The 230,686-nt window shown below is 54.5% G+C and carries 213 protein-coding genes (2 of these 213 only partly in view); 106 read left to right on the forward strand and 107 right to left on the reverse strand.

The genetic code is table 11. From position 1 onward, the window contains the following. From TH19_RS06830 to kdgD, 4 genes are all read right to left on the reverse strand, one after another. Positions 1-167: the 5' end (the start) of a TRAP transporter large permease gene (locus tag TH19_RS06830; protein ID WP_114101605.1), read on the reverse strand. The gene continues 1,123 nt to the left of window position 1, outside the view; only the first 167 of its 1,290 coding nucleotides appear in the window; the start codon lies at positions 165-167; its stop codon lies off the left edge, out of view. Beyond that, positions 168-713, reverse strand: a complete 546-nt coding sequence (locus TH19_RS06835; protein WP_114101606.1) for a TRAP transporter small permease — start codon at positions 711-713, stop codon at positions 168-170. It lies immediately after the preceding gene. Positions 714-822: 109 nt separating this feature from the next. Beyond that, positions 823-1,815, reverse strand: coding sequence for a TRAP transporter substrate-binding protein (locus TH19_RS06840; RefSeq protein ID WP_114101607.1), 993 nt, complete (start codon positions 1,813-1,815; stop codon positions 823-825). 250 nt (positions 1,816-2,065) lie between these two features. Then, entirely contained in the window at positions 2,066-2,992 is a 927-nt protein-coding gene (gene kdgD / locus TH19_RS06845) for a 5-dehydro-4-deoxyglucarate dehydratase (protein WP_181846341.1), read from the reverse strand. A 281-nt stretch (positions 2,993-3,273) separates the two neighbouring features. Here kdgD and TH19_RS06850 point away from each other — a divergent pair, with 281 nt between their 5' ends. After that, complete coding sequence (locus TH19_RS06850) at positions 3,274-4,038, forward strand: 2-keto-4-pentenoate hydratase (protein ID WP_114101608.1); 765 nt, start codon at positions 3,274-3,276, stop codon at positions 4,036-4,038. 14 nt (positions 4,039-4,052) lie between these two features. Here the strand turns inward: TH19_RS06850 and TH19_RS22405 are convergent, their stop codons facing one another. The 6 genes from TH19_RS22405 to TH19_RS06875 form a co-directional block, all read right to left on the reverse strand. Further along, positions 4,053-4,268, reverse strand: coding sequence for a hypothetical protein (locus tag TH19_RS22405; RefSeq protein WP_147250723.1), 216 nt, complete (start codon positions 4,266-4,268; stop codon positions 4,053-4,055). A gap of 63 nt (positions 4,269-4,331) precedes the next feature. Beyond that, complete coding sequence (mgrA, locus tag TH19_RS06855; protein ID WP_114101609.1) at positions 4,332-5,363, reverse strand: L-glyceraldehyde 3-phosphate reductase; 1,032 nt, start codon at positions 5,361-5,363, stop codon at positions 4,332-4,334. A gap of 187 nt (positions 5,364-5,550) precedes the next feature. Further along, the gene (locus TH19_RS06860) at positions 5,551-6,525 is read right to left on the reverse strand and encodes a LysR family transcriptional regulator (RefSeq protein WP_258547851.1); all 975 of its coding nucleotides are present in this window, start codon (positions 6,523-6,525) and stop codon (positions 5,551-5,553) included. A 597-nt stretch (positions 6,526-7,122) separates the two neighbouring features. Then, complete coding sequence (locus tag TH19_RS06865) at positions 7,123-8,016, reverse strand: SMP-30/gluconolactonase/LRE family protein (protein WP_114101610.1); 894 nt, start codon at positions 8,014-8,016, stop codon at positions 7,123-7,125. 189 nt (positions 8,017-8,205) lie between these two features. Further along, entirely contained in the window at positions 8,206-8,922 is a 717-nt protein-coding gene (locus TH19_RS06870) for a FadR/GntR family transcriptional regulator (protein ID WP_114101611.1), read from the reverse strand. 224 nt (positions 8,923-9,146) lie between these two features. Next, positions 9,147-10,067 carry an aldose 1-epimerase gene (locus TH19_RS06875; RefSeq protein ID WP_258547852.1) on the reverse strand — a complete coding sequence of 307 codons (921 nt, stop codon included), beginning with the start codon at positions 10,065-10,067 and terminating at the stop codon, positions 9,147-9,149. Between the two features lie 175 nt (positions 10,068-10,242). Between TH19_RS06875 and TH19_RS06880 the strand changes: the two genes are divergently transcribed. After that, entirely contained in the window at positions 10,243-10,974 is a 732-nt protein-coding gene (locus TH19_RS06880; protein WP_114101612.1) for a FadR/GntR family transcriptional regulator, read from the forward strand. A 17-nt stretch (positions 10,975-10,991) separates the two neighbouring features. Here the strand turns inward: TH19_RS06880 and TH19_RS06885 are convergent, their stop codons facing one another. Next, complete coding sequence (locus tag TH19_RS06885; protein ID WP_114101613.1) at positions 10,992-11,777, reverse strand: HAD-IA family hydrolase; 786 nt, start codon at positions 11,775-11,777, stop codon at positions 10,992-10,994. Positions 11,778-11,966: 189 nt separating this feature from the next. Between TH19_RS06885 and TH19_RS06890 the strand changes: the two genes are divergently transcribed. Then, positions 11,967-13,571 carry an FGGY-family carbohydrate kinase gene (locus tag TH19_RS06890; RefSeq protein WP_114101614.1) on the forward strand — a complete coding sequence of 535 codons (1,605 nt, stop codon included), beginning with the start codon at positions 11,967-11,969 and terminating at the stop codon, positions 13,569-13,571. Positions 13,572-13,788: 217 nt separating this feature from the next. Here the strand turns inward: TH19_RS06890 and TH19_RS06895 are convergent, their stop codons facing one another. Beyond that, entirely contained in the window at positions 13,789-16,935 is a 3,147-nt protein-coding gene (locus TH19_RS06895; RefSeq protein WP_114101615.1) for an efflux RND transporter permease subunit, read from the reverse strand. An 11-nt stretch (positions 16,936-16,946) separates the two neighbouring features. Continuing rightward, complete coding sequence (locus TH19_RS06900; RefSeq protein WP_114101616.1) at positions 16,947-18,113, reverse strand: efflux RND transporter periplasmic adaptor subunit; 1,167 nt, start codon at positions 18,111-18,113, stop codon at positions 16,947-16,949. A gap of 138 nt (positions 18,114-18,251) precedes the next feature. Between TH19_RS06900 and TH19_RS06905 the strand changes: the two genes are divergently transcribed. The 3 genes from TH19_RS06905 (at position 18,252) to TH19_RS06915 (ending at position 20,659) form a co-directional block, all read left to right on the forward strand. Further along, positions 18,252-18,920 carry a TetR/AcrR family transcriptional regulator gene (locus tag TH19_RS06905; RefSeq protein WP_114101617.1) on the forward strand — a complete coding sequence of 223 codons (669 nt, stop codon included), beginning with the start codon at positions 18,252-18,254 and terminating at the stop codon, positions 18,918-18,920. 173 nt (positions 18,921-19,093) lie between these two features. Beyond that, the gene (locus TH19_RS06910; RefSeq protein ID WP_114101618.1) at positions 19,094-20,257 is read left to right on the forward strand and encodes a hypothetical protein; all 1,164 of its coding nucleotides are present in this window, start codon (positions 19,094-19,096) and stop codon (positions 20,255-20,257) included. A 3-nt stretch (positions 20,258-20,260) separates the two neighbouring features. After that, a complete protein-coding gene (locus TH19_RS06915) occupies positions 20,261-20,659 on the forward strand; it encodes a VOC family protein (RefSeq protein WP_114101619.1) in 399 nt (132 codons plus the stop codon). A gap of 84 nt (positions 20,660-20,743) precedes the next feature. On the opposite strand, the gene TH19_RS06920 is transcribed toward TH19_RS06915, so the two are convergent. The 3 genes from TH19_RS06920 to TH19_RS06930 are packed head-to-tail and all read right to left on the reverse strand — an operon-like array spanning position 20,744 to position 22,563. After that, positions 20,744-21,403, reverse strand: coding sequence for a transmembrane anchor protein (locus tag TH19_RS06920; RefSeq protein ID WP_114101620.1), 660 nt, complete (start codon positions 21,401-21,403; stop codon positions 20,744-20,746). Between the two features lie 16 nt (positions 21,404-21,419). Beyond that, the gene (locus TH19_RS06925) at positions 21,420-22,148 is read right to left on the reverse strand and encodes a HupE/UreJ family protein (protein ID WP_114101621.1); all 729 of its coding nucleotides are present in this window, start codon (positions 22,146-22,148) and stop codon (positions 21,420-21,422) included. 52 nt (positions 22,149-22,200) lie between these two features. After that, positions 22,201-22,563: a hypothetical protein gene (locus TH19_RS06930; RefSeq protein WP_114101622.1), complete on the reverse strand. Its 363-nt coding sequence runs from the start codon at positions 22,561-22,563 to the stop codon at positions 22,201-22,203. Between the two features lie 248 nt (positions 22,564-22,811). Between TH19_RS06930 and TH19_RS06935 the strand changes: the two genes are divergently transcribed. From TH19_RS06935 to TH19_RS06945, 3 genes are all read left to right on the forward strand, one after another. Further along, positions 22,812-23,798, forward strand: coding sequence for an ABC transporter substrate-binding protein (locus tag TH19_RS06935; protein WP_114101623.1), 987 nt, complete (start codon positions 22,812-22,814; stop codon positions 23,796-23,798). A 78-nt stretch (positions 23,799-23,876) separates the two neighbouring features. Beyond that, entirely contained in the window at positions 23,877-24,656 is a 780-nt protein-coding gene (locus tag TH19_RS06940; protein WP_114101624.1) for an ABC transporter ATP-binding protein, read from the forward strand. An 11-nt stretch (positions 24,657-24,667) separates the two neighbouring features. Continuing rightward, on the forward strand, positions 24,668-25,600 hold the full coding sequence (locus TH19_RS06945; protein WP_220151696.1) for an ABC transporter permease: 933 nt from the start codon (positions 24,668-24,670) through the stop codon (positions 25,598-25,600). Between the two features lie 98 nt (positions 25,601-25,698). On the opposite strand, the gene TH19_RS06950 is transcribed toward TH19_RS06945, so the two are convergent. The 4 genes from TH19_RS06950 to TH19_RS06965 form a co-directional block, all read right to left on the reverse strand. Next, entirely contained in the window at positions 25,699-26,286 is a 588-nt protein-coding gene (locus tag TH19_RS06950; protein WP_114101626.1) for a HupE/UreJ family protein, read from the reverse strand. 132 nt (positions 26,287-26,418) lie between these two features. Then, a complete protein-coding gene (locus TH19_RS06955) occupies positions 26,419-28,833 on the reverse strand; it encodes a TonB-dependent siderophore receptor (protein WP_114101627.1) in 2,415 nt (804 codons plus the stop codon). A gap of 206 nt (positions 28,834-29,039) precedes the next feature. Continuing rightward, complete coding sequence (locus TH19_RS06960) at positions 29,040-30,146, reverse strand: FecR family protein (protein WP_114101628.1); 1,107 nt, start codon at positions 30,144-30,146, stop codon at positions 29,040-29,042. 138 nt (positions 30,147-30,284) lie between these two features. Continuing rightward, a complete protein-coding gene (locus TH19_RS06965; protein ID WP_114101629.1) occupies positions 30,285-30,767 on the reverse strand; it encodes a sigma-70 family RNA polymerase sigma factor in 483 nt (160 codons plus the stop codon). 245 nt (positions 30,768-31,012) lie between these two features. Between TH19_RS06965 and TH19_RS06970 the strand changes: the two genes are divergently transcribed. The 4 genes from TH19_RS06970 to TH19_RS06985 all read left to right on the forward strand — a co-directional run bounded on the left by TH19_RS06970 (position 31,013) and on the right by TH19_RS06985 (position 36,203). Next, positions 31,013-31,399, forward strand: coding sequence for a c-type cytochrome (locus TH19_RS06970; protein WP_114101630.1), 387 nt, complete (start codon positions 31,013-31,015; stop codon positions 31,397-31,399). 117 nt (positions 31,400-31,516) lie between these two features. Then, on the forward strand, positions 31,517-32,302 hold the full coding sequence (locus TH19_RS06975; RefSeq protein WP_258547853.1) for a substrate-binding periplasmic protein: 786 nt from the start codon (positions 31,517-31,519) through the stop codon (positions 32,300-32,302). A gap of 129 nt (positions 32,303-32,431) precedes the next feature. After that, positions 32,432-33,421, forward strand: coding sequence for a GAF domain-containing DNA-binding protein (locus TH19_RS06980; RefSeq protein ID WP_114101631.1), 990 nt, complete (start codon positions 32,432-32,434; stop codon positions 33,419-33,421). Between the two features lie 214 nt (positions 33,422-33,635). Then, positions 33,636-36,203, forward strand: a complete 2,568-nt coding sequence (locus tag TH19_RS06985; protein WP_181846342.1) for an autotransporter outer membrane beta-barrel domain-containing protein — start codon at positions 33,636-33,638, stop codon at positions 36,201-36,203. 22 nt (positions 36,204-36,225) lie between these two features. Here the strand turns inward: TH19_RS06985 and TH19_RS06990 are convergent, their stop codons facing one another. Beyond that, positions 36,226-37,155, reverse strand: coding sequence for a LysR family transcriptional regulator (locus TH19_RS06990; protein WP_114101633.1), 930 nt, complete (start codon positions 37,153-37,155; stop codon positions 36,226-36,228). 112 nt (positions 37,156-37,267) lie between these two features. On the opposite strand from TH19_RS06990, the gene TH19_RS06995 reads away from it, so the two are divergent. Further along, positions 37,268-37,798: an SRPBCC domain-containing protein gene (locus tag TH19_RS06995; protein ID WP_114101858.1), complete on the forward strand. Its 531-nt coding sequence runs from the start codon at positions 37,268-37,270 to the stop codon at positions 37,796-37,798. A 79-nt stretch (positions 37,799-37,877) separates the two neighbouring features. On the opposite strand, the gene TH19_RS07000 is transcribed toward TH19_RS06995, so the two are convergent. Then, a complete protein-coding gene (locus tag TH19_RS07000) occupies positions 37,878-38,801 on the reverse strand; it encodes an arylamine N-acetyltransferase family protein (protein WP_114101859.1) in 924 nt (307 codons plus the stop codon). A gap of 404 nt (positions 38,802-39,205) precedes the next feature. Here TH19_RS07000 and TH19_RS07005 point away from each other — a divergent pair, with 404 nt between their 5' ends. Both TH19_RS07005 and TH19_RS07010 read left to right on the forward strand, forming a co-directional pair. Beyond that, entirely contained in the window at positions 39,206-40,060 is an 855-nt protein-coding gene (locus TH19_RS07005; RefSeq protein ID WP_114101634.1) for a D-amino-acid transaminase, read from the forward strand. A 155-nt stretch (positions 40,061-40,215) separates the two neighbouring features. Beyond that, positions 40,216-41,088 carry a DMT family transporter gene (locus TH19_RS07010; protein ID WP_114101860.1) on the forward strand — a complete coding sequence of 291 codons (873 nt, stop codon included), beginning with the start codon at positions 40,216-40,218 and terminating at the stop codon, positions 41,086-41,088. Positions 41,089-41,117: 29 nt separating this feature from the next. Here the strand turns inward: TH19_RS07010 and TH19_RS07015 are convergent, their stop codons facing one another. The 11 genes from TH19_RS07015 to TH19_RS07065 all read right to left on the reverse strand — a co-directional run bounded on the left by TH19_RS07015 (position 41,118) and on the right by TH19_RS07065 (position 51,366). Beyond that, positions 41,118-41,576, reverse strand: a complete 459-nt coding sequence (locus TH19_RS07015; protein WP_114101635.1) for a pyridoxamine 5'-phosphate oxidase family protein — start codon at positions 41,574-41,576, stop codon at positions 41,118-41,120. Positions 41,577-41,705: 129 nt separating this feature from the next. Continuing rightward, the gene (locus TH19_RS07020; RefSeq protein WP_114101636.1) at positions 41,706-41,900 is read right to left on the reverse strand and encodes a hypothetical protein; all 195 of its coding nucleotides are present in this window, start codon (positions 41,898-41,900) and stop codon (positions 41,706-41,708) included. Then, entirely contained in the window at positions 41,893-42,465 is a 573-nt protein-coding gene (locus tag TH19_RS07025; RefSeq protein WP_114101637.1) for a hypothetical protein, read from the reverse strand. Before TH19_RS07025 ends, TH19_RS07020 begins: the two co-directional genes overlap by 8 nt. Next, positions 42,459-43,343 carry a TIGR01459 family HAD-type hydrolase gene (locus TH19_RS07030; protein WP_114101638.1) on the reverse strand — a complete coding sequence of 295 codons (885 nt, stop codon included), beginning with the start codon at positions 43,341-43,343 and terminating at the stop codon, positions 42,459-42,461. The genes TH19_RS07025 and TH19_RS07030 overlap by 7 nt, the downstream gene beginning before the upstream one ends. Before the next feature lie 14 nt (positions 43,344-43,357). After that, entirely contained in the window at positions 43,358-44,512 is a 1,155-nt protein-coding gene (locus TH19_RS07035) for a quinone-dependent dihydroorotate dehydrogenase (RefSeq protein WP_114101639.1), read from the reverse strand. A gap of 102 nt (positions 44,513-44,614) precedes the next feature. Beyond that, entirely contained in the window at positions 44,615-45,064 is a 450-nt protein-coding gene (locus TH19_RS07040; protein WP_114101640.1) for a hypothetical protein, read from the reverse strand. Beyond that, positions 45,064-46,308 (reverse strand): MFS transporter, encoded by a 1,245-nt coding sequence (locus tag TH19_RS07045; RefSeq protein WP_114101641.1) that lies wholly within the window; start codon positions 46,306-46,308, stop codon positions 45,064-45,066. Before TH19_RS07045 ends, TH19_RS07040 begins: the two co-directional genes overlap by 1 nt. Before the next feature lie 7 nt (positions 46,309-46,315). Next, positions 46,316-48,832, reverse strand: coding sequence for a TonB-dependent siderophore receptor (locus tag TH19_RS07050; RefSeq protein ID WP_181846343.1), 2,517 nt, complete (start codon positions 48,830-48,832; stop codon positions 46,316-46,318). Between the two features lie 126 nt (positions 48,833-48,958). After that, a complete protein-coding gene (locus TH19_RS07055; RefSeq protein WP_114101643.1) occupies positions 48,959-50,116 on the reverse strand; it encodes a FecR family protein in 1,158 nt (385 codons plus the stop codon). Between the two features lie 142 nt (positions 50,117-50,258). Beyond that, positions 50,259-50,771 (reverse strand): sigma-70 family RNA polymerase sigma factor, encoded by a 513-nt coding sequence (locus tag TH19_RS07060; RefSeq protein ID WP_114101644.1) that lies wholly within the window; start codon positions 50,769-50,771, stop codon positions 50,259-50,261. A 211-nt stretch (positions 50,772-50,982) separates the two neighbouring features. Continuing rightward, the gene (locus TH19_RS07065; protein ID WP_114101645.1) at positions 50,983-51,366 is read right to left on the reverse strand and encodes a winged helix-turn-helix transcriptional regulator; all 384 of its coding nucleotides are present in this window, start codon (positions 51,364-51,366) and stop codon (positions 50,983-50,985) included. A 156-nt stretch (positions 51,367-51,522) separates the two neighbouring features. Here TH19_RS07065 and TH19_RS07070 point away from each other — a divergent pair, with 156 nt between their 5' ends. Continuing rightward, entirely contained in the window at positions 51,523-52,635 is a 1,113-nt protein-coding gene (locus TH19_RS07070) for an NADH:flavin oxidoreductase (protein ID WP_114101646.1), read from the forward strand. Positions 52,636-52,802: 167 nt separating this feature from the next. Here TH19_RS07070 and TH19_RS07075 read toward each other — a convergent pair whose 3' ends face one another. Both TH19_RS07075 and TH19_RS07080 read right to left on the reverse strand, forming a co-directional pair. Then, on the reverse strand, positions 52,803-53,162 hold the full coding sequence (locus TH19_RS07075; RefSeq protein ID WP_114101647.1) for a DUF952 domain-containing protein: 360 nt from the start codon (positions 53,160-53,162) through the stop codon (positions 52,803-52,805). 37 nt (positions 53,163-53,199) lie between these two features. Next, positions 53,200-54,117, reverse strand: a complete 918-nt coding sequence (locus tag TH19_RS07080) for a LysR substrate-binding domain-containing protein (protein ID WP_114101648.1) — start codon at positions 54,115-54,117, stop codon at positions 53,200-53,202. A 73-nt stretch (positions 54,118-54,190) separates the two neighbouring features. Here TH19_RS07080 and TH19_RS07085 point away from each other — a divergent pair, with 73 nt between their 5' ends. The 4 genes from TH19_RS07085 (at position 54,191) to TH19_RS07100 (ending at position 57,223) form a co-directional block, all read left to right on the forward strand. Next, a complete protein-coding gene (locus TH19_RS07085; RefSeq protein ID WP_114101649.1) occupies positions 54,191-55,102 on the forward strand; it encodes a PhzF family phenazine biosynthesis protein in 912 nt (303 codons plus the stop codon). 179 nt (positions 55,103-55,281) lie between these two features. Further along, the gene (locus tag TH19_RS07090; protein ID WP_114101650.1) at positions 55,282-55,539 is read left to right on the forward strand and encodes a helix-turn-helix domain-containing protein; all 258 of its coding nucleotides are present in this window, start codon (positions 55,282-55,284) and stop codon (positions 55,537-55,539) included. After that, positions 55,536-56,843, forward strand: coding sequence for a type II toxin-antitoxin system HipA family toxin (locus TH19_RS07095; RefSeq protein WP_114101651.1), 1,308 nt, complete (start codon positions 55,536-55,538; stop codon positions 56,841-56,843). The genes TH19_RS07090 and TH19_RS07095 overlap by 4 nt, the downstream gene beginning before the upstream one ends. Continuing rightward, entirely contained in the window at positions 56,840-57,223 is a 384-nt protein-coding gene (locus TH19_RS07100) for a hemin receptor (protein ID WP_147250724.1), read from the forward strand. The genes TH19_RS07095 and TH19_RS07100 overlap by 4 nt, the downstream gene beginning before the upstream one ends. 16 nt (positions 57,224-57,239) lie before the next feature. Here the strand turns inward: TH19_RS07100 and TH19_RS07105 are convergent, their stop codons facing one another. The 7 genes from TH19_RS07105 to terL form a co-directional block, all read right to left on the reverse strand. Next, positions 57,240-57,815: a PIN domain-containing protein gene (locus TH19_RS07105; RefSeq protein WP_114101653.1), complete on the reverse strand. Its 576-nt coding sequence runs from the start codon at positions 57,813-57,815 to the stop codon at positions 57,240-57,242. Between the two features lie 6 nt (positions 57,816-57,821). After that, positions 57,822-58,256 carry a helix-turn-helix domain-containing protein gene (locus tag TH19_RS23015; protein WP_258547854.1) on the reverse strand — a complete coding sequence of 145 codons (435 nt, stop codon included), beginning with the start codon at positions 58,254-58,256 and terminating at the stop codon, positions 57,822-57,824. Positions 58,257-58,424: 168 nt separating this feature from the next. Next, on the reverse strand, positions 58,425-58,910 hold the full coding sequence (locus tag TH19_RS07115) for a 3TM-type holin (RefSeq protein WP_114101655.1): 486 nt from the start codon (positions 58,908-58,910) through the stop codon (positions 58,425-58,427). 12 nt (positions 58,911-58,922) lie between these two features. Continuing rightward, the gene (locus tag TH19_RS07120) at positions 58,923-59,399 is read right to left on the reverse strand and encodes a cell wall hydrolase (protein ID WP_114101656.1); all 477 of its coding nucleotides are present in this window, start codon (positions 59,397-59,399) and stop codon (positions 58,923-58,925) included. After that, complete coding sequence (locus TH19_RS07125; RefSeq protein WP_114101657.1) at positions 59,392-59,706, reverse strand: hypothetical protein; 315 nt, start codon at positions 59,704-59,706, stop codon at positions 59,392-59,394. Before TH19_RS07125 ends, TH19_RS07120 begins: the two co-directional genes overlap by 8 nt. A gap of 209 nt (positions 59,707-59,915) precedes the next feature. Beyond that, positions 59,916-60,221: a hypothetical protein gene (locus TH19_RS07130; RefSeq protein ID WP_114101658.1), complete on the reverse strand. Its 306-nt coding sequence runs from the start codon at positions 60,219-60,221 to the stop codon at positions 59,916-59,918. A gap of 292 nt (positions 60,222-60,513) precedes the next feature. Continuing rightward, positions 60,514-62,016 carry a phage terminase large subunit gene (terL, locus tag TH19_RS07135; RefSeq protein ID WP_114101659.1) on the reverse strand — a complete coding sequence of 501 codons (1,503 nt, stop codon included), beginning with the start codon at positions 62,014-62,016 and terminating at the stop codon, positions 60,514-60,516. Between the two features lie 223 nt (positions 62,017-62,239). On the opposite strand from terL, the gene fic reads away from it, so the two are divergent. Further along, positions 62,240-63,346 carry a protein adenylyltransferase Fic gene (gene fic / locus TH19_RS07140; RefSeq protein WP_114101660.1) on the forward strand — a complete coding sequence of 369 codons (1,107 nt, stop codon included), beginning with the start codon at positions 62,240-62,242 and terminating at the stop codon, positions 63,344-63,346. A gap of 20 nt (positions 63,347-63,366) precedes the next feature. Here the strand turns inward: fic and TH19_RS07145 are convergent, their stop codons facing one another. The 3 genes from TH19_RS07145 to TH19_RS07155 form a co-directional block, all read right to left on the reverse strand. Next, positions 63,367-63,681 (reverse strand): hypothetical protein, encoded by a 315-nt coding sequence (locus TH19_RS07145; protein WP_114101661.1) that lies wholly within the window; start codon positions 63,679-63,681, stop codon positions 63,367-63,369. A 35-nt stretch (positions 63,682-63,716) separates the two neighbouring features. Next, positions 63,717-64,814 (reverse strand): phage head spike fiber domain-containing protein, encoded by a 1,098-nt coding sequence (locus tag TH19_RS07150; RefSeq protein WP_114101662.1) that lies wholly within the window; start codon positions 64,812-64,814, stop codon positions 63,717-63,719. Between the two features lie 171 nt (positions 64,815-64,985). Beyond that, a complete protein-coding gene (locus TH19_RS07155; RefSeq protein WP_114101663.1) occupies positions 64,986-65,399 on the reverse strand; it encodes an SDR family oxidoreductase in 414 nt (137 codons plus the stop codon). 139 nt (positions 65,400-65,538) lie between these two features. Between TH19_RS07155 and TH19_RS07160 the strand changes: the two genes are divergently transcribed. After that, complete coding sequence (locus TH19_RS07160; protein WP_114101664.1) at positions 65,539-66,099, forward strand: TetR/AcrR family transcriptional regulator; 561 nt, start codon at positions 65,539-65,541, stop codon at positions 66,097-66,099. Here TH19_RS07160 and TH19_RS07165 read toward each other — a convergent pair. Genes TH19_RS07165 through TH19_RS07180 form a run of 4 tightly spaced genes read right to left on the reverse strand, consistent with a single transcriptional unit; the run spans position 66,096 to position 70,508 of the window. Beyond that, complete coding sequence (locus TH19_RS07165) at positions 66,096-67,508, reverse strand: hypothetical protein (RefSeq protein ID WP_114101665.1); 1,413 nt, start codon at positions 67,506-67,508, stop codon at positions 66,096-66,098. The two genes, TH19_RS07160 and TH19_RS07165, sit on opposite strands and share 4 nt — an antisense overlap. Before the next feature lie 4 nt (positions 67,509-67,512). Beyond that, entirely contained in the window at positions 67,513-67,962 is a 450-nt protein-coding gene (locus TH19_RS07170) for a hypothetical protein (RefSeq protein WP_114101666.1), read from the reverse strand. Further along, positions 67,962-69,884 (reverse strand): phage tail protein, encoded by a 1,923-nt coding sequence (locus TH19_RS07175; protein WP_114101667.1) that lies wholly within the window; start codon positions 69,882-69,884, stop codon positions 67,962-67,964. The genes TH19_RS07170 and TH19_RS07175 overlap by 1 nt, the downstream gene beginning before the upstream one ends. 45 nt (positions 69,885-69,929) lie before the next feature. After that, positions 69,930-70,508, reverse strand: coding sequence for a phage connector family protein (locus tag TH19_RS07180; protein ID WP_114101668.1), 579 nt, complete (start codon positions 70,506-70,508; stop codon positions 69,930-69,932). A 134-nt stretch (positions 70,509-70,642) separates the two neighbouring features. Here TH19_RS07180 and TH19_RS07185 point away from each other — a divergent pair, with 134 nt between their 5' ends. Continuing rightward, positions 70,643-72,214: a tetratricopeptide repeat protein gene (locus tag TH19_RS07185; RefSeq protein ID WP_181846344.1), complete on the forward strand. Its 1,572-nt coding sequence runs from the start codon at positions 70,643-70,645 to the stop codon at positions 72,212-72,214. A 47-nt stretch (positions 72,215-72,261) separates the two neighbouring features. On the opposite strand, the gene TH19_RS07190 is transcribed toward TH19_RS07185, so the two are convergent. From TH19_RS07190 to TH19_RS07210, 5 genes are all read right to left on the reverse strand, one after another. After that, entirely contained in the window at positions 72,262-72,828 is a 567-nt protein-coding gene (locus tag TH19_RS07190) for a phage tail protein (RefSeq protein WP_220151697.1), read from the reverse strand. Between the two features lie 74 nt (positions 72,829-72,902). Beyond that, a complete protein-coding gene (locus TH19_RS07195; RefSeq protein ID WP_114101670.1) occupies positions 72,903-73,517 on the reverse strand; it encodes a tail fiber protein in 615 nt (204 codons plus the stop codon). A 95-nt stretch (positions 73,518-73,612) separates the two neighbouring features. Beyond that, positions 73,613-74,146, reverse strand: a complete 534-nt coding sequence (locus TH19_RS07200) for a phage tail protein (RefSeq protein ID WP_258547855.1) — start codon at positions 74,144-74,146, stop codon at positions 73,613-73,615. An 86-nt stretch (positions 74,147-74,232) separates the two neighbouring features. Next, a complete protein-coding gene (locus TH19_RS07205) occupies positions 74,233-74,508 on the reverse strand; it encodes a hypothetical protein (protein WP_114101672.1) in 276 nt (91 codons plus the stop codon). A gap of 61 nt (positions 74,509-74,569) precedes the next feature. Next, positions 74,570-75,385: a phage capsid protein gene (locus tag TH19_RS07210; RefSeq protein WP_114101673.1), complete on the reverse strand. Its 816-nt coding sequence runs from the start codon at positions 75,383-75,385 to the stop codon at positions 74,570-74,572. Positions 75,386-75,598: 213 nt separating this feature from the next. Between TH19_RS07210 and TH19_RS23020 the strand changes: the two genes are divergently transcribed. After that, positions 75,599-75,733 (forward strand): hypothetical protein, encoded by a 135-nt coding sequence (locus TH19_RS23020; RefSeq protein ID WP_258547856.1) that lies wholly within the window; start codon positions 75,599-75,601, stop codon positions 75,731-75,733. A gap of 131 nt (positions 75,734-75,864) precedes the next feature. Here TH19_RS23020 and TH19_RS07215 read toward each other — a convergent pair whose 3' ends face one another. From TH19_RS07215 to TH19_RS07245, 7 genes are all read right to left on the reverse strand, one after another. After that, complete coding sequence (locus TH19_RS07215) at positions 75,865-76,668, reverse strand: hypothetical protein (RefSeq protein WP_114101674.1); 804 nt, start codon at positions 76,666-76,668, stop codon at positions 75,865-75,867. Between the two features lie 112 nt (positions 76,669-76,780). After that, positions 76,781-77,473 carry a capsid assembly protein gene (locus TH19_RS07220; RefSeq protein ID WP_114101675.1) on the reverse strand — a complete coding sequence of 231 codons (693 nt, stop codon included), beginning with the start codon at positions 77,471-77,473 and terminating at the stop codon, positions 76,781-76,783. Next, the gene (locus TH19_RS07225) at positions 77,466-77,729 is read right to left on the reverse strand and encodes a Bbp19 family protein (protein WP_114101676.1); all 264 of its coding nucleotides are present in this window, start codon (positions 77,727-77,729) and stop codon (positions 77,466-77,468) included. Before TH19_RS07225 ends, TH19_RS07220 begins: the two co-directional genes overlap by 8 nt. Then, positions 77,726-79,270, reverse strand: a complete 1,545-nt coding sequence (locus tag TH19_RS07230; RefSeq protein ID WP_114101677.1) for a portal protein — start codon at positions 79,268-79,270, stop codon at positions 77,726-77,728. Before TH19_RS07230 ends, TH19_RS07225 begins: the two co-directional genes overlap by 4 nt. Before the next feature lie 2 nt (positions 79,271-79,272). Further along, a complete protein-coding gene (locus TH19_RS07235) occupies positions 79,273-79,518 on the reverse strand; it encodes a hypothetical protein (RefSeq protein WP_114101862.1) in 246 nt (81 codons plus the stop codon). Between the two features lie 145 nt (positions 79,519-79,663). After that, positions 79,664-80,224, reverse strand: a complete 561-nt coding sequence (locus tag TH19_RS07240) for a hypothetical protein (RefSeq protein ID WP_114101678.1) — start codon at positions 80,222-80,224, stop codon at positions 79,664-79,666. Beyond that, a complete protein-coding gene (locus TH19_RS07245; RefSeq protein WP_114101679.1) occupies positions 80,212-80,652 on the reverse strand; it encodes a hypothetical protein in 441 nt (146 codons plus the stop codon). Before TH19_RS07245 ends, TH19_RS07240 begins: the two co-directional genes overlap by 13 nt. A gap of 547 nt (positions 80,653-81,199) precedes the next feature. Between TH19_RS07245 and TH19_RS07250 the strand changes: the two genes are divergently transcribed. Then, the gene (locus tag TH19_RS07250; protein WP_114101680.1) at positions 81,200-81,841 is read left to right on the forward strand and encodes a PEBP family protein; all 642 of its coding nucleotides are present in this window, start codon (positions 81,200-81,202) and stop codon (positions 81,839-81,841) included. A 90-nt stretch (positions 81,842-81,931) separates the two neighbouring features. Here TH19_RS07250 and TH19_RS07255 read toward each other — a convergent pair whose 3' ends face one another. Then, a complete protein-coding gene (locus TH19_RS07255; RefSeq protein ID WP_181846345.1) occupies positions 81,932-82,966 on the reverse strand; it encodes a LacI family DNA-binding transcriptional regulator in 1,035 nt (344 codons plus the stop codon). A 191-nt stretch (positions 82,967-83,157) separates the two neighbouring features. Here TH19_RS07255 and TH19_RS07260 point away from each other — a divergent pair, with 191 nt between their 5' ends. The 8 genes from TH19_RS07260 (at position 83,158) to TH19_RS07295 (ending at position 93,304) form a co-directional block, all read left to right on the forward strand. Continuing rightward, positions 83,158-84,168, forward strand: a complete 1,011-nt coding sequence (locus tag TH19_RS07260; protein ID WP_114101682.1) for a TRAP transporter substrate-binding protein — start codon at positions 83,158-83,160, stop codon at positions 84,166-84,168. A 135-nt stretch (positions 84,169-84,303) separates the two neighbouring features. After that, the gene (locus TH19_RS07265; RefSeq protein WP_220151698.1) at positions 84,304-84,840 is read left to right on the forward strand and encodes a TRAP transporter small permease; all 537 of its coding nucleotides are present in this window, start codon (positions 84,304-84,306) and stop codon (positions 84,838-84,840) included. Beyond that, positions 84,837-86,114: a TRAP transporter large permease gene (locus TH19_RS07270; RefSeq protein WP_220151699.1), complete on the forward strand. Its 1,278-nt coding sequence runs from the start codon at positions 84,837-84,839 to the stop codon at positions 86,112-86,114. The genes TH19_RS07265 and TH19_RS07270 overlap by 4 nt, the downstream gene beginning before the upstream one ends. Positions 86,115-86,124: 10 nt before the next feature. Continuing rightward, positions 86,125-86,664, forward strand: coding sequence for a VOC family protein (locus tag TH19_RS07275; RefSeq protein ID WP_114101685.1), 540 nt, complete (start codon positions 86,125-86,127; stop codon positions 86,662-86,664). A gap of 3 nt (positions 86,665-86,667) precedes the next feature. Further along, positions 86,668-87,939 carry a ribulose-bisphosphate carboxylase large subunit family protein gene (locus TH19_RS07280; protein ID WP_114101686.1) on the forward strand — a complete coding sequence of 424 codons (1,272 nt, stop codon included), beginning with the start codon at positions 86,668-86,670 and terminating at the stop codon, positions 87,937-87,939. A gap of 2 nt (positions 87,940-87,941) precedes the next feature. After that, positions 87,942-89,240 carry a four-carbon acid sugar kinase family protein gene (locus TH19_RS07285; protein ID WP_181846346.1) on the forward strand — a complete coding sequence of 433 codons (1,299 nt, stop codon included), beginning with the start codon at positions 87,942-87,944 and terminating at the stop codon, positions 89,238-89,240. Between the two features lie 59 nt (positions 89,241-89,299). Next, positions 89,300-89,920, forward strand: a complete 621-nt coding sequence (locus tag TH19_RS07290) for a LexA family transcriptional regulator (protein WP_114101688.1) — start codon at positions 89,300-89,302, stop codon at positions 89,918-89,920. A gap of 171 nt (positions 89,921-90,091) precedes the next feature. Next, complete coding sequence (locus tag TH19_RS07295; RefSeq protein WP_114101689.1) at positions 90,092-93,304, forward strand: CHASE domain-containing protein; 3,213 nt, start codon at positions 90,092-90,094, stop codon at positions 93,302-93,304. 30 nt (positions 93,305-93,334) lie between these two features. Here TH19_RS07295 and TH19_RS07300 read toward each other — a convergent pair whose 3' ends face one another. From TH19_RS07300 to TH19_RS07320, 5 genes are all read right to left on the reverse strand, one after another. After that, positions 93,335-94,147, reverse strand: a complete 813-nt coding sequence (locus tag TH19_RS07300) for an inositol monophosphatase family protein (protein WP_258547858.1) — start codon at positions 94,145-94,147, stop codon at positions 93,335-93,337. Between the two features lie 30 nt (positions 94,148-94,177). Continuing rightward, the gene (locus tag TH19_RS07305; protein ID WP_114101690.1) at positions 94,178-95,266 is read right to left on the reverse strand and encodes an ABC transporter ATP-binding protein; all 1,089 of its coding nucleotides are present in this window, start codon (positions 95,264-95,266) and stop codon (positions 94,178-94,180) included. Next, complete coding sequence (locus TH19_RS07310) at positions 95,263-97,476, reverse strand: ABC transporter permease (RefSeq protein ID WP_114101691.1); 2,214 nt, start codon at positions 97,474-97,476, stop codon at positions 95,263-95,265. The genes TH19_RS07305 and TH19_RS07310 overlap by 4 nt, the downstream gene beginning before the upstream one ends. A gap of 111 nt (positions 97,477-97,587) precedes the next feature. Then, positions 97,588-98,622, reverse strand: coding sequence for an ABC transporter substrate-binding protein (locus TH19_RS07315; RefSeq protein ID WP_114101692.1), 1,035 nt, complete (start codon positions 98,620-98,622; stop codon positions 97,588-97,590). Positions 98,623-98,942: 320 nt separating this feature from the next. Beyond that, on the reverse strand, positions 98,943-100,040 hold the full coding sequence (locus tag TH19_RS07320) for a LacI family DNA-binding transcriptional regulator (protein WP_114101693.1): 1,098 nt from the start codon (positions 100,038-100,040) through the stop codon (positions 98,943-98,945). Positions 100,041-100,298: 258 nt separating this feature from the next. Here TH19_RS07320 and TH19_RS07325 point away from each other — a divergent pair, with 258 nt between their 5' ends. After that, complete coding sequence (locus tag TH19_RS07325; RefSeq protein ID WP_114101694.1) at positions 100,299-101,174, forward strand: branched-chain amino acid aminotransferase; 876 nt, start codon at positions 100,299-100,301, stop codon at positions 101,172-101,174. Between the two features lie 78 nt (positions 101,175-101,252). On the opposite strand, the gene TH19_RS07330 is transcribed toward TH19_RS07325, so the two are convergent. The 5 genes from TH19_RS07330 to TH19_RS07350 all read right to left on the reverse strand — a co-directional run bounded on the left by TH19_RS07330 (position 101,253) and on the right by TH19_RS07350 (position 104,433). After that, entirely contained in the window at positions 101,253-101,843 is a 591-nt protein-coding gene (locus TH19_RS07330) for a DUF4136 domain-containing protein (RefSeq protein ID WP_114101695.1), read from the reverse strand. A 139-nt stretch (positions 101,844-101,982) separates the two neighbouring features. Continuing rightward, a complete protein-coding gene (locus TH19_RS07335) occupies positions 101,983-102,717 on the reverse strand; it encodes an HD domain-containing protein (protein ID WP_114101696.1) in 735 nt (244 codons plus the stop codon). Between the two features lie 3 nt (positions 102,718-102,720). Then, entirely contained in the window at positions 102,721-103,311 is a 591-nt protein-coding gene (locus tag TH19_RS07340; RefSeq protein WP_114101697.1) for a TetR/AcrR family transcriptional regulator, read from the reverse strand. 157 nt (positions 103,312-103,468) lie between these two features. Next, complete coding sequence (locus tag TH19_RS07345; protein ID WP_181846347.1) at positions 103,469-104,014, reverse strand: proline dehydrogenase family protein; 546 nt, start codon at positions 104,012-104,014, stop codon at positions 103,469-103,471. Further along, the gene (locus TH19_RS07350) at positions 104,014-104,433 is read right to left on the reverse strand and encodes a hypothetical protein (protein WP_114101699.1); all 420 of its coding nucleotides are present in this window, start codon (positions 104,431-104,433) and stop codon (positions 104,014-104,016) included. The genes TH19_RS07345 and TH19_RS07350 overlap by 1 nt, the downstream gene beginning before the upstream one ends. A 223-nt stretch (positions 104,434-104,656) precedes the next feature. Here TH19_RS07350 and TH19_RS07355 point away from each other — a divergent pair, with 223 nt between their 5' ends. Then, entirely contained in the window at positions 104,657-105,712 is a 1,056-nt protein-coding gene (locus TH19_RS07355) for a hypothetical protein (protein ID WP_147250727.1), read from the forward strand. 83 nt (positions 105,713-105,795) lie between these two features. Here TH19_RS07355 and TH19_RS07360 read toward each other — a convergent pair whose 3' ends face one another. Beyond that, positions 105,796-107,388: a lysine--tRNA ligase gene (locus TH19_RS07360; protein ID WP_114101864.1), complete on the reverse strand. Its 1,593-nt coding sequence runs from the start codon at positions 107,386-107,388 to the stop codon at positions 105,796-105,798. Between the two features lie 430 nt (positions 107,389-107,818). On the opposite strand from TH19_RS07360, the gene TH19_RS07365 reads away from it, so the two are divergent. The 6 genes from TH19_RS07365 (at position 107,819) to TH19_RS07390 (ending at position 116,724) form a co-directional block, all read left to right on the forward strand. Then, positions 107,819-108,859 (forward strand): sensor histidine kinase, encoded by a 1,041-nt coding sequence (locus TH19_RS07365; RefSeq protein WP_114101701.1) that lies wholly within the window; start codon positions 107,819-107,821, stop codon positions 108,857-108,859. Positions 108,860-108,864: 5 nt separating this feature from the next. Further along, entirely contained in the window at positions 108,865-111,312 is a 2,448-nt protein-coding gene (locus TH19_RS07370; RefSeq protein ID WP_114101702.1) for a two-component system response regulator, read from the forward strand. 159 nt (positions 111,313-111,471) lie between these two features. Next, positions 111,472-113,547 carry a methyl-accepting chemotaxis protein gene (locus TH19_RS07375; RefSeq protein WP_114101703.1) on the forward strand — a complete coding sequence of 692 codons (2,076 nt, stop codon included), beginning with the start codon at positions 111,472-111,474 and terminating at the stop codon, positions 113,545-113,547. A gap of 142 nt (positions 113,548-113,689) precedes the next feature. Then, positions 113,690-114,103 carry an MAPEG family protein gene (locus TH19_RS07380; RefSeq protein WP_114101704.1) on the forward strand — a complete coding sequence of 138 codons (414 nt, stop codon included), beginning with the start codon at positions 113,690-113,692 and terminating at the stop codon, positions 114,101-114,103. Beyond that, positions 114,100-114,543 (forward strand): DUF1801 domain-containing protein, encoded by a 444-nt coding sequence (locus TH19_RS07385; protein ID WP_181846348.1) that lies wholly within the window; start codon positions 114,100-114,102, stop codon positions 114,541-114,543. Before TH19_RS07380 ends, TH19_RS07385 begins: the two co-directional genes overlap by 4 nt. A 120-nt stretch (positions 114,544-114,663) precedes the next feature. Then, positions 114,664-116,724, forward strand: a complete 2,061-nt coding sequence (locus TH19_RS07390) for a methyl-accepting chemotaxis protein (protein WP_181846349.1) — start codon at positions 114,664-114,666, stop codon at positions 116,722-116,724. A gap of 81 nt (positions 116,725-116,805) precedes the next feature. Here the strand turns inward: TH19_RS07390 and TH19_RS07395 are convergent, their stop codons facing one another. Then, a complete protein-coding gene (locus tag TH19_RS07395) occupies positions 116,806-117,258 on the reverse strand; it encodes a MarR family winged helix-turn-helix transcriptional regulator (protein WP_114101865.1) in 453 nt (150 codons plus the stop codon). A 365-nt stretch (positions 117,259-117,623) separates the two neighbouring features. Here TH19_RS07395 and TH19_RS07400 point away from each other — a divergent pair, with 365 nt between their 5' ends. From TH19_RS07400 to TH19_RS07420, 5 genes are all read left to right on the forward strand, one after another. Further along, the gene (locus tag TH19_RS07400; RefSeq protein WP_114101706.1) at positions 117,624-118,667 is read left to right on the forward strand and encodes an alpha/beta hydrolase; all 1,044 of its coding nucleotides are present in this window, start codon (positions 117,624-117,626) and stop codon (positions 118,665-118,667) included. A 135-nt stretch (positions 118,668-118,802) separates the two neighbouring features. Further along, positions 118,803-119,228 (forward strand): organic hydroperoxide resistance protein, encoded by a 426-nt coding sequence (locus TH19_RS07405; RefSeq protein ID WP_114101866.1) that lies wholly within the window; start codon positions 118,803-118,805, stop codon positions 119,226-119,228. 183 nt (positions 119,229-119,411) lie between these two features. Further along, positions 119,412-119,708, forward strand: coding sequence for a putative quinol monooxygenase (locus TH19_RS07410; protein ID WP_114101707.1), 297 nt, complete (start codon positions 119,412-119,414; stop codon positions 119,706-119,708). Positions 119,709-119,728: 20 nt separating this feature from the next. Continuing rightward, entirely contained in the window at positions 119,729-120,163 is a 435-nt protein-coding gene (locus TH19_RS07415; protein WP_114101708.1) for a YqaA family protein, read from the forward strand. A 119-nt stretch (positions 120,164-120,282) separates the two neighbouring features. Then, positions 120,283-120,882 carry a LysE family translocator gene (locus TH19_RS07420; RefSeq protein WP_114101709.1) on the forward strand — a complete coding sequence of 200 codons (600 nt, stop codon included), beginning with the start codon at positions 120,283-120,285 and terminating at the stop codon, positions 120,880-120,882. A 30-nt stretch (positions 120,883-120,912) separates the two neighbouring features. Here TH19_RS07420 and TH19_RS07425 read toward each other — a convergent pair whose 3' ends face one another. Together TH19_RS07425 and TH19_RS07430 are read right to left on the reverse strand one after the other, a co-directional pair. Continuing rightward, on the reverse strand, positions 120,913-121,632 hold the full coding sequence (locus TH19_RS07425; protein WP_114101710.1) for a hypothetical protein: 720 nt from the start codon (positions 121,630-121,632) through the stop codon (positions 120,913-120,915). 35 nt (positions 121,633-121,667) lie between these two features. After that, positions 121,668-122,492, reverse strand: coding sequence for an AraC family transcriptional regulator (locus TH19_RS07430; RefSeq protein WP_258547859.1), 825 nt, complete (start codon positions 122,490-122,492; stop codon positions 121,668-121,670). A gap of 162 nt (positions 122,493-122,654) precedes the next feature. Here TH19_RS07430 and TH19_RS07435 point away from each other — a divergent pair, with 162 nt between their 5' ends. The 4 genes from TH19_RS07435 to TH19_RS07450 all read left to right on the forward strand — a co-directional run bounded on the left by TH19_RS07435 (position 122,655) and on the right by TH19_RS07450 (position 128,315). Further along, positions 122,655-123,431, forward strand: coding sequence for a hypothetical protein (locus TH19_RS07435; RefSeq protein WP_147250728.1), 777 nt, complete (start codon positions 122,655-122,657; stop codon positions 123,429-123,431). A gap of 58 nt (positions 123,432-123,489) precedes the next feature. Then, complete coding sequence (locus TH19_RS07440) at positions 123,490-126,264, forward strand: ATP-dependent DNA helicase (protein WP_114101868.1); 2,775 nt, start codon at positions 123,490-123,492, stop codon at positions 126,262-126,264. Between the two features lie 82 nt (positions 126,265-126,346). Next, on the forward strand, positions 126,347-126,796 hold the full coding sequence (locus tag TH19_RS07445) for a DUF2946 domain-containing protein (protein WP_147250729.1): 450 nt from the start codon (positions 126,347-126,349) through the stop codon (positions 126,794-126,796). A 142-nt stretch (positions 126,797-126,938) separates the two neighbouring features. Next, entirely contained in the window at positions 126,939-128,315 is a 1,377-nt protein-coding gene (locus TH19_RS07450) for a PepSY-associated TM helix domain-containing protein (RefSeq protein WP_114101713.1), read from the forward strand. Between the two features lie 350 nt (positions 128,316-128,665). Here the strand turns inward: TH19_RS07450 and TH19_RS07455 are convergent, their stop codons facing one another. The 4 genes from TH19_RS07455 to TH19_RS07470 all read right to left on the reverse strand — a co-directional run bounded on the left by TH19_RS07455 (position 128,666) and on the right by TH19_RS07470 (position 133,702). After that, the gene (locus TH19_RS07455) at positions 128,666-130,015 is read right to left on the reverse strand and encodes a pentapeptide repeat-containing protein (protein ID WP_181846350.1); all 1,350 of its coding nucleotides are present in this window, start codon (positions 130,013-130,015) and stop codon (positions 128,666-128,668) included. A gap of 108 nt (positions 130,016-130,123) precedes the next feature. Beyond that, a complete protein-coding gene (locus TH19_RS07460) occupies positions 130,124-132,052 on the reverse strand; it encodes a heavy metal translocating P-type ATPase (protein ID WP_114101715.1) in 1,929 nt (642 codons plus the stop codon). Positions 132,053-132,136: 84 nt separating this feature from the next. Next, a complete protein-coding gene (locus TH19_RS07465) occupies positions 132,137-132,706 on the reverse strand; it encodes an HdeD family acid-resistance protein (protein ID WP_114101716.1) in 570 nt (189 codons plus the stop codon). A gap of 96 nt (positions 132,707-132,802) precedes the next feature. Beyond that, on the reverse strand, positions 132,803-133,702 hold the full coding sequence (locus TH19_RS07470; RefSeq protein ID WP_181846351.1) for a LysR substrate-binding domain-containing protein: 900 nt from the start codon (positions 133,700-133,702) through the stop codon (positions 132,803-132,805). 102 nt (positions 133,703-133,804) lie between these two features. Between TH19_RS07470 and TH19_RS07475 the strand changes: the two genes are divergently transcribed. The 3 genes from TH19_RS07475 to TH19_RS07485 all read left to right on the forward strand — a co-directional run bounded on the left by TH19_RS07475 (position 133,805) and on the right by TH19_RS07485 (position 136,115). Further along, positions 133,805-134,695 carry a DMT family transporter gene (locus TH19_RS07475; RefSeq protein WP_114101718.1) on the forward strand — a complete coding sequence of 297 codons (891 nt, stop codon included), beginning with the start codon at positions 133,805-133,807 and terminating at the stop codon, positions 134,693-134,695. A 139-nt stretch (positions 134,696-134,834) separates the two neighbouring features. Then, complete coding sequence (locus tag TH19_RS07480) at positions 134,835-135,281, forward strand: DUF2946 family protein (protein WP_258547860.1); 447 nt, start codon at positions 134,835-134,837, stop codon at positions 135,279-135,281. A gap of 189 nt (positions 135,282-135,470) precedes the next feature. Continuing rightward, positions 135,471-136,115 carry a Crp/Fnr family transcriptional regulator gene (locus TH19_RS07485; protein WP_114101719.1) on the forward strand — a complete coding sequence of 215 codons (645 nt, stop codon included), beginning with the start codon at positions 135,471-135,473 and terminating at the stop codon, positions 136,113-136,115. A gap of 94 nt (positions 136,116-136,209) precedes the next feature. Here TH19_RS07485 and TH19_RS07490 read toward each other — a convergent pair whose 3' ends face one another. Beyond that, positions 136,210-139,344, reverse strand: a complete 3,135-nt coding sequence (locus TH19_RS07490; protein WP_258547861.1) for a sensor domain-containing protein — start codon at positions 139,342-139,344, stop codon at positions 136,210-136,212. A gap of 367 nt (positions 139,345-139,711) precedes the next feature. Between TH19_RS07490 and TH19_RS07495 the strand changes: the two genes are divergently transcribed. From TH19_RS07495 to TH19_RS07505, 3 genes are all read left to right on the forward strand, one after another. Next, positions 139,712-140,125 (forward strand): tellurite resistance TerB family protein, encoded by a 414-nt coding sequence (locus TH19_RS07495; protein ID WP_114101871.1) that lies wholly within the window; start codon positions 139,712-139,714, stop codon positions 140,123-140,125. Between the two features lie 281 nt (positions 140,126-140,406). Further along, positions 140,407-141,291 (forward strand): NAD(P)-dependent oxidoreductase, encoded by an 885-nt coding sequence (locus tag TH19_RS07500; protein ID WP_114101872.1) that lies wholly within the window; start codon positions 140,407-140,409, stop codon positions 141,289-141,291. Beyond that, positions 141,278-141,517 (forward strand): GDCCVxC domain-containing (seleno)protein, encoded by a 240-nt coding sequence (locus TH19_RS07505; RefSeq protein ID WP_114101720.1) that lies wholly within the window; start codon positions 141,278-141,280, stop codon positions 141,515-141,517. Before TH19_RS07500 ends, TH19_RS07505 begins: the two co-directional genes overlap by 14 nt. Here TH19_RS07505 and TH19_RS07510 read toward each other — a convergent pair whose 3' ends face one another. Then, a complete protein-coding gene (locus tag TH19_RS07510) occupies positions 141,518-142,063 on the reverse strand; it encodes a class I SAM-dependent methyltransferase (protein ID WP_114101721.1) in 546 nt (181 codons plus the stop codon). Positions 142,064-142,138: 75 nt separating this feature from the next. Here TH19_RS07510 and TH19_RS07515 point away from each other — a divergent pair, with 75 nt between their 5' ends. The 14 genes from TH19_RS07515 to TH19_RS07580 all read left to right on the forward strand — a co-directional run bounded on the left by TH19_RS07515 (position 142,139) and on the right by TH19_RS07580 (position 155,790). Continuing rightward, positions 142,139-142,357: a SlyX family protein gene (locus TH19_RS07515; protein ID WP_114101722.1), complete on the forward strand. Its 219-nt coding sequence runs from the start codon at positions 142,139-142,141 to the stop codon at positions 142,355-142,357. Between the two features lie 27 nt (positions 142,358-142,384). After that, on the forward strand, positions 142,385-143,590 hold the full coding sequence (locus TH19_RS07520; RefSeq protein WP_114101723.1) for a DUF3095 domain-containing protein: 1,206 nt from the start codon (positions 142,385-142,387) through the stop codon (positions 143,588-143,590). A gap of 69 nt (positions 143,591-143,659) precedes the next feature. Continuing rightward, entirely contained in the window at positions 143,660-144,607 is a 948-nt protein-coding gene (locus tag TH19_RS07525) for a LysR family transcriptional regulator (protein ID WP_114101724.1), read from the forward strand. A gap of 79 nt (positions 144,608-144,686) precedes the next feature. Beyond that, the gene (locus TH19_RS07530; protein ID WP_258547862.1) at positions 144,687-145,979 is read left to right on the forward strand and encodes an MFS transporter; all 1,293 of its coding nucleotides are present in this window, start codon (positions 144,687-144,689) and stop codon (positions 145,977-145,979) included. Positions 145,980-146,186: 207 nt separating this feature from the next. Beyond that, the gene (locus TH19_RS07535) at positions 146,187-146,798 is read left to right on the forward strand and encodes a pyridoxamine 5'-phosphate oxidase family protein (RefSeq protein ID WP_114101874.1); all 612 of its coding nucleotides are present in this window, start codon (positions 146,187-146,189) and stop codon (positions 146,796-146,798) included. Between the two features lie 91 nt (positions 146,799-146,889). Further along, positions 146,890-147,369: a transcription elongation factor GreB gene (gene greB, locus TH19_RS07540; protein WP_114101725.1), complete on the forward strand. Its 480-nt coding sequence runs from the start codon at positions 146,890-146,892 to the stop codon at positions 147,367-147,369. Between the two features lie 303 nt (positions 147,370-147,672). Further along, positions 147,673-148,236 carry a cupin domain-containing protein gene (locus TH19_RS07545; RefSeq protein WP_220151701.1) on the forward strand — a complete coding sequence of 188 codons (564 nt, stop codon included), beginning with the start codon at positions 147,673-147,675 and terminating at the stop codon, positions 148,234-148,236. Between the two features lie 243 nt (positions 148,237-148,479). Then, positions 148,480-149,652 (forward strand): branched-chain amino acid ABC transporter substrate-binding protein, encoded by a 1,173-nt coding sequence (locus tag TH19_RS07550; RefSeq protein ID WP_220151702.1) that lies wholly within the window; start codon positions 148,480-148,482, stop codon positions 149,650-149,652. A gap of 107 nt (positions 149,653-149,759) precedes the next feature. After that, on the forward strand, positions 149,760-150,680 hold the full coding sequence (locus TH19_RS07555; protein ID WP_220151703.1) for a branched-chain amino acid ABC transporter permease: 921 nt from the start codon (positions 149,760-149,762) through the stop codon (positions 150,678-150,680). Positions 150,681-150,683: 3 nt separating this feature from the next. Then, positions 150,684-151,835, forward strand: coding sequence for a branched-chain amino acid ABC transporter permease (locus TH19_RS07560; RefSeq protein WP_114101727.1), 1,152 nt, complete (start codon positions 150,684-150,686; stop codon positions 151,833-151,835). Between the two features lies 1 nt (position 151,836). Continuing rightward, positions 151,837-152,622: an ABC transporter ATP-binding protein gene (locus TH19_RS07565; protein ID WP_114101728.1), complete on the forward strand. Its 786-nt coding sequence runs from the start codon at positions 151,837-151,839 to the stop codon at positions 152,620-152,622. Between the two features lie 2 nt (positions 152,623-152,624). Then, positions 152,625-153,341: an ABC transporter ATP-binding protein gene (locus TH19_RS07570; RefSeq protein WP_258547863.1), complete on the forward strand. Its 717-nt coding sequence runs from the start codon at positions 152,625-152,627 to the stop codon at positions 153,339-153,341. A gap of 47 nt (positions 153,342-153,388) precedes the next feature. Continuing rightward, a complete protein-coding gene (locus TH19_RS07575; RefSeq protein ID WP_220151704.1) occupies positions 153,389-154,522 on the forward strand; it encodes a M20 family metallopeptidase in 1,134 nt (377 codons plus the stop codon). Then, positions 154,519-155,790 carry an amidase gene (locus TH19_RS07580; RefSeq protein ID WP_114101729.1) on the forward strand — a complete coding sequence of 424 codons (1,272 nt, stop codon included), beginning with the start codon at positions 154,519-154,521 and terminating at the stop codon, positions 155,788-155,790. The genes TH19_RS07575 and TH19_RS07580 overlap by 4 nt, the downstream gene beginning before the upstream one ends. Positions 155,791-155,804: 14 nt before the next feature. Here TH19_RS07580 and hrpB read toward each other — a convergent pair whose 3' ends face one another. The 3 genes from hrpB to TH19_RS07595 all read right to left on the reverse strand — a co-directional run bounded on the left by hrpB (position 155,805) and on the right by TH19_RS07595 (position 160,831). Further along, on the reverse strand, positions 155,805-158,312 hold the full coding sequence (gene hrpB, locus TH19_RS07585) for an ATP-dependent helicase HrpB (RefSeq protein WP_114101730.1): 2,508 nt from the start codon (positions 158,310-158,312) through the stop codon (positions 155,805-155,807). Between the two features lie 73 nt (positions 158,313-158,385). Next, entirely contained in the window at positions 158,386-159,744 is a 1,359-nt protein-coding gene (locus tag TH19_RS07590; RefSeq protein ID WP_258547864.1) for a prenyltransferase/squalene oxidase repeat-containing protein, read from the reverse strand. Continuing rightward, a complete protein-coding gene (locus TH19_RS07595; protein ID WP_258547865.1) occupies positions 159,722-160,831 on the reverse strand; it encodes an O-antigen ligase domain-containing protein in 1,110 nt (369 codons plus the stop codon). The genes TH19_RS07590 and TH19_RS07595 overlap by 23 nt, the downstream gene beginning before the upstream one ends. Positions 160,832-160,905: 74 nt before the next feature. On the opposite strand from TH19_RS07595, the gene TH19_RS07600 reads away from it, so the two are divergent. After that, positions 160,906-162,234, forward strand: coding sequence for an O-antigen ligase family protein (locus tag TH19_RS07600; protein WP_114101732.1), 1,329 nt, complete (start codon positions 160,906-160,908; stop codon positions 162,232-162,234). A 291-nt stretch (positions 162,235-162,525) separates the two neighbouring features. Here TH19_RS07600 and TH19_RS07605 read toward each other — a convergent pair whose 3' ends face one another. The 3 genes from TH19_RS07605 to TH19_RS23025 all read right to left on the reverse strand — a co-directional run bounded on the left by TH19_RS07605 (position 162,526) and on the right by TH19_RS23025 (position 166,456). Next, on the reverse strand, positions 162,526-164,655 hold the full coding sequence (locus tag TH19_RS07605; protein WP_181846352.1) for a GumC family protein: 2,130 nt from the start codon (positions 164,653-164,655) through the stop codon (positions 162,526-162,528). Next, a complete protein-coding gene (locus tag TH19_RS07610) occupies positions 164,652-166,109 on the reverse strand; it encodes a WecB/TagA/CpsF family glycosyltransferase (protein WP_114101734.1) in 1,458 nt (485 codons plus the stop codon). The genes TH19_RS07605 and TH19_RS07610 overlap by 4 nt, the downstream gene beginning before the upstream one ends. Before the next feature lie 134 nt (positions 166,110-166,243). After that, positions 166,244-166,456 (reverse strand): hypothetical protein, encoded by a 213-nt coding sequence (locus tag TH19_RS23025; RefSeq protein WP_258547872.1) that lies wholly within the window; start codon positions 166,454-166,456, stop codon positions 166,244-166,246. Between TH19_RS23025 and TH19_RS07615 the strand changes: the two genes are divergently transcribed. From TH19_RS07615 to TH19_RS07650, 8 genes are read left to right on the forward strand one after another with little or no spacing between them, the layout of a single operon-like run. Continuing rightward, positions 166,385-167,425, forward strand: a complete 1,041-nt coding sequence (locus TH19_RS07615; RefSeq protein WP_258547870.1) for a glycosyltransferase family 4 protein — start codon at positions 166,385-166,387, stop codon at positions 167,423-167,425. The genes TH19_RS23025 and TH19_RS07615 overlap by 72 nt on opposite strands. Further along, positions 167,416-168,627 carry a glycosyltransferase family 4 protein gene (locus tag TH19_RS07620; RefSeq protein ID WP_114101736.1) on the forward strand — a complete coding sequence of 404 codons (1,212 nt, stop codon included), beginning with the start codon at positions 167,416-167,418 and terminating at the stop codon, positions 168,625-168,627. Before TH19_RS07615 ends, TH19_RS07620 begins: the two co-directional genes overlap by 10 nt. After that, positions 168,620-169,771 (forward strand): MATE family efflux transporter, encoded by a 1,152-nt coding sequence (locus TH19_RS07625; RefSeq protein WP_114101737.1) that lies wholly within the window; start codon positions 168,620-168,622, stop codon positions 169,769-169,771. Before TH19_RS07620 ends, TH19_RS07625 begins: the two co-directional genes overlap by 8 nt. Beyond that, positions 169,768-170,511 carry a hypothetical protein gene (locus TH19_RS07630; RefSeq protein WP_114101738.1) on the forward strand — a complete coding sequence of 248 codons (744 nt, stop codon included), beginning with the start codon at positions 169,768-169,770 and terminating at the stop codon, positions 170,509-170,511. The genes TH19_RS07625 and TH19_RS07630 overlap by 4 nt, the downstream gene beginning before the upstream one ends. Further along, complete coding sequence (locus TH19_RS07635) at positions 170,496-172,010, forward strand: hypothetical protein (RefSeq protein WP_114101739.1); 1,515 nt, start codon at positions 170,496-170,498, stop codon at positions 172,008-172,010. Before TH19_RS07630 ends, TH19_RS07635 begins: the two co-directional genes overlap by 16 nt. Beyond that, positions 172,003-172,755, forward strand: a complete 753-nt coding sequence (locus TH19_RS07640) for a glycosyltransferase (RefSeq protein ID WP_114101740.1) — start codon at positions 172,003-172,005, stop codon at positions 172,753-172,755. The genes TH19_RS07635 and TH19_RS07640 overlap by 8 nt, the downstream gene beginning before the upstream one ends. Then, positions 172,752-173,861: a glycosyltransferase family 4 protein gene (locus tag TH19_RS07645; RefSeq protein ID WP_114101741.1), complete on the forward strand. Its 1,110-nt coding sequence runs from the start codon at positions 172,752-172,754 to the stop codon at positions 173,859-173,861. The genes TH19_RS07640 and TH19_RS07645 overlap by 4 nt, the downstream gene beginning before the upstream one ends. A gap of 47 nt (positions 173,862-173,908) precedes the next feature. Then, the gene (locus TH19_RS07650; RefSeq protein WP_114101742.1) at positions 173,909-174,283 is read left to right on the forward strand and encodes an MmcQ/YjbR family DNA-binding protein; all 375 of its coding nucleotides are present in this window, start codon (positions 173,909-173,911) and stop codon (positions 174,281-174,283) included. A 22-nt stretch (positions 174,284-174,305) separates the two neighbouring features. Here TH19_RS07650 and TH19_RS07655 read toward each other — a convergent pair whose 3' ends face one another. Further along, positions 174,306-175,595 (reverse strand): nucleotide sugar dehydrogenase, encoded by a 1,290-nt coding sequence (locus TH19_RS07655; RefSeq protein WP_114101743.1) that lies wholly within the window; start codon positions 175,593-175,595, stop codon positions 174,306-174,308. A gap of 132 nt (positions 175,596-175,727) precedes the next feature. Then, positions 175,728-178,730 carry a leucine--tRNA ligase gene (locus tag TH19_RS07660; RefSeq protein ID WP_114101744.1) on the reverse strand — a complete coding sequence of 1,001 codons (3,003 nt, stop codon included), beginning with the start codon at positions 178,728-178,730 and terminating at the stop codon, positions 175,728-175,730. Positions 178,731-179,189: 459 nt separating this feature from the next. On the opposite strand from TH19_RS07660, the gene TH19_RS07665 reads away from it, so the two are divergent. The 4 genes from TH19_RS07665 (at position 179,190) to TH19_RS07680 (ending at position 184,424) form a co-directional block, all read left to right on the forward strand. Continuing rightward, complete coding sequence (locus TH19_RS07665; protein ID WP_114101745.1) at positions 179,190-179,876, forward strand: DUF5610 domain-containing protein; 687 nt, start codon at positions 179,190-179,192, stop codon at positions 179,874-179,876. Positions 179,877-180,177: 301 nt separating this feature from the next. Next, complete coding sequence (locus TH19_RS07670; RefSeq protein WP_220151705.1) at positions 180,178-181,263, forward strand: DNA cytosine methyltransferase; 1,086 nt, start codon at positions 180,178-180,180, stop codon at positions 181,261-181,263. Next, on the forward strand, positions 181,247-183,247 hold the full coding sequence (locus TH19_RS07675) for an ATP-binding protein (RefSeq protein ID WP_114101746.1): 2,001 nt from the start codon (positions 181,247-181,249) through the stop codon (positions 183,245-183,247). Before TH19_RS07670 ends, TH19_RS07675 begins: the two co-directional genes overlap by 17 nt. Positions 183,248-183,266: 19 nt before the next feature. Beyond that, positions 183,267-184,424: a PP_RS20740 family protein gene (locus TH19_RS07680; RefSeq protein ID WP_114101747.1), complete on the forward strand. Its 1,158-nt coding sequence runs from the start codon at positions 183,267-183,269 to the stop codon at positions 184,422-184,424. 209 nt (positions 184,425-184,633) lie between these two features. Here the strand turns inward: TH19_RS07680 and TH19_RS07685 are convergent, their stop codons facing one another. Beyond that, positions 184,634-186,067, reverse strand: a complete 1,434-nt coding sequence (locus TH19_RS07685) for a hypothetical protein (protein WP_114101748.1) — start codon at positions 186,065-186,067, stop codon at positions 184,634-184,636. Positions 186,068-186,211: 144 nt separating this feature from the next. On the opposite strand from TH19_RS07685, the gene TH19_RS07690 reads away from it, so the two are divergent. The 5 genes from TH19_RS07690 to TH19_RS07710 all read left to right on the forward strand — a co-directional run bounded on the left by TH19_RS07690 (position 186,212) and on the right by TH19_RS07710 (position 190,225). Further along, positions 186,212-187,096, forward strand: coding sequence for a class I SAM-dependent methyltransferase (locus tag TH19_RS07690; protein WP_114101881.1), 885 nt, complete (start codon positions 186,212-186,214; stop codon positions 187,094-187,096). A 446-nt stretch (positions 187,097-187,542) separates the two neighbouring features. Then, entirely contained in the window at positions 187,543-188,307 is a 765-nt protein-coding gene (gene queC / locus TH19_RS07695) for a 7-cyano-7-deazaguanine synthase QueC (protein ID WP_114101882.1), read from the forward strand. A gap of 73 nt (positions 188,308-188,380) precedes the next feature. Beyond that, a complete protein-coding gene (gene queD / locus TH19_RS07700; RefSeq protein ID WP_258547866.1) occupies positions 188,381-188,752 on the forward strand; it encodes a 6-carboxytetrahydropterin synthase QueD in 372 nt (123 codons plus the stop codon). Next, positions 188,749-189,531 (forward strand): 7-carboxy-7-deazaguanine synthase QueE, encoded by a 783-nt coding sequence (gene queE, locus TH19_RS07705; RefSeq protein ID WP_114101749.1) that lies wholly within the window; start codon positions 188,749-188,751, stop codon positions 189,529-189,531. Before queD ends, queE begins: the two co-directional genes overlap by 4 nt. A gap of 364 nt (positions 189,532-189,895) precedes the next feature. Next, positions 189,896-190,225 (forward strand): hypothetical protein, encoded by a 330-nt coding sequence (locus TH19_RS07710; RefSeq protein WP_114101884.1) that lies wholly within the window; start codon positions 189,896-189,898, stop codon positions 190,223-190,225. Positions 190,226-190,302: 77 nt separating this feature from the next. Here the strand turns inward: TH19_RS07710 and TH19_RS07715 are convergent, their stop codons facing one another. Beyond that, on the reverse strand, positions 190,303-190,974 hold the full coding sequence (locus TH19_RS07715) for a methyltransferase family protein (protein ID WP_114101885.1): 672 nt from the start codon (positions 190,972-190,974) through the stop codon (positions 190,303-190,305). 45 nt (positions 190,975-191,019) lie between these two features. Further along, complete coding sequence (locus TH19_RS07720; protein WP_114101750.1) at positions 191,020-192,348, reverse strand: helix-turn-helix domain-containing protein; 1,329 nt, start codon at positions 192,346-192,348, stop codon at positions 191,020-191,022. A 377-nt stretch (positions 192,349-192,725) separates the two neighbouring features. Here TH19_RS07720 and TH19_RS07725 point away from each other — a divergent pair, with 377 nt between their 5' ends. The 3 genes from TH19_RS07725 to TH19_RS07735 all read left to right on the forward strand — a co-directional run bounded on the left by TH19_RS07725 (position 192,726) and on the right by TH19_RS07735 (position 197,812). Next, complete coding sequence (locus tag TH19_RS07725; RefSeq protein WP_114101751.1) at positions 192,726-193,310, forward strand: PadR family transcriptional regulator; 585 nt, start codon at positions 192,726-192,728, stop codon at positions 193,308-193,310. Positions 193,311-193,427: 117 nt separating this feature from the next. Beyond that, a complete protein-coding gene (locus TH19_RS07730) occupies positions 193,428-194,585 on the forward strand; it encodes an efflux RND transporter periplasmic adaptor subunit (protein WP_114101752.1) in 1,158 nt (385 codons plus the stop codon). A 23-nt stretch (positions 194,586-194,608) separates the two neighbouring features. Then, positions 194,609-197,812 (forward strand): efflux RND transporter permease subunit, encoded by a 3,204-nt coding sequence (locus TH19_RS07735; protein ID WP_114101753.1) that lies wholly within the window; start codon positions 194,609-194,611, stop codon positions 197,810-197,812. A gap of 366 nt (positions 197,813-198,178) precedes the next feature. Here TH19_RS07735 and TH19_RS07740 read toward each other — a convergent pair whose 3' ends face one another. After that, on the reverse strand, positions 198,179-198,958 hold the full coding sequence (locus tag TH19_RS07740) for a substrate-binding periplasmic protein (RefSeq protein ID WP_114101754.1): 780 nt from the start codon (positions 198,956-198,958) through the stop codon (positions 198,179-198,181). A gap of 215 nt (positions 198,959-199,173) precedes the next feature. Here TH19_RS07740 and TH19_RS07745 point away from each other — a divergent pair, with 215 nt between their 5' ends. The 3 genes from TH19_RS07745 to TH19_RS07755 all read left to right on the forward strand — a co-directional run bounded on the left by TH19_RS07745 (position 199,174) and on the right by TH19_RS07755 (position 202,307). Beyond that, positions 199,174-200,109, forward strand: a complete 936-nt coding sequence (locus TH19_RS07745) for a transporter substrate-binding domain-containing protein (protein ID WP_114101755.1) — start codon at positions 199,174-199,176, stop codon at positions 200,107-200,109. An 85-nt stretch (positions 200,110-200,194) separates the two neighbouring features. Further along, positions 200,195-201,130 carry a transporter substrate-binding domain-containing protein gene (locus TH19_RS07750; RefSeq protein ID WP_114101756.1) on the forward strand — a complete coding sequence of 312 codons (936 nt, stop codon included), beginning with the start codon at positions 200,195-200,197 and terminating at the stop codon, positions 201,128-201,130. 223 nt (positions 201,131-201,353) lie between these two features. Continuing rightward, positions 201,354-202,307, forward strand: coding sequence for a hypothetical protein (locus TH19_RS07755; protein ID WP_147250731.1), 954 nt, complete (start codon positions 201,354-201,356; stop codon positions 202,305-202,307). 75 nt (positions 202,308-202,382) lie between these two features. On the opposite strand, the gene pssA is transcribed toward TH19_RS07755, so the two are convergent. From pssA to TH19_RS07775, 4 genes are all read right to left on the reverse strand, one after another. Then, a complete protein-coding gene (pssA, locus tag TH19_RS07760) occupies positions 202,383-203,243 on the reverse strand; it encodes a CDP-diacylglycerol--serine O-phosphatidyltransferase (protein WP_114101758.1) in 861 nt (286 codons plus the stop codon). Then, entirely contained in the window at positions 203,243-203,941 is a 699-nt protein-coding gene (locus TH19_RS07765) for a phosphatidylserine decarboxylase (protein ID WP_063088026.1), read from the reverse strand. Before TH19_RS07765 ends, pssA begins: the two co-directional genes overlap by 1 nt. Positions 203,942-204,117: 176 nt before the next feature. Then, positions 204,118-205,248: an Ig-like domain-containing protein gene (locus TH19_RS07770; RefSeq protein WP_114101759.1), complete on the reverse strand. Its 1,131-nt coding sequence runs from the start codon at positions 205,246-205,248 to the stop codon at positions 204,118-204,120. A gap of 256 nt (positions 205,249-205,504) precedes the next feature. Further along, positions 205,505-206,485 carry a hypothetical protein gene (locus TH19_RS07775; RefSeq protein WP_114101760.1) on the reverse strand — a complete coding sequence of 327 codons (981 nt, stop codon included), beginning with the start codon at positions 206,483-206,485 and terminating at the stop codon, positions 205,505-205,507. A 374-nt stretch (positions 206,486-206,859) separates the two neighbouring features. Here TH19_RS07775 and TH19_RS07780 point away from each other — a divergent pair, with 374 nt between their 5' ends. The 8 genes from TH19_RS07780 to TH19_RS07815 all read left to right on the forward strand — a co-directional run bounded on the left by TH19_RS07780 (position 206,860) and on the right by TH19_RS07815 (position 215,147). Beyond that, the gene (locus TH19_RS07780) at positions 206,860-207,444 is read left to right on the forward strand and encodes an LOG family protein (RefSeq protein WP_114101761.1); all 585 of its coding nucleotides are present in this window, start codon (positions 206,860-206,862) and stop codon (positions 207,442-207,444) included. Between the two features lie 241 nt (positions 207,445-207,685). Continuing rightward, the gene (locus tag TH19_RS07785) at positions 207,686-208,726 is read left to right on the forward strand and encodes a cytochrome-c peroxidase (RefSeq protein ID WP_220151706.1); all 1,041 of its coding nucleotides are present in this window, start codon (positions 207,686-207,688) and stop codon (positions 208,724-208,726) included. A 258-nt stretch (positions 208,727-208,984) separates the two neighbouring features. Then, on the forward strand, positions 208,985-209,770 hold the full coding sequence (locus TH19_RS07790; protein ID WP_114101763.1) for a DeoR/GlpR family DNA-binding transcription regulator: 786 nt from the start codon (positions 208,985-208,987) through the stop codon (positions 209,768-209,770). Beyond that, a complete protein-coding gene (locus tag TH19_RS07795) occupies positions 209,767-210,891 on the forward strand; it encodes an ABC transporter ATP-binding protein (protein WP_114101764.1) in 1,125 nt (374 codons plus the stop codon). Before TH19_RS07790 ends, TH19_RS07795 begins: the two co-directional genes overlap by 4 nt. A 16-nt stretch (positions 210,892-210,907) precedes the next feature. Then, complete coding sequence (locus tag TH19_RS07800) at positions 210,908-212,173, forward strand: ABC transporter substrate-binding protein (RefSeq protein WP_114101765.1); 1,266 nt, start codon at positions 210,908-210,910, stop codon at positions 212,171-212,173. Between the two features lie 94 nt (positions 212,174-212,267). Further along, positions 212,268-213,161 (forward strand): carbohydrate ABC transporter permease, encoded by an 894-nt coding sequence (locus TH19_RS07805; RefSeq protein WP_114101886.1) that lies wholly within the window; start codon positions 212,268-212,270, stop codon positions 213,159-213,161. After that, the gene (locus tag TH19_RS07810) at positions 213,158-214,006 is read left to right on the forward strand and encodes a carbohydrate ABC transporter permease (RefSeq protein ID WP_114101766.1); all 849 of its coding nucleotides are present in this window, start codon (positions 213,158-213,160) and stop codon (positions 214,004-214,006) included. Before TH19_RS07805 ends, TH19_RS07810 begins: the two co-directional genes overlap by 4 nt. 160 nt (positions 214,007-214,166) lie before the next feature. Beyond that, entirely contained in the window at positions 214,167-215,147 is a 981-nt protein-coding gene (locus TH19_RS07815; RefSeq protein ID WP_114101767.1) for a DMT family transporter, read from the forward strand. Positions 215,148-215,372: 225 nt separating this feature from the next. Here TH19_RS07815 and TH19_RS07820 read toward each other — a convergent pair whose 3' ends face one another. The 7 genes from TH19_RS07820 to TH19_RS07850 form a co-directional block, all read right to left on the reverse strand. Continuing rightward, positions 215,373-217,427 (reverse strand): autotransporter outer membrane beta-barrel domain-containing protein, encoded by a 2,055-nt coding sequence (locus TH19_RS07820; protein WP_147250732.1) that lies wholly within the window; start codon positions 217,425-217,427, stop codon positions 215,373-215,375. 227 nt (positions 217,428-217,654) lie between these two features. Further along, positions 217,655-219,643, reverse strand: a complete 1,989-nt coding sequence (locus TH19_RS07825) for an alkyl/aryl-sulfatase (RefSeq protein ID WP_114101769.1) — start codon at positions 219,641-219,643, stop codon at positions 217,655-217,657. 457 nt (positions 219,644-220,100) lie between these two features. Beyond that, complete coding sequence (locus TH19_RS07830; RefSeq protein WP_114101770.1) at positions 220,101-220,919, reverse strand: transporter family protein; 819 nt, start codon at positions 220,917-220,919, stop codon at positions 220,101-220,103. A gap of 52 nt (positions 220,920-220,971) precedes the next feature. After that, entirely contained in the window at positions 220,972-221,925 is a 954-nt protein-coding gene (locus tag TH19_RS07835; protein WP_220151708.1) for a formylglycine-generating enzyme family protein, read from the reverse strand. 58 nt (positions 221,926-221,983) lie between these two features. Beyond that, a complete protein-coding gene (locus tag TH19_RS07840) occupies positions 221,984-223,579 on the reverse strand; it encodes an arylsulfatase (protein WP_114101772.1) in 1,596 nt (531 codons plus the stop codon). A gap of 408 nt (positions 223,580-223,987) precedes the next feature. Continuing rightward, on the reverse strand, positions 223,988-225,595 hold the full coding sequence (locus TH19_RS07845; RefSeq protein ID WP_309471250.1) for a DHA2 family efflux MFS transporter permease subunit: 1,608 nt from the start codon (positions 225,593-225,595) through the stop codon (positions 223,988-223,990). Beyond that, positions 225,595-226,698 (reverse strand): HlyD family secretion protein, encoded by a 1,104-nt coding sequence (locus TH19_RS07850; protein WP_114101773.1) that lies wholly within the window; start codon positions 226,696-226,698, stop codon positions 225,595-225,597. The genes TH19_RS07845 and TH19_RS07850 overlap by 1 nt, the downstream gene beginning before the upstream one ends. 96 nt (positions 226,699-226,794) lie before the next feature. Here TH19_RS07850 and TH19_RS07855 point away from each other — a divergent pair, with 96 nt between their 5' ends. Next, positions 226,795-227,433 carry a TetR/AcrR family transcriptional regulator gene (locus tag TH19_RS07855; protein WP_114101774.1) on the forward strand — a complete coding sequence of 213 codons (639 nt, stop codon included), beginning with the start codon at positions 226,795-226,797 and terminating at the stop codon, positions 227,431-227,433. An 82-nt stretch (positions 227,434-227,515) separates the two neighbouring features. On the opposite strand, the gene TH19_RS22710 is transcribed toward TH19_RS07855, so the two are convergent. Beyond that, positions 227,516-227,686 (reverse strand): hypothetical protein, encoded by a 171-nt coding sequence (locus tag TH19_RS22710; protein ID WP_181846363.1) that lies wholly within the window; start codon positions 227,684-227,686, stop codon positions 227,516-227,518. 434 nt (positions 227,687-228,120) lie between these two features. On the opposite strand from TH19_RS22710, the gene TH19_RS07860 reads away from it, so the two are divergent. Next, the gene (locus TH19_RS07860) at positions 228,121-229,335 is read left to right on the forward strand and encodes an NADP-dependent isocitrate dehydrogenase (protein ID WP_068517514.1); all 1,215 of its coding nucleotides are present in this window, start codon (positions 228,121-228,123) and stop codon (positions 229,333-229,335) included. Between the two features lie 214 nt (positions 229,336-229,549). Here TH19_RS07860 and TH19_RS07865 read toward each other — a convergent pair whose 3' ends face one another. Next, positions 229,550-230,422 (reverse strand): hypothetical protein, encoded by an 873-nt coding sequence (locus TH19_RS07865; protein WP_147250733.1) that lies wholly within the window; start codon positions 230,420-230,422, stop codon positions 229,550-229,552. Between the two features lie 188 nt (positions 230,423-230,610). Here TH19_RS07865 and TH19_RS07870 point away from each other — a divergent pair, with 188 nt between their 5' ends. Continuing rightward, a protein-coding gene (locus TH19_RS07870; RefSeq protein ID WP_114101775.1) for an RNA polymerase sigma factor crosses the window boundary here: on the forward strand, positions 230,611-230,686 show its start. Its footprint extends 449 nt past the window's final position; 76 of the gene's 525 nt are visible here — the first part of the coding sequence; the start codon lies at positions 230,611-230,613; the stop codon falls past the right edge of the window.

The following is a 230,686-nucleotide window of genomic DNA, read 5'->3' on the forward strand; positions in this document are numbered from 1 at the left end:
AAAAGCGAAAAGGCCGAAATCCCCGACCCGATGCGCTGAAACGCGATCAGGGTCGGCAGGCCTTCGTAGAAGAATGCGCCAAGGGCAGCAATGCCAAGCGCAATGGCAACGGGCATACCGATCACAATACCGATGGCAAACACGCCCAGAAGAATGGTCATGCCCATTTATTCAACATCCTCGTTCAACAGATCGTCATGATAAATGCGGGCATTTGAAATGGTGTCCCAGCGCGCGATGATTTTAAGGATATGCACGACGCTGTAAAAAGCGATCCCGGCCCCGCAAACGGCCATCGGCACAGAACGCCAGCCATCGGAAATGTGAATGATCGGCATCTGTTTGGCCCAGTTAAACGAAACAAGGTCCATGCCGCCCATCAACATCCAGTATCCGAACCAGGCCATGCCCGCATAGCTGATCGCGGCAATCACGGCTGCGATTTTTGGCGGCAAGGCATCGCGGAAGAAGGATACGGCAAGGTGGCTGTTATCGCGCATACCGGCCGCGGCAACAGGAAAGGTAATCAGAACAATCAGGATCAGAGAGATCTGTTCAACCCAGGTCGGCGTTTCGTTCAGAACATACCGGCCAAAGACCAGCCAGGCGAAACTGGGAATAAGCGCCACAAGCGCCAAACCGCCAATCAGGTTCAACAGCCCGGCAATCCCGCCGCCCAGACGGTCGATCAAATTGATAAAACTGGAAAACATCTATGCGCCGCCAGAATAAGATTAATTCGCACCACGATCAGAAACAGAATATCCACAGACAGAAAGAAGGGCGACGATTTCATCGCCGCCCTTTCAAACTATTTATGTCTTATTTCTGAGCTTCCTGGATGGCTTTTACAAGATCAGCCAGATCCGGGTTGGATTTCAGGAAGTTGTCATAGACCGGCTGCATTGCATCCTGGAAAGCCTGCTTGTCGGCAACTTCGTTAACCTCGATGCCAGCAGCAACGACTTTTTCCTTGGATTTCTCTGCACGTGCGGCCCATGCAGCGCGCTGAACCTTAACCGACTCATCAGCAGCTTCGTGGACGATTTTCTTTTCGTCATCCGACAGGCTGTCATAAAGCGCCTTGTTGATGCACAGGCATTCCGGAAGGATCAGGTGCTGGGTAACAGAATAGTATTTGGCAGCTTCGAAGTGGCCCGAGCTGTCATAGGACGGATAGTTGTTTTCCGCACCATCGATAACGCCGGTTTTCAGCGACTGGTAAACTTCACCATAGGCCATCGGGGTTGCGTTGCCACCAAGGGCTGCGACCATCTGAACATAAAGATCGTTGCTCATCACGCGGAACTTAAGGCCTTTGAGGTCTTCGGGCGTGTTGATCGGGTGCTTGGTGTTATAGAAGGAACGCGCACCGGAATCGTACCAGCCAAGCGGCTGAAGACCAGCCTTGATCAGGCCATCGGCGATCTGCTGACCTGCCGGGCCGTCCATGACCTTGTGCATGGCATCGACGTTTTTGAAGATGAAGGGCAGCGAAACAACGTTTGCTTCGGGGGCAACTTCACCAAGCGGGCCGAGGTTGAAAACAGCCCAGTCCAGACCGCCAAGACGAACCTGCTGGATCGCATCAGGCTGGTTGCCCAGAACACCACCGTGATAAACCTTGGCTTCAAGATCGCCACCGGATTTTTCGTTGATGATCTTGGCGAATTCTTCCATGCCGGTTGAAACCGGATATTCCGGCGGGTGGATGTTCCAGCCGCGCCATTCTTTTGCCTGCGCGCCAGCTGCCAGCGCCATCGATACCGCCGCCGCTGCAATCGTCAGCGTGGTGGTTTTAAGAAGATTGTTCATAAGATTTCCTCCCGAGACATTTTGTCACTTGCGTTAAAGCCTTGTTTTCCCTGATGGGAACTTCTTATTGTCGTATGATCTTACAATTCCGAACTTGTAAGGACAACTGTAAGATTACTTAACAACTAGTCTAATAGACCTTTGTGGTCTTTTGCACACCGGATTGTTTTTATGGTGTCGCAAACGTCTATCCCGGCAGAACCACCTGCCGGGATAATAAGGCAGGCCGTATGATCAGGCGCGACCCGGCCTAGGCCATACGCAATGCACCATCGCCATAGGCATTGCGGATTACTTCTGCCAACATGTTGTGTTCTTCGTCGGTCAGATCGATCAGCGGGCTGCGTACCGGACCGGTATCACGGCCAATCACGCGCATCCCCGCCTTGACGATGGAAACCGCATAGCCGCGACCACGGTTGCGGATATCCAGATACGGATAGAAGAATTCCTTGAGCACGCGGCTCATGGTTTCATCATCGTCGCGGGTCAGCGCGTCATAGAAATCAAGCGCCTGCTGCGGCAGGAAGTTGAAAATTGCCGACGAATAGGTGGTCACACCCGCAGCCTTATAGGCCTTGGCAAAAACTTCTGCGGTCGGCATACCGCCGATATAGGACAGGCGATCACCAAGCAGCGTGCAAACCTTGGTCACCATTTCGATGTTGCCGTGGCCGTCCTTGAAGCCGACCAGGTTCGGGCAAACGTCGCAAAGCTTGGCAAGGGTTTCAGCCGAGATGATCGAATTGTCGCGGTTATAGACAATCACGCCGATTTCAACCGCATCACATACCGCCTTCACGCGGGCAAACAGGCCTTCCTGTTCGGCACCGATCAGATATTGCGGCAACAAAAGCAAACCGTCAGCACCGGCTGCTTCGCACTGTTTGGCAAGCTCGACCGCCATCGCGGTGCCATAACCGCAACCCGCGATGATCGGCGTGTTGCCGGCGACCTCTTTGGCGGCGCGCACGGTTTCGACCACTTCGGCCGGGGTCAGCGAGAAGAATTCGCCGGTTCCACCCGCCGCAAACAACGCGGTTGCCGGAAACTGCGACAGCCAGGCGACATGCGTGCGATAGGTATCAAGGTCAAGACCGCCATTGGCGTCAAAAGGCGTTACCGGGAATGAAAGCAACCCGGCCCCAATGGCCTTTTTCATTTCAAGATAATGCATAAAACTTCCTTCAAGTCTCAAACAGGTCAAAACAACTATGATGACTCTATAAATTCATCATATTAATTTGTCAAACACATTACCCAAGCGCTATCAAAGGCGCAGAAAACTGCTCAAAATACTGGCTTTTTCACCCTTTGACGGGCCTTCGACTTTGGTATGATGACTTGATTTTTTGCTGAATTTTTCGAGAATCGACCAGATAGATATGATGACTTGGGCATCAAACACGATTAGGGTCGGGCATTCACTGCTTTGCCCTTACAATCGAGTACCCGGGAATGACTGATATTACCGCCGCCAGCCGCATTCTTGCCGATGCCTTTGTCACCCGTAGCCGGATTGATCCGCTGCCATCCGATATTGCCCCGACCAATTTTGCCGAGGCCTATGACATTCAGGACGCAACCCTTGCCCTGACTGGTGCCAAGCAGGCCGGATGGAAGCTTGCAGTTGCCACCCGTGCGGCACAGGAAAAGATTGGCGCAGACGGCCCGCTGGTTGGGCCGCTTCTTGATGGTCGCATCCTGTCAGAAGGCGCGCAATTGACCACGGATGATCTGAATTTCCCGAATATCGAAGCCGAAATTGCCGTGGTCATGGAAAGCAGCCCGGCCCCGGATGCCACATCAAGCGACATCCTTGATCACATCAAATCAATCCACCTGGCGATCGAGATTGCCGACCGTCGCTATCACGAAAAACAGGACCCGGTGCAGACACTGGCCGATCTGAATTCGACCGGCTATTTCGTGCTGGGTCAGGAAATTGAAGGCTGGCGCGATCTTGGCTTTATCGGCGGTACTGTCACGACCAAAAGCAATGGCGAAGTCCTTGCTACCAATGATGATCCCGACGCATGGCCGGAAATCTTTGGCGGGCTGGAATATCTGGTCGGCTTCCTTGCCAAACGTGGCAAAAGCCTGATGCCAGGTGATGTCATCACCACCGGCGCCTGCGCCCTTCCGACCATCAGCCCGTTTGGCAAGATCGAAGCAATCTTTGACGGGCTGGGCACTGTGACGGCCGAGATCAAAAAGGTCTGATCGAACTCAAAGCATCAAAAAAGCCATGCGGATCGTGTGCCATGCTCACACATCAGCAAGCCACCTGCCGCATCAAGAGCGGTCCCATTAGCAAAGTGACTCCGGTCGCCGCGCAGTTCGCGAACCTCTCCCGAAAGCTCTGAATAGAGCATCTGAGCGTCGTTGGGGATGTCGCTGGCACCACCTGTAATGACGGCAACTTTACCTTCTTCGATGGCGGGATGGGTCAAGGCGATATCCTCTCAGTTCTGTATCAAAGCGGCATCGACCTGAAAGGGTCGATGCCGCGGCCATCAAAACGCGGTCGACTCTTTCCAGTAGTCGGTGCCGCCATCAGTGGCGTATTGGTCAATCTCGGCCAGTTCTTCAGATGAGAAGGACAGCCTATCGAGCGCGCCCAGCGAATTCTCGAGTTGAGCGACTGTTCGTGCCCCGATTAGCGAAGATGTCACCCGAGGATCGCGTAGCGTCCAGGCGATCGCCATCTGCGCCAATGTCTGTCCCCGACGCTCGGCAATCGCATTGAGCGCACGAATGCGGGCCAAAACATCTTCAGTCAAGGAACCCTTGTCGAGCAATCGCCCCTTCGCAGCACGCGCGTCGTCAGGAATGCCTTTCAAATATTTCGAAGTCAGCAGCCCCTGCGCCAAAGGAGAGAAGGCAATACAGCCAGTGCCAAGCTCGTCGAGCGTGCCGAGAAGACCATCTTCGATCCAACGGTTGAACATTGAGTAATTCGGCTGATGAATGAAGAGAGGTACCCTTTCTTCATTCAGAATAGCTGCGGCCTTGCGGGTCAACTCTGGCGAGTAGCTGGAAATGCCGACATAAAGCGCCTTGCCCTGCCGGTGCAGTTGCGCAAGAGCTCCCATCGTTTCTTCCAGTGGCGTGGTCGGATCAACGCGGTGCGAATAGAAAATATCGACATAGTCGAGCCCCATCCGTTTGAGCGACTGCTCGCAAGAAGCGATCAGATACTTCCGACTACCGCCGATCCCGCCATAGGGTCCCGGCCACATGTCCCAGCCCGCCTTGGTCGAAATGATCATTTCATCGCGATAAGGTGCAAAGTCGGACGCCATGATCCGTCCGAAATTCTCCTCGGCCGAACCATAGGGAGGACCATAATTGTTCGCCAGATCGAAATGGGTCACCCCCAGATCAAAGGCCCGTCGCAGGATCGCACGTCCTGTCTCGAACACATCGACACCACCAAAGTTTTGCCACAGACCAAGCGAAATCGCCGGCAGGTCGATCCCGCTGCGCCCGCATCGACGGTAACTCATTCTCGTATTGTAACGATCTGATTGAGCTGTATAAGGCATTTTAACCACCCTCCAATTCCTAATTGTCCTGCCTGTCTCCTTTCATTCAAAGGAGCCTGGGCAATGGAGGACTTATATTGCGCGCCGCCCTTCACCGGACAACAGCAAAGGGGCCTCACAACACTCAACGCGCTATTGAGAATTCCTCAACAAAGAAGAACGATGCTTTCACGCATGGGCATTTTTTTTACCGTGACAGACCCGTTACCAGACGCGGCAGCCCCTGATCTTCACGAATAATATCAATGAGTTCATGTAATCCGGGCGGGACTTGTCGTCTGCTGGGATAATAGATCGTGAACGGGGGCCCTTCAGATGCCCATTCCGGCAAAACGATTTCCAGAGTTCCCTGATCGACCTCGGAACGCGCAAGCAATTCAAGACAATACGCAAAGCCCACCCCCCGCTTGGCAATATCAACAGCACGTTCAGAATCGTTTGAACAAAGTGGTCCTTTGACATCAATACGGGAAAGAGAAGAGCCATTACCAAGTTCCCAAGGGTAGCGACTATTATCACCGACGCGCATTTCGATACAAGGACGGTCCAGCAATTCCTCTGGTGTTTCAGGTCTGCCACATTTTTCAATAAGTTCTGGCGATGCAACCACCACCCATTGGAGCGGCTTGGATAAGGCAACACCAATCATGTCCTGAGGAACGCGATCACCATAACGAATGCCTGCATCAAAACCTTCGGCAACGATATCTGTAAAGTGATCGTCCACAGAAAGGTCCAGTTTCATCTCCGGAAACCGTTGCACATATCTTGGCAAAGCTGGCCCCAGAATCCACTTTGCTGCGTCTCGCAAAGCATTTAATCGCAATCGACCAATCGGAAAATCCCGGTAACGGATCAAGGAACCAAGTGCTTCGTCAATGTTCTGAAAGCCAACCTCAAGCTGCTTTGCCAACGTCGCACCGGCCTCCGTCGCAGTAAGGGACCTGCTTGTTCTGTTTAAAAGCTTCACGCCCAATTCAGCTTCAAGCTTGCGCAAACGATGGCTCAAGGCTGACGTTGTAACACCAAGCTCAATTGCCGCCTGGCTCATGTTCTGTCGGCGAGCAATCGTAACAAAGACTTTCAAATCCGCGAGTAGAGATCGATCAAATGTACGCAGAATTCCACTCCCACCGGTCATAAGCAAGGATTCAGCCAGCATGTACATATCACCGAATTAACCTGTTCGAAACAATGCATGTCTATCCCGCTTTATTTCAGCGCACCATCAAAAGGCTCTCATAGTGACCACAGCCAAAAGCTGAACTATGGGGACCTGAAACCGGATCGTCTGGCGAAAATCCAAATAAATACAGTCAGTTCGACGCCATAATATCCGTAAAGGACTCACTGTCTTTCTGACGTTCCACTTCGATCAAACATTCCGACAAAGCCTTGCTGATCATCTGATAAGTATCACTCCCACCCAGAATTCTTCAGGCCCCGTAAAGCTCATGCCCCTGTAGCTCAAGTAAGGGGCCTCTCAAGCAATGTATAAGTTGAAAAAGCGACAAGAAAATCTAGAATTTCCGCAGGGCCTCAAACCAGAGACATCCGTCAAATGATTGAGATTAAATGACATTATCAGTGCCGAAAAAATAGCGATTCAATGTGTCATTTGCACGGAATTTTATGTGTCATAAAGTGACTGATTTCCAACGGCGTGGTTGATTTCCAATCTCGTTTTATGCGATCACTTCACAGATCGGCTCCACATGACTTTTTTGTTTTTTGTCACCCGGATAACAGGCGATCAACGCTATTCGCGGAACCGCGTTACCGGTACGCCCGGAACTTCGACCCGCAATGAAACCAGTTTGCCGGCATCGGGGAATTCGGCGCGCTTTTCTGCGCTATAACCTTCCTGATGGCTGGTGACAAAAAGCGTCTTCATGTCCGGGCCGCCAAAGCACGGCATGGTCGGATTGGGCATCGGCATCGGGATAGACAGCAAAAGTGTCCCGTCCGGGGCAAAGCGGTTCAGATTGCCTGCCGACACACCGGCCGACCAATAGCAACCTTCCATATCCACGGCCCCGCCATCCGGACGGCCCAGCGTATCGTCAAGATCAAGGAAACGGGTGCAGTTGGAAATATTGCCGCTGGCAACATCAAAGTCCCAGCGATTGACCCACGGCCCGCGAGAATCCGAATGATACATGTTCGAACCATCCGGCGACCATGCAATGCCGTTGGAAATCTTGAACCCCTGTGCCTTTTCCTCGATCTTACCGTCGGCGGTAATGCGATAGAGTGATGCAATCGGTTGCTTGTCGGCATTGTCATCCATCGTGCCAACCCAGAACGCGCCATCCGGGCCGATCTTGCCATCATTGGTGCGGCTTTTGATCCCGTCTTCAATACGGCACAGCGTTGTGCGTTCATCCGTTTCAGGATCAAGGAACAGGATGTCCTTGCGCAGAGCCACAATGATGCGCCCGGCATCGGTCAGGCCAAAACAGCCCAGTTCACTGTCAAAATTCCAGACATGCCGGTCACCCGATGCGATATCAAGCGCATGCAGCTTGCCACTGAGGATATCGGTCCAGTAAAGCCGGTTTTTCTGCCCATCCCAGTTCGGGCATTCCGCCAAAGTAAAGGTTTCATTCAGCAAAATTTCCGGCTGAAAAAGCACGTTATCCGACCCAGACATATCTACCCCGTAAATTCATATGATCAATTTCAATGGATACTGGTGTGCCCATCCGAGTCCCTGCTTGTCAACATTATTTGCCTTTTGGCTTTGCGGGCAAGGCTGCCAAAACCGTCAGCCCGGCAAACCGAAAACAGCATGTAACCGGTTTGCAGGCGCGGGTTTGACGCCGGATCGGAGGATTGAAAATCACATTTCGCGGGCGTGATCGGTAAGACGCTGACGGGCTTGATGCAGGTGATACCGCATCATCAATTCGGCACTTTCGCCGTCGCGGCCCAGAATCGCGTCATAAATCTGGCGATGTTCGGCCAGAACACGTTTGGCGCGCTCGGCCGAACCGGCACGCGTGATATTAAGGGCCACATTCATTGATTTCTGCATCACGCCATGCAGGGAATTCAGGATGGTCAAAAAGATTTCATTGCCGCTGGCACGTGCGATGGCCATGTGGAAATCAAAATCGGCCTTATCGGCAATATCGCCCGCCGCCACGCTATTTTCCAAGCGGCTCAGTGCATTTTCAATGTCGCGATGATGGCGCACACTGGCCCGTTCGGCCGCCATACGCGCAGTTGCACCTTCGATTGCAAGGCGGGCCTCGAAACAGCGCAGAAGTCCTGCCACATCATTGACGCCACCAAATTCGATCAGACCTTGGGGCGGGCGCTTTTTAACAAAGGACCCAACGCCCTGACGCGCATAGACAAGCCCGTCAGATTGCAGTTTGCGCAGCGCTTCGCGAACAACCGGACGCGATACGCCAAAGGATGCACAAATCTCGTTCTCGGATGGAAGTTTGGTTCCCTCGCCCAAATTACCTGAGACGATCTGTTCCAGAATTTGACCATAAAGCTGATCGGCCAGTTTTTCGCGTTTCTGAACCTTAAGAAGCAACTCCGCCATCCCGTTCCCCGACACCTGTCATTACTTGTTATGTTGTCATTCTTACTTGTAAGTTTTACCGGTTATTGACCAAGGGGTAAAGCCCAAGGGAGAATGTCCAAAAGGCAAGCCCCCGCGCCATATCCATGTATGGCACAGGGCATATCGGCCAAGCAGATCAATCGACCAGCGAATAATCCCGGCTTTGCGGGGCCGCGATATCATCATCATCGACAAGCCCGCTATCAGGACGCGCCCAGCAAGGATGGGATCAGCGTCATGGTGCCGCTAAGTGTCTGATTTTTATCAAGCACCAGAAGATCGCCGAATTCCTTGAATTCCGGCCGGTTATGCACGTTGGGCACATGGGTTACCGGCTCGACACAGAATGTCTTGCCGTCTTCGGGGATATAGAATTGCAGGTTCGAGAATTTGTCGCTTGCCAGCATCTTGATGCTGTACCCGGCATCTTCCCACACCATGTCGGCTTCGCGGTGCCACCCGGTATAATGCACATCAAGACCCAGGTTATGTCGGATCATTTTGCCATCGGAGAAATCCCGGCCAAGATCGATCACCGTACGCGTGGTGGGCAACATATCATCATCGGTGCCAAAACAATCGGTGGCGATGAACTGAACCGATGCATCATCGCCGCCCGGAAACCAGGGATGCAATCCGATCCCATAGGGCATCGGCGTCCGCCCCAGATGCCGCACACCGATTTCAAGTGTTACGTCGTCCGGCGTGACCTTGAATTCCTGCCAGGCGACATAGACAAAGCCGCTTTCGGGATCGTCATGCTTGTGATTGAACCGCAGACTGTCGACCGTCGGGCGTTCAATATTCCACAAAGCCCCGCGCCCAAATCCGTGAATGGCGTGCGGGCTTGGCGGACGGTTGGCCGGCACCTTGACGATGCGACCATCAAAATCAAATTCGGAAAAGGCCAGACGATTGGCAAACGGCACCATCGGGAAACAGCCAAGACTGGATGGATTGCCCGATGCAATGGCCTGCTCGGTAACCGGGCGTAACAGATTGACGGTTCCCTTGCCGTCCGGGCGGCTCCAGTCAATACGTGATATCGCCCCACCCTGGGGAACAATGCCGATCTGAAACGGGCCGCTGTTCCAGCGGTATTCAGCGTCGCCTTTTTTGGCCATATGCAATTGCCTCAAATTCCAACCAAAATCATATGATGACTTTACAGAACCATCCCCGTTCGATTATTTGAAGATGGTAAGCCCATTGCGCCAACCAAAACTTTAACATCGGCTTTGACGATGGGCGTCATTTTTATATCCGGTTGTTTTACACCGGATTTATCGGACACGCAAAATGAAGAAACCCAGTGTGAAAAACACGCCCCGCAAAGTTTCGCTGACGGAAAAAGTCATCGCCAGCCTGCGCGCCGAAATTGAAAGCGGCCAGCGCGAACCGGGCAGCAAATTGCCAACCGAACCGGTTCTGACCGAACGATTTGGCGTCAGCCGCACGGTGGTGCGCGAAGCCATCGCAGCGCTCAAGGCCGATGGCCTGCTTGAACCGCGCCAGGGGGCTGGTGTGTTTGTTCTCGCACCCGAAGCACGCAGCAGCGACAAATCACTCTTTGAAGTTGATTACGCGCAGGTATCTGACGTTCTGGAAATCCTTGAACTGCGTATGGCGGTCGAGATCGAGGCCGCCGGCCTTGCCTGCACGCGAAGCTCAGTCGCCCAGCAAGCCAAGATTTTCGAAGCGATGGAAAAAATGGAACAGGCCATCGAAAAAGGCGAACCCACCTCGCAGGGCGATTTCGAATTCCACAGCGCCATTGCAGCGGCCACCAACAACCGGCGTTTTGTCGAATTTCTGGAACATCTTGGCGACAAAACCATCCCACGTGCGCAACTGCGCCGCCGCCCGCCCGAGGTCGAAGACCAGAAATCCTATATGCAGATGCTTATGGGCGAACACCGGCGCATCTATGATGCGATTGCCACACGCGATGGTGAAGGCGCACGCCAAGCCATGCGCGATCACCTAAGCCTGAGCCAGACCCGCTATCAGAAACTTCTGACCCAGCGCTAAAAGCCGGTATCAGGGGTTCAGGCCGCAATCACCGCGGCCAAAATCCCCATATCATCAATCACGATATCGGCCCCGGCATCATAAAGCCGGTTCGCTGCCTCGGAATGTTGGCCGTCATAATGCCCGCCACCGACAAAGCCGATGCATTTCATGCCCGCGGCAACCGCGGCGGTGACACCGGCGACGGAATCTTCGATGACGATTGTTGATTTGGGCGCAAAGCCCATGTCGGCGCAGGCATGCAGGAACAGATCAGGGGCCGGTTTGCCATTCCGGACGAAATCGGCACTGTAAATCCGATCATCAAACCACTGTCCCAGCCCGGTCACGGTCATGGTTTTTTCAAGACGCTCGACCGAGCTGCTTGATGATATGCAAAAGGCGATTTTGCGCGATCGCAAGGCTTCAAGGACCGCATCGATATCACCGATCTTGCGCAACTCAATATCATAGCGGGCAAACAGTTTCTCATAGAAGAACGGTTTGAATTCGGTCTTGATGTCGCGCCCGGTCTCAACCCGAATGTGATCAATCGGTGCCGAGCTTGACCGTCCGGTGAATTTGTCGGCCACTTCCTTGAAGGTCAGCGGCGCACCAAAATGATCGAGCACATCAACAAGCGTCGCCAGCGAGATCGGTTCACTGTCCACCAGCACACCGTCGCAATCAAATAGCACGATCTGACAATCATCCAACAATCGGGTAATCGTATCCGCAGCTGTTGTGCGTTGATCCAGCCCCGGACGGCTGGCGTCTGCGACGTCGTTTCCCGTTACGTTTCCATCTTTGTTTTTATCGGCCATGTTAAACCTGGCTTGTTTCAAGTATGTGATAAAAGCAGCCTAGCGAATGCATCGTTTCAGCGTCAACATAAATGAACATTTGACCAACAATTGAACTTTTAATCAAATCGCCATCAAACAGCCCAACCAAAGACACCCGGCAATCGGCATAACGCCTGAAAACCGGGGAAATCCGGAGGAAGCCCCATTATGAGTCCCAAAGACACCTGCTTTATCGGTGTGGATGTCGGCACCGGCAGCGCCCGCGCAGGCGTGTTTGATGCCAACGGCAAACTGCTTGGCAGTGCCGCCCATGCAATCGCGATGAACCGCCCGAAACCCGATTTTGTCGAACAGGATTCGGAAAATATCTGGCAATCGGTGTGTCAGTCGGTACGCGACGCGTTGAAAAAATCCGCCGTCGCACCGGAAAAAATTGGTGCCATCGGATTTGATGCCACCTGTTCGCTTGTCATCCGCGATCAGGATAATCGTCCGATGGGCGTGACACCGGGCGGGGCTGATAACTGGGACGTGATTGTCTGGATGGATCACCGGGCCGTACGCGAAGCCGAGGAATGCACCGCGACCGGATCAGAAGTTCTGAAATTCATTGGCGGCACCATGTCCCCGGAAATGGAAATGCCGAAATTGATGTGGTTGAAACGCCATAACAAACCCGCTTGGGACAAAATGGGTGCGGCCTATGATCTGGCCGATTTCCTGTCATTCCGGGCAACGGGCAGCAATGCAAGGTCCTGTTGCACAGTGACCTGCAAATGGACCTATCTGGCCCATCAGGATACGCCATGGGATCGCGACTTCCTGTCGGTCATCGGCATGGAAGACCTTAATGACAAGATCAACATGCATGAAAGCGCGCTTGCGGTTGGTGATCTGATCGGCACCCTTGATGCACAGGGCGCGGCCGATCTTGGACTGACCACGGATTGCGTTGTCGGCGCGGGTCTGATTGATGCCCATGCCGGTGCGCTTGGTACGCTTGGCGAATATCTTGATGGCAATCTTGATCAGCATTTCGCAATGATTGCCGGGACCTCGACCTGCCATATGGCGCTTTCGAAAGAACCGCGCTTTATCAAGGGCATCTGGGGTCCGTATTTCGGCGCGATTGCGCCGGGGCTGTGGCTTAATGAAGGGGGTCAGTCGGCAACCGGGGCGTTGCTTGATCACGTGGTTGCCATGCATCCGTTTTCCCATGGCATGGGCCGCGAAGCCCACAAGCTTGCCGGTGAAAAGCTGTTGCCGCTGATGGCTGACAACACCGATCTTTCGCCGCGCCTGCATGTGTTACCGGACTTCCATGGCAACCGATCCCCGCTTGCCGACCCCGAGGCCCTTGGGGTGATTTCCGGTCTGACGCTTGATCAAAGCGAGGAAAGCTTCCTGATGCTCTATTGGGCGACGGCCTGTGCCATTGCCTATGGCACGCGTCATATCATCGATGCGCTAAATGACACCGGATACGACATCACCCACATTCATCTCAGTGGCGGGCATACCGCATCAAAGGTGCTGGTGAAACTTTATGCCGATGTTACCGGATGCCATGTTGTGATGTCTGATTGCGAAGAGCCGGTATTGCTGGGATCGGCCATGCTGGCCGCGGCTGCCCTTGATCGTGATGGCGGACTGGCACATGCCGCACGCCAGATGGCGGGCAAGGAAACCCTTCATGCGCCAGACGAAAATGCCAAGGCCGATCATGATCGCCGCTATGCAATCTTCCATCAGATGCACGCCCATCGTCAGGCCCTTGATGCCATGAGCAAATCGGGTGCCGGGCACGCCTGAAAACTCTTCCCCCTGCCCTTCTTGCCGGGCAGCCCAACCAAAAGGCGCTTGACGCCACTTTTGGATAGGGCCAAAACAAAAGGGCCGATGCTTTCGCATCGGCCCTTTCTTTCGCACGCGCAACGGCGGGGTCGGGGGATCATGCAGATTTAATATTCTGCACCGTCACGGCGCGATGCCTTTCAGGGCCAGTCTTTTTCAAGGCTGGCCCTGAATTTTATTCAGCCGGATGTTCGTGGGCTGCTTTGACGTCCCCGCGTTTGGTGCGGTTCTTGGCAAAGGTGCCAACAATCAAAACAAAGAACAGCGGCACGAAGAAGATCGCAAGCACGGTCGCGGCAATCATCCCGCCCAGCACACCGGTACCCACTGCCACACGGGCAGCTGCACCGGCACCGGTCGAAATCGCCAACGGCACGACACCAAGCGAGAAGGCCATCGACGTCATAATGATCGGACGCAGACGCTGACGGGCAGCTTCGACGGTTGCTTCAAGAAGCCCCATGCCCTGGTCGTAAAGTTCGCGGGCGAACTCGACAATCAGGATGGCGTTCTTGGCCGACAGACCAATCGTGGTCAGAATTGCCACCTGGAAGTAAACGTCATCTGGCAGGCCGCGCAGCAATGCCGCAACCACCGCACCAAGGACGCCAAGCGGAACAACCATCATGACCGAGATCGGAATGGCCCAGCTTTCATAAAGTGCTGCAAGGCACAGGAAGACCACGATCATGGACAGGGCATACAATGCCGGTCCCTGTTCACCAGCGGCACGTTCTTCATAGGACAGTCCCTGCCACTCAAGGCCGACACTTCCCGGAAGTTTGGCAACCAGTTCTTCCATTGCCGCCATCGCATCACCCGATGCAACACCCGGTGCCGCAGCACCCTGAATGTTCAGCGACGACAGACCGTTGAAGCGTTCCAGACGCGGTGAACCGTAGTTCCACTTGGTGGTCGTGAATGCCGAGATCGGCACCATTTCATCAAGGTTGTTGCGGACATACCAGTAATCGAGGTCTTCGGGCATCATGCGATATTTCGCATCCGACTGCATGTAAACGCGCTTAACACGGCCGTTTTCAATGAAGTCGTTGACATAACTCGACCCCCAGGCCGCAGCCAGGGTACGGTTCACATCCGATAGCTCGACGCCAAGCGCACTGGCTTTTTCCTGGTCGATATTGATGTTGAACTGCGGCATGTCATTCAGGCCGTTCGGACGAACACCGATCAGACGCGGGTCCTGTGCAGCCATCCCCAGAAGCTGGTTACGGGCAGCCATCAGGGCGTCGTGACCATTGCCACCACGATCGACAAGCTGAAGGTCAAAGCCGTTTGCAGTACCAAGTTCGATAATCGCAGGCGGGGCAAAGGCAAAGACCATTGCTTCGCGAATACCGGCAAAGGCACCATAGGCACGACCGATCACCGCACTTACCGCCTGATCCGGACGGGTACGTTCCGACCAGTCTTTCAGGTTGATAAAGGCGATACCGGCATTCTGGCCGCTACCGGCAAAGGAGAAGCCGGCAACTGTGAACAGACCCTGTACGTTCTCGGTCTCGTTGGTCAGGAAGTGGTCTTCCATCTTTTTGAGAACTTCGACCGTACGTTCCTGCGATGCACCAGCCGGAAGCTGAACCATCGAGAACATGATCCCCTGATCCTCGTCTGGCAGGAACGAACCCGGCAGGCGAACGAACAAGGCAGCAAGGCCACCAACAAGGATCACATAGACAAACAGGTAACGCCACTTGCGATGCACGACATGGTCAACACTGCCCTGATAGAACCGGTTGGTTTTATCAAAGCCACGGTTAAACCAGCCGAACGGACCTTTTTTCTCGTTCGGGTCGGTATGCGACGGTTTAAGCATGGTTGCGCACAATGCCGGAGTCAGGACAATCGCCACGACCACAGACAATGCCATTGCCGACACAATCGTGATCGAGAACTGACGATAAATCGCCCCGGTCGATCCGGCAAAGAAGGCCATCGGCACGAACACGGCCGACAGAACCAGCGCAATACCAATCAGCGCGCCCGTAATCTGACCCATGGATTTCCGCGTTGCTTCGCGCGGCGGAAGTCCGTCTTCATGCATCACACGTTCGACGTTTTCGACCACAACAATCGCGTCATCGACCAGAAGACCGATGGCAAGAACCATGGCAAACATGGTCAGCGTGTTAATCGAATAGCCAAAGGCAGCAAGAATACCGAATGTCCCAAGCAGAACCACCGGAACCGCAATCGTCGGGATCAGGGTGGCGCGCCAGTTCTGCAGGAACAGGAACATCACCAGGAAGACAAGGACGATTGCTTCGAACAGGGTATGAACAACCGATTCAATCGAAACCTTGACGAACGGCGTCGTATCATACGGATAGACGATTTCGACCCCGTCCGGGAAGAACGGCTGCAATTCTGCAAGGCGTGACTTCACGGCCTCGGCAGTATCAAGCGCGTTCGCACCGGTCGCAAGGTTGATACCGATACCGGTTGCAGCCTGTGCGTTATAGCGCGCAACGATTTCGTAGCTTTCACCACCGATTTCAATGCGGGCGACATCGCCAAGACGCACCTGCGATCCGTCGGTTTCGACCTTAAGCAGGATATTGGCGAACTCATCAACCGTTTGCAGTTTGCTTTGGGCGGTAATCGTCGCGTTGATCTGCTGCCCCGGAACAGACGGTGCACCACCGACCTGACCGGCCGTGACTTCGGTGTTCTGGGCCTCAACGGCCGAACTGATGTCCGAAACCGTCAGGTTATAGGACAGCATCTTGTTCGGATCGAGCCAGATACGCATCGCGTGCTGGGCACCGAACACCTGAACAGAACCTACACCGTTCACGCGTGCCAGCGGATCTTCGACCGACGACACAACAAAGTCGGCAAGATCTTCGGCATTCATCGAACCATCGCCGGACACAAAGCCGACAACCATCAGGAACGAACCCGATGATTTGGTCACGGTAACACCCTGCTGCTGCACTTCGGTCGGAAGTGACGACATGGCAGCTTGCAGTTTGTTCTGAACCTGGACCTGGGCGATATCCGGATCGGCTTCGGGTTCAAAGGTCAGGGTAATGGATGCCTGGCCGTTTGCCGAAGAGTTCGAGGACATATAACGCAGGTAATCCAGCCCGTTCATCTGCTGCTCGATAACCTGGGTTACCGTGTTTTCAACAGTCTGGGCCGAAGCACCGGGATAGCTGGCTTCGATCTGCACCGATGGCGGCGCAATAGACGGGTACTGTTCCACGGGCAATTGCCACAAGGAAAGTCCCCCCGCCAACATAATCACCAAGGCAATAACCCAGGCGAATACGGGGCGATCAATAAAGAATTTTGCCATTGAATAAACCCTTATTCGGCGGCTTTGGCGGTTTCGACAGGCTGGGCAGCAACAGGTGCGCCCGGTCCGATGCGCTGGATGCCATCAACAATCAGTTGTTCGCCATCCTCAACACCGGCGGAAACCAGCCAGTTCTGTCCCTGGGACTGCTCGATGGTGATGTCCTTGGGAGCAACCTTGCCGTCAACCACCGCATAAACATATGCCGACCCGTCCGGGCGGCGCATGACTGCTTTTTGCGGGATCAGGAACGCGTTTTCGAGATGCCCCTGACGCACTTCACCGCGGACAAACATGCCCGGCAAAAGCGTTCCGTCCGGGTTCGGGAAAACAGCGCGCAAACGAATGGTGCCGGTGGTTTCATTCACCGTCACATCCGAGAATTGCAGCGTTCCCTTGTGCGGATATTCTGCACCGGTTGAATCAATAATCAGGGCAACTTCGATCTGACCGTTTTCAACACCCTTGATGCGACCATTCTGGATCGCCTGCTTGATTTTAAGCAGACGGCCACCGGCCTGGGTAACGTCGACATAGATCGGATCAAGCTGGGTGATCGTGGTCAGCTTGGCGGCCTGATTGGCGGTAACCAGCGCACCTTCGGTATAATCCGACGATCCGATCTGACCGGAAATCGGGGCAGTTACCGTGGTATAGGCCAGATCAATGCGGGCCTGTTCCAGTTCGGCACGTGCCGCGGCAACTGATGCACGACCCTGTGCCTCGGCGGCAACAGCATCGTCATAGGTTTGCTGGCTAACCGCCTGGGACTTGATCAGCGGATCATAACGCTTGCGGGTTTTGACAGCCTGATCATAGGTCGCGCTCTGACGGGCCAGTTCGGCCTGTGCCGCATCGACCTTTGCCAGATAGACGTCCTGATCGATCATATAAAGCTGCTGACCGGCTTCGACAAAACCGCCTTCGGTGAAGCTGCGTTCTTTGATGATCCCGTCCACCTGCGGACGAATATCAGCCTGACGGAAAGCAATTGTGCGACCCGGCATTTCTTCGACAAGACCAACGGTCTGGGCTTTAAGGGTGACAGTACCAACCGGCGTTGCCTGCTGTTGTTGCGGCGCGGCTGCCTGACTTTCACCACCTTCATTCTGTTCGCTGCAAGCCGCTACCAATATGGCAAGCGCGGCAATACCGGCGAATTTCAAACAAGATCGCATGGGCAAGTTGCTTTTCCTTCTAAGTCCCAGGCAAAGCTAATTTAAGGGTGCTTTACCATTGCATTTTGAAATACTGTACGGTACAGTACACATTGTGCGCTGCACGATCAAGAGCCAAAAACAGCTGAATCAAAAATCATGAGTGAAACGCCAGAAAAGTCTGAAAAACAATCCTCTCGCGGGTCCGCACGTCGGCGCGCCATGATGGATGCTGCATGGCAACTCTTGCTGGAGCGAGGGTTCGCTGGTGTCACACTTAATGATGTTATTTCGCAATCGGGTGGCTCCCGTACAACCCTTTACGAAGCATTTGGCGGCAAGGACGGCCTTCTTGAGGCCGTCATGAAAGAACGTTGCAAGGAATTTTCAGCGGAGTTGCATATCTCGCTGGAAACCGATCTCCCTCCTCGTCATGCCTTGACAGACTTCGGAACCAAACTGGCCCGCAAGATAGTAACCGAGGAAGTCGCGCGCTTCACTCAAATTCTGTATTCCGAAGGTCAGCACTTTCTACCCCTGATCGAAAAATTCTTTGAAGTCGGCCCGGACAGCACCCGCAAACACCTTGCAGATTACTTGTCACGTCAACAAAAACTGGGTCGCATCAACATTGGTGATCCGGATCACGCCGCCGAACTGTTCGAAGCCATGGTGATCGGCGACTGGCAGTCGCGCATCATGAAACACAATCCCCGCCCCCAAATGACAGACCGCGAGATTGATGATCGCGTATCCCATGCCGTTCAAATCTTCCTGTGCGGCATCACCACTGACGAACACCGTGAAAAGTTCGGATGTGACAGCTGATTTCCCCCTGTTTGTCTTTTAACTCAGTTGCTTGTAACGCTCCCCTCCTGACAGCATCCTGTCAGCAATCAGGGTGACCGGAAGGTAAACGTCAGAATCAGCGCCCTAACTTCACCAAAATTGGTGTAAAGGATGGTTGAAACAGTAACCATTCCAGTAACAGGGAAATTCTGATGCCCGGACTTCGTGACATTGTCGGAATTGGCTTATGCGCATCCATGATGCTTGCACTTGCCCCGCATGCCCGGGCCATTACCCTTGACGACGCCCGCACTGCTGTTGATGCGATCCTGATGCAGTCCGGCATCACGGCAACCGAACGCGATGCCCGGGCCGTGGATGGCAATGCGGTCGTTCTGACCTTTGACGGTGTTTCCCTTGATCTTCAGGGCTATTCAACGGCGCGCGAATTGAAGATGGATGACGTAAAAGTCACTGTGCGCGATACCGATCATCGCGATCAGATCGACCTTGATGTCAAACTTCCCGAACGCGCAGAAATGGATGCCGAGGCCACAAGTGACAAGCGCGCATTGACGATGCGCAATACCGGCGGCTATCTGCGCTGGAACACAGCAAAAAACATCCCGGTAACATTCGATGGCTTTGCCGACTTCCTGATTGGGGAAGAACCGATCACGCGCCAATACTGGATGATGAACGGCCTGATCATTCAATGGTTGCCCGAACTTGCCCGCATTGCTTGGCAGGGTGCCGAATGGACCGGCCCGAACCGGGAAAAGCGCGGCTCGGTCAAATCGGCAAACTTCACACTTTATCCCGGCGAGAATGGTGAAACCCATCTTGATTACGCCCATGATGGATTGTGGCTGCCCAGCCTGTTTCAACCGCGCACTGTTCGCATCAAAAGCAGCAGCCAAGGCCTGCCCTGGCAGGATGCCAAGCCGATCATCGAAAAGGGATTTCACGATATCCTGACCGGCACTGCCCCGCGTTTCGCCCGTCGTCAGATCGGCGATGCCCTTTGGCAAAAGGCAGCCGAGAATGGTGCACCGGTCAAAGTCGATGAATTTTATGTTGAATCACGCGGGCTTGAAGCACTTGGTTCTGGCGAGTTCCTTGCCCAGACGGCTGCGCGTTATGGCTTTACCGGGGAATTCGACTTCCGGTTGCTAGGTCAGGACAAGCTGGTTGATCTTTTGGGCACCCCCGACAGTCCGACCCTTCTTGGCGCATTATTGCCCTTTGCAGTAAACGGATTGGCGGTCGGACGCCCCGGCCCACAGGGCACCACCGAATATGATGGCAAATTGCTGCCCGATGGTCGGGTCGTGGTCAATGGCATGACGGTGTTTCGTACCGCCGACGGAAGATAGGCCATGACATCTGCCAAACGCCCCGATCCATTGCCCGTAACCGGCCCCTGCAACCGGCTTGTGATCTATTGCAAAAAGATCGATGCGATGGTGGCGTTTTACTGTGATCATTTCGGTTATCAGCAATTTACCGATGAAAATGACCGCATCATCGAACTTCGCCCCAGGGCCGGCGGCGTAATCCTGATGCTGCATCCGGCAGGCAAAGGCCAGAAAGAAGGTCAATCGCTGATCAAGCTTGTCTTTGATGTTGCCGATGTCACGGCCGTTCGTGCATCCCTGATCAAGGCCGGGCTTGATGTTGGCCCAATCCATGATGCGGGCACATATCAGTTTGCGAATCTCAAGGACCCGGCAAAGAATTCTGTGTCGATTTCCAGCCGGGCTTTCTCGGTTCAGTAAGGCTACCCCAAACAGCTTTTCCCAAAAGCAAGAAGGGGCAAAATGATTTGCCCCTTCTTTTCTTACGCCACGCTCAGTTCATTCCTAGTAGGTGCGTTTCAGTTCCGAATAGTCACCTTTGAGATTTAGCGTAACAGTGACATTTTCCTTGCCCCGATTGCGCCAGAACCAACCGTGATACCCGGTGAACTTGGCAACAACCTCACCTTCATCACTTGGTTTTCCACGTCCCTTTTCGTAACTGACAGATTGCCCGCCTGCACCATCGCCATGCAGGTCAAAATTGACAACCCCGCCCTGCACGTCCCACCGGAACGGAGCGACAGCGCCTTCTTCCATCACAAGCTTGTATTCAATGCCCTGCCCCGGTTCGAGGGTAAAGGTGACGGTGTCTTTCCATGCTCCCGAGGTTTCCTGGGCTTGGGCAGAAGATATAAACAGCCCGACAAAGGTCTGTATCAGGCTTGATTGGCTATCGCTTTTGGGTTCGGAGCCAAACTGCTTTTGCATTTCAAGCTGCATTTGCCGATCAGCTTCTGCTTCCTCTGCCAACTGGGTCTTGATGTCCCCCATATCGGTCAATCCCAGAACACCCCCAATTCGGGTTGGATCAATGCCGTACTCGGCGGGCAGAATGACCGTGACAAGGAGGACGATTGCAACCCCGGCAGCCGCAAGGGTTGACCGGATCAATTGCGCACTGCTTGGCAGTTCGTCCGGGTTCGGCTTGTTCGCATTATACATTTTGAAATTCCTGTTCTCAGGCTACGAAGTAGCCGGTCAATTGATAGCCGATGAGCATGAAGCCTGCTGACATCATCGCGACATTTGCGTTGTAGGCATGACGCCAGAATCCCGGTGCCTTGCGCCAAAAACCCATGACAATAAGGATCATTGCAAGAGCAATAAGCTGGCCGATCTCTACACCGACATTGAAGGCAATCAGGTTCGGCAAAAGCCCGTCTGGCGCAATTTCGTATTCCAGAATCTTGGTGGCCAATCCCAGCCCGTGGAAAAAGCCGAATATAAGAGTTGCGGCCTTGGTATTGGGCTGAAACCCGAACCAGCGCTGGAATGCCCCAAGGTTATCCATTGCCTTGTAAACAACGGACAGACCGATAATCGCATCGATCAGGTAACTGCTGACATTCCATTCAAAAAAGACACCAAGCAGCATCGTGGTTGAATGGCCAACCGCAAACAGGCTGACATAAATCGCAATATGTTTCATGCGATAGAGGAAGAAGATCACCCCGAACAAAAACAGAAGGTGATCATAGCCGGTGACCATATGCTTGGCCCCGAGATACAGAAATGGAATCAGGTTTACGCCGCTGATTTCCATAATATAACCCTTGTCGCCTTCGGTAACGGCATGCGCAAGGGCGTCGGCTGCGAATGCAACCAGCATAAGTGATACGGCAAGCAAGCCCGTGGTGCGCGGTAAGAACGCACACACAGAACCGGCAGCCATTTTCAGGCGGTTCATCTGTGAACTTTCGTTGTGTTAATCCAGAAATCTCGAAAAAATCGAAACCGGATCACACAATCGGGGGACGCAGGACGCGTAGCGCTTGCTGGGTGCGTGCTTCTGGGAAGTCCGCCTGCCAAATATTTCCGCCCGGAACAACCAGTGCATAGGTTAATTCAAACATCATGACTGTTGGATGTTCATGATCAACAAGATCATGTGCGGACGGGGATTTTCCTGTTGCCGGTTCTCCGGCCTCATCCCAGTCATGGCTATGACCATGGGACATGATGTCTGCCAGGGCCGCCTCGGTTGCATAATCCCCGGCGGGCAAAAATGCCGACGGTTGCTGATGCCACTGTTGGGCCACAAAGGCCAAAAGCAGCGTCAGGCAAACAAGCAACCGGCTTCTTGCTTTGACCATACGGATCATGTCAGACGAAAAGTCCCCAGAATCTAAAAAGACATCAAAGACACATCTCTTGTAACGATCAGTAAACGGGAAGCAAAGTGGCAATTTAGTGACCTTGTTCATCGCTGATTGAAGCCTTTGCAGTTTTACAGCCTCAAACAGTCTTTTTATTGCTTACATTCAGTTGACGGCATCTTCGGAACTTCGCATGATCGCTCTTCAAGGCTGGCAAACAAGGCCGCCTCAAAAGAATCAGGGAGTTTCTTGGAATGAAATTGAACAAATCGGGCCTTCTTTCGGGACTGGTCCTGGCAGGCAGCCTTTTTGCATCCGTATCCAGTGCATCCGCCGATGAAATCAAAGTCGGCATCGCCAATTTCGGCGAACATCCGCAGCTGAATGCGTCGATTGCCGGCTTCAAGCAGGCCATGGCCGAGAACGGCTTTGTTGAGGGCAAAGACGTTTCCTATTCCGAAAGCCACACCAACTTTGACGCATCGCTGGTTCCCCAGATGATCACCAAGTTGCAGGCCGAAAATCCGAAACTGATCTTCACCGTGACCACCCCGGTTTCCCAGATTGCCAAACAGGCACTTGCCGGTTCGGGCATTCCGATTGTCTTTTCGGCCGTGACCGACCCGGTTGCTGCCAAACTGGTTCCGTCCTGGGACGCAGGCGATGAAAACATGACCGGCGCGTCCGACCTTCAGGATATGGCAGCGGTTCTGGAGTTCACCCGCAAGCTTCTTCCGAATGCCAAACGTCTGGCCCTGCCCTATAACCCGGGCGAAGCGAACGATGTTGCCCTTCTGGAAAAAGTCCAGGAACTGGCACCTGCTGCCGGGTTCTCGGTTGTTCCGGTTGGCATTGATAACGTCAATGACATCATGCAGCGCATCACCTCGGTCGCGGGCAAGGCTGATGTCATCTATACCCCGGCATCAAACCTGATCCAGCCGGCGATTGCCGCTGTTTCCGCAGCCGCCCGCCAGATCGGTGTGCCGATTGTCAACTCTGACAGCTCGGCCGTTGCCAGCGGCACCGTTCCGGCCAGCTTCTCGGTCGATTACAGCCAGGTTGGCATGAATGCCGGCAAGATTGCCGCCGAGATCCTTAAGGGTAAATCACCGGCCGAAATCGCCCCGTCCGCACCGGCTTATGCCGACCACGCGCCGCTGATTTCCAAATCGGCGGCGACGGCATTCGGGATTGAAATTCCGGCTGAATTCAACGATTGCGGCTGCATCGTCGAATAAGTTCGTCCAGACTTGAACAAACATTGGCGCTGGTAGGAACCATCCTTACCGGCGCCAATGATTTTACGGAGAAGACGGATGCTTGAAATCCGATCTGCACGAAAAACCTTCTATGCAGGACAGCCCGACGAAAAAGTCGCGCTTGATAATCTTGATCTGACTTTGCAAACCGGCGAGTTCGGCGTTGTCATCGGATCGAACGGGGCTGGTAAAAGCACCATGCTCAATGCCGTGTCGGGTGCGCTTTCCCTTGATAGTGGTGCGATCCTGATCAATGGCGATGACGTTACTGCCACCCCGGTTCACAAACGTGCAACCCGCATTGCCCGGGTATTTCAGGACCCGATGCTTGGCACCGCGGCCAGCATGACGGTTGCCGAAAACATGCTTCTTGCCGAATTGCGCAGCACGAAACGCACCCTTGCGCGTGGTTTGAATGCCCAACGCCTTGCCAATTACAAGGAACGGCTTTCGGTTCTTGGTCTTGGCCTTGAAAACCGCCTTGATACCAAGGTCGAGCTGTTGTCTGGCGGGCAGCGCCAGTCATTGTCGCTGATCATGGCGGTTGGCGGATCACCCGATTTGCTGTTGCTTGACGAACATACCGCGGCCCTTGATCCGCGCACGGCCGACCTTGTGATGCAAGCAACCGTTCGCGCAGTCGATAGCCTGAAACTGACGACACTGATGGTCACCCACAACATGCAGCACGCTGTCGATTTCGGGCATCGCGTCATCATGCTTGATGCGGGCAAAGTCAAACTGCAGATCGGCGGCGAAGAAAAGGCCAATGTCACAGTGGCCAAACTGGTTGATCATTTCGCGGTCAAGACCGACGCGATGATGTTGGGGGCCTAGGGCATAGAACCATGATGGAATTTATCTCTTCGACCTTTACCAGCTATGTCGCGCTTGTCCCGGTCACGCTGTCGCAAAGCCTTATTCTGGCTTTTGTGGTTTTGGGCATCATGATCCCGTTCCGCACCCTGCATTTCCCGGACCTGACCAGTGAAGGCGCCTATCCGCTGGGCGGCTGCATTTGCGGCATTCTGATTGCAGCGGGTGTGAACCCGGCACTGGCAATCGTTGCGGCCCTTGCATGCGGTTTTATTGCCGGATGTTGCACGGCCTTCATTCATCTGCGGTTCCGCATTCATACCCTGCTTGCCGGTATCCTGATGATGACGATGCTTTACAGCATCAATCTGCGCATCATGGGCAAGTCGAACCTGTCGATCTTTGGATCGGACACGGTTTACAACTGGGCACCGTTTGTCACACCGGGCTTCCCGGTCAGCAAGATCATCATTGCCGGCATCATCGGTGCGGCGGTGTTCCTGATCCTGAACTGGTTCTTTAAAACTGAAAAAGGCACGGCACTGCGTGCGGTTGGCTCCAACCCGGCCATGGCCGAGGCACAGGGCATTTCGGTTTGGGTATCGACGATTGTCGGTGTCGGCCTTGCCAGTGCCTTTTCGGCGACCAGTGGCGCGCTTATGGTCCAGTCACAGGGCTTTGCCGATGTGAATATGGGTCTGGGCATTCTGATCAACGGCCTTGCCGCATTGATGATCGGCGAAGCGGTCGTTGGCAAAAAGTCCGTATTCCGCCAGCTCCTTGCCCCGTTTGTCGGCGCAATCATCTATTATCAGCTCGTATCGCTGTGTCTGGCGGCCGGCATGCCGCCGCCCGATCTTAAACTGGCAACCGGCCTGTTTGTTCTTGCCATGCTGGCCCTGCCGACGCTTAAACGTCGGCGCGGTGCCGGTGGCGCACCGGCACATGAAAAGTTCCGCGAATGACCTTGCGCGAACCATAAGAACCAAATGCAAAACGGCCGCCATTCCGATCAGAAAGGCGGCCGTTTCTGTTTGAAACACCTAGATGTTTTTTGCGGCTATCAGGCCGCAAGCAGGAAAAGACCCGCAGCCGCAATTGCACCACCGCTGGCACGGACCGCCGTCGGGGCAATCTTTTCAGCCAGTGCCTTAACCGACAGACCAAGGCCAAGACCGATGGCATGAAGGGCCGCGGTTGCAACCGCAAAGCCGACGCCATATTCAATACCAACTGCGTTGACCGGCATTTCGGTGCCGTGGGCATGACCATGGAAGACCGCAAACACACCAACCAGCGCCATCGCCGCAGCAGTTGGCATATGCTTGCCAAGGGCAATAACAGCACCCAGAACAATGACCGAGCCGACAATACCAATCTCGACGAATGGCAGGGCAACGCCCGTTGCACCAAGGATGCCGCCAACAACCATCATGCCAACAAAGGACAGCGGCAACAGCCAGACCGATTTGCCACCCTGCTGGGATGCCAGAACGCCAACCGCAATCATGGCCAGCAAATGATCAAGACCACCAATCGGATGACCGAAACCGGCCATAAAACCCGATGCCGAACCAACGCCGGTATGGGCCAGTGCCGGGGTTGCTGCCAAAGTTGCCATGGCAAACGCCACAAATGATGAACGCCGCATTCTCAATTCTCCCCTAAGAAGCTGCTGTTAATGTATGAATAATCCCAAAATCATCATACTCGCATCATGCTGCATTGCCAGATAAAAAAAGGGCGGGGAAATTTCCCGCCCTTTGGTCTGCGTCTGGATGACTTACCAGCTATATTTCAACGTCGCCAGAACCGTGCGGCCATCGCCGTAATAGCGGCTGCCAAATGTGTTTGATGACACATATTCGCGGTCCATCAGGTTGGTCGCATTGACCGACAGGCTGACATCATCGGTCACCGCATAAATGATTGCCGCATCAAACAGCGCATAGCCACCAAGCGTTTCGGTGTTGCCGTCGTTACGCTGGCGTTCGCCGGTATAACGAACCCCGCCGCCCAGCGTCAGGTCCCCAAAGAAACCCTGCCCCGGAATGGTGTAATCAAGCCATGCCGATGCCTGGTGTTCGGGGATATTGGCCGGACGGTTGCCGATATTGGCAACAGTGACGTCGTCTTTGATTTCCGCATCAAGATAGGTATAGGCAACCGTCATATTGGTGCGTTCATCAAGCGACAGCTTGCCTTCCAGCTCAAGCCCGCGGGAATTGATTTCACCGATCTGCTTATAGGTGCTGGTGCTTGAATTCCACTGCGACACGTTTTCCTGTGTCAGGTCAAACAGCGCCGCAGTGAACAATGCGTCGATGGCTTCGGGCTGGTATTTGACGCCGATCTCGTACTGCGTCCCTTCTTGCGGTTTGACGCCTTCGGGGCGGGATGCAAGGCCGGAATAGACCGGCTGGAACGATTCAGAATAGTTGCCATAGACCGAAACTTCGTTGGTCGCCTTATAGGTCAGACCAAGGCGCGAGGTGAATTTGTGATCGTCGCGTTCGGCTGTGGTGCCGCTGCTGATCGTGTCGGTATCACTTTGAACATAATCAAAGCGCCCGCCGACCGTCGCAATCCAGTCATCGGCAATGGTCAGCTGTTCCTGAATATAGGCACCATAGGTCGCTTGGGTGATTTCGGTATCAGACCCGCTGGTGAAATTGATGCAGGAAAGCCCGCAATAGGACGGGTTATAGGGATCAATCGCGGTTGCCGTACCATCGCGGCGCAGTTCACGGTTCTGATCGCGGTTGAAATCGATCCCGAACAGGGTCTTGCTGTCGAACGTATCGTTGATCGCTGTGTCATATTGCAGCTGGTTGTCGATCCCGAAACGGTCCAGCTCGCCATAAATGGCAAAGGCATAACGATTGCCAAGCGGCGTGCTGTCATTGAGATAGACGGTCTCGTAGGTCAGATCGACATTGGTGTAACGCGCATTCTGACGGAATTCGAGTTTGTCCGTGATCTGATGGGACAGCGAATAGCCGATATTGGTTTCTTCGGTGTCGAAATTGTTGAAATCCGGCTCGCCAAAGAACGCATCGCGGCTGGTTTCAATGCCGGTGGGATATCCATATCCAAGGCCGCTATCGCGTTCACTATAGCTGGTCAGGATCGTCAGTTCGGTTCCCGCCTTCGGCTTATAGGTAAAGGCAGGGGCAACATAAATACGATCATCCTTGGAATAATCCTGGCTGCGTTCCGCATCCTGCCACAGACCGGTCAAACGATAGGACCAGTTGCTGTCTTCGGCGACCTTGCCGGTCACATCACCGCCACCGCGCAGGTGGTTTTCGCCAAAGGTGGTAAAGACTTCGCCACTGGCCTCGTCTTCGGGGCGCTTGGTCGTCATATTGACCAGACCACCCGGACCATTCAGACCAAACAGGCTTGATGTCGATCCCTTAAGAACATCGATCTGCTGCAAGCCATAGGGTTCGGGGCGGCTGTTGGTGAAGTTGTAAATCCTGATCGGAAGACCATCGCGATAGCTGCTAAGTGATGTCTGACCAAAGCCGCGAATACGCACATAGTCATAACGATAGTCCGACCCGTATTCCGCGGCCTGAACACCGGCGGTATAGGACACCGCCTGCTGGATATCCTGAACGTTGCGGGTTTCCATTTCTTTCTGGGTCACGACGGAAACAGCAGATGAATCATCCAGAATTGGCGTGTCGGTTTTCGAAGCCGTCCGGCTGCGCGAAGCAACAAAGCTGTCGGTGATTGCGGCGTTGGGGCCGGCCATATCGGCACTATTGGCTTCGACCCGAACCGGATCAAGGACCTCGCCCTGAACGGCATCGCCACTGACCACGGCTTCGATCACAACCGTGCCATCACCGGTTACGTCATAGCTAAGTCCGGTGCCACGCAGCAATGCCGCAAGGGCCATATCGGCCCGCATCGTCCCGGAAACCGCACTGGCATCAACATCACGTGCAAGCGCGCCATCCACGGTGACCTGCAAGCCCGTCTGCACACCAAATTGCGCAAGCGCACTGGTCAGCGACTGGGCCGGGATATCAAACGCATATTGGCCATCAATCCCCTGTGCCGCGGTCTGCGCAACCGCCCCGGATGCGAACATGACCGGCGCAAGTGCGGTCGACATCATCAAGGCACTGGCTATTACTGCAACGCGACCACGATTTCGCAGTGCGTTGGCACCCCCGTTATTCATTCGTCTTTATCTCCGTTTCACGTCATATGCCTCAACCAGAATGAGAATGCAAACGCTTCTCAATGGCGCATATGAAACAAAACGGATCCCGTTTCGGTTTTTTCAAAAAAAGTTTCGAAAAATCAGACGTTTTATGAAAATCGGCCGTTTTCTGCGTTTTCAGAACGCAAAAGGCCCAAGGGGAAAATCAGGGGTGAAATACCCGATCAGGACGCCGATACCACCAGAATCCAAGGCGTAATTTCGCGCACGACCGCATTCTGGGCACGGGCAATACCGCGCAATGCCATCACCGGATCATCAAGACGATAAACCCCGGTGACGGTTTCCTTTTCCAGTGCAGCGTCGGTAATCAGGATGGTTCCGCCATAATAGCGGCGCAGGCGATCAACGATCTCGCCCAGGGGCTGATCCTGTGCGATCAGCTGATTATTGCGCCATGGCGCAATCTGGCTGATCGGGGTGGTTGACCGGCGCACCACACCATCACGGGTTACACTCGCCAACTGGCCGGGTTCAAGCAATTCGGAAACACTTGGAATATTGGCGGCATTATCCACCCGCACCAATCCATGTTCGACCCCGACGCTGGTTTGCCCCATGCCTTCGGACACATCAAATCCGGTGCCCAGTACCGTTACGGTGACGGTATCGGCACCAACCGTAAACGGTTGATCCGGGTTCGGGGTCACGTCAAAAAACGCCTCGCCGTCGAGCAGTTCGACAAACCGGGTCTTGCCATCATAGTGAACCTTGATCGCACTTTCCGGGGCCAGCATCACCGTGCTGTTATCGGCAAGAGTGATGGTCCGAATTTCGGCAGTTCTGGTATAATGATCGGCCTGCATTTCGGTCGCGATACGCGGCCCGATGATGGCCGCAACCAGTGATGCGGCAATTGCCACGCCGCCCAGTCCGATACCGCGCCAGGATGTATTGCCCCGCTTTTTAAACCGGCTTTGTGCCGAAATGATCTTGGCGGTTTCTTCGGCCTTGGCGGCGATGGCGTCTTCGCCTTCGGCTGTACGGACGTTAAACAGGTCTTGCTCGGACGCACGACGGGCATCAAGGAAACGCTGCCAATCGGGTTTGCCATCCTGTGCAGTTTCATCGCCAAGCGGCGCAATCCCGGCCATCAGATCGGCGGTACGTTTGGTCGCATTCCAGGCCTCAAGATGCACGGGATCTTGCGCGCACCAGACATCAAACCGTGCGCGCAAATCCCGGTCATCGGGTGCGTCGTGCAACGCGATGAACCAGTCGGTTGCCTCTTGGGCGGCCTTGGCTTGCACCGGATTTGTCATACCTGTCATCACGTTACTTTACCCCTGCGCACCCGAAACGGGCACGCGCGGGCAACATTTTGAAAAATCGTTGCCAATCAATGCCCAACAAGGCACCGGCACTGCGGACTTCTACACCAAAATATCTGGCAAGGTCATGCATTACCTTCATGGCCAGCCGCCAAGGCGTTCACGGCAATGATCAATACCATCCGCCACCAGCTTGTGCGCAAGCGGTACGGAAATATCGAGGAATTCGGCAATCTCGCGCAATTTCGCCCCGCCAAACCGGTGCATCTCGCAGGCAATCCGGGTGCGTTCAGGAAGCTCGCCCAGTGCCTTCATTAGCGTGGCATAATCGTCTTTATACAGAATGACGGTTTCGGGGTTCGGGGTTTCGTCGGCCGATATTTTGGCAACCACATCATAATCGGCCGCACTGGTCACCCGGTTTTCCTGCGCATCGCGGCGTTTGCTATCAAGGGCAAGATTGCGGACAATCCGGTAAAGGTATCCTGTGGCATCTTCCAGAAACCGGCCCCTGGACGCCTCGTCAAAGCGCAGCCATGCTTCCTGCACCAGATCTTCGGCCTGCACACGATTGCCAATGATCGAGCTGGCATAGTTCACTAGGGCGCTGCGTTGGCGCATGAACAATGTCAAAGATGTTGAATTACCGGCCAAACAGGCATTCCTTTATGCGCGGCCCCTTCAAGGCCCCGTTCCCCCATGGCCAGAGCCATATCGCAAGTGATACTGATTATCAATAACTTTCACCGGAAATAGCAGCCCGTAAACCGGCCCGATATGCCCGCACCTTAGGAAATTCGTTACCAACCCCTGATATTGTTGCGTGATATCAACAAGAAACACGCCGTATCCGGGGGAGTTCCACCATGCAGAAAATCAGCCTTGTCATCCTTGTGACCGGTGTCGTTGCCGCCGGCATGTGGGGCATCAGCGATTATTTGTCGCGCAAGGGTGAAGCGCATGGAAATGTTGTGCGCGGTCAATCCCTTGCCGAACAAACCTGTTTGCGCTGCCACGCCAAATTTGATGGCGATCCCCTGCCCGATCCGGCGATTACCGATGCCCCGTCCCTTGCCAGTTTCGGGCAACGCTGGCCGCTTGAAAATCTTGAAGAAGCCCTGGCCGAAGGCATCACTGTTTCCCATGACAGCATGACCATGCCGGAATTTTCCTTTACCCCGGAAAGCATCGCCGATCTTCTGACCTATATGGAAAGCCTGACACAGGAAGCGAAAGCCAAATCCGGCAAATAAAGCATGTTGCCTTAAATCTGATCCACTTCTCCGGGGGAAAATTACATCCCCCTACTTATCATTATCGATCAAACCGCCATATGACTCAGATAGTTATTCTGTTTCGGGCATATATCGATGATCGCAAATGGCAGATTTTCGGGGCTTCTGATCGCGATAGCGATGCTGTTCGCGCCTGCTTTGGTGCGCGCTGATCATGTGCTTGTGATTACCACCAACATCTATCCGCCATATGTTCACGAAGATGTCGATCACAGTTTCCTGCCTGCCCTGTTTTTCGAAATCGGCAAAATCATGGGGATTAGCTTCGATATCAGAATCCAGCCATGGAAACGCGGCGAACAGTCGGTAAGCGATCTCGAAGCATGGGGAACTTTTCCCTATACCCGGAATAATGAACGGAAAATCACATACAGCTTCTCCGATCCCCTGTATTTCTCGGATTCCAGATTTTTTGCCTATCGCAATCCATCCAAAACCCCGCATGTCCAGCCCCCCGAAACCTATGAAGAATTGACAGACCTTCGCCGCTGGAGCATCGGCGGCATTCAGGGCTATTATTATGAACCCCTGTTTGCCGAAACCGGGATCGAAGCCGACTATGCGCTAAGCGAAAAGCAGAATTTCGAACGTCTGCAACTGGGTCGCATTGATCTTTTTCCGGCGGCCACCACGGTTGGCTGGTATCTGGTCCGTGAACTGTTCCCACCAGAAATTGCTGCCAATTTCTACACCCTTGACCCACCGCTGAGTGCACGGGGGGCGTTGCATTTGATGACGTCAAAGGACTATCCCGACAACGACATCCTGCTGGCAAAGTTCAATGCCGCCCTTGCCGAAATTCGTCAAAACGGCATCTATACCCAGCTGGTCGATAAGTTCGGTCTGGTCATGCATTACTGACCGCACGCTCTGTTGTTGCGAATCACTCGTAAACATGCAACCTTCGCACGAACAGGCCAGTTGACGCGTATTCAGCAGGCCCGAAGTGATAATAAATGAACAAAATTCAGGTTGCAGGAACACACGAGTATGCTTTTGGACGAGCCACTTACTGGCGCGCCGGATGTTGCGTGCCCGCCCTTTGAAATTCTGGATCCCCTGATCGGGCGCGATTTCCCCGATAGCATGACTGCCAAAAACAACTGGCTTTTTCATGCTGCACAGATGCTGCTTTCAAAGCCCTGCGACGAGGCGATTTCCGCTATTCTGGCCTTTACCGGCGCTGGCGCCTGTGCGGATCGCGCCTGGATGTTTGAATATGATGACACGGGGCTTCTGTTTCGCAACACCCATGAATGGAGCCACGAAAACGTCACATCCCATGTCGGGGACCTGCAAGATACCGCAGTGACAATGATTGCCTGGCTGCACCGTCATCTTGCGGGCGGATCGGCTGTCATGATCAATGATGTTGCAGCCCTTCCCCATGCGGCCCGTGATCTTCAGGCCGAAATGCTGCGTCAGAATGACAAAAGCGTTCTGTCAGTTCCGATCTTTTATCGCGGGACGCTTCGCGCCTGCATCGGGTTTGATGCCACATCCCGTCATATCCGTTGGGGATCAGACATCGTCGCATCGCTGGCACAATGCGGAGCATTGATTGCAACGGCCCGCTATGAACGGGTTTTGGCCCCCTTGCCGGGCGGGAAACAAAATCCCAAAGCACCGCTTCCGTCCGAACCGCTGATCCATTTGCGCAGTCACGGGCTGGTACGCGGCGTGACCAGCGCGGAAATTTCCGCACTGCATTCATCCCATGATTACACCACCGTCTATCTTGATGATGGCAGCCAGATCACCGATCTCCGTCCGCTATCGGTCTGGAGTGGTCTTTTGCCCGCCAAACATTTCCTGCGCATTCACCGGACAAGCGTGATCAATCTTTTGCATGTGCGCCATCTTGACCGGCACGCCGGTTCCAGCGGCCAGCGATGGGAAGTTCTTTTGCGCGGAACGGACAAACCCTGGACGGTTTCGCGCCCCTATCGTCAGGATTTGCGCTATCGACTTGGCGTATGAGTCGCCTGCGCAGCCTCCAGACTTCCGCCTAACACCCCGAAAACACGCCATTTTCCACATATGGCACTGTATTTCATGTCGCTTCGTCGAACATACATGTCAAGTATTCCGTTTCCGATTGCACCGCGCATCGCCACACCCTAAAGGCGAATAAAGGAAGGCGGGCAATACCTTAAAAACAAGATGTCCGCCCAGGTTGATGGGACAAATGACGATGCGGAAATTTCCATCGTGGCGGTATTTTTGTGCCAAGCTGCACGATACCACTGTGCTTTGCGGGCTTTCCCTTGCCGGGGGATTGACCACCCTTGTTGCGCCACAGATCGCACTCGCGCAAATCTACGTTGCCAATGGCGACAGCCAGACCGCCACAGGCATCGTTGCTGCCAATGGCGGGACAATTGAAAGCGGCGGCAGTTACACCATTAACGGCCAATTCGAAATTATCGGTGCGAGCACACTGACCAATAATGGCACACTGACCAATAACGTCACGTTTACCAATGGGAATGGCAGCACGCTGAACAATAGCAGTGGCAGTACGCTGAACAATAACGGCACCTTTACCAATAACGGCAGCATTGATGCTGATGGCACACTGAACAATAGCGGGACACTAACCAATAACAGTTACCTGTCGATCCGTTCCACGCTCACCAATACCGGCACCTTCAACAACGCAGGTACAGTCGCGGTAAACGGCGGGCAGTTAATCGGCAACATAAACAATACCGGCACCTTCACCTTCACATCGACCAGCTCCAATACATATTCCGGGGTCATGTCCGGCAATGGACAGTTCAACAAGAACGGCAACCATACGCAAATCCTGACCGGTGATTCATCGGGCTTTACCGGCAGCAACTATGTCGGCCAGGGAACACTTCAGATCGGCAATGGTGGTACTACCGGGGCACTTGGCGGGAACTTTAACGTCACGAGCCTTGGAACACTTGCCTTTAATCGCAGCGACAATGTGACCTATGCCAGTGTGATTTCCGGTGCCGGTAACGTAACCAAACTGGGCGCAGGAACCCTGACCCTGACAGGGACCAATACCTATTCCGGCGCAACCACCGTTTCCGCGGGCACCTTGTTGGTCAATGGTTCTGCCAGTTCCTCGGCCTTCACGATTCAGAACGACAGCACCCTTGGCGGGACCGGCACGGTTGGCGCGACCACATTGCAATCGGGCGGCATTCACGCACCGGGCAATTCGATTGGTACCCAGACCGTCAATGGCAACTATACCCTGACAAGCGGATCGATCCTTGCCATCGAGGTCAATTCGTCAGGAAATGCCGATCAGGTGATCGTCAATGGCGGTGTCGATCTTGGCGGTGCGACGCTGCGCATTCTGGGTTTGCCCGACAATGATATGTCGGGACAGAACAATTACACCCACATCATCATCGCCAATGACGGGGCGGATGCGGTTGTCGGTACCTTCAACACTGTCGACAACCAGTTGGCATTTTACAATGCCAGCGTTTCCTATGCCGGGGGGACGGGCAACGACGTCACCGTCACATTAACCCGCAATGACACCAACTTTACCGACCATGCCACATCCCCCAACCAGACGGCCGTTGCGTCGGTCATTTCAAACTTGCCCGGAACGGACGGTGCCACCATCCGCTCCGTCCTTCAGGGTCTGTCGACCGCCGCCGTCCAGCACGCCTATGAACAGCTTTCCGGCGACGTGCATGCCAGTAGCACCGCCATCAACGGGCAGATCGCCCAGCAGGCCGGCGGGCAGATCGGTGGGCGCATGGCGGTTTTGCGTTCCGGCGGGACCAATGCCGGAACCCTCGTTGCCGCGGGGACACTTAGCCCCGCACAATTGACCGGTTTTGCCCAAACCGGCCCGGCGTCAAGCGACGTGATCAGCCATGATGGCAGCACCAATGCGCCAATCCTGTCACTGGGAGATCAGGTCACACAACGCCAATCGTCAATCTGGCTGCAAACCATTGGCGGCAAGGGCCGTATTGATGGCGACAGCAATGTCGACACCACCAACTATAAATGGATCGGCATGATTGGCGGCTATGACACCAATCTGACGCCAGATACCCGCTTCGGGATCTATTTTGGCTATGCCGATGGCAATAGCCGCCAAAGCGCGCGCGATGCCACCCTTGATGCCGGTAACTATATGGCCGGGATTTATGCCGACCATGATCTTGGCAATGACTGGCGTCTTTCCGGTCAAAGCGGCTGGACCATGATCCGGACCGAAAGCAGCCGCAACCTGACATTCGGATCAATTGATCGAACCGCCACTGCCGAATACACCGACCATGCGGTGAATGCCGAAATCGAACTGGCAAAGGGCTTTGCCCTTAACAGGAACTGGCGGGTTGAGCCTTATGGCGGGTTGGGTGCCTTGTGGAATGCCTATGACAGCTTCGAGGAAACCGGTGCAAGTTCGGCCAATCTGTCGCGCGAAGCCGACAGCCTCCTGACCGGGACTGCAAGCCTTGGTGTGCGAATGGCCGGCATGATCGATACTGGTACGGGTAAAACCATCATTCCACAATTCCGACTGGGATGGGATCGTCATATCGGCCCAACCACAAGCACCACCACCCTGGCCTTTGCCGGAACCTCGTCCTTCAACGTCACCGGTGGGGAAACAGATCGCGATACACTGGTTGGCAATCTCGGCATGGCGCTGGCCGATGACGATGGCTGGGGCCTTTATGCCGATTATCAGCCGTCACTATCAAAAAAGCGCACCGAACATGCGCTTAGTGCCGGCTTCAGAATGAAGTTCTGACACCACCATTCACGCCAGAATATCAATCCTGAGTGCGTCGACCCAGGTGACCGCACACTTCAAACATCACCTGGCGCAGCCACTGATGGCGGGGATCGCGATGCGTGCGTTCATGCCAGACGGCAAGCTTGGTAAAGCCCGGAATGTCAATTGGCGGCGTCGAACTCGAAATGCCATCAAACCGCTTTACCAGCCGTTCCGGAACCACGGCAATCAGATCGCTTTCACGCAAAATTTCGGGAAGGACGAGAAAGCCTGTCACCGAAAGCACGACCGCACGTCGACGCCCCATCCGATCCAAGACCGCATCCGTAACACCATAAAATCCCCCGCCGTCTGGTGACACCAGCGCATGACCCAAATCGCAAAAACGATCCAATGCAAGCATAGCGCTTTGCCCCTGTGGACGATCAGGATGATCATCGCGCATCGCAACCACATAGCGTTCGTCAAACAACCGGCGCGACAACAGATCAGGCGGTGCCGTTTCAGGCGTCATTAATGCAAGATCAACCTCGCCGCGCTCGAACCGCCCGACCAGATCACCGCCATCAACCGGATGCAATGCCACCCTTATCCCCGGCGCACGCATTCTTAATGCTGCCATCAAATCCACCAAAATCACCCGCTGGGCGTAATCCGTGGCTGCGACAGAAACGGTGAAATGCGCTGTTGCCGGATCAAAGCTTGCAGGTTGCAAAAGGTTTTCGATGTCGCCCAGCACCTGCTTTACCGGCACCGCAAGTTCAAGTGCCCGTGTTGTCGGCACCATTCCGCGCTGACCACGCACAAAAAGCGGATCATCAAAACTGTCCCGCAATCGCGCCAGCATCCCGCTGACCGCAGGTTGCGTCAAAGCCAGCTTTTCGGCCGCCCGCGTCACGTTGCGTTCATCAAGCAAAGCATCAAGTGCACGCAAAAGATTAAGGTCAAGATTTCTGATATCAGACATTCTTATGATCCAAATCATGAATCGCGATTTCATTTATGTTGGAATCAGCCTCACACTGCAAGCAGTTCCATTATTCCGGCTTTTCAAGCCGACCTTGCACAAGGATTCCTTCATGCACAGCATCAACTGGCCGTCGGGCTTCGTTCCGGGTTTTACTGACAATTACGTTTCAAACGAAATCATTGTCGCAGACCTTACAGCCGCTGAAATCTGGGACAGTCTTGACGACACATCCCTTTGGCCGGACTACTACAGCAACGTTTCCGAAATCCGTTTCCATGACGGCACAGGCCCAAAACTTGGTCTTGGCGCACGGTTCCGCTTTACCACTTTCGGTTTCCCGGTCGAGGCCGAAGTTACCGAATATCATCACCCAAGCCATGGCTCCCCTGCCCGGATCGCTTGGCACGGTTGGGTCGTGGGGGATGCCGATCATGCACTTGATGTTCATCACGCTTGGCTGTTCGAAGATTTACCAAACAACCGTGTCCGGGTTTTGACCCAGGAAACACAAAACGGCAAACCTGCATCCGAATTACGCAACACATTGCCCAACCCGATGCTGAACGCGCATCAAGAATGGATTGAAGGTCTGGTCAAAAATGCCAGATCACGTGCGCAGGCCAAAGTCCAAGGCCGATGACACCCGAACATAAAAAGGGCGGGAAGCAAAACTTCCCGCCCTTGACCCTTCACAGGCGGCATAAACACCGCACAATCGTTTATCCGTTACTGTGAGGGATCAATCTTGCAAAGGCCCACCGCCAAGCCGGGTCCGGTTCGATGCCAAAGATATCTTTGAGCGTCTGGGGGATATCGCCGACACTTAGCGTATGTTGCTCTTCCTCGCCGGTGACAAGGCGGATGGTCAGGCGGTTATTAAGCAGCGTAAAGCGGGCAAAGGGTGCGCTTCTTGCCACCATCAGCGTCTTGCAAAAGCCGCTTTCTGGATGATCGGACGCGTACCAGTTCATGACCTCGTAATCGATGTCCCCCACCGGGGCGATGTCGATTTCATGAACGGCTTTCCAAACGCCATCGCGTTCAAGTTCGACGAAATAGCTGTGATCGCCCTTGGTCACGCGATAGGTATCATGGGGCGTGACTTGCGGGGATGCGACATCAAGCAACAGGGGCGCGGTCGGCACACATCCGCCAAGACCGACATCGGCAAGCCATGCCTCCCCCTCGATGATCACGCGGTTGGCCATGTGGCAGCGTGGGCGCGGTGCGCCATTCGGGTCATAGCCCCACAAAACGCGCCCGGCCAGACCTTCGACCACAAAGCCAAGGCTGCGCAAAACGCGACGAAACAGGCCGTTTTGTTCGAAACAATATCCGCCGCGCCCGTCATGGATCAGTTTCTGATCAACATTGTGGGGCGCGATGCTGATCGGTTTGTCATTGAACACGTCAATAGCTTCGAACGGGATGCTGGCGGGATGCAGGGCGTGAAGGGTTTGCAAGACTTCAAGGGTTGCTTCGCGCGGGCCGTCATATCCGATCCGGGCGAAATAGGCATCAAGGTCCACTTCCTGAACCGGCTGTTTCACCGGTGCAGCCCAACTGGCATTGATACGGCTTTGCAGGTCGCCACGGTCATTGGCAACGACAACATCGCGGTTTACGGCTTGGTGGCTGTTCATCACAAGGCTCCATCTTTCTGATGATGTTTTCATCTCATGGAGCAGGACGATAGAACCTTAACTTATGTTAAGGTCAAACCGAAAAAAGATGTCTTTTGATCTTTTTTTCTTCGACCCAATCATAAATCGAATAATCTGCGATCAATTACCGCATATTCCGACATATCGTTACATATACCCACCGATGAATGCCCCATGAAAGCAACATTCAATCATTTAAACGCATGATCCACAGCTTTTGCACGACAGTCCCCCTCGTACTGTGATAATCAATACCTAAATAGTTCTCAGACGGTCGCCGGGACGCACATGCCGCGAAAAAACACCCGGCCCGACCAACGGAAACGTCGCCATATCCAACAAAGACGGATAGCCATATCCGTTCCTGATCCAGGAAAGTTGCCATGCGTACTGTTTATGTAAACGGCGAGTTTTTGCCGGAAACCGAAGCCAAGATTTCGATCTTTGACCGATCCTTCCTGTTTGCCGATGGCGTGTATGAAGTGACCTCGGTTCTGGATGGCAAGCTGATTGACTTCATGGGTCATATGAAGCGCCTCGAACGGTCGCTTTCCGAACTTAAATTCGCGTTCAAACCTGATATTGACCAGCTTCTTGAAGCCCACCGCGAGCTGGTAAAACGCAACGACATCACCGAAGGCCTGATTTATCTTCAGGTATCGCGTGGGTCGGCTGGTGATCGTGATTTCGCAATCAACCCGGAAACCACGCCGACCATCGTTATGTTCACTCAGTCCAAGTCGCTGATCAAATCAGCCCTGGCCGAACGTGGACAGAAAATCGTCACCTTCCCTGATATCCGCTGGCGCCGGTCCGACATCAAGACCGTGCAGCTTCTTTATGCGTCGCTTCTGAAAACCGAAGCCGCATCCAAGGGTGCCGACGATGCATGGATGGTTCTGGATGGCTTTGTGACCGAAGGATCGTCAAACAACGCCTATATCGTGACCCAGGACGGCACGATTGTAACCCGCGAGCTGTCGACCGACATTCTGCACGGCATCACCCGCGCATCGGTCCTGAAATGCGCCGAGGAGCTTCAACTTAAAGTCGAAGAACGCCACTTCACCATCGAAGAAGCGCAGAATGCAAAAGAAGCATTCTCGACCTCGGCCTCGGCCTTTGTCTGCCCGGTTGCCGAGATCGATGGCAAGAAAATCGGCGATGGTGTCCCCGGCCCGATCGCCAAGCGCCTGCGCGAGATTTACATCGAAGCCAATCGCGCAACCGCACTCTGATCGCGCCAACGCCTTCGATCGCCTGATCAAACGCCGTTCCTTAACCGGGGCGGCGTTTTTCTTTGTGGCCTAACCTGTCCTTTTGCCCTAACACTCGAAGACAGATGGCAAAACGCCCCAACAAACAAGCCATCACAGGGAAAGCGCCACAAACCATGAATGCTCAACAGCCCCACCATAACATGACCGGCATCATTTTGATGTGCGCAGGTGTCGCCCTGCTTTGCGTCAATGATGCCCTGGCCAAGGGATTGATGGATCATTATTCGCCGATCCAGATCATCTTTATGCGCAATTCCATTGCCCTGCCCTTTGCCACCCTGCTTGCCATCAGGATGGTCGGTCTTGGCGGGCTTCGGTCCAACCGGGTTGGCGTGCATTTCATGCGCACCGTCATCTGGATCACCGCAACCATCATGTTCTTTACCAGTATCCATCTGATGGGACTGGCCGAGGCAACGGCCCTTGCCTTTGTCGCGCCGCTTTTCATCACCGCCATTTCATCGGTGCTGATCGCGCGGGTTGGCTGGCGGCGCTGGATTGCCGTCATGGTCGGGTTTATCGGGGTTCTGGTGATTGTCCGCCCGGGTGCGGCAACGTTCGAGCCGGTGTCGCTTTTGCCCGTCGCCACTGCCTTTACCTATGCGCTTTTGATGCTCAGTGCCCGTTTGCTTGATGCCCGTGAAAGCATGTGGACGCTTTTGTTTTATCTAAGCTTCACCAGCACGTTACTGAGTGCCTGTGTCGTCTGGTATTTCTGGACCCCGGTCCGGGCCGAGGATATCGGGCTTTTCATCGCCATTGCCTTTGTCGGCACCGGCGGCATGACCATGATCACCCAGGCCTTCCGCATTGCCGACGCGCCGACTGTTGCGCCCTTTGACTATACCGCCCTTGTCTGGGCAACCGGGCTTGGCTGGTTCTTCTGGGGGGAAACACCCGACCTTCTGACCTTTGTCGGGGCGGCAATCATTACCGCCAGCGGCATCTTCATCATCTTCCGCGAAAAGCGCGTGGCAGAAAGCTGATCTTGTAAGGCCCCGCCTTGGCGCAGCCGCTAATCGCGGGGCTTTACGCCATAACTGATCATCGCACCGGCCCGCATGGCGGCTTCGTCCATATCGGGATTAAAGCGATAACTTGGCGCCAGGATTTCCTTGGCCTTCGTGACCTTCACATCGATCAGCGATCCAACCCGAAAGGCATCACCTGCCATGCCTTGCAGGATTGCGTGACGATGGTCATAGCCCTCATCACGCGGGCGCATCAGTACGGCCTCGCCATAAAGCTGCCAGCCCTTTTGCGAAAACACATCGACAAAACTGACACAGACACGCCGATCACGTGCGACATTCTGAACCGATTGCGGGGATGCGATATTGGCAATGATAATCCGGTCTTCGCCATAACAGGCAAAGATTTCCTTCGGGCTGACCGACGGCCCGTCCTCGGAACCGGTCGCCAACCAGCACAGGACCGAGCGGTTGGCATAATCACGGATTTCATCACTGAGCATGGGGCATTACTCGTATGTCTTTATGGCCGGTTTGCCACCACACTTTGACAGCTCAATTGCTCACTGACCATAAAAACAAACCCGCCTTTCATCAGAAAAGCGGGTCAAACACATCCATATGCGCAGGGATTAGTAATTGGCTTTGAATTTTGGTGGCCGGCCTTTTTTTGCCGCCAGCTCAGTAAGACTACGCAGCAATGCGCGCTTGCTTTCCGTGCGATATTTTCCTGAATTACGCGCAACATAATCCGTACCAGAATAGCCAAGCTCGGCCTTTTTCCGGTTGATCCCTGCTGCTAGTTCTTCAATACTGATCTCACGCATGAGCCTGCATTTCCAAAAATTCCAAATTGAAATCGCCAAAAGTTTCCTCGACGATACGTCTGTCAAGATAATCCTTATCAAGCTCGAGCGCAAGCTTGTAGAGCTTAATCGCTTGGTCCAGCCGGTCCCGATCATAATTGGGTGGACAGTTATATTGCGCCATACGGTCTGCAATCAAATCTTCAACGCAAATCACATCGACTGCACGACCGTCATCAAGTCGCAATAAAAAGACCCTGTCATAGCTGCCGCGGCCATCCAGTAAAGTCCGCCCAACAACCTCTACACCAACTTCCAGCACGGGATGCAAAAAGCCGCGAGAAAACGATCCCGGACCGACACTGCGTTCAAAGCCAGCTTCTTCAAGGGCCGTTTCAAATATGTCCTGCCAAGGTGTTACCACATCCAGATCACCGGACATCAACTCACCCAGCGTGATCAATTCGGCGGCCGCCCCACCAACAAGTACAGGTCGCTGATGCCCTTGACTCTCGACATCATCGAAGGCATCAGACAGCAGCCTGAGCGCTTCGACAAACTCGGGTCGGTAAAATGTGTCTACCAACAAAAATCCCCGATCGCATAGGTGATGTGGCGGCCCGTCGCCGCCAGAAGCGCATCAAGCTTTTCACGTTCCGGCAAGGTGCCGCGCGGTGCGTCCAGTTCGGCGGCGTGGATGCCGCCGGTCACAAGGGCGACATCAAGCCCGGCATTGTTTGATCCGGCGATATCGGTCGAGATGCTGTCACCAACCACCAGCAATTTGGCATCCGGGCCCTTGTCAAACATCTGAAGGCAGAAGTCATAGGCACTGGCGAACGGCTTGCCTTCCCAGCGGACATCGCCGCCCAGTTCTTCGTACCGTCCGGCAATCGCACCGGCACAAATGATCCGTTCCCCGCCACGAATAACTTCGCGGTCCGGGTTCGGGCACAGGACCGGAAGATTGCGGGCCTTAAGTGCGTGCAAAAGGTCTTCATATTTCGAAACCGGATCATGATCCTCGTTCGGGCCGGTGATCAGAACCCAGTCGGCGTCCTCGACCGTTTTGACGATCTCGACATCCTGATGCTCGAACATCGACATATCGCGCACCGGACCGACCATCAAAACCTTGCGGCCCAGCTTCGCATACCAGGGATCGGCACGGTCCACGAGCTGGCGATAGGCGATCTCGCCCGATGCCACCGCCGGACCATAAAGATCCCGCGCAATGCCCATATCTTCCATCCGGCCGGTCACCACCGACGAACGACGTGGTGCGTTGGACAGAAGTGCAACCGGAATACCGGCTTCTTTCAGGGCCGTCATCGCCGGGATCGAGCTTGGATATGGTGTAACCCCGTCATGCACCACCCCCCAAAGATCAAGGATCACGGCATCATATTTGCCGATCACTTCCGAAAGGCCATTGATCATTTCATAGGGGGCGGATTTGCTCATTCCGGTCAGTCCTTTTAATCGTCTTTGTCGTCTGATTTGGTGTCGGTTTTGGCTTCAAGTGCTGCCTTGGCGTCGCGGGCCTCATCCACCGGGATGTTCTTGCCCGAAATTTCCGGGAAGGCGGCACCAACCGCGTCCGCAACATTGGCAAAGCCATCCTTGCGCAGCCTGCGGGCAAGGTCTTCCTTGATATCGGTTACAAGCTCAAGCCCGTGATAGACCAGCGAAGAATAAAGCTGCACCAGTGATGCGCCATTCAGGATCTTTTCATAGGCATCCTTGCCCGATGCAATCCCGCCAACCCCGATCAACGGCACCTTGCCCTCGGTCAGGCGGTAAAAATCGGCAAGAACCTTGGTCGATGGCTCCATCAAAGGCGGGCCGGAAAGACCGCCCTTTTCATCCTGGTCATAGGAATTAAGCCCGACCGGCCGGTCAATCGTCGTGTTCGAGACAATCATGCCATCGATTTTGACCTTAAGCACCACGCTCGCAATGTCGGATTTGTCTTCATCGGTCAGGTCCGGCGCGACCTTGAGCAAGACCGGAACACCCTTGGCAAAGCTGTCGCGTGCCTTAAGCACCGATTTCAAAAGCTTCTCCAGTGGCGCACGGCCCTGAAGGGCGCGAAGGCCCGGCGTATTGGGCGACGATACATTGACGACAAGATAATCGGCATAGGGGCCAAGTGCCTTGACCCCTTTGACGTAATCATCGGCCGCATCTTCGGAATATTTGTTTTTGCCAAGATTGGCGCCAAGGATACCCCGGCGCGCGCGTTTGCGCAGGCGTGCAGCCACTGCCTCGGCCCCGTCATTATTGAACCCCATACGGTTGATCACCGCACGGTCGGAATAAAGACGGAAAAGACGGGGTTTGGGATTGCCCGGTTGCGGCAGCGGCGTGACCGATCCGATTTCAACAAAACCGAACCCGTGCGAAAGTGCCTGATTGGGAACTTCGCCGTTTTTATCAAAGCCGGCCGCCAAACCAACCGGATTGGCAAATTTGCGCCCGAAAACTTCGGTTTCAAGGCTTGGCGTCGCATCCGTCGCGTCATCATCGCGCGGCACCAGATTGTTTTTCAATGCCCAGATGGCAAGACCATGTGCGGTCTCTGCATCAATCCAGCGGACAATCGGCAAAACCAGTGACTTGTACCACCCCACGCGACAGGCTCCTTCTGCGTTTGACAACCTGTCCTGTTCTTACGCGTGGAGGCCTTACAGGGCAAGGAACAATCGCGCCCTGCCCTGCATGATCAGTCTTTATCAGGATATCTGATCCAGCATCTTTTGCGCGGTAACAATGGTCGCCTCGCGGGTTTGCACAACTTCCATCGGGAACTTGAACAATCGGCCCATGATTGTGCCGATCCGCTTGGTCAAAAGCGCGCCAAGGGCTTCGTCACGCGTGACGTAAACATAGCCCCTGCAATAGGTATTCAAAGCATCGCGATGATTTTTGATCCAGATATTGGATGTCTTTTCATCTTCGTGCGGCTCGTCATCATGGTCATGGCTGGCCGGGGTCCAAACCGCAACAAAGGGCTGTTGCTGATCAAGAATGCTGCCCAACCCGTCCAGAACCCCTTGCACGCGGTCCAGTTCGTCAAGTTCGGGAAACCGGACAAAGACAATTGGCCAGTGTTGCAGGTCAAAAAAATCCGCACGCGGTGCAGTTCCGATAAAACCGTCGGGAACAGTATTATCCACACTCATCAGTCATTCTTTCCAAGAAGGGTAAACAGGAAAAGCACCGTCACAATCAACGCAATTGCACCCGCGCCATAAAACAGGCCCCAGGTCACAAGCGGTACGATCTGTGTGGCAGCAACAGTCATCAATGTGCTGGCAAAGCGGCTTATGCCGTAATAGGCGGCATAGTCGGTTGCGGGCTGATCCCCGGCCGCCCATCCCAGTATTTTTGTCGCCAGGGCGACATAAATGCCACTGACACCGGCCCCGATGGCAACCGCCCCGACAATGGCGATCAAATGGCTTTCAAGATGATAGCCGATCACCATCGCAACCAGCGCGCCAAAGGCAAGGCATGCAAAAACCAGCATCGCATGAACAAGCCCCAGATAGCGCATCAACGCGACAGAGGCCGCGGACGTCGCCAACATCGAAACAGGGCCAAGTGTCCCGACGATCCAGCCGATTTCGGCAACGGGGACCCCAATATCGACCAGCATCAAACGATTAAGACCAACAAGCGGGAACATGATGCAGCACGCAACCGTCAGCAACACCAGACGAATACAGGAACTGCGATCACGCAGAAGCCGCAAAAGGCTGGCCCCGGCTTGAACATTACCTGTGTCGCGGATGTCTTCTGCCAGTCCTTCCTGCTTGCCAAGGACCAGCACCGGACACACCAACAAGACAAGAACCGCGCCCAGGATCAAAAAGGTGGTCTGCCAGCCAAGATCACCGGCAAGGGCAATGAACACACCGCCGCCAATCATGCTGCCCCCGGCAAGAGCTGCAAGTTTGGTTGCCGATGCTGTTGATCGCCAGTCGGGCGCAACCAGCCTTACGGCAAGTGCGTCAAGGGCAATATCCATGGTGGCAATCGCCACCACGATTGCAAAGCCAAGGGCAAACAGCGCCAAAGGTGCCGCCCCCTCGTTAAAGGCAACAACCACAAGCCCCAGAACCGCAAGCAATTGCATGGACACGATCCAGCCAACCCGGCGCGACAGGAACGGCAAACGCACCCGATCAATCAGCGGCGCCCACAGGAATGTCAGACCGAATGGCAGATACAGCAGATAAAGCCAGCCAGCAGTCGATATATCGATCCCCTGCGCCCGCATCACGGTCGGAAGACCACCATTCACAACGCCCATAACCATGCCAAAACCGACATAAAGGGCATTGATCCCCGCAAGCACCAGACCATGTCGACGCCGAATGGCGGGGGTTTGATCCCCCGCCACACACGTATTCAAGTTCGACATAGCTGCCTCACCAAGCGTATTTCAGTGAAACATAGACAGTCCTGCCATTGCCATAGTTACAGAAGTTATTGGAAAGACAGGTGACATAGGTTTCATCGGCAAGGTTGGACACATTCATCTGGGCCGTGATGTTTTCCATGCGGCTATCAAGGGCACCAAGGTCATACCGCACCATCGCATCAAACAGGGTATAGTCCGGAACATCGATACGAACCGCACTTGCACTTGCTGCATTCGGGCTGTAACCGCCGACCGTTTCCCCGACATAGCGCACACCACCCCCGATCGTCAGGCCATCAATGAAGCCACGATCAAATTTGTGATCCAGCCAAAGGGATGCCGTGATATCGGGAATTGCAATCGGTGCATCCCCAAGATCATTGACCACACTTTTGGTAATTTCCGCATCAGTATAGGTGACGTTTGCAATTGCGTTTGTCTGGTTGGTCAAGGCAACCTTGGCCTCGAACTCCACGCCCTTTGACTGTACCTCACCGGTTTGATAGCGCTGGTTCGGGTTGATCTGGCTTACGACATCTTCCTGCGTGATATCGAAATAGGCCAGTGTGAACAGGGCATTGATACTGGTCGGTTCATATTTCAAACCAACTTCATATTGCTCGGCCGTGGTCGGATCCATCGCATCGCCGTTGTAGTCGGTCCCGCTGACCGGAAGATAAGACGTTGCATAGCTGACATAGGGTGCAATGCCGCTTTCAAAATTATAGACAGCACCGGCTTTCCAGCTGAAGGCATCGTCATTCTGGGTCTGGCGCACGCTTGTACGGTTGTTGTCGGTCACTGTCTGAACGGCGTCATATCGCCCGCCAAACAGGAAATTCCAGTTCCCGATATCAAGCTGATCCTGAATATAAAGGCCGGATTGGCTGATGGTCTGGTCCTGATCAACAAACGGCGACAAGGAGATGGACGTCGCAACACCATAAACCGGGTTCAGATAATCAATTGTCGGTGCCGACGCGCCATATAACCGGTACTGCGATGAGTCCGAATATTTGTAATCAAACCCGAACAGCGCCGTATGATCGATCATGCCCGTGGTGAAATCTGCCTGGGCCTGCAAATCCGATGTGACACCGCGGGTCTGTTCGTCTGTGGTCAAGGCATAACGGTTGATCGTGTGGCCATCTGCGGCAAGGCTGCTGGTGGCGATATCCTTGGTCGATACATCAATGTCGAGATAACGCAGATTGTGGCGAAACGCCCATGTGTCATTCAGGACATGCTCGAATTCATATCCGACGGAATACTGTTCACGATCAAAGTCGGAAAATGCCGGATCGCCATCATTGAAACTGCGCGGTATTGCCCCGGCAGAGCTGCTCCAGACCGTCCCGACTGTCGGCAAAATACCGTAATAGCCGCCTTCGGGATCACGCTGATAATGGCTCAGCATGGTAAGCGTGGTGTCATCTGTCGGCTTCCAGGTCAGTGCCGGTGCCACATAAACACGCTGTTCCTTGGTGTTGACCACCTGTGTTTCGCTGTCTCGACCCAACGCGACAAAACGATACAGCAACGAATTGTCGTCGGTCACCGGTCCCGAAACGTCGGTCGCCAGTTGATAACGATCATGACTGCCAACAAGAACTTCGACTTCGCCGCGTTTTTGTTCGGTCGGACGTTTGGTCACGACATTCACAAGCCCACCGGGCATGGCCGAGCCATAGGTGGTCGATGCCGGACCTTTCAGAACTTCAACCCGCTCGACACCATATGCTTCGGTTTGGGGAAAGGCATATCCCGGACCGCGCACCATGTTAAGCCCGTCCTGATACTGGATCGGATCACTTGGTGAACCAAAACCGCGAATATAGGGAATGTCATACCGCGATGCCGAACCGCGCACTTCGGCGGCAACACCGGATGTATAACGCAGTGACTGGGTAATGCTTTGGGCTTGCTGCACCTCGACCTGATCGCGCGTCACCACTGATATCGACTGTGGTGTTTCAAGCAAAGATGTGTTGGTTTTGGTCCCGGTAACACTGGTTGTCGCGACATAACCGTCGACAATATCGGTTTGGGCATCGCGGCGGCTCATGGCTTCGACCATAACCGGATCAAGCATTACCGCATCCTGATCCCCTGTGGCAGGACGCAAAATTTCAACGGTCGAGCGCGAAACAACAAAATACAGACCACTTCCGGCCAGCAACTGACGCAGGGCGGCTTCGCCCGACATTTCCCCGCTGACAGCCTGTGCCGAAACATCGCGGGCAACATCGCCATTCACCGTGACCTGAATACCCGATTGCTGACCATAGGCGACAAGCGCATCGGTCAATGGCTGTGCGGCAATATCAAAATTCTGAACTGCCTGGAATTTTTCTTCGAACCCCGCTGTCGCCGATGCCTCTTGCGCCTGAACCGGCGCCACCATCGAAATCGATGACAAGGCCGTCGTTACCGCAAGCATCCCCGCCAAGGCAACTTTCCGGTGAATCCCGGAAAAACAGGTTCCTACCCCCTTGATCACGTCGTGTTCCACCTTTTTTGACATGTTGATATCCTGCGCCATTGCGAATGCGATTGCATATCAATGACGCTTCTATAGATGGAACGCCGGCTGTTCAGTTTTTTCTCTAAAAAATCGGGATTTTTTATAAATCGTTGTTTTACAACGAATTTATCTTGAGACAATCACAAGCCACGGCGAGACCTGCCACAAATCGGCCTCTCGCGCCCGGGCAACGCCATACAAAGCCTCAAGCGGGTCAGACAGGTTGTAAACCCCCGTCACGGTTTCATCTGACAGGGCATCGCCAAGAACCACAATCTTGCCGGCGTAATAGCGACGCAATTGATCAACCACCGCGCCAAGCGGCTGATCACGGGCAATCAGCTGCTTTTGACGCCATGGCGCGACATGGGTAACGGGCTTGTCCCCGCGTGCCATCTGTCCTGCTCCATTGCCCCCGGCCCAATCGACATGAACCGATTGCCCCGCATCAAGCGTGGCGGCAAGCAGTGATTGCTCTTCACTGGTATAGTCGACCCGCACGCGGCCATGCTCAACCGCAACATCCACGCCGCTTTTACCGCGCAGGACCTCAAACCCGGTTCCAAGGACCGTGGAATTCACATCATCGGCTGTGACGACAAACGGGCGTTCCGGATTGGCGGCCACGTCAAAAAACGCATCCCCGTCCAAAAGCCGAATTTTGCGTCGCTCATTGCTATAAACCACAGTGATGGCACTTTCCGGTGCCAGCGTTACTTTGCTGCCATCCTCAAGCATCACCGTGCGGATTTCTGCTGTCCCGGTGGCATAGTCCGATTGCAAATTCCGCAACATGCCCGGCCCGGCAACAATCGCAAACAGACTTGCCGCCATCGCAACACCAAGCCCCCCGAAACGGGCCAAACGCCCAAACCGGCGGGTGCCAAATGATCGGGAAGACGAGGATGAATGACGATTTGCGGAAACATGAATTGGAGATTGCCCCGGCATGCTGACGCTGCCGTCATTGGCAGCCGGTTCATCACGATGCGTCTGCGCGCTTGCCCCACCGGCAACTGCTTCACTGCCAACTGCCGCGTCATTTTTGCGAACTTCGGCCAAAAGCGGCTGCCACTTTGCGGCATGAACAGGCATTGCCTTGTCCATCGCTTCTGATGCCTGTGTCATGGCATCCCAAGCCGCCCGGTTCACAGGATTTGCCGAAAGCCAATTTTCAAAATCGCGGCGCAAACCGGCATCGTCCGGTTCCTCACCAAGGAGCAGGAACCAGTCTGTTGCCTCGCGCGATGCGGCTTTCTCGATCTGTTGGACGTTCGCAGTCATACGCTTTCCTGGACCCCGCCCCGTTCACACAGGGAAACCGGCGATCCGTCTTTGCCATTCCACAAGCCCACAGGGTTAACTTCCCTGTATATACAACGCTTGGTCGACGGCTTTTTATACAAAATTCCGGTTCCGAACAAGATCACGGCCATCCGAGCTTCTCCTTGCAGTGCTGCAAGGCATCGCCAACCAGACGATGCGCCAATGGCAACGAGATATCGAGTGCAACCGCAATTTCACGCAATTTGGCCCCGCCGAAACGATGCATTTCAAACGCCATGCGGGTGCGTTCCGGCAGTTCGTCAAGGGCCGCCATCACCAATGCATATTCGTCTTTATACAGCGCGACGATTTCCGGTGACGGCGGACTGTTTTGCGACATATTTGCCGCAGCTTCGAAATCATCATCGGTGATGACCTGACTTTCGCGTTTCAGGCGACGCTTCCCGTCCAGGGCCAGATTGCGCACAATCCGGAAAAGGTAACTGGTGGAATCATCAAGGAACCTGCCGTTCGATGCCTCGTCAAACCGCAACCAGGCTTCCTGCACAACGTCTTCGGCCTGGGCACGACTGCCGACGATGCTGCTGGCATAGTTCAGCAACGCCCGACGGTGCGTGACAAAAATATCCAGACTGGTTGGCTGCTTGCCCAATGACGGTCGTCCTGCGCTTTGATCCTTTCTGTTCACCTGAAATAGCAAACAGATGCCCTCATCGAATAATTCAAATGCGGATCATTCGCAACAACATCTAGATGCTTGCGTAAAACTGCGCAAGAATTTTCTCTGAAATGCCCCGCCCCGATCAAACAGGGACGCAGTTCATATAAGGGGTGCCCAATCCAACACCCCTTGCGGTATCGCGTCAGGCAGTCTCGCCCATACGTTCATCAAACGCCGCACGGGCGGCCTCAACCTCAGGCATCTTTTCCTTGGTCCAGTAATAAAGCGCCTTGAACGGTTCGATCAGGGTACGACCCAGCGGGGTGATTTCATATTCGACCGCGACGGGTGATGTCGCAATGACATTGCGCGCAATGATGCCGTTGCGTTCAAGCTTGCGTAATGTCTGGGTCAGGGCCTTTTGCGTGATGCCTTCAAGGCCGCGCTTGATCGCATTAAAGCGAAGCGGTCCTTCGGCAAGAACGGCAAGGATCATCATCGACCATTTGTCGGCGATCTGGTCAAACAGCCCCCGACACGGGCAATCGGCCCGGAATTCCTTGATCGAACATTCCTTCATTTCCATGACGGACCCTTTCGGTTACGCGGCTTTCTTCGCCTCAACTGCGGGTAGGCGGTTTCCTTGAGTATACCTGGTTTCTTCAAGGTGCCTCATTGACACCAGGTATATAACATATATCTAGTCTCCATCATAGACTTTCATCAGACGGAGACTTCCGCAATGACCAACACAGACATTCTGTTTCAGCCCTTCCGGCTGAAAACCCTTGAACTGCCAAACCGCATCGTGATGGCCCCGATGACCCGCACCAAGGCCGCAAACGGCATTCCGGGCGCAATCAATGCCGAATATTACCGCAAGCGCGCCGAAGGCGGCGTTGGCCTGATCCTGTCCGAGGGCACAGTGATCAACCGCCCCGCTTCGCGCAACGATCCGGGCATTCCGTTCTTCCACGGTGATGCTGCCATGGCTGGCTGGAAGGCCGTCGCCGATGCCGTGCATGGCGCTGGCGGCAAAATGGGCCCGCAGATCTGGCATACCGGATCGACCCGTGCCTTTACCGAATGGGAACCAGATGCCCCGGTCGAAAGCCCGTCGGGCCTTCTTGGACCGGATCAGCCGCGCGGCAATACCATGTCTGATGCCGATATTGCCGACACCATTGCCGCCTTTGCCAAGGCCGCCCTTGATGCCAAGAATGCCGGTTTTGATACCTTTGAAATCCATGGTGCGCACGGCTATCTGATTGATCAGTTCTTCTGGTCGGGCACCAACCTTCGCACCGACCGTTTTGGCGGTAAAACCATTGCCGAACGTGCGACCTTTGCCCGCGAAGTGGTGGCTGCAATGCGTGCCGCCGTTGGTCCGGACTTCCCGATCATCCTGCGTGTCAGCCAGTGGAAGCAACAGGATTTCACCGCCCGCCTTGCCACCACGCCGGACGAAATGACGTCATGGCTGGCCCCGCTGGTCGAGGCCGGTGTGGATATCATCCATGCTTCCCAACGTCGTTTCTGGGAACCGGAATTCCCCGAAATTGACGGTGAAAAGGGCCTGAACTTTGCCGGTTGGGCGAAAAAGCTTACTGGCGCTGCCACCATTTCCGTCGGTTCTGTCGGGCTTTCATCGGACTTCATCGGCGCGTTTTCGGGCGAAGCATCCGAAAAATCCAACCTTGATGGTCTGGTAGAGCGTATGGAACGTGGCGAGTTCGATCTGATCGCGGTTGGCCGCGCCCTGATCACCGATGCCCAGTGGCCCAACAAGGTCGCCAAGGGTGCGTTTGACGAACTCGAAGACTTCAACGCCGCCGCCCTGGCCGAGCTGGTCTAACCGACCAGCTCACCCAACGATCTGCCAATACGTCAATACCCCCCAATACCCCCAAGTGCGTTCCCCCAAAACGCAAAAAGAAACCGGGCAGCACCAATCATGGTGCTGCCCGGTATTTTTATGCGGTAAAGTATTGACGGCCCAAAGCCTTAAAGCCCCGAAGGGGACTAGCGCAAATCTTCGGGCAGAATGTGAACACCGTTTTCATCAAGGCGAATATCATCAACCTTGGCAACATGTTCGACCGACAGGGTGTCATAAAGATGCGGGAAAAGCGTGCCGCCACGGGCCGGTTCCCATTTCAGTTTCGCCGCAATCGGCGCGACCGGAACCCGCAAAAGCTTAAGATGATCGCGCCCGGCATAATGCAGCGCAAGTGTTGCAGCCAGCGTATCCTGGGTCGAAAAATGGATAAAGCCATCGGCAATATCATGCGGCGCGCCGTCATATTGCCCGGCACTGAGCGCTTCCGCCCATTCGTCCGAACCCAATACGCGGTAAATCGTTTCATGTTCTATATTTGTCATGCCCGGAATTTAGGCAGGCGCGCACAAAACGGCAAGCCTATTTCATCTGATCGCGAAGCCAGCCCAAAAGCGTCGCATAACGCTCCGTCCCGGCGAAATCGGGACTGCATACCAGCCAATAGGCCGATTTCATCGCAACCGCTGGTCCGACCGGCGCAAGGAAGCCTTGGGCAATATCGCCCTCGATCAAAAGGGTTCGGCCAAGACCGATGCCCATGCCATTGATCGCGGCCTGCAGGACAAGATCAGCACGATCAAAGGCGATGTGGCGCGCATCCGTCTCAAAGCTCAGCCCCGCCTGATCCTTGTAATAGGCCCAGCTAAAATCGGTATCATCGCGCTCCCCCGCGACATCTTTTAAAAACGTTGTGGAATGTAACCCGGCAAGCATTTCAAGTGTTGCACCGGCATCACAATATCCCGGACGGGCCACCGGCAGAATTTCGGCCTTTTTAAGCAGGGTCGAATGCAGCCCCGGATAAGGCCCAACGCCAAAACGGATGGCCGCATCAATTACGCCCGCCCGGAAATCCACCGGGCGATCATTGACATCAAGCGCGATCTCAAGCCCCGCGTCCGCGGCATTTGCCAAATGCGGCAACACCCATTTCATCGCCAGCGACGATGACACCGACAGGCGCACCGCGCCCTGGGTTTCGAACTTTTCCAGCCGCTCGAACGCCATATCCCAAATCGCCATGGCGTCAATCGCCGCCGCACACAGGATACGGCCATGTTCGGTCGGGGTGATCTGGCGTGTGGTGCGCTCAAACAGCGAAAAGCCAAGTGCCTGTTCCAAAAGATTGACCCGGTGACTGATCGCCGACTGATGCACGCCAAGGATTTCGGCCGCCTTGCTGAAACTGTTTTCGCGCGCAATCGCCGCCAAAAGCGGGGCGTTCTGATTGGCCCTGGCGATCAGGCTCGCACGTGACTTTTCATGAGATATCTTCATTTATATATGAGTTCTTTATCTCTGATTTGGCAACTAAAACAGGATTATTAGAGATTTTAGCAGGAACAGAGTTATGAGTACATCTCAAGAAATACCCCAAACCGTCACGGTTCAGATCGTCAATGCCTTTGTCAAAGACGGTATGGGCGGCAACCCGGCCGGGGTGGTGCTGGATGCCGATCGATATAGTGACGATCAAAAGCTGTTGATCGCGCAAAAGGTCGGACTTTCGGAAACCGCCTTTGTTTCGAAATCCGAGACATGTGGCATCAAGCTTGATTTCTTTACGCCGACCAAACGCATTGCCCATTGCGGCCACGCCACCATCGCAACCTTTTCCTATCTGGCCGAACTGGAACGCTTTGGTGATGGTGCAACATCGAAGGAAACCGTCGATGGCCCGCGCAAGATCATCCTGGATGCCGGCATGGCCTATATGGAACAGCTTGCCCCGACCTACGCCCCCGCTGCCAACTGGTCCGATAAGGACGTCACACTTTGCGATGTTCTGAAATCACTCGGGATTACCAGCGATGATCTTGACGACCGCGCCCGCCCGGTTCTGGTCAATACCGGCAATAACTTCATCGTCCTTGCGGTCAGGGATCAGGCAACCCTTGCCGGCATCACACCCGATCAGGATGCCATCAACGACATCAGCGAAAAGCTTGATCTGATCGGTTATTACATTTTCACCACTGATACCGGTGATGCGGATATTGATGCCACCACCCGGATGTTTGCCCCGCGCTATGGCATCTCTGAGGAAGCCGCCACCGGCATGGCCGCAGGTCCACTTGCCTGTGTGCTTTATGACTTTCTGGACATGAACAAGGACACATTCCTGATCGCCCAGGGCGCATTCATGGCTCAACCATCACCAAGCCGGATCACCGTCACCCTCGACCTTAAAGACCGCCGCATCACCGGCCTTCTGGCCGGCGGTCAGGGCAAGGTGATGAAAAGCCTGAACATCCCCCTTTGACGCGCCCTGCCTTATCGGGTGCCTCTGCCACCATCGCCGAAGCACCCGAACTTTACCCGCAGGTAAACAATCTCCAGAAACCAAACCAAAAACAGCGGAAATTTACCCATAGGTAAACTTTTCTTTACTTCCGGCATTAAATCACTTAAATTTACCCACAGGTAAATTTGGAGGATACCATGCACATCACCCGCATGGATCAACTTGGCCCGGAAATCCGCAATGCGCGCAGGGCACTTGGCCTATCGCAAACCGATCTGTCGCTTGCGACGGGGCTCAGCATCAAATTCATCAGTCAGCTTGAAACCGGCAAGGCAGACAATCCAAGCTTTGCCAATGTGATTGATATTGTCCGCGCCCTTGGCGGGCAGGTTGAAATCAACTGGCTTGATATCATGGCAAGTACCGATCCGGGCGACGACGGGGGCCGGGAATGAGCAAGTCACTCCTTGTTCTTGCCAATGGCCATGATCTCGTCGGCACCCTGAAGGCCGATGACCGTGGCTATATGTCGTTTGAATATGCACCGGAATGGCTAACGCAACCGACATCCTATCCGGTTTCGCAAAGCATCCCGCTGCGCCCCGGCCAGTTTGACCATACCGCTATCGAGCCGTTCTTTGACGGGCTTTTGCCCGATAAAAAGGATGTCCGACGCCAGATCGGGGAACTTTTTAACGTCGCCCCGACGGACGAATTTGGCATTCTTGAACATATCGGGCGCGACTGCGCCGGGGCCTTGATGCTGCTCCATCCCGATCAGCAAACAACATCCAACGCCCCCCAACCGCACCTGATGCCAATTACCCAGGATGATCTGGCCAACCGCATTGCCGAGCTACCACAACGCCCGCTTTTCATTGACGAGGACGAAGTCGTCCTGTCCCTTGCCGGGGTCAATGACAAGGCCGCGGTTTACATCGATCCCGACAGTGGCGACATATCCCTGCCGATTGGCGGCTATCCCAGCACCCATATCATCAAGATTGATATCGAACGCCTGCCGGATTCCACCCGGACCGAACATTTTTGCATGAAGCTCGCCCGCACCATCGGGCTTGATGCCGCCCACACCAAAATCCGGATATATAACGACCGCCCGGTGCTGTTTGTCACCCGGTTTGACCGCTCCTATGCCAAGGCTTCGGCCGGTGTGCACGTCACCCGCCTGCATCAGGAAGATTTCTGTCAGGCGACGGGCATCAACCCGGACCTGAAATATGAAAAACAGGGCGGACCGGACTTGGCCGCCATGTTTGCCATGACCCAAAAGGCCGCCACGGTTCCCGCCCGCGATATCCCGAAATTGCTTGGCTTTGTGATTTTCAATTTCCTGACCGGCAATCCCGATGCGCATGCCAAAAACTATTCACTGATCTATCGCCAGAATCCGAAATCGGTCCAGACCGCGATCAGCCCGCTATATGACGTCAATAACGGGGCCGCATTCCGCGATTGCTTCAAAACCCAGCGCCCCCGCCTCGCCCAATCCATTGGCGGCGAGTTTGATCCGACCAAACTTGACTGGTCGCATTGGGACGCACAGGCCCGCGCCATCGGAAGCTCCCCGACCGCCCTTCGCAAACAGCTCAAATCCATCGCCCAAAAACTGCAAGACGCCGTCAAACCACTGCGCGAAGAGCTGCGTAACAGCGACGCCGACAGCCCAAGACTGGACACCATCGTTGACGACGTATCACGCCGCTGCGACGATTGGCTGACGCAACGTGGGTACGCATGATGGATGATGAACTGACATTGCCGCCGGGCATTGGCCCACACAATGACCGCGAACTCGAATTGATGCTCGCCGGCAGCAAGCCGATGGCAATGTTTTCAGACGCCCTTCATGTCAGCGAATATTTCCCCGATGCCGATTTCGCGCCGCATGTGGCCGCAGGCACCATCATCCGCGTCGAAGAAATCATTCCACGCCCGCCCTTTGAGATGCGTTACCTGTTCTTCGCCCTACCCGGCGAAGAATGGCGGATCGAGGAAGCCTTGGTGATGTGCCGCAATCTGTGTGCCGGAACGGTTATCGATCACGATGCCGATTCAGCGCGGATGGGAGAGCTTTTGGGATATGCATCTGAGGATATCGAGACCTTTCTAAAGCACTGATCAAACTCCGTGCCCGTCACCAGTACCGCTCATATTCCTTCATCAAAAGCGCCGTTTTCAGCAAGCCTTGGCGTTTGGCAGTTTGAATAATAACTTCGGTTGAGAGTTCCGGATTTTGAAATCCTTCTCGCATAACCTTCAAGGCTTTGAAAGCCGTTTGCTCATGTAGGGTAATTGTATCTGCAATAAAGTCATCGGGTGATTTGGGTTCAATCCCGAACTTCACCAATTCATTGACCGGAAAGTCCTTAAGATTATCCGTAACTAACACTTGCGCGCGAGTATGCACTGCTGCGGCCAAAACATGGTGATCACCATCATCTGGTAACTGAATGATTGGAATAAGCACCTCATATCCGGAAACAGAGGCATCCTTAAACGCCCTTTCCATCTCCCAGCGCTGCCTTGAAGTATCCGCGTCTCCATTCGTGATTTTGGCAATTGCACGTTCCATTTCATCCAGAATCAAAGAACTCCATCTCGGACGAAAAAGCTCAGCCTCAGCAAGACTCAGGAGAAGATTGCGCTTGAACACACCGGCCAGAACACATGCATCAAGAAGCGCTGTAAAATGATCTGACCTGTATGACATTCGAGATCAATATCCCTTCAAGATAAGGTCGGCATCCATCCGTGCCAATTCCGACAATGCTTCTCGGCGCTCCGCATCCCGCACTGCCTTGTAGGCAAACAAATCCTCTGCCTTGATCCGACGATGCCGCCCAACGGTAGCGTAAGGGATGTCGCCCGCTTCAAGCAGCTTGATCAAATAGGGTCGCGACACATTCAGCAAATCCGCTGCTTGCTGTGTCGTCAAATCTGCCGACAGCGGGATCATCTGAAATCCCTGACGGCCAGAAACCAGACGCAACAAGTTCATCAGGCTTTCCGTCAAAGCAGGGCTGAGCGTGATGGTTTCCGCCCTGCCCTCACCACGCACAACAGTCAGCTTAGTATCCTCGCCTTCCTTCGCCTGCGAGGCAATAATCTGGCGAAGCTGGTCGGCTGTTGCGCTTTCGATTTGCGTTGGCAAGCGGCCACCGAAATCATCTTTTCGTAAGGCTGACATTGCTCATACTCCGTTTCCCGTCACCTCCCCCTCCCTTCTCCGGTCTTAGGGGGCTGCTTAATATATAATACGCGCCCTTTTTAAACGCAATATTCGAAACAATCGCATTATTCGAAACTATCGGCAGATAACTCACATCTTCTTATCCGCACTCCGCTTAACTACACTCACCCCCAAAACCCCAAGTGCAATGCCCCAGATCGGGCTGGTATTGACCAGGGCGGCGATAATCGCGGGGGCCTGAAGTGGGGTCAGGATGATGGCGGCGGCAATTGCGCCCATGGTCATGATCCAGGTGAGCGCGACAGCATAGCCGAAGCTTGGCCGCCAGCGCCGCACGAACGCGTCTTCGCTGGCAACCTCGGCCCGGATGGTGCGATTGACCGATTTAAGCGTTTCGGTATCGCGGGCCAGTTCGATTTCCGCCATGCGTTCGGTGTGGCGGTTGGCTTCAAGGATTTGGGCGGGTGTGACGTCGCCTTTGGTGACGGCATCTTCGACCTGTTTAAGGCCCTCGGCCGCAGACTTGGCAATCGGATTGTCGATATGATCAAGTCCGGCACCAACCGCCTTGATCAAAAGCGGCAGACCGATCTGGGCAAGCAATGCTGGGATCACGTGATACCTCCCCTACCCGATATTCTTGTAAAAAACATGATGTCCGATCTCGGCAACCGGCACCTGCCCGCGTGCCCAATAGGGATCAACCGCATGGGTGTGGTAATGGGTGGCACCGTCGGTTTGATCGCGAAGCTCGCCCGTCACCGCCCGCTTGGCGATGCGCTTGCACAGGCGATATGCCGGGTCACGCGGATTGATCGCGAGCAACTTCTTGCGATTGGGATCATCGGCGTTCCAGCAGGAAAACTGCCCCGGTTTCAGGCATACCGATTTGATGTCATTGCCCCACCAGTACCGCCCGCGTTTTCGGGCAAAGGCCACACGGTTAAGGATCACCGATGCCACCGCCTCGATCCCGGCAAGGTCTTCGCCGCGCGCCTCGCCATAGAGGGTACGGGCAAGGATTTCGGCCTCTGGTAATGTCTCTGGCAAAGTCTCTGGCAAGGTTTCAGGTTCGGCAATCGGGCGGGTCATAAGATCAGTCATGGGCCAGTTCCTTTTTATGCGGGCTGTCAAGTTTGGCCTCGATCCGAAGCAAATGCCCGGTCAGGCGTTTTTCAATGTCCTTGAGATACGGGATCGAGACATAGTTGCGCGCGACATCAAGTTTGAAGTCGGCAAGGTCGGATCGCAGATCACCGGCTTCCTGATCATGGCGAATGCGCTGATCCTCGATCCGCGAAAGCAGTTCGGAGCGCATCCGCCAATGCAGCCAGAACAGGCTGGCGACCACCGGGATTTCGACCGCCGTGATCCACCAGATCACATCAACAGGCTGACTTGGATCGGTCATCGGGGCCTCGGCTTGGTTACAGGCAAAGAAAAACCCGCAAACCGGGATGGCTTGCGGGTCAGTTCAAGGAGGTCATCACAACCAGGGCACCTGCCCCGGCTTTGATGATCGGCATAAAACTCTGATGGCATCAGGTGGCGCGCAAATCAGTCTGCGCGCGGCACTCCGTGCCGGTGACCAAGGCTCAGGAGGCACGAATTTCGTGTCTGCTAGGCGGCTGGTCCCTTGATCTTTTCTTCAAGATCCTGCCAGGCTTCGCCAGATGCGACAAGGCAACTGGGGCCGGATGGGTAAGTGAAAAGGATCGTCCAGGTTTGCCCGTCGGGTGCCTTAAGCACCTCGATCACGCCACCGTTCGAGGTAACGCCAACGGCAACCGGTTCTTCGGAATATTTGGCGCTCAGGCTGTCGATAACCTTGCTGCGGTCACCGCAGACCGGAGAAGCCGAGGCTTCCGGGATTGTCACTGCAACGGCACCTGCCATTACAGCCATCAAGCTTAGTGTTCTCCACATGGTCAGGCCTCCTGACAGTCAGGTGCGCCCGAAGGGGCGTCTTGTTGTCCTGGACTGCGAAATTGATCAACAAATCGATCTGGCCGTTTCCCGGTAATGAACCCGTTTTTTCGTCGGCTTAAACCGCCCTTTAGTATAGGTTAAAAATCACACGACTATTCTTTCATATAATAAACGTAGGCACGAAACCTGAAAATTCCATGAATATTTCATAATTATGATACATCCACCCCCTAACTACTTGGCATTGTGAGAAAAGTTTTTTCTCGCGCCGGGGTTTTCGGCCTGTCTTTCACGGATTAAATCGGTTCTCGGCCCGAAAAACACCCGTATTTCCCCGCCAGCCGGCCCGGTAAAGCGGCATATCCACCCGTGGCAACCGGACCGGTTCGGCAAGGATACATCCCGCCACCGCATCAAGCCCGTCATCATGCCCCCCGCCATTTGGCTGCCATTCCCGCAATTGCCGCAAAAACGGGGTTTTGACGACCAGTGACCCGACATGAAGCAACCCTGCCCCCATCACCGCGCCAAAGGCATCTTCAATCCGGGTGGCCTTGTTGGTGGCTTCATAATGTTCTACGACGCTTGCCGCCCATCCGATTGCTTTTAATTCACGCCGCAAGATATTGGGCAGGAACCGGCCAATGCCATTGGTTTCAACCCGGACCGACGGCAGGTGATTGCGCGCCATGAATTCCGCGACCTGTGCGCAAAGCTGACTTGCCTCATCGCGCCAGGGTGTTTCACCACCCGCCCCGCCAGCGGTCGGAGTACCTGCGTGCAACCATGCGATATCATGGAGCCAATATTCCCCCTGATCGCAGATATAAACGCACGCCACCACCGCCCCGTCGCCGCGAAGCCCGCCAAAACTTGGATCAAAATGACAGGCACTTGCGACCATGGTGCGTTCCCCGATGCCAAGCCGCATCCGGCCATTGCCATAGGTGATATCGGTTGCCTCGTCGTAATAGTGCAACCGTGCCGGATCAAACGGCCCGGCATTGGGCGCGACCAGTTCAAGCATCATCTGGCTTTTGAATTTATGCGCAGGTGTCCTTGCCCTGATCGCGGCAATCGCCTTGTCATCAAACCGTTCCGGCCAGTTTGATGTTCCATGCCTATTGACGATGGGCAGAACAAACCGTGAGAAATCATTTAAAAACGGCGCGACCTCGCCGGTTTCCGGGCGGACCTCATCGGCATAGATCGAATAATAGCTGTGCGGTGTGCCGACATAAAGCTGCGCCCCGCCGGGCGACAGGACATAGGCAATTTCGGATAACTTCTCGCGAAGCTCACTGCGTTTGTGGGCGGTATCGCTGTTTTTGGGGACCTCGACATCGTCGCATATCACGATATCGGCCCTTGATCCGGTGATATTGCCACCAATCCCAACCGCCTGAACCGACGGATCACGCAAAACCGCGTTTCGTGCCACCGTAAAACGCTCGCTCCCCCAATCGATCAGACGTTCGGGCACCAGACCAGCCATCAACGGATGACGTTCAACAATGCGTTTGACGTTGCGCACCATCTTCTTGGCCAGATCAAGATCAGCCGCCAGAACCAGAATGCGCAAATTGGCATCGCGATACAGCAACCAGGCACAAAACAGCCCGACAATCGTTGATTTCCCGGAATTACGAAACGCCATCAACAGCATTTCACGCCGCCCGGACCGCCAGCATTCTTCGAGCCAGTCCGCCATCCTGCGATGATGCCGCGGAAGGTTCAGCCCCAACATCTGATCCCAGATCCACACGAATTCGGCGAAACTTGCCCGCGCCATACTGCCCCCACCAACCACATTTCACCCAAGAATCAATTCAAACATGTCGAAATTTTCCAATAATATCGACATATACCGAATCACATGTTGACGGCATCGACATGAAGGTACTCCGCCCCCTTAACGTGTCGACATTTCCCAACAATATCGACACGTACTCTTGTCATGGTGATCTCTTCGACATAAGCTGCCTGCATGCAGCTTTCGCAGCAGGGAACAAAAAATGACTTGGCAGGCCGACATCCCATATAACGCGCTTCCGCTTTTACCGCCCGACATCGACCTTGTTGAAACACGTGCTGTTTTAAAGGCCTGCGCACCGGCGCGTGCTGCCCTTGCCGAGCTGAAACAGGCTGGTGAACTGCTTCCCAATCAGAATCTGTTGATCAATCTGGTCCCGCTTCTCGAAGCCAAGGACAGTTCCGAAATCGAAAACATTGTCACAACCACCGACAATCTTTTCCGCTTTGCCCAAGAAGAAACGGGGGCAGATCATGCCACCAAGGAAGCACTAAGATACCGCACAGCGCTGCATCAAGGTTTCCTGCGTCGCAAGACAATGCCGCTCAGCACCCGCACCGCGATTGAACTATGTTCGGAACTTAAAAACACCGAGATGGAAATCCGCCGTCTTCCGGGAACCGTGATCGGGAACCAAGCAACAGCAGAAGTCATTTACACGCCCCCGGCCGGAGAACGCACCATTCGCGATTTGCTTGGCAATTGGGAACAGTTTATCCACCAGACTGACGATCTCGATCCCCTTATCAAAATGGCGATCAGCCATTATCAGTTCGAAGCAATCCATCCGTTTCACGATGGAAATGGCCGGACAGGACGTATTTTAAATGTCCTGTTCCTCATCGATAAAAATCTGATCACTTTGCCAATCCTGTATCTCAGCAGATATATCGTCGCGCATAAGCAGACCTATTATAATTTGCTGCTGGAGGTCACCCGCACCGGTCAGTGGGAAAACTGGCTGCTCTTTATGTTAAAGGCTGTCGAAGAAACATCTATCTGGACCTGCCAGAAAATCGCGGGCATTCGCGAACTCATGGATCAAACGGGCGATCTTATCAGGAAAAACACGCCCAAGATTTACAGCTACGAACTGTTACAGGTTATATTTGAACAGCCATATTGCCGCATCGCCAATCTTGTCGACCAAGGCATTGCAAAACGGCAAACGGCGTCGGTTTATTTGAAACAGTTGTGCGAAATTGGCGTCCTGAACGAAATCAGCGCCGGCAAAGAAAAGCTGTTCATCAATCAAAGGCTGCTTGATCTGATGAAAGACGACAAGAACGTCACACCTGCATCGCCCTGACACAGACGCTGAATGCTCTCTCAAGCGTCCGATTTAAGTTTATGGCGGGCATCGGCTATCAGGCTTTCGACCGAACTGCTGCCTTCAACATCCTGATCATCGCCGTCTGAGGCATGACCCGCCCCCTCGCACGCCCAGCGCAGCAATTTGATCAGGCTTTCAAGATGTCCAAGGGCTGCTTTGCAGGCCCCTTGATGGGCGGAAAACTCCTTGGCGTCCATGATCCCGGCGGCATCCGTTGCAAGGCGCTGATAGGCATCGCGTGCCAGTGCGATATCATCGGGAAGCTCGGACAAAAGTCGGGTGCGAAGCACCGCAATTGGATCGGTCTTCACAAGACACCTCATGGGGTTATTTTTGAAAAATCTGCTTACACCACCGAAAGTTCGGACAGTCGCCCATCCGAAAGCCGTACCGGCCAATAGGCAAGATTGCGCAAGTAACCGTTCATATGCTTGTCCGATCCGCCATATGATCCCAGTACGATATTAGAAAAATTGCGCGGCATGGCAAAGCCCGGCGGGGATGTCAAAACGCTGCCGCCAAGGGCCACGGCAATCCCGTCATCCTCCCATGCCAGCGCAATGCGATGACGGGTATCTGGTAAAAGCCCGCCATAAAGCGACTGGGTAATGATCGGAACGCCATCCCTGCGCAAGGATATGCGCAACTGACCGGCATCGCTGTCATAGCCAAGATCAAGATGATCGTCATTCAGGCTGCTGGCATAAAGCTGCACGATCCGCCAGATGCCCGCCCATGCCGGTGCGGTATGCAGATCAAACACCAATGTCCCCGCCCCTTGCGCAAACCAGTCACCGGGATCAAGCGTTACATCATCGGCGGCCCGCGATGCCGGGATGCCGTTGCTGATGATGTCCGATGTCGGTGCAGGTCCGGCTTCAAGCTGCGCATTCCAGATCAGGATCGAGGCCGGAAGTCCCGAAATCGCTGTACTGATTTTCGGATAGCGCGTCGTGCCCGACGCCGGTTCGGCAATCCAGACCCGTTTCCAGTTTTCATCAAGGGCAATTCCGTTGGTCGATGGCCCATTGATCCCGCCAAGGGTGATGTTTGCACTGCCCGATACTGTGCGCATCCAGATGGCAAAACTGTATGTTTCACCGCTGATCAGTGACCCGACATTCTGATACACCCCGTCCGCCCCGCCCGGCAGGTCAAGTTGCATGGCATTCAGACTGCCATCCGGGGCGGCAACCGCACTTGGCGCAACACTCACACCGCTGTTCTTTTCCCAAAGCACGTTGGAAAAATCACGGGAATAGCGCAGCAAGTTGGTTGCCGCCCCCTCGATCAAAAGGCCAAGACGACGCCCCGGCACATCATGATCATAACCCGGCTGATCATTGCCAAGGGTCTCGATCAATCCGCTTTCGCCACGGATCAGTTTGGCCGAAGCACACGACACCTGCATGCAGGCCGCAAGGGGCTGATAGCGCAATCCCATTGGATGCATCTCCTTGATTTCACTGTCAGATGGTCAGGCAATTGAAAAAGCCCCCATCAGATTGACGGGGGCCTTTGTCGATATCGTCGCCTTAATGTTCAGTTCGGAAATGTTCAGTCAAAAAACTGCACATCAATGTCAGGGGCAAGACCGGCAAGGAAAGAGTTCGGATCAAGGATCATACCGGGGGCAAAAACCCCGCCCGGCCCGGTTCGGTCCAGGATGTCCAGACAGGCATTCACCACCAAGGGCGCGGTAACCGCATAGATATCCTGACCGCTTGCCATCGCACGCAAGATACGGCACCCTGGCGCGCAATGCGGCCTTGATCGCCGGTTTTGCACTATCAAGAAACGGGCCGGCGCAATTGATGACGGCATGCGCACCGCGCATCAAGCCATCCAGTCCCGCCGCATCCGAGAAATCCAGCGTTTCACAAAAACGATCCCTTCCCAAGAGATCGGTAAAGCGTCCTGTGCGCGTTGCGGCCCGTGCGGTCAGCCCCTTGCGTTCCAGAAGATCAATAACAAAGCGGCCGGTATGTCCGCCCGCGCCCAAAACCGTGATGATTTTATTGGTCTGCATCTTGCCTTTCCCATTCGATACTGATCGGTAGCGTTTTAATGAATTGACACCGATCGGTAGCGTTGTCAATTATTGTTTTTGACAACGGATCGAACGGGCGGGCACAAATCCCGCCAACCCGGCACATGGAAAAGGTCAGATGCGCAAGAATTCTGGATATGGTCGCGCCCTGCAAACCGCCTCGGAGCTGTTTTATGCCCAAGGTGCCCGTGCCGTCGGCATGGAGCTGATTGTTGAAAAATCCGGCGTCGCCAAAACCACGATCTATCGTCATTTCCCGACCAAGGACGTCCTGATCGAAGCTTTTCTCGATAAGGAAGATGATGAATTCTGGTCTCAATGGAATGAAATCACTGGCGACTGCGAACCCGGCATAAGCCAGCTTGATGCACTATGTGACTGGATCGCCCAGCGCGTATCGCGTGACACCTATCGCGGCTGTCCGCAAATCAATATTGCCGCCGAATTTGCCGATCCCGAACATCCCGCCCGCCTTGTCGCACGCCGCCACAAGGCGGAAATGCATCGCCGTCTCACCGATATTTGCAGCACCATGCCCATCAAGGACCCCGACGGAACAGCGATGCAAATATCCCTTTTGTTTGACGGCGCATTCATGAGCGACGGGCGCCTTGCAACACGCGATGCCAAATCCCTGCTGCGCGATGCTGTTCACCGGATATGTGCGGTCGCGTCCTAACCACCAATCCGGTGCAGATGCCACCAGGTCAAAAGATCACTGGCCCCGATATTGCGGGTAACATCATCACTATGCAGCACCCGGACCCGCAATCCGGTTGCGGGCGTCGCTCCAATCCGGGCCACACCATTAAGCCGCAAGGTATGATTGGCACCGTTCCCGGTCGCGGTAATATCATTGGATTGCAAATGGGTGGCCCAGGCCGTGCCATTGAACCGTTCGACATAAAGCGTGGTCATCACCGCCTCATAGGTCACCGGAAAACTGACCCCGATATCAATGTGATAATATCCCGGTGCCAAACCCGTCACCCCGTATTCGGCCCCGTCATAAAGACCGTGGCTGTCCTCGACCACCTGATCCCATTCAATCAGGAAGGCCCCGCCAGCCGGGATACTTTGGGGTGCTGTGCGCAGCAATTTGATGATCGGGCCGCTTTCGCGCACCGGACAGGCAAACCACCGTCCGCCATGCGTGCCATCGCAAACAATATCGACCATATCGCCCCGGATCGGCAGGGGATAAACCCCGCTTTCCGCCCCGCCATTGACCGGATGAATGACATCGCCACTGGCCGTCGCAATATCGACCATCGTACCATCGCCATTAAACACCCGATAGCACACACCATTACGCGCAACCGACGCCGCGGGCAGCGTCAATCTTGCCCCGCTTGACAGGCGCACAAGCGATCCCGTTTCACGGATATCCATGATCCGGTTTACGGGCACATCCATCACCGGACGGCGGCGTTCATCCTCCCACAAAAGCGCATTGCCACTGCGAAAATCCAGATCAAGCATCGGCCCGGCATCGGCTTTGACAAAGGATTGCAGGGCATTTTGCGATCGCGTATCGGCGGCTTCGGCCCGGTTGGCTGCGGATTGGGCAAGGGTGGCGTTGGTTTCGGCCTTGGCAATTTCCGCCCCGCTTGGCCCGTTGGCAAGACCATCCCCCACATCATTCCAGATCAGCGTGCGACCGGCCGCAATCACCGGAAGCTTTGCCGATGCCTGATCGCGGTCACCTTCATCAAGGCGCAAGGTGCCCGCAAACGCCCGGTCGATATCGCCAATGGCTGCCGTCACAAAATCAAGATCACGATCAATTGCATCACCGCGCGGCACAGACATCGCGTCATAGGAACTCAGTCGCCGTAACCGCAAGGATCGCGTGATCATCACGCTAACACCCGGTGCTGGCGGAATTTCGAATGTGACGACACCGCCTGCGCCCTCGTCCGTCTGGCCCAGCGCGATGTGAAATCCGGTTTCAATCTCCTCCCCGTCGTGCAAGACCCGGATATCGCCCGGATCAAACACCGCAAAATCAAAGGCAAACTGATCACGTGCGCCATCACCGACAAAGGCGCGTGATGCACTGATCTGATTGGTAAAAACGGTTCCCATATTTCTATCCCCCCAAACCGTCACGTCGCGCAAACCAGGCACTTAGCCGTGCGGTCGTGTCATCCTGCACCCCCCGCAAAAGCGACTTTTCGCGCCAACTGGCATTGGCGTTGATCTGATTACGCTTGCGCAGCGCCTCGCGCGCGTCTGCCGCCTGTTCCTCGCGCGCGGATTTCTCATAGCCCGCCAGAACCGCACTGGCCGAACCGGCCCCGCCCGCCATCAGACCCGCTGCCCCTTGGCGTGCGCGCAAAGTTGCCTGTCTTCGACGAAGTGCCTCTTCGCGGTCGGCATCCTGTTGTTTTTGCCGTGCCTCGATATCGGCCAGATCGGCCTTGCGATTGGCATCAAGCAGATCAATCCGGCTTTGCGCACTGGCCTGATTTGCCTGAATTTTCTGTCCGGTCTGCATGACCGATAACGCCATCGGCACGATTGATGTAAATCCACCCATCAGTCATTCACCCCCATTTCCGATGCACATCCCAGCAATAAAAAAGGCCGGGGAAAATCCCCGGCAATCCGCCATAGCCCGTCCTTGATTGTCCCCCCGCTGCCCCGCCGCCAGCCAAGACTTCGAAGCGTCACATCACCGCTATAAAGTCCATCCGGGTCATCGCCCGAAACCGGAAGGGCAACATCACGCATCCCGCGCCCGGTATCGACGCGCAACTGCCCGCTTTGGGCCAGACGCAATGTTAACGATATTAATCGCACTGCGTTGCCCCCGTGCGGGCGACTGCCATCCGATGCAGCAGGCGGCAGGGCAAAGATTTCATGCCCAAAGGGCAAACCAACAGCCAGTTCCGATACCGGCCCGACGTCACCGGGCACGGTCACCGTCCCGCCTGCAACCGGCAAATCCGGGATCAGAATACCATCGCCCCATCCATTGACCGTCAGATCATCCAATGCATCAAGTCTGCCCCAATAACGGCGGGGTTCTTCGCCCGCGCCAATCGATTGGCTGACTTGCAGATCAAACCCGCATTCCTCGTCAAAAACGGCAAGGTAATAGGTTTCATCCCGCCGTAAACTGACATAGACATCCCCGCCCGATACCGCGACCGATGTGACCGCACATCCCGCAATATTCTGTGCCGACCAGGCGGTAATCGCCTCGGACCGATACAATGTCAGTGTGGCAAGCGATCCATCCCCCATCACCACATGCAACAATCGACGATTGGCATCAAAGGCCTGATCAATTGGCCGATCCACCAGATGGCGCGACAGCAATGCCAGATCGGCCGAACCATAGGCCTGCTCGACATCGGTAAACAGGAATTCGCGGATTTCGCGGCCACTGCGCCCGGCAAAGATCGTCGCCCCGTCAATATTGACCAGCGGCACGGTGCGATGACTTTGACTGCCGATCCTTGTCTGGCGCGTGACCTGGATATTGGCCGGTGTTAATGGATCACCCGTCACCATCCATTCCGATCCGCTGGTAAAAACCTGAAGATGGCGACCGGCGAAAATCCCGGTAATCGCATTGACCTGATCGGCCAGAAGCGCGAATTCAATCGCCTCGTCATCAAGCCCCTCGCCCAGTTCAAAATTAAACAGATCACCCGAATGCGACATCCAAAGCCGGTTGGGCAAATCACGCGATCCGCCGATCACCATGCGGTCCTGATGGAATGTCACGCTGCGCGGCCAGCCCCGCACGTCTGAAAAGGCCTGCTCAGCGAAATCAACCGTGGCATTGACGTTGGGCAGGCTGCCTTTAAGCGTCATGGTCGCAGTTTGCGGACCTGATACAGCAATGACTGCGCCCTCGACCCCGGCAATCCGCCACAGCGTTCCGACATGTCCGTCCACAAACAGATCATGACTTGCCGTGACCGTAATCGTGCCGCTGGTGCCCGATGGTGTCAGGGTGCCGGCCGGATCGATGAATTTATAGAATGGCTGCCCGGTATCAAGGTTGGTTGAACGCCACCCCCACGATGTCACCTGCCATTCACCATTTGCCGATCGGGTAATACGCACCGGCGGGATGTCGGGATGCACGACAAGAAGCGTATCGGCACTTTGCGTCCAGTTCAAAAGATCATGATGTTCGACCCCGAACGGGGTTTCAAATCCAAGCGTATTGACCCCGTCTTCAAACAGCTCGGCCTTTTTATCGCCAAAAGCGATCAGGTATGTCTGTTCGGTATTGAACTCGAACTGAACCAAACGTACCGGCCCGCCCAGTTCACCAATCAGGCGCGTGCCGGGACGGCGCCGCACCCCGCCGGACGGTTCGATAAACACATTGCGCAGCCGGGCCGCCCCGTTGGCATAGGCATTCAAATCCGACCGGCCCCACAATTCCGGTGCCAGCTCCCCGGTCGAAAAGGTATTTTTCTCAAGAACCCTGCGGGCCATGGGAACCTCCGATCAATATAGGGTCAATGTTGGGGCAATGCTGGCTTAATGTCTGGCCGATATCAGCGAAAAATCATCAATCGCATGCGGGGTGGATTGCTGGGCATCGGCAAGGCGGGCCTGGCGAAACTGGTCTTCGGATCGCTTGAACAGATATTCGGCGCGCGTGCTGCTTTCGGTCAGCGGCAAACAGAACTCGGCCGCCAGCCGCGCAATCAGGGCAAGATCAAACCAGGGCGGAAAGCTGCCCTCGGGCAGGCGGGCGACATATCCCAGATATGCCGTTTCCGCCGAACACATTACCGCCCGGTCGCGCAGTTCAAACCGGCTGATTTTGCCGCCATCATTTTCAAGTGACAGCAACCGGATGAAATCGCGTGGCAGGGCAAAAAGGGCTGCGCCATCCTTCGGATCGCGTTCGTCATCGGCCAAAGATAGCCGCGCAAGCCAGACCCCGCGCGCCGCAAACCGCCAAGGATAGCTTGCCAGCATCCCGTCGCGGATTGTCGGATACAGCAATTTGGCAATTTCGGCCTCGGCACTGTCTTCATCAAAGGATGAAACCGGACTGGCACCGATCATCACCATGGCGCGCGCACAAAGCGCTATGTCACTGAGTGCCATGTCATTTCCCCTTTTATATCCGCTTAATTTCAGTTGCCGTTCCGGTTGATTTATTGTCAAAATCCGATCAACCGGTCACCAAAGGTGATCAAAGCCAACGGCCCGCAAGAATGGCCGCCCTTGTTGGAGCACGCATGTCCAGATCCCCGATTGCAGCGATGATTTCGGCTGTATTGATTGCGGCCGCTTTGCCGGTGGCCGTTGCGCAGGCCGATGAAACGCTTGATGCCCTGCGGCGCGATGCCTATGCCGGCGATGCCATGTCACAGCGCCTTTATGCGATCATGTTGTCCTATTACTACGCCGAGGATGACGACGAGATCGACGAATACGAGGCCGAAAAAATCGTCCGCTGGTTTGAATGCGCGGCCCTTCAGGGCGACGAAATTGCCATCGAGCATATGCAAAATGTGCCGTTCAATTTCGATATCAGCGAAACCGGCGAATGCGAATATACCGGTGCCGGTTACACCGCCGACGATCCGAAACCCGATCCCCTGGCGCCGCCTGCAACACCTGACACCGATCGGATCGTCAAAGAACATGCAGACATTTGGGACGCCGCGTCGGATGGCTATCCCGATGCGCAATTCAAACTGGGCGAACATTTCGAGCCGTCCCTGTTTGATCCGGGCAACATGAACCTGGCTGAAATCTGGTATAATTGCGCCGCCCGGCAAGGCTATCAAAAGGCGATTGATCGCCTGAAAGACGACCCGATCCTGACCCTTTATCCCGCGTCAAAACCGTGCCCCTTCACCGACAAGATGCGCGATGAAAATGGCAATCTGTATTTCCAGTCGCCAATCGAGCAGGCTGACGCCAGCCATACAAACCCGGCTGACACCAGCGGGAACAGCACGGTAACCGCACCACAATCCGCACCAACCCCGGCCCTCGAAACAGCAACGGCAACGGCTACCAACACGACCTCGGAGGTCGAAGAAATCTATGGTGCGGCCCATGATGCCTTTTACGGAACCGACCGCGATCAAAGTTACGAAGATGCCCTGACCTTTGCGCGCAAGGCCGCCGATCTGGGCCATGCCGGGGCAATCAACTTGTTAGGTGTGATTTATCATAACGGCCTTGGCGTCCCCCAAGACCTTACCGAAGCCGCCTATCATTTCCGGCGCGCCGCCGAACTTGGCGAAGTTGTTGCAATGACCAATATCGCCGATTGCTATTTGCATGGCACGGGCGTTGAGGTCAGCCTGCCAAAGGCGGTTGAATGGTATGAAAAGGCCGCCGTCGGCGGAAATGCCGGGGCGCAATATAACCTTGCCGCGATCTATCAATCCGGGGGTGGTGACATCAAAGCCGATCCGGTACTTGCCCGTCACTGGATGGGGCTTGCCGCCCAAAACGGCGATCCCGATGCCCCCTATTATTACGGCAACTTCCTTGAATATGGCATTGGCGGCCCCGAAGATCCTGCCGCGGCGGTTCCCTGGTATCAAAGGGCCGTCGAACTGGGCAGTATTGATGGCTATGCCGCGATGGGCCGCATGCATTATTACGGCGAACATGCCCCCGAGGACCTCGAACGCGCATGGCTTTACCTTGCCATCGCCGAAGATGGCGGCCATCCCGACGCCCGCGAATGGCGCGAAACCATCGAACCCTATGTCTCGTTCGAAGAACGCAGCCGCGCGATTGTCGAACTGACCAAATATCGCGCGCAAAAAGCCGAAACCGCGAACTGAAACGAGACCCGGAAAACCGGGCCCCGTCCATCAGATCACACCAGCATTCAGGCCTTGATGATGTAATTCATCACCAGGAACGGCTGCATGTTGTTATGCGGCTGATCACCGCCTTCAACAATGCCGTTCTGGCTCGATGATGAACCGGCATTGTTACCAGATTGGCCAACCGCCGCATCGATGTGCCCGGCATGAGCAGGCATTTCTTCAACGGTCAACTGATGGGTTTCGGAACCATCGGCAATACCAATCACACGATCACTCAGACCAGCCCCCTGGCCTGCACCAATCGGGCTGCGACCACGCAGGTCCGGCAGTTTGAAGCTGCCCGGCGCTTCGCCCACGCCATAGATGGTCCCGATAGCGGTGAACAGATCGGCAAATTCGCTCGCCAAAAGCTCTGCCCCGTCACAGATCAGAAACCCTTCCGGTGCGACCGCCCCGGCAAACGGCAGAACCGTTGCGACCGGAACATCACTGCCCGACGCACCGCCACCACCAAACAACGCCTGAAGCGCTTGCAAAAGCTGCGTATCGTCCATGCGATCCGGCACAATATCCGCAGCCAGAACAACATTGAGAACTTCACTTTCAACCGGATTTACACACTGCATTCGCATTCTCCATCAGCAAACAAAAACCCCGGAAAGCACCGCCTGCCGGGGGAAGAAATCGTCAAAGATAACAGTTACGCAGCAGCACCGAGCGACGGATAAAATGCCTTGATGGCATAGGTCATCGCAACGTTGCGCGGACGGGTTTCGGTGCCGCCGTAGTTGTCTGTCACTGAATTGGCAATCGACTGATCAATCGGTTCGTCGCCAGCGACAATATAGCCATCATTTCCCTCGTCTTGGGCTGCTAGCTGGTTCACAAATCCGTGGAAATGGCTCTTTATCTCATCGGTCTGCACCGAACCAAACACACGACCAGAATCCACACCGCGACCATCGTCAAAGCCACGGATGAATTCACCGCGCAGATCAGGAAGGTTAAAGGTCGAAACTTCGTCGCCTGCACCCCAAACTGTGCCGATAGTGGCAAACAGATCGGCATATTCGGTACGCGAGATGGCCGAACCATCGCATACCAGCCAGCCTTCCGGCGCCGTCGGCATCGCGAAGACCGAAACCGACCCGATTTCGCTGCCGATGATAACGGTGTTACCACCGCCATTACCGCCACCGGAAATCAGAGTATTGATCGCCTGAAGCAACTGGGTTTTGTCATCGCAATCTGGCCAGATGCCTGCACCCTGAATGACGTTGAGGATTTCACATTCGACCGGGCTATTACCCTGCATGGGCAGTCTCCTTGGTTGGGAAAAGAAAAACCCCGACCAAAGATCTGGATCGGGGTAGATTCTGACAATGACAAACGTAGTTTCTTGTTTCTCGATCAGCCTGCCAGATGAGAAGCTTTGATGGCGAACACAACGGCAATGTTACGTGGTCGTGTCTCGGAACCACCCTCGCTGGACGTCAGACCTTGATATGCAATGGCGTGGCCTTCGGCGTCAGTTGTACTGGTTGCTGCACCCGGTAGATCTTCAGTGGAACCGCCGTAAACAAAAAGGTTCAAGGCATCTTCCGCAATTCCGTTTTTGTGGTCATGCGCTGAGAATTCATCACCTTGTGAGGTCCCAAGGACACGGCCAGCATCTACACCACGCTCAAGATCAAGACCACGAACGAACTCGCCACGAAGATCTGGCAAGTTGAAGGTAGACGTACCATCGCCGGTTCCCCAGACAGTGCCAATAGCAGCGAACAAGTCGCTGTATTCAATCCGTGAAACTTCCGAACCATCGCAAACCAAATAACCACTTGGGACTATTTGCGAAGCGAAGGCATGGATAGATGCAATCGGCACCAAAAAATTGGCTAACTGCTGAATATCAATTTCTGCGCAAACTGTTGTTTTCGAACTCATCTGAAATCCTGTAGCACGAGGAAAAGAAAACCCCGGCAGCATTGCCACCGGGGTCGAGGTTGAGGGAGCAGGAAGAAGAAACTCGATCAGTCGGTATTGGACGTGCCAATCGCTGTCATGTCCCGCACGTCAACGCCCGCCGCGCCGGAACTTGCGACCACGAACAGGCCACCGGACATGGTGGCGTCGCGGTTGGTATTGGCGATGATGAAATCACCGACGCGCAGCATGTCGCGTGCATCGGCAAAATAGCCCGATGTATCAACATCGGCTGCGACATCCGGGGTGATGTAATGCCAAAGCGTAAAACCGTTGGCATAGGCCAGAACACTGAGGTTTCTGGCTTTGAAACCTTCTGCCATTCAGGGGCTCCTGTGATTTTCAATGTTAGGAAAAGTTAAGGTTGCTAACGCACCTGACGACCTATTCCTGCGCCTGCAAGCAAGTCACACCATCGCCATCAATCAGGGTGGCACCCTGGCTCATCGAGTTATTGACGAAATGCGCCGCGTGATCACCATGCCAGGTAATGTCGGACTGCACTTCCGAGCCGATGGCATGACCAATGGCCGTGCGGTGATACCAGAAGCAGGATCGGATACCGCTTGCCACCGGAAGGCCGGAATGGGGCATCCAAAGGGTGCCAAGCCAACGCTTGGCCTGCGTTCCCTTCCAGGGAAGATCATCGTCACCGATGTAATCGGCATTGGAAAATTCCGGAATCTGAAGCAGTTCCGCCCACTGTTTCCAGCCGACAATGCCGTAACGCTGTCCGTCATCGGGGACATCACGTTCGCCAAGTCCTTCAAACGCCATCATCACCTTTTCAAGGGTCATGCCCTCGGCATTGACCGGAACAACATCATCGGTCTGCACCAGCGCATTGATGATCAGCTCGTCGGTTTTTCGGCCCAGTGCATAGGCCCCGGCATTGGCCAGAACCATCTTTTCATCATGGTTGATTTTAAGTTCATCAAGCGCATCAACCCAGTCCCCGGCATAGTAATCACGCAGATCACAGCGCACCGCTTCGTGATCAACATTCATGACCGGCACTTTGCCGTGGCGGGCCTTGGTGGTTGCCGTGCCCTTGCCTACTTTCTGGAATACGGTGGTCGCCCCCTTGACCGCGTTTTTGACCCGCACCGTATTGCGCAGTTTGGACCCCATACGCTGATAGGCCTGATGCACGTCGGCCTGAAAATGATCAATGAAACTTTGATCGATGGTATCGCTCATAGTCAGTCGCCCCCTTGGTTCAAATGGCATGACAAGACACCCTCCGCGACCAATCGCAGCATTGCCACAATTGCCCGCAAACTGGTCATCTTCCGGTCATGGTTGGGTGATTAAAGTCTGTGGTCCCACTTCGGGATACGAGCCGGTTTTGCCCCCGGCCTGTTGCACCCGACGGGCTTTGCCCGTGCTTTATTCCAGGTAGGAGTGACAGCCTTGCGAAAGACAGCCCTGCTTTTATTCACGATGATCGGGCTTGGTGTGGCGGCCTATTTCGTTCTGCCCCTGACACCGATCCCCGATTACGTGAAGTCTGTCATTGACCGCGCATCAATGATGTTTGGTCAATAAGGGTCCTTTGCCTGACTGCTGATCTAATTCCGATCCACTCCAATTCCCGCCAAAAACAAACGCGACCGACACCCTTCACGGCATCGGTCGCGTTTTATGTTTCACGGCACCCGGGGATAGCCCCCGATATTTTATGCGATCAGGCTGTCTTGCCCCAGATCAAGCGGCTTGCCATCGGCGGTCACCGCGACCTCCCCGCTTTTCGAGAATGTCAGGGCAATCTGCGACGCGGCCCGGTTCTGATCAAACAGATGCATATATTTGGCGACAATCGCGTCTGACTCTGCCTGTGTCTGAGCCTGTGCGACTTCGTCCAGATAGGGTTTCAGTTTCTGGATTTCGGCAAACTGGCTCGACATACCGTTGAGATCGCGCAAGGCGCGCTCCATCCCCGGATTATCCGCAAGGGCCTGTTTCAATTCATCGCCATAGGGATAACCGGACGGCAACACCATCTGGCCATGATCATCAAAACGGATTGTATCCGGCGCCTCGGGGATGCCATTTTGCGCCAGAAACTGCGTAAACTTGTCCGAAACAAAACTGCCAAGGGCACTGATATCCTCGGCATTGGGCATCCGAAGCGGTGCCATATTCTTCAAATCACCGCTCTGTGACGGGCTGTAATCGTTGGAATAATATTCTTCCAGACCTGGCGCATTGGCAAATGGAATGCCTGCCCGTCCATTTGCGCCCGATGCATCATCCCCGCTGGCCGCCTGTGATGCTTCTTGTGCGCGAAGCAATGCGGCCTTTGTTGGCGCATCGGTCATGCCAAACCCGCCGGCCGAGACCCGCACGGTCTGAAGGGCGGATTTATCCGCAACAGTTTGCACCTGCGCGGTCAGTTCCGGTGAAACCGCCGCCCCTTGTGCCGGTTGTGTGCGTGATGCAGAAAATATGCTGCCCACGGCCGAGTTGAGAGCCCCGATCATCGCATCCTCCAAGATTGTTTTTCGTTCCAAAAAACAATGCAAGTTTCGGACCATCCAATGATTGCCACCGGACCATGCATTACACGCAAAAAATGTAATGCAAGAACTGCGATTATTGCCGCGATAAACGGGCAAAATCTGCCTGTACCTCGGCAATGATGTCCGGGTCACGGTCCCGCCAATAGCGCGGATCATTCATCTTGCGCCGGATATCGGATCGCACATTTTCCGGTCCCGAACCACCATCGCCCCCGGCCAATCGGGCTTCGTCACCACCTGCCATCAAACGATGCAATGTCCTGACCCCGTCTGCGGTCTGGCACATTATGTCAAAGGCAGCTTCGGGAAGGTTGGCACGACCCCATTTTTCAATCCTCGGTGCCAGTTCTTTCCAGTTCCGCGCACCGCCAAACTCGTTCACAAGCGTCGCCCGGTCCGATGCACGTTGTGCCGCCTGATTAAGATCGGCCATCATCGGTTCCAGGATTTCACCGGCCAGATCATAGACAAGTTGCGCCTGTGCATTGCTGAACCCGGCATCATGCAAACGCCGGTTCAAATCCGGGTCCACCGCCCCCAACGCATCATTGACCGAGATATCGTAATCCTCGGCACGGGCCGGGATATCGGGCGTATCGGGCATATCGGGCATATCGGCGGGTGCATCCCCATCCGTCGTCAAGAACCCGGCCTTGACCGAAACCTGTTCTGCCCCCGGAGCATCTTCCTGACCCTGCGCGGCTTCGGGAACTTCCGACACAGCATCCGGCTCCAGCCCTTCAATATCCTTGATTGCTTCAGTCATTTTCCGGCTCCGCTTCAGGTTTTAACGTCGCAAGTCGTTTGATATGCAGGACCAAGGCCCGCTGTCCTTCACGCATCCAGATCGCATTCGATCCCGCATCCGGGCCAAGGGCGGTTTGCAGGAAATGGCGTTCAAGATCACCCAGCACCATCTGCCCGGCATGGCTTGCAAAGCAGGCCTGCCAATGATCTTTACGGGTATCTGGCGCCTGCCCGTCTTGCGGATCGAACCAGTCCCAGCCATGGGTGATGCTCATACCAGTTCCTCCGCGACAATTGCTGGCAGGGCCGGCTTCAAAAGATGGTCGGGCACGCCAAACTGATCGGCCAGCCAGCGCACCATGAGGGGCAAGTCCACCTCGCCCAGCGCATCCGGGCCAAGGGTTGCGATCCGTGATAACCAGTCAAGGGCCTGGCCCGCCTGCACGCGCCTTGGCAATTGCGCTAAGGGGGCTGAATGGCGCAGAACCACCACATCGCCATCAATCGGAATGTCGGGAAGTTCGCCGGTTTGGGTCAGGATATACAGCGCCCGGCGGATCAACGGATAAAGCAGTTCCGCCTGTAACCGGCCATAGGTCGCCCCCAAAAGCCGCGCATTTTCCGAGGCTCGTTCAAGCACCTCGGTCGCGGTCATGCCCGGTTGATCCACCTGCCCCAACCGATCCGCCAAAAGACAACGGCGAATACGATCGCGCAGGTCTGACAACACAAGATCGGACACATCAAACCGGCCCGGCGCATCAAGCGGCTTAAGCCCCGCAGACCCCACCGCCTTGGGGATGATGCTGCCCGGGATCAACCGAATGGTGGCCGGGTTCAGTACCCCGTCATCATCGGCCTGCCAGATGCCGGTCACCGCGATGGAGGCATTTTTAAGCACCAACTCCACCACCTTGTTGGCGGTCTTGATATCAGGAAGCGCCTTCATCACCGGCGATCTGCCATAAATCTCGCCCGGTGCCTTCATCCAGCGAAAGGCGATATAGGGGGACACATCAAACTTCCCGCGATAGATCAGATCGCCTTGTGATGTGCTGCCATCCTCGTGAAAAACGCAAATGTCATAGCCGCGTTGCCCGTTTGCGACCGGAATAACCGCCTCGACCACCGCAAAACGTTTTTGGCTATTTTCGCCATCCTGCGCGACCTCACGTTCGGGAACATTCCCGACATCGGGCCAGTTTGCCCTGATTTCATCGCGGGTCAGCGACAGTTTGCGAAACACCGCATCCATCTTGCCATCGGACCGTTCTTCAAAGGCCAGATCACGCAAGGGAACAGCGGCAAACCGAAAGGCCGACGGGCTTTGCAGATCGGCCTTTTCAAGGCGCAGACACGCCGTTCCGGCCGTCACCAGATCAAGAAAAGCCTGATGCATTTCGACGGCAAAGTTTGATCGGTCAAAATGCCCCTGAAGAATACGCACCGCCCGCCCCAATTGCCCGGTCAGAACCTGGCGATCATCGCCCGGAACATTGCCGCCCGGTTCAAGATCAAACCACCCGCCGGCCGGCGGGGTGATTTCGGCCATCAAACTTGCGGCAAGTTGTTCGACCGCATCGGGCGCGGTTGCATCAAACACCCGGTCAAGGCGCTTGCCACCATTTGTCTGCTCGGCCGCGCCATTGCGTTGCGGCAGGGCAAATTCATAACATTCCTGCCAATGGGATAACCAGTTGCGCCGTCTGCTGACCGCCTTTTGAAACCGCGCGCGCAAGGTACCGATTGCCATATCGCCCGCCTTGCCATCACGCTGATCTGCCGTGGCGGGCGTTTGTTTCACTGCCTTTGCCATCCCTATTCCCCCAACAGGTTTTTACCGCCGCCAAGGCCACTGATCCGGTCATTTAAAAGCCCGCGATAGCTTGTCGCGATCAGGCTGGCCCGACCATAACGCCTGCGTTCGAGTGCCTCGGCGCGGGCATCGCTTGCGGCCAAGGCGGCACCGATCTCCGTATCCTCATCACCCGTGCTTGCGGTCGCGGCCTGCGCCCCCGGATTGCTGGCAAGGATCGGCTTTGGCGTTGAAAACAAACTTCCCATCGACTTCCCCCGAAAATCCGGCTTCAAACGTCCGGCCCCGATATCGGGTGCCAAACGCCCAAACGAAAAAACCCGCAGGACCAGAAGTCCTGCGGGCGCAATTATCGCGTTGATTTGTCTTTAATAGCAGAACAAAAAGAACAAATCAAGAACATTTTTCAGAAAAATAAACGTGACGTCCTTCGGCGGCACCAAACTGGTCCGTCGAATCCGCACAGCAAAGATGCCGATAAAGCTGCCAGGGTGTGATGATCCAGAACCCGGAAATGCCCAGCAGCCGCTTGACCAGCTCGACACAGCTCATCGGCCCGAACCGAGCCCTGCGCGTCACCATTTGCGGGTAGTGGGCCCAAACGCAATGATGCCCGATCCCGCGATAATAGGCCGCCGGATCAAAGATCGGCGAATAGACCCAGCTTTCGCATTTCACCCGATGGCTTTGCGGATCAAGGCAAATCCATTCCCCGGCACGAAGCCCCGACACCAGGACAAAGCAATGGCGAAACCCGGGTTTAAGCCACCGCAAGGACCGCTTTTCCGGGGCATCGGCAAACACCACCAGAACCGATACTTCACGCTTTGATGTTGACTGACTTACCCATTGATCAAGGGCGTTTTGCGCGCATGGCGCTGTTTCCGGCACGGTATCTGCTACCGGACCAAAACCCGCATGACTGGCAACATTTTCAAAAATCAGATCCCGCATGGCGACAAATCCCCGCAAAGCTCCACCATCACCTCGTCATGATGGAAATCCTCATCGCGGCGGCGCGTCACGATGCCGCGTGTAATCAGCACATTTTCAAGTGCATCCATCGCCTGCTGCCACAGGCCATCCTTGCCCTTTTCACGCGGATCACGCGGATCGGGTTCGCGTTCCACCAGCCCGAAATATTCAAGAACGCGCAAATGCCGGTCATTCAGTGTTCCGGCCTGTTTCAAACGCATCACCGCGTTATAGACATCATCGGGATCGCACGGGCGGACAACCTCGCCGGCATCAGCCACCACACGCGCCCCTTCAATCCGCGCGGTCTGACAGCGCACGAACCAGAACCACGCCTGCCGGGCACTGGCAAAGGGCGTAATTTCACGCTCTGACAGGGGTTTGGGAAAAAGTCGTTGTTCGGTCACGTCGCCCTCCTGCTTGTTGGATTCTCATCGCAACGCCGACCATGCAATCCCGCGGGAACACAGCACCAACCATCATTTCACCCTGCCAAAAGGCCAAGACAGCCCCTTCGCACGCACATCAGTGCGCAACGTTGCGATCATGCTGGTTTGTGATTTCCCCAAAGACGGCCATGCCGCCCAATTCCGGCAACGGTTGAGACCCGTTGCACTTTCAAAGACCCGCCCGTCATCCGCTATCGGATGGGACAGCCCCTATTTCTGGATGCAGTTCCGGTGTTGATTTGCAAGCTATAATCCCTTTTTGTTCTCATTGTAAAGGATTAATTTCCTATACCACAAAATGAGCAATCCCGGTTCTCGTGCAAATCCTGCATTTAAATTAGCAACAAACCATTGAAAACAAACCGATACCCCAATGACCAACACGACCCGCCGCTTGCGCGAACGCGGCTTCACGCAATCCGCCTTACCCCCGCCAGCATTTTCACGAACGACGGATTTGTATGCTAGATTATGTAATGCATTCCAAAGGATCGGGATTTCCGCGATGAAACGCCTTGTCACTACCGTTGCTTTTCTGTGCTTTTCGGCGAGTCCGCTTGCGGCCGAAACATTCCGGGCCGATGTCTGGGCGGATAACTGGTTTGAAATGCGCATTAATGGCGTTCAGGTCGCAAAGGACAGTGTTCCCATCACGACCGAGCGATCCTTTAATGCCGAAAGCTTCGCGTTCGAGACTGAACGCCCCTTTGTGATCGGTCTGGTCGCCAAGGATTTCAAACAGGACGATACCGGGTTGGAATATATCGGTACCCGGCGTCAGCAAATGGGTGATGGCGGCGTGATTGTCCAGATCAGGGATGGTGCAGGCAAGACCGTCGCGGCAAGCAATGCGGATTGGCAATGCCGGGTCATTCACACCGCCCCGCTTGATAAATCCTGTGCCCGCGAACGCAATCCGGTTGCGGGTGTTGGTCCCTGCGGTTTCACAAGCACGCCCGAACCGGCGGGCTGGGATCAGGCCGGTTTTGATGCGTCTTCCTGGCCGCAAGCAGTTGAATATTCCGAGCGCGCCGTGCGTCCCAAGGACGGTTACGACAGGATAAGATGGGATGGAAATGCACGGCTGATCTGGGGACCGGATCTTGAACAAAGCAACACCATCCTGTGCCGCCTGACCGTTCAATGATCCGGGCATGAAAGCTGTGATGTCCTGACAGGCTGGTCCGGCACAGAGCCCCGTTATGAAGGGACTGGCTTACCCACGCCCCATACCGAGTTATGGCAGGTTTTCCTTTACCACCACTTCCATGGTCAGTTTGGCAAGGTCCTTGTCGACCTGGCCACCGGCGCGCAGGTTTTCAAAGATGCGCAGCACATTATGCGCGATCACGCCCGGGCTTTGGGTGATGACGACATCCATGATGTCTTCAAGCAGGAAACGACGTGTATCGGGGGTAAGGCCATGACCGATAAAGATAATATCACGCGCCCGGCCGCTTTCACGCAGCGCGCGCGCAACCCCGTCGGATGCCCCGCCAACGTTATAAATGCCGACCAGATCGGGATATTCTTCAAGCAGCGATTTGGTATGCAGATAGTTTTCGCTGCGATCATCATGTCCTTCGCGGGCGGCAACCACGCGCAGTTCGGGAAATTCTTCTTCCATCAGGCTTAAAAAGCCCATTTCGCGCTCTTCATGGGCGCGATAGGTGCGGCTTGCGGCAATCATTGCCACCCGACCGCGACTCTGGCCTTTGAACCGGCCCAGAAGATATCCCGCCGTGCGCCCGACCGCCCGGTTGTCAAGCCCGACATAGGCGGCATGGGGCACACCGGAAATGTCGGACACCACCGTGATCATGTGTTTTCCCGCCGCCTGAAGCTCGGACACGGTTTCGCGGACCAGCGGATGATCGATCGCCATAAAGGCAATGCCATCGGCCTTTTCGCCGTGCTGACGGAGCGCCTCGGACAGAAGTTGCGGATTGAAACTATCGATGAAAAAACAGCGCGCCCGGATGTTATAGCCCGTCGTTGCCTCGGCCGCGGTTTTGATACGGTCGCCCAGCAATTGCAAATACGGATTGGTGCCCGACGGCAACAGGAACACAACCCGCATCGGTTTGGGCCGGAACACGTCCTGCATATCGGTTTCAGGCAGATATCCAAGTTCACTGGCAGCTTGCAAGACGCGCTTTGCAGTACGTTCGCGGACCCCCGGACGTTTGTTCAAAACACGGTCAACCGTTGCCGGTGAAACACCGGAAAGGTCGGCAATATCCTTGATGATTGGTCCGGTCGTCTTTGGCATGTAACCCCTCAAAAACATCAAAACGCATCATTTTATGATGTTTGATGAGGCGAAATGTTTCACGTATTCTGGGACTATTCAAGGGAAAAGATATAACAATCCCGACCGGAAAACAGGTAAGATCAGGATATATCACGCAAAGGTACGTCCTGTACGTCAAAGCAATCATAGACCATCATGGGAGGATACCTATGGTCATTCAAAAAAAGATTCGCCACCTCGCGACCACCCTTGCTGCTGCCGCATCGTTTGCTGTCATGGCAAATGCTGTTCAGGCGCAGGAATATGAACTGAGCTACGGCCATATGAACTCCCCGACCAGTGTTGTTGGCATGCAGGCTGACTGGCTGGCCGAAGAAGTCGCCAAAAACACCAATGGCGCGGTCAAGATTGACGTTTATCCGTCATCCCAGCTTGGCAAAATCCAGGAACTGGCCGAAGGCGTTTCGATGGGTTCCATCGCGCTTTCGCACAATACCGCTGGCGCGCTAAGCTCGCTTTACGAAGATTTCGGTGTTCTTGATACCCCGTATCTGTATCGCGATTACGATCACCTGATGAAAGTGGTCGACATCAATTCCCCGGTCATGTCCCAGCTTAATGAAGGCCTGATCGAAAATACCGGCATGCGCGTTCTGTACGCATTCTATTTCGGCACCCGTCAGTTGACCGCCAACATGGCCGTTAAAACGCCGGCTGATCTTGCCGGTGTTAAAATCCGCGCCATTCCGTCCCCGGTTTACCTGACCGCGGTCGAAGGTCTGGGTGCGGCCCCGGTTCCGGTTGACTGGTCGGAAGTTCCGACCGCCCTTGCAACCGGCATCGTTCAGGGCCAGGAAAACCCGGTTAACGTTGCTGTTGACCACAAACTTTATGACGTTCAGTCGCACATGATGCTGACTGGTCATATCTCGGCGGCTGAAATCGTCGTGATCAACGAAGACCTGTGGCAGAGCTTCTCGCCGGAAATTCAGGACGCCATCAACAAGGCGGCTGAAACCGTTCGTCAGAAAGCATCCCAGATGATCCTCGATAAAGAGGCAGGCGATCTTCAGAAGCTCAAAGATGCCGGCATGACCATCATTGGTCCGGATGACGGTCTTGATGTTGCGGCCTTCCGCGCAGGCGTCGAGAAACTCGTCCACGAGCGCTTTGACGAAAAATACGGCAAGTATTTCGAAGAAATCGCTGCTGTAAAATAAGACGATCAGGGCGGCATCGGGGAACCTTGCGTTCGGGGATGCCGCCCGCCCCTTTTATCCCGTATTTATTCAGGTATCGTTATGCCGTACAGGAATTCCCCGATCTACCGGGGACTGGACCGCATCTGCCGCGTTATGACCGCATTGTCCATGCTGATGCTGGCTTTGATGGCGGTGCTGGTGGTTGGTCAGGTGATCTTGCGCAACATGTTTGATCTGGGCTTGCCCTGGGCCGATGAATTGTCGCGCATCTCCAATATCGCGCTGGTCTTCTTTGCCGCTCCGGCCTTGATGCTCCATAACCGTCATATCGCGATTGATCTGCTCTATAGCGCGCTGCGTCCGGCTGGCAAGGCGATCCTGCGATTTTCCAATTACCTTCTGATCAGCCTGTTTGGCTGCATCTTCCTGTTTTCGCTTTATAAATTTCTGGTGCGTGCGGGCAAGTTCACCACCCCGTCGCTGAGCATGCCGAACTATGCGGTTTATGCGCCGGTTGTGGTTGCCATCGCCCTTTTGCTGATTGCAGCCCTGTACCGTTTGATCACGCGCACCGAACCGTCCCCTGATTACGAATTCGAAGAAGGCGGCAACCCGATTGCCGATGCCATCGCCGAAGAAATGGCCGACCAGGTATCGGACGCAAAACCATCTGGGGATTCCCGCAAATGATGAGTGCAACCCTTCTTATCCTGTTCCTTGCACTCATGATCATCCGGGTGCCGATTGCCGTCTGTCTTGGCCTGTCTTCGGCCGTGGTTATGATCCTGTTCAATCTGCCGATGACGGTTCTGGCCCAGCGTACGGTCAATGCCCTTGATTCAACACCGCTTCTGGCTGTGCCGCTGTTTATCTTTGCGGCCAACCTGCTGAGCCTGTCGGGTGTGACCAATCACCTGTTTGAACTGGTGCGTATGCTGGTCGGCTGGATCCGTGGCGGCACCGCACAGGTCAGTGTTCTGGTCAGTCTGATTTTCTCGGGCGTGTCGGGTGCGGCCCTTGCCGATATCGGTGCACTGGGTGCGGTTCAGATCAAAATGATGCGCAAACAGGGCTATTCGTCCGAATTTGCCTCGGGCATCACCATGGCGGCTGCGACCATCGGCCCGATCTTCCCGCCCAGCATTCCGTTGATCATTTTCGCATCGGTATCGAACGTTTCGGCGGTCAAGCTTCTGATTGCAGGGATCATTCCCGCCATCCTGATCACCATCCTGTTGATGGCACAGGTCGCGGTCATGGCACGCATCTACAAATTGCCGCGCGATGAAGTCAAATTCAACATGGCTGCCTTTGCGCGCAAGTTCGTCATTTCGCTGCCGGCCCTTGCCGCCCCGGTTCTTTTGATCGGCGGTCTGATTTCGGGCTTTTTCGGTCCGACCGAAGTTGCCGGTGTGACAGTTGCCTATGCGCTTTTGATCGGCAAGTTCATCTATCGCCAGCTTGACCTGAAACGGGTTCTGGTTGCCGCACGTGACAGTGTCGATGCAACGGGCAATGTCCTGTTCATCGTGGCAACGGCTGCGCTGTTTGCATGGGTTCTGACCATGGACCGCCTGCCGGCAACGGCAAGTGAGTTCCTGCTTGGCCTGTCAAGCGATCCGCTGGTTCTGCTGTTGATTGTCAATGTCTTGTTGCTGGTCGTTGGCATGTTCCTGGAATCAATTGCTGCCATCCTGATCATCGCACCGATCATTACCCCTGCCATGACGGCGGCCGGTGTTGATCCGCTTCAGCTTGGCATTGTGTTCGTTCTCAACCTGATGATCGGTCTTCTGACCCCGCCGGTTGGTATGAGCCTTTATATGGTCAGCATCATCGCCAAGATGCCGCTGCACCGGGTTATTCGGGGCGCTTTGCCCTTCCTTTTACCGCTGTTTTTGTCGCTGCTCGCAGTGACCTGCATACCGGCAATCTCTGTCTGGTTGCCCAACCTTCTGGATTAAGTGAGGAAACATGAGCAGATTTCTTGGTGAAATTCGCCAGCTCGGTTATGTCGTGCCCGATATCGAAGAGGCCATGGAATACTGGTCCACGACCATGGGTGTCGGCCCCTGGTATTATAACCCGCGCGTGCCGATCGAAGATTACCGTTATGACGGTCAATCCTATGACGTTCACAACTCGGTCGCACTTGCCAATTCCGGTTACGTTCAGGTCGAACTGATCCAGACCCGCAATGACGCACCGTCGATGTATCGCGACTTTACCCAGGCCGGAAATGTCGGCTTGCAGCATGTCGCATACTGGACCGAGAATTTTGATGCTGACCTTGCTCTGATGGAAAGCAAGGGCTTCAAAGTCAAAATGAGCGGCAAGGTCGGTGACAACGGTCGCTTTGTCTATTTCGACAAGGAAATGCATCCGGGTACCGTGATCGAACTGTCCGAAGTTGTCGGCCCGAAAGGCCGTCTGTTCAAATCGATCTACGAAGCCTCCATTGACTGGGATGGTTCTGATCCGATCCGTCCTTTCCCGTCGCTTTCGGAAATCTGAGCCATGGACCTGATCGAAGCCCGCTATCTCATTGAAACGCCGATGGACCCCGAAAAGATCGCCACCATTATGGCAGGCGAACAAAGCAGCGGTACATTCGTGCGTGTAGCAGGTGAAACCGACGAGTTGCGCGAACGTTGTTCGGCCCGCGTGCTTGAAGTGCGTGAATTGGCCTCGGTCAATCACCCCAGCCTGCATAGCGCCTATTTGGCAGAACGCGGGATCACTGGCCCGTATCGTCGTGCCGAAATCCGTATCGGGTTCCCGACCGGCAATATTGGCCAGAACCTTGCGACACTCGCGGCAACGGTTTCGGGCAATCTCTATGATCTTGGTGAAATCACCGGCCTTAAGCTGATTGATGTCACGGTGCCCAAGGCCTATCGCGATCTTTATGATTATCCGGTTGCCGGAACCAAGGGCACGCGTGATCGCATGAATGTGCATGGTCGCCCGTTCTTTGGCACCATCATAAAGCCGAATGTCGGCCTGCGCAGCGAAGACATCGCCAATCTGGTCGGTCAGCTGTGCGAAGCCGGTGTGGATTTCATCAAGGATGATGAAGTTTGCGCCAACCCGGCATCTGCCCCGCTTGCAGAACGCATTCCTGCGGTGATGGATCAGGTGCGTCGTTACCGTGACCGTACCGGTCGCGATGTGATGATTGCCTTTAACATCACCGATGAAACCGATGCGATGCGCCGTCACGCCGACCTGATTGAAAAGGAAGGCGGATCGTGTGCCATGGTCAGCATGAACTGGACCGGTCTTTCGGCCCTTCAGTCCCTGCGCAAGTCCACCGGCCTTGTCCTTCACGGTCATCGCAACGGATTTGGGGCACTGTCGCGTCACCCGATGATCGGCATGGCCTATCCGGCCTATCAGACGCTGTATCGTCTGGCCGGTATGGATCACATGCATGTGCATGGCATGGGCGGCAAATTCTGTGACGAGGACAGCGAAGTCGCATCCTCGGCCCAGCTTTGTGCACAGCCGCTTGCCGCTGGCAACGGGGACGAAGACCGCGTTCTTCCGGTCTTCTCGTCGGGTCAGTGGGCTGGCACCGTTCCGGCCACATACGGGGCGGTTGGATCGGCGGACTTCATGTTCCTGGCAGGTGGCGGCATTCTTGCCCATCCGTCCGGTCCGGCAGCTGGCATCACCAGCCTGCGTCAGGCATGGGAAGCCTGCGAAGCCGGTGTAAGCCTGGAACAACATGCCAAAACCAACCCAGCCCTGTCAGAAGCTCTGGCATTCTATGGGGCACGAGGCTGACGATGACCAAACTCGTTTTTTGTGCGGATGACTTCACCGGAGCATCCGATACGCTGGCCACTCTGGCCCGTGCAGGACTTTCTGCACGCCTGTATTTGAATGCTCCGGTTATGTCGGAACACAAAGACGAAGTTGGTCACGGGTCCAGCAGCCTCGATGCCTTTGGTGTTGCAACGTCGCTTCGTGCTATGGGGGTCGAAGACGGCGTTGCCACCATCGGCGAACTTGCCGATCAGTTGGCAAAAGCCAAGTGTGGCATCTATCATTTCAAAATCTGCTCGACATTCGATAGCGGCCCGCAAACCGGCAATATCGCCGCCGTCGCGGATCGTTACGCGCAATCGGTCGGTGCGACCTGGAAGGCCATCATTGGGGGTCAACCGTCTCTCCGCCGGTTCTGTTTCATGGGCAATCTTTTTGCCGGTGTCGGTGCAGGCCAAATCCATCGCATTGACCGCCATCCGGTCATGGCCCATCATCCCGTCACCCCGATGAACGAGGCCGACCTGCCCCGTCACCTTGCGGGTCAGGGCTGGCCGAATGTAGGCCTGATTGATTTCACCATCATTCGTCAGGGGCGCGTGGCCCTGATTGCCGAAATCAAACGCCGGATCGCCAATGGCGAAACCGAAACCCTGTTTGATGCCACCGATGAAAATGATCTTTTGACGATTGGCGAAGCCCTTCAGGACATCGCCAAATCGACAACGATCCTGTGCGTTGGCGCAAGCAGTGTCGCACAGGCACTTTTCCCGTCCTTTACCCCGGCATCGGATGGTGTGGCCAAGGCCAGCCGTCGGGCAGGCCCGGTATTTGCCTTTGCCGGAAGCCGTTCGCCCCTGACCGCCGAACAGGTCGTGAGCGCCCAAAACTACGTCAAATACCGGGTGTCACCATCGGACCTGCTTGATCCGGTCGCGCTTAAACAGTTGCAGACCGAATGTCTTGATGTTCTGCACAGTGGCAAAAACCTTCTGGTGTCGCTGTCTGATGACCGCAATCACACGATTGTCAGCCACGATCTGGCACAGGCCAGCGCCTGTTTCATCGCTGAAATCAGCCGGTCGGTTGCCCTTGGTTTTCTTTTGATTGCAGGGGGCGATACATCAAGCCTTGCGGTTCAGGCCCTTGGCATTGACAGCCTTTCCTATGTTGCCGATTTCGATGCAGGTGCACCGGTGATCCGCGCCCATGCCAGCAATGGCAGTCTTGATGGCTTGCCGATGTTGCTTAAGGGCGGCCAGATGGGCAAACCGGCCCTGTTTGACAACATCACGAACCTGCCCGCCACCGCGAAATAAGCCCATAAATAAGGAATAAATTCCTTCGACGGCGTCCCGTATGGCTGTTAGGATGATCCATGATCCGACATCAGCAAATATGGGCCGCCCTTGACCAGATCGCCAAAGACCACGGTTTGACACCGTCCGGTCTTGCCCGTCTGGCACAGCTTGACCCGACGACATTCAACCGGTCCAAACGCACCACGTCGCAGGGCAAGGCGCGCTGGCCATCGACCGAAAGCATTTCCAAGGTGCTGTCGGTGACCGATGTCAGTTTCCGCGAATTTTCCGAACTGGTCGATGGCAATGGGGCCGGACGCATTCCGGTGATCGGCTTTGCCCAGGCGGGTAATCAGGGCTTTTTTGACGATGCCGGTTATCCGGTTGGCGGATCGTGGGAAGATATCACCTTCCCGGCCCTGCATGATCCGACCGCCTATGGCCTTCGTATTTCAGGGGAATCCATGGCCCCGGTTTTTCGCGACGGTGATCTGATCATTGTCAGCCCGGCATCAAATATCCGCCCGCATGACCGGGTGGTTGTCAAAACCGTCGAAGGCGAAGTTTTGGCCAAGGAACTGATCCGGCGCGGTGCCCTTGGCGTTGAACTGAAATCGTTCAACCCGGCCTATGAAGACCGCTTTATCCCTGCCGATCAGATCGACTGGGTTGCCCGTGTTTTGTGGTGCAGTCAATAAGCCAATTCTCGGCCGGTCAATGCATAAAGATGCGTCTGCACAACCGGGGTATTTCATGGTGTTAAATTCTCGGGCGATTACGCAAATGTTGTATTCAAATTCCTGGCACCTATCCCTACATTAAAGCAAAAGACACACCGATGTGTCTGATCAGGGGAAAGGGAAAATCGGTTGGAGCGGCAACGCCAATACATTCTGCGCGCCTTGGTGATTGCACTTGGCTATTTTCTGACCGGATATGCAGGCCTGCAACTGCCATTCTATGGCAGCAGTGTAACCCTTGTCTGGGCCCCGTCGGGTATCGCCATTGCCACCCTTATTGTCTGGGGATGGCATTATTTTCCCGCTGTTTTTATTGGTGCGCTGGCGGTTAACCTTGCCACTTCACCGTCCATTCTTGCCGCCTTTATGATTGCGGCGGGCAATACGGCCGCGGCAGTTGGCCCCGCCCTGTTGATACGGCATTTCTGCGGAAATTACCCCTTTGGTCGCACCCGTGATCTACTGATATTTCTTGGCGTGGGGGCGGTGTGCAGCCCCGCACTTTCGGCCTTGGCAGGAACAACCACGCTTAGTCTTGTGGTGATTGGCAATTTTGCCAAATTTGTCGAAATCTGGCAGGGCTGGTTCCTGGGCGATCTGGTCGGGGCGCTGGTTGTCGGGCCGTTGGTCATGCGGCTGCTTAAATGGCGCATATCACGTCGCCCGCTCAATCAATATGGCGAGCTAGTCATCATTTGCCTTGCCACCATTGTCATATCCTCGACGGTGCAGACCACACCGCTGATTTCACGCCCCGAATTCCTGTTTATCTTTGTATCCCTGCCCTGTGTGATTTGGGGGGCCATCCGGTTTGGCCTTTTGGGCGCGGTTTTAATCAATGCGTTGATTGTTGCCAACATCATCGTGTTTGCCGCCCTTGGAAACAAAACATTCGGGGCAGCGGGCATCAATACCGGTTTGCGTGACCTTTATGGGTATGTGATCGCCATTTCCGTTGGCACGCTGTTTCTGGCCGGCGGCATGGAACGGATTGCCATTGTCACCACACGCGCACGTGACGGGCGGCTTTCAGACGAAGTCCACCGTATGCGCCGCACACTTTCCATCGTTATTGGGATCATCGGGTTTGGCGTGTCGGGACTTGCCGCCTGGTACACCTATAGTCAGCTAGACGCCGCAAACCGGGTTTCAACCGAACAATACCGGCTGGCATTCGAGGCATCACTGCGCGAAGAACTGGGCCGGGCGACGGATGCGCTGGTTGCCGTCAAAACCCTGTTTGATGTGCATGGCAGTGTGTCGGCCAATACATTTGATGCCATGATCGCCCCCTGGGTCAGCCGCCGCCCCGGTGTTGCCGCCCTTGAATGGGCCCCGTTTATTGAACGCCGGGCACGCGCCCTGATCGAAGAAAACGCGCCCCTGCGCGGTGTTGAAAACTTCGTCATTCGCGAACTGGTCGATGGCAAATTTCGAACTGCGGCCCAGCGCGACAGTTACTTCCCGGTATTTTACGTTTTTCCGCGATCAGGTAACGAAGCCGCTGTCGGCTTTGACCTGTCAAGCGAACCAACCCGCAGACGTGCACTTGAAACCGCCCTTCACACCGGCAATGTCACACTGACCGAACCGATCAAGCTGGTGCAGTCCAACTCCGCTGTTGTGACATCCCTTGCCTATCTGGGGGTTGAAAACCGCCGCAATCCCGGCGGACCACCGCTTGGTGTTGCCGTCGGAGTTCTGCGCCTGACGGACATGATCAGTCGCGCTGCCCGTGTTGCCCGCGTTCCACTTGATTTTGAAATTCATCTGGCAGACCTGAAATCGGAAAATGCCGACAAACTGATCTATTCGAACCGCATAGCCAGCTATGCCATCGAACATATCAAGTCGGAAATGGCGTCGCCCTTCAATCCGAATGTATCGAATTTCACCTTCGGTTATCGTGACTGGACCATTGTCCTGCATCCATCCCATGCCGGGTTTGCGTCGCTCAATTACTGGCAACCTTGGGCGATCTTTGTCTTTGGCAGCATGGTCAGTACGTTGTTGCTGATTTACTTGCGCTCGCTTAACCGTACCGAAAAATATGTTGTCGAACTTGTCGCAAAGCGCACCAAGGAACTCGAAAACGCCAGCGAAGCCGCCGAACGGGCCATGAACCAGGCCCAACAGGCCGACCGGGCAAAGTCCGAATTCATCGCCCATATGAGCCACGAATTCCGATCCCCGATGACCTCGATCCTTGGCTATACCCAGCTTGCCAGTGACAGTCTGGATAAAGACTTCTCGGTCGAGACATTGCGCAGTTATCTATCGACGATCCGCAGTGCCGGGCGTCATGTCCTGTCGCTGATCGGTGATGTTCTTGATATTTCCAAGATCGAAGCCGGGCGCCTGATCCTTGAAGAAGTGCCTTTCGACCTCCACCAGATTTGCGAAGAGGTCACGTCAATGATGCTGGTACCCGCACGTGCGCAGGACAACCAGCTTCATTTTGAAATCCCGCAAGACATGCCGCGCTGGGTGGTGGGTGATCCTGTCCGTTTCAAACAGGTCCTGACCAATCTTGTTTCCAACGCCATCAAATTCACCAAGTTTGGCAATGTCAACGTCAGTGCAACACCAATCTCTGTCACCGACGACAATATGGCGTTTCGCATTTCTGTTCGCGATGAAGGCATCGGCATTCCCAAGGATAAGCTTGAAACCATCTTCGAAGCCTTTGCACAGGTCGATACTTCGATCTCGCGGCGCTATGGCGGCACCGGACTTGGCCTTGCGATCTGTCAGCGCATGGTTCAAACCATGGGCGGCCTCATTCAGGTTGAAAGTATTCCCGGCAAAGGCAGCACATTCTGGTTCGAACTGACCTTGCCGCGCAGCTCTGAACAAGCCGCAACCGAACTTAATCAAGCCGATGCAAGTGACATGGCGGAAGACAGGCAGGATAAGGAACGCGTGGTTGGCTGGAACCTGTTGCTGGTCGAAGATATTGAAATCAACCGCATCCTTGCGCAGAAACTTCTTGAACAGCAGGGCCATACAATCACCCCTGCCGCCAATGGTCAGGATGCGCTTGATATCCTGTCGGCACAGGATTTCGACGCGGTTCTGATGGATGTTCATATGCCGGTTCTCGACGGGATCGAAGCCACCCGGCAAATCCGTGCCCTTGATGATCCGATCAAGGCGACCATGCCGGTTCTTGCCCTGACGGCCGATATTTCCAACGACAATCTGGCGGCATTCAAGGATGCCGGTTTTGATGCCCATTGCACCAAACCCCTTGATATCCGAGCGATCAATAATGAACTGTCAAAACTGAATGCCAGAATGCTTTCCGCCCGCCTTGAAGCACTGTCCAAGACGGGCGGATAACCAAAGCATATTCAGCGTGATTGAAGGAATTTAGCGTTTCAGTCCGATAATCTCGCAAAGTTCGTTGGCGACATGCGCCCCGGCCGACAGGATCGGTCCGCCTTCTTCAAGCACATTGGGGATCGCAAGGTAATCATTGGTCCAGCCGCCTGCTTCACGGGTCAAAAGAATCCCCGCCATGCAGTCCCACGGATTGATGTGCGGCTCGTAATAGCCGATCAACCGCCCGGCCGATGCATATGCCATCATCAGGGCGCATGATCCGTTGCGGATAAACATCCCCTCGCGATCCAGAAGACCGCCGATGACCGGCGTGATCGTGTCGCTTTTCACCCGATGCGACATGCCAATTCCCATCACACCTTCGCCGACCGATGCAACATCCGTGGTTTTGATCGGTTCGCCATTGACCGACGCACCTTTGCCCGCCTGTGCGGCAAACAGTTCCTTGCCGCACGGGTGATAGATCAGGCCAATGACGACTTCATTGCCGACCATCAGGGCAACCGAAATGCACCATGTCGGCATCTGGTTGACGAAACACGCCGTGCCATCAATCGGATCAATCACCCAAAGGCATTCGTTTGCACCCTTTTCGATGCCCATTTCTTCACCAAGGAAACCGTCCTCGGGAAAAGCATCGCGGATACGATCGCGAATGATTGCCTCGACATTTTTGTCGGCGATGCTGACCATATCAAGGGGGTTGTCCTTGATCTCGATCTTAAGATCGCCTGCCGTCCCATCGTAATAGGCCATCGCCCGTTCACCGGCATCGCGGATGACATCACGGGCATAGTCAAAGCGGGCATCAATATCGATATTGGTGTTTGCTGTAGTCACGGTATCCCTACCTTTTTTCTGTCTTTTTGATCATTGATCGATGGCAACAACGGCAAGTCCGCGATCCGCAAAACCAAGCCGGACTTCGTCACCAATTGCCCTTGGTGCATCTATATGCCCGTCGATCACAAACAGTTCGCCAAGCTCTGATGCGATGGAGTACTGCATGTGATTACCAAGATATGCAGCATGAAGAATGTGACCTTTTAACGAAGACTGATCGCTGGCAGTTTCGCCCTGTACCAAGCGGATCGCATCGGGGCGTACTGCCACCTGCACCGGACCGGGCGATTGCCCGCGATGTTGCAAGTTCACATTCAGGCCGCCGATATCAATGCGCGCCATGTCCCCGTCTATCCCGATAACTGTGCCATCAACCAGATTTGCATCCCCAATAAAGTCGGCAATAAAGGCCGATGCCGGTTTTTCATAAAGCTCGCGCGGGGTGCCCTGCTGGGCAATCACGGCGCGGTTCATCACAATGATCCGGTCAGAAACCGCAAGGGCCTCTTCCTGATCATGGGTGACATAGACCGCGGTCAAGCCAAGCTTTTGCTGCAATTCGCGGATTTCGGTTCTGACCTGACGGCGCAATTTGGCATCAAGGTTTGAAAGCGGCTCGTCCAGCAACAGGACTTCGGGTTCCAGAACAAGCGCGCGCGCCACGGCAACACGTTGCTGCTGCCCGCCCGAAAGTTCGGATGGCAAACGCGGGCCATATCCCTCCAGCCCGACCAGACGCAAACCTTCTTCGGCCTTTTCGCGGGCTTCGTGTTTGGCAACGCCGGTAACCGTCAGGCCATAGGCAACGTTTTCAAGCACGGTCATATGCGGGAACAGTGCATAGGACTGAAACACCATGCTGACATCGCGATCGGTCGCCGGCAGTTGGGTAACGTCCTTGCCCCCGATCAGGATTTTGCCCCTGGTCGCGTGCTCAAGGCCCGCAATCATGCGCAAGGTCGTGGTCTTGCCACAGCCGCTTGGCCCCAAAAGCGTGACCAGCTCGCCGGGCTGAATGGTAAAGGAGACATTGTCAATCGCGGTCACTGCCCCCTTGCCATAGGTCTTGGTGACATTGTCAAACACGACCGAACCTGCACGTGTTTTAAGTTTCATGAGTGCTTCTCTTTCAGATTTTCTGTGCCGGTAGGACGGGTGTTTTCAACGCGGTCTTCACGGCGCAACCGCCGTTTGCCAATCGCGCCCTGCACCACCATGATCGCCGTCAACATCACCAGAATAAGGACACAGCAATAGGCAATCGCCACGCCATAGCGTCCGTTTTCGACAAGTCCGATGATATAGGATGTCGCCATATTGTGATCCGCACTGACCAGGAAGATCACCGCGCTGACCGACGTAATGGCGCGCACAAAGCTGTAAACAAGGGCCGCAACAATCGCCGGACGAAGCAGTGGCAAGATCACCCGGCGGAATGTCGTAAAGCTGTTGGCCCCAAGCGTCAGGGATGCTTCATCAAGACTGCGGTCAAGCTGGCTCATCGCGGCGATCCCGCCGCGCACGCCCACGGGCATATTGCGGAAGATAAAGCAGATCACCAGAATGACACCCGTGCCGGTCAATTCGAACGGTGGCACGTTAAAGGCCAGAATGTAGCTGACACCGATCACCGTGCCGGGAATGGCAAAGCTTAACATCGTGCCAAATTCAAAGGCACTTTTGCCCCGGAAATTCTGACGCACCAGCAGATAGGCCGTGGTCAAACCCACCGCCGCGGTCAGCGGGGCGGAAATCGCCGAGATATTAAGCGTCGTCCAGAAACTGTCCCAGGCGGCCCCGGCCCAGACGATGCCATGATCGCTCCAGCCAATGCCGAACGCATCGACATAATTGTCGAGTGTCAGGGTGTTATCAAAGCCCCAGCGTTTGACAAAACTGCCATAGAAAATCATGCCATAGACAACCACCGTGAAAATGCCCCACGGAATGGCCGTGCCATAAACAACCCGGCGCAATCCGGGATTAAGCCCGACATGCGCGCCACTATCGGCTTTGCCCGACACCGTCGCATAGGATTTCCGACCCAGCCAGAAACGCTGTGCGGCAAAGGCCGACAGGGTAAAGAACAACAGAACAAGTGCCAGAACCGCCGCCCGCCCGGCATCATTTTGCGCACCGACAATCGCAAAGAAGATCTCGGTCGACAGGACCTCGTAATTGCCGCCCAGAACCATCGGGTTGCCGAAATCCGCCATGCTTTCGATAAAGGACAGCAAGAACGCATTGGCCAACCCCGGCCGCATCAGCGGAAGCGACACCAGCATAAAGGTTTTCCACCGCCCGGCGCGCAAGGTTTGCGACGCTTCTTCCATCGACGGGCTGACGCCTTCGACAACACCGATCAACACCAGAAAAGAAATCGGGGTGAAGGACAGGGTTTGTGCCAGCCAAATTCCAGGGAGGCCATAAAGCCAACGCCCTGCCTCCACCCCGAGGAGATCAGAGACAAACTGCGTAACAGCGCCCGATCTGCCAAAAAGAAGGATAAGTGCCAATCCGATAACGAATGGCGGTGTGATGATCGGAAGAATGGTCAGAACCCGCAGGGATTTCTTGTATCGGAACCCGGTGCGGGTCACGACCAGCGCAAAGGCAAGGCCCAGCAAGGTCGTCGAAATCGCCGTCATGATGGCAAGAAACGCCGTATTCCAGGCAACCCCGCAAACGCCCCCGGCAAAACAGCCCAGCCCCCAGACACTGCCATCAAGGAAATTGCGGGCAAATGCCGCCCCCGAAAGTGTTCCGTCATAATCAACAAAGGCGCCGGTCAGAATGCGGGCAACCGGGAAGAATACAAACAGCGCCACAAGCGCGATCACAGTACCAATCGCCGATGTCACAAAGACATCACCGCGCATCGCCCCCGCTGCGGCAAGGCCGGTGCATAAAATCACCAGATAGCTTGCCGCCACCAGAAGCGCACCATAACCAAGCCCGTATTGGTGGACATCAAGCGGCCCGAACAGAGCTTCGAGCCAACCGGCACTCCATCCCGATATACCGATGGCAAAGCCCTGCCCGACCAGCCAGATCAGACCACCAAGGCCACTGATGATCAGGATTTGGGCGTATTTCGGATGTCCGCGCCCCTGTCTGGCCAACAATAATGGCCCGGCAAGGAAAAGCCCCACAGGCAAAAGCCAGAATTTTTCAAGTAATGTGCCCTGAAGGATCGCAGGGGCGTAATCGACATAAGTGGGATAGCCGTCAAACAACCATTCCAGTGTCCAAAAGCCGTATTCCTGCTGATACCAGGGTAATATGACAAATCCGATCCAGCCGACAGCCAGCCAGAACCAAAGCATTCGGTTCACCAAATTTCTCCCGCGTGCGGAAATTCAAGTATGGCAGTCCCGCCCGCACCAAACAGACGGGACTGTCCTGATATTCAGGAGATGAAAAAGTGACAGGGCCGCTTATTGCGGCGCATTTTTCACTTCGTTATCCCAGCGCGACAGAAGCGCACGACGGGTTTCCGCATCCCCATATTTGGCGAAGTCGTAATCGATCAGTTTCAGGTCCTGAAGACGCGGCGCCCCATCAGGAACCCGCGACTTGGTATTGGACGGCACCTGATAGCTGTGGGCGTCTTCGGCAATCGACTGGAAACGCGGGTTAAGGGCGAATTCGGCCCAGATTTTAGCGTTATCAAGGTTACGGGCACCTTTGATGATGCTCATGGAGCCGACCTCGTAACCCGTACCTTCGCACGGTGACACCACCGTGACATTCGCACCCTGTTTGATCTGGGCGATCATGTCATGCATGAAGGTGATACCGATGGTGGTCTCACCAACCGCCGCTGCCTTGATCGGGGCGGAACCGGATTTGGTGTACTGGTTGACGTTCTTGTGCATGGCTTTGAGAAGGTCAAACGCCTCTTCTTCGCCAAACAGCTGAACAAAGGTTGCCAGCGTCGTATAGGACGTGCCCGATGAATTCGGGTTGGCGATCTGAATTTCGCCCTTGTAAACAGGGTCGGCCAGATCCTTCCAGCATTTCGGCGCCGGAAGACCTTTTTCCTTCAGAAGATCATTGTTATAGCCAATGCCAAGCGCGCCGGCATAAATGCCAACCGTGCGACCGCCCGCATTTTTGTGCTGACGCACGGCCCAATCCTGCAAGTCCCCCATCTGCGGCGAGGTATAGGGTTCGGTCAACCCTTCGGCAGCGGCCTGAAGATGCGGATCACCGGTGCCGCCCCACCAGATATCAAGTTTCGGATTGGCGCCCTCGGCGCGGACCTGGGCATAGGCCTCGCCCGAGCTTTTGCGAACCATCGACACATCAATGTCGTGTTCAAGCTCGAACGCGTTTTCCATCATCTCGCACCATTCATTATCGGCCGAGCAAAGTACATTCAAACGGCCCGCTGCATTGGCAGGCATCGCCATGGTAACAGCCAGTCCGGCAACGGCCACACCAGCAAAAAGTGCATTTTTAAACGTCATTTGGGTTTCCTCCCGTTTGCATTTCGTTGAATGCACACGTGTGCACAACGAATTCGTGCATCACATGTTGGAATGATTGAACCACAGATTGGAAAAAATGACAAAAAAATTCTATTTCCTAGAATGAATGTTCTGCGGAATACGATCAACTATTTAAAATAAAAAGAAATATTTTAGAACTCGCACACCAAAACCTCCTGCTGCCCACATCACCAGTCACGCGGAAATTCCGACGAACATGATGCACACGTGCGCACAAACCCGCCGGTTTTACAGCGAGTCACATCAGATCATCTTGGATTTTCTGAAAAAAGGATGCCTCAGGCGGTTTTACGGACCACCAGATCGACCGGCAAAATCAGTCGTTCATCGCCCAGACTTTCACCGCCAATCCGGCGATGCAACCGATCCACAGTCATTCTGGCAAGGGATTGCGGACTTTGGCGCACCGTCGTTAACTGATAGGCCCCCTGCCGGGCCGCAACGATATCGTCAAACCCGATCACCGATACATCATCGGGGACTTTTAACCCCAGCTCAAACCGGGCGGCATCAAGCAAACCAAGGGCGATATGATCCTTGGCACAGAAAACCGCATCCGGGGCATTTTCGCGTTCAACCAGATATTTAAGGCCGGCGGCAAACCCGCCGTCATAATCGGCACTGTCACAGACCAGCGTCCTGAAACTGATTTGCCCGCTTGCCAAATGCGGGGCAAGGCGCGAGACAAAGCTTTCGCCACGGACATTGCCGCTATAGGTGCCGCCGCGCACATTAAGAAACGCAAGGCGCTTCTTGCCCGCTGCCAGGAAGTAATCTGCTGCCAGTTGCCCGCCAAGAACATTATCGCAATTGATAACATCCGCCCCTTCAAGGCGTCCGGCACGGTTCACCAGAACCACCGGCACATTGCGACGCAAGTAATGGGTTCCGATTTCCGGCGAAGGACTGCCCGATGTCACTACAACGCCCGCCACCTGATATTGCAACAGATTAAGCATCGAGCGCCCCATCTGCGCCGGGTCCGATACATCAATTACCAGCGGCCTGTAACCTGATTGCTGAATCTCGCCAATCAGGCAATCAAGGAACTCGATCCGGAACGGATCGGAAAGCCCCGATGTCACCAGACCGATCAGATCGCTTTTGCGCCGGTTCATCGAACTGGCAATTTTATTGACGTGATAGCCAAGCTCGGCGGCGATGGATTGCACTCGTTCGCGGGTTGCTTCGGAAATTCGGGGATCGCCCGCCATACAGCGCGATACGGTCGACCGCGACACCCCGGCGGCATGTGCAACATCGGCCGATGTCACCACATGCGATGACATGGCATCGGCCCCTGACATCGTTGCATCGGGCTTTGTCCGCGCATCTGATGCGGTGTTTTTGCCATCCTTTGCACGCTGATCGCCCATGGCGTTGCGGCCCTATCCCTTTGAAATGAACTTTCCACACATAGCACAACCTTTTGCCACCACCAACGCACACGTGTGCACAGATTGCATCTTTCATATATCGGTTACATTTAAGGAAAGCATCCCGCCACAGACGACGTTTTCTTTGACCCGCCCGGCCCAAAGCCCCTATTCTGCCGGTCACAAATTTTCTGTGCCTTGCCCCAAAGGCAGCACCCACCGATGAAGACTTTCTAGACGACATTCAGGAGCACAAGAATGGGCCACGCCGCCACCGATAGCACCCCCACCACCTGGACCTGGTATAATGGCGAATGGTACGAGGGCAACCCGAACATCATGGGGCCGCAAACCCACGGCGTGTGGATGGCATCGACCGTGTTTGACGGCGCGCGCCGTATGAATGGCAAGATGCCCGATCTGTATCCGCACTGCGCCCGCGTGCTGCGTTCGGCACAGTTGATGGGTCTTCGCCCGACCATCACCACCGAAGAAATCATCGCCCTTGTCAAAGAAGGCGTTCAGAAATTCGATCCGGCATTGGCCCTTTATATCAAGCCGATTGTTTATGGTGGCGAAGGCTTCCTGGCCCCGAACCCCGACAGTGCGCAATTCGTTCTGTGCATTTCCGTTTCCGACATTCCCGATGCCATTGAAACCGGCTTTACCGCCCGCAAATCAAGCTTCCGCCGCCCGTCGCCTGAAAGCGCACCGACCGAGGCAAAGGCCGCCTGCCTGTATCCGAACGTTGGCCGTGCGGTGACCGAGGCAACCGATGCCGGTTTTGACACCGGCGTGATGCTTGATCCGATTGGCAATGTTGCCGAGTTTTCCTATGCCAACCTGTTCTTTGCCAAGGACAGCACGGTTTACACCCCGGCCATCAACGGCACCTTCCTGAACGGCCTGACCCGTCAGCGCGTGATCGCCCTTTTGCGTGAAAACGGCGTCGAGGTTGTCGAGAAAACCTGCAAATACGAAGAACTCGAAGCCGCCGACGAAATCTTTGGTACCGGCAACTATTACAAGGTCGCGCCTTGCGTCAAACTGGACGACCGCAACCTGCAACCCGGCCCGATCACCCGCCGCGCCCAGGAGCTTTACATGGCCTTTACGGCTGCCAGCGAAGATTGATCGAGACCATCGACAAACATCAAAAGGGCCGGATTTTCCGGCCCTTTTTTATGTCGTAAAATTTCCTGATCGACCGACCTACTGCACCGGCGGAACAGCAACGCCGCTTCCCGCGACATAGGGATATTGTGCAAAGATTGACGCCACGGCGGAACGGATGGTTTCGTTCGGGGCTTCGCGGAGCGCGCTGGTAACACGTGCGACTGCGGTGCCTTCCCAGACCATTTGACTGGTTGCACGGTTGACCATATCGACCGTCAGCGTACCTTCGGTGTAGCTGTCAACATAGCCCGGTTCGACATAGCCCGGCCAGCCGACATACATGCCGTTACGATATCCGTAATATCCGCCCATATAGACCGGCGGCGAGGTCCGCGTTTTTTCCTCGGTCTTCAGGTGGAAATTGATCAGAATGTCAGGATTGTGGATATCAACGCGATAGCCGCGTGCTTCAAGCGCGGTGCTGATTGCATCTTCAATCCGTTGCCCCGAAAGGGTTTTATATTGGGCCTCGGTATCCTTCCCGGCGTCTTCGATAAAGGCGAAGGTATAGAACTGACTGAAATCAGCGCCCGGATCGACATCGGTATAGATGCGCGGGCCACTTGCCGCACATGCCGAAAGCATCAAGACCATCACGCCTGCGATGACAAGTTTCATCTGTGTCATTACCCGTATCCTTTGTCCTGTTGCGGCCTTATGCAAACGGCCCTTTCCATTAACTATGACGTTTCAGGACAGGAATTACACCATCATAAATTGCCAAAATGATGGTAGGCGCATCCGGAATTTGACGAATTCTGGCGACCTAGCAGGAACGATCAAGCCCGTTCGCTGCAAGTGCCTTGCCAAACCCGACACCCACAAGACCGGCAATATGGCATTGCGGTTTGCGATCCGCCTGATCGGCAACCAGTTTGCCAAAATCACGTACAAAGCCTGTCCGCGGGTAATCGCGCAGGATTTTGGCACGCACAGCGGGATGGACATTCATGATCTGCATGCCGACCACATCAACCCCGGCCCCAAGATGCAAAAGCAACCCTTCCGGATCACGCGGACCGGTGTGACAAACCGCGGAATGAAGCGCCATCGCCTCGTGGATGATATCGGCCTTGTCGCGGTCATAGCTTTGATCACAAAGCCAACCATGGGCGCAACTTGCGGCCTCGACCTCGAATGATCGCGGACCATCGCATTGCGCCGATCCAAGCGAGATATCATGCAAGATGCTTGCGATATAAAGCATCTCGCGATCAAAGCGGACATTGTGATATTTGCCCAGCGCCACGCCAAAGGCAAAGCTGCGAAGCCCGTGATACTGCACGAATTCGGGTTGCAGGGTGGCCGCCCACTCGGTTGCTTCGCGGGCGATTGGGCTATCGGGGACACCCAGATGATCAAGAACCGCATGATCGGGCAATCCAGCCCCGACCATCTGGCGCAGGCTATAAAACTTGTCGCGCAGGCCCAAAATGGCAAAGCGCATGATCAGGGCGGCCTTTGAATCCCGGCCAAGATCGGTCGTCAGAACGCGCATCATCGCCTATGCCCCGTCAATCAGGCGATTGGCGGTCTGGCGCAGATCATTGATTTCGTCATCAAGAATGGCGCGATCATTCATCGAATGAGCCAGAACAATCGCCCCTTGCCAGCGCATGACGATCCGGCGTCCTTCGGATTTGGCGCGATCTGCTGGCAACCCAACAATTTCCAACTGCCCGGCAATCCAGGTGATCAGACCATTAAACACCGCCTGCCCGGTCTGACGAGCCGGATCAAAGGCCGCATCATCGGGCAGATCAAGCATCAAGCGCGCCAGCGGACAGCCGTGACTGACCCGGCGCGGGGTCATGGCATCAAGATAATCAAAGAAAATCCGCAACCGTTCACGCACGGTGCCATTCGGCGCAATGCTTGCCAAAAGCGGCGTGAATTCGCCTTCCATGGTTTCAAGGGCGGCCTGTGCAAGATCATGTTTCTTGGGAAAACGATAAAACACCCCGCCCGCAGGCAACCCGGCCTCGTCCGCGACCGCCTGAATGGTGGCGGCGTGATATCCGTCGCGCCAGATCACATTCATCGCCGCACGCGCAAGCTTTTGACGTTTTTCTTCGGAACTGAGTTTGGTGGCCATAGCCGTGACTTCCCTAAATAAGTAAGTTAACTAACTTAATATGTGAGTCGCAAACTCATGTCAACGAATGGGTGATGGTTTTGCGGCTCCGGAATGCGCAAGCCGTCACGAAAAATGCCGCCAGACGTTTCTGACGGCATTTAAAAACATTCGAGAATTAGCGCTTTAGACCAGATTGCAGCAACAAACCAAGATTGCGTGGATTTTCCCCAACCCGACGCCAGGCATAGGCCCACCAGTCATGCCCGAACGGCGCATAAAGCCGTAATCGATATCCGGCATCACGCAATTCACGCTGCAAGGGCTGATTGACGCCATAAAGCATTTCAAATTCAAACCCGTCGCGGGACCAGCCATTCTGATCGGCTAGCGCCCCGATACGCATCGCAAGATCCCGGTGATGGGTTCCGAAAACCGGGAAGAAGCCGTTTTGGTGTGCATCAACTGACAACATCTTGCCCGCCAGCTTCAGGTAGTTGGCATCAATGTCCGGGCGTTTGGTAAAGGCCACCGTATCGGGCGGGGCCATCGCACCTTTGACCAGTCGCACCATCGCCCCGCGGGCGATCATGCCATCAAGATCGGTTTCGGTTCGAAACAGGCGCGCCTGCAATGTCTGGGCAACCGGCACCCCGGCATCACAAAGCCGGTGATGAAGTGCCAGCGTATCGTCGATCATGTCGAAATCTTCCATATCGATCATCAATCGAATGGTCCGCGGGCCCCTGCTTCGCCCGCTGCACATGCTGCGGCCCGGATCAAATCCGCAAGCATATCAACATTCTGATCAAGAATGTCCTGGCCCTGCATGTAACCAAGCTGGGACGGATCAATCGAGATGTGAACATCCCCGCCCGCCGCATCAAGGGCCGGCACCAGCGTGCCCAGTTGCGCGGCAGTTTCGCGAACCTGCGCGATATCCGTGACATATTCGCCAAGATAAAAACTTGAAAGACCGATGCCCTGTGCGCGCAATTCACCGGCGCGTGCGACATGACCGTTGATATCGGCCGCGCTGACGAACTGGTCGGCAAGACCGGTCTTGCGTCCGAGTGCCTCACCGGCGCGCCGCAACGGCTTGTTACAGGCAACGGCGATCATGCATTTCTGCCAGAGACCCATTTTTTACTCCTTCGTGGTGGCGAAGACGGAGCTATCATAAAAGCGCATAATGCTTATTGAACGATATGCGCCATAGCCCGGACAAATTTGATCGATTTACTGGTAAAATTGAACCCGGGGTCATTGCCGTGTATCACAGTCCTGTCTGACACGATCAAATACCCAACCCAAAAGAACCGGAGCCCCAGTGAACAACCATGTGAACAACCGTGTGACAAACCATGTGAAAAATCGTCAATTCACATTGGCCGACATCCGAAATGCCATATCGGCCGGTGTCATCAGCGAAGAATCTTTTACACGCCTTGAAGCATTCCTGATTGCGCAATCGCATGAAGCCCCCGAAACCGAGAAATTCACCCTGTTTCGCGGCATGAATGACATCTTCATCGCCCTTGGCGTGGTCGCACTGAGCATCGGCTGGTTCATCCTGTGGGGCATGCTGACCGAAAGCCCGGCCTTCTGGGTTGCGCCGATTTTGGCGATTGCAGGTTATGTCGCGCTGGCCGAATATATCGCCGGAAAGCTTAAGGCCACCCTGCCCTCGATTGCGATCATGGCGTCCCTTGGCGCGACCATCATGCTGTATGCGCTGGCCCTGTTCATGCCGTTTTACAGTTCGGGCACCGGCCTTTCGACCCTTGAAAGCATCATCGAGTTCGGTCAGGAATCTGCCAATATCGCGGTCCTGGTGATGGTGATCGGCTTTGCGTTTCAGGTCGGCTTTTTCCTGCGTTACCGGTTGCCGGTATCCTTTGCCCTGATTGCGGCGGGCATCCTTGGTGTGGCCTGGGCGGCACTTACCGCCATCATCGGCCCCGCGATTGCCGACTATCTGAATTATCTGATTACCGCGACCGGTTTGCTGTTGCTTGCACTTGGTGTCTTTGTCGACAGCCGCGATCCGCAGCGCATCAATGGCTGGGCCGAATGTGCGTTCTGGCTTTATGTCATGGGCGCACCGATGACCATCCATTCAGTTGCCGTGGCGTTTGAGGCATCGGCATGGGTGATGGTTCCGGTCATTGTGATTGCCATGCTGTTTTCGCTGGTGGTGGATCGCCGATCGCCAATCATCAGTTCGCTGATCTATGTGGGGTATCTGCTGCAATCGGGGTTCGAAGGCGTTTCCATCGACCCGTCTGTGACGATTGTGCTGGTCTGCTTTATCATCGGTGGCCTTGTCATGGCCTTTGGGGTTGGCTGGCAAAAGGCCCGCCATGTCCTTTTGGCACCGTTTGAAGATCAGCCCTGGCGGCGTTATTTGCCGCCAAGCTAAGCGGTCAAAACCACCCAAAAACAAAAAGGCCCGCATCACAGCGATGCGGGCCTTTTTCATGTTCGGTAACGATGGACCTGATATCAGGCGCTCAGATCTTCACCGGCCAATGCACGGTCGATCAGCGCAACGCTTTCTTCAATGCCATAGAGCGCAATGAAGGAGCCCATGCGCGGGCCCTGTTCCTGACCCAGCAGGATTTCATAAAGCGTTTTGAACCAGTCGCGCAGGTTCTCGTAATTGTGGTTTTTGCCCACGGTGAAAACTTCGGTCTGGATGTCGGACGGATCGGTGCCCGGGGCAACCTTGGCAAGTGCATCACGCAGATCACGCAGGGCGGCCTGCTCGGTTTCGGTTGCGGCACGGTATTTTTTGGTCGGCTTGACGAAGTCGCGATAATAGTTGATCGCATAACCGACCAGCTTATCGAGATACGGCGCGCTTTGCGGGGTCGCACCGGTCGCATAACGCGAAATGAACTTCCACAGAAGATCACGATCATCGGTATTACAAACCGAAACCAGATTCAGCAAAATCCCGAACGACAGCGGAATTTCGCGATCCGGTGCCGTACCGGCATGGATGTGCCAGGCCGGGTTCTGAAGGATTTTTTCCGGATCGGTTTCGGTTTTCAGCTTTTCGGCAAAGGTCAGATATTCATCCACGGTTTTCGGGATGACATCGAAATACAGACGTTTTGCGGTTTTCGGCTTCTGGAACATAAACAGCGACAGGCTGTCTTCCGGCGCATATTTCAGCCAGTCTTCCATCGAAAGACCGTTGCCTTTGGACTTGGAAATCTTCTGTGCGTTCTCGTCAAGGAACAGCTCGTAGTTGAAACCTTCCGGCGGGGTGCCGCCAAGCGCACGGACGATCTTGTTGCCAAGCTCGGTCGACGGAATAAGGTCCTTGCCAGCCATTTCATAATCAACGCCCAGCGCATACCAGCGCATCGCCCAGTCCGGCTTCCACTGAAGCTTGCAAGCACCGCCCGTAACCGGGGTTTCGACCAGCTTGCCGGTTTCCGGGTGTTCGTAAACGATGGTGCCGGCTTCAACATTCAGCTCGGTGACTTTCGCCATCAGAACCTTGTTGGTTTCCGGCTCGACCGGCATGAACGGGCTATAGGTCGCGCGGCGTTCTTCGCCAAGGGTCGGCAGCATGATTTTCTGGATCGCATCATAACGTTCGAGAAGACGCAGAAGGGCCGCATCAAACATGCCCGAACGATAGCATTCGGTCGAAGATTTGAACTCGTACTCGAACCCGAAGCTGTCAAGGAACTCGCGCAGCTTGGCATTGTTATGATGCGCAAAGCTTTCATGGGTGCCAAACGGGTCCGGAACGCTGGTCAGGGCCTTGCCAAGATGTTCGGCAACCATTTCCTTGTTCGGGATATTGTCCGGAACCTTGCGCAGACCATCCATATCGTCCGAGAAGCAGAAAAGCTTGGTCGGGATATCGCACATGGTTTCAAAGGCGCGACGGACATAGGTCGTGCGCGCAACTTCGCCAAAGGTCCCGATATGGGGCAAACCCGACGGGCCATAACCGGTTTCAAAAAGGACATAGCCCTTTTCAGGCGCCTTCTGTTTATACCGCTTGACCAGCTTGCTGGCTTCCTGAAAAGCCCAGACGTTGCTGTTAAGTGCGGCATCTCGAAGATCGGCTGTCATTTTTGAAACCTTGTTTTTCAGTTGGATCGTTGAATTCACTTGGAAATCTTGTCATCGCAGGATCACCCGGATCGCGTGCGTGCGCGAAGCTATACCTCACCACCGCTCAAGATCAAGCATCTGTTGCGCATGGCTGCCAAATAATCCCGGTATCCATGCTTAAAATCACAGCCTGTTTTTCTCGTGTGACACAAAAGTGGCCCGTAAACCGCCGCCTACCCCAAAGTGTAGTTGAATTCCCCTAACATCAATCAGATATCCAAAACCAGCATGCATGCAATTCTTCTGATGAAATTCATCAGGCAAATCCGCAACAAAGCGCGGAGATAAGAATTGATCAAAAATCATACGAGCAGATAGGCACATAATCGCAGCTAAAGAATTGTAATCACTTTGCAATGAGGGCCACCAATTGGTGCCACATGACCATATGACACAGTCAGCAATGGACGATATTCCGTCAGATAGCGCCGACCAAAGGTTCGAGCGCGTGGTCGAATATGCGCCAAACGCCATGATCCTGATCAGTGCCAGCGGCCTGATGGAAATGGTCAATGCCCAGACAGAGATCATTTTTGGCTATGCCCGGTCCGAATTGCTGGGTCAACCGATTGAAATGCTGGTTCCCGAACGGTTCCGCAAAGGTCATCCCGGTTTACGCGGATCATTTTCGCAAAATCCCAACCCCCGCCCGATGGGGCCGGGACGCGATTTGTTTGCCTTGCGCAAGGATGGCAGCGAGTTTCCCGTGGAAATCGGCCTCAACCCGATATCAAGCGGGGATCGTCATCAAATCCTTGCCGCAATTTCCGATATTTCCGAACGCAAGCACCGTGAACAACAGATCGCCCGGTCCTTGCGCGAAAAGGAAACCCTGCTTTCCGAGGTCCATCACCGGGTCAAAAACAACCTTCAGATTGTCCACAGTCTTCTGGATATGCAAACCGCCTCGGTCGAAGACCGGCAGGCACGTGACGCCCTGATTGACAGTTGCAACCGTGTCCGGTCGATGGCGCAAATCCACCAGTCACTTTATCAAAGCGAAGATATCGCCAAGGTCAATTTCGCCAATTTCTGCGAAGGCCTGATTTCGTCGCTGTTTGCCGCCTATAATGTCGATATCGAACGTATCAAGGTCGTCACCGATCTGGCCGAGGTCGAACTTGCCATTGATCAGGCCGTGCCATGCGGGCTGATTGCCAACGAGCTGATTTCAAACGCCCTTAAGCACGCTTTCCCAAATGGTCACGGTGGCGAGGTCCGGGTTTCAACCCGCATGACCGACAATAACAGCGTTGAACTTCGCGTTTCGGATACCGGGCGCGGCATGCCCGAAGATTTTAAAATGTCAGGCAATAATGGCCTTGGCCTGCAACTGATTGAATTGCTGGTCGATCAGATCGGCGGCAGCCTGATCATCGACACCTCGGAAGATACCTCGTTCATCATCAAATTCACTTTGGGGAACTGACAGGGATGCTTCATCCGGTTCACATCATGATTGTCGAGGATGAGCGCATCATTGCCTTGCATCTGCGCAAACAACTCGAACGTCTGGGATATGAACGGACCAGCGTTCATACAGCAGGATATGATGCGCTGAAGGCCATCGAACGTGACCCGCCAGACATCATTTTGATGGATATCCGCATTGATGGCGACATTGACGGTATTGAAACCGCGGCTGGAATTCCGCCGCATCTGATGATTCCGGTGATTTATCTGTCGGCGCATTCCGAGGACGCCACCCTTGCGCGTGCGCAAAAGACCCGTCCATACGGCTTCCTGATCAAACCGTTTTCCGAACGCGAACTGCACGCCACCATCCAGATGGCACTTGAACGCCGGATTGCCGAACTGGCATTACGCGACACCCAGCAACGCCTGTCACTTGCCATGACAGCAGCACAAATGAGCTGCTGGGAAATCGATGTTGCCACCCGCCAGATGCAGCGCACCGGTTTGGGCAGCTTCAGCCATCTGCAGGAAACCGAAACCGTCACGGAAAGCTGGGACGATTTCCTTGAACGCGTTGCCCCCGAAGACCGGGCAATGGTGCGCAAGGCCTTTACATACGCCATTCATAACGGCGAATTTTACGACATTGTGTTTCGCACCATCGATGAAGAACGCGGATATCGGTGGCTGCGCGCGCGGGGCAAACTGTTCCCCGGCGACCGCAATGCCACCATGCGCATCATCGGCATGACCCAGGACATCACCGATCAACGCCACACCCAGGACAAACTGCGCGAAGCCATGGCGGTCTACGAGACCACCCAGGACGGCATTCTTATTCTTGATCCGAACCTTAAGATCACCAATGCCAACAAGGCCTATTACCGGATCACCGGCACCATGCCGCAAAGCACCCTGCAACATCCGCCCTATTTCCTGGCCCCCGAAGAACTGGCATCCGAACAATATCGGGAAATGTATCAGGTGCTGCATAACCACCGCCACTGGCACAAGGATATCGATTGCAACAGCGCCCAGGGAAGCCCGATTTCCCTGTCGACCCAGATCATCGGGGTCGAGGACGATAACGGCTTGCTGACCCACTATGTGGCAATTGTTTCTGACCGCACGGCCATCCGCCAGGCCGAGCAGGAATTGCATTATCTTGCCCAATATGACGGCCTGACCAGCCTGCCCAACCGGCTTTTGGCGACCGACCGCCTTAACCGCGCGATTGAACGGTGCGAACCGCGTGGCTCCATTGTTGCTTGTCTGTTTCTGGATATTGATGATTTCAAGAACATCAATGACACCCTTGGTCATGCGGCGGGGGATCAGGTCATCCTGATTGCCTCGACGCGGATCAAGGCCGTAACGGATCGCACCGACACCATTTCGCGTTTGGGCGGGGATGAATTCCTGATCATTCGCGAAAACATGCAAAGCGAAACCGCCGCTGCAAGCCTTGCCAACAAGATCATTCAGGAACTTGAACGGCCATTTTACATTGTCGGCCATGAAATGACCCTGTCGGCAAGTATCGGCATCTCGCTTTATCCCAATCACGCATCTTCGCCACAGGATCTGATCCGGCTGGCCGATACCGCCATGTATGCCGCCAAGGATCGCGGCAGGCGGACCTATGCGTTCTATGAGTCAGAAATGACCGAGAACGCCACCCACTACATGACCCGGTCGCTTGAACTGCGTCGCGGCCTTGAAAACAATGAACTGGTCTTGCATTACCAGCCGCAAATAGATGCCAAAACCGAACAGATGATCGGGGTCGAGGCCCTTTTACGCTGGAACCATCCCAAACACGGCTTGCTGGGACCGATGGAAATCATCCCGATTGCCGAGCAAAGCGGCCTGATCGTTGAAATCGGCAACTGGGTCATCCGCGAGGCCTGCACACAAGCCCGCACATGGCAGGACGAATTTGGCGAAAAGATCCGCGTTGCCGTCAATGTGTCGGCGCGGCAAATGCAATCATCGGGCTTTGCCGATACGGTTCAGCACGAACTGGCCCTGTCGGGCCTTCCGGCAGAATTCCTTGAACTTGAAGTCACCGAAAGCATGATCCAGGACGAGGATGCCATGATCCAGACCCTGCATGATCTGCGCGAAGTTGGCGTATCGCTGACCATTGATGATTTTGGCACCGGCTATTCGTGCCTGCGATCTATCAAAAGCCTGCCGATCAAGCGGCTTAAGATCGACCGGGCCTTCATTAAGGGCATTCCCGATAACAGCGACGATGTCGCCTTGGTTGATGCCATGCTTGCCATGGCCGGATCACTTGGCTTGCAAGTTACCGCCGAAGGTGTCGAAACGCGTCAACAGCACGCCTATCTTCGCAATATCGATGGCATGGAATTGCAGGGCTTCCTGTTTAGCAAACCCGTCCCGGCGGATGAAATTTTTGTACGCAAGGATAGCGCTGCAAAATTTCACAAATCCGTCTGATGCTAATATAGCGCCATCCCCGATACTATCCGTCCTATTACTTCCGGTTAGGTAACCGGACGCGTCCTATTTGTAATGTTACATGCAAGTTATTGAATTGGCGGTTGGTATAGCCATATGCGCTATATACCCCAAAGCATAGGTCGGAAGGACGGCTGAATGAATTTCTCTACCCTGTCGCTTGGCGCCAAGCTTACGCTTGTCAGCGCCTTTGCCATTGCAATCTGCCTGATTGGCGGCATTTCCCTGCAAACCATTCAGACCTCCAACACAACCGAACAACTGACCGTCGGCGAAGCCCGCGGCGTTGCCAGACATCACGCAGAACAGGCCGGACGCGTTTTGAACAGCGGGATGGCGGTTGCCAAAAATCTGGCCGGGGCATTTCGTGCCGTCCGCGAACAAAAGGGGGCGGATCGCGCGGCCTATAACGAAATCCTCAACCGTACGCTGGTCGATAACCCGTCATTGGCAGGCGCCTGGTCGGGGTTCGAGCCCAACGCCCTTGATGGCAAGGATGCCGATTACAAATCCGAAGGCGAACCGTTTGGCGACGGCACCGGCCAGTATGTCACCTACTATTACAATTTCGGCGAAGGCATTATTCCCTATCACCTGACCGGTCTTGATAACCCAGAGGTCAATGAGTATTACACCACCCCGCGCGACACCAATAAACCCTATGTCACCGATGCCATTACCTATGACATTCAGGGACGCGATGTTGTTCTGACCTCGTTTGTCTATCCGGTTCAGGACAAGTCGGGCAAATTCCTGGGTGTTCTGGGGGTTGATCTTGAACTGAATGCCCTGTCTGAACGCTTTGCCCAACTGACCCCGTTTGGCACCGGCACGGTCAACCTTGTCTCGGCACAAGGCACATGGGTTGCCCACGAAAATCCCGATGTTCGCGGCACCAAACTTGATTCCGGCAATCCGGTTCAGGCGGCCATTCTTGAAACCATGAAAAGTGGCGAACCGCGCCGTGTTGATGACGATACAACAATGCATATGATTGTCCCGGTCGAGATTGCCGGATACCCCAATCAGTGGGGCGTGGTCGTTAATGTGCCGCTGGCAACCGTGTTTGCCCCGGCCAATGATCTGCGCAACACCACACTGATTGGCGGCGTTATCCTGCTTGTGATTGTGATTGCAGTTGTGCTGCTTGCCACCAATGCCATGGTGCGCCGTCCGATGACGTCGGTTGCCGGGGTGATTGATCATCTGCAAAAGGGCAATTTCGCGGTACAGGTGCCGTATCTGGAACGCCATGACGAAATCGGGGCCATCGCCAAGGCACTTGAATCCTTCAAGGAAGCATCTGCGCGGATGCAACAGGCCGAACGCGAAAAGCTCGAAGCCGAACAACGCGCAAGCGAAGAACGCAATCGCACCCGCCTGCAAATGGCCGACGAGTTCGAGAAATCGGTTGGTTCGATCGTGAATAATGTCTCTGACAGTGCCGGAAACATGGAAAAGGTTTCCCGCCAGATGCGCCGTGCCGCCGACCAGGGCTCGGAACAGGCGGTCGTCGTTGCCGCTGCCGCCGACGAGGCCAGTGCCAATGTGCAAACCGTTGCCTCCGCGACCGAGGAACTGTCGGCCTCTATTCAGGAAATCAGCTCCCAGGTGGCAAAATCGTCCGATATTTCCAACACCGCGGTAGAAGAAGCATCGCGGGCCAACACCATGATCACCGGACTGGCCGAGGCCGCCGTGCGCATTGGCGAAGTCGTCAGCCTGATCAACGATATCGCCGCCCAGACCAACCTTCTGGCCCTGAATGCCACGATTGAAGCCGCCCGTGCAGGCGAAGCAGGCAAAGGATTTGCCGTCGTCGCGCAAGAAGTCAAAAATCTTGCCAACCAGACCGCCAAAGCCACCGACGAAATTGCCCAGCAAATCGGATCGATCCAGTCCGAAACCCAAAATACGGTGGGCGCAATTGAACGGGTGACCGAAACGATTTCAAGCATCAATGAAATCGCCACCGCCATTGCATCGGCGGTCGAGCAGCAGGGTGCCGCCACCGCCGAGATTTCCGGCAACGTTCAGCAGGCAGCCGCGGGCACAAACGAGGTATCATCGTCCATCGGGATCGTGCGCAATACATCGCAGGAAACCGGCGAAGCGGCATCCAACGTACAGGTCGGCGCAACCCGACTGGCCGAAGAGGCCCGCAATCTTGATACCCAGGTCAAAAACTTCCTGGATCGGCTTCGCAATATCTAAACGCCGAAACGCTGCCTTCATCACAAAAACCTTAATGACGACATCCATCACGGGTGTCGTCATTTTGTTGATAGCAACACCGTTCGGTGGTTGAATTACCTGTGCCACGACAACCTTGCGCCCTTATTCAAGGAATATGCCCATGTTGCCACTTCCTGTTACCACCGTGACCGTTGCGATCTTTGCCCTGATGTTGTCGGTGCTGAGCCTTGCCGTTTCATTTCGTCGGCGCGACTTGAATCTGGCAATCGGGGACGGGGATGACCGCATCTTGCGCCGTCGCATCCGCACGCATGGCAACTTTATCGAAAATGCCCCGCTATGTGCGCTGGTGGTTTTGGCAGTTGAATCCATTCTGGCAACGTCGGACATGGTCTGGGTTGTCGCCGGTCTTTTGATCGCTGCGCGCGTATTGCACGTGATCGGCACGTTCCAGCGTATGAACAAACGCCTTGTTGCCCCGGCCATGGTCATTCAACACACCACCATGGTGATTTGCGGCGTCTGGCTGTTGATCCAGACCTATCACAATGTCACGGGCGGCATGATGTCATGACCGATCCGGTCACACAGTCAAACGTCCCTGCCAAACTTGCCACCTATCCCCTCCCCGCCCGCAAGATGCTTGATCAGATCCGAAACTGGGTGTTTGATCTTGCAGCCGGGATGAAGGATGTTGGTGATCTTGATGAAAGCCTGAAATGGGGCGAACCGGCATGGCGACCAAAATCCGGGTCCGGAACCACCATTCGCGCCGACTGGAAATCAAAGACACCCGATCAGGTGATGATCTTTTTTGACTGCAAAACCGATCTGATTGATCGAACAAGAAGCCTTTTGTCAGACCAACTGACCTGCGAAGGCAACCGGGCTATTATCCTGCCGATTGATCACCCCATGCCCGAAGGCGCGATCAAGACCGCCCTTGGCTGGGCGCTGCGATACCACATCGACCGGACAATCGCGCCAAAACAACCCCAAATTACAACACCTTAACACAGACACGCCTTTTAGTCCTCAAATGAGGATACCTGCGGTACCCTTGATCCTGTTTAATTCACATCAGTGAACCACAGTCTTTCTGTGATATGGACAGTTTGATCGGGGGCTATGAACATGAAAAGTGTGATTGCAAAACTGCGTATCTCTCATCGTTTGTATGGGTTGGTTGCAATTTTGGTGATTTTCATCGGTGTTCTTGGTGGCATCGGGGTCTATACGATGGCGGTCATCGGCAATGAACTTGAAGAAGTCGCGCACCGTGACCTTCCGCTTAATGTCATGCTTGAAAAGATCACCCAGCATCAGCTTGAACAAGCCATCCTGATGGAAAAGGCTTTGCGGATCGCCAATATCGATGCCCATGACAAAACCGACACCTTTGCGTCCGTTCGCGCACATTTCGAAGAAGTCGCGCACAAAACGGATGAAGAAATCACCATGGCGCGCAATATGGCGGAACGTTTTCTTGCTGCCGATATCAGTAACACCGCCCGGGCCGAGTTCGAACACGTCCTCGATGCGCTGAACCGTATTGAACAGCAACATCTGGATTACGAGCGTCACATCGCACAGGTCTTTGATCAGGCTCAGTCAGGTATTCAGGATTCCGCCGCCCTCGAAGCAGCCGTCATAGAGGTTGATGCCAATCAGGAAGTTCTGAACCATGAAGTCGAAGCCCTGCTGCGTGAAGTATCGGCTTTTACCATGCATTCAATGGAAAGTGCCCTTGCCGACGAACAACGCGGAAAGGTTTTGATTGCGGTACTTTCAAGTGCAGCAACCCTTCTGGCCGTCGCGTTGTCATTCCTTCTGGGGCGCAGTATTTCTGTTCCGATGAAGAACCTGACAACGGCACTTGGGGCGCTTGCCGATGGCAAGCTTGAAACACCAATCCCCAAAAGCCGCTTCAAGGATGAAGTCGCCGAGATCGCAGATGCCATGGTGGTATTCCAGGCCAACATGATCCGGGCACGCGATCTTGAGGAAAAACAGAAAAAGCTCGAAGCCATCCAGAAACAGCGCCAGAATGAACGCAACCATCTGGTCAGTGTGTTCGGTTCCTCGATCGGGGCGGTCTTTGCCCGCATCCTTGAAAGCTCCGAAGACATGGTGTCGCGTGCGACCAACGTCAAAGACAATTCCGGTCAGACCCATGATCTGGCGATTTCGGTTGCCTCCGAGGCAGAAGAATCATCGAGCAACGCCAGTGCACTTGGTTCTGCCGTCGAGGAAATGGTTGCATCAATTGCGGAAATCTCGTCGCACATCGCGAACTTCACCGAGGTATCGCGCAATGCGGTTCGTCATTCCAATGCATCGCGCGAAGAAATGCATAACCTGCAATCTGTGGCCCAGGAAATCGGTCAGGTGGTGGAACTGATTTCCGCCATCGCACAACAGACAAACATGTTGTCGCTGAACGCCACCATCGAGGCCGCCCGTGCCGGTGAAATGGGCAAGGGGTTTGCGGTTGTTGCCGGTGAAGTCAAATCACTGGCCAACCAGACTGCCAAGGCGACCGAGGAAATCTCCAACCGGGTTGCACGTATTCAGGAAGTCGCGGCACGTTCGGCATCGGCCATTGGCGATGTTGGCACCGTAATTGACAGTATTGACGAATATGTCACCGGCATCGCCGGTGCCGTTGAAGAACAAAATGTCGCCACCCGGGAAATCGCGCGCAGTGTCGCCTTTGTTTCCGAAAGTGCAACCCGCGTTTCGCACAATGTATCGAACATCCAAGGCCAGGCCCATGATGTCAGCGGCAACGCGACCGAGGTTCACACGGTTGCCCACACCACCGCTGGCGAAGCCGCCCTGCTTAGCCGCGAGGTCGATACTTTCCTTGCGGCGGTTCAAAGCGCTGACATCAATGACGATACCTATACAAGTTACGACATAGATGCCCGGGCGCAGATTGCGTTTAAAGGGACAAATATCAACGTGCGTCTTTCGGAAGTATCCTGTGCACATGTGGTCACCAGCCCTGCCGTCGATATCCGGGCTGGCGAAATGGTCGAACTTGTCATTGATGGAATTGCCACCCCGATCGGCGCACGCGTTGCCCGCCACGAGGACGGGCGCAGTATCCTGCAATTCCCGCTCGATGCCCGGCATCTGGCAACCATGCGCAACCATCTGGCCGTTCTTGTCAAACCGGTCAAAGCCGCCTGAACAAAAAAGGGGACAGCCCGCCAGCTGCCCCCTTTTTGCTTTTGTCCTGACAGGGCACCAAATTCACCCCGGTCACCAGATTTACTTTGCCCCGGCCGCCAATGTATCGCGCATTGCCTGCAAATCATGGTTCAGGCGCTTGGCCGTTTCAAGATCAAGGCCGGTGGCCTCCAGAATGCAGGGCGGTACTTCGCGGGCCTTTTCGCGCAATTTCTTGCCCGCCTCGGTCAGGCTGATCCGCACGGATCGCTCATCCTTGGGATCGCGCCTGCGCATGACAAGATCACTGGCTTCAAGGCGTTTCAGCAACGGGGTCAGTGTGCTTGATTCAAGATACATCTTTTCCCCGATGCTGCTGACCGACTGATCATCTTCCTGCCACAGCGTAACCATCACCAGATATTGCGGATAGGTCAGGCCAAGCTCGTCAAGCAGCGGCTTATAGATACGGTTAAAGGCATGAGTTGCAGAATAAACCGAAAAGCACAGAAACTTTTCGAGCTGCAAAAAGTCTTGTTCAGATGTGTTTTCCATCGGTTCATCCTGTTCTTTACGGGGTGACAACAGGTCTTTGACCGGCCATCACGACTTGTTTTCAGATATAGTGCATCAGGGTTCCGGTCAAATACCAGTGGCGAATTTCTGTCACATCACCAATCCAACCCATTAATTCCAAAGCATTTTTCCCGTTTCAGACCGACAGGGTGAAACGGGATATCCAGCAGACTTTTGGAATCAAGGCCAGAAACAATATATCGCACGCGATACAACAACAAGCGATTTAATTGCATAGCCGCTATCTCCATTTTTATATCGTGCACGATTTAATTGTATGCGATACATAATTCAACGAAACGACATACCGCCCGGTCACCGGGCCACATCAAAGGAACAGACCCATGAGCCCATTCAAATCCAAAGTTGCCGCTGCTGCTTTTTCTGGTGCACTGGCAATCTCGACCGCGATTGCATCCTCGGCTGCCTTTGCTGAGCCGGTTCTCGAACCTGCAACCCGGAACTTCATCAACGTTCTCGAAGCATCCGGTGGCCCGGCGATTTATACCCTGACACCTGACGAGGCCCGCAATGTTCTGGCCGGTGCCCAGTCTGGCGAAATTGCCAAACCGGCTGTTGATATCACCGATACGGTCTTTGCCGTCGGCCCGACCGGTCAGACAAATGTTCGCATCATCCGCCCTGCGGGCAATCAGGAACGTCTTCCGGTGATTGTGTATTTCCACGGGGCCGGCTGGGTGATGGGGGATACAGGAACCCATGACCGTCTGGTTCGCGAACTGGCCGTTCGTGCCAATGCCGCCCTGGTCTTTGTTGATTACGAACGTTCGCCCGAACACCGGTATCCGGTCGCCATCGAACAGGATTATGCCGTCACCAAATATGTGGCCGAACATGCCGAACAGCTGAATGTCGATCCGACCCGCCTTGCGATCGCCGGCGACAGTGTCGGGGGGAATATGACCGCAGTCGTGTCGCTTCTGGCACAGGAACGCAAAGGCCCGGCGATCACCGCACAGGTCCTGTTCTATCCGGTAACCGATGCGAACTTTGACAATGGCTCCTACACGACCTTTGCCAATGGACCGTGGTTGACCAAACCGGCCATGGAATGGTTCTGGAACCAGTACCTGCCCGAAGGCACGGATCGTACCGACCCGAAAGTGACACCGATCCACGCAACCCGTGACCAGCTTGCCGGTCAGGCCCCTGCCCTTGTCATCACCGCGGAAAACGATGTTCTGCGCGACGAAGGCGAAGACTATGCCCGTAAACTTTCACAGGCTGGCGTTGATGTTACTGTCACCCGCTATAACGGCACGATCCACGACTTTGTGATGCTTAATGCCCTTGCCGATACTCCGGCTGCCAAAGGCGCGATCGCCCAGGCCGGTCAGTACCTGCACACCGCCCTTCACGGGAACTGATCACAAAACTTTCACACTCTCTTTCGGGTAGGCGCGGTTGCGCCTGCCCACCCCCGGCGACATATGCAACATAATGCTTTGCGCAGCCGGGTAGTCACCAAGACCGAACACATGTTCAAACAAAGGATGAAAACCATGTCTGTAGATGTCAAATACACTGCCCAAGCTTCTGCAACCGGTGGCCGCGATGGTCGCGCCAAAACGGCTGATGGCTCGCTCGATGTCAAATTGACCACCCCGAAAGAACTTGGCGGTGCAGGTGGCGAAGGTAACAACCCCGAACAGCTGTTTGCCATGGGCTATTCCGCCTGCTTCATCGGTGCAATGAAATTCGTCTCCTCGCAGGGCGGCCCGAAAGTTCCGGCTGATGTTTCTGTCACCGCCGATGTCGGCATCGGCCCGCGCTCTGCCGGTGGTTTTGGCCTTGCTGTTACCCTGACCATTTCGCTTCCGGGTCTTGATAAGGCCGAAGCAGAAAAACTGGTCGAAGAAGCTCACAAGATCTGCCCGTATTCGAACGCAACCCGCGGCAATGTCGACGTGACGTCGGTTATCGCCTGATCAAAGCTCCCCCCTGCTGATCGGCTGCCCCCCGTTGGCTGATTGGCGTTGCAAGGCCCGGTGTTACCCCGCACCGGGCCTTTTCTTTGTTTTCGCCCGCATTACGCAATTAACTGTTGCCCCATGCCAATCGGTTGCCGATGATCCGCGGCAACGAAAACAAATTGAAATCAGGAAACATCAATGTCCAGCCAGCTTACCCTTGTTGTCTATTCGCGCGCCAAACCGGGCATGGAAGAAGAACTTGGCAAACGTCTTTTGACCCTTGTTGAACCATCCCGCGCCGAGGAAGGCTGCATCAGCTACGACATCCATCAATCCAACGACGATCCCGCGGTGTGGATGGCCTATGAAAACTGGCGCTCGGAAAATGACCTTGCCCTGCATTTCACCATGCCGTATTTGCGCGCCTTTGCCGATCGCAAGGATGAAGTCCTTGCCGAGCCGCTTGATATCCGCAAATTTTCGATCAAGTCGTAACACTGGACGGACAATCGCCCGTGCTTTTCGCCCTTTTTCTTTCGGCCCTGACATCCGCCACCATTCTGCCCGGCACCTCAGAGGCCACATTGGGCGCAATGGTGGCCGCGGGCGATCATGCGATCTGGCTTCTGGTCGCCATTGCGACGCTTGGCAATGTGCTGGGATCGATCATCAACTGGGGCCTTGGTCTTTATATCGACCGGTTTAAGGATCGCCGCTGGTTTCCTGTGTCGCCCGATGCGCTGGACCGGGCATCGAACTGGTTTGGCAAATACGGGCTTTGGTCGCTTTTGCTCGCCTGGCTTCCGATCATTGGCGATCCGCTGACCCTGTTTGCGGGCGTCATGCGCGTTCGCTTTATCCCGTTTCTGATCCTTGTCACCATCGGCAAGGCGGCGCGCTATGCGATGATTGCCGGTGGTGCCTCGGCATTGGCCGCGATGTTTGGCTGATCCTTTTCGCCCGCGTCAGAGCAATATCGTTCAATAATTCCCACCCCAATCTGGTCATTGTTCCTCCATAACGCGCGGCTGCCCCGAAACTGCCGCGCCAGACCAAGGAACGCCCGGAAATGACCGCCACGCTCAGTCTTTATCTTTCCATGGCAAGTTTTGCGCTTGCCGCCTCGATCACGCCCGGACCAGTCAACATTCTGGTGCTGAGTTCCGGTGTGCAATACGGTTTTCGCCCCTCGCTTCGCCTTGTATTTGGGGCAACGTCCGGGTTCTGTTTGCTGTTGCTTCTGATCGGGCTTGGCCTGCATCAATTGCTTGAAACCTTCCCGCAACTGACCACCGTCATCCAATGGGCCGGTGTCGCCTTTTTGCTGTTCATGGCCTGGAAGCTGTTTTCATCAAATGGCGAATTGGGCAAGGGCGATGCGGGCAAAGGCCCCTCGGTCTTTACCGGGGCCATCATGCAATGGGTCAATCCCAAGGCCTGGCTGGCCTCCATCGCCGGGATGGGTGCCTATGCCGCGTCCGGCGCACCGACCCTGATCTGGGAATTTACCGCGATCTATTTTGTCGTCTGTTTTGCGTCTGTCGCCTGCTGGGCCTATGCCGGGGCCTTTTTATCGCGCTTTTTGGGCGATCCCGCCCGCATCCGTATCTTTAACCGGGTGATGGCGGCCCTGCTGGCGGCAAGTGCGATCTATCTGATTTTGGGCTGATTAAATTTTGCGAGAGAAGAGTTAACAATGTCACTCTACTCCATAAAGCAAACCTAATTTTCTTTCCTCTTGCTCAGTAGAAGCAGAAATTTTCTCTATTGAATCAATCAATCTGCTGATCGCTTGGGTACACCGCAGCTCAAGACTCTTCACTTCCCTGTCCGTATCTGGGAGGTGAACGGCTAGAGTGTTATCAAACAGACTGCGAATTTCCTCAAGCAACACCACTTTAAAACTACGAATTTCCGCTGGAGTTTCAATCGCATTCATAGCTGCAACAACTCTCAAACGGAAAGGCTTTTCATCAAAGTCTTTCAAAATTTCCTTTACCGCACGACCACGTTCCTGATTGGTTTTTTGATTATCTTTACAGGCATGGACAATTCTGCCTGATAAAATCTCCAATTCTTTTTCGAACCACTTTGAATATTCCCTAAGTTCAATGCACTTATCAAGACGATCAATCACAATTCTCTTTTTTTGGTCGTTCAATATCTTTGCTTGATAAGCCATTTGCTCTTTCGTTGACTTGAGCATCGCATTGATTTGTTGCTTGCTTGCTATCAACACAAGGAAGCCACCAGACAAGCCAAATAATCCGGCAGACATAGTCTCCCACTCAAACGTCCTTAGCCAATTGCAAGAAGCTTTAGCACACCCTGATACGACGGCAGGTTCAATCACTCCCAAAACTACACTTGCGCCTGCGAAGGCGAAGGAAACACCGAATGGCAACCAATAAACTAACATTCCGCCCTCCCAAAAAATGCTTGAATTTCTTTACACTATGCCGCTTGCACGCGGGCATATTGGCGCGGGGTGGTTGCCATCAGGCGTTTGAACATGCGCTGGAAATGCGCCTGATCGGCAAAGCCGGTTTCAAGGGCGACATCAACGATCTTTTCCCCGCGCCTAAGCGCATGACGGGCGCGCTGAATACGGCAATTGATCAAATAGGCATAGGGCGTCATGCCAAAGGTCTTTTTAAAGGCCCGCACCAGATAGGACCGTGAATAACCCGCCTGTCTGGCCAGATCATCCAGACTGATATTTTCATCAAAATGGGTGCGAATATAATCGCCTACCCGGATCATCTTGCGATCTGCCACCGCGCCGATGCCACCATCAAGATCACCGCGCAGATTAAGCTGCACATGCAAATCCCCAAAGAACGACACCATCGCCGTTTCCTTGCCCAACACATCGATATCGGGATTGATCAGCGTATCGGCCAGATCGGAAAGACCGCCATAAAGATGCGGGTTGTGGCTGAGTGTGTCGGAAAACATCGCAAATTTTCCCGCCGCATCGGCATCAATTTCGATCTGCAAATCAACAAGCCATTCGGGATCAATAAACAGCATGTCATAGCACCAGTCCGCACCCTCGACCGGGTTGCAGCCATGCACATCCTCGGGGTTCAGAATAACCACTGATCCCGCCTGCGTTTCATGGGTTTTGCCCCGGTTCCAATAGGTGCTGTGACCACCATTCACCGTGCCGATGGAAAAGGTATCGTGGCTGTGACGCTCGTAACAAACCGCCCGCCCGTCCGCCACACGCCGAAGCTCGACAAACGGCAATGCGTCGTCGCGCCAGAAATGTTGCATAGATCTAATCATGTTCGTGCTTTTCATTTAATTGGCGCACGTATCTCACAGAGACATTTACAAATAATCCATAGAACTAGTTCAACCTAACCGGGAAAATCGGCTAAAGTTCGAATTATCTCTGCGAACCAGTCGCTGGCATAAGAAAAAGGAACGACAAAAATGCGCAAACGTCAATCTACGTCTGTTCTTCAAACAGCATTGTCCGCCTTCCTAGGCGGAATTATCACGCTATTTTTCGTTCTTACCATGAATATACTACCTGAACTTGATGTAAAAATTGAGCAATGGGACTCAAAAATCGCAACATTGTATGGCTGGCAAACTCTCGCAGGAGCATTTTTAGCTCTATTAGCTGCTGTAGCTACTGTTGCTGTCATAAACATCCAAACTCGATCTGCGAGGAAGAATTTTGAAAAAAGTGTTGAGAATGCAGCAAGAAAATCACGGGCATTTCTGCCTTTAGCTGCAACAGAAATCATCGAATACTCAAATACATTAATAACAGAGATGGAGAATATGGGACAACACGTGCTTTCACATGCGGAAAATACGACATACACAAACGTGCGATCTCACAATTTTCCTGATTTACCAAATGAAGCAATTTCACGTTTTGCCAACGCTACTGAACACGAACAGTCTCCATATATTCAGGAAGTTCTAGCCAACACAATCAGAGCTCTTCAGTTTCAAAGAGCTAGAATAACAAGATACATTTCCCAAAACAAAGTAGGAAACTCAGATATAGAAAGCAATATAAAGGTCTCTTTAAAAATCATTGCAATGTGCCACGAGATTTTCAAGCACTCTGACAAGAACTATTGGGATTTTAACAAACGAGAAAAAATAAATGATGCGTTATCCACCTCAACTATCAGCGGGCACGGTGTTAACTTGCAGAATATTATTGACTGGATTGCCTCTCTCAAGAACTGAAAATTTTATCTAATTTCCCCAGTAGCGCCACCGCACGCACGACCCTATAGTGCCCCAAATGTTCGATGATCGTTCCGAAGAGTCCCAGCCGCGTTTCAACCCGCCCAATGCGCCCGTTATGGTCGTTGGATTGCGGCATGCTGTGTTTCTGTCGCCCGATGGCGAGATCGAGGAACTTCCGCACGGGGCCGCGGCCAAGCGTGCCCGCGCAACGCGGCCCATTCTGGTCCATACCCCGGCCTGTGCGCGGCGGCTGAAAATTGATCCGTTTGCCGCCCATGATCTTTTGGAACTGTTTGCCTTTGTCCGTCCGGCGCAGTTTTGCGTGCCGACGCCGCGTGGCATTGCGCTTGCCACCGGGCAAAAGCCCGCCGATGACCTGATTGGTCAGGCCGAGGCCCTTGCAGAAGCCATGAAGCGGCTTTTGCAGGAACTTGCCACCCTTCATCGCAACAAGCGCGGCCCGGCTCTTTCGATTGCATGGCCGATGGCACGCGGGCATTGGCCGTGGGGTGTTTCGGTTCTGGCCGCCCTTGGCGCGGATGGCGATGGCCCGCATCGCTACGCGGTGTATGAAGGGCTTAAAGTCTGGAAAAAGCTTGGCGAATGGGCCGAACATGCCCCGCCACCGCCGCCCGCCAACTATCCGGTTGATCCCAAAGATGCCCGCAAGCGCCTGAAAGAACTTCTGGGCGAAGGGGCCGAGGAACGCCCGCAACAGGCCGATTATGCATCGTCCGTCTGTTCGGCCTTTGGCCCGCGCCTTCATGATGGTGCGCCCAATATCGTTCTTGCCGAGGCCGGAACAGGCACCGGCAAGACGCTGGGCTATGTCGCACCGGCATCGCTTTGGGCACAGAAAAATGACGGGGCGGTATGGATTTCGACCTATACCCGCAACCTGCAACGCCAGATCGATCAGGAACTGGATCGCCTGTATGACGATCCCAAGGACAAGCGCCTTAAGGCCGTGGTGCGCAAGGGGCGCGAAAACTATTTCTGTCTTTTGAACTTCGAAGAAGCGCAAAGGCCGCTGGCCCAGCAACCGCATCAGGCCACCCCGCTGGGTCTGATTGCGCGCTGGGCATCGACCACCCGCGATGGCGATATGGTCGGTGGGGATTTCCCCGCCTGGCTGACCGAACTTTTGGGCAATCGTTTTACCGGGGCGCTGGCCGATCAGCGCGGCGAATGCATCTATGCCGCCTGCCCGCATTATTCGAAATGCTTTATCGAAAAGACCGTGCGCCGCGCCCGTTCGGCCGAGATCGTGGTGGCCAACCACGCCCTTGTCATGGTGCAGGCCGCCTTGGGCGGGCTTGATGACAGTTCGATGCCGACCCGCTACGTCTTTGACGAAGGACACCATCTGTTTGATGCCGCCGACAAGGCATTTTCATCCCACTTGACCGGACAGGAAGGGCAGGAATTGCGCCGCTGGTTGCTGGGGGCAGAGCAAAAAGGATCATCGCGTGCGCGTGGCCTGAAGCAGCGGCTTGAAACCCTGATCCATGATCGCGATGAATTGCGTGATGCGGTCAATGCCGTGATTGTTGCCGCCCAATGCCTGCCCGAACAGGGATGGCTTGGCCGTATTCACGACGGATCGCAACATGCCAAGGGCCCGGCAGAGGTCTTTTTGGCCCATGTGCGGGCACAGGTGATGGCACGGTCCGCCGATGGGGATCGCGGTTATTCCATCGAAACCGATTGCAAACCAACCGTGACCGAGGTGCTTGCAAGTGCCGCCGATCTTGATCGCGCACTTGAAGCGATGGAAAAACCGGCCAAGTCGCTTATCAAGATCATCGCCCATATGCTTGATGAAAAGGCCGACGAGCTTGACAGTGCCGAACGGCAGCGCCTTGATGCCGCCATCCGGTCGCTTGAACGCCGTGCGATCATGCAGGTCGCCGCATGGCGAGAAATGCTGGCATCTCTGGTCGAAGAAACGCCCAAGAACTTTGTCGACTGGTTTGCCATTGAACGCCAGTTTGGCCGGGATTTTGATGTGGGCATGCACCGCCATTATCTTGACCCGACCCTGCCCCTGACATTGGCGCTGGCCCCGACCGCGCATGGCATGGTGGTGACGTCCGCCACCCTTCGCGATGGCACCGGGGACGAAGAATTTGACTGGGCCGTGGCCGAGGACCGCACGGGGGCGGCCCATATGCCGCTTCCCGCCGTTCGGGCGGCGATGAAAAGTCCCTATAACTACCGCGAACAGACCCGTGTCTTTATCGTCAATGATCTGGGCCGCGATAACCCGGACCATATTGCCGCGGCCTATCGCGAACTGTTTTTGGCGTCCGGTGGCGGCGCGCTTGGCCTTTTCACCGCGATTTCGCGATTGCGCGCAATTTATGATCGCCTGACCGGGCCGATGGATGATGCCGGCCTGCAATTGCTGGCCCAACATATTGACGGCATGGATGTTTCGACCCTGATCGACATTTTCCGGGTTGAACGTGATGCCTGCCTGCTGGGTACGGATGCGGTGCGTGACGGGGTGGATGTGCCGGGTGACAGTTTGCGCCTGATCGTGTTTGATCGCGTGCCCTGGCCGCGCCCCGACATCCTGCACCGTGCGCGCAAATCGGCATTCCACGGCGCACGGTATGACGACATGCTGACGCGGTTGCGGATGAAGCAGGCCTTTGGCCGCCTTGTCCGTCGCGCCGAGGATCGCGGTGTGTTTGTCCTGCTTGATAACCGTATGCCGTCACGGCTTCTGGGGGCCTTCCCCGACGATGTCGAAGTCCAGCGTGTCGGCCTGCGCGAAGCGATTGAACAGACCAAAGAGTTTCTGGGCAACAAGTCGCAACCGTAATGCACATCACCCGCAAGGCTTTGACAGCGGCCTTCAAACCTCATAAACAGCATCAAGGTAAATTCTTGATGGAACGCGATACGTGCGACGCTGCTGGCACATCAGTCTGATCTGCAAACGGTGCCTTTTGGCGCTGGTCAGCGTCTTTTTCCTCGCCAATAGCCTGATGTTCGGCTTCATGCACATTCCGCTGGCCAAGGCCAACGGGGCGTCGCTGGCCTCCATGATGGATGGCGTGGTCCGTATTCCGATTGTGATTTGTACCGGCTCCACCTTCAAAACCATTCTGGTCCGCGCCGACGGCCTGCCCGATGAACCGGGCCAAAATGCCGATATGCCCGACGGCTATGAATGTGCGCTTTGCGGTTTGGGCAATTATGCCTTTGGCCTTCCGGTGACCCCGGAATTACCGCAACTGACCACAATTGAACTTAGCAACGCTGTCACCGCCCTTCACATCACGGCGACAATGCATGGCTTTTGTGCCATTGCGCCGTCGCCGCGTGCCCCGCCTGCTGTTTCTGTCCTGTGATCAAGCACGCCTGAGAAAACGCAAATGACATGACCTGAACAACGGGTCGTGACGTTTTCCGGTCTGCTTTTCCTGAAAATCCAAGTGCCTTTACCGGGTCGACAAGGTTTCGACCGGGAATGCACGCATCTGGACAAGAAACATGACCAAGAATTCCCAATCTCCTGAAAATCAGGGGAATACAAGCCTGTATCGTGCCGTCTGGCGCTGGCATTTCTATGCCGGTCTTTTGATCCTGCCCTTCATGATCCTGATGGCGGTTACGGGGGCGGCCTATATTTATCGTGATGAAATCGACGACTGGTATCACGCCGACCTTAAATTTGTTGAGGCATCAAACAGCGCCCCCCTTCCCATGAGTTCCCAGATCGACGCGGCCCTTCTTGCCGTTCCGGGTAATCCGGTCAAGGTTCTGCCGCCCGCCGATCCAACGCGCAGCACCGAGATCGTCATTGCCGCCGATGCCGGCGGACGGCAGGCCGTCTATGTTGATCCCTATCGCGGGGAAGTGCTTGGCTATATGCCTGATCGCACGACATTGATGTGGGTGGTTCGGCGTATCCACAGTCTGGCCGAGTTTGGCACCATCCCGAACTACCTGATTGAAATCGCATCGGGCTGGGCCATCCTGCTTGTGCTGACCGGCACCTATTTGTGGTGGCCGCGTGGTGATCAAAAAGGCGGTGTTGTCACACTGCGCGATACGCCCAAACGCCGCCGCTGGTGGCGTGATGCCCATGCGGTGACCGGCATTTTTATTGGCATTTTCATCATCTTCATGGCCGGAACCGGCATGTTCTGGTCGGTATTCTGGGGCAAATATGCCAACGAATTTGCCAATGGCACGCCAAATGGCTATCCGTCCGGTGTGCGGGTTGACGTGCCGCTTTCAACCATCCCGATGATCGAGGCCTTTGGTGAAACAAGCTGGACCAATGAAAATATCCCGCTGCCGCAATCTGTTGATGGCGGGAATGGCCAAACTGCAAATCCGGGCCCGATTGGCATTGATCGTGCGATTTCGACTTTTGATGAAATGGGTCTGACACCGGGCTATGCCATCTCGCTTCCGCGTGGAGAAACCGGCGTTTATTCTGCCTCGATCTATCCCGATGACCTGTCCCTGCAACGGGTCATTCACCTTGATCAATATTCCGGAAGATCTCTGATCGACATGGGATATGACGATTACGGTCCCTTTGGCAAGATCATGGAATTTGGCATCAATGTTCACATGGGCCAGGAATTTGGCATCGCCAACCAGATCCTATTGCTGGTGATCTGTGCCCTGATCATTTTCATGTGTGTATCTGCGGGCGTGATGTGGTGGAAACGCCGCCCCGCTGGCGCCCTTGGTGTCCCGCCGATGCCGCGTGATACCCGCAACCTTACGGTCGTCACCATCATCCTTGCCATTGGCGGCATCATCTATCCGATGGTCGGCGCATCCATGATCGTGATCTGGCTGCTTGATTACCTGTTTGTCATGCGATGGCAAAAAGTCCCATCCACCGCATAAATCAAAATCGTCAAAAACGCGGCCCGTATCTTTCGGGTCGCGTTTCGACAACCCGCACTCTAAGGGTAAAGCGTTTTTTCATGGAGCACGCCACGACGAAACACTCACACGTTTGTGGATGAAACAGGTCTTTGGTCATCCAAGGCACCGAAGATCGCTGCATGTTTGTCCTACTTTATAACCAGAGTCATCCCGACTTCTCGGTGCTTTTCTCGGAGACGTCGAAGTTTAATACGTTGTGTTACGAGAGCCGATTGCCCCAGACGAGTATTTTTAGCACCTCACCAGAGGATATCGATAACCTACAAACAGCCTACAGCTTAATCGCGAGCAGAAAACTATGAATCGGCTCATCCATTTGAGTAGGGAAAGCCAACAAGGTTCAGAGCCTTCATGAATTCTGTGTACTCAGAGCGGGTAGCGAAATCGTTGTGTTCATATTCACTCCACTTTCCGAAAGCATGACCACTGATTTTCTGTATCAAGTCTGCAGATTTTTCTTTTTCTTCAGCACGCTCAGCATCCTCATACTGTTCCAAAAGCTGTTTTAACTCCGCTCGTTTTTTATCCATTGCGTAGTACAACTTCGTATCTGAAGAACCAAATGTGCATTTGAGCACCTCATCTTTCCCGATGAACCTTACGGCGGAAAGGTCCGCACCAATTAAACAAATTCCATATATTTTACCGAGATTTATTGTGTCTACCCACCCTGATTTAGAGACTTGCGGCTGGTTAATTGTTGCGTAGTCAAACCGTGTACCTTGCAGGTTGGCACGCACAAAGCTCGCAAAATTCAGTAGTGCGTAGTAAAATTGGGTCCCACTCAAATCAGACGCATCGAACATAGCACCTTCCAATCGGGCACCATGAAACATTGCGCCAGAAAACTCACCGTTTCTGAAGTCGCCACCTGACAAATCAGTATTACTCAGATCTAGACGAAATCGGCTTTTACGCTCAATATCAACTTGCTTGGTCGTTCGGCGCCCTATCACAGTGATGGCTGCTTGAATGTCAATTCTTACCTTCGGCCTTCGCGTTGGCTCTGGGTCACTCGGCACAGTCGACACCGCAGGCGTGTTCTCCCTCAAGTAAGCACATAAAATTTCCATGATCTGAATATGATCTCGCGGGCTGTCGACAGCGATGCGTTCTAGACCATAGATACTACCAAGTCGCACTTCCAAGTTTGGAACTGATTCCTCAAAATTTTCTACGTCCTCAATGCGCTCACCGTCCGGTCGCACTGCAGGTATAAGCTCGCCGTCCTCATCACGCTTCCACACACCTTTGATACTTTGGTATCGGGGTGTTCTCTTTACCTGCTTTGTAACTTTCTCAGCACCTAGGCCCTTAACAGCTTCATTAATCCGGTCAGTTATATGGCCTTGTTCCGCCACATTTACTTGTTTCTGCGCGACGATTGAGCGCCACACCAAAAATGGCAAACCGACAGTGGCGGCAAGTAACAACCCAAGATTTCGGATTATCTCAGCCTTCTCCGCTGCAATCAAAAAACCGTTATCAACAACTGTAACAACAATCATTAACAACACAGCGATGCTAACCATTGCGAGAGCAATAATAAAAAGGCTTAGGAAGAAACCTAAAAATCCCCCTAGAACAGTATTTTTCGAGAAGTCAAAATTGTTCTTAAATCCCAACCACTGCAATAGTGTAGCCTTCTCATGCTCCACAGCTCCCCTCCCAACCATTGTCTGCATATGTACCGGCATACTAACTGAATTAGCTTTCAACACACAGTTCGTACCTTGCCTCAAAAATAATCTGTTAAAAAATCGAAATTACAAATCTTCACGCTGCTCTGAGGAGATATCGGCATCAATATCATGCCGGATCGCCAGCCTTAGCGCATTAAGGATGGCAATCACATCAATGCCTTCCTGAAGCAACGCACCGGCGACCGGGGTAATGTAACCTGCGGCGGCAAAGCCCATGGCAAGGATGGACAAAACCATACCGCCAATCACGCTTTGCAAAAGGATGCGACGCATTGCCATGCTGATGTGAAGAAGCTCGTCAACCGTGACAAGGGATGCTTCGGGGATTACGGCCCCGGCGGCATCGGCGGTAACGGCACTTTCCTTGCCAAAGGCGATGCCGACGGTGGCAACCGCAAGTGCCGGGGCATCATTGATGCCATCGCCCATGAATAATGTCGGGGCCGTGGCGGCCTCGGCCCGGACGATGGCGACTTTCTGTTCCGGGCTTTGTGAGGCAAGGCTTTCGCGGATGCCAAGCAAGTCGGAAAGATAGCTGACCTCACTTTCGCGGTCGCCCGACAGCAACATGACTTTGTTAAAATGATGGATTTCACCCAGATGTCCGACGAAGCTTTCGCCCTCGGCGCGTGGGGTATCGCGAAACCGGAATGTTGCGCCGTATTTGCCATTGATCAGCACCACGCATTCCAGCCCCGCCGCCGTTTCGGGCAAAAGTGCTGCGATATCGGGATCGGATTTCACAAGCTTGTTTCGATGGGTCACCACTACTTCGTGACCATCGACCTGCCCGCTTAGACCCTGCCCCGGCTTTTCGGATGCGTGCGAGACTTCATCAAGCGGCAGCTTCTTGTTTTGGGCGGCCTTAAGCACGGCTGATGCCAGCGGATGCTTGGAATAGCGTTCAAGCCCTGCTGTCAGGCGCAGGACAAAATCGGCCTCGAACCCGGCACCGGGCAAAACATCCACCAGTTCCGGCCGCCCATAGGTCAATGTGCCGGTCTTATCAAAGATCGCAGTCTGACAGGTTGGCAATCGTTCCAGCACGGTCGGATCGCGGATGACGATGCCCCGCCGTGCTGCAATCGAAATCGCACTCATCACCGTGATTGGAATGGCAATCAAAAGCGGACAGGGTGTTGCCACCACAAGAACCGCCAGAAACCGAGATGAATCCCCGCTTAGATACCCGACAAGCAGCGCAAACAATAACGCCGCCGGGGCAAACCATGCCCCGATCTGATCCCCAAGGCGTCGGATATGCGGGCGTTTTTGTTCGGCCTCGGCCATGACATTCATGATCTGGGCATATCGGGAATCTTGGGCGCACTTTTCCGCCCGGATGATCAGGACCGCCTCGCCATTGATTGCCCCTGAAAGCACCGCGGTTCCCGGGGCCTTGGCCACCACATAGGGTTCCCCCGTCAGATAGCTTTCATCCATCGAACCATGCCCGTCGACAACAATGCCATCGACCGGGGCGGTTTCATGGGGAAAGACCGCAATCAGGTCATCAATCTTGATATCATCAAGGGCAATGTCAGAAATATCGCCATTTACTTCCTTGCGGTGTGCGACACTTGGCATGCGGCGCGCAAGGGCATTAAGCGCCGAGGATGCCTTGCGCATGGCAAAGCTTTCCAAAACCTGCCCGCCGGTCAGCATCAGAATAATCAGACTGGCCGCAAGATATTCACCCAGCCACACCCCGGTGACAAAGGCAATGGCGGCAAGGAAATCCGCACCCATTTCGCGCCGAAGCAGTTTGATCGCAAGCTGCATCAGGATCGGCACCCCACCGAGAGCGAACAGGGCAAAAAGCGGAAGGTCGGCGGAATGATACCCGCCTGCCATTTCCGGCCCAACCCAAAGCAGGATGAAATGGGCAATCATGGCAAGCAAGGTGGCAACAAGGATGGCCCGGTTCAAAACCGGCGCAGACAGGGCATCATCGATGCGTTCAAGAACACCTGAAACTGCCTGATCCGTCATGCCGCGCTCCTTTTATGTGATCACATTATGATGCATTAAGTTTCGCGATCACACCACAGGGCAATGCGGCAATCCGCATATCAATCAGGCACGTGTAACCTTGCCCATCGCAACCGAAAGCATCAGATAACTGAACCCGGACGACAACAGATTGATGCCCAGCAACAACCCGATGGCCCAGGCCGCAGAACTTGGCAATTCGGCAAAGATCATAACCCCGGCAAGGATCGCAATCGCACCTGAAAACAGCATCCATTTCCAGCCGGGAAACTGGCTGAGCCGTGACGCCATCAGCAATTCAAGCAGCCCTTGCAGGATAAAGGCAATCGCCAGCAACACGGTCAGGGTCACAACACCGGCAAGCGGGAAAAACGCCAGCCAGCCGCCAATCACCCCGAAAATAACGCCCTGGATGATATCAAGCGAACGCCGAGTCGGTGTATCGGCATTCCAGGCCCCGTAAAAATGCCCGACCGCCCCGATAATGAACAACCAGCCGATCATGGTTTTAAAGGCGATGGTGGTTGCCAGCGGAAAGGCCACAGCCAGAATACCAAGCACCAGCATGATCACGCCGACATTGCGCAACCGCTTACGGCTTTTATCCAGAAGTCCGCGCATTTCCGGGGTCCCGTCATTGATAACCTGGGTCATTGGCTTTACTCCTGCCAGTGATGCGGCCAAACATAATCAACCTGAAATTGCCACAAAGCTTAGCCGATTAAACGCAAGGCGAACAGGAAAAGTTCCCTATTCACAGTCCCTTGCCGCCGAAATCAAACGTTCGGCAACCGCACGAACCGCCGGGCGTTGCTCATAACCGGGTTGCACCAGAAATGTCGCAAGCGGGCTTCGTACCGGGGCAAAGGGCAACATGACAAGGTCATGACTTGCAATGGCCTTTCGGGCAAAGGGCAAGCGCGAAAGAATGACACCGATGCCCGCATCAGCGGCACAAAGCCCGACACTGTAATCCTCGAACCGGCGGTCTGAAGGCTTTTGACGGAACTTCACGCCGTGCGCCTCCAACCAGTGACGCCACCCGGTCGCATCACTGTCATTAAGCAGTGGCAGGCTTGCAATTGCTTCTGCATCAAGGCTTTGCGGATCGCGTCCGGCCAGAAGTTTCGGCGAAATCAGCGGCACCAGATCATCGGAAAACAACCGGGTCGATTTTGTACCCTGCCACTGGCCCTTGCCACAGCGAATGGCAATGTCGGTCTGGCCTTCATTGAAATCTGCCAGTCGTTCGGAAATTTCAAGTTCAAGCCGGACATTCAAATCCCGCTCGATATCGGGCACCAGGGCAAGAAACCAGATCCGCGCATAAGACGGCAACAAACTGATCTTGATGACATCCGGCCCGCGACGTTGCCGCCACGGCTGAGCGCCTTGGGACAAAAGTTCGATGGCCCCCTGCACATCACGCAAAAAGCGTTGCCCGTCAGGTGTCGGGCGCACCCCGCGGCCATACCGTTCAAACAGATCATAGCCAAGCCATTGTTCAACCTGTGCCACATGGCGGCTGATCACGCTGTGCGTTACCCCCATTTCTGCGGCAGCAGCCGAAAACGATCCGTTGCGTGCCGCGGCCATCACCGCGGGCAACAAGGCTAGTGGAGGAAGGGAGACATCTTTGCTGTGCATCATATGCACAGCTGACCCCAAAGCCATGCTCTATGTCAACAGCTTTGATCCGCGTATCAGCATGTTCATAAACAAATCTCGACAGATGTCACAAAGGTTATCGACATGCTTTCACGTCCTTCCCTTGGCCTTGTCTGCGCCCTGATTACGGTGCTTTCCTGGGCTGCGTCCTTTCCCTTGATCAAAGTCGCCCTTGGCGGTCTTGATCCACTGCCGCTGGCCGCTGCGCGCTTTGCCCTTGCAGCCTGCCCGGCGGTGATCTGGCTTATGGTCAAACGTCCTGAAATGCCCAAGATTGTTGATCTGGCGCGACTTGCGCTTGGCGGGGCGCTGGGCATCAGCATCTATAACTGGTTGCTCAATACCGGGCAGCAAACCGTATCGCCCGGTGCGGCAAGCTTTATCATCAATACCTTGCCGATCTGGACCGCGTTGCTTGCGACATTTTTCCTGCGTGATCGGTTCGGGATCGGGGCATGGGTTGCCACCATCGTCAGTTTTTCGGGCGTCATCCTAATCGCCTTTGCCCAGCCCGGCCCGATGAAATTTGGCAATGGCAGTTCCCTGATCCTGTTGGCATCAATCCTGTCGGCGACCTATTTCGTTCTGGTGCGCGGTGTGATTGCGCGCTATGGCCCGGCAACCTGCAGCTGCTGGACGCTGATCACCGGGGCGCTGTGGCTTGGTCCGTGGCTGCCCGATGGCTTGGCACAAATCAGTGTGGCCCCGACATCGGTGATATCGGCTGTGATGTTCCTTGGACTGGTTTCGGCATCGCTTGGCTATGCAACATGGAGCTATGCCATCGGCCATTTCGGCCCGGCATCCGCGGCAAACTTTTTATATCTCGTGCCCCCGATTGCGATCACTTTGGCCTGGGCACTTAGTGGCATTACACCCGATATCTTGACCCTTTTGGGCGGTGTGGTTGCCATTACCGGGGTAGTCATGTTACGCCTTTCCATGGCACGCGCCGCCCGCAAGGCCACGGCCTAGAACCAAAGGGACAATCCGCAACCTTGTGATCAGAATGATTATAAAGAAATACTGATAACTGGTTCACTATCTCTGCCTTTGACACAGGCTTTTCAAAGGTCTATTGAAAAGCCGTGTCTTTCCTATCTGGATAGAAGCCGTGTCAGTCACCCGAAAACACATTCCGGTCGTTCGACGCACGCTGTCACTCCTTGTCGGGTGGCTGTTGCTGGTTAATGGCATGATGTTCGGGTTCATGCATGCCCCGGTGGCACTTGCATCTGTTCCGGCAAGCACGGCATCCGCCGACGTTACCTATGTTCCCCTGATCATTTGTACTGCCAACGGCATCAAAACGATTTCGGTCCCGGCCGAGGTCGCCAAGGATGGCGGCACCGCCCCGCACAGCTCGAACGCCTATGAAGGTTTCCAGTGTGCAAGTTGCGGTCTTGGCAATCATGCGGTCGGGATGCCGGTTGAACCCGAATTACCACTGGTTCACCGCATCAAGCTTTCCAATCAGGTAACGGCCCTTCATATCACCGCACGTCTGCACGGCTTTTGTCCGATTGCGGCATCCCCGCGCGCACCGCCCGCGACCATCTGATTTTGTTTCCGAGGTCTTGGGCATTTTACGCCATAAATGTATCTTCACACCCGGAATCCGTGCCGGAAACAAAGTCGAATATCTGCCCGAATGGGCCATCCCCGGATGTCATGCCGGGCCCAGAGACTGGTGTCGATACGCGACCCCGCACTTGCCGCGTATCCTGATTTTGCCAATGGGGGACAACCCATGAACAAACTGGACGCCTTATCCATTCTTGAAAAACTGGCCGAACCGGCCGCCCTTAATCTTCCGGCAGATGCCAGCATCGGCCATCACGCCGAAGACCAGGCCTATATCTATTTGCTGGCAAGCGGCCTTGCCCTGCGGTGCAAATATACCGAAGACGGTGAAAGACAGGTTTGTCGTGTTTATCGTCCCGGTGATTTCATCGGGCTTGAAATGCTTGCCGTCAGTGACCCGTCGCTGGTGATCGAAACCATTGCGCCTTCAATCATCAAGCGCCTGCCGATCACACGCGTGCAGGATGCACAGCACAAAGACCGCCTGACACAAGAAGCAGTGATGTCGCTTCTTGCCACCGAGGTCATGGATGCCCAGCAGCTTAAAATAAGCTTTGGCACCGGATCGGCGATGCGCCGCATTTGCCGGTTCCTGCTTTGGGCATCGCACAAGGATCAGGTATCCCTGCCCAACCGTGAAAAGCTTGGCAATATCATTGCGACCACCACCGAAACGGCAAGCCGCATGATCGCCAACCTTAAACGCGAAGGGGCGCTTGCCAAAAACCCGGTTCTGCCAACGGTCATGCAGATCAACCGGGCCAAGCTGTGCAAGGGGGCGGGTGAAACCCGTCAACAGAGTGCGGCATAAAACGGTAAAGACCGGCTGAAAACAAAAGGTGCATGGGGAAATCTCCATGCACCTTTTTTCGTGTCCGTTTGCAATGGGCGTCTGCGCCCTTTGATCAATGTGCGATCGTACCGCGGCTTAGCGGGAATTCGGTCGGGGCGACCTTGTTGGCTTTAAGCAAGGCTTCCATATCCGTCGCTGAAACCGGCTTGCTGAAATAGAAGCCCTGAACTTCGTCAACGCCCTCGGACGCGATATGTTCAAGCTGGGTTTCGGTTTCGATGCCTTCGACATTGACCGCCATACCGAACGACCGTGCAAGGAACACCACCGCACGCACAATGGCGGCATTACCATCTGAACTGTCGATATCGATGATAAAGGACCGGTCGATCTTGATCTTGTCGACCGGGAACCTTTTCAGATAGGCGAGTGACGAATAACCGGTCCCGAAATCATCAATCGCAATACGAATGCCCTGATTGCGCAGGATGCCAAGGGTAATGGCGGCCTCGCGCGGGTTATCCATCACCGCACCCTCGGTCACTTCGAACTGCAACTGGCGCGGATTAAGGCCGGAACGGGCCAGAACTTCGCCGACACTTTCAATCAGGTCTTCGTGCCGCGCCAGTTCGAGCGGCGACAGATTGACCGAAATCGTCAAATCGCCATAGCCGTCATCACGCCAGGCCTTGGTCTGGTCGCATGCCCGGTTCAACACCCACTTGCCGATATCGGCAATGATGCCCATCCGTTCGGCAACCGGGATAAAATCAACCGGGCTGACCGGACCGCGTGACGGGCTGAACCAGCGGACAAGGGCCTCCATACCGATGATGCGATGCCCGCCCATATCAATGATCGGCTGATAGAACAGTTCAAGCTCGTCATTGGCAATGGCATGGCTAAGATCGCGTTCCATCGCCTTGCGTTCCTGAACCTCGACCTGCAATTTCGGTTCAAAGAAATGATACCGGTTGCGGCCCTCGGCCTTGGAACAATAAAGCGCCAGATCGGCATTGCGCAAAAGGTCTTTTTCATCACGACCATCTTGCGGATACATGCAAATCCCGACCGATGTCGATGCCTGTACTTCGTTGCCATCAAGCATGAAACGTTCGGAAATCCGTTCGATCAGGCGCTGGGCAACAAAGGTAACTTCTTCGACAGAACCCGGTTCGTGGATCAGTACCGCAAACTCGTCCCCGCCCAGACGGGCCACCACATCTTCGTTGCGCAGGCAAACGCGCATGCGTTCACCCACCCCCTGTAAGAGTAGGTCGCCGATCGGGTGCCCGAGTGTGTCGTTGATGTCCTTGAAGTTATCCAGATCAAACATCATCAACACAAAATGACGACGTTCGCGCTTGGATCTTTCAACCGCCGCGGCCAGACGTTCCTGGAACAATGTCCGGTTCGGAAGGCCGGTCAGGCCATCGTGATGGGCCAGGAACTGAATGCGGGCTTCGCTGCGTTTACGGTCGGTAATATCGGTAATCGACCCTTCAATCAGGCTGGGCCGTCCCTTGTCATCGCGGACAAGGCGGGCATTTTCTTCGACCCAGATGATCTTGCCGTCGCTGCGGCGCAATTCGGTTTCAAAACCCTGTACCGCACCATCGCGCAACAAACGCCCGGTCAGGCGTACGCGGCTTACCGGATTAAGGTAATGGTTCTGCAATTCGTCTTTCTGCAACAGCAATTCATCAACTGAATCGTATCCCAAAATCGAAACGAATGCCGGGTTGGCTGACAAAACCGGACCAAGAGGCATGCTTTGATAAAGGCCCTCGGCCGAGTTTTCAAAAATCCCGCGGAATTTTTCCTCGGCATGACGCAATGCGCGTTCAACCGCCAGCTTCTCGGTCACGTCCTGCCCGATGCAGATCACACCGGCAATATCCCCGTCTTCGCCGAAATGCGCACGCGCATTCCATTGCAGCAAACGAATTTCTCCGTCGCGGCGCTTGAACGAGAAAACCTCGTCCTTGATGATTTCACCCGAAAGCAACCGCCGAACCGCCATACGGACCCGCGCACGATCAGCTTCGATCAACAGGAAATCAAAGAAGTTCTGACCGGCGGCCTCCATCCAGGAATAGCCAAAAGTCCATTCACATTCGCGGTTATATTCAAGAATGCGTCCCTCGGCATCAAGGAACAGAATGACGCTGCCCGCGGTTTGAACCAGCGCGCGATACCGTTCCTGACGCCGGCGCAGATCATATTCCGCCTGCCGGCTTTTGGTGATGTCGGTTACCGTAACGCTATAGCCAAGCAGACCACCACCCTCGCCACGGATTTCCGTCGCATTCAGGCGAACCCAGATCTGACTGCCGTCCGAACGGCGCATTTCCAGATCGCGTGCATGAACGCCAATGCCGGACGCCAGATCACGGCGCAACTGCAAACGGTCGCTGTCATTGGCATAAAACGTTTCGGGATGACGCAGATAGGCCTGCATCACTTCGCGCACACTGTCATAATTGAACAATGTCGCGGTTTCTTCGTTCACATGGGTAATCGTGCCTTCGGCGCTTAGTTCAATGATGCCGTGAACAGCATGTTCAAGCGCCCGGCGATAACTTTCCTCGCGGGTACGTTCCTGTCCGAACAGGACGACAAAATCCCCGCCGAAAAGCGGCATGCACTGCCACTGGAAAAACCGCTGTCCGTAATGGACTGTGCGGGAATTTTCGGCATCAAATTGTGGCCCGTCGTGATCGACAAGAGCGCGCTGGTCAACAGGATGCGCCAACGCAAGAGCAGACGAGAAACCCATTTCAAGTGCGAGCTGTTCGGCGGCACTGTTCGCGCATCGCATTGCGCCGCCACGCTCAAAGATCAAAACCGGCTGCGGCGAGATCAGGCTTCCCATGCCAGACGACAAGTCACTGTCCATGACCAGCAGTCGGATATAGTCATAACCGGCAATCGTCAACTTCCAGCCAAACAGCACATGTTCCTTGCCCCGCACTTCGGAAGTACGGCTGTGATAACCGCCATTTTCAATGATTTCGGTCGCCAGTTCCGGCAGCAAATCTGACAGGCATCCAAGGTCGCCAATTTCATGCCATTGGGACTCTTCCAGAGCCACGTCAAACCAGGGAATCCATAACGAATTGACAAGCAGACGCTGTCCGACAGGGTCGTATATCCCCGACGGCAAACGCAGGTGGCTGATCAATGCCGCCAGTGTGTTGACGGGATTGATTGCGTTGATGTCTCCCATATCCGCTTTGATCGTCATTTTCGTTATCGCTGCGCGACCATAGCCGCTCCCCCTTGCACTGCAAAGGCAATTTTTCCCCAAGAAGAGCAAGCAGCCGCTTTATTTCGCTAATATTTTGAACAGGCGTATATTTTTTTCTAATTTGCCTGAACTACATACAACTTGCGATGCATTTTTTGCCCCCGTCTGATCGGCAATAACAGATTGTGTCAGATTTCACTACGTAATCCTTAAAATCCAAAAAATTTAATCGCTTAACTGTTGCCCGCCGATTGTTATCGTCATACCATTCCCCCGCCCAATGATTGTCACAGCTTGCCGTTACCAACGTCGTCTGTCCGCAGAAACATATTTCTGCCAGTTCCATTGGAAGGGAGTAACCAACGTGATTTCGCATCAGGATGCCTTGATCTACACAATGGTTATGGTTTCGGCCGCCGATAATGACATTACCGACGCCGAACTTTCCGCGATGGGCCGACGGGTACGTTATCTGCCGATTTTTGCCGGATTTGATAATGATGGCGTCACCAGCGTTGCCCGCGATTGCGCCCGGCTGCTGGGTGAAGAAGACGGCATGGACCGTACCCTTGATATGATCCGCGATGCTCTTCCGCGCAAATTGCGTGAAACGGCGTATGTCTTTGCCTGCGAAATCGTTCTTTCCGACAGTGAAATCAGTCAGGAAGAACTCCGGATCCTTGAATTGCTCCGTCATCGGCTTGATATCGACCGCCTGGTCGGTTCGGCCATTGAACGCGCCATGGCCGCCCGCTATGTCCGGCCCGGCGATTTTTGATGACGCGACGTCAGGTATATCATTTTCGCCTGCACCTAGAGTCGGGCCGAAAAGACAGCAGACTTAACCAGCATGACCATAAAAAACGGGGCCCTGTCTGATTGAAATTGCGGCAATCCAAGCGCGTTTCGGGCACACATTCTTGAAATCGCAGCTTTCATCACTGCCGCAATATGATATGGCCTTGCCCACACGATTGCCCGCATCCACGCCATATCGGTATGGATGACGTTAATGATCGACCTGATTTACTGCCCACCGCCAACAAAGGGATTGCTGTCATGACTGCTCTTTCCGGGGAAAACATTGCCTTTATCGGACTTGGACTGATGGGGCGCCCGATGGCGCTGAACCTTGAAAAGGCCGGTGCGGTCCTGACGGTCAATACCCGCAATCCCGAAACACTCAATGCCTTTGAAGACCTTGGTATTGCAACGGCTGGCACCCCGGCCGATGCGGTTGCCGATGCCGATATCGTCATCATTTGCGTTGCCAACACACCAGCCCTTGAAAATGTGCTTTTGGGCGAAGACGGCGTCATTGACGGCATGGAAGAAGGCACGATTGTCATCGATATGGGCACCACTGCGGTTGATGCCACCCGCCGTTTTGCCGACGCGGTTGAAGATGCCGGCGGGAAATGGATTGATGCCCCGGTGTCGGGCGGCACGCACGGCGCAGAAAGCGGCACCCTTTCCATCATGGTCGGCGCGGACAAGGAAGATTTCGAACGTGCCCATCGGGTCTTTGAAGTCCTTGGCGCACGCGTTACCCATGTCGGCGACGTCACAGCAGGCCAGATCGCCAAGGCCGCCAACCAGATGATCGTCGGCATCACCATTGGCGCCGTTGCAGAGGCCTTTTCGATGGCCGACGAGGCCGGTGTTGACCTTGGCAAGCTTCGCTCGGCGCTGACCGGGGGCTTTGCGGATTCTGCGATCTTGCAAAAGCATGGCGAACGCATGATCGAACGTAATTTCGTTCCGGGCGGCAAGGTCATCACCCAGCGCAAGGACCTTTATCAGGCGCTTGAGTTTTCCGAGGGCGAACTTGGCCTTGAATTGCCGATCTCGCGCCTTGCGATGGAGCTGTATGACGAAGTCATCGCCATGGGCGGCGGCGATCTTGATCATTCGGCCCTGATCAAAGTCTATGAAGAAGACTGATCCTAAAAACATCAACCTGACATCGGTTCTGGCATGCCCCGAATGCGGGCATGTCGAAACCGAAACCATGCCGACCGACGCCTGCCAGTATTTTTATGACTGCAAGGGATGCGGTGCTGTTTTACGGCCACTTGCCGGTGATTGCTGTGTGTTTTGTTCTTACGGGACAGTTCCCTGCCCGCCGGTTCAACTAAGTGGTAAAACCGGTTCCTGCTGTGGCAGTTGATCACGCAATCCCGTCGGGCTTGTGCTTGCCAAACCTGTACAAATAAAGCCGGTCGCTGCTGGTTTTCATCGGCACCTCGCCAAAGGCCTGCCAGCCGGGAATGGCAAAGCCGCGTGAAATGACAATCCCGCCATCGCCCATCCGTTGGGACAAAACGTCCCCCACATCGCCCATCACACGCGGATCGATAAAACAGACCACCACATCACCAAAATCAAGGTCCAGTTTGCGGAAATCACCGCGGATCAGCGACAGGTTCGGCTTTGCCGCCAAAACCGCCCGCATCCGGCTAATGGCATAGGGTACGGGCGAAAGTTCAATTCCCGTGACGCGAAGATCAGGCCGGGCGCGCGCAATCGACATGGCCAAATCCCCCCACCCCGATCCGAAATCGGTCACCGACTTAACGTCGGACGGGATATAGGCAATGATTTCAGCAGCCGCCGACGGCAAGGTCGGCATCGGCACCGACTTCAGGCGAATGGCATAAATCGCAATCAGAGCCAGAATGATCACAACAAAAACAAGTACCGATAAATCCGTCATCTGCCCGCAAAATATGTTAGGGTCCCGCCAAACAGTCCTGCCACACGGTGGCCCCCAAATCCAGAAGATACCGATATGAATAACGACGATACGGACAACCGCATTACCGAACTTGAAATCAAGCTGGCCCACATGGATTCAGTGGTCAGCGACCTTTCTGACATGATCAAATCCCAGTGGGACCGCATCGACATTCTGGAACGCCGGAACAAATTAATGTCTTCTGATATTAAACGGATGACCGATTTTCTGCGTACAGCACCAGAAGACGATGCTCCTCCGCCGCATTACTGATCGCGCGGCTCGCCACCAACAAGCGAGATGAACGTGACCAATCCATATCTTGATATTCCGGTTTTTGACGATTTCGCAAAGGTTCTGGATGGCTCGGTTTATCATGCCTTGCCCGATGATTGGTGGATTGGCACATCCGACATCGTCGGATCGACCAAGGCAATTGCCGCAGGTCGTTTCAAGGATGTGAATATGGTTGGTGCATCGGTGATTTGCGCGGTCAGCAACGCGCTCGGCCATTCCGATTATCCGTTCATATTCGGTGGTGATGGCGCAAGTTTCGCCTGTCCGCCAGACCGCATCGACGAAGTTCGTGCTGCGATGGCCGCAACCGCGATCTGGGCGCGTGAAACCCTTGAACTTGAATTGCGTGTTGCCCTGTTCCCGATTTCAGATATCCGGGCAACCGGACGTGATGTCCGTATTGCACGTTTTGCCGTCTCGGCCCCGGTGTCCTATGCCATGTTCAATGGCCGTGGCCTTAAATGGGCCGAAGACCGGATGAAATCGGGTGATAACGTTATTCCACCCGCCCCAAATGGCACGCGGCCCGATTTGACGGGCCTGTCTTGCCGCTGGTCACCAATCCAGGCCAAGGGCGATGACCAGATTTTGTCGATCATTGTGCAACCGACAACGGATCGGATCAAATTCGATACGGTCGTTGCCGGGCTATTTGCAATCCTTGATAACAGCCCGCGTAAAAGCAGCCCGATCCCGGCAGACGGCCCCGATTTCGCCTTTCCGCCACCGGGCCTGAAACTGGAAGCCCTGGCAACCGAGCACAAGGAAGGCGGCTATTTCAAAGCATGGTTCAAGGCGCTTTACATCTCGCTGATTGCGCTTGTTCTCATGAAAACCGGCTGGAAACTTGGCGATTTCGATCCAAAGCGTTATCGCGATTATACCGGTTACAACACCGACTTTCGCAAGTTTGGTGATGGTCTTTGGATGACGGTGAATTGCAGTGCAGACCAAATTGCAGAAGTCGAAGAATATCTGCAAGCAGCCGAGGCTCGCGGTGACATCCTGTTTGGCACCCATCGCCAGCGCACCGCCATCATGACCTGTATTGTGCCGTCCATTACCAATGATGCCCATTTCCATTTTCTGGATGGCGGCGAAGGCGGCTATACCGCCGCAGCGTCCGTGTTCAAGGCCAAGATGAAGCAGGCTGAAATCGCCGCTGCCACCGCCCATCATACCCAAAATGCATCAAACACAATCCATTAATAGATTTGTTGCATAATAACGCCCCATCACGGACAATCCCATGATCCACAACGGATCAGGATACAGGTGATGGATACCCGCGAACTTGAAGCATTGATTGCCGTTGCCGACGAGCAATCCTTTCACGGTGCGGCCAACCGGCTGGGCCTGACACAACCGGCTGTTACCCGCCGCATTCAGCGTCTTGAAGATCGTATTGGCGCGTCCCTGTTTGATCGATCGACCAAACCGCTGCAACCAACCCCGGCGGGTCATCGTGCCCTGACCGAGGCACGCGATCTTTTGCGCCGCCTTGACGGATTTACCGACGCCATTTCGGGCAACACCAAACGTCAGGGGCCTTTTCGCCTTGGCGTCAGTCACGGGGCGGCCCCGCTTTTGGCCGCACAGGAATTGCGGCAACTGCATGCATCCTTTCCCGACATTTCCCTGACCATCAAAAGCGGCTGGTCCAGCGAGTTATTGCCGCTTCTGCGACGTGGCGAGATTGATGCCATGCTGTCGCTTGACGGTCCGAACGGGATTGTCGGCGGCATTCAAACCCGCGACCTTCCGGCAAGTCTGGTGCCCGAAACCCTGCTGGATGACCATATTGTCGCCATTGGCCCGAAATCGGCCCGCCATCAGCCGACAAGCATTGCCGAACTTGCCAAACATCCGATGGTCCTGATGCCCGAGGGATGCACATTCCGCGCCCTTGGCAACGCCTGGGCCCGCAAGAACGGGGTTGAATTCCAGTCGGTTCTGGAGGTATCCGCCCTTGAATTGCAAATCGAAATGGTCGCAGCCGGGGCCGGTTATGGCATTATGGCGCGCCGGTTCTGCATGCATAGTCCGGCCAGCAACCGCATCCGTATTCTTGATATTCCCGGCATGAACTGGGACATGGCGATCACGCTGATCCGCCGGACATCAAGCGGTGATCTTAATGATATCATTGACAAAATCGGGGAAATTGTGATCCGTGCCGGTCAGGTATCAAACCTCGATCATGAACAAATGTTATCGGCATCATAATTCGAATGAATTGGACGCATAGCGATCTTGTCCGCAAAATCGCCACCAACGAACCAATTCCCTTTGCGGAGGAACATCCATGAGCCCCACCCAAAATGCCGGCAGCTCATCCGGTAGCTCATCTGGCACCACCAGCCCGACGCGCCTTGCGTTGCTGCGCGCAACCAAGTGGTTTCCCTGGTTGGTTTTGCTGTGCGGTTGCCTTGTCCTGTCACTGAACCTTGGTGTTCGCCAGTCGCTTGGCCTGTTTATTCCCGATATGCTCAATGACACCGGCTGGACGGCGGCGACCTTTGGTCTGGCCTTTGCCATCCAGAACCTGATGTGGGGCATTTCAGCCCCGATTGCCGGTGCGCTTGCCGACCGGTTTGGCACCACCCGGACCCTGATTGGCGGTTCCATCCTGTATGGTCTTGGCCTTTACCTGATGGGCACATCCTCGACCCCCGGCGAATTGCACCTGACGGCGGGCTTCCTGATTGGCACCGGGGTTGGTGCAACCAGCTTCCCGGTTATTCTGGCCTCGATCAGCCGTGTATTCAGCCCGGAACGCCGAAGCTTTGCCCTTGGCCTGGCATCGGCGGGCGGTTCGGTTGGCCAGTTCATCATGGCCCCGACCGCACAGTCATTGAACGGATCGCTTGGCTATGTCGCAACGCTTGGCATTCTTGCCGCCATTTCAATGCTGATTATTCCGGCGGCCTTTGCCCTGACCGGCAAGGCCGAGGGCCACGGACCCACCGCCAGCCCCGATCTTGGTCCGCAGGGCTTGGCCGCGGCCTTTCACGAGGCGCGCAAACATCGCGGCTTCCTGCTTTTGAATGCCGGGTTCTTTGTCTGTGGTTTCCATATTGCAGTGATCGCCACCCACCTTCCGACCTTTACCGAACTGTGCGGCCTGCCGCGTTCGGTCGCGGCCGAAGGTCTGGCACTGGTTGGACTGTTTAACATCTTTGGCACCCTGACGGCCGGTTGGGCCGGTGGTAAATGGCGCAAAAAGAACGGTCTGTCGGTGATTTACGGCATGCGTGCACTGGTGATTGTTGCCTTTATCTTTGCACCGAAAACCTCTGAAACCATCTTGCTGTTCTCGGCATCGATGGGGGCACTTTGGCTGTCGACCGTACCGCTGACCAGTGGCCTGATCGCACAGGTATTCGGCCCGCGTTACATGGCGACCCTGTTTGGCATCGTCATGTTGTCCCATCAGATCGGCGCGTTCTTTGGCGCGTGGATGGGCGGGATTGTCTATGACATGACCGGCAACTTTGATGCGGTCTGGTGGGCATCCGTGGCGCTTGGCGTCTTTGCCGCCATCGTTCACATGCCGATTGATGACCGGGAATTGCGCAGCACCGCCAAGACGGCCTGATCGGGCATTCCGAACATTCACGATTTTGACGGGCAGCGACAAGGCATTCTTGTCGCTGCTTTTTTATGCGTTCATCGCATTGCCCACCGGTAAAATATTTTCAAACTTTGCTGGATGAATTCCGGGTTGGTCTGTTGTCAGGCTGACTTTGGCAAGGCACTGTTGCGACCGGTTTTCTGCGATCTGAAAAGCAAAAAGGAAGCAACGATGTCGTCACCGGAAACGCCCCGTTCTGAAATCCTGGCGCATTACCCCGAAGTCGGCGCGCGGGCCAAGGCCAAAGAACTTCAAAAGCTTGATATCCATTGCAAGAAGTTCATTTCCCTGTCGCCGTTTTGCATCCTGTCAACCGCAACATCGAATGCCCAACCTGATCTTAGTCCACGCGGCGGATTGCCGGGCTTTGTCCATGTCAAAGATGACACTACGCTGGTCCTGCCTGATCGCCCCGGCAACAACCGTTTGGATAATCTGGGAAATCTTGCCCAAAACCCGCAGGTCGCCCTGCTTTTCATGATCCCCGGCGTCAATGAAACCCTGCGTATTCGCGGGACGGTCAAGATCGTGACCGATGCCGATTTCTGCGCCGAGTTTACCGAACGTGATACAGCTCCGCGCTCGGTCCTTGCCATCACCGTCACCTGTGCGTTTTTGCATTGCGCCAAGGCTTTCATGCGATCAGAACTTTGGTCGGCCGATGCCATCATCGACCGTGCCGAACTTCCCACCATGGGACAGATGCTTAAAGACCAGATGAACAGCGAAGGCCCCAACGAAACGCAATCGGAAATGGAAGCCCGTTACCGCCAAAGTCTTTAGATCATTGCGATTGTCCATCAATTGCCCGACCTGATTTGCCGGGGTTTGATTGCATCTTTCCGAAGAGGTCAAGTTGCGCTAAAACGCGCGGATGGACAGACCAATTTACATCACGCCAGAAGGCCTTTCGACGCTGCGCGCCGAACTTGATCACCTTTGGAAAAAGGAACGCCCCGAAATCGTTGCCGTCGTGCATTGGGCGGCCGGCAATGGCGATCGTTCGGAGAATGGCGATTACATTTACGGCAAGCGTCGCCTGCGCGAAATTGACCGTCGCGTACGCTATTTGCGCAAACGGATCGAAGATGCCGTTGTGGTCCGTCCCGAAGAACAACCCGATCATTCACGCATCTTCTTTGGCGCCACGGTGACCTATGTGAATGCAAGGGACGAAGAAAAAACCATCCGCATCGTCGGCGAGGACGAGGCCGACAGCCTTAATGGCATGATCAGCTGGATTTCACCGGTGGCCCGCGCATTGATGAAGGCATCGGTTGGCGATGTTGTCACCTTCCGCACCCCGGCGGGTGAAGACGAACTGGAAGTTCTTGAAATCAGCTATCCGGGCTAGTTCAAGGCAAGGGCGCGCTTACCAAACCCGCATGGCAGACGCCCCAAAACGGGGCTTCTTGCAAAAGTTGTGCGCAACCGGCAATTCCGCACAGTTAGACGGTTGATTTCGCAAGGTAAAAAGCGCATCCGATAGCGGGAACAACCGACGACAAAAAACAATTTCTCGTCAGAAGCCTTGCGCAATGATCCAAATCGCGCTCATGATTGGTGACATTAAGTTCAAATTTTAAAACAGATCGTTTCCCGGAAATAATTCATTCCCGGCGCGCCAGAACGACATAAAAACGACCGGAAATTAAAAATGGGTGATCCTACATTCTCGATTGGCATGAAACTGCGCCATGCGCGCAAGATCAAGGGCATGAGACTTTGCGATCTTGCCGATCAGGTAGAATGCTCGGAAGGTTTTCTGTCTAAACTGGAAAATGACAGGGTCAAACCATCGCTTCAGCTGTTGCACCGGATTGTTGCGGTCCTTGAAACTTCGATCAGCAACCTGTTTAGCGAAAGCAACGACAGCATCGTGTCGCGTGCCGGAACACGACAGGTTCTTCATACCAGCAACATTCGCCCCGGCGAAGGTGTTGGCCTTGAAACCCTGGTATCGCCATCCGCTGGCCATTTGCTGTTTGGTGCGATCCATATTGTGCGTGCCGGTGGCGGCAGTTCGGGCACCATTGTCCATGAAGGCGAAGAGCTTGGTTATGTGCTCGAAGGCGAGCTTGATCTGAATGTCGATGGTGTCGAATACCATCTGATGCCGGGCGACTCATTCTTCTTCCCGTCAAAGATGCCGCACGGCTATCGCAATCCGACTGATAAGGAAACCAAGGTTTTGTGGGTCAACACCCCGCCAACCTTCTAGTTTGGTCACAATCAGTAAAACTACTTTCTTATTGGTCAAGTCACTTGACCAATAAGAAAGACTTGGTCAGTATGCCTCTGCTGGCTAAGTCGGAATTCCACCGTACACAAGGTGGCCGGGTCAAATGACCCAGGTTCGGGAAGGAACATAAATCTCGCATCGATATGGCTGGCGAAACCTCCGGAGTCCGTTTTCGGCTCCGTACGAGTTGTTTTCCAAAAAGCCAACAGGGGGCTTATCTTGATGAACATTCTACGCAAATCGACCGTTTCTGCGATTGCACTGACGATGGCACTGACGGTTGGTGCCGGCATCGCCGATGCAAAAGACAAAGTAAAAGTTGCCTTCATTGGCCCGCTGACCGGTGGCGTATCGGCAATCGGCGTTGGCGGTCGTAACTCGGCAGAGCTTGCAGTTCAGTTGCGCAATGCAGACCCGGACGCCAAATACGAATACGAACTGGTGGCAATGGATTCCGAGTGCAAACCGAACGTTGGCGTTCAGGTTGCAACCAAGGTTGCCGCTGACAGATCGATTGTCGGCCTTGTTGGGCATTATTGCTCAGCCGTGGCGATGGGTGCGGTTGACATCTATCACAAATTCAACCTGCCGATGTCGGTCTGGGGTGCAGTTCTTCCCGATGTCACCTATGGCAACGACTACAAGGAAATCCATCGTGTGAACGGCACGATGATCAACCAGAACGATGTCGCGGCAAAATTCATGGCTGAACAGGGCTATAAAACCTGGGTCATCATTCACGACACCACCGATTACGGCAAAGGCCATAACAAGTACTTCTCCGAATACCTCGCCCAGAATGGCGGCGAAGTCCTTGCAGATTTCGGTGTTCCGGCTGACCAGCAGGACTTCACTGCCGAACTGACCAAAGCCAAACAGCTGAACCCCGATGTCATCTATTTCGGTGGTCTGGTTCCGCTTGGCGTCCGCGTCCGTTCGCAGATGGAAAAGCTTGGCATCACCGCACAGTTCCAGGGCGTATCGGGCATCAAATCGGATGCCTTCATCGAAGGCGTGGGCACCGAACTGTCCGAAGGCGTTGTCAGCTTCCTTGAAGGTGCGCCGGTCGACAAACTTCCGGGTGGTCAGTACTTCACCGAGAAATACAAAGCCGCCGGTTTTGCCGAGAACGAAGAAGCCTATGGCCCGTTCGCCTTTGCTGCGATGAGCTTGATCCTTGATGGTATCGAGGAAGTCGGTCCGAACCGCAAAAAACTGACCAAATACCTTGGCGATATTCAGGACCATGATTCAATCGTTGGCAAAATCTCGTTCGACGATCACGGTCAGAACACCGTTGCCGCCATCACCAAATATGTCGTCCAGGACGGCAAATGGGTGGTCTGGGAAGACAGCGAATACGCAACCGGTGCCCGTAAACTTGCTGGCAAATAAGCCGGTCTGATGCGGCCCTTCCTGCCTGATTTTTTTCGGGCAGGAAGGGGTCCATTGCATTTCTCGCAAGCAATTTAAATTAATCAAAACAAAAAGGTAGGTTGGCCATGGATGTGGGCCTTCTCGGTCAGTTTGTTGTTAACGGCATGATGCTTGGCATGATGTATGCCCTTGTCGCTGTTGGCTTCACGCTGTTTTTCGGTGTGCTTGATGTCATCAAGTTCTCTCATGGTGATGTCTTGATGGTCGGGACCTTTGCCGGTTTTTCGACCTATCTCGGCATGACCGCAATCGGGATCGACAACGCGTTCATTCAGTTGATCGGTGTTCTGGTGATTTCGCTTGGCTCTATGGCCATTCTGGGTGCGGTGATTGCGCGTTATCTGGTGCTGCCGCTGAAATCGGCACCGCCGCTTAATACCCTGCTGGTCACGCTGATGCTTGGCACGGTTCTGCGCGAAGCCATCCGTCTGTTTTACCCGGACGGCTCGAACCCGAAACACTTCCCGGCACTCCTGCCGACAGATTCATGGTCGCTCGGTTCCTTCACCCTGCGTTCCGACAGCGTCATCCTTCTGATCGGGGGGCTTCTGGTGATTGTCGGCGTCAATATGCTGATCAACCGCACCCGTCTTGGTCTGGCAATCCGTGCTGTGGCCCAGGACGAAGAAACCGCCAAATGCATGGGCATCAATTTCAAGATGATTGTGCTTTTGACCTTTGCGCTGGGGTCGGCTGTTGCCGCCTTTGCCGGTGTCATGAACGGCCTTTACTACAATGAAATCAACTTTGGCATGGGCCTGCTCCTTGGTGTGATCGGCTTTAGTGCGGCCATCGTTGGCGGTCTTGGCAACATTTACGGTGCCATTCTTGGTGGCTTCCTGTTTGCCGGATTGCAGACCCTTGGTGCCGTCGCCCTGCCCTTTGCCAGTGCATACAAAGACGTTTTCGCGTTTGCAGTTGTTATTGCCATCATCGCGTGGCGTCCGACCGGCCTGATCGCCGAGAAAACGAGCGAAAGGGTCTGATCGATGACGCAATCGTTAAAAGACAAACTTGTCATCATTCTTCTGGCCGCTGTGATTGCTGCCTTCTCGATCACCTTCATCGCCATCGAAGAACAGGTCGAAATCTTTGCCCTGCTGGTCTTTGCCGCTGCTTTGGTTCTGGGCGGTGCCAAACTTGGTATCACCGCATCCATCGCGCAAAGCCTTGCGCGCAATGAACGGCTGATGAACTTTGCCTTCATCGCCGCCACCATTGCCGTTGTTTTCTGGTTCCGCGAAGATCACTTCCCGCTTCTGATGATCGCAACCGTTCTTTTGTATGTGATCGCCTGTTGTGGCCTGAACATCCAGTTCGGTTTTACCGGAGTTGTCAACTTTGCCGGTGCGGCGTTCTTTGGTGTGGGCTGCTATACCGCGGCCGTGCTTGGTGGCACATCCGTGCCGCTGCTTCTGGTTATCGTGCTGGGCGGCGTGATTGCAGCCATCGTCGGATCGGTCCTGATTATCCCGGTTCTGCGCACACGCGGCCATTATGCCGCCGTTGTCACCATCGCATTCGGGCTTTTGTTCCGTACCTTCCTTGAAGTCAACGACACGCTTGGCGGTCCGCAGGGACTGGGCGTTTCGGGCATGAACCTGTTTGGCTGGGACTTTAACAACAACATCGAAATCAGCGAAAACCTCGAAATCTCGTTCTATATGAACTATGTGGTTCTGGCCCTGATCATGGTCATTCTGACCTTTGTTCTGATGCGTCGCATTGAACGGTCGTGGATCGGGTTGAATTTCGATGCGGTTCGTCTTGATGAAACTGCGGCTGCCTGCTTTGGCATTGATATCAAACGCTGGAAAATTGTTGCCTTTACCCTTGGCAACTTCCTGGCCGGAACGGCGGGCGCGCTTTACGCCATGATGCTTGGCTTTATTGCGCCCTCGAACTTTGCGTTCTCGGACTCCCTGATCCTTGTTTCCATCGTCTTGCTTGGCGGGATGGGCAGCCTGTGGGGCACGATCCTTGCCGCTGGTCTTGTCGTTCTGCTGCCTGAAAAGCTTCAGGTCATTCAGGAATACCGGTTCCTGATCTATGCCGTTGTGATGATTTTGATCCTGTTGTTCCGTCCGCAGGGCATCCTTCCGCGTGGTTTGCGCGCATATATTCCAGGCTGGAGAGGTTGATATGGCCCAGCAACAAGAAACCGTACTGACCTTTCGCGGACTGACCCGACGTTTCGGCGGCGTGATTGCGCTTAACAAGTTCGATATGGAACTTACCAATGGTCAGATCGTTGGCCTGATCGGGCCGAACGGATCGGGTAAAACCACGTCGTTCAACGTTTTGACCGGAATTTACGAAGCCAATGGCGGCAGCATCGAATTTCTGGGACAGGACATCACAAGCTGGCCCGCCCAGAAAGTTTACGAAGCCGGTGTTGCCCGCACATTCCAGCGATCGCGCCTGTGCCTTGAATTGTCGATCTTTGACAACATCATGATCGGCAATCACAAGCGCCTTAATCACGGATTGCTGTTCAACATCTTCCAGCGCAAGGCCCTTCGCGAACAGATCCGGGAAAATCATGAAGAAGCACGCAAGCTTCTGAAGATTTTTGATCCTGCACTGGCCGACAAGATGTTCGATCCGGTCGGAAGCCTGCGCATGATTGATCGTCGCCGCATTGAAATTTGCCGCGCCCTGATCAGTCACCCGCGCCTGTTGCTGCTTGATGAACCGTCCGCGGGCATGACCCACGAAGAAACCCGCGAATTGATGGATGATATCCTTGAAGTCCGCGAAATGATCGACGGTCTTTCGATCATTCTGGTCGAACATGAAATGGGCATGATCGAACGTGTGACAGACAAATGCATTGTCCTGAACTTCGGACAGAAAATTTGTGAAGGCGCCTATCGTGACGTCGCCTCGGACAAGCTTGTCCAGGAAGCCTATCTGGGGGGAGAATAACCATGGTCATGGCAAGTTCACTTGAAGTCAAAGACATCTATGCGGCCTATGATTCCGCCGACGTTCTTGAAGGCGTATCGCTTAAGGTTCCAGCAGGTAAAATCACCTGCCTGCTGGGATCAAACGGTGCGGGTAAATCAACCATCATTCGTGCCATTCTTGGCCTGACGCCACCGCGTTCCGGTGACATCCAGATTGACGGGCAAAGTCTTGTCGGGCTTCCGACCCACAAGATCATCTCGGCGGGCATCGCCTGCATTCCCGAAGGCCGCAAGGTGTTCCCGAAAATGACGGTGGTCGATAACCTGCGTCTTGGCGGCTATCAGGAAAATACCGAAACCGTCCTGCGTGATCGCATGGATCAGGTGTTCGAGATTTTCCCGCGCCTTAAGGAACGCCGTAATCAGTTGGCCGGCACGATGTCGGGTGGTGAACAGGCAATGGTGTCCATCGGGCGCGGCCTGATGGCGGCCCCCAAGGTCCTGTTGATTGATGAACCGTCCCTTGGTTTGTCGCCGCTGTTTGTCAAAGAAAACTTCAACATCATCAAGCGGATCAACGATCAGGGCATCACCGTGTTCCTTGTCGAACAGAACGTCCATCAGACGCTGGCCATTGCCCATTACGGCTATGTGATGTCGCAGGGGAGGGTCGTCGCCGAAGGAACGGCACAGGAACTGTCCGAAAACAAAGAAGTCCACGAGGCCTATTTCGGCTGATCGCCAAAACGCGCTTCTGACAATTCCAAGAACACAGGGGATATAACGTGCCCAACACCAAAATTGATGCGGTCGAACTGACCCGTCAACTGATCCGGTTTGAAACCGTCAATCCGGTCAATCCCGAAAAGGATTGCGTCGAATATGTCGGCAAACTTCTGGCGGAAAACGGTTTTGACATTTCCTATCATGACTTCGCACCGGGCAGAACCAACCTGATTGCTCGGATCGGCGGGTCAGAAACCTGTCCCCCGATCTGCTTTACAGGTCATCTTGATACCGTCCCGCTGGGGCATACCGAATGGTCGATGGCACCGTTTGGTGCCGATATCGCGGACGGCAAGCTTTATGGTCGCGGATCAAGCGACATGAAATCGGGCGTCGCCGCATTTGTCGCCGCCGTGATCGAAATTGCATCTGATCTGGCAAAGGGTCCCGGTGTGGTTCTTTTGATTACCGCGGGCGAGGAAACCGGGTGCGAAGGTGCGGCCTTTATCGCGGGCCTTGGCGATGTAATTGGCAAGGCCGGTGCAATTGTCGTTGCCGAACCGACATCGAATTATCCCTATGTCGGGCACAAGGGTGCTCTTTGGATGAAAGCCACGACCGATGGCGTTACCGCGCATGGTTCGATGCCCGAGCTTGGCGTTAATGCCATCTACAAGGCATCACGCGCGATCACCAAACTTGAAGACTATGACTTCAATGTTGCCCGCCATCCGGTCATGGGACCTGCAACCTTGAATGTCGGGACGGTTGATGGTGGCATTAACGTCAATTCCGTACCCAACCGGGCCGAAATTGGCATCGATGTGCGCACCATCCCCGGTCAGGATAACGCCGTCATTCTGGAACAGCTCGCCTCCTATCTGGGGGACGAGGTGACCTTGACCCCGACGGTCAATCTTGAACCTGTTTGGACATCGCCGGAACATCCGTGGATGCAGTCGGTGTTCGAGGTGGTTGCACCGCTTCATGACGATCCGATTGTCAACAAGACCGCGGCCTATTTCACCGATGCGTCGATTTTCACCCGTGCCTATGACTTTGCCCCAACAGTCATTCTTGGCCCGGGCGAAGCCGCCATGGCCCATCAAACCGACGAGTTTTGCTATGTCTCGAGGATCGAAGAGGCGGTTGGCATTTACCGGACACTGGCCGAAAACTGGAACAATCAATGATGTCACAGCCAAACAGATTGTCGCTTCTGCATGCGGCCAGTGCGATTTCCGACGGTCAATTGACGCCAGAAACGCTTTTGGCATCCTGCCTTGACCGCATTGCCGAACGTGATGGCGATGTTGGCGCATGGATGCATATCAATACCGACAGCGCCAAGGCACGAGCAGGCAATCCTGTGACCGGCCCGCTTTCGGGCCTTCCCATCGGGATCAAAGACCTGATTGATACCGTCGATATGCCCACCGGCTATGGATCATCGATCTATGAAGGCCATCAACCGGCACAGGATGCAACCTGCGTTGCGACCATTCGCAATGCGGGCGGGATTGTTCTTGGCAAAACCGTTTCGACGGAATTCGCTTATTTCCAGCCGGGCAAAACGGCCAACCCCAATGACCTTGGCCGTACACCAGGCGGGTCATCCAGTGGCTCGGCCGCCGCAGTTGCCGATTATCATGTTCCGGCCGCCTTGGGCACCCAGACCGCCGGTTCGATCATTCGTCCCGCATCCTATTGCGGGGTTGTTGGCTATAAACCCAGTTACGGCTTCTTGCCGCTAACCGGCATCCGTCCCCTCGCGCCATCGATGGATCACCTCGGGGTTATGACCCGCACGGTGAAGGATGCCGGTTTCCTTGCCTCTATCCTTGGACGTCGCCCCGAACTCGACATTCACAAGGATAGTGATAATTTCGTCCCCACCATCGGTTTTTGCCAGACACCGCAATGGGATGCGGCCGAGGCATCGACACAGTCGCTTATCGAAGATGCCGCAATCCGGCTTGGTAAAGCCGGTGCGAAAGTTTCCAGCTTCGCACTACCCGACATCTTTGAAACGCTTGCCAATGCGCATGGCATTGCGATGGATTATGAAGTCAGCTTCACCGGCCTTTATGACGTCTCGAACCACCCCGATCAGGTCAGCGCAAAGTTCCGCGAACGGTTTGATGCCGGGATGAAGGTTTTGACATCTGATTATGACAAGGCACTGGATCAGGCCAAGCAAAGCCGCACAGCACTTTCCGATGCCATGGTGGATTGCGATATCCTGATCTGTCCGAGTGCCCCGGGCGAGGCCCCGGTTGGCCTTAACGCCACGGGTGATCCGGTGTTTAACCGTATCTGGACATTCTCTGGCGTGCCCTGCATCAACATTCCCGGCTTGTCTGGCCCCAACAATATGCCGGTCGGCTTGCAGGTGATTGGCCGCTTTGGCGATGATGCCCGTATGCTTAAGGCTGCGGACTGGATTTCCCGCCATCTCTGATTTCGGGCAGGAACCTACATCCGGCTTTTAACCCGTCGTGTGGGTTCCGCCTGAAGCGGGTCATCGGGCCAGTAATGTTTGGGATAACGTCCCTTCATCTCGGCTTTGACCTGCGCATAAGACCCGTTCCAGAAGCCCACCAGATCACTTGTGACCTGGATCGGGCGCTGGGCCGGGGACAGAAGATGCAATGTCACGGCAACCTTGCCACCGGCAACCTTTGGCGTTTCGGTCGCGCCAAACATTTCCTGCATCCGCACCGGCAAGGCCGGCTTTTCACCGCTATAATCAATGCGGATATTTGATCCGGTCGGCACTTCCCAATGGGTCGGTGCAAGGCGATCAAGTTCCTGACGCTGGTTCCAGTCGATCCCGGCCAATAATGCCTCGGACAGATTGATCTGTTTAAGTTGCCCGCGTTTGGTAATCCCGGTCAAATAGGGTGCGATCCAGTCTTCAAGCGATCCCAGCAATCCGTCATCAGACATATCGGGCCAATGATCCCCATCGACCCGATGCAGGAAGGATAACCGTTCGCGCAAACCTTCCGATGTCTTGTCCCACGGCAGGCAATGCAGGCCGATCTTGCGAATGCCCTCGATCATCGCCGATGCAATGGCATCGGGATCGGCTTCGTCATGGGTGGCTTTTTCATCCAGCACCAATGCACCGATCCGGCGTTGCCAGCGGGCCTGAACCGCATCTGATTGCGTATCCCAGAAGACCTCTGTGCCTTCGGAAATCTGATCGGTGAAATGGGTTTCAAGGGTTACGCGCGCCACCGGGGCGGCAAGGTAAATCCGGGCTTCACGTGCCTGCCCGTCCAGTTCGGCAACGGCGATATAGGCCTCGTTCGCAAGACTGTCTTCATTGGGCAAAACGCCGCCGCGCCCACCCGACAGACGATAACGCGCATCAGCCCCCTTGCGCCGTTCGCCAATCCGGTCAGGATAGGCAAAGGCCAAAAGCAACCCGACCTCATCTGTTCGATCAACCTTTGTGTCCTTGCCTTTTGGAAGGTTGGCCTGACGCATGACGTCGCCAAGTCTGCGCGCAAGCTGCTTGGCGGCCTCGCTGATCATTTTGGGTGCATGGCCGCGCAGGATGGCGTCAATCCGCAATCGTAAATCCGCCCCGCGCCCGCGCATAAAATCCCGATCCGAAAGAAGGGCGGCCAAGGCACAGCCAACCTGATCAAGCCCCAATACTGCCCCGCGCAACATCATATGCGCCAATCTGGGATGAACCGGGATCCCCGCCATCGCCGTTCCCATGGCGGTAATGCGGTTATCATGATCAATCGCCTCAAGCCCGCGCAGAATACCGCGCGCCTGATCAATTTTGGCGGCTTCGGGCACATCCAGCCACGGCAGGCTTTTGGGATCGGTGACACCCCAGCGCGCCAGCTCCAACGTCAGGGGTGCCAGATCGGCCTCGGCAATTTCCGGCGCGGTAAAGGGCGCACGGGCACGTTGTTCATTTTCCGCCCACAGGCGATAACAGATACCCGGTTCCAGACGTCCGGCACGGCCACGGCGTTGTTCGGCACTTGCCTGTGATGATTTCACGGTGATCAGGCGGGTCATGCCCGATGCCGGATCAAAGCGCGGCAGGCGTTGCAATCCGCTATCGACCACAACACGAATGCCATCAATGGTCAGCGACGTTTCGGCAATCGCGGTTGCCAGAACCACCTTGCGCTTGCCATCACCTGCGGGCTGGATCGCAATATCCTGCGCCTTGGCATCCATCGCACCATAAAGCGGGGCGATGATGATATCGCTGCCAATCCCTTCTTTAAGGGCTGCCTCAACCCTGGTGATTTCCCCCTGACCGGGCAGGAAGGCAAGGATCGATCCGCTTTCCTCGCGAAGGGCGGTTTTGATCGCGGCAGTCATTTCTCCGTCAATGCGGATATTGCCCCATTTATCGGGCTTGGGCGGGAAATACCGGGTTTCGACCGGGAAGGCACGACCTTCGGACGTGATCACCGGGCAGTCGCCCATAAGGGATGCAATCGGCCCACCATCAAGGGTTGCCGACATCACAAGAATGCGCAGATCATCACGCAACGCCCCCTGGGTTTCCAGTGCCAGCGCCAATCCAAGATCGGCATCAAGGGATCGTTCATGAAATTCGTCAAACAGGATCGCGCCAATGCCTGAAAGCTCCGGGTCATCCTGGATCATCCGAACCAGAATGCCTTCGGTCACGACCTCGATTTTGGTCTTGGCCGATACCTTGCTATCGAACCGGACGCGATAGCCAACCCGCTCGCCAATCCCTTCTCCCAAAATCTGCGCCATACGGCGCGCAGCCGCACGGGCGGCAAGCCTTCGGGGTTCCAGCATGATGATCTTCTGATCGCCCAGCCATCCACCATCGAGCAACGCCAAGGGCACCTTGGTCGTCTTACCCGCGCCCGGCGGGGCTTGCAAAACCGCATTGGTCCCGGTTTCCAGCGCCGCGCACAGATCGGGCAGAACGGTATCAATGGGAAGGGCTGGATAGGCGTTTGACATTCCGGTCTTTCAAATAAGCAATCTTTGTGCGCCGGTTATTTCGTACTTCCGGCATTTCGGCAAGTCCGGCAATCTAGCGCGTTTGCACCAAGGGGCGGGCCGCCAAAATGATCCCGCGTTCCCCACCAATCCGTTGCAACGTCTTCATCCCGCGGGTCAGGCCATAAAGCGCCTCCATATCGCCTGATACCTTCATCCGCGTGGCTTCGGCCCGCGTGAGTGCATAAAGGACGCGAAAGACATCTTCGGGCATGGCACGCAAAGCGGCCTCCTTTTCCGGTCGCGCCGGATCGGGATGGGCAAATGAAAGCGGTGCGGTTGGATCAAACTCGTGCATCGGTCGTTCTTGCTGTGTGGGCTTCGTTGCTTCTATCACGATTGAAAGCCCCCAGACCATCCAGGCTTGTGTCCAGCGCATATAAACATGTCGATCCCGTCCCAACTGCCCGATCCCGGCAAAAAAGACAGCGCATTTCGGATCAAAAAGGGTCTGGACCGCCCAACCCGCTACATGGATCGCCCCGTCTAGATCACCGAACCGGCACAGGCTTGCCATTGCCTGCGCCACCGCATGGGCATCAAGATATCCGTCCTTACCTGCCATGTTTCGGGGAATGCCCGCATCATCAAAACAGGCCTTCCGGTAAAACACCCATCCCCGGGTAATCGCGTCGTCAAGCCCGTCTGTCCCGGATGCCCGAAACCGATCCAACAGATCAAGGATATAGCCGGTGTGAAACCCGTCGACATAGCCGTGATGCCCGCGTGTACCGTAAACCCAACTGCCGTCACGTCCTTGCGCGTCAACGATCCGGCGCACTGCATGTTCGGACTTGCCATTCCCCTGCTTTATACGGCTGAGGGCAAAAGCCGCCCACAGGCTGGCATTATGAATTTCGGTATCGTCATGGGCGAAATAGGTAAAATAGCCATCCCGCCACAGATCATGTTCGATGAAGTCCCCAGCCCTTATCACCGCGGGGTGATCCGGCATCATCCCACCCGCCATCAAGCCATCGACGACAAAGCTTGTGACAATTGCATTGCTTTGATGTCGTTTGGCGTGAAAGGCGCGCGCCTGCCATTCAAACGGATATCCCCAACCACCGTCAGAGTTTTGCATCTCAAGCAACCGGGCGGAAAAATCGCCCAGTCTGACGCCCCCTGCGGCACCGCTTAACAAGGCCAGCGTTTTGGGATTAACCATTGGCGGAATAACTGCAAAATGGCGCAAGGCATTCGGCCCGCGCTTGATTGCTTGCAACCACACAAGACGACATAACCGAAACCGGCCCAAGCCTGATGCCTTAAACAACCGGCTTTCAAGCCCGTCAAACGGGTCGGCCCCGGCAAAACCGTCTGCCGCCATCCGGGCCAACACCCGGTCCCGAATTTCGATTAACTCGGCCCTATCCACGCGGCCTACCTTCACGGGCTGCAATCCCCGCCGCCATCGCACAGGCCATCAGGTAATGCCCGTAATTAAGGCTGTTATCCGTGACCATCGTTACAAAGACCGAGGCAAGGATACAGACAGACAACCACGTTCCGCGTACCATCCAAACCAGTACGCCCCACCCTGCCAGCCACAAAACGGCCCCGACAAACCCAAGTTCGAAAAGGATGCGGAAATGATCGTTGTGAAGGGCGCCAAACGACGCAAAGGATGCCGATTGGGACAGGATGCCTTCAACCGAACCAGCCCCGAAACCAAGCCAGCGCTGTGTCTCCGATCCGCCTTGCCAGATATCGAAAAACATCTGCCAGAATGCCAAACGCCCGCTGTCATGGATCATTAAAAGCCGGGGCAGATACTGCCAACTTGCCCAAGCAATCATTCCGCCAACGATGACCATCACAAGCCATGCAGAGATCCGCGAGAGCCGCAACATCCCGAAACCATTGATCAGCATCGCCAATACCGCAATCCGGGTTTGACTGATCAAAACGGGGATGACCGCAATCATCGTCATCCACCGCCCCCAAGGCCGGTTACAAACAGAACAAAGCGCAAAGAACCCCAGAAACAGAAAGGCATGATTAAGCCGCGCCCCTTCATGGGTCAGATAGAACGAACTCGACAGGATCAGATAAAGTCCCATCGCGGGCATCAATATGCGCAGGCAATCGCGCCCGATCACAAAGCCGCAGGCCAAGCCAACAGGCACCATCACCAGATTGCCAATCAGGCGGATTTTCTCGGACCCAATCCCATCCCCAAGCAGGATGAGTGTGATCAGCGCACCAAGTACCAATCCCCCGACCAGAATAGCCGGAGAAAATCGCACTCCGCTTAGAAATCCGAGCAAAACCAGAAGCCAGAACAGTAACAAAATCAGCTTTGCCATCATCCCGCCCGCCCCGATCAACCAGAACGAAGCGATCATCACCGCGTTGCCAGCAAGGATCAGCCAAACCGGCAATCGACGCGATGGCAAGAATGCCGTTTCATCTGCACCTTCCGCATCCGCATGATCAACCCGCCTTGCTCCTGCTCCTGTCATCATCGCAACCGCCATGAATGGATCGCGACATCATGTGGAATTTCCGCTAGGCTGAAGGTCTTGTTTTTAAAACAGATTGGCGGGGTGCGATGCTTCGGCTGGCGCAAATTTGCCTGATCACGGAAATCATCCTTGCGCCTCTGATGCTGGGTGGGGCAAGGCCGTGGGCGATGGCAATCCTGTCGATCCTGACCGGGGCGGGATTGCTGGCCATTGCCGCACAATCGCGCCCGCTGAACATCAACAGATATGTCATCCTTCTCTGGGTATTTGTCTTGGTTCTGATTGGTTGGGCCATTCTGCAATCCTTGCCGGTCTGGCCGATGCAATCCTATCCGTTCGATGCCCCGCACATTGCGCTTTATCCAGATGCATGGATGGAGTTGGCGGTAAACCTGATCTGGCTGGCCGCCACCATCACGCTTGCGTCCCTGATCGCGCAAAGCAGGCCGGACACATGGGTCGGGCTTGTTGTTAAATCGATTATCGCCGCCTGCTGCCTTCAACTGATCCTTGCCGCGATCAACGATGTTCTTGGCTGGCAAACCACATTCTGGTTTGCCAAGACCGCCCATGTCGGTGACTGGACCGGCAGCTTTGCCAATCGCAATGGCTTTGGTGCTTTGATGGCGACCGGGCTTGTCGCCTGTCTTTATCTTTTTGCGCGAAATCCCGCCCAAAATATCGGACGGCGCATGGATCAGGCGGGTGGATATCTGGCGCTTGCCATCCTTTTCGGACTGGCCATCGTTCAAAGCCATTCGCGCAGCGCCATCGCGATAACGCTGATCGCGGCAATCCTTTTCATCACCTTGTCTGGCGCACCAGATTGGCGGTCGATTGCCAAAAGACTGGCGATCACGATTACCGGGGCCGCGGGCGTTATCGCCTTGTTGATCCTGACCCAACCTGATCTGGCAAATCGCTTTGCCGAGCTTGTCCGGCTTGATCTGATCCAGCGTGATGACGCTTTGGCTACCGCCCTTTTGGCGATACAAGACCGTCCTTTGACCGGCTTTGGTCCAGACAGTGTTGCACTGATCATGGGTCATTTTGCCACCCCGGGGCTGAATGCCAACACCCACTGGTTCAGCAGCCATAATCTGTGGCTCGACGCGGCACTTTCGTTCGGTCTTCCGGCCCTTGTTGCAATCTTTGCCAGTGCAATGATCGCGGCTGTATTCCTGATCCGAAGCACCACCTGCCGCCCTGACAGGGCTTTGGTCATTGCCTTGATTGCAATGGTGATCGTCAGTTCGGCTGTCGGGTGGGTCATTTCGCTGCCCGCCCTTGTTCTGCCGGTTGCAATTCTTCTGATTGCTGTCCTTGAAGCCGGACTTGAACAACACGCCGTATCGCCTGCACACGCCGATCATACGGCGCAATCGCCTGTGCCCGATCAAGCAATTCTGCACTGATTTGCATCCCACCTGCCCCGGAAGACATCTGTGCCACCGCTTCGAGCGACATCAGAACCGGATCAAATGGCGCATCTTCGAGACGCGTAGCAATCACATCGTCAAGTTGATCCCGACGACCTGACAGGATGGCATTTCGAATGTCCTGCGACTGCACCTCTGCCCGGATGCCGTCGGCATTTTCAAAGGCAGATGAAACATCGTCAATCCGGTTGATCGCATCCAGTTCCGGGATCAGCCGCCAAACGCCAATTCCCATCACCAAAAGCCCTATGCAAAGCAGAACAGGCTTCATGTTATTTGCCCGCCCCGGGCAGTGACATCATGTCCCTTGCCATAGGCCGGACGAGGTTGAACACCGTTAAGAACAATCCCCTCGGGCATCACCCCGGCTGTCCGAAGCTGATCCAAAGCATCGCGAATATCGCGCTTTTTGCTGTTCCCCTGTCGGATCGCAAACAACCTGACATCGGCCAAACGCAGGGCAACAACACCGTCGGCAATCGACAGGACCGGGGGCGTATCCAGAATGATATGATCGAACCGTTCACGAAGTCTGCCAATTAACGGCCCCAATCCGGTTTCGATCAAACCGGTTGCGATATTGCCCGGCACCGCCATCCGCACACCAAGATGAAGATATGAACCATCGGACTGTTCATCTCGGGCAATATCTGGAATATCGGCCTGCCCTGATAGCACCCCCGTCAAATCGGCAAACTGCGCGACCGTTCCATCACATTGTGCCGGGTCCAGTAAATCCGCATCAATCAACAGAACCTTGCTGCCCAGCCCTGCTAGCTTTTCCGCAAGCGCATGGGCAATATAACTTTTACCCTCGCCCGACTGGGCGGAGCCAATCGCAATCACCTGCCCGGTTTCGGGGTTGGTCCGGTCCCCGGACTGCTGATCTATGATGCGCATCAAGATGGCAAGATGCCCGATTGCTTCATCCCTGATCCGCGCCATCTTCTCCGATGATCGGTCTGACCGGATTGCCGGAATACGGGCATAAAGCGGAATACCCAACATGGTTTCCGGGTCGAAATCATCCCCGATGGTCTGGTCAAAATAGTGCCGAAGCACTGCCGCAATGATCGCGCAAAAAAGCGCAGCCATCACCGCAAGCATCATCAAATCCCGTTTGCCGGGAAATTCCGCCGATGTCGGCAAAGCCGCTGATCGCAGAATTTCCGTATCCCCGCGAAACGATGCCAAGTCACGACGCAGCAATTGCACCTGTTGTCCCAGATCACGGGTATTATCACGTGCCATCGCCACTTCACGCAAAAGCGTCGCCTGCCCCTGCATACTCGCATTGCGTTCGCTGATCCTCGCCTGCCATTGATCACGCTGTCGCGTAATCAGACGCAGCTTTTCTTCTGCATTGGCAAGCGCATCGCCGATCTGTGCCGCAACGGTTTGCGCGGCTTCGTATAATTGTTGCCGCTGCGCATCCAGTTCGCTTTGTCGGCCCAACATCAAAGGATGTTTGGGACCATAACGCTGATCCAGTGCGATAAATTCCTGCTTCTGGGCATCATATCGTTCGGAAAGCTGTGACACCAATGGATGGGTGGCAACATCGGGGATAGACAGCAAATCCTCGAGCCGGGATGCCGTGTCGCGCCGTTTGGCCGCCAGTTTGAACCCCGCCACGTCCTGCCCGATTTTTTCCACCTGTTCATCAAGCGCATAGATGCGATCCAGCATCAGCTTGCCTTCATCGGCGTCAAGCATCCCTGCCTGTTGCTGCCATTCGGCCAGGTTTCTTTCATGCTCTTCAAGTTCCGTCTGGGATGCTTCAAGCTGTATGCTTGCTTCCTCAAGCTTGGTGCGAAGTGATCGCTTTTGCCGGTCCTCGCGCTGCCAGACATAACTTTCGACAATTGTCTGTAACACCAGCTGGCTCATGACCGGGTCACTTGCGGCAAAGCTGACTTCGATAACCGCCGAATTCCCGACACGTTCCGCCACCAACCCGCCACGAAGCCGTTCCATCAGCTGGGCCTCACCCGGCTTTGGGGCAGGCGTATTCTGTGCAGAAAAGATCGCCCGGATGACATCCCCGACACCCCTGTGATCCGCGGTCAGGATTTCCTCACCCCGCAAAACCGCAAGCACTGCCGCCAGGGTCTCCTCACTGCGAAGCTCGGCAATTGCTGTTTCAATCTGCTGGGCGGTCAATTGCCCCTGCTGAGCGATGAGACTTTCTTTGCTGTCGCTACGCAGTGGCGCGCTAACCGGTGCCAATCCAATCTCGGCAATCGCACGATAGTCCGATTTCCAGTTTGCAAGAAGGCCGAGAAAAGCTGCCATCACAACGGCAAAAGCCAACAGGGCCACACCGCGACGCTGCCAGATAATGGCAATCAGGTCGCGCAGGGACGGATCAAATGTATCGGGTAAATCTCCCTTCATCTGGGGCTGACATCCCCCTGATGTTCCGTTTCGGTCGCGAGCTCGTCTTTCAGATGATCCCATATTGATGGATCGGGTCCACTGCGATCCAAAAGACCGTATTGCGTTCCAAAGGAAAGAGGTACCTGCGTTCGTATGTCGGGCTGACGCGCCACAGGTTGCAAGACATTGCCGGTTACCGGCACCAGATCAGCCACCGTTACCGGGCTTTCGCTGGGCCTGTCATCCTGAAAGAACCGGGATGAAAAGTCCGGCAAGTCCGACCTGATCAAGTTACTCAATCGGGCGGGATTCGGATGAATACCCAAGAGTTGCTTGAACACCCCGCCCAACACAGTTTCCAGCAAAAAGTTGTTTCCCCCGCTGGCAACGAGGATCACTTCCATAACGTTAAGCAACGCCGAAAGGGTTGCATCGACCGCCTGCCAATCAATCATGGTGGCCTGCGCGTCGTTTGGCTGGTTCTCCGGGTTGCCAAACAAAACAAGACCAAGCAGCTGATCGATCATTTCCTGCACATCCTGCGGATCGGAAATGCCGTCAAGGCGACTTTCGATCCAGTTGCGGACCATCTCTGCATCGTCCAGCTGGACCATTTCTGGCGATGTGGTTGGCACCTGCGCATCCGCAACGACCATCAGGAACGGGACAAGTGCCACTCCCACCAATACCAACCTGCACCAGCGATTAAGTTTTTGAAACTGATACCCGATGATTGCAGGCAAGGTGATCTGACAAAAAGCCGCCAGCCCCCGCCCGTAACGTGGCAACATCGCGCGCGGTTGCATCAAAATTCGCCACAGGAATTCCAGACCGGCATTTTGCCAAGTAACCGGTGCCCGCGGAATGCGTCCCGCCAGAACATCAAACGCCCCGCCAACCCCCATGGCAAAGCCACATCCGGTGTAATCCCCGTATTGATCAATAAAGATTTCCTTGCGCGGCGATGGCAAGGCAACGAACAATGCATCCGCCCCGCTTTGCCGCACAATCCGGGCAAGTTTTGCATCATCAGGTTCATATCCGTGATGCGTTCCGGCGATCAAAAGGCCGGGATACAGGGTGCGCAATTTCCGTTCAAGGTCATCAAGAACATCTGCCCGAGCACCTAACAGGAATATGCCAACCCGCTGCTTTTCGAACCGGGGCAACAGATCAATCATTACGTCGATACCCGAAACCCGTTCAGGCACATGCACACCCAGAAGTCTGGCAACCCAGACAATTCCCATTCCATCAGCATTCAGGCTGTGCACATTTAAAAGGGCATCGCGCAAGCGTGCGTCTGACCGGGCACGGGTCAACTTAAGCGCATTCAGCGATTGTTGGCGGAAACAGGAACCAGTGCCAGACCGGGCGCGCACAACCAGCCAGTCACAGATATCGGCGCACAGTTTTTCGCGTTGCCTAAGATCAAGAAGCAACCCGAATATCGAAACCATCCCCTGTCGCATTCATCGTCCCCCGGCCCCGTATCAACAGCCCCGAACCAACAACCAGCAAATCCAACCAGATCAGATTTTTTTTGTGTGCCCTTCGATACTTATGCCGATGAACCCTTGTTTATATCATTGATGAAAAAGATAACTTATGATTGATTAAACAGCAACAACAGCATCCCGTGGTGATTAGTCCGGTGAAAGTAGCGTTGCTGACCAATATTGTTGCGCCATACAGGTTTGGCAGTTACTGCGCCCTGCACCACCACGCGAAACAAGCTGGCGGCGGCTTGTCCGTCCTTTGCACCAATCAGGCCGAACCGCAACGCAATTGGCCAGTTCGCAAAGGCCCGTTTGCGCAAATCCAAATTCGCGGGTTGAATGTGTATCTCGGTGAAAACCGCAATCTGACTTTTCCGATTGGCGTCACCAAGGCATTACACAAATTGCAACCCGATATCCTGATCCTTGTCGGATTTGGCCTGGCGCAATGGCGCGCACAGAAGTGGGCGTCACGGTCGGGCATTCCCGTTATTTTGCAATTTGATGGATGGTCCGGTTCTGATGCCCTTTATGGCAACCCTGTCCGCCGCTATATGCGTCGTCAAATGGTGGATAACGCAGATGGCTGCATTGCCGCCAGCACACATGGCAGGGACTGGTTTTCTGCCTTTGGCGTAGCGCGGGAAAACATCTTTATCTCCCCCATCCCCACGTCCTTTGACACGGGGAAAATTCCGACAGGTGTTGCAAAGCGCAGTTTTTCCGAACGCCCTTTTGATCTGATGTGGTGTGGACGTACCACCAGCAGCAAAGGGTTTGATACATTTATTGAAATCGCCGCCGAACTGGTTCGCGCAAACACCATATCCAAAATCGCTATCATTGGATGCACCGATCTAGCAGCAATCAGTGACCGTCTTGAACGCGGCGGCCTTTTGAACATAACCGAACTTCGCGGGCAACTGCCCACGGACCAGCTTCCTGCCCATCTGTCCAAGGCAAAACTCTGCCTGTTTCCAAGCCATAATGATGCCTATGGCCTTGGCGTGATCGAGGCGATTGCCTGTGGCGCGGTGGCACTTTCCACTGATGCAGTTGGGTGCGCCCCGGATATTCTTGATCCGGAAGAAATTCTTTCGCCACACCAGCCCACAGTTTGGACCAATGCGTGCTCCCGTCTCCTGAACAACGCAGATCTTTGGCAGAAAACCCGGCAAAGACAGGCCAGTTGTATCAAACACAACACAGCCCAACATCACGCATCGACATTATGGCATGCCATTTGTCAGACCATGGCCAAGCAACAAAGCCTTTGCCAATGGAACTGATCAACCCGATACCGCTCAAATCAGAAACCGGGCCATCTGTCTGGATGGTTAGTCGGGTCGATCAAGCTGCCATTTTGGCAGCCCACCTAGCCAACCAAAACAGATTGGTGCGCTGGGACAGTTTCTGGCGGCATGACGGGCACGGGTATTTCTCCCCGCCATCGCGCAAAACCGATCCGATGCTTACGCCCATTCCCGGTCGGCATTTGCTTCCCGATCTTCTGGGACAAGCAGCCAAAAAGCTGCGCCTTCCCGCCGGGAACCTTTATTCCGACATACCGCTTTCACTTCTGGCGTCGTTGCGCATCCCCAAGGCCGATATTTTTCACGGACAGGGCAATTACAGCCTTCCCGCCATGCGCCGCGCCAAGGCCCGCGGGATGATCACCATTGCGGATATCACCGGCCAACTTGCCCCAACCCGTTACCAGCAATTAGCGGCCGAATATCATGCACATGGCCGCAGCTATCACGAGATTTCCGAATTTCTCGCCCGTCGCCGCATGTCCGAGGCCCGCTTTGCCGATGCGGTCCTTGCCCCGTCAGAGACCGTTGCCTGTGGACTGCAAGATTGCGGAATTTCAGAAAGAAACATCTTCCTTGTTCCGTTCCTTTCCCCGCTTTGCGGATCATTGTTAAACCGGCCCCGACCACCGCGGCACGAAACAGTCATTCGCATCCTTTATGTTGGCAATCTGTCTTTGGCCAAGGGGATCGCGCACCTGCTCGCTGCATGGGATATGGTACGACGCCAATATCGTCTGCGAGCGTCGCTGACCCTGGTCGGGCGCGCCCAGCCATGCGCCAAGGCATTGCTTGAAAACCTGCCGGACGGGTGCGAATGGCTGGGCGCTTTGCCGCAAAACGAAGTTGCCGACCGGATGCTGTCAGCCGACATTTTCGTCTTTCCCAGCCTGTCAGAAGGAAGCAGCCTTGCCGTGATGGAGGCCATGGCAGCGGGTTGCGCCATCGTCACAACCTTTGATGCCGGAAGCCCGGTCATAAACCACCTAAACGGCTTTATCATCCCGCCACGCGACGCGGGTGCGATCACCACCGCCCTGTCGGTCTTGATCGAAAATCCGGCCATGCGCAAAAGTCTTTCGCAGTCGGCACGTGATCAGATCAATCACGATCTTCAAACCGGATATGGCAATCGGGTCGATGCGGCTTACGAAACGGTATTGTCCCGTCATGGATAAGGTCATCCCGATCCTGACCGCCAACCTGTTTCCGCTTTGGATGATCACGGCCAACCTGATTGCGCGGTTGGGCGGCATGATTATTCTGTTACTGATCGGTCATGCTTTTGCTCCGGATATCCTTGGTAGTTACTTTTTGATATTGGCAATGGTCGGTCTCGCAGTCACAGCCACCCAGGCCGGAACAGGCCCGCTTCTGGTCCGTCTGGTTCAAACCGGGTCGACGATCAAGGTTATTTTGACTGTCATCGTCCGGCTTCTGATTGCACTCGTGGCCATCATGCTCCTTGCAACCCGGCGCGAATTTGACGCTACAATGCATTGGCCGTTTCTGATCATGCCGGTTGCTGCAGCGCTGTCACCAGACTGGGTGATTTCCGCCAGAACCGAGTTTCCCCGCCTTGGTCTGATCACCGTCATCGCCCAACTGGCGGGTATCGGAATGGCACTTTTGGCAGTGGCGACGAACAACAATGCCATCCTGTTTGCTATTACGCCGATGATCTCGGTCGGGGCATTTATCGCAGCCATTTGCTTTGCGATGCGGTCGCAAATCTCCCGGCAATCATTCATCGCGTCACAAGAACTTGGTTGCAAACAAACAATTGGCCTGATCGGCTTTACCTTATTGGCCGGTTTTCTACCCAATCTTGATTTTGTTTTGTTGGGTAATGGGGACGATACCCTGTTTCTGGCCCAACGCGTTTTTCTGTTCTGTGCCGGATTGATTACCGCAATTTCCGCTACTCTGTTTGCCAAACAACAGTCGGGACTGGTCCGCGAATTCTGGCTGTTTGCGCCAATGATCTGCGTGACTGCAACCCTTCTGATTTTTCCGGTTCAGGTGGCGCATCTGATTTACGCAACACCAGACTCCGGCCTTATTTCCATATTGCGAAGCGGTGCGTTCTGGCCGCTTCTGTTGGCAGTCATCGCCCGTCAATGCCTTGTCCTTCAGGAAACCGGGCACGCAATCTGGCTGGGCTGGTTGCTTTTGATCGCCCTGCTCGCCTCATCCACCCTTATCCCTGAACCATTGGAGACTTTCGACGTGATCATGGCGGCGCAGATGCGCCTTGCACTGATCAGCCTGATACTGGCAGGAAGCCAAATTTGGCTGGTGCGCAAAGGCGCGTATCCATGACCAAACTCGACACCACGATTAAGCACAACCGCCTGATCATCGGCCAGTTTGGCGATATCTTCTTTGCCAATTGGGGTTTTGAATGTTCAGACCGGCATTCCTTCGTCACCCTGACTGACACGCCGCGCAATGCTTCGGCAAAAAATGGCATCTGGCACTTGGCGGGCGGACGGTTGAAGATTGACCTTCAGACCGTGCAAACCGCCCCCGATCAACTTGCGATCCGCGCCCGCTTTACCGCCCTTGACCCTATCACCCTTCAGGATGCTGTGATCCGCTTGGTCTTTAATAAAGATGGCATCGAGCATGGCATCATTGCTGGTCAAACATTTCGTCATACCAACAGCGACAAATACCGGCTTCACCCGGTCAAGCAGGCCGAGCTGGTCAGCCACTCCGGCCATCGGGCCGTTATCAGCCTGACAAGATGTGACGGTGCCGGACGCTTTGCTCCTTATCTTTATCTGCGGGATCGCGATGATCACTGGATCATTCATGCCCGTTTATTGCCAATGGATCGGGTTGATCGTGTTTGGATGCGCTGGGCCAACCGGCTTTTCACGCTTTCCGCGCCAGACGGCTTGGCCAGATGGCTTTGGAACATTGGCCCCGCACGGCGTACGCTATGGCGCCTTCGCGAACGGCTGGGTCGACATTGCCCGGAAATTCAGGCCGTCCCGCTTAACAGGATTGAACCCGGTCAATCCCTGTCGCTGGAGGTCACATGTCACTTCCATTAACCGACAATATCTTTGCCACAAGATGCCAACGATTGGCACGGTCCATCGCAGATGATTTGTCCACCCGACAATGTCAGGAGGGTAATTTCCCCCTACCGGAATTCTACGCCAAGGCCTTTGCCTGCGCACTTTGGTCCAGGCTTGATCGCAAAGATTACAGCGACAATATCGAACGCGCACTCAACGCCCTTCGCATGGAAATCCCCGACCGAACCTATCACCGCGAATTCATCGACTATGCCCTGCATGCGATACCGGAACTTTCCGAACCTGAACGGAGCAGCATCCTTAAAAGTACCAAGAACCAAAGCCCGGATGTCGCGAACTGGCAAATCCTGCAACGGATTAATCGAAAGACAAAATCCGCATCGAGGTTCAATCGCCTCGTTGACACTTTGCATCAAGCATTCATACGGTTTCGCTACTGGCGTGACCCGATTTTTCTGGATCGCCCCGGCTGTTTTTCCGCCCAGTATCATGCTTTTTGCGCCGCATTGCTTTCGCAAAACCCGCGCAAGGCTGACCAGGAAATCGCACAGAACGCCACCCAACTGATTGCCAAAATGACCGGGTCGCACGGATACGCCAATTTGTTGGGCCGCGGAGCCGGGCAAAGCTTCGGCGCTGTTTGTGCGCTTTATCTCCTGGTCAAATATGGCTTTCATATACAGGCTGATGCCATTTTAAGCCGCATTGAAGAGACCATACAAAGGGCTGGAACCCTGCCGCTCAATCTACTTTCGCCCGGTCCTCTGCCCAATAATCCCGGTCCGGCAAATCCGGCGACACCCGGATGGTATAGCTATAACCGCCATGATGATTACCTTGCCTTTGCCGGGTTCTGGTTGCTGCGCATATCAGAGCTCCCGGTTGCCGCGGCCGCACATCCGCAACCGCAACCGCAACCGTCCAGTTCCCCGATGATTTTCCTGAAATCATCCCCGCATTATGACGCCCAAATGGTACTGAAAGGTGCGCGATCCTTTGATATTTCCCCGTCTCCGGTTGTCGTCTCGGGGCACGGGCCAAAGGCAAGACTGCTTTTGCCGCCCACCGGCGGCGAACAGGACCAACAAAGCCTGTATGGACCCGCATCCATCCCGCTTCCTGCAATGCCTGACGGACAGGTCGCGAAGTTTCAATCTGCAACTCGACTTGCAAACAACCGGGTTGAAATCACTTTCTCGCTGGCTGGAAAGAAAGGTCGGCGCATCATCCAGTTTGACGACAACCGGATCACCATTCAGGACATATGCGAAGGCGCATCACCTGAAAAACCCGACATGCTGCGCCTGCTGATTGACCACCGTTTGATGTTAACGCGTCTATCCGAATGTGAACTGATTATCGAAGAACCGGGTATCAGACTGTGTTGCGACCAAGTGATCAGCATCGACAATAAGGATGCTTTTACTGCCGCCGGTGCAGCACAGCGCATCACAGTAAAAAACACAGATCAGGCAACCCTTTCCATAAGCTGGGAGAACGCGCATGTCTGATGCGATGACCGTGATCACAACAGTTTACAACGGCCAACGTTTTCTTTCCGCTTACGCCGAGAACCTTGTCCAAACCTTGCGTCCGCAAGATCGCGCAATCCTCGTCGATGATGGTTCGGATCATCAGGTGTCATTTTCCGAAACATTGCGTAACGACCAACGTTTCAAACTGATAACCGCGAACCGGATCGGACGCGGTGCCGCCCTTAATCTGGCAATTGAAAACGCGCAAACAGATTTGATCGCCGTACAGGATATTGATGACCAGTCCCTGCCAAACAGGTTGGCAATTCAGGCTAAATTTCTTGGCGCACATCCCGGCGCACTTGTATTTGCAAACGCAACTTCAGACGCGCACAGGCTTGGAAAATCGCGACCGCGCCGTATCGCGCCCTCGCGGCTTTATCTTGGCAATCCGCTTCATCATTCATCACTGGCCTTTCACCGAAACGTCTGGGAGCAGGCCAGCGGATATGCGACCGATCTTCCATGCTGCATTGATCTCGATTTCTATCTGCGTGCAAGCTGCAAGGCTGGCGCGGCCCTTTGGCAGCTTGGCATTCCATTGATTGCCCGGAATCTTGATCCGTCGAGACGCTATTTTGCATCTATCCCGTCCCCGGCCTATCACGCGACCCTGCAAACCGTGCTTGATCACTATCGCAACAAGGTTCCTGTCTCACACTGGACGGTTCTTGCGGTGATGCGTCGGAAACTTGTGCACCTGAAAGGCCCGCGGGCATGAGCAAACGAAGCCGTGTAATCGCAATGGTTCAGTTGCCGCCTCCGATGCACGGGGCCGCGAAAATGAACCTTCATGCGATAGCTGCCTTGGCCAAGGCTTTTGATCTGCATGTCATTGAAATGCGTTTTGCACGCAACCTTGCCGACATCACCCGACCAACGATTAAAAAGCTCCTGATTGCCCTGTTGCTCGCAGTGCGGCTTTGTTTTGCACTGCCGCGCAGTCAGGCCCTTTACATCAGTTTTGCCCCCTGCGGTGCAGCCTATTACCGCGATTGCCTTTATGTCTTGCTGGCCAAACTGTTTCGCGTTCCGGCCATCCTGCATCTTCACGGACGGGGCCTGCCTTTGATGCGGCGATCCCCCGTCAAGTTCTGGCTTCAGAAACGGGTCTTTGCCAAGCAGACTGTCGTACTACTTGGCGAGATATTGCGTCCCGAAATCACAGGCCTTGATTGCAACGTGGTCATCATTGCCAATTGCCTTGATGAAGATGCTTTTGCCGCGCCGATAAACCCGGATTGGCAACCGGAAACGCCCCTTCGCATTTTGTGGTTGTCAAACCTGTTTCGTGCCAAGGGTCTCGAGACACTGCTTGCAGCCTGCCAGCGCCTGAAGGATTTGGGCTTTGCGTTTGATCTGACCATTGCCGGAGCAGAGGGCGACATCCGCAAAGCAGAGCTTGAAGCGCTGATAACGGGATACGGCATTAACAGCAACACCCGCTATATCGGCGCTGTTCGGGCAGAAGATCGCCGCAAATTGTTTGATCAGTCTGATCTGTTTGTCTTCCCGACCAATTACACCAACGAGGCCCAGCCGCTTGTCGTCCTGGAAGCCATGGCCGCGGGCGTTCCGGTCATAACAACCAGCATCGCCACCCTGCCGGAATTTGTGTTGCCGGATCAAACCGGCTGGTTATGCCCGCCCAATGATCCTGACAAACTTGCCCTCACCATGATCGAAGCAACCCGCCATCCGGCAAACACCAACAAGCTCAGACATCAGGCGCGATTGATGTGCGAAACGCGCTTTGCTCACGCACGTTTTACTGATGAGATCGGCAAGACAGTGTCGGCAGTCTTGACGCAATCCTCTTCACAATAGATCGGAAGCAAACCACAATGCCCGCCCGAGGAACTGGAAAAGCTGCAATGACCCGCGAAGAATTCAACGCCTTTTGCAAGTCCCTGCCCCACACCACCCATGTGGTTCAATGGGGTGGTGCCGATGTCTGGAAAGTTGGCGGCAAGGTATTTGCCATTGCAGGTTGGACTAGTAACGACACACTCGGCGTTACCTTCAAAACATCCGAGATCGGCTATGAGGTATTAAAGGAAATGCCGGGCCTGCGCCCTGCCCCCTATCTGGCGTCACGCGGAATGAAATGGATCCAGCATTTTGACGCACCGGGTCTTGGCGATACTGATCTATGCGATCATATAAAAAGCTCGCACCGCATTGTCGCCAAAGGTTTGACGAAGAAAATGCAGCGCGAGCTTGATCTTTATCAGGATGAATCTGACTAAAGCATGTGGCCTTAAATCTGGCTTACAGACGCCAGAGGTCAATACCGGCCGGAACCGCGTCACGCGGCAGAACCGCCCGCACATCGGCAACAAAGCCCTTGCCGTCTTTCAGAAGACCCGAAACCAGCGGCCAGCCCTTGGCAATATATTCCTTGTGTCCGACCGCAAGAATAAGTGCATCTGCCGGTTTCAGATCATCATCACAGCACAGTTTCAAACCGTCAAACTCGTGGGTGACTTCCTCGGCGTCGGCATGAACATCATGAACCTGAACATTGATGCCCGCATCTTCAAGCGACCGGATGATATCAATGACGCGGGTATTGCGGATATCAGGAACATCTTCCTTAAAGGTCAGGCCAAGGACGGTCACGGTCGGGTTCTTGGTTGCGCCGTCGCGAAGAAGGGCCCGGATCACCTTGTTGGCAACAACCTCGCCCATGCCATCATTCACCCGACGACCGGCCAGAACCACCTGAGGATAATAGCCCAGCTCTTCGGACTTGTGGGTCAGGTAATAGGGATCGACACCGATGCAGTGACCGCCAACCAGACCCGGGGTGAATTTCAGGAAGTTCCACTTGGTCCCGGCGGCTTCAAGCACATCACGGGTATCAATGCCCGCACGATCAAAGATCAGAGAAAGCTCGTTCATCAGCGCTATATTCAAATCGCGCTGGGTATTTTCAATCACTTTGGCGGCTTCGGCGGCCTTGATGGTCGGCGCCTTGTGAATGCCTGCGGTGACGACGCTGCCATAAACCTCGGCAACGATATCAAGGGTGGCTTGATCCTGACCCGAGACCACCTTGGTGATCGTGGTAAAGCGGTGTTCGCGATCACCCGGATTGATACGTTCGGGTGAATAACCGACCGTGAAATCGGTCCCGGCCTTAAGGCCCGAAAGCGCTTCAAGGATCGGAACGCATTCTTCTTCGGTCGCCCCGGGATAGACCGTGCTTTCATAAACCACGATGTCACCCTTTTTCAGGATGGCACCAACAGTTTTCGATGCCGAACGCAATGGCGAAAGGTCCGGGCGATTTGAACTGTCAATCGGGGTCGGCACGGTAACGATGTGGAAATCAGCTTCGCGCAAGTCCTGCGGATCAGCACTCAGCAGCAAATCAGCCGCCGCGAGTTCATGATCGTCAACTTCGCCGGTTGCATCGTGACCAGCTTTGAGCTGCGCAATACGGGCCTTGTTAATGTCAAAGGCAACCGTGCGCCCGATTGTCGTCCCGAATGCAACCGCAACCGGCAAACCGACATAGCCCAAACCAATAACAGAAATCTTGCGACCGTGGCTCATTACTCAACCCTTAAAAGATATGCTTGTCTGACTTCTAGCCAGCACTTTCTCAACCGTCAATAATCGAGATCAAAAACAAACAGGGCACTTTGATACAAAGTGCCCTGTCTTCAAAGTTACAGTCGTAGGGACCTAACCCTTCACAACAATATTGACCAGCTTCGGCGTCGGCTTGGCGATATAGATCACCTTGACGATCTCTTTGCCCTCAATATGGCGGGCAACGTTTTCGTCTGCCTTTGCAAGGGCTTCGACCGTTGCCTGATCGGCATCCGCCGCCACCATCACAGAACCACGCTTCTTGCCATTGACCTGAACCGGGACTTCGAACTCGTCATCCTGTGCCTTGTCGGCATCGAAGACCGGCCAGTCAAACTTGATCACCGATTTCTTGGCACCGAATTCATCGGCTGCCATGCGGCTCATAAGTTCTTCACCCAGATGCGGTGCAAACGGTGCAACCATAAGCGCGAGCGCCTTGGCATGATCATCATGAACCGCATTCTGTCTGGTCAACGCATTGGTCAGTTCGATCAATGCCGCAATCGCCGTATTAAGGCGCAGATCGGCAATATCGCCGGTCACCTTGGCAATGGTCTTGTGCACAAGCGTTTCGATCTTGCCATCAACCGCGTCCGTGCGTTCCATCTGGGTTGTGACTTTCCAGACATTCGACAGGAAACGCATCATGCCGATGATCGCATCGGACTGCCAGGGCTTGGAACTGTCAAGCGGGCCCATATACATCTCGTACGTTCTGAACGTATCGATGGTGTAAAGGTCGCAGATTTCCTCAGGCGGGATACCGTTTTTGTAACGCTTGCCCATCTTGCCCGGAACCGTGGTCAGGGCTTCGTCGGTTTTGGCGTTGAACGGTGCCTTTTTGCCGTCGACATCGCGCATTTCAACATCATGGATGTCGACATAAACGCCACGTGCATCGGTATAGGCATCGGCCGTGATCATGCCCTGGTTAAACAGTTTCTGGAACGGCTCGGGCGTGCTGACATAGCCAAGATCAAACAGAACCTTGTGCCAGAAGCGCGAATACAGAAGGTGAAGAACCGCGTGTTCCGCCCCGCCGACATAAAGATCAACTGCGCCCGGAAGCGCCTTGCCATCCTTATCGGTGCTGTTTGCCCAATAGGCCGCCGCATCGTCGGATGCAAATTTCGCATCATTCTTGGCATCAAAATAGCGCAGGTAATACCAGCACGATCCCGCCCAGTTCGGCATGGAATTGGCATCACGTTTGAACGCGCGTACTTCATATTCCGCACCGTCATGGCCGTAGGTCGAACCAACCGCGGCATCAACCGGGAAAACCGATCCGTCCGCAAGGACAATACCGGTGACTTCCATCCATTCCTTGGCACGTGCCAATGGCGGCTCCGGCTCGGAATTCGGGTCTTCGTTCGATTGCGGTTTGAAGTCAGTCATTTCCGGCAAAACAACCGGAAGGGCCGCCTGCGCAATACCATGAACCTGATCGGTTTCCGCATCAAACAGAACCGGGAACGGCTCGCCCCAATAACGCTGACGCGAGAACAGCCAGTCACGCAGTTTATACTGCACACGACCGCGCCCAATGCCTTTGCCTTCCATCCATTCGATGATTTTGGCCTTGGCATCCGGGGTCGAAAGACCATTGATCGAAATTTCGTCATTGGCGGAATTGATGGTCTCGCCAATTTCGGTCTGAGCCAGCTTGAAGCTGCCCGGCTCTGCTTCATAACGCGCAAACAAAGCAGTCCCGTCCAATTCACCAGCTTCCGCCGGTGCATTGTCTTTCAACCAGTTCTCGGACGGCTTGGTGGTTGCCTTGATCGGCAGGCCGAATTTATGGGCAAATTCAAAGTCGCGCTGATCACCGGCCGGAACCGCCATGATCGCGCCGGTCCCATAGCCCATAAGGACATAATCGGCAATCCAGACCGGGATTTGTTCGCCGGTTACCGGGTTGGTCGCATGGGCACCAATGAACACACCGGTCTTTTCGCGTTCCGCATCATCCTTGGCCGACACGGCCTTAAGCTCGGACGCCTGTGCGCGATATGCGGCAATATCGGCTTTTTTATCATCGGAACACAGCTTGTCCACCAGCGGATGTTCCGGTGCCAGAACCATATAGGTCGCGCCGAAAATCGTATCGGGGCGGGTGGTGTAAACCGCGATCTTGTCGTCGGAACCGTTCGAAAGCTTGACCGGGAAATTAACGCGCGCGCCAACAGAACGGCCAATCCAGCCCTTCTGCATTTCAACAACGCCGTTCGGCCAGTCAAGACCTTCAAGATCGGCAACCAGACGGTCGGCATAATCGGTAATGCGCAGCATCCACTGTTTCAGCGGGCGCTTGTAAACCGGGTAATCACCGCGTTCGGACTTGCCTTCGTTGGTGACTTCCTCGTTCGACAGAACCGTACCCAGCATCGGGCACCAGTTGACCGGAACTTCATCGACATAGGCCAGACGCCCGCGATCAATCGCACGGTCGATTTCCTTGCCTTCGGCCTTAACACCTTCGCCAATCACGGCTTTGGGCTGCGGCACGCCATCTTCGTCAAGCAACCATTCACCGCTTTCCAGAAGCGGGCGCAGCTCGGCAATCGGGCGCGCACGGCCGGAAATGGTCTGCCCCTGCGGGCCTTTCCATTCGATGGTCGGGTCATAGAAGCTGTTGAAAAGCTGAAGGAAAATCCACTGCGTCCATTTGTAATAATCAACATCGGTGGTCGCAAAGCGACGATGCGGATCATGGCCAAGGCCGATCACCTGCAACTGGCGCAGCATGTTTTCAATATTGGCTTCGGTGGTGATGCGCGGGTGCTGGCCGGTCTGGATCGCGAACTGTTCCGCCGGAAGGCCAAAGGCATCAAAGCCCATGGAATGCAGAACATTATAGCCGCGCATACGCTCGAACCGGGCCTTTACATCGGTCGCGATATAGCCAAGCGGATGACCGATATGCAGGCCAACGCCACTTGGATAAGGGAACATATCAAGGATGACGCTTTTCTTTTTGGACGCGTCAAAATCTGCATCGCCCGGATTTGGGGTACGATAGGTATCGTTTTCCCGCCAGTAATCCTGCCAGCGCTTTTCAAATTCCCGCGCACTTTCCTGATAGTTCGCCACGCTCTCTCAACTCCTGCCTGTCGGGCCCCGTTTGCTGGCATCGGGCACCGGTTCAAAACCGCGCCCGCCATATCAAATCGGGTTCAAAAATAATACCGGGCTTAAAACGCATTCACATTACCGCCCGCCCCTTACCGGCGGCAGTGATATGAATGAATTTGGACCCTTAACAGTGTTCATAAGCGGGCTTTGCCCGGCGTGCAACATCAGATCGTCTGGAATCAGCGGAAATACAGACGATTTTCGCAATGCTGCCCCCACTTTTTGCAAGGCGGCATTGCACCCGCATCAACCGAAACTTGTGCAACAGGACTGGATTTTTCACCCGTCCCGTGCCATATTAGGGGATGATATTTACCAAGTAACTGTTCGCACAGGAAATTGCCGTGCGGCCTTTGCTTGGAAAAAGTGTTGATTGACAGCACAGCTCTCAAAAGTTCTCGTCCAGGGAGGACGACTATGGATATCACCATTGGCGGCCTGACGTCCCAGCAAACCGGCGCTCAATCTGGTAGTTCTGTGCGCTCGGCCCAGTCCTATTTGCCCGGTCAGAGTGACTCTGAAAAAACCGGCAATAACGGCACGTCGGCCTTTGCTGCGGCAACGTCTGTTTCCCTGTCTTCCGCGTCGGCCAACCGCCTGACCGCGGATCAGGTTGTTTCCGCAATTAATGAAAGCCTGTCGTCGACCGGCATTTCAATCGGCAATGTCGATCCGGGCGACTATACGCCCGAGGCCGTGGCAGACCGTATTCTTGCCCGCGTTGGCGATCTGATTGCCGCCAATGCCGGCTCGGAATCCGAAGCCCGCGAGATTTTCGACAAGGCCAGCGAAGGCATCCAGAAGGGTCTTGATGACGCCCGCGAATTCCTTGAAGGCCTTGGTGCCCTCAATGAACAGATCAATGGCAATATCAACGAGACCGAAGAACGCCTGAACGAAGGCCTGAAATCGATCGAACAGCGCCTGACCGAACTGTTTAACAGCAGCGCATCCGAAGAAGCCGCCGAAACGGCAACCGCACCGGATCGCGATGAACAGGTCCTGCAATCGCAGATCACCCAAACCGCACAGGCCAGCCAAGCTTACGCCGAAGCCGCAACCAGCGCACAGCGCAACACACCGCGCTACGGCACCTTGGGATAACCCTCCAAACATCTCGTTCACACAAAAAAACCGGCTCCCTTGGTGCCGGTTTTTTTTGTGTATTGGACGTGACCGAACAATGTTTAATTCACTCACGAAAGTTAAAGCTTTTTGCCTGACTTGTTCGCCCTCTGCCAGTAGAATACCTCAAGCAACTTGCGCACAGGAACTCTCCCACTTAAAAGCCTGTGTGTGGAGCAATGCTTATTGAAAATGAGACGGATCCGCATAATACAATTTTAGATTGTACAGCGTAGATACATCAGTTAAGCTCAACCTAGATTAGCGGAAATTTAATTTAATGGCGGCAAACACGAAAATGCTACAGAGCCCAACGGCATGTCCGCCTGTTCCGTATCAAACCAGCCAGCCGGAATTTGCCCTTCCTACGATTATTAGTCTGTTTTGCGGCGCCGGGGGATTAGACTACGGCTTCAAGCAAGCCGGCTTCAAAATCGCAGTCGCTTTCGACGCATTTGAAGCAGCGATCGAAACTCATAAACAAAATTTCCCTGAATGTAATGCGCAGGTGCAAGACTTCACGAAAGTTGCTCCGAAGGACATTGTTGCAGAGATAAAACGGACAATTCCATCACATGCCAGTGTTGCAATTATTGGAGGCCCTCCTTGCCAAGGTTTCTCGCGAGCAAACACCAAGTCTTCTGCAGATGACCCCAGAAACAAGTTAGCAAAAATTTACTTAAAGATAATCGACGAGATAAAAAAGAACTATAATGTTCATTTTGTATTACTTGAAAACGTACCTGGAATCAAAGATCAGAAACACAAAAAGAACTTTTCTTACATCGAAAATAAATTAAAGAGAATTGGTCGCGTAATTTTTAATGATATTCTAAATTCTTCTAAATTTGGCACACCTCAGAATCGTGAGAGAGTTTTACTGGTATCCGCGGATAAAGACCTGAAACTTAATAAGTTGAAACCTGAAGAGTCAAAGCAAATGTTTACCGTACGCGATGCAATATTTGGGCTACCAGAACCCACTTATTTTCATCGAAACGCGGATCCTAGAACTTTTGCAGAACATCCTAACCATTGGACGATGCAGCCCAAATCAAAGAAATTCACTCAATCCGCAGAAACTGCCTCAAACGGACGCAGTTTCCGGAAGCTCGATTGGGACAAACCAAGCCCAACGGTTGCCTATGGCAATAGAGAGATACATGTGCACCCTTCTGGTCATAGACGCCTTAGCATCTATGAAGCCATGCTTTTGCAAGGTTTCCCTGAGACCTTCAGGATTTCTGGGACGCTGTCGCAACAAGTTGAACAAGTGTCAAATGCTGTCCCCCCTCCTATGGCGAAGAGCGTCGCTATTGCACTGAGGACAACTTTATTGGAGCGCGATAATGCAAAACACACATGACGCTGCCCCCAATATAACAAAAGATCAACAGCTCGCGAACTCGATCCGGCAAAGCGTCAATGCTGAAAATTACGTTCAGACCACATTGCAAACCGATGAAAGGGTGATTGCCCGAGTAACGGATGGAATTTATAGACAACCAGGCTCTGCTTTGAGAGAGCTAATATCAAATGCTTATGATGCCGATGCGACAGAAGTAATCATCGACACGGATGCACCGCGTTTTCAGAGAATCACGATTTCAGATGACGGTCACGGAATGTCGCCTGAAGCTTTGGCTCATCTGATACATCATATCGGGGGTAGCGCTAAGCGAAGTCAGATCGGCAAAGAGTTAGGTGTCACATCTAATAGTGACCCGTTGCGGAGCCCAAAAGGTAGACGGTTAATTGGAAAGATTGGCATAGGCTTATTCTCTGTATCTCAGCTGTCTCAGAGTTTCCAAATAATCACAAAAATAAAAGACGATCCATTTAGAACAATTGCCACAGTAGTCTTAAAGCAATACTCCGATAGTGATACCAAGCCCAACGAAAATGGAGAGAATACATTTGAGTCCGGCAAGGTCACCATCTGGAGAGAGAGGGCAAATGATACAGCCACGCACGGAACATCAATCATCCTAACTAAGATCCGGAAACAAGCTATCGACACGTTGCGCAGCGCTGATATCTGGAATGCCGTAGATCAAGCTGAACAATCGGCAGACGAGGATAGCATTTCCGTCGATGCACCAAAATACCACATAGGACGCGTAAATTTTGGACAGAATGAAAACGAATTAGTAGGAACGAGCGACCTTAGCGGCGAGAAGAAGTTCGATCACTTACCTTGGGATCAGTCCGACACCCCCACCGAAGCATTCAAGAAGCTTGTCGAAGCGGCTTGGGACGAGATAGGTGTAACAACACCAAATCCCAAACTAGATAGAATTTTCGATTACTACTTGAACATGGTCTGGCAGTTAAGTTTGGCCGTGCCTCTACCTTATGTTGATGGACATCTATTCAGCCTCACCAAGGAAGAGACGTCCGGAAAGTACTACAGCTTGTCAAATCAACCGAAAGGACACGCATCCGAGCTTAGCGAGGAATCTACCTCCCCGGCGACGCAACTCGGGCTTACAGCTCACAAAGAGAGTTATGGTCACTTCAATGTTAGAATCGACGATCTTTCCCTTGCACGGCCCATCAAATACAGAGATTTGCCACAAACCCAAAACGCAATAACTCATCCCCTAATATTTATTGGCAAGTGCGACACTTACGCCTCACCACACCCCGCTGAAATCACTGGTGGGCCTTTAGCGTTTGAAGCCTACCTATTTTGGACTCCTAAAATTGCACCGGTTGACCACCAAGGAGCACTAATACGCATTCACGGCTCAAGTGGAACTTTGTTCGATTCAACATTCATGAAATACCAAGTTTCTGAACAAACTCGATTACGTCAAATCACTTGCGAGATCTTTGTTCACGATGGGCTGGACGGCGCTCTCAACATCGACAGAGAGTCATTTAACAATGCGCATCCGCATTACGTATTCATTACAAAATGGCTTCACAGCGCAATACGCCAGCTGGCAACCGCGCAAAAGAAATATGCGGCAAAGTTACGAGAGACAAACAGATACTCCAACCGTGAAGAATCTATCACCCAGATTCAACAGGTTGCTCAAAAAGCATGGCGACGCGAACATGATGACATGGTTTCCGCCCCCCCAACGGTAGCATTAACCGACGGTGACATTTTTGAAAGCAAAGTTAGAACAGATTCCTTTCGCTTTCCAAAGCAAGAAATCATTCAACCACGACCAAACAAACGAACCTTAAAAACTGCTCATCAAGAAAAAATTGAAGAAGAAAAAATAAAAGCGATAATTCAATTACTTGCATCTTACGGCTTGTTAGAGCAACTCCCAATTTCTAAGCAAAAAAGCCTTCTGCGAGAGATTCACGAGATCATGATCGCCGCAGAAAGCTAAAAGAAGGGAACAATCGCGTATGACAGATTTCCTCGATGAGATCGTTGGTGATAGTGAGTACAAGCACGATATTCCCTTGAAAAAGGAATTCCAAGCTTGGCATCGTCCCAGAAAACAGTTTGTTCGAAAAAATCAGTGGGCTTCTGAGATTAAGAAGCTAATTGAAGACAACCCTAATATTAACCAGCCGATAAATTATATTGGTCTACCGGGAAAAGAATTAATAGATATTAGATATTTCTCCGAGGAAATACTGTCAAAAAATAATATTAAATTGCGTTTTTTGGGGTTCAACAAAGAAGCACAAGTAGATGGCCCAGAGAGAATTGAACTCAATACCTCTTTACATGAAGTAAAATCAAACCAGTTTATTGATGACAGCTCTAATGTTAGCTGGGATGACTTTAATAGTCTCTCAAGCACTAGCTCCATTGCCTATCAGGAAGCACGGAAAAAAGGGCCATTTACAATTGTAAATCTCGATCTCTGCGATGGTGTTGGAAAGAACAGACCGAATCAAGGCGGCAATAATTACTACAACGCCATATACAACCTACTAGGAATCCAAAGCAAATCCCTATCACCTTGGTTACTATTTTTGACAACAAGAACCGATAGAGACAATATCCATCAAGAAGTTATTGAAACACTGACAGATCAATATCTGTCGACCCTAAACGAATGCGAGGAATTCAAATCATCATCTCAAATTAATTTTATGATCTCTTGCAAAGATGAACTTGATAATGCCGTCGCTGATCCGAGCGGGTTGTTTAACATTTTTACTACAAGTTTGTGTAATTGGTTTTTCTCCAATCTAAAGGAACACAGACCACCAACGAATGTTAAGCTAGAAAGCATATTCAGCTACAACGTTTCGAATAAAAACGAAGAAGATGACATTATTTCAATATGCATAAAGTGCAAACCTACATTCGATATAGGAAGTGACCCTTATCTGCTTGCAAAGGGCAAAGATGATATAGCAGAGCAATCAAAGTGCTCGCTAGCGACGAAAACTATCAGTCGCATCAAAAGCAGAAAAAATATAGACAAAGTACTATCTGAGGCGCCGCATATCTACGATGCCATGGTTGATGAATCTGCCAAGCTACTCTCACTGGCAAGATTTGATGAAACACTCTATCGCAAATGGGTCAAGGACTACAAATCCTGAGGCACAACTTAAATACACACACAAATAAAAAATCAGAAATTGACAATGCAACATCCGATATCAACTAAGAAAAATTTTATTTAGTTCAAAGACCAAAAAGAACAGAAAGTTTAAGAAATTTCTTACCCGAATAAATAATTATCACACTGGTGATTTGCACTTGATTAATAAATATTTATTATTAATTTTTTTGATTACAGATCTACACTCTACTTCGGCTCACGATCACCCGTAACCCGAAACAATTTCTGCCCCGCGAACTGGATCCGCGCGAAAGCGTCTTCCGCCATAAAGCCCGAAACAAAGGCCATAAAGGTCAGAAGATAGGGGCTGATGTCGACCTGTCCGGTGCCATCGGGTCCGCCTTGGGTGAGCATCAACATCCCGGCCTCGGTAAACAGGAAAATCGCGATTGCGGCGGCAATTCCTTCTCCGGTCAGGACCAGCAAGCGGGCGACCGACGCCCATCCATCTGCATCCGCACCGGGACTGAGACCGGGTTCGAGGCCGGGATATACATCCGCAGCCGCGTTCGCATTGGTATTTGTGCCCTCGTCCATCGCATCTGCTTCGACTGCCTCACCAGCCGCCGGGGCCACTCCATCGCCCTCAAACATCTTGGTCCGTCTGGTAAAATTATCGCGGGTAAAGGCCACCACCGCGCCAAGTCCGCCTGCGGCGACCGTGACAAGAAGCGTCAGCATGATGGTTGGTAACTGAATAAGGTAAAAAAGCGCGCTGCCCACCGGATGGGCAAACAGCGCGACAAGGGCGCGATATTCGGCCCCGCCTTCGCGTTCGAGCAATTCAATCTCGCCCGATGTTTCGGCAATATCGGCATTAAGCTTGGCGCGCAGCCGGTCTTCATGGGCACGGCCCGCACGGATATTGGTCCATTCGATCTGTGCGCGTACACTTTTTGCATCAAATGCCTTGGCAACAGCGCGAATGCGTTCGACCTCGGCTTCTATCCGTTCCTGAAATGCCGGATCAACATCCGGGGCAAACCGCATCTGTTCGATCACCCGGCGAAGCTCCACCATGATGTGGATGCCCGCCGCCCGGCGTTCGGCATCGTCATCCTCTTCGCCAAACGGCACATCAAGCAGGCCAAGCGGAATGTCATCCTGCCAAACCGCATTCCCGTCCCCAGCCGCAAGGCTACCGACCTCAAGCCCGGAAACTTCAAGATCGGTGACAAGTGCAAAGGCCCGGTTCACGCCATCATTCAAATCCGCGACAAAGCCCGGATCAAACGCCGCCCGATTGCCCGCCACCGTCTCGCGCAGTTCGGCATATTTGTCATAGGCCGCCCACCATCCGGCAATGGCATCCTTGCGCAAGCCAAGCCCGACTTGCGCATTCCCGACCGAGGCGGTTTCAAGCCCGCGAAGATCGCGCCGCAACCGTTGCAAATCCTGTCGCAAACCCGCTTCCAGATAACTTTGCAGAACAATTCGTTCAAGCTTGCCCGGTGTTGATGCGCCAAGTTCCCGCCCAAGAAAATCCCGCTGGATATCGGCGGTAAAACCAGCAAACAGGGTGAAGACAAACACCCCATACAAGACACAGGTCGATACGATCAAAATGACCGATCCGGCAATTTTCCGTAACGTAATGCGCTGATCAACTGGCGTCGCCATGCCCCGAATTCTCCATCGACATATGTCATCGACGAACAACTTCAAACCGTGTGAGGGCAAGAATGTCTCAACTCTGCCTTTGTTCAGGGGATGTTTTCTCTTATTCTCTGCAACCGTAAAACAAAGAAACGGGGCGTCACGACCATGCAAAGCCAAACCACCTGGCATCACCTTTCCTCGGACTGGATCAATTGGGCGGATCGGCTTGCCCCGGCGGCCGAGAAGATCAATCGCCATTTGATCGAGGCGGCTGATCTTGACGGTCTGGCGCGGTTGCGGGGTGGCGCGCCGCTTGATGTGCTTGATCTGGCATCCGGTGTTGGCGAACCTGCCTTTTCCTTTGCCCGTGTACTTGGCGGCAATGCCGCGACCGCAGATGATGTTAGCGCGAACACACCCGGTCTTTCCGGCCATGTGACGGCATCCGATATCGTTCCGGAAATGTGTGATGGTCTGGCCGCCCGTGCGGCGGATGAGGGCATTGGCAATATTTCCGTGATCCCGGCCGATATGGAAAAGCTTCCGTTTTCCGATCAAAGTTTTGATGTGGTGTCGTGCCGGTTTGGCGTGATGTTTTGCAATGATCCCGACCGGGCACTGGGGGAAAGCCACCGGGTTTTGCGGCCCGGCGGACGGGCGGTTTATATGGTCTGGGCACCGATGGTCGATAACCCGTTATTTGCCGCAATGGATGCGGTTCTGGGCAATATTCTGGGCATCGGATTTGATAAGGCGGGAATTAATCCCTTTGCCTTTGGTCATCCCGATCAATCGATGATGCGGCTTGAGGCGGCGGGCTTTACCGGCATTACCGCGACAAGCCACAGCCCGGCCGGACGCATCCCGGAAAAGGTTCCGTTCTGGAAGCCGCAAATGGATATGCTGTTTGGCAATGTGTTGCGCCGTGCATCGGATATGGATCGCGGTGCGATTGATGCGGCGATGTTTGAAACACTTTCGCCCTATATCGAAGACGGGCATTTTCAGGTTCCGATTTGTTTTCATGTGCTTAGTGGCAAGCGGGCCTGACCACCCCGGCCACCCCGCCATAAATTAACGCAAAAATCGCAGCATTCCTGCGTTTAGAGTAATTTCCGTTTAGATTGAACCGTTTTGCCGGAGTCATTCTTCTGTCCAGCAAGGAAAGGATCGCCGAGCGTAGCGGTCCTACGGTCAAGATCCTTGACGCTGCGGGGCAGAAGAATGTCCCGGCCCGCAGGGTTCGGTTTGGCGATGTTTTGCGGCGTTACATCGCTTGAACGATGCCCCGCATCGTCCTTGCGCGCTGTGCCTTGCCAAACAATTCGCCAAACACGAACAAAACGATGCAACCTAAACGGAAACTACTCTACCGCATGGTTGCATGCAGCGATTTATGCTTGCCTTTTGGGGCACGGCGTGGCAAATGCCCGCCCTGAAGCGATGATCGCTTCCCTGTCGTAGCACCAGGTTAAAAACACGAAAGACATATGATTATGAAGACGATTGTCGTCTGCTCTGGCGGATTGGATTCCGTCACGCTGGCCTATAAGGTCGCGGCCGAGCATAAATTGCACTCCCTGATTTCGTTCGATTATGGCCAGCGCCATAAAAAGGAACTCGATTTCGCCGCGCGCACTGCACGCGATCTTGGCGTAAAGCATCACATTGTCGATCTGACCCCGGTTGGCGCGCTTTTGACCGGATCGTCATTGACCAGTGATGATATCGATGTGCCCGATGGCCATTACGCCGAAGAAACCATGCGCGTGACCGTCGTTCCCAACCGCAATGCCATCATGCTTGCCGTGGCCTTTGGCGCGGCCGCCAGTGCCGGTGCCGATGCGGTTGCCGCTGCGGTTCATGGCGGGGATCATTTCATCTATCCCGATTGCCGTCCCGATTTCATCAAATCGTTCCAGGCGATGCAGGACCACGCCCTTGAAGGTGTCAAGGACGTCAAACTTTATACCCCGTTTGTCAATGTATCGAAGGCCGATATCGCGCTTGAGGCCGGTCGCCTTGGCGTTCCGGTTGATCTGACATGGTCGTGTTACAAGGGCGGGGAAACCCATTGCGGACGGTGCGGCACCTGTGTCGAACGGCGCGAGGCGCTTGAACTCGCACGGGTCAAGGACCCGACCGTTTATGTCGATCGCGATTACTGGAAACAGGCCCGTGCCGAACATCGTGCGCGTCAGCTTGCCGCACATGTGCCCGCATCTGCATCTGCATCTGCGCCCGGTAACGCCGCCGAATAATTCCCGAAATACCGTGATTTGACCGGGCTTGCGCCGATGGACTCCATCCGGCTTGCACCCGGCCTGTCGCGCCATGAAAGACAGATTGATGTTCACCATCACCAAACAATTCGCCTTTTCCGCAAGTCACCAACTGGCAGGACTGGATGCCGATCACCCCTGTTCGCGCCTGCATGGGCACAACTATATCGTCGAGGTCGAACTGAAAGGTGCGACCCTTGATGCCCGTGGTTTTGTGCGCGATTACCGCGAACTTGGCCCGCTTAAGCGCCTGATTGATGATGAATTTGATCATCGTCATCTGAACGAAGTTCTGGCCCATGATCACCCGACGGCGGAAAATCTTGCCCTGTATTTTTATGAATGGGCGCATGATCGCTGGCCCGAAGTCACCGCAGTACGCGTTTCCGAAACGCCGAAAACCTGGGCGGAATATCGTCCATGACGGTTATTGATCCGCAAATCGCGGAAATGTCGGAACATCGCGGCAAAATCCGTATTTCCGAGATTTTCGGCCCGACCGTACAGGGTGAAGGCGCATTGATTGGTGTGCCGACCGTGTTTGTGCGCACGGGCGGCTGTGATTTTCGCTGTTCCTGGTGTGATACGCTTTATGCGGTTGATCCGGCCTTTCGCGCCGACTGGAAACCGATGACTGCGACCGAGGTTCTGGACGCGGTCAAAAAGCTTTCGGGCGGCAAACCGATCCTGATCACCCTTTCGGGTGGCAATCCGGCGATCCAGCCACTCGGCACCCTGATTGCCATGGGCAAGGCCGAAGGTTTCAGTTTTGCGATTGAAACCCAGGGCAGCATCGCCAAGGACTGGTTTGCAGATCTGAATTACCTGACAATCAGCCCCAAGCCGCCAAGCTCCTCGACCAGTTTTGATCCCGATGCCCTGCGTGCCTGCATTGATGCGGCACAGGCAAACGGGATGCTGGATGGTCCGGCCATCACCCTTAAATTCCCGGTCCGCGACGAGGCCGATTTGATGTTTGCCGATTATGTGAGGAATATTCACATTGGCATTCCGGTCTGTTTGCAGCCGGTCAACACCACCCCGGCCGAACCCCATCCCGATGGTGTAAACGGTGTTGATATCGAAGGCCTGACAGAACGCTATCGCTGGCTGGTCGATGAAGTTGCCAGACGCCAATGGTTTGATGTCCGCGTTCTGCCGCAATGGCATGTGCATGTCTGGGGCAATCTGCGCGGGGTGTGATGCCCCGCAAGCCCTGCAAGACGCGGACTGTACCGGGTGGCTGTATCAGGCCGCATCGGACGGCCCAGCACTGCCCGGCACTGGCCCGGCCCATCGCCAATCCGGCACGATTTGCGTTTTGGCAGGTTGCACACCATATATAATATGCAAGCCGGTCGCGCATGTGATGATCAAACCGGCTTGATGGTGCTTCATCGAAATGTCTGACGGGTCATATGCAAACCCGCGAACATAAGCGCCCTGTGTAACTGCCGGAAGGTCTGGTCAAATGGCCGGACAGATCACCCGACGGGTGCGATATCACAATAAAAAACAGATCAGCCCGCCCTTGGTCATCTTCCGGATGTTCGAAGGAGCCATGATCATGAGCATTACCCGCACAACCCACCGCACGGTGACGTTCTTTCATCCGTTCCATCTGTCGGGTTATGACGGATTGTTTTCGGCGGGTGAATACGAGGTCGATACACTCGAAAAGCTAGATAGCAGTGCCGCCACGCGAAGTTACATCAAGCTTGAATCCGAACTTCATCTTTGGGCCGATGATGATCGGGCAAGATGGGGTGACAGCATCAAGATAATCCCGCGCGATCTTGAAGCCGCCCTTGCCCTTGATTCCGATCCGCTGCGCGAAGATGAACGTAACCAGATGATCAAATCCTTTGGCGGGATGCCTGAAAACAACGCCGCCTGATGACCTGATCCGCCCGAGCGCCCAAGTGCCAGACTGCCCGCGTCCCTGCGCATCTTCCCAATCATCCTGCACCCTGATCACGGCAACATGATCAGGGGCGTTACCAATCCCAGTTCCTGCATCAATTTTACCCCTGCAAATACCGGAACCGAAATCAGGAACCACAGGGCATCGCGCATGGTGCAAAGATAAAGCGACGGATGACAGACAAGGGTTTCTTCATCCTGCCAGCGATACCAGGTCGGGCGAAAACGCGGCGTATAGTTTTCATAGCGGGCAAACACAACCCCGAACCGGTCGCGCAACAACCGTTCTTCATGCCGCACCACAGACCGGAACACCCACCAGCAACCAATTGCAAAAATCAGCGCCATCATAATGCTGCCGCTTTGCGCACCTGCCCCAAAGGCACCGATGATGCTGAAAACATAAAGCGGATTGCGACACATCGAATAGGGTCCGGTCATCACCAGTTCGGTCTTTTTGCGCCCGCCGATATAAAGCGCACACCAGCCGCGCCCGAAAATACAAAGCACAATCGCCGCAATCCCGATCCCCTCGATCATATCGCGACCCAAGCTATCGGGCGGCAGCACAGCCTGGCTTGTCACCGCCAACGCCAACAGGGCCGCAGCACCCAATCGAATGATCTGTTTGCGGCGACGCTGGATATGTTGCAAATCGTCCGAACGTGCGCGCGCAACCGCCGCCGGGCTGCCCGAACGGCCGGAAGTAACTGGCTCTGACATGGAAAGCATCCTGTATCTGGTTGAGATACAGGACTCCTAGCCCTGTCAGATGGCCTCCGGCGTCCTGTGCTGCGCATCCGGTCGTTCGGATGCCATTTCGGACGCAGCCGCCGCTTCGCGCACGGCACTGGGCGTTTCGCCGGTGATTTTCTTGAAGGCCAGATTAAAGGTCGACTTCGAATTGAACCCGACACTCAGCGCGATATCCAGAATGGTGCGGTCCGGCTCCAGCAACAATACCGCGCGTGCCTCGGCGATGCGGGCACTGTTCACAAAATCAAAGAAGCTTTGGCCAATATGGTGGTTAAGGACATAGGACAGCTGATTGGGCGTCACGCCAACCGCACGGGCAAGCTTGGGCAAGGACACCAGCGGATCAAGCAGGATATCCCCGCGTTTATGAATGTCTTCAAGCTGTGCGGTCGTACGGGCCACCCCGTCTTCGTCAAGCAACGGACGGATAGGACCTGGCGCACCGCTCTGTCTGGCCGCCCCGACATTCTCCACCTTTTCCCCAGCTGATGCGTCGGATACCTGCGCCACGTTCCCCGGTGACAAGGATACCGGTCCCGGACGCGGCGCGGATTGCACATGAAACCGCCCTTCTGCCTGGCTGGTGCGTTCGTCCTCGATATCCGCATCTGATGGCCAGTCGGCCATGACAAACAAGGCCGGTCTTGTTGCGATTTCATAGGTCATGGCAAACAAAACTGCGGCAAACGCTATTTCGGTGCCAAACATCTCTGTATCTCGGGGATTATACAGTTCGACGATCTTGCCAACAGCAACCGTTATAAACACAAGCGTCAAACCACCGATAATCACTGCAATCCAGCGCCGCATCGCATCCCGGTCCGCCCCAAGCTGTTCCTGTGTCTGCTGGAAGTAGCGACAGGTCACCCGCCACAACAAGGTAATATAAAGCGATATCTGCACAAAGATTGCGGTCCAGCAAAATGCCGCAATCAGTTCCCGCACATTATACCCACCACGCAAAACAATATCGCCGCCGTCATGATGGGTAATAAGCCAGGCAATCAGGTTAAAGACAATAAACGGCAGGATGGCATGGATCCATGGATGACGTGACGGATTGCCTGATATCTCGCGGAAATAAAGATAAATGGCCGGCGCGATGACAAAGTTGATCGGCCCAAAGAACAGGTCCAGCAATACAGCAAGGCCTTCAGGAATGAATTGTTCGATCACGTCTTCGATCAGATTGCAGGCAATCGCAAAAATAAAAACCATCATCCAGCGGTTGGCACCAAATGCGCGCGCCCCTTCGGAACGTAAAATCAGACAAAGGAATATCGCCTGTATCAGTCCGACCACCGCCACGGTGATGCTTACGTAATTCATCCAACCGGTCATTCCGGAAAGCTCCTGATAAACTGGTATTGTTCCGGTCACATCCCAAAGATGTAATCCAACTATATCGTTTCAATAGACACATTCGGACACAAAAGGCGTCCGACTATGCACAAACGGACGCAGCATTCCGGGCTTTTGCGCATATTCCTGTCAGACGGCGTTGATCAGGACGATTGCGGCGCACGATTTGTAACAGACCATGCCTCTTGATCGTCCGGATAGAAACATCGTCACAAAAATTTCCATCATAATCGATTGACTGTATCAGTTCGATATATGATAGTCCGACATATATCGAACTGATATAGCGATTTTGACACCTTCCCCCGTCAAGCCGCGATCAGTTCGGGGGAAGTTACAAGGACACAGAACGAACGATGGACGTACGCACACTTTGTCTGGGCGCTTTGATGGGCGGCGAGGCAACGGGATATGAAATCCGCAAGATGTTCGAAGATGGCACCTTCAGCCATTTTCAGATCGCATCGCTTGGTTCCATTTACCCGGCACTGACCAAATTGACGCAAGACGGGCTTGTCACCTTTGTTGAGCACGAACAGGAAAACCGGCCGGACAAGAAGGTCTATCAATTGACCTCCGAAGGACGGCGGACATTCCTGCGTACGCTTTTGCAAACACGCCCGGCCGAGGACCGCTATCGTTCTGACATTCTGTTCATGCTAACCTTTGCCGAAGAGATGCCGATTGAATTGACCGAAGCCCTGATTGATGAATTTGCGGCCCGTCATGAATTGATGAACCAGCAGATCGATCCGGAAAACGAGGACAAGCCAGGTGTGATCGCGACCTATGGCCGTGATGACGACGGCGCGCCACGGCCCGGCTGCTGTTTTGTTGCCGGTCTGGGACAGGCCATGTGCGAGGCAACCTTGAAATTCATCCGTGAAAACAAGCAGGGGTTGCTTGACGATCTGCGCAAATTCAAGTCGCGCAAAGACTGATCCAGGACGAATATGGCCGGGGTTTCCCCGCAAAAACTTGAACAAACACGCATAAGACGTGCCTTTAACAAGTACCAATGACGCATTCCGACATCGGAATATTGAGGGAATAGTAAGATGAATGCTTCACGCCTGATCGCAATTTTGCTGGTTTTGGGGACAGTGGTCTGGATCGGCAGCGCCTATCTCGGTGAGGATACCGCAGAGGCCGCAAACCCGTCCGAACAGCAGGTCACCGAAGAACCGGCCAAACCGCGCGCCAGTGTTCGCGCCATCACCAGCAAGGCCGTCGACCATGTCGACTATCTGCGCATTTCAGGCCGCACCGAAGCAGCCATTTCCGTCGATATTCGTTCGGAAACCGAGGCCCGCGTTACCGAGATCGGCGCGCTGAAGGGGCAAAGCGTCAAGAAGGGCGATCTGATCGCCAAGCTTTCGGTTGATGATCGTCTTGCCCGTGTCGAAAAGGCCCGCGCCCTTGTCGCCCAGCGTGAACTTGAACATTCCGCCGCCAAAAGCCTTGCCGAAAAGAATTACCGCTCCAAGACCGGTGTGGCCCAGACGCTTGCCCTTCTTGAAGAGGCCCGTGCGGATCTGACCATTGCACGCACCGAGCTGAACAATACCGAAATCCGGGCGCCGTTTGACGGCATCGTCGAAAATCGCCCGGCCGAAGTCGGTGATCTTCTTTCGGTCGGTGATACTGTCGCAACTCTGATCCAGTCCGATCCGATGCTGGTGGTGGCACAGGTGCCCGAACATTCGATCAGCGCCATTGAACCGGGCCAACTGGCAAGTGTGATGCTGTATGACGGCACCCGCCACGACGGTGTGGTGCGATACACTGCACGCGTTTCGGACAACAATACCCGCACCTTCCGGGTCGAGGTCGAAATCAACAATGCCGATCTGCGCATTCCTGATGGCATGACCGCACAGTTGCAAATCCCGGTCGGCACCAAACGCGCCCATCAGGTTCTGCCATCGGTTCTGACCCTTAATGATGCAGGTGAACTTGGCGTGCGCGCCATCACCGAGGGCAACGAGGTCGCATTCCTTCCGGTCGAGCTTCAGGGTGGTTCACGTGAACGCGTCTGGATTGGCGGCCTGCCCCAGGAGTTTGAACTGATCGTGGTTGGTCATGACTGGGTCAAGGAAGGGGCGATTGTTGACGTTGTTCATCTGCAAACCGATGAAAACGGTCTTCCGATTGCACCAAGCCCGGCATTGAAAGATACCGACAGCACCACACTTTCGGAAAGAACCGCGCAATAAGCGCGTGCATGAGGAGATAGAAAATGTCCCTGATTGATCACGCGTTAAACAGGTCGCGGACCGTCATTCTGGTTCTGGTATTGCTGCTGGTGACCGGCTGGGTTGGCTATAATTCCATTCCCAAGGAAGCCGACCCGGACGTTCAGATCCCGGTTCTTTATGTCACCATGCATCACGATGGTGTCTCGCCCGAAGATGCCGAACGCCTTTTGCTGCGCCCGATGGAGCAGGAATTGCGTTCGATCGAGGGCGTAAAGGAAATGAGTTCCCAGTCCTATCAGGACGGGGCATCGGTGACGCTTGAATTTTACTCCGATGTTCAAATCAACGAGGCCTTGGCGGATGTCCGCGAACGGGTGGATATCGCCAAATCCGAACTGCCCGCCGATACCGACGATCCCGAAGTTCACGAAGTCAACCTGTCGCTGTTCCCGGTTCTGGTCGTAACCCTTTCGGGGGATGTGCCAGAACGTGCATTGCTGCGCATGGCGCGCGATCTGAAAGATTCCATCGAAGGCATACCCGCCGTGCTCGAGGCCAAACTGGCCGGTGACCGCGAGGAACTGGTGGAATTCGTGATTGATCCGATGAAGGTAGAGGCCTATCGCCTTAATGGTATCGACATCGTATCGCTGGTGCGCAATTCCAACTCGCTGGTGGCAGCCGGTGCGGTTGATACCGGTACGGGTCGCTTTAACATCAAGGTGCCCGGCCTGTTTGAAACTGTGAACGACATTCTTGATATGCCGCTGATTGTCGATGGTGATTCCGTCATCCGCTTCCGTGACATTGGCGATGTGCGCCGGACCTTTAAAGATGCGACAAGCTTTGCCCGCCTGAATGGTGAACCGGCCATCGCAATTGAAGTATCCAAGCGCGTTGGCGAAAACATCATCGAGGTTATCGATGCGATCAAGGCCACCACGGCCGAAGCCCAACAGGCGTTCCCGCCCAACCTGACCATCAGCTATTCGCAGGATAAATCATCTGACATCCGCACCATGCTGACCGACCTTCAGAACAGTGTGATCCTTGCGATCCTGCTGGTCATGGTGGTTGTCATCTGGTCGCTTGGCTGGCGGTCCGGGCTTCTGGTTGGTCTTTCGATCCCGGGATCGTTCCTGACAGCGATCCTGATCCTTTGGGCATTGGGCATGACGGTCAATATCGTCGTTCTGTTCAGTTTGATCCTTGCAGTCGGGATGCTGGTCGACGGGGCGATTGTTGTGACCGAATATGCGGATCGTAAAATGATCGAGGGGATGCATCGTCGCGAAGCCTATCCGCTTGCGGCCAAACGCATGGCCATGCCGATCATTGCATCAACCGCAACCACGCTTGCCGCCTTCCTGCCGCTTGCCTTCTGGCCCGATATCGTCGGGGAATTCATGAAATTCCTGCCGATCACGGTTCTATTTACCCTGACCGCATCGCTTGCTATGGCCCTGATCTTTGTGCCCACGGTCGGCGCATGGTTTGGCAAACCGGGCAGTGAAAACAATGAAAGCCTCGAGGCAATTGCAGCCGACCATGCCGATGACATTCACAAGGTCAAAGGCGGAACCGGGCTTTATGTCCGTATCCTTAAAGGGTCTCTGCGTTTCTATTGGCTGATTGTACCATTGGCATTCGTCGTCCTGATTGCGGTCTGGGGCGCGTTTGGCAAACTGGGCAAGGGTGTTGAATTCTTCCCGGCTGTGGAACCGGAAGTCGCCATCGTTCAGGTGCGCGCACGCGGCAACATGTCCTATTACGAACAGGATTACCTGCTTAAGGAAGTCGAAGACCGCATTCTGGCCCTTGATACCCATCACGAAGGTCAAAACTGGTTTGACACGGTCTATGCCCGGTCCGGTGCAAATGCCGGGGGCAATCAGGCCGCTGCAGACGTGATTGGGACTGTTCAGCTTGAATATGCCGACTGGCAGACCCGTCCGAAGGCAACCGAAATTGAAAAGCGCATTCTGGAAGAAACCGCCGATCTTGCCGGTATCCAGATCGAAGTTCGCGCTCAGGAAGCCGGTCCGCCGCAGGGCAAGGACATTCAAATTCAGTTGCGTTCATTCTATCCCGAACTTCTGGATCAAACCGCCACCATGCTGGTCACCGGTTTGCAGGAAATGGGCGGAATGTATAACTTCGAAGACGGAAAATCGCCCCCGGGCATTGACTGGGAATACACGGTTGATCGTGCCCAGGCACTTAAATTCGGGGCTGATATCACCCAGATCGGCAATGTCGTCAAACTGGTAACCAACGGGATCAATTTCTCGACCTATCGTCCGGATGATTCAACCGAGGAAATCGATATTGTCGGACGCTACCCGGCCGAATACCGGTCGCTTGATGAACTTGAAAACCTTCAGATCGTGACCGACAAGGGTCTGGTGCCGCTGGCCAACTTTATTACCCGCACACCCAAACCCAAAACCGGTACGCTGACCCGTGTTGACAGCCGCCGTGCCTTGACCGTCAAGGCCGATGTTCAGGACGGGGTTCTGGTCGATACCAAACTTGGCGAGGTCAAGGCATGGATGAGCACACTTAAAATCGATCCGCGTGTTTCGGTCGAATTCAAGGGTCAGGATGAAGAACAGAAAAAATCGGCCGAGTTCCTGATGAACGCCTTTACGGTCGCGCTTTTCATCATGTTCATCATTCTGGTCACCCAGTTCAACAGCATCTCGAGCTCGCTTCTGATCATGATCGCCATCATCATGTCGACGGCGGGTGTGTTCCTTGGCCTGATGCTGACCGGGCAAGCCTTCTCGATTGTCATGAACGGCATCGGGGTGGTTGCGCTGGCGGGTATTGTTGTGAACAACAACATCGTTCTGATCGATACCTTTGACCGGCTTAAACACACCGCAGGCAGCATCGAAGCCGCCATCCTGCAAACCGGTGCACAGCGTTTGCGTCCGGTGATGCTGACCACGGTGACGACCATTCTGGGTCTGGTGCCGATGGTACTTCAGATCAATATCGACTTTGCCGCCCGTGATGTTTCAATCGGTGCCCCCTCAACCCAGTGGTGGGTGCAGCTTTCAACATCCATCGCATTCGGTCTGGCCTTTGCGACCGCACTGACGCTGATCTTTACGCCTTGCGCACTGATGATGCGTCACAAGCTGGGTGGCAAGTTCCGTGGCCTGGGCCCTTGGGTAAAGTCGCTTACTTCTAGCCGGTTTGGACGCCGCAACAATAATCCGTCCGGCCCGACCGCCTGAACAGAATAGCCGCGCGACTTTTTCCCCCGACCCCGCCGCGCGGTTACACCGGCCCCCTTCCCCGGGGGCCGGTGCTTTGTTTTTTGGGGGACTTTTTGGACTAAAGCATATTGCCTTAAATCTGATCCACTTTGCCGGAGGCATCATTTTGTCCGGCAAGGAAAGGGTTGCAGAGCGTAGCGGGGCTACGGTCAAGAACCTTGACGCTGCGGAGCAAAATGAGGCCCCGGCCCGAAGGGTTTGATTTTGGCGGCCTTTGGCGACGTTACATCGCTTGAACGATGCCCCGCATCGTCCTGTGCGCTGTGCCTTGCCAAATGACACGCCAAAAACAAACAAAGTGAACCAGATTAAAGGCAATATGCTTTAGTTTGTTCTGGTCACCGCACTCATTGCCCAGATGCGATCATAACTGCCATCTGCTTTCAGGCTTTCCAGGGCTGTGCGCAATCGGGTGACAATCGCGTCATCGGTAGACAAACTTGCCGCCAGATAAAGGTCGCTTGAAAGTTCCGGAATGCTGGCAACAACTTGCAGACGCTGACTGTCTTCGCCCAGCATCCGCACACGATAAGGCAAAGACAGCGCATCACCGGCAATCAGTTTTGCCCGGTTGGCAAACAACATGCGGATGGTTGCCTCGGCCGAGGGGACCATCTCGATGTCAAAGCCCGCATTTTCAAGATATTGCGCCTTTACGTCGCGCAACTGCCCGGCCACGTGATAGCTGCTTAATTCACGCCAGTTTTCGGTTTCCGGCACGCCTGATCCGGCAATTGAAAACAGCCGGACGTGATACGGCGCCACCGTACCGATCCACTTGAACTGCATTTCACGATCAGGACGACGTGCGATGCTAAAGATCAGGGTATCGGGATTTTCAATTGCAGTCGCATAGGCACGCGCCCACGGTTCGACCATGATCTCGCAATCCATGGCGCTTGTCATGCAAACCTGATTGATCACGTCAACGGCCGGGCCATATGCCTTGTGGGTATCTTCATCATAGATCACATAGGGCGGAAATGGCGTGGTCATCACCCGAATGTCGGCCGCCCCCGCAGCACAGGGGAACAACGCGCCAAAACAGATCGCCAATCGGGCAGCCGTTCGCCCGATCACCACCCGAAATTGTTTATCTGCCATTACCCAACCTCGTTGATATGTTCTTACAGAGTAGATGTTGATTATATTGGGCGGATCAAGGTTTCAGGGCTTTCAAATACACACTTTGCTAACAATGTGACCTGTATCGTTGAGGAAGATAAAAACAAAAAATCTTCTATCGGGAACAGGGAATCAAAATGGCGCGGGATATGAAAGGCTTCGCAAGGTGCAGCTTTGCAGCTGTCACTTGTATTATGACGTCGTTATCGGGCTTTTCGGCCCATGCGCAACCGCCGTCTACGCCGCCGCCCCAACCCGCATCACCCCCCAATTCATCCGCCCCGGCGGATCTTCCTTCCGGGCCAATACTTCACTGGTCGGTTCCGCCCTTTGCCCCCGCCTTTATCACCGACAGCCCCGAACTCAGCGGTTATGCCGCAGATACCCAGAACTGGTTTGTCGACCGGTTACCGCAATATCGTCATGAAATCCTGCAAGTTCCGCTGGCGCGGCTTATGGCTGAAATGAAAAGCGGCGAGGGCGAACTACGCTGCTCGACAACCCTGATACCGACAGAAGAACGACGCCAATATATTGCATTTGCCGACACGATCCTTTTGCACCTGCCGATTTCGGTCGTGATCAGGGTCCAGGACAAACAACGATTTTCTCCCTATCTTGATGACAAAGGTCATATCGACCTTCCCCGATTGCTTGCAGACCAGAATATGATTACCGCGGTCAGGATCGGGCGCGCCTATGGCACACAGGTTGACAAATATCTGAGCGCCTATCGCGAAGACCCGCATGTCATGCATGTCGCCGATGACACCAAGTTTCTGCGCATGCTTGAACTTGAACGCATTGACTGGTCACTATATTTCCCGTCGGAAGCCGAATTTTACCGCCGCCGCCATACGCCGGATTTGGATATCATGGCGATCCCGATCAACGGCAACACCACCCTTCTTGAAGCGACAATCGGGTGTGCAGATACCCCGGCCGGGAAAAAGGCCATTGCCGAAATCAATGATATCATTGAAAAAAATCCGACCATGCCCTGGACGGATTTCTATGCCGACTGGCTTAGTCCGCAGGACCGCGAATGGTTCAAGGCAGCACGCGATCAGTTCATAAATTCCGATCAGTTTGAAACCCGCCTGCAATACAACCCGCACTCGGCCAGGTAGAATACGCAACAAACGAACTTGCACTTTTGGCTTAAAATACCCTTATAAGTAGACAGTTCAAATTCCTGTCTGAAAAGGGGAACGCGTGATCATCCGCCCAGTCGGCCAATGTTTCGGCATTGGTATTGGCCGTTTTGTTTTTGCATTTTTGCTCAGCCTGTCATGCACTGCATTTCCGGGGACTTTTAATCCTGCGCAGGCCACAGAAAAGCCGACTGTAAACTGGGCACTTACTCCTTTGCCACCGGCGATGCTCGAACAGAACGGGCAAATTGTCGGCTATGGCGTCGACATTCTGAACTGGTTCGCTTCTCGACTGCCTGACTATACCCATGTCAAACAAATCGTCCCGCTTCCGCGATTGATGCAAACCATCACCGCACCGGGTACCTTTTGCAATATCGGGATGAACCCGACCCCGGAACGTCAGAAATTCCTTCATTTCACCGATGCCGTATTGCCACACCTGCCGGTCAGCCTGTTTACCAGCCCGGCGCGCGAAGATCAGATTCTGCCGTTTGTAGATGAACAGGGCGATGTTGATCTGGAACGTATGATTGCCTTTGGCAAACTGAATGGCGCGCTGCGTTCCCAGCGATCTTATGGGATAAAAATCGATACGATCCTGCGCCGAAACGCCAACAACACCGCCATCAGCTATATCGGCAATGATGCCAATTTCCTGCAACTGATTGCGCTGGGTCGTCTGGACTGGACACTGTATCTGCCAGCAGAGGCTGAATTTCATCGCCGGGCCCAACTGCCAGACGACACCTTTACGAGCTGGCATGTCGCCGGCAATGATCAATTGATGCCCGCATCGATTGCATGCAGCAAAACCGAAACCGGTGATGCGATTGTTAGTGCCATCAATAGTCTGGTCAAAGAAAATCCTGATATGCCTTGGACGGCTTTCTATTCATCGTCCCTGTCCGAAGCCGATCAGGTCCGTTATGGCAAAGCCCTTGAAAACTATAAAACAAATTTGCAGACCGGGCTGGCACAACTCAACGATCAATAACTGCCTCCAATTTTAAACGTATCGGCCATGCATTTGCGGCCCTTGCCTTGCCCACCCAGACCGTTTAGCTAGCGCGTTTTACTTGGAGGTGCGGCGCAGGGCGCTGCCCTTTGGCGGTATCGATCAGTTGCAACACTGATACCGCTTCTGACTGAATGCGCACGACGTTATGAACTTGAACGACCACACTCTCCAGCCCGCCCGGAACTCGCAACGGCACCGGTTGACCAAACTTGTTTGGTCCGCTGTTTTCGTCATGTTTGTGTTTGCCTTTGCGCCTGCTGACGCATTGGCCCAGCGCAAACCGCAACCGGCGAACTCTTACGACCCGGCCCACAAGGTTGAAGATCACGACTTTGCCGTTGATGCGGAAATCCTCTGGGCGGTTGATGTGATTGCCCCCGCCTTTCGGCTGGAGAATGATCAACTTGCCGGTTATGGCGCACAGGCCGTTGACTGGTTCATTGACCGGATCGCCCATCACCCGATCAAGTTAACGTCGTTGCCCCGTGGCCGGGCGTTTGACATCATGCGCCACGCCAGTGCAACCAACGACCGAACCGTGTGCATGCCCGGCCTCCTGGAGACCGAGGCCCGTGCGCGTGAATTCATCATCAGCAACACGGTGTTATCGCAGTTCCCGGTTTCAGTCATCGTTCGGGCCGATCATGCCGATGCGTTTGCGCCCTTCATGAACGACGCAGGCGAAATTGATCTGGTTCGTTTGCTTCTGGACCGGCAATTTGACGCGGCCCTTGAGTCCGGCCGGTCCTATGGCGAGCTGGTTGATGACATCCTGCGCGAATACGGATTTGGCGAACATGTTCAGAAAACTCGCCAGTCTGCCGATTTCATCACCATGCTGACGCTGGAACGCATTGACTGGTTTCTGGCCTATCCGATTGAAGCAGAGCATCATCGCCTTGCCGCCAACCATCCAGCGATGATCAAATCCCTGCCCATCGAAGGAATGCCGGATTTTCTTGATGCGAAAATCATCTGTAGCACTACCGATGCCGGGTATCATGTCATCGAACATACCAATGCGATTATTGCCGAAATGCCCGATATGCCCTGGGCAACGGGTTATATCGATCTGCTATCCCCAGATGATGCCAAACGGTATCAGGAACTGATCAAGAACCGTCAGGCCCGCAATATCCGGGCCGGGAACTAAATAGAAAAACGCCGTCATGCAGACACAAAAAAGCCGACGATATCGTCGGCTTTTTATTTGATCGGTCAGATCATATCAGTTTTGGTGAACACGATTAAGGCCCTCTTCGGGGTCGTCATCGGGCTGACCGTCGTCATCGACTTCGTCCGCAGCATCTTCTTCCTGCTGATGTTCGACACCCATCCGGCGATAGGACCGATAGGACAGCGGGAAGGTAGCGAAATAGATCGCGGCAATGGCCGAAAGTGTCAACCACGGCGAGGACACCAGAAACGCCACCGACGCCCCGAATGCCAACATCAACGGCAGGACCCAAGCACGCGGGACCTTGACCTTCTTGAAGCTGAAGGTCGGCAGACGCGACACCATCAAACCGGCAATGATCACGCCATAAGGGGCGACGATATAGGGGCTGTCAAAGATGCCTTTGCCAAACTGGAAAGTCAGGACAATCGGCCACATTGCAAGAGCGGCTGCCGCCGGTGCCGGAACACCGGTGAAGAAGCGATAAGCCCATGTCGGCAGTTCCGGTTCACCCAGCATCTGGGTGTTAAAGCGTGCCAGACGCAGCATCATGCAAACAGCAAACAGCAGCGACAAAGCCCAGCCAATCGAGCCGAATTCATGCAGCGACCAGAAATACAGCATCATCGCCGGTGCGACGCCAAAGCAGACGAAGTCCGACAGACTGTCGAGTTCGCCGCCAAAGCGGCTGGATGCGTTAAGCATACGGGCCAGACGGCCATCAAGACCATCAATGATCCCGGCAATCAGAATGGCGGCAACGGCGGCTTCCCAACGATCCTGCATTGCAAAGCGGATCGAGGTCAAACCGGCACACATGCCCATTATCGTTGCGACATTAGGTACCAGCCGCGTAAGCGACATCGCCTTGAAGCGACGCGGACGACGAATGGGATCGATGCCGCCAGCCATTAGCGGATCTCCCCGACGGCAGCTTCCTTGCCCTTGGCCGAAACATCGGCAAGAACAGTTTCACCGGCAATCGTGGTCTGACCGACGATTACGTTCGGCGATACGCCTTCGGGCAGATAGACATCAACACGCGACCCGAAACGGATCAGGCCGAAACGTTCACCAGCTTTAAGCTGCGAACCGGTGCCAACATCACACAGAATACGACGGGCAACCAGACCGGCAATCTGGACAACACCAAACTCGCGGCCTTCCTTGTCACGGACAAGCAGGATCTGGCGTTCGTTGTTTTCCGATGCCTTGTCGAGTTCGGCATTGACGAATTTGCCCGGCACATAGGCCTCGCCAACGATTTCGCCATTTACCGGGCAACGGTTCACATGGACATTGAACACGTTCATGAAGATTGACACACGGGTGCGCGGGGTCTTGTCGTCCAGTTCCAGTTCCTTGGGCAGCGGAGCCTGCGAAATCATGCAGACGCGCCCGTCGGCCGGGGAAATCACCAGATTTTCATCGGTCGGGGTAATACGGTCCGGATCACGGAAGAAATAGGCGCACCACAGCGTCAGGATCACACCGATCCAGCCCAATGGTTCCGCAATCAGAAACAAACCCACAGTGATCGCCGCGAAAATGGCGACGAATTTCCAGCCTTCAGGATTGATCGGTACAAGAACGGATTTCAAAGTCTTAATTCCCTGGTTGCCATGGATTGGGCATATCAAATCGATACCATTGGTATCATGCGGGCGCGTTCTTAGCATCTAGTGATGACAAAGGCCAACGCAACCCGCGAAAACGGTTCGCCAAAAATCAAAAGGCGCAAAACACACTTACCATGTGTTTTGCGCCTCGAAAAGAAAAGCGATGCTTACTGAGCTTTTTCTTCGTTGGGCAGGGCGAAAATCTGCCCCGGATAAATCAGGTCCGGATCGCGGATCTGTTTACGGTTCTGGTTGTAAATAACCCAGTATTTCAGACCGTCACCATAAGTCCGGCGTGCAATCCGCCACAAGCTGTTGCCCGGCTGAACCACATAACGCGCGCCCGGTTCAAGGATTTCATCGGTTCTTGCACGTTCAAACGGAATTTCAACGCGTGCGGTTACCTTGCCACCATCATTAAGCTGATCGGCGCGCATGGTGTAGTTACCCGGTTCAATCGGTTCGCCAATGGTCAGCGCCCAGTTGCCGTTTTCATCGGCCGGTGCAGTGCCCACATGCTTGTTATCAAGATAAACCTGAACGGTGTGGTCCATATCGGCCTTGCCCGACATGGCAACACGCCCTTGCGTATCATAATCGACAACATCGATGGACAGGCGCGGCATGCCCGGCTCGACTTCTTGGGGTGCTTCTTGAGTGTCGGCATCATCGGCTTTTGCCGGGCCCTGCAGAACCGTTGCTGCACCGCTGCCATCCGTTGGAACCTTAAGGGCAATGATCGGCTGCTTTGCTTCTTCTTTGGGGGCCTCGGTTGCCGGGGCAACAGGCATTGCCGAACCGGTATCGGTTTCGGTGTTGGCCGGGGCAGCAGGCTGTGCATCGGGGATCAGAACGACAACCTTGTCCTCTGCCTTGGCGACAGCACCGGTTGCATCTTCGGATTCAAGCGACAGTTCGCGATCGCCGCTTGCCAACGGTTTGCCCGGAAGGACAACCCATTCGCCGCGTTCATCGGCGGTTGCCTCGCCAATCACGTCCTCGCCCTCGCGAATGCGGACTTTGCTGTTCGGTGTTGCACGGCCTGCAATGACGGCATTTCCGTCCGGGCCGATCCGCACGACATCAAAGCTTGGATTGGTGATTTCCGGTGCTGCGGATTCCGGCTCTGCCGCCGGCTCGGGGGTTTTGACTTCAGAAGTATCTGTGGTCGTAACCGCGGGCGCTTGTGTGACCGGTGCAGTGTCTTCATCCGCACTTTTGGTCAACATATAATTCAGCGCAATCGCTGCAATGATCAATACAACGCCGACAATGACGAGGATATAGGGTCGTTTCACCGGAAATATCCTTGAACGATGTTTATGTTATCGGGGTTCGCCCCCGTCTTCACGCTCAACGTCTTGGAATTGCTTGCCATATTTCCCCTCAAACAACCCCATAGAGCACGTTAATTAGAAACTTGTACTACTTTCGGATCACAGTTTCCATAACGTAACAAACAAACGATATCGCGCAACCGTTAGGTAAAGATGAATAGAATCAGTCTCTTTGCTTAAATAACCGAAACCTCAACCAATCACCATATCGCTGCAATCACGAAAACCTGCCCGCCATCTGCGCACCGACATAGGCAACCAGTGCTGCCATGATCAATGGCAGGGCCAGTACACCAAACCGGATCATCCCGCGCACAAGAACTGCCTGTGCAGGATTATCGTCAGAAACAAACGCCCCAAGCTTTGCAGCACCGCGGCTGGCCGATACCACCAAAAGCAAGACGGCAAAAGCCACACAGGATGCCGGTGTCGTGATCATCATGGCCGCCGCACTTGCCATCAGGGCCCCTACCACGCCAAGCCAAACCGCGGCGCGATATTGCGGGGCCGCCTTTTCCGATACCAGCGCCACCATCAACGCGATCCACAAGGCCGACTGAAACACCACGTGCTGACCAAGGCCGAATTGATGGGCGATGATCCCCTGCCCCAAGGCCAGCGTCATCAAAACCGCCACCGGACCGGGACCGGCATTGCCCGCCAGTTCATCAGCCTTGTCCGACGCAGTTGCCTTGGCTGTTTTGGTTTTGGTGACCTTTACCTTTTTGCCCTTGGCCGGTTTGCCGTCGGGATCATCATCCTGGGCAAAGTCGGGACGCGTAACCCAAAGAAAACACCCGCCAATGATCAGGAACGCCAGCCAGGCCAGAAACTTGATCCCGCCCGGATGATATGAAAGCCCGTTCACCGGTGCCGCCAATACAAGCCATGCGCCCAGCAACAGCAACACGGCCGAAACAATCAGACATACACGTTCCGATATCCGCGCAAAATCAAGGATCGCGCCACAAACACCGCCCAGTACCAGCATCATCAAAGCCGCACCGACACCGCCACGCGCAGTATCTGGCAACCCGATGGCCGCCGGAACCGCCACTGCGACGGCGGGGATAATTGCCGCAAGAACCAGACGGCGTGCAATCGCACGATCCAGCCCCAGCCAAAGCGCAAGCATCAGCACAGCTGCAATAATGCCCGATACCAACAGGGCAAGGAGAATGGGACTATCGACAAACACGTTGGGCGATCCTGCCTTCTTTTCGTTACTTCGTTATACATGCTGTGAACACGGGCACAGCCCCGCATAATCCATTACCCATCCCACAATCAGGTTCATAACTTGTTAACCCTCGACCAAAACAGGCAAGGATTATTCAGATCAGGCCCCTTTTATTGCCCGTCTTGATATGATCGTTGGGCGGGATCATCGTTCTGGCAAACAAAAGCAACGGAAATGCGGCGCAAACGCGTCATTTAAATTTAAACTGCTGTCCTGCACAAATTCCTGCCCCATCCCTGAATTGATCGGCTATGTTCGTTTTCAGTACGGGGCAATTTCATCACGTGAATTTCCCCGCTACCTGCGAAACAAGAAACAAAAGGCAGGTCGCCATGACAAAAGTAAAATCAATCTGTGTATTCTGTGGTGCTTCTAACGGCAAAAATCCCCAGCATATGGAAAACGCAATCGCCTTTGGCAAAATGATGGCTGAACGCGGCATTGCGCTGGTCTATGGCGGGGGGCGTATCGGCCTTATGGGGGCCGTTGCCGATGGCGTCATGCAGAATGGCGGCGAAGTTATCGGGATCATTCCCGAACATCTGCACGATATTGAAGTCGGCCACAAAGGTCTTTCCGAGCTGATCGTTTGCAAATCCATGCATCAGCGCAAGGTCGAAATGTTCAAGCGTTCCGACGCCTTTGTCACCCTTGCCGGTGGGCTTGGCAGTCTGGACGAGGCGTTTGAAGCCATGACCCTGCGCCAGCTTGGCATTCATGACAAGCCGATGGTGTTCCTCAATGCGCTTGGCTATTGGGACAAGTGCTTTGACATGATTGACGGGATCATCGACGAAGGCTTTGCCCGTGAAAGCCACAAGGACCTCTATACGGTTGCCGACACCCTTGAAGAAGTGTTCGAGCAACTTGCGGCTGAGCCGGCACCGAAATTCGACCCGCGCGAAAAGCTTTTCTGATCTGATAATGCCAATGGGACGCCTTAACGTCCCATTGGCAATTTCACCCCCGGAAACATCGTATTCCAGACCATATTACGCCTTGTCTAATTCCAATTAAATTATTGATATTAAATAATTTTTCCTGTGTTGACATATATCACCACACGCGTTCCTAGAATTTGATCTTGTTTTTTCTCCACCTTATCGGAGAGAGAACATGAGACCGTATCAATTTCTCACGAAGACCCTGATAACAAGCATGATATCGGGAAGTGCCATCCTTGGTATGGCCAATGCCGCCTTTGCCGTTGACCCGGCCCAGTTGCGTGAAAGTGCCAAGGAACATTTCGAAGTCATTCCATCGATGGTTCCCGCAATCGAAGGCAATGCAGTCACCCGTGAAAAGGTCGATCTTGGCAAGAAGCTGTTTTTTGATCCGCGCCTGTCGGCAAGCGCGATCATTTCGTGCAACACCTGCCACAACCTTGGCATGGGCGGGGATGACAACCTTGAAACATCCATCGGGCATGGCTGGCAGAAAGGTCCGCGTAACGCCCCGACCGTTCTGAACGCCGTCTTTAACGAAGCCCAGTTCTGGGATGGTCGCGCCGAAGACCTGAAAGCACAGGCCAAGGGCCCGGTTCAGGCCGGGGTTGAAATGGCCAGCACTCCTGAACGTGTTGTCACGGTTCTGAACTCGATGCCGGAATATGTCGCCCAGTTCAATGCGGCCTTCCCCGGCCAGGATGACGCGGTAACCTTTGACAATATGGCAATGGCGATCGAGGCATTCGAGGCAACCCTGATCACACCGGCATCCCGGTTTGACCAGTTCCTTGAAGGCAATGACACCATCCTGACCGAAACCGAAATGGCCGGTCTTGAACTGTTCATCGATACCGGTTGTGCATCCTGCCACAATGGCGTGAATGTCGGCGGGACGGGCTATTATCCGTTCGGTGTTGTTGAACAGCCCGGTTCGGAAATCCTGCCACCCGATGACAAGGGCCGCTTTGCTGTGACCCAGACCGCAACCGATGACTATGTCTTCCGTGCCGGTCCGTTGCGCAATATCGCCCTGACCGCCCCCTATTTCCATTCCGGCAAGGTCTGGAATCTTGAACAGGCGGTCGCGATCATGAGTTCGTCTCAGCTTGGCACCGAGCTGAATGATACAGAAATCCATGCGATTACGGCATTCCTTGAAACACTGACCGGCGAAATGCCGCGTGTGGAATATCCGATCCTGCCCGTCAGCAGCCCGACCACCCCGAAACCGGCGGCGATGGTCGTCAATTAATCCTGCACCATCACGTTTCCCCGACGCATTCGGGTGCAGACACAAATGTTACAAAGGCCGTCTGTTCGGACGGCCTTTTTTCGTTCGTGGCAATGTTCAAATGCGCATCTGCCAAAACGAAATCAAAAAACACCAGCAAATCCGCCATTCCTAGCGCCCGTTTCAATATTCATATGAATGTCACTCTTCTGAAATCTCAGTGACAACGAAGCCGCGTATGATCGTTTTCGTGTTCAAAGCAACAAATTGAACGATCAAATGAATATTTCGACACGACAACGCGATATCATCGACATTCTGCGCCGCGACAGCTTTGCCTCGATTGAAAAGCTGGCCGAGCATTTTGACGTTACCCCGCAAACCGTCCGGCGCGACGTCAATATCCTGAGCGACGCCAACCTGGTGCGCCGTCGCCATGGCGGCGTGGAATATGCCGGCGAACCGGGCATGAACCTGTCCTATGAAAGTCGGCAGGTCACCAACATTGCCGCCAAGCACGCCATTTCCCTGCATGTCGCCCAAATGATCCCCGACGGGGCATCGATCCTGATCGGGATCGGCAGCACGCTGGAACTGATTGCGCTGAACCTTGTTGAACATCGCCATCTGACGGTGATTACCAACAACCTCAACGCGGCAATGGCGCTTGGCAACAATACCAGCAACCGCATCGTCATTCCGGGCGGAACGCTGCGTCTGCCTGATCGCGATGTGATCAGCCCTGACGCCGAGGAAATGTTCAACAATTACAAGGTTGATTACGGCCTGTTTGGCGTTGGCGGGGTGGAGCCGGATGGCACCCTGACCGATTTCGATCATCGCGAAGTGTCGCTTCGTCTGGCCATCGCAGGCAATTGCCGCAATTCCATCCTTGTTGCCGATCAATCCAAATTCGGCCGCCCCGCCCCGGCCAAGGGCGGGCACATCACGGACCCTGACCTGATTGTTGTCGATGGCATCCCCGGCGGGCTGTTTGACCCGCTGTTCAAACGTCAGGACGTCCGTGCACGTCTGCAAATTGCAAAAAGCGAACATTCGAAATGACTGCCCAAACGCCTTTCATCCAGATCAAGTCCGTCTCGCGCGTTTTTAACGGCGGCAATGGTGTGCATGATCTGTCCATTGATATTCCGCGCGGAAGTTTTGTCGTCCTTCTGGGACCTTCAGGGTGCGGCAAATCAACCACGCTGCGTCTGATTGCCGGTCTTGAAACCGCCGATCAGGGCATGATCGCTATTGATGGCAAGGACGTCACCAATGTCCCGCCATCAAAACGCGGTCTGTCGATGGTGTTCCAATCCTATGCCCTGTTCCCGCATCTGAGCGTTGCCGAAAACATCATCTTTGGCCTTAAGGTCCGCAAAACCAGCAAGGACGAAATCAAAACCCGTCTGACCGAGGCGCTTAATGTCACCGGTCTTCAGGGATATGAAGAACGCAAACCGGCCGAACTTTCCGGTGGCCAGCGCCAGCGCGTTGCCCTTGCGCGCGCCATTGTTGCCGGGCATCCGTTGTGTTTGATGGATGAACCGTTATCAAACCTTGATGCCAAGCTGCGCCACTCGGTCCGCAAGGACATCCGTGATTTGCAACAGCGCCTTGGCATTACAGTCGTCTATGTCACCCACGATCAGACCGAAGCCATGAGCATGGCCGATATCGTCATCCTGATGAAGGATGGCCGTATCGAACAGGCAGGCCATCCCGCCGATCTTTACCTGAAACCGGCCACCGCCTTTGCCGCCGGTTTTGTCGGAAGCCCGCCCATGGCGCTGATGCCGGCATCGGCCTTGCCGCGTGAAGTGGTTCCGGCGGGTCTTGATGTCAGTCGTCTGACCTTTGGCATCCGGCCCGAAGATCTGGCTTTGACAACCGATACCACCACCAAGGCTTGGGGCATCACCGCCACGGTAAATGGCAGTGAATTTCTGGGGGCGGAAACATTCATTTCAGTCGCCATCCCCGGCACAGAGGGGGCCACGGCCCGCCTACCCGGTCGTGTGCATATCGCACCGGGCACACAAGTTTCGCTCAGTTGGGCTGGCGCTGCGGCCCACTGGTTTGATGGCGAAGACGGCCGTCGTCTTGCACCGACAACGTCCCGTCAATCAGCGCGCGAACCAAATACCTCCATCGAAACTGACACTGCAATTCCGAGTTTGTAACAGGGAAAACAAATCCATGCGGAATATCGTAACCAGTGCTGCCTTTGCAGCCGGACTGATGGCAACAGCAGCAACACCGGCCTTTGCTGCGACCGAACTGACCATGTATTACCCGATTGCGGTTGGCGGCCCGCTGACCAATGTCATTGACGGCATGATCGAAGGGTTCGAGGCAGAAAACCCGGATGTCAAAGTCAATGCCATCTATGCTGGCAACTATGACGACACCCGCCTGCGCGCTGTATCCGCCCTTAAAAGCGGCGACCCGGCCCAGCTTTCCGTCATGTTCTCGATCGATGTTTATGACCTGATCGAACAGGAACTGATTGTTCCGTTTGATGATGTTGTCAAAACCGCCGAAGACAAGGAATGGCTCAAGGGTTTCTATCCGGCCCTGATGGCCAATGGTGAAGTTGATGGCAAAACCTGGGGCATCCCGTTCCAGCGTTCAACCATCGTCATGTACTATAACAAGGACATGTTCCGCGAAGCAGGTCTTGATCCGGAACACGCACCGGCAACCTGGGAAGAACTGGTATCGGCGGGCAAAGCCCTTGCCAAGGACGGCAAGTGGGGCCTGATGGTGCCGTCGACCGGCTATCCGTACTGGATGTTCCAGTGCTTTGCCGTGCAGAACGGCAAGGAACTGATGAGCAAGGACGGCACCGAAACCTATTTCGATGATCCGGCCGTAATCGAGGCGCTTGAATTCTGGCGTGGTCTTGCGACCGAAGAAAAAATCATGCCGGAAGGCACCATTGAATGGGGTACGCTTCGTCAGGCCTTTGTTCAGGGCCAGACCGCGATGATGTGGCATTCGACCGGCAACCTGTCGGCTGTCAAACGCGAGGCCAAGTTTGACTTTGGCGTGGCCATGCTTCCGAAACACAAACAGCCGGGCTCTCCGACGGGTGGCGGCAACTTCTATCTGTTCAAAAACTCGACCGATGCACAGAAAGAAGCGTCCCTTGCGCTGATCAAATACATGACCGCACCGGAACGTGCCGCTGAATGGTCGATTGCCACCGGTTATGTCGGCGTGACGCCGGAAGCCTATGAAACCGATGCGCTGAAATCCTATGCGGCCGAATTCCCGCAGGCAGTTGTTGCACGTGATCAGCTTGAAGTCGCGATCCCGGAATTCTCGACCTATGACACTGCACGCGTTCGCGAAGGTCTGAACAACGCCATACAGGCGGCTCTGACCGGTGAAAAATCACCGAAAGAAGCCCTTGAAGGTGCACAGGCCGAAGCATCCCGTCTTCTTCGGGCGTTCCACTAACCCGATCTGCCCGCCGAAGCAGGCCCCCAATGCCTGCTTCGGCACTCTTGTTTGTGACTTTGCTTAATCCATTTTTATGACGGACGTGCCGACCATGAATGACATGGCCCGACTTCAGAAACAAAGGCTTGCACTTTATGGCTGGATGCTTGTTGCACCGGCCTTGGCACTAATGAGCCTGTTTGCCTTTTACCCGGCCATTGCGACCCTGTGGCACAGCCTGTTTACCCGTGGCACCACGCGCCGCCCGTCGGTATTTGCCGGGATCGAGAATTACAACGATCTGTTTGCCGACCCGACATTCTGGATCGTGGTGTGGAACAACCTGATCTATGCCGGGATCACCATTCCGGTATCGATCATCTTTGCGCTTGCGATGGCGCTTTGGGCCAATGCCCATATTCCGGCCCGGTCCTTTGTGCGCAGTGCCTATTTCACGCCGACCATCCTGCCGATGATTGCCGCAGCCAATTTGTGGCTGTTTTTCTATACGCCCGATCTTGGCGTCATTGATCAGATCACAGGCTTTTTCGGGGCATCACCGACCAACTGGCTGGGCCAGCCTGAAACCGCACTGGCATCGGTCATTATGGTGACGATCTGGAAAGAGGCCGGGTTCTTCATGATCTTTTATCTGGCAGCCCTTCAGACCATTCCACCCGATTTGCGCGAAGCCGCCCGGATCGAGGGGGCTGGTCGCTGGACCTATACAAGACGTGTGCTTTTGCCGCTTCTGATGCCGACCACGATCTTTGTGTTTGTTAACGCGATGATCAATTCGGTCAAACTGATCGACCATCTGTTCATTCTGACCAAGGGCGGGCCGAACAATGCGTCCAAACTGATCCTGTACTGGATCTGGGAAATGGCATTCGCCTATTTCGACAGCCCGCATGCCGCAGCCATGACCATCCTTGTTCTTTTGACCCTTGGCCTTGTCGCGGTCATTCAGTTTCGACTGGTTGAAAAACGGACCCATTACCGATGAATACTGCACTTGCTTCGCGCCCGGCCAAACGTGCCCTGCCCGATTTTGACAAGGTTCTTGATGCCCTTGGCGCATGGGTATTGGCGATTGTCTGGATTTCGCCACTGCTGTTTGCCACATGGGCGGCCTTGCAGCCATCGGGCACGGCCCTTGGTCTGGATTTTTCCAATCCACTGACGTTCGAGAACTTTACCTATGTCTGGAATGCCGTGCCCTGGGCTGGCTACTTTGCCAACACGGTCGTACTTGTGACCCTGATCCTTGCCGGTCAGCTGGTTCTTTGCACACTGGCGGGATTTGCCTTTGCCCGCTTTGAATTCAGAGGCCGCGATACGATCTTTATTCTCGTATTGCTGCAACTTTTCATCCTGCCCGAAGTCCTGATTGTCGAAAACTATGCCATCGTTTCCAAGCTTGGTCTGTTTGATACGGCCCTTGGCATCGGGTTGCCCTATATGGCCAGTGCCTTTGGCATCTTCCTGTTACGCCAGGCCTTCAAATCCGTGCCAGTCGAACTTGAAGAAGCGGCAAGGATCGAGGGATGTAGCTGGATGGGGGTTTTGTGGAAGGTCTATGTCCCTGCGGCCAAGCCGGTTTATCTGGCCTATGCGCTGGTATCCATCGCCACACACTGGAACAATTTCCTGTGGCCGCTGATCGTAACCAACTCGCCAGATACCCGTCCGCTGACCGTTGGCCTGTCCCTGTTCGGGGCACCGGAAACCGGCGTAGATATCTCGGTCATCAGTGCGGCGACCATCATGACGGTTGCGCCACTTCTGATCGCGTTCCTGATTTTCCAGCGCCAGTTCATTCAGGCCTTCCTGCGCGCCGGTATTCGATAAACATCCCTTTCGCGCATAACCAGAAACCCGCTTCATCCTAGATGGAGCGGGTTTATTGTTTCATGAATTAATTTCAGATATTTAGGCAAAAATTCTGATCGTCAGAATGGAATATATGATGCAATATACGAAATCATCATAACTTTTGTGATTTCTTCATATGCACGTCATGATCCTGCTGTTTGGCACCACCCTGATCTGGGCGATGCTTCTGGTCTGCAACCGCGTTGCCCTGACCAGCTTTGATATTGATCCCTATGCCATGACCTGCTGGCAACTGGTTTTCGGGGGCGTATCGCTGGTGCTTTTGTCACCGGGTCGCAAAATTCCGTGGCGGCAATTTACACTTCCGATCAATTGGGCCTATGGGGTCTTGCGGGTTTTGACCGGTGTGACATGGACGGCGTCGCTTTTATATATCAGTGCGCCGGAAAGTGGCATTCTGTCACAAACCGGCATGCCGATGGCGGCCTTGGCCGCGACCTTTATCCTTGGTCGCACGCCGGGGCGATCGGAATGGCTTGGTCATGCTATCCTGATTTCCGGCGCGGTCTGGATGGCCTGGCATCTGCCCGGCGGCTTTTCCAATCCGGCCGTCCTTCTGATGCTGGCATCCGAGGTCACCGCGATTGCATCGACGGTTCTGGCCGAACTTCACCCCGATAACCAGATCAAGGATGCCTGGGCGCATCTGCGCTTTACCGGGGTATTGTTGCTGATTAACGCATCAATCTTCCTGATCGTACCGGCCTTTGTCGAAGTAATCAGCCCGGTGCCAATCCCCTATATTTCAACTGCCGGATTGTTTGGCACCGAAACCCTGATTGCCGGACTTCTGATCGGGGTATTGTTCCGCGGACCGGCAATGGTTTTATCCCTGCGTTCGGTCAAGGTTGCCGGGATCGAAAAATACATCCTGTCGACCACCATTCTGCCTTTTGTGTTGCTGGGGCTTGAAATGCTGGCGTCGCAATTTGACCTTACGCCACCGCCCACCCACGACAGTGTGTTCTGGATCTCTTCCCTTCTGGTGATGATCGGAATTATTCAGATAACAGTATCGAAGCATCGTCATGCAGCCAAGCGCAAGGCACTGGCAGAAATCGCGGCCCAAGCCCCGACACCGGGCAACGCCGCCTGATTGGAATACCGGACGCCTGACCCCGTTCCTGTCTTCACCAGATGCCCGCGTGATGTCGATCCCTGCAAGATGCGTATCGCCCTATCCCATGGCGGTCGCATACGGCTTCCCCGGCCGTTCTGCGTCACATGCATCTTGTCCCCTTTCGGAGTCTCCCCCGAAAGGTTGAAACGCCCGGGGCCCCACCCGGGCGTTTCCATTATGGGGTATCGTCAACTGTCGCAATCAGAAAGCAAAGGAAATGTGTGCCTTTGCTTCCCAGACATTCAACCCGTTCTGGCCGATACTGAGATACCCGCCACCTACATCAAAATAGATGCTGTCATCATAGATAAAGCGCATTCCCCCGCGAAGTGATCCTGTCACAGGGGAAGTATCTTCATAGGTTAGATTACCAGACAGTATCCGCCCGTCATTCGGCCGCTCAAAGGCGTAATGCAGACCGAGTTCCCCGTATGGCATCCCGATCAGATCGTCGGAAAGCACCAAGAGCTTGCTTGCTTCACCTGAAATTTCGGCCTCGCCATATCCGAAATGATCCGATCCCACATTGACCTTTACCGGCGTCCCCGAAATTGTCCCGCTGAGATCATAGTCTTCGACAAAGGTTTCAGCATAAGAAACCCCGAAGCGTGGTCGCAGCGTCCATTCCTCATAACGATACTGCCCATTGATCGCGGTTGCCGCCGATAGTTGATGGCTTAGATATTCTCCCTCCAGAACCACCACATCGAGATCATTGTTCAGCACCATATAACCAAGCGATCCCTGTACCGCCCATTCCGGCGACAGGCGATGGGCCACATATGGGCCAACCGACATACCAAATGCCTGCGTCTCCAGACTGCCGTCAAAGCCTTCCGACGTGCTACTTTCAAAGGATGCAGAAATACCGGCAACAGTACCTTCGGCAATCTCTTTGTCCGCTCCGGCAAGGAAAGAACCGCTAAAACCTGTACTATCAAGATCGTGACGGCGATCTCGGGCATACACGCCGCGCGTTTCCGACCAGAAGTTCCATAGCGGTTCATCGATAAATTCACGTCCGGGCGTCAAAGGTACGTCGGACTGCACGCTGATGGACGCAACCGTCACCCCTTGATATCCGCCATTGCGAATCAGCTCACAAGGTGCGGTATAAACAAGTCCGTTCTCGGTCCGGTAAAGTTGCCCATCTGTATCAAGAACTGCACAATTGTCATTGGGCAGGAAGTCCCCGCCATTTTTTGCAAGCTCCGTAGTTGCAACAACTTCGGAAACACCAGGCAAGTTCGGGCTGACAATCGTCGGAGGCAATGTATTGCCTCCGACGCCGCCACCAGTGCCGCCCCCTGTTCCACCATTCCCACCGGGTAATGTTCCTATTGGCGGTGTTACCCCCCCGGGAATTGTCGGCATCACACCTTGCGGTGGAACCGTGCCAATAGGGGGTGTCACACCATTTCCGGTTCCGGGTAAACTTGGCGGCAATGTTGCTATCGGCGGCGTCACTCCCCCCGGGATTGTTGGCATCACACCTTGCGGTGGAACCGTACCAATGGGGGGTGTTACGCCATTTCCGGTTCCGGGCAAGCCTGGTGGCAAAGTCGCAATTGGCGGCGTTACGCCCCCCGGGATTGTTGGCATCACACCTTGTGGCGGAACCGTGCCAATGGGGGGTGTTACGCCATTTCCGGTTCCGGGCAAACTTGGTGGTAATGTCGCAATTGGCGGAGTTGTGCCTTCGGGCAACTGGAAACCGCCAATTGGCGGGCGTCCGGGCATCAGTCCTTCGGGCGGCGGAAGAATTCCAATTGGTGGAGCAAAGCCGGGAGGCAATCCTGGCATAAGTCCGGTTGGAGGTAAGGTTGCAATCGGAGGTGTTACGCCTCCCGGTAACTCCGGCATAACAAAATCTGGGAAAAGGTCGCCAATCGGCGGCAGGTTCACACCTCCCTTTTGGTTCTGACTGTCTAGCAAGCAACCGGAACCACTATTGTCATAGAGGTGGTGCGTTCCACCATTCCCGGATGAAACCACATCAGAAAGCGTCAGGTGCAATCCGCGACGGGACTGATCCCATGTATCTTTCGTCGTACCATTGGCGTCCAGACGGAACGTACCGGCACTGGTTCCTGACAACCAGACTGAATTCGTATCACCAGCCGTCTTTCCCAAAAAGATCAACCCGCCACTGGTTCCGCATTTTGCCGCCTCTGCATCTGAAAATGATGCGGTCGCCAACAACAATCCGAATGCGCAAATTACATACTGACTAACCGTCGCTCCAGTCGAACCCATTCCTGTTTCCCCGTTTTGACACGCCCCCGCATGCCCAGCACTTCTGCTGGCAAAGCCGTAAGTGGTCGCATTTCGACATTCATCAAAAACATGGACCAACATCACAGATACAGTTCAGAACAACTTATCCTAGCACAATGAATCCGAAATATATTTTAGAATTATTCAACCAATAATAATCATAAAAGATACCGGGCCAAACAAATGTCTGGCCCGGTATCAGGCAATTACATTGCTTCCTTCGGGGTTACGATTGGCCACCAGAATTCGAATGTATCGAGCGTGCTGCGGAACTCGTCGAATTTTGCAGCATTGCCTTCAAGTTTCGCTGTTCCGGCATCAACCTGATCTTTGAGTGTTGCTTGTCCCAACATCACAGCGTTGAAATCGTCACGCGCCACACTAAGCGAGACATCTGAACGATCAAACGTCGAGCTATAGTAATTCAGCACGCCATTCTCCAAAGCAACGCCATAGGCTTCTTTGGTGTCGGTCAGGGTGAAGTTCATGAATATCTTCTTGCCTGCTGCACGGTCGCCATTGACATGCACAGCAAGGAAATCAAGGAACATGGTAAGCGGCATCGACTTGATCACATCCGGTGAAGCCGTGTTGGGGGCTGCGGCCTCGACGATGCCATTGCGAAGTTCCTTGGCACCCGAGAGATAAAAGTTACGCCACGGACCGCTTTCGGCCTGATAGCCCATCTGTTCAAGAGCATTCGCCAAAAGGTCCTTGGCTTCCTGATTATCAGGTTCGGCCATGACAACCTTATCAAGGACCTGCGCCACCCAACGATAGTTGCCTGCATCAAAGTCGACTTTGGCCTTTTCGATCACCGCATCGGCACCACCCATATATTCAACAAATTTCGGGCCTGCATCTGCAGGTGGCAATGCATCCAGACGTGACGGATTGCCATCGAAATAGCCAAGATAGAAATTCCAGACCGCCTTGATGTCATGTTTGACAGAACCATAATACCCGCGAGCAGCCCAATAGGTTGCAAGCTCGTCGGGGATTTTGATCATTTCGGCCGCTTCTTCCATGTTGTAACCCATATTGGCCAGACGCAGGGTCTGGTCATTCAGGTACTTCATGATATCACGCTGCTTTTTAAGGCGTTCGGTGATGTCTTCCTTGCCCCAGACTGGCCAGTGGTGAGGGGCAAACAGAACTTCGGCCTGACCACCCCATATTTCCAGCGTCTGCTGCAAGTATCCCGACCAGGCCCGCGCATTCCGAACCTTTGCCCCACGCAAGGTATAAAGGTTGTGCAAGGTATGGGTCGCATTCTCGGCGGTGCAAAGGGCCTTGAGCTCCTTGATATAGAAATGCATTTCCGCCGGGGCTTCGGATCCCGGTGCCATCAGGAACTGATAGGTCAATCCATCCAGTTCAAGGGTCTGCCCGGTTTTCATGATGATGTCGGTTGGTTCAATCAGGGTTACTTCACCCGTCGAAGTACCCAGACCAAGACCGGTTCCCAACCCGCCTTGCGGCCCTTTGGCCAGAAGGTTGCCATACATATAGGTGGCGCGACGGCTCATGGCGTTACCGGCAAAGACGTTTTCACTGACGGCTTCTTCTACAAAACCTTCAGGGGCAACGATATGAACCTTGCCGGATTTGACGTCTGCTTCGTCAACAATGCCCCGAACACCACCGAAATGGTCAACATGGCTATGGGTATAGATTACACCGACGACCGGCTTGTTCCCGCGATGTTCCCGATAAAGATCAAGGGCCGCCTTTGCCGTCTCGGCCGAGATCATCGGGTCAACGATTGTGACGCCGGTATCGCCTTCGATAAAGGTAATCCCCGTCAGATCGGCACTGCGAACCTGATAAATTTGGGGCGTCACTTCAAAAAGTCCGCCCTGAAGCATCAATTGCAACTGACGCCACAGGCTTGGATTTACAGAATCCGGTGCCGGTTTATCCTTGGCAAACTGATATTCCGACAAGTCCCAGACGGTTTTGCCGTTTGCATCCTTGATGATGCCGTTATCGGGCAACGGTGCGATAAATCCGCGCGCTGCGTCTTCAAAATCATCCATATTGTCGAACGGCAACTGATCGAAAACAGCCTTGTTTGCAGCCGTTGTGATTGCTGTCGCAGGTTTAGGGTCAGCAGCATAAGCCATGCTGCTGACAAAACAGGACAGGGCGACGCCTGTCATCATGCCAGTCATTACTCTGAAGTTGCTCTTCATCACGCCAAACTCCGTTGGTAGTGTCAGAACACCCAGTCGGCAGTTTCTTGACCGTCTTTTTGAACCACTGAGGTTACCCATGGGGCGTCAAATGCCCCTGCTTTTCACCGCCGATTTTGATGTCACTCCCAACATCAAAATTCGGAACGGCAAAACCTGGACCTGATCAACAGGTCATGATCATGTTCCGGGTTTGGCACCTGTGGCGCCACACCCGAACGAAATTCCTCAATCCGGTGCCAATGCAAGACGCACGGGACACTCTGCCGTCAAAAAGCAAAGGAAATGCGTGCCTTTGCTTCGATGACATCAAGCCCGTTTTGACCAATACTGAGATACCCCGCCCATCAGATACCGATAAAAAAGATGATCGCTGCACGTCAAAATCCCCCGATTTTCGATGTCCGCTATCTCTTGCCTGTGATCAGATCCCTCGTCCCGATCGTTAAATTCGGCCCTACTTTGGAAACAAGAACCTCAGGACAAGCCGCGCGCCCCAACCATCCGGCCCTGCATCAGGACCATCCATCCAGTAACGGATACCTGCCCCCAAACTGATTTTCTGACCACCGACATCGACCAGTTTCGAGACAATGCCATTGACCGGCACCGACCATTGTTCGCCGTTCCAGTCATAGGTGCTTTCAGTATTCAGCGCGAAGGTCCAGGCGTCCGGCGTGGTGTAATTGATAAAGGGCTGCAAGAAGGTGGCATTGGTCGCCGATGCCACCAATCCGTTATCAGCGCCCCAGACATGATTGCCCAAAAGCCCGACCGTCCAGCCATCTTTCATAAACAGGCTAACCGCGGTTGGACCTGCCCCCCATTGATCCAGACCAAGACTGTTATCCGATGCGGTCGGCAACAGGAAAACCGGCCCCACCCCCCAGACCAGACCACCCGGGCCCGGTTCGGCCGGTGACAGGAACAGGCTTTGGACCGTATCACCAATCCCGGTATCCGTACCGCTATTGCCGCTGACATCATTTTGATGAACAACCGGCAAAATCGTACGTGAAATCAGGTTCCAGTCTTCAGTAAGACTGATCGGTAAAACCGGCTGCACATTAACGTAATATTTGCTACCATCCTTGGAACCGAAACCATGATCATAGTTTGCCTGAAACGGCACACTGATCAAATTGGCCACCGGGTTGGAAAGCTGCTTGGCTAGGTCGGCATCGCCTTCCTGTGCACGCGCCAAATCAGAAGACAGCACAACAATCGCACAAACCGCCAGTGTCAGGATTGGCTGTATCCTTGGCAAATCAGGCATGGCTGTCTCCTTTGATTGGTCTGACAGGGCCCCCGCAAGGACGCCGTTTTATTCAGTTCACATCGCGTGCAATTCTAAATCCGATATGGTTTGACCCGATCTTGCTTTCCGATGGTTGCCGGGCTGCCGGGCGATAGCGCAGACAGAAATTCGGCGCACATAACCAAGACCCGCCCTTGACCACGGTCATGGGCCCAACCGTCGGATTGGCAAATCGAGCTGCCATGATCATTGGCGGACCATCGGGATCGATCTGATCGGTTTCAGGATGACCGGGCACCCACCAATCCGAAACATGTTCCCAAACATTCCCGGCCATATCAAAAAGCCCATAGCCGTTTGCGGCGAAACTGGCGACCGGGGCGGTCCCGTGATAGCCATCCGACTTCAAATCGGTTTGCGGGAACGTCCCCTGCCAGCTATTGGCTTTCCAACCTTCAAGCGGGTCATAAGTATCGCCCCAGACATAATCCTTGCCTTCAAGCCCGCCGCGTGCGGCGAATTCCCATTCTGCTTCGGTCAAAAGACGCCCGCCGGCCCATTTGGCATAGGCCCGTGCGTCTTCGATTGAAACCTGCACCACCGGATGGTTTTCAAGCCCGTCAATCGAACTTTGCGGGCCCGCCGGATGACGCCAGTCCGCACCGGCGACATATGTCCACCAGTTGCGCAAATCACCCATATCAACAGCCCCCTCCGGCTGGGCAAAGACCATCGATCCGGCTTTTAGAAGTTCATCGGGAATGCCGGGATATTTCGCCGGATCAAGGGGCCGTTCAACCGACGTGATATAGCCGGTTTCCTTCACAAAAGCGGAAAATTGCGCATTGGTAATTTCGGTCTTGCTGATCGCAAAGGGCGATACGGTTACCTTATGGACCGATATTTCTTCGCGGTAATGACGGATATCACCCATCATGAAAGTCCCGCCAGCCAGATCGACAAATTCCGGCATCGGTTTATCGGCGGCCATTGCCACTATTGAGGTAAACTGCACGGCAATCATCGCGGGAACTGCCCGGCCCAAAAGGCCGAGCGTCCCAAATTTTATCCGTATGCCCACGTTATTCATGTCCCTTTTGAAGGAATTCTTCGACCATATTTGACATGTCAAACGTAGCCCCACCCTGAACCGGGGGATATTTGGCCAGGGTCTGAAGATGTTCGTTGATCATCACGCCCAACGGCTGCATCAGCCAGGAAACCTTTTGGGCAAGGTGACCATAAGAATCAATGCTGTCATAACTTTCGAACGGATCCATTCGAAGGTTGAACATCTTCGGGAAGTTCCGCGGCGTCATATTGTCGTAGTAGTCTTCCTTGGTCGCAAAATGCATTTTCCACGGACCGACACGCACCGCTGTCAGCTGGCTTTCGAAGTAATAGAAGATGTGATTTCGCGCCGATTTATTGGTTTCGCCTTCCCAGTAAGGCAGGTTGTTCACCCCGTCGATATACTGGTTCTTTTCTTCCATCACGCGCTTGGGTGCATCTTCAATCCCGGCCGCGGCAGCAAGGGATGTGAACATATCCTGATGCCCCTGAATACCATTCAGTGTTTTGCCCGACTGCAAATGCCCCGGCCAGCGGATCATGGACGGCACGCGCACACCGCCTTCATAGGTGGTCATTTTCTCGCCGCGGAACGGCGTGGTTGCGCCATGCGGCCAGGATGCATGTTCCGGACCATTGTCGGTCGAATACCAGACGATGGTATTGTCAGCCAAACCTTGCTGTTCCAGCCAGTCAAGCACCATGCCGATGTCATGGTCATGTTGGAGCATACCGCTGCCATGATAGTCGGCCTCGGATGTATATTCCTCGGCCGCATAACGCCATTTGTCATCAAGACGGGTATAAAGATGCATACGGCTGGTATTAAGCCAGACAAAGAACGGCTCTTTGGCATCCTTTGCCGCCGTCATGAAGTTCATGGCAGCCGGGATGACCTCGGCGCTGTCAAATTCCTTCATGCGTTCCTGGGTCAGCGGACCGGTATCTTCGATCATTTGTTTGCCGACACGGCCAAAGCGCGGATCAACCGTGCTGTTGTCATCTTTGGTGGCAAAGCTGTGCAAGACGCCGCGCGTACCGAAACGTTTGTCATATTCTTCAAGCGAACCGGCATATTCTTTGGCAAAGCGCTGATAATCGCGCTGTTCGGCTTCTTCCTGCGTGTTCAGGTGATAAAGATTGCCAAAGAACTCGTCAAAACCATGCACCGTCGGCAAATGCTCGTTGCGATCACCCAGATGGTTTTTGCCAAACTGGCCGGTGCGATAGCCTTCTTCCTTTAAAAGTTCGGCCAGCGTCGGGGATTCTTTTTGCAGACCAAGTGCCGCACCCGGCTGCCCGACCGTGGTCATGCCCGAACGGATCGGATATTGCCCGGTGATAAAGGCCGCGCGCCCCGCCGTACAGCTTGGCTGCGCGTAATGGTCGGTAAATCTGATGCCTTCATTGGCAACACGGTCAATATTGGGCGTGGTATAGCCCATCGTACCAAGCCCATAGGCAGATACGTTCTGCCATCCAATATCATCGCCCCAGATCACAAGAATATTGGGGCGCTCGGCTGTTGAATTGTCCTGTGCTGCAACGGCAGATGCCATTCCAGCAACCGAACAGGTCAATAATGCAGTGAATAGAAATCGCTTCATCGTCTGCTCCTTGTATCCGGGCATGTGCAAAGCACAGAAAGGACCACATCCCTAACCCGCCCCGGCAAATGACGGGGCAGTTCTTTGGTTTTCCTTCAGGAACAGAACGGCCATAACGACGACAAGGAAGATTGGCGTCAAACGGTGACGTCAGAAAATTCGATTATGCCTCTGGACTGTGTCCATTTCCTGTGGAGCGTTTTTTTATGGTTCACCCATAATACCGCACAACCACCTGAAATTGAACAAAATAAGAAACGAACGCCCTTAAGACACATACCGGTCATAAAAATGCCGGCCCCCGAAAACGGGGACCGGCCAAGCCGCACTCGAGCGGGAAAAAGCTCGCGGGGTCGGGGGATGAGTGTGCGGCCTGTTTCTGTGTCTGTGTCACGTACCCTTTATCGATCAGTGTCCGCCGCCGCCACCGCCTGCCATTGCACGCGGCGGACGGGCCAAAGGCAACAGCAGCAAGGCAACAAAGAACGCAGCCGCCATCGCCAGATAGATGTCGTTAAACGAAATCATCGATGCTTCGCGATTGACCAGATTTACGATGAATTTCATCGCGGCGGCATGCGGATCGGCAATGCCCATTTCCGAATAGCGCGCCATCATGGTTGCCAGATAATCCTTGAAGGCCGTGCTGGCCGGATTGATATGCTCGGACAGTAACGAGAAATGGTAATCAATGCGCTTGTCCAAAAGCGTGTTGATCGCCGCCATGCCAATCGCCCCGCCAAGGTTGCGCATCAGGTTATAAAGCCCGCTGGCATTCTTGATCTTTTCGGGCGGCAAGGTGCCAAGCGCCAGATTGGTGACCGGCAACATGCAGAACATCAAAGCCGCACCACGCACGATCTGCGGCAGGATCAGCTCGTTGAACGATACTTCGCTGTTGTTAAAACCATGCATGGCAAGGCCGGTCGCAAACAGCGCCAATCCAATGCCGAGAACCACGCGCGGCGGATATTTCGCCGTCATCTTCCCGGCAATCGGAGCCGACAGGAACTGGGCAATCCCGGTCACGGCCATGATCATGCCGATTTCCAGACTGTCATAGCCGCGCACACGGCTAAGCATCAGCGGCATGATATACACACTGCCATAAAGCCCGATACCAAGCGTAAAGCTGAAGACACAGCCCATGGTAAAGTTGCGATCAGAGAAGGATTTCAGATCAACAATCGGCTTGTCGTAGGTAAACATCCGCCAAAAGAAATAGATGCCCGCAATGATACAAACAATCGTCCCGTAAAGGATCGCTGTTTCATCAAACCAGTCGTCTTTCGGACCTTCATCCAGAACATATTCAAGACTGCCCAGAAACACCGCCATGGCAAGCAGACCGGCAAGGTCAAAGCCCTTAAGCAGGGATCGATCGCCTTTGTCGACACGCAGGGTCATGGCAACCACACAGGCAATCAGAAGACCGGGCACAACGTTGATCAGAAACAGCCAGTGCCATGACAGGGATTGGGTCAGAAATCCGCCAAGTGTCGGGCCGATTGTCGGGGCCATGGTCGCGATCAAACCGATCATGACCGAGGCCGTATTGCGCTTTTCCGGCGGGAAAATGATATAGGTTGTCGCAAACACGGTCGGGATCATCGCCCCGCCAAGGAACCCTTGGGCGGCACGGAACCAGATCATGCTTTCAATCGACCAGGCAAAGGCCGATGCAATCGACATCACGGTAAACCCGATGGCCGAAATCACAAACAGCCAGCGCGTTGACATCAGCCGCGACAGAAAACCCGAAAGCGGGATCATCACCACTTCGGCAATCAGATAACTGGTCTGCACCCAGCCGATTTCATCCGGGCTTGCCGAAAGTCCGGCCTGAATGTTTTCAAGCGAACTTGCTACGATCTGAATATCAAGGATCGCCAGAAACATACCGACAACCATCGCCACCCAGCCAATGAACTGGGCACGATCAACATGCCCGCCCGGTGCGGGCATGGCGTGCGGTGCCGATGGGCTTGTTGGGGCGCTGGTTGCGGAATTGCTCATCAGTTAAGCTCCGAGACTTCCTTGGCCGGAACAAAGTTCTGCGCCAATCCCGAACCGGCAATATGTTGCGCACCGTCGGCATCGCGGGTATCGACATCCACCACGACCGAAAGACCCGGACGCAGGGCTGCTGCCCATTTGCTGTCATCAAGCGAAATGCGGATCGGCACGCGCTGGGTGATCTTGGTGAAGTTGCCCGTTGCGTTTTCCGGCGGCAACAGACTGAACTGGGCACCGGTTGCCGGGGCAAAGCTTTCGACCTGGCCGGTAATGTCGGCATTGGGGAACGCATCAACAGTCACCCGAACCTTTTGGCCATGGGCCATATGTTCGATCTGGGTTTCCTTGAAATTGGCGACGACATAAACGCCAGGCAGCGGCACCAGAACCAAAAGCTGTTCACCGGGCTGAACAAGTGCGCCGGTCTGAACCGAACGGTTACCAATCACGCCATCAAAGGGGGCATGGATTTTGGTATCTTCAAGTGCCTGCATCGCAAGATCACGGGCGGCGATTGCCTGACTGACGGCGCGCTGTGCTTCGATTTTCTGTGCGCGCAGAACACCAAGACGGCCTTTTTCGACCGCAAGGGTCGCATTGGCGGACGCCACCTGTGCTTGTGCTTTCTGACGGTCGGCCTTGGCATAGTCAAACTTCTGACGACTTGCAGCACCCTTTTTGACCAGATCGTCATAACGCTGGAAGTCTTCGGTCGTGCGGTCAAGCTCGACCTTGGCGATGCGCACATTTGCTTCGGCCTGCTCGATGGCGGCTTCCTGCAAAATGATCTGTTCATCCATCGTGGTGACAGCCGACTGGCGCGCATCAAGCGTCGCGGTCGCCTGTGCGACTTCAAGACGGTAATCCTCGTCCTTGATGGTCAGCAACAAATCGCCCTTGTGAACCGACTGGTTTTCAACAACCGCCAGCTCGCCAACATAACCCGATACCTTGGGGGAAATGGCAACCTCGTCCGCCTGCAAATAGGCGTTGTCGGTACTTTCAAAGTACTGACCCTCGGTCACCCAGTGGAACCCGTAATATCCGCCGCCACCGATTGCCGCCAGCGCGACCAGGGGCAGAATGATTTTCTTCACACTCATAGCCTTGTTTCATCCTTTTGGTATTGATCAGTACCATTTGTGCCTTTATGGTACCAATCAGTACCAACCGTCAAGTCCTGAATTGGAAGAATTCTTTTGTCCGATCCGAAAAAAATTGATCCCAGAACACTGAAACGGCGCGACGCCATGATTGAAGCTGCGCGGGAATTGTTTTGCGAACATGGACTTGCGGGCACGACACTGGAAATGATCACGGCCGAAGCCGGTGGGTCACGACGGACAATTTATGAATTGTTCGGCAACAAGGATGGCGTTTTCGAAGCTGTCATTCGTAACTGTACGGGTCGTGTCACATCGATCATGGCCGATCTTGAACTGACACAGCTTCCGTTGCGGGCAGCGCTGATTCATTTCGGCGAAACCCTGATGACGCTTCTGACCATGCCCGATACCATTCGTTATATGCGTCTGTTTCTGGCAGAAGTTCCGCGCTTCCCGAAACTGGGACAGGTATTTTACGAAAGCGGCCTGATGACCGGACGCCGGATCATCACATCCTATTTCGAACGCCAGATGGCCGAAGGAAAATTCCCGCAAAACGACCCCAAACAGGCAGCGGTCTTTTTCACCAGCCTGCTTAAGGCCGATTATGACTTTCGCCAGATGACCTATATGGGGTGGGAACCACAGGCACAGGATTTACATGCCCATGTGATCGCCGCGGTCGATATGTTCCTGCGCGGTTATGGTCTTGATCCGGAAAAGATGGACTAGGGACGTCCCCGATCCGTAAAGCCACCCCAAACAGCAAAACGCAAATCCCCCGACCCCGTTTTGCTGTCTGTTGGTGCCCTGATCAGAACAGGGTCAAAAGGCGATAGGCAATCGGACCCAGCATGGTGACAACGCCAATCCACATCATGGCAACGCCCCAACCCTGATTCCGGTTATTAAAGCCAAACCCCAACAGACAAAAGCCGATGATACACACGATGAGGATCACGGTATTTTCGGTGGTCATGCTCATCTCGTTCCCCTTTGTTATCTGGAAATTGTGATTACCGGAGTCTTCGTCTGTTTCCCTTAACGCAACCAGTTTAGATCCGTTTAAATGTCACTTTCCTTGATCCTGATCACAGGAAGGACGAAATTCAAAAGGATCACATTATGCTGATCGGCAGTTTCGATTTTTCGCAAAGACCTGCGTAAATCACGGGCAAACATATGCTTTTTCCGACCATAAAACACCCGTAAAACCGGCTGCCGCGGCACAGAAATCCGCGATTTAAATAAAGAAAAGAATGATGTTGCGTCGCCCTCTTTGATTTTCTGGTGGCTTCCTGTATGTTGCGGGCTCCCGACGCGGCCAGGGCGCTCCCTCGCGCGCCGGAAGACAAAGATCTAACCATCTTGAATGGCAGCCGCGCTGTATTCCGGCCGCGGCCAGCAAGGGAGTATTCTATGAGCAAGATTCAAGTTAAGAATCCGATCGTCGAACTTGACGGCGATGAAATGACCCGGATCATCTGGGACTTCATTAAAAACAAACTGATCCTTCCGTATCTCGACGTTGACCTGAAATACTACGATCTTTCGGTTCAGAAACGTGACGAGACCGATGACCAGATCACCATTGATGCGGCAAACGCCATCAAGGAACACCGCGTCGGCGTCAAATGCGCAACCATCACCCCGGATGAGCAGCGCGTTGAAGAATTCAGCCTGAAGAAAATGTGGAAGTCGCCGAACGGCACCATCCGCAACATCATCGGCGGTACCGTTTTCCGTCAGCCGATCATCTGCAACAACGTTCCGCGTCTGGTTCCGGGTTGGACCCAGCCGATCGTTATTGGCCGTCACGCATTTGGTGACCAGTACCGTGCGACCGACTTCAAAGTTCCGGGCGCAGGCAAGCTGACCATCAAGTTCCAGCCGGCAGACGGCGGCGAAGCCATCGAACACGAAGTCTTCGACTTCCCGTCTTCGGGCGTTGCAATGTCGATGTACAACCTTGATGATTCGATCAAAGGCTTTGCACGTGCTTGCATGAACTATGGTCTGTCGCTCGGTTGGCCGGTTTACCTGTCGACCAAGAACACCATCATGAAAGCCTATGACGGCCGCTTCAAGGACCTGTTCGAAGAAGTCTTCCAGACCGAATTCAAAGACAAGTTCGAAGCAGCAGGCATCACCTACGAACACCGCCTGATCGACGACATGGTTGCATGTGCGATGAAATGGAACGGTGGTTTCGTTTGGGCTTGTAAGAACTATGACGGCGACGTTCAGTCTGACACCGTTGCACAGGGCTTTGGTTCGCTCGGTCTGATGACCTCTGTTCTGATGACCCCGGATGGGCAGACCGTTGAAGCAGAAGCTGCACACGGCACCGTTACCCGTCACTACCGTCAGCACCAGCAGGGCAAAGAAACCTCGACCAACCCGATTGCGTCGATCTTTGCCTGGACCCAGGGTCTTAAGTACCGTGGCGAGTTCGATGGTACCCCGGAAGTCGTCAAGTTTGCTGAAACCCTTGAAAAAGTTTGCGTCGACACCGTCGAAGCCGGCTTCATGACCAAGGATTTGGCACTGCTGATCGGCCCGAACCAGAAATGGCTGACCACCACCCAGTTCCTCGACAAACTGGACGAAGGTCTGAAAGCTGCAATGGCCTGATCCATCTGATCAGACTGGCAGTTTCGCCAATCAAAGAAGCCCTCGCCGCTTATTCGGCGGGGGCTTTTTCTTTGTCGGCGCATTTTGATACCCTGTCCGAAATCCGCACAAAAAGAACCCCGCCGGCGGGGGACCGAACGGGGTTTCCAGTTACCTGCGGTCTGGGTGGAGACCGCGGCGATCAAAGCAGGATCAGCTGCCTTGAGTGGGATTCTTATGCGGCAGTTTCGCCAGTATCTCCGGTGTCACCGGTATCACCTGCGTCACCTGTATCTCCGGTGTCGCCAGTGTCGCCAGTGTCGCCAGTGTCACCTGTATCGCCGGTATCCCCAGTGTCACCCGTATCGCCGGTATCGCCGGTATCCCCGGTATCCCCGGTATCCCCGGTGTCGCCCGCATCCCCAGTGTCACCTGTGTCGCCAGTGTCGCCAGTGTCGCCAGTGTCGCCTGTATCGCCCGTATCACCAGTGTCCGGCTCACCATCGTCTGGCGTATCGACATCATCACCAGCGTCCGGACGGGTCAGCTCTTTCCAGCCATGGGTAATGATTTCCTGTTCGATATCAGGATCAACATCAGGACCAGCCGGTGCGCCAAAGACGCGCTGGATGCCGGGCGGAAGGGCACCGGCAAGGCCCGGCGCATTGGTGATGCCACGCGGCATGGATTTTCCACCAACGTCACCTTCCTCGCCTTCTTCACCTTCGTCGGTTTCAGCCGCACTGCGTCCCAGACCGTTGGACTGCAGCCCGAGGCTTTTCGCATTGGATCGTGCAGCAGCGCTGTTGCCCGGACCGTCGGCACTATTGCCGTTGCCATTTCCGCCACCATTACCATTGCCGTTACCACCGCCATTGCCACCGGAATTACCGTTGCCGTTTCCGCCACCGTTTCCGCCACCGTTTCCACCACCGTTACCGTTACCACCGCCATTGCCGTTACCTTGCGCAAAGGCTGCGTTATCGGTCAGATCCATTTTCGAGAGATCAAAAGAGACCGGTGTGGCAATCAGCGCAAAAGCGCCAAAACCAAGAATTCCGGCCGTCACAATCTTGGTGCGAAGTGATTTTTTCATTTCGATCGTCATCTTTAAGCTCCAGTCCATTGTCCGGGATTTCGCATTGTTTGCAGGGACAACGCACCGGTTGAACAATTTCTTCCGCACCCCAGCGAATAATTTCCAAATATTTTTTTTTCATCTGTGACGGAAGAAACAGCCACGCGCGCGCGTTATCCACACAATAGAACCCACAAAATCAGAATGGGACATTTGGTTTGGACACCGCACTTCGCTCAGAATTGACCGAACTGCTACCGCGTGCCATGCGTTTTGCCCGATCTCTGACCCGCG

This window comes from Thalassospira profundimaris (genome assembly GCF_003326675.1).
Classification (GTDB): domain Bacteria; phylum Pseudomonadota; class Alphaproteobacteria; order Rhodospirillales; family Thalassospiraceae; genus Thalassospira; species Thalassospira aquimaris.

Coding starts and splice junctions, on each gene's coding strand:
- queD (WP_258547866.1), top strand. CDS start 188,381: ATGAAAGACAGATTGATGTTCACCATCACCAAACAATTCGCCTTTTCC.
- TH19_RS07805 (WP_114101886.1), top strand. CDS start 212,268: ATGAATGACATGGCCCGACTTCAGAAACAAAGGCTTGCACTTTATGGC.
- TH19_RS06905 (WP_114101617.1), top strand. CDS start 18,252: ATGAGTGAAACGCCAGAAAAGTCTGAAAAACAATCCTCTCGCGGGTCC.
- TH19_RS07105 (WP_114101653.1), bottom strand. CDS start 57,815: ATGTCATACAGGTCAGATCATTTTACAGCGCTTCTTGATGCATGTGTT.
- TH19_RS07065 (WP_114101645.1), bottom strand. CDS start 51,366: ATGGAAATGAAGGAATGTTCGATCAAGGAATTCCGGGCCGATTGCCCG.
- TH19_RS07255 (WP_181846345.1), bottom strand. CDS start 82,966: ATGCCAAAGACGACCGGACCAATCATCAAGGATATTGCCGACCTTTCC.
- TH19_RS07205 (WP_114101672.1), bottom strand. CDS start 74,508: ATGGCAGAAGGTTTCAAAGCCAGAAACCTCAGTGTTCTGGCCTATGCC.
- queC (WP_114101882.1), top strand. CDS start 187,543: ATGAAGACGATTGTCGTCTGCTCTGGCGGATTGGATTCCGTCACGCTG.
- TH19_RS07435 (WP_147250728.1), top strand. CDS start 122,655: ATGCGCAAACGTCAATCTACGTCTGTTCTTCAAACAGCATTGTCCGCC.
- TH19_RS07230 (WP_114101677.1), bottom strand. CDS start 79,270: ATGGCAAAGGCAGTGAAACAAACGCCCGCCACGGCAGATCAGCGTGAT.
- TH19_RS07250 (WP_114101680.1), top strand. CDS start 81,200: ATGAAACGCCTTGTCACTACCGTTGCTTTTCTGTGCTTTTCGGCGAGT.
- TH19_RS07235 (WP_114101862.1), bottom strand. CDS start 79,518: ATGGGAAGTTTGTTTTCAACGCCAAAGCCGATCCTTGCCAGCAATCCG.
- TH19_RS07545 (WP_220151701.1), top strand. CDS start 147,673: ATGGGTGATCCTACATTCTCGATTGGCATGAAACTGCGCCATGCGCGC.
- TH19_RS07270 (WP_220151699.1), top strand. CDS start 84,837: ATGATGAGTGCAACCCTTCTTATCCTGTTCCTTGCACTCATGATCATC.
- TH19_RS07550 (WP_220151702.1), top strand. CDS start 148,480: ATGAACATTCTACGCAAATCGACCGTTTCTGCGATTGCACTGACGATG.
- TH19_RS07310 (WP_114101691.1), bottom strand. CDS start 97,476: ATGCTTTGGTTCTGGCTGGCTGTCGGCTGGATCGGATTTGTCATATTA.
- TH19_RS07275 (WP_114101685.1), top strand. CDS start 86,125: ATGAGCAGATTTCTTGGTGAAATTCGCCAGCTCGGTTATGTCGTGCCC.
- TH19_RS07180 (WP_114101668.1), bottom strand. CDS start 70,508: ATGGCACTCAGTGACATAGCGCTTTGTGCGCGCGCCATGGTGATGATC.
- TH19_RS07425 (WP_114101710.1), bottom strand. CDS start 121,632: ATGTTAGTTTATTGGTTGCCATTCGGTGTTTCCTTCGCCTTCGCAGGC.
- mgrA (WP_114101609.1), bottom strand. CDS start 5,363: ATGCCTTATACAGCTCAATCAGATCGTTACAATACGAGAATGAGTTAC.
- TH19_RS07675 (WP_114101746.1), top strand. CDS start 181,247: ATGCAAAACACACATGACGCTGCCCCCAATATAACAAAAGATCAACAG.
- TH19_RS07560 (WP_114101727.1), top strand. CDS start 150,684: ATGACGCAATCGTTAAAAGACAAACTTGTCATCATTCTTCTGGCCGCT.
- TH19_RS07835 (WP_220151708.1), bottom strand. CDS start 221,925: ATGATTGCCGTGCAGTTTACCTCAATAGTGGCAATGGCCGCCGATAAA.
- TH19_RS07365 (WP_114101701.1), top strand. CDS start 107,819: ATGACACAGTCAGCAATGGACGATATTCCGTCAGATAGCGCCGACCAA.
- TH19_RS07850 (WP_114101773.1), bottom strand. CDS start 226,698: ATGAGTGTGAAGAAAATCATTCTGCCCCTGGTCGCGCTGGCGGCAATC.
- TH19_RS07220 (WP_114101675.1), bottom strand. CDS start 77,473: ATGACTGAAGCAATCAAGGATATTGAAGGGCTGGAGCCGGATGCTGTG.
- TH19_RS06840 (WP_114101607.1), bottom strand. CDS start 1,815: ATGAACAATCTTCTTAAAACCACCACGCTGACGATTGCAGCGGCGGCG.
- TH19_RS06850 (WP_114101608.1), top strand. CDS start 3,274: ATGACTGATATTACCGCCGCCAGCCGCATTCTTGCCGATGCCTTTGTC.
- TH19_RS07175 (WP_114101667.1), bottom strand. CDS start 69,884: ATGGCCCGCAGGGTTCTTGAGAAAAATACCTTTTCGACCGGGGAGCTG.
- TH19_RS07730 (WP_114101752.1), top strand. CDS start 193,428: ATGAATGCTTCACGCCTGATCGCAATTTTGCTGGTTTTGGGGACAGTG.
- TH19_RS07120 (WP_114101656.1), bottom strand. CDS start 59,399: ATGACTGATCTTATGACCCGCCCGATTGCCGAACCTGAAACCTTGCCA.
- TH19_RS07210 (WP_114101673.1), bottom strand. CDS start 75,385: ATGAGCGATACCATCGATCAAAGTTTCATTGATCATTTTCAGGCCGAC.
- TH19_RS07620 (WP_114101736.1), top strand. CDS start 167,416: ATGGAACTGATCAACCCGATACCGCTCAAATCAGAAACCGGGCCATCT.
- TH19_RS06955 (WP_114101627.1), bottom strand. CDS start 28,833: ATGAATAACGGGGGTGCCAACGCACTGCGAAATCGTGGTCGCGTTGCA.
- TH19_RS07010 (WP_114101860.1), top strand. CDS start 40,216: ATGAATGCTCAACAGCCCCACCATAACATGACCGGCATCATTTTGATG.
- TH19_RS07375 (WP_114101703.1), top strand. CDS start 111,472: ATGAATTTCTCTACCCTGTCGCTTGGCGCCAAGCTTACGCTTGTCAGC.
- TH19_RS07555 (WP_220151703.1), top strand. CDS start 149,760: ATGGATGTGGGCCTTCTCGGTCAGTTTGTTGTTAACGGCATGATGCTT.
- TH19_RS07335 (WP_114101696.1), bottom strand. CDS start 102,717: ATGATGCGCGTTCTGACGACCGATCTTGGCCGGGATTCAAAGGCCGCC.
- TH19_RS07470 (WP_181846351.1), bottom strand. CDS start 133,702: ATGATGCACAGCAAAGATGTCTCCCTTCCTCCACTAGCCTTGTTGCCC.
- TH19_RS07500 (WP_114101872.1), top strand. CDS start 140,407: ATGACTGCTCTTTCCGGGGAAAACATTGCCTTTATCGGACTTGGACTG.
- TH19_RS07380 (WP_114101704.1), top strand. CDS start 113,690: ATGTTGCCACTTCCTGTTACCACCGTGACCGTTGCGATCTTTGCCCTG.
- TH19_RS07075 (WP_114101647.1), bottom strand. CDS start 53,162: ATGACAAATATAGAACATGAAACGATTTACCGCGTATTGGGTTCGGAC.
- TH19_RS07665 (WP_114101745.1), top strand. CDS start 179,190: ATGGATATCACCATTGGCGGCCTGACGTCCCAGCAAACCGGCGCTCAA.
- TH19_RS07510 (WP_114101721.1), bottom strand. CDS start 142,063: ATGACGGATTTATCGGTACTTGTTTTTGTTGTGATCATTCTGGCTCTG.
- TH19_RS07090 (WP_114101650.1), top strand. CDS start 55,282: ATGCACATCACCCGCATGGATCAACTTGGCCCGGAAATCCGCAATGCG.
- TH19_RS07005 (WP_114101634.1), top strand. CDS start 39,206: ATGCGTACTGTTTATGTAAACGGCGAGTTTTTGCCGGAAACCGAAGCC.
- TH19_RS07195 (WP_114101670.1), bottom strand. CDS start 73,517: ATGCAGGGTAATAGCCCGGTCGAATGTGAAATCCTCAACGTCATTCAG.
- TH19_RS07630 (WP_114101738.1), top strand. CDS start 169,768: ATGACCAAACTCGACACCACGATTAAGCACAACCGCCTGATCATCGGC.
- TH19_RS07640 (WP_114101740.1), top strand. CDS start 172,003: ATGTCTGATGCGATGACCGTGATCACAACAGTTTACAACGGCCAACGT.
- TH19_RS07280 (WP_114101686.1), top strand. CDS start 86,668: ATGGACCTGATCGAAGCCCGCTATCTCATTGAAACGCCGATGGACCCC.
- TH19_RS06895 (WP_114101615.1), bottom strand. CDS start 16,935: ATGGCAAAATTCTTTATTGATCGCCCCGTATTCGCCTGGGTTATTGCC.
- TH19_RS07825 (WP_114101769.1), bottom strand. CDS start 219,643: ATGAAGAGCAACTTCAGAGTAATGACTGGCATGATGACAGGCGTCGCC.
- TH19_RS07405 (WP_114101866.1), top strand. CDS start 118,803: ATGTCTGTAGATGTCAAATACACTGCCCAAGCTTCTGCAACCGGTGGC.
- TH19_RS07125 (WP_114101657.1), bottom strand. CDS start 59,706: ATGACCGATCCAAGTCAGCCTGTTGATGTGATCTGGTGGATCACGGCG.
- TH19_RS07475 (WP_114101718.1), top strand. CDS start 133,805: ATGCTTTCACGTCCTTCCCTTGGCCTTGTCTGCGCCCTGATTACGGTG.
- TH19_RS07745 (WP_114101755.1), top strand. CDS start 199,174: ATGACGTCGTTATCGGGCTTTTCGGCCCATGCGCAACCGCCGTCTACG.
- TH19_RS07360 (WP_114101864.1), bottom strand. CDS start 107,388: ATGACAGCCGATCTTCGAGATGCCGCACTTAACAGCAACGTCTGGGCT.
- TH19_RS06950 (WP_114101626.1), bottom strand. CDS start 26,286: ATGCGGCGTTCATCATTTGTGGCGTTTGCCATGGCAACTTTGGCAGCA.
- TH19_RS06900 (WP_114101616.1), bottom strand. CDS start 18,113: ATGCGATCTTGTTTGAAATTCGCCGGTATTGCCGCGCTTGCCATATTG.
- TH19_RS07845 (WP_309471250.1), bottom strand. CDS start 225,595: ATGAGCAATTCCGCAACCAGCGCCCCAACAAGCCCATCGGCACCGCAC.
- TH19_RS07370 (WP_114101702.1), top strand. CDS start 108,865: ATGCTTCATCCGGTTCACATCATGATTGTCGAGGATGAGCGCATCATT.
- TH19_RS07400 (WP_114101706.1), top strand. CDS start 117,624: ATGAGCCCATTCAAATCCAAAGTTGCCGCTGCTGCTTTTTCTGGTGCA.
- TH19_RS07860 (WP_068517514.1), top strand. CDS start 228,121: ATGAGCAAGATTCAAGTTAAGAATCCGATCGTCGAACTTGACGGCGAT.
- TH19_RS07240 (WP_114101678.1), bottom strand. CDS start 80,224: ATGCGGGATCTGATTTTTGAAAATGTTGCCAGTCATGCGGGTTTTGGT.
- TH19_RS07605 (WP_181846352.1), bottom strand. CDS start 164,655: ATGAAGGGAGATTTACCCGATACATTTGATCCGTCCCTGCGCGACCTG.
- TH19_RS07685 (WP_114101748.1), bottom strand. CDS start 186,067: ATGGCGACGCCAGTTGATCAGCGCATTACGTTACGGAAAATTGCCGGA.
- TH19_RS07155 (WP_114101663.1), bottom strand. CDS start 65,399: ATGCAGACCAATAAAATCATCACGGTTTTGGGCGCGGGCGGACATACC.
- TH19_RS22710 (WP_181846363.1), bottom strand. CDS start 227,686: ATGAGCATGACCACCGAAAATACCGTGATCCTCATCGTGTGTATCATC.
- TH19_RS07350 (WP_114101699.1), bottom strand. CDS start 104,433: ATGGGTCTCTGGCAGAAATGCATGATCGCCGTTGCCTGTAACAAGCCG.
- TH19_RS06970 (WP_114101630.1), top strand. CDS start 31,013: ATGCAGAAAATCAGCCTTGTCATCCTTGTGACCGGTGTCGTTGCCGCC.
- TH19_RS07465 (WP_114101716.1), bottom strand. CDS start 132,706: ATGACCCAGGTTATCAATGACGGGACCCCGGAAATGCGCGGACTTCTG.
- TH19_RS07490 (WP_258547861.1), bottom strand. CDS start 139,344: ATGACGATCAAAGCGGATATGGGAGACATCAACGCAATCAATCCCGTC.
- TH19_RS07330 (WP_114101695.1), bottom strand. CDS start 101,843: ATGACACAGATGAAACTTGTCATCGCAGGCGTGATGGTCTTGATGCTT.
- TH19_RS07185 (WP_181846344.1), top strand. CDS start 70,643: ATGTCCAGATCCCCGATTGCAGCGATGATTTCGGCTGTATTGATTGCG.
- greB (WP_114101725.1), top strand. CDS start 146,890: ATGGACAGACCAATTTACATCACGCCAGAAGGCCTTTCGACGCTGCGC.
- TH19_RS07050 (WP_181846343.1), bottom strand. CDS start 48,832: ATGTCAAAAAAGGTGGAACACGACGTGATCAAGGGGGTAGGAACCTGT.
- TH19_RS06930 (WP_114101622.1), bottom strand. CDS start 22,563: ATGATCCGTATGGTCAAAGCAAGAAGCCGGTTGCTTGTTTGCCTGACG.
- TH19_RS06870 (WP_114101611.1), bottom strand. CDS start 8,922: ATGGCGGAGTTGCTTCTTAAGGTTCAGAAACGCGAAAAACTGGCCGAT.
- TH19_RS07315 (WP_114101692.1), bottom strand. CDS start 98,622: ATGACGTTTAAAAATGCACTTTTTGCTGGTGTGGCCGTTGCCGGACTG.
- TH19_RS07565 (WP_114101728.1), top strand. CDS start 151,837: ATGGCCCAGCAACAAGAAACCGTACTGACCTTTCGCGGACTGACCCGA.
- TH19_RS07440 (WP_114101868.1), top strand. CDS start 123,490: ATGTTCGATGATCGTTCCGAAGAGTCCCAGCCGCGTTTCAACCCGCCC.
- TH19_RS07570 (WP_258547863.1), top strand. CDS start 152,625: ATGGTCATGGCAAGTTCACTTGAAGTCAAAGACATCTATGCGGCCTAT.
- TH19_RS07070 (WP_114101646.1), top strand. CDS start 51,523: ATGACCAACACAGACATTCTGTTTCAGCCCTTCCGGCTGAAAACCCTT.
- TH19_RS07715 (WP_114101885.1), bottom strand. CDS start 190,974: ATGTCAGAGCCAGTTACTTCCGGCCGTTCGGGCAGCCCGGCGGCGGTT.
- TH19_RS07520 (WP_114101723.1), top strand. CDS start 142,385: ATGAACGTGACCAATCCATATCTTGATATTCCGGTTTTTGACGATTTC.
- TH19_RS06925 (WP_114101621.1), bottom strand. CDS start 22,148: ATGAACCGCCTGAAAATGGCTGCCGGTTCTGTGTGTGCGTTCTTACCG.
- TH19_RS07160 (WP_114101664.1), top strand. CDS start 65,539: ATGCGCAAGAATTCTGGATATGGTCGCGCCCTGCAAACCGCCTCGGAG.
- TH19_RS07410 (WP_114101707.1), top strand. CDS start 119,412: ATGTCCAGCCAGCTTACCCTTGTTGTCTATTCGCGCGCCAAACCGGGC.
- TH19_RS07535 (WP_114101874.1), top strand. CDS start 146,187: ATGTCGTCACCGGAAACGCCCCGTTCTGAAATCCTGGCGCATTACCCC.
- fic (WP_114101660.1), top strand. CDS start 62,240: ATGACTTGGCAGGCCGACATCCCATATAACGCGCTTCCGCTTTTACCG.
- terL (WP_114101659.1), bottom strand. CDS start 62,016: ATGGCGCGGGCAAGTTTCGCCGAATTCGTGTGGATCTGGGATCAGATG.
- TH19_RS07610 (WP_114101734.1), bottom strand. CDS start 166,109: ATGCGACAGGGGATGGTTTCGATATTCGGGTTGCTTCTTGATCTTAGG.
- TH19_RS07200 (WP_258547855.1), bottom strand. CDS start 74,146: ATGAGTTCGAAAACAACAGTTTGCGCAGAAATTGATATTCAGCAGTTA.
- TH19_RS07650 (WP_114101742.1), top strand. CDS start 173,909: ATGACCCGCGAAGAATTCAACGCCTTTTGCAAGTCCCTGCCCCACACC.
- TH19_RS07170 (WP_114101666.1), bottom strand. CDS start 67,962: ATGGGTGGATTTACATCAATCGTGCCGATGGCGTTATCGGTCATGCAG.
- TH19_RS07785 (WP_220151706.1), top strand. CDS start 207,686: ATGATATCGGGAAGTGCCATCCTTGGTATGGCCAATGCCGCCTTTGCC.
- TH19_RS07000 (WP_114101859.1), bottom strand. CDS start 38,801: ATGAACAGCCACCAAGCCGTAAACCGCGATGTTGTCGTTGCCAATGAC.
- TH19_RS07865 (WP_147250733.1), bottom strand. CDS start 230,422: ATGACGATCGAAATGAAAAAATCACTTCGCACCAAGATTGTGACGGCC.
- TH19_RS07045 (WP_114101641.1), bottom strand. CDS start 46,308: ATGTCGAACTTGAATACGTGTGTGGCGGGGGATCAAACCCCCGCCATT.
- TH19_RS07215 (WP_114101674.1), bottom strand. CDS start 76,668: ATGATCGGGGCTCTCAACTCGGCCGTGGGCAGCATATTTTCTGCATCA.
- TH19_RS07815 (WP_114101767.1), top strand. CDS start 214,167: ATGCACGTCATGATCCTGCTGTTTGGCACCACCCTGATCTGGGCGATG.
- TH19_RS06935 (WP_114101623.1), top strand. CDS start 22,812: ATGAAATTGAACAAATCGGGCCTTCTTTCGGGACTGGTCCTGGCAGGC.
- TH19_RS06975 (WP_258547853.1), top strand. CDS start 31,517: ATGATCGCAAATGGCAGATTTTCGGGGCTTCTGATCGCGATAGCGATG.
- TH19_RS07015 (WP_114101635.1), bottom strand. CDS start 41,576: ATGCTCAGTGATGAAATCCGTGATTATGCCAACCGCTCGGTCCTGTGC.
- TH19_RS06985 (WP_181846342.1), top strand. CDS start 33,636: ATGCGGAAATTTCCATCGTGGCGGTATTTTTGTGCCAAGCTGCACGAT.
- TH19_RS07525 (WP_114101724.1), top strand. CDS start 143,660: ATGGATACCCGCGAACTTGAAGCATTGATTGCCGTTGCCGACGAGCAA.
- TH19_RS07635 (WP_114101739.1), top strand. CDS start 170,496: ATGTCACTTCCATTAACCGACAATATCTTTGCCACAAGATGCCAACGA.
- TH19_RS07460 (WP_114101715.1), bottom strand. CDS start 132,052: ATGACGGATCAGGCAGTTTCAGGTGTTCTTGAACGCATCGATGATGCC.
- TH19_RS07450 (WP_114101713.1), top strand. CDS start 126,939: ATGACCAAGAATTCCCAATCTCCTGAAAATCAGGGGAATACAAGCCTG.
- TH19_RS06915 (WP_114101619.1), top strand. CDS start 20,261: ATGACATCTGCCAAACGCCCCGATCCATTGCCCGTAACCGGCCCCTGC.
- queE (WP_114101749.1), top strand. CDS start 188,749: ATGACGGTTATTGATCCGCAAATCGCGGAAATGTCGGAACATCGCGGC.
- TH19_RS07600 (WP_114101732.1), top strand. CDS start 160,906: ATGCTTCGGCTGGCGCAAATTTGCCTGATCACGGAAATCATCCTTGCG.
- hrpB (WP_114101730.1), bottom strand. CDS start 158,312: ATGTCAAACGCCTATCCAGCCCTTCCCATTGATACCGTTCTGCCCGAT.
- TH19_RS07420 (WP_114101709.1), top strand. CDS start 120,283: ATGACCGCCACGCTCAGTCTTTATCTTTCCATGGCAAGTTTTGCGCTT.
- TH19_RS07840 (WP_114101772.1), bottom strand. CDS start 223,579: ATGAAGCGATTTCTATTCACTGCATTATTGACCTGTTCGGTTGCTGGA.
- TH19_RS07625 (WP_114101737.1), top strand. CDS start 168,620: ATGGATAAGGTCATCCCGATCCTGACCGCCAACCTGTTTCCGCTTTGG.
- TH19_RS07385 (WP_181846348.1), top strand. CDS start 114,100: ATGACCGATCCGGTCACACAGTCAAACGTCCCTGCCAAACTTGCCACC.
- TH19_RS07020 (WP_114101636.1), bottom strand. CDS start 41,900: ATGCGTGAGATCAGTATTGAAGAACTAGCAGCAGGGATCAACCGGAAA.
- TH19_RS07710 (WP_114101884.1), top strand. CDS start 189,896: ATGAGCATTACCCGCACAACCCACCGCACGGTGACGTTCTTTCATCCG.
- TH19_RS07720 (WP_114101750.1), bottom strand. CDS start 192,348: ATGACCGGTTGGATGAATTACGTAAGCATCACCGTGGCGGTGGTCGGA.
- TH19_RS07305 (WP_114101690.1), bottom strand. CDS start 95,266: ATGAAACTTAAAACACGTGCAGGTTCGGTCGTGTTTGACAATGTCACC.
- TH19_RS07780 (WP_114101761.1), top strand. CDS start 206,860: ATGACAAAAGTAAAATCAATCTGTGTATTCTGTGGTGCTTCTAACGGC.
- TH19_RS06940 (WP_114101624.1), top strand. CDS start 23,877: ATGCTTGAAATCCGATCTGCACGAAAAACCTTCTATGCAGGACAGCCC.
- TH19_RS06980 (WP_114101631.1), top strand. CDS start 32,432: ATGCTTTTGGACGAGCCACTTACTGGCGCGCCGGATGTTGCGTGCCCG.
- TH19_RS07580 (WP_114101729.1), top strand. CDS start 154,519: ATGATGTCACAGCCAAACAGATTGTCGCTTCTGCATGCGGCCAGTGCG.
- TH19_RS06860 (WP_258547851.1), bottom strand. CDS start 6,525: ATGCTGGCTGAATCCTTGCTTATGACCGGTGGGAGTGGAATTCTGCGT.
- TH19_RS07795 (WP_114101764.1), top strand. CDS start 209,767: ATGACTGCCCAAACGCCTTTCATCCAGATCAAGTCCGTCTCGCGCGTT.
- TH19_RS07100 (WP_147250724.1), top strand. CDS start 56,840: ATGATGGATGATGAACTGACATTGCCGCCGGGCATTGGCCCACACAAT.
- TH19_RS07740 (WP_114101754.1), bottom strand. CDS start 198,958: ATGGCAGATAAACAATTTCGGGTGGTGATCGGGCGAACGGCTGCCCGA.
- TH19_RS07085 (WP_114101649.1), top strand. CDS start 54,191: ATGAGTACATCTCAAGAAATACCCCAAACCGTCACGGTTCAGATCGTC.
- TH19_RS07430 (WP_258547859.1), bottom strand. CDS start 122,492: ATGCAACATTTCTGGCGCGACGACGCATTGCCGTTTGTCGAGCTTCGG.
- TH19_RS07260 (WP_114101682.1), top strand. CDS start 83,158: ATGGTCATTCAAAAAAAGATTCGCCACCTCGCGACCACCCTTGCTGCT.
- TH19_RS06880 (WP_114101612.1), top strand. CDS start 10,243: ATGAAGAAACCCAGTGTGAAAAACACGCCCCGCAAAGTTTCGCTGACG.
- TH19_RS07190 (WP_220151697.1), bottom strand. CDS start 72,828: ATGCAGTGTGTAAATCCGGTTGAAAGTGAAGTTCTCAATGTTGTTCTG.
- TH19_RS07150 (WP_114101662.1), bottom strand. CDS start 64,814: ATGGGATTGCGCTATCAGCCCCTTGCGGCCTGCATGCAGGTGTCGTGT.
- TH19_RS07530 (WP_258547862.1), top strand. CDS start 144,687: ATGAGCCCCACCCAAAATGCCGGCAGCTCATCCGGTAGCTCATCTGGC.
- TH19_RS07395 (WP_114101865.1), bottom strand. CDS start 117,258: ATGGAAAACACATCTGAACAAGACTTTTTGCAGCTCGAAAAGTTTCTG.
- TH19_RS07165 (WP_114101665.1), bottom strand. CDS start 67,508: ATGGGAACCGTTTTTACCAATCAGATCAGTGCATCACGCGCCTTTGTC.
- TH19_RS07325 (WP_114101694.1), top strand. CDS start 100,299: ATGGGCCACGCCGCCACCGATAGCACCCCCACCACCTGGACCTGGTAT.
- TH19_RS06965 (WP_114101629.1), bottom strand. CDS start 30,767: ATGCGCCAACGCAGCGCCCTAGTGAACTATGCCAGCTCGATCATTGGC.
- TH19_RS07320 (WP_114101693.1), bottom strand. CDS start 100,040: ATGGGCGATCAGCGTGCAAAGGATGGCAAAAACACCGCATCAGATGCG.
- TH19_RS06960 (WP_114101628.1), bottom strand. CDS start 30,146: ATGACAGGTATGACAAATCCGGTGCAAGCCAAGGCCGCCCAAGAGGCA.
- TH19_RS07735 (WP_114101753.1), top strand. CDS start 194,609: ATGTCCCTGATTGATCACGCGTTAAACAGGTCGCGGACCGTCATTCTG.
- TH19_RS07830 (WP_114101770.1), bottom strand. CDS start 220,919: ATGCCTGATTTGCCAAGGATACAGCCAATCCTGACACTGGCGGTTTGT.
- TH19_RS07345 (WP_181846347.1), bottom strand. CDS start 104,014: ATGATCGATATGGAAGATTTCGACATGATCGACGATACGCTGGCACTT.
- TH19_RS07790 (WP_114101763.1), top strand. CDS start 208,985: ATGAATATTTCGACACGACAACGCGATATCATCGACATTCTGCGCCGC.
- TH19_RS07680 (WP_114101747.1), top strand. CDS start 183,267: ATGACAGATTTCCTCGATGAGATCGTTGGTGATAGTGAGTACAAGCAC.
- TH19_RS07595 (WP_258547865.1), bottom strand. CDS start 160,831: ATGGCGGTTGCGATGATGACAGGAGCAGGAGCAAGGCGGGTTGATCAT.
- TH19_RS07670 (WP_220151705.1), top strand. CDS start 180,178: ATGGCGGCAAACACGAAAATGCTACAGAGCCCAACGGCATGTCCGCCT.
- TH19_RS06945 (WP_220151696.1), top strand. CDS start 24,668: ATGATGGAATTTATCTCTTCGACCTTTACCAGCTATGTCGCGCTTGTC.
- TH19_RS07040 (WP_114101640.1), bottom strand. CDS start 45,064: ATGAGTGTGGATAATACTGTTCCCGACGGTTTTATCGGAACTGCACCG.
- TH19_RS07290 (WP_114101688.1), top strand. CDS start 89,300: ATGATCCGACATCAGCAAATATGGGCCGCCCTTGACCAGATCGCCAAA.
- TH19_RS07515 (WP_114101722.1), top strand. CDS start 142,139: ATGAATAACGACGATACGGACAACCGCATTACCGAACTTGAAATCAAG.
- kdgD (WP_181846341.1), bottom strand. CDS start 2,992: ATGCATTATCTTGAAATGAAAAAGGCCATTGGGGCCGGGTTGCTTTCA.
- TH19_RS06885 (WP_114101613.1), bottom strand. CDS start 11,777: ATGGCCGATAAAAACAAAGATGGAAACGTAACGGGAAACGACGTCGCA.
- TH19_RS06835 (WP_114101606.1), bottom strand. CDS start 713: ATGTTTTCCAGTTTTATCAATTTGATCGACCGTCTGGGCGGCGGGATT.
- TH19_RS06990 (WP_114101633.1), bottom strand. CDS start 37,155: ATGTCTGATATCAGAAATCTTGACCTTAATCTTTTGCGTGCACTTGAT.
- TH19_RS07340 (WP_114101697.1), bottom strand. CDS start 103,311: ATGGCCACCAAACTCAGTTCCGAAGAAAAACGTCAAAAGCTTGCGCGT.
- TH19_RS07285 (WP_181846346.1), top strand. CDS start 87,942: ATGACCAAACTCGTTTTTTGTGCGGATGACTTCACCGGAGCATCCGAT.
- TH19_RS07055 (WP_114101643.1), bottom strand. CDS start 50,116: ATGACTGCGAACGTCCAACAGATCGAGAAAGCCGCATCGCGCGAGGCA.
- TH19_RS07800 (WP_114101765.1), top strand. CDS start 210,908: ATGCGGAATATCGTAACCAGTGCTGCCTTTGCAGCCGGACTGATGGCA.
- TH19_RS07485 (WP_114101719.1), top strand. CDS start 135,471: ATGAACAAACTGGACGCCTTATCCATTCTTGAAAAACTGGCCGAACCG.
- TH19_RS07725 (WP_114101751.1), top strand. CDS start 192,726: ATGGACGTACGCACACTTTGTCTGGGCGCTTTGATGGGCGGCGAGGCA.
- TH19_RS06890 (WP_114101614.1), top strand. CDS start 11,967: ATGAGTCCCAAAGACACCTGCTTTATCGGTGTGGATGTCGGCACCGGC.
- TH19_RS06910 (WP_114101618.1), top strand. CDS start 19,094: ATGCCCGGACTTCGTGACATTGTCGGAATTGGCTTATGCGCATCCATG.
- TH19_RS07095 (WP_114101651.1), top strand. CDS start 55,536: ATGAGCAAGTCACTCCTTGTTCTTGCCAATGGCCATGATCTCGTCGGC.
- TH19_RS07690 (WP_114101881.1), top strand. CDS start 186,212: ATGCAAAGCCAAACCACCTGGCATCACCTTTCCTCGGACTGGATCAAT.
- TH19_RS07130 (WP_114101658.1), bottom strand. CDS start 60,221: ATGTGGAGAACACTAAGCTTGATGGCTGTAATGGCAGGTGCCGTTGCA.
- TH19_RS07505 (WP_114101720.1), top strand. CDS start 141,278: ATGAAGAAGACTGATCCTAAAAACATCAACCTGACATCGGTTCTGGCA.
- TH19_RS07655 (WP_114101743.1), bottom strand. CDS start 175,595: ATGAGCCACGGTCGCAAGATTTCTGTTATTGGTTTGGGCTATGTCGGT.
- TH19_RS06920 (WP_114101620.1), bottom strand. CDS start 21,403: ATGTATAATGCGAACAAGCCGAACCCGGACGAACTGCCAAGCAGTGCG.
- TH19_RS06865 (WP_114101610.1), bottom strand. CDS start 8,016: ATGTCTGGGTCGGATAACGTGCTTTTTCAGCCGGAAATTTTGCTGAAT.
- TH19_RS07080 (WP_114101648.1), bottom strand. CDS start 54,117: ATGAAGATATCTCATGAAAAGTCACGTGCGAGCCTGATCGCCAGGGCC.
- TH19_RS07225 (WP_114101676.1), bottom strand. CDS start 77,729: ATGAGCATCACCCATGGCTGGGACTGGTTCGATCCGCAAGACGGGCAG.
- TH19_RS06875 (WP_258547852.1), bottom strand. CDS start 10,067: ATGGCCAAAAAAGGCGACGCTGAATACCGCTGGAACAGCGGCCCGTTT.
- TH19_RS07265 (WP_220151698.1), top strand. CDS start 84,304: ATGACCGCATTGTCCATGCTGATGCTGGCTTTGATGGCGGTGCTGGTG.
- TH19_RS07645 (WP_114101741.1), top strand. CDS start 172,752: ATGAGCAAACGAAGCCGTGTAATCGCAATGGTTCAGTTGCCGCCTCCG.
- TH19_RS06995 (WP_114101858.1), top strand. CDS start 37,268: ATGCACAGCATCAACTGGCCGTCGGGCTTCGTTCCGGGTTTTACTGAC.
- pssA (WP_114101758.1), bottom strand. CDS start 203,243: ATGGCTGGCGGCATCGATCCCATTCGTCGTCCGCGTCGCTTCAAGGCG.
- TH19_RS07820 (WP_147250732.1), bottom strand. CDS start 217,427: ATGGGTTCGACTGGAGCGACGGTTAGTCAGTATGTAATTTGCGCATTC.
- TH19_RS07390 (WP_181846349.1), top strand. CDS start 114,664: ATGAAAAGTGTGATTGCAAAACTGCGTATCTCTCATCGTTTGTATGGG.
- TH19_RS07810 (WP_114101766.1), top strand. CDS start 213,158: ATGAATACTGCACTTGCTTCGCGCCCGGCCAAACGTGCCCTGCCCGAT.
- TH19_RS07030 (WP_114101638.1), bottom strand. CDS start 43,343: ATGAGCAAATCCGCCCCCTATGAAATGATCAATGGCCTTTCGGAAGTG.